The organism is Nonomuraea sp. NEAU-A123, from assembly GCF_018603905.1.
GTDB lineage: Bacteria > Actinomycetota > Actinomycetes > Streptosporangiales > Streptosporangiaceae > Nonomuraea.
The window spans coordinates 395,135-620,283 of record NZ_JAHFZZ010000002.1; the positions used below are offsets into that span (position 1 = coordinate 395,135).

Below are 225,149 nucleotides of genomic sequence, written 5' to 3' on the forward strand. Positions count from 1 at the left end.
CCGACGGCCCGGGCCGGCGTCTGGCCGGAGGGCTCGGCGGCCCGCCTGGCATCGGCACGCGCGGGAGGCGGGCCGTCCCCCGCCTCCGAGGCGTCGGCGTGCATGGGTGACGGGCCGTCTCCTGCCTCCCAGGCGTCGGCGTTCCTTGCCTTCGAGGTGTCGGCGTGCGTGGGTAGCGGGCCGTCCCCTGTCTCCGACGAGGCGGCGGGGTCCCCGGTGTGTACGGACGGCGGGCCGTTCTCCCTCGGGCGGGTGCCGGGGTGCGGTACGGCGCCCGCGTCGGCCGCCCCGTACCAGCCGGCCATCAGGCGTGAGACGGCGGTGCTGGTGGCGCGGGCGATGTCGGCCGGGCCGCCGGCGCGTTCGCGGATGAGGGCGACGCGGTGCGCCGGTTCGGTGACGATGCGAACCTGGGGGGCGGGCAGGCCGTCGGCCATGACGCGTTCCAGGGACGCCAGGGTGCGCCGCCGCCGGGCCAGTTCGGCCTCCAGCGAGTCGCGTACGGACTCCAGGGCGCCTTCGCTTCCGGCGAGGACCTGGCCCACGACGGGCAGCGGCACGTCGAGTGAGCGCAGCAGCCCGATCGACAGCGCCGTGCGGGCCTGCGCGGCGCGGTAGTAGCGGTAGCCGGTGGCGGCGTCCACCCAGGCGGGCCGCAGCAGCCCGATCTCGTCGTAGTGCCGCAACTGCTTCACGCTCAACCGGGCAAGCTGGGCGAACTGCCCGATCGGCAGGAGATCCTCGTCCACGTCCCCCAGCATGGGCCCTCCCACCGTGGGAGAGTCCAGCCAGGGGTTGCGCCTGACGTAACGTGAGGGTTCATGGTGAGGTCATGAGTTTGTCCGTGGGGCAGGTGTCGCGGCTGGCCGGCGTCACCGTGCGCACGCTGCATCACTACGACGAGGTCGGCCTGCTGTGCCCGGGTGAGCGGACCGCGGCCGGCTACCGCCGCTACACCGAGGCGGATCTGATCAGGCTGCAGCAGGTGCTGCTGTACCGGGAGCTGGGCTTCGCGCTGGAGGAGATCGCCGTCATCCTGGACGAGCCGCGCGCCGACGAGCTGACGCACCTGCGCCGCCAGCACGAGCTGCTGGTCCGCAAGTCCGAGCGGCTGAGCGAGGTGATCGCCGCGGTGGAACGGGCGATGGAGGCGCGCACGATGAGCGTCACGCTCACCCCGGCCGAACGCCTGGAGGTGTTCGGCGGCTTCCGGCCGGAGGATCACGAGGCGGAGGTGGAGCGGCGCTGGGGCGGCGGCGAGCAGTACGAGCAGAGCCGCCGCCGGGTCGCCGCCTACACCAAGGCCGACTGGCTGCAGCTCAAGGCCGAGGCGGCGGCCGTGCTGGGAGATCTGGTGGCGGTGTTCGAGGCGGGGCTGCCGCCGGACGGGCAGGCGGCGATGGAGGTGGCCGAGCGTCATCGCGGTCACATCAGCCGGTGGTTCTACACCTGCACGTATGAGATCCATCGGGGGCTGGGCGAGTTGTATGTGATGGATCCGCGGTTCACGGCCTATTTCGACGGCCAGGTGCCGGGCCTGGCCGCCTACTTCCGCCTCGCCATCACCGCCAACGCCCGCCGCTGAACCACCGTTTCCGCCTGCTTCTGCCCGTCTCCGCCTCGCCGACGCTCGCCACTGAAGCGTCCGCTTGCGTGCGGGCCGTTGCGTGCGGGCTTGTGTCCCGCTGCCCTGTGACGGTTTTTCTCTTTTTTTACGGCACGCATGGGTCACCCGCCACCCGCCACACGTGGCTGGGGGCCTCCAGGAAAACGGCCTCTGACCCCGCACGTGGCCGGCCGCCGTTACGTTAGCGTCCTTGCTCCCCGGCCCGGGGAAACGGCGTCAGAGCGACTATGACCTCGGCGGCCCGTTCCAGGGCGCCAGGTGGCCGGTCAGCCCGAGGTCATCCTAGGACGCCCCTTGCGGCGGATCTTGATGTCGCGCATGTCCGTCACCGCGACGCGCAGCAGACGATACGGATGCCCGTGCGCCTCCAGGGCCGCCATCGCCGACCTGGTGGCCTCGTTCTCGCCGTCGTCGGGGCCCGCGGGGACCTGGCAGCGGAAGGTGAACGCCGACACGCTCTGGTCGTGGGTGAACGTCCCGGCCTCGGTGAAGGCGGTGTCTCCCGCCGCCCGTACGGCATCCCGGGCGGCGTCGTCCAGGGCGTCGAACGTGCCCAAGATCATCACTCTGAACAAGGTCAGTCCTTTCGAACGGCATAGGTGAGAAGGCGTTCTCCGAGCAGGTCCTCGAAGACGTCCAGGAGTTCCAGCACGGCCGAGGCGATGTCGTCGGCGCTCTGACCCGCCGCGGTGCGCTTGCCGATCTCGGCGTACACCAGCGAGTGGAAGCCGCCGAGGTGCCAGGCCACCATGCGGGGCAGCGGGTCGCCGGGCGCGGCGCCGGTCTCCTCGGCCAGGACGGCGGCCAGTTCGTCGGTCATCTGCCGGCCGAGGTCGCCCAGGCGGGCGGTGAGGGTGGGGGCGGCGCGCATCATCTCGAAGACGCGGCCGAATCCCTCGGTCAGGCCCATCTTGCGGTCGCGCCGCCGTACCTCCGCACGCAGGTGGTCGAGCACCGCCGGCACGGCGGCCTGCCCGGCCCGGCGCCGGCGCACGATGTCGGCCAGGCGCTGGGGTGAGGCCTCCTCGGGCGGCAGGACGAGGTCCTCCTTGGTCTGGAAGTAGTTGTAGATGGTGTTGACCGACACCTCGGCCGCCGCGGCGACTTCGGCGATCGTGACGTGCTCGAAGCCGCGCTCCACGAACAGGGCGGTGGCCACGTCGCGGATGCGGCGGCGCGTCTGCTGCTTCTTGCGTTCCCGCAACCCCTCGGTCATGCGGAAAAGCTTAACTCAACCCCAAACTTTAAGTCCATGGCAATTTTGGCGTGGAGTGCAGTTACGGTGTCAGGGGATGAGGAGGTAGAAGCGCCAGAATCCGAAGTCCTCGATCGGCAGGACTTCGACGTCGGCGAACCCTGCCTCGCGCGCATACCGGCGCAGCGTCTCAGGCCGCATCACCGTTCCCGTGGCGGCCGAGGGCGGGTCGCTCATCCCGTCCGGCAGGCAGATCAGCAGGCTGAAGCCGTACATCAGCCGCTCCACCTCATCGGCGGGCCCGGCGAAGCGGTCGCCCACGGCCTCGTCCATCACGACCACCGCCCCACCGGGCACGACCGCTCGCCGCGCCGCCGCCAGCGTCTGCACCGGTCGCGGCATGTCGTGCACGCACTCGAAGGCGAACACGGCCTCGTAGCGATCCTCCCCGAGCAGGGCGGCATCCCCCTGGCGGAAGGTGAGGCGGGGCCCGGCGCCGGCGGCGTTGCCCGCGGCCAGCTCGATGGACGGGCCGTCGATGTCGACGCCCACCACCGTGGCCTCGGGGTAGGTCCTGGCCAGCGCGATCGTCGACCACCCGGCGCCGCAGCCGATGTCGGCGATGCGGGCTCCGGGACGGCGCAGAACCGCGTCCAGGCCGGGCACGCCCGCGAGGGCGGCTGGCAGCGCGTGCTCGAACCAGGGCCGGTTCATGTCCGCCTGGGACTCTCGCATGTCCGTCCCGAAGCTCGCCCAGCCGACCCCGCCGCCACGCCGGTAGGCCTCCAGGAGGGCGGGCATCTGCACGGCGGCACCGGTCAGCATCCGCGCCAGCGGCGCCAGGTAGGCCAGGCTGGACTCGTCGGTCAGCACCTGCGCCGCGCCGTCGGGGAGCGCGAAGCGCCCGTCGGCGGTGACCTCCAGGATGTCGTAGGCGGCCTGCTGTTCGAGCCATTCCCTGACGTATCGTTCGTGGCCGCCCGCGCGGGCGGCCAGTTCGCCGGGGTCGGCCGGACCGTGCTCGGCCAGCGCGCGATACCAGCCCAGCCGGTCGCCGATGTGCACCGACAGGACCTCTATGGTGCCGAGCGCCGCGTGGAACAGGCGGTCGGCGAACTCGTCGGTTTTGGTGGTCATGATGGTCTGTGCTTTCCGGTTGTAGGTGCCCGCTACCCGAGAGAGGGTGGGAAACACCAGCGGCCGAAAAACGTCAGGCGCCCAGGCCGAGCGCCGCCGCCGTCACCGCCCGGGCCCGGCCCGGCTCCAGCAGCAGATCCACCGAGTCCGACAGCTGATCCACACACCCCACCACCGGCAACCCCTTGATCACCGGATCCGACACCGACCCCAGCAGCGCCTGCGCGAACCGATCACCCCCGATCACCCGGAACGGCCGATCATGGAAGCCGCGCACCCGCTCATCCAGCGGCTCGGCCAGCGCCACCCGGTTCTGCAACGCCGCCAGCCGCCCGTAGGCCGCCGCCAGCCCCTCCTCCCGCTCCCGCCACGACCGGGCGGCCACCGCCAGCCCCAGCGACTCCCCCAGCTCCGTCGAACCGGGCATCCGCGCCAGAGCGCTGCCCAGCCACTTGGCATACGGCGGGTAGCGGCGGCGCAGCAGCAACGCCAGCCGCATCACCTCCCGGCTCAGCCGTGCCCCCACGACGGCCGAGCCGAGCTCATCGCCCACCTCTCCCGAGCGGCCGGGAAACGGCTCCTCCTGCGCGATACGCCGCCACTGACACGCCAGCACATAACGCCACACATCCCCCGGATACCAGCGCAGCGCCGCCCGAGCCGCCTCCAGCCCACCCAGCCCGTCATGGAAGACCTCCCCGAGCGTCACCTCCGCCAGGCTCTGCCACGGCACCGACAGCCAATCCAGCAGCGACACCCCCCGCCGCGGATCGAACCCCAGCCGCTCCACCAGCCACGCCTCCAGATCGGCCACCACCACGCCCGGCCGCAGCGCGCCGTGATAGTCGAACACCGTCGCCAGCCCCCGAAAGCGCTCCGGAAGCCCGGCCAGCACCCGCGCCTCCACCTCCGCCACCGCCCCCGGCTCCACGAACACCAGCACCCGCGGACCCCAGTCATGATCAGCCGAGCGGCCGGTGTCGAACGCCAGCACCTCCGACCCCGGCCCGATCAACGCGGCACTATGCGGCACCCGCGCCACCAGCGGCGCCACCACCTCGGCATAAAAGGCTCGGGACAACTCAATACCAGGCACAAAATCGGACATCACACCGTCAACTCTGCCTGACCACCTGGCGAACCTCATCCGATTTTCCAGCCACCCCCCAAGCCGGCCTAGGGATAGCCCTGAGACCACCACCGATGCGCGCCCCAACCGGCCCCCGCTTACGTGGAAACGTCACAACCACCCCCGGCAAAAGGGTTGCGCCATGGCATATCGCTGCACCTTCGTCCCGCCCCACGTCCTCGACCACATCGCCAAAGTCCAGGCACAACAGAGCGCCGAACCCGCATCGGCCCAGCGCTCAGCAGTCGTCTCCGCCCAGTTCCGCCGCGGACGGCGCAGCCCCGACGCCCTGCCCCTGGGCCAAGACCAGCGCCTGACCGCCGAACCCGAAATCGTCCCGCCCGGACTCACCATCCCCAAACCCGGCACCGCCGGCCGCCTCGTCTACGACGACCTCAACCAGTGGACCTTCGACGTCACCTTCATCCGCGGCGAAGGAGACCCCTCCGTCGCCGCCCAGAACGCCAACGACGCCTACGACTACCTCGGCATCGTCCGCGCCTACTACAAGGACAGGCTCGGCCGCGAATCCATCGACAACGCCGGACTCAACCTCGTCGCCAACGTCAACTTCGGCGTCGGCTTCGACAACGCCTTCTGGGACGACGCCGGCCTGCGCATGGTGTTCGGCAACGGCAGCGGCCTGGTCTTCAAGGACCTGACCGCCAGCATCGACGTGTGCGCCCACGAACTCACCCACGGCGTCACCCAGTTCAGCGCCAACCTCAACTACACCAACGACCAGAGCGGCGCCCTCAACGAATCCTTCAGCGACATGCTCGGCACCGCCATCGACGCCTACGCCAACAACCACGACGCCCACAGCCACAACTGGCTCATCGGCGACGAGATCATGGCCGACGACCTCTACGGCGAAGCGCTGCGCAACATGGCCGAACCCGGCACCGCCTTCGACAACCCCCTCATGGGCCGCGACCCGCAACCCCGCGACATGTCCGGCTACTTCGAACCCGCCGACCCCCACATCATGTCCGGCATCACCAACCGCTGGTTCTACCTCATCAGCCAGGACCTCGGCCTCGACGCCGCCACCCTGATCATGTACCAGACCCTGCAGAACCTGTGGCCCAACGCCAAGTTCGCCGACGCCGCCACCGTCGCCGTCGCCCAGGCCCGCATCCTGGCCCGCAACAACCTCGTCCCCCGCCAGTCCCCCCAAACCGTCCGCGGCGCCGCCCGGCAGCAGGGATTCTGGTAGCCACGTGAGGCTCTCCGCATGGGCCTGAAGGCGCGGCATCGCGCGAGGGTTCCGCGACGATGCCCGCCACAGACCCGTGCGGAGTCTCCCCGCGTACCGTGACAGGTGAACGATTCCGCCGGAAGGGACGCCCATGCGCGTGACGCTCGAAACCAGCGGCGGCTTCACCGGCCTGCGCCGCCACGCCACCCTCGACACCGACCTGAACGACGACCTGCAGAGCCTGCTCGCCGGCCTCAGCGCCGCCGAACCCGCCGGCGCCCCCGCCGCCTCGGCTCAGCCCCGCTACCGGCTCACCGTCCACCACCCCACCGGCGACCAGATCACCGAACTCACCGAGTCCGAAGTGCCCGCCGCCCTGCGCCCCCTGCTCACCGAGCTACTGCGGCGCGCCACCCCCTGACCCCGCCACCATCACAAGATCGAGCCCGGCCGATACGCCGCCGCCTCCGGATAGGCCGCCACGACCTCGCCCACCGCCTGCGACACCGCCTCCACCTGGTCGGCCGCCGCCCCGGTGAACGACACCCGATCGCCCAGCAGCGCCTCCAGGCCCGCCCGATCCACCGGGAATCGCTCATCGGCCGCCAGCCGCTCCAGCAGTTCGTTGGCCGCGCCCCGCGAACGCATCGCCAGCGCCGCCGCCACCGCGTGCTCCTTGATCAGCTCGTGCGCCTGCTCACGGCCCACCCCCGCGCGTACCGCCGCCATCAGCATCTTCGTCGTCGCCAGGAACGGCAGATACCGATCCAGCTCCGCCGAGATCACCGCCGGGAACGCCCCGAACTCATCCAGGACCGTCAACATCGTCTCCACCAGCCCGTCGAAGGCGAAGAACGCATCCGGCAGCGCCACCCGGCGCACCACCGAACACGACACATCACCCTCGTTCCACTGATCGCCCGCCAGCTCGCCCACCATCGAGGCGTAACCCCGCAACACCACCGTCAGACCGTTCACCCGCTCACACGAGCGGGTGTTCATCTTGTGCGGCATCGCCGACGAACCGACCTGCCCCTCCTTGAACCCCTCGGTCACCAGCTCATGCCCGGCCATCAACCGGATCGTCTTGGCCAGCGACGACGGCGCGGCCGCCAACTGCACCAAAGCCGTCACCACCTCGAAATCCAGCGACCGCGGATAGACCTGCCCCACACTGGTGAACCGCCGCTCGAACCCCAGATGCGCGGCCACCCGCCCCTCCAGCTCCGCCAGCTTGCCGCGGTCACCGTCCAGCAGGTCCAGCATGTCCTGAGCCGTGCCCACCGGCCCCTTGATACCGCGCAGCGGATAACGGGCGATCAGCTCCTCCAGACGGCGGAAGGCCACCAGCAGCTCATCGGCCGCCGACGCGAACCGCTTACCCAGCGTCGTGGCCTGCGCCGCGACATTGTGCGAACGGCCCGCCATCACCGTCGCCTCATGCTCCTCGGCCAGACTCGCCAGCCGGGCCAGCAACGCCACCACCCGATCGCGCACCAGCAGCAGGCTGTCACGCACCTGCAACTGCTCGACGTTCTCCGTCAGATCGCGCGAGGTCATGCCCTTGTGCACCTGCTCGTGCCCGGCCAGCGCGTTGAACTCCTCGATGCGCGCCTTCACATCGTGACGCGTCACCCGCTCGCGCGCCGCGATCGACGCCAGATCGACCTGCTCGACCACCTTGTCGTAGTCGGCCAGCGCATCCTCGGGAACCGCGACCCCCAGCTCCGCCTGCGCCCGCAACACCGCCAGCCACAGCCGCCGCTCGGCGACCACCTTGTACTCGGGAGACCACAACCGGGCCAGCTCCGCAGAGGCATAACGGGCGGCCAGGACGTCAGGGATACGCGGCTTGGAAGTCACGTCGCACAAGTCTATTCACACAGCTCCGCCCGCACGGCACCAGGCCGCACGGGCGGAGCAACCCCCCTGACCCTACGAGGTCGGGGCCAGCACCTTCGGCTCCGGCTTCGGCTCGGCCGGCTTGCGGCGCAGCCGCTCCTTCGTCCGCTCCACCACGGTGTAGAGCGTCGGCACCAGAACCAGCGTCAGCAGCGTCGAGGTCACCAGACCACCGATGACCACGATCGCCAGCGGCTGGGAGATGAACCCGCCCGACCCCGTCACACCCAGCGCCATCGGCGTCAGCGCGCAGATCGTGGCCACCGCGGTCATCAGGATCGGCCGCAACCTGCGCCGGCCACCCTCGATCACCGCCTCCACGATCCCCATCCCCTGAGCGCGATACTGGTTGATCAGGTCGATCAGCACGATCGCGTTCGTCACCACGATCCCGATCAGCATCAGCATGCCGATCAGCGCCGGCACGCCCATCGCCGTGTCCGTCGCCACCAGCAACCCCACCGCGCCCGTCGCCGCGAACGGAATCGACACCAGCAAGATCAGCGGCTGCACGAAACTCCGGAACGTCGCCACCATGATCATGAACACGATCGCGATCGCCGCCAGCATCGCCATCCCCAGATCCGCGAACGCCTCCTGCTGATCCGCCGACGCGCCACCGATCTCATACGAGGCACCCGCCGACAGCGTCACCCCGTCCAGCTTCGTCGTCAGCGCCTGCGTCACACTGCCCAGATCCGAGCCCGTCGCCTTTGCCGACACCGTCGCCGAACGCTCACCGTCGATCCGCGTCACCTGCGTCGGCCCGGCCACCCGCTCCACATCGGCCACCGACGACAGCTTCACCAGACCCGAAGCCGTCACCAGCTTCAGACCCTCGATCGCCTTGACGTCCTCGGGCACATCACCCACACGCAGCACCAGATCACTGGCCCGCCCATCGAGCGTGACCTGACCCAGCGGCGCGCCGCGGAAGGCCTGCGCCACCGACTGACCGATCTGCGCCTCCGACAACCCCTTGGCGGCCGCCTTCTCCTTGTCCACCCGCACCTCGACGCGCGGCGCGCTGGCCTCCAGGTTCGAGGCCACATCGCGCAGCCCCGGCACCTGGCCCATCGCCGTCTTGACCGCGTCCGCCGCCGTGCGCAGCGTCTCGGCGTCGGCCGCCTGCACGACCACGTCGATGGAGTCGGAGGAGAACCCGCCGCCGCCGGAACCGCCGACCGTCACCTCGCCGATCCCCGACACACCGGCCAGCTTGTCGCGCAGCGCCTGCTCCACCACCGGCGTCTCGACGCCGTCCTTCAACGTCAGCGAGTACGACGCCCGATCCGCGCCACCGCCCGCGCCACCGCGCATCGCGTTGCCGCCACCCACGTTCACCTGGTACGTCTCCACGCCGTCCAGGCCGGCCAGGACGTCCTCCACCTTCTTGGCCGCCGCGTCCGTCGTGGCCAGGTCGGTGCCCACCGGCATCTTCTGCGACACCGAGATGGTGTTCTGGCCAGAGGAGTCCAGGAAGTTCGTCTGCAACTGGCCCGCCAGCCCCAGCGTGCCGACGAACACCGCCAGCCCGATCAGCACCGTCACCAGCTTGAAGCGCGTCGCGAACCGCAACACCGGCAGATAGGCGCGCTGCAACGGGCTGCGCAGCTCCTTGGCCTCGGCCTCCTCGCGCTGGGCCCGCGCCTGCTCCGGCGTCAGCGCCGGCGCCTTCAAGAACCAGTACGCCAGCACCGGCACCACCGTCAGCGACACCACCAGCGAGGCCAGCAACGCCACCGCCACCGTGACCGCGAACGGGCCGAACAGCTCACCCACCATGCCGCCGACCACCGCGATCGGCGCGAACACCGCCACCGTCGTCAGCGTCGAGGCCGTCACCGCGCCCGACACCTCGCGAACCCCCGACAAGATCGCCGTCAGCTTCGCCTCGCCGTAGCCGAGATGGCGTTTGATGTTCTCCAGCACCACGATCGAGTCGTCCACCACCCGGCCGACCGCGATCGTCAGCGCGCCGAGCGTCAGCATGTTCAGCGAATAGTCGCCCGCCCACAACGCGATCAGCGCGATGACCACCGACAGCGGGATCGACACCGCCGTCACCAGCGTGGAGCGCACCGACAGCAGGAACACCAAGATGACCAGCACCGCGAACACCAGGCCCAGCAGGCCCTCGGTGGTCAGGTTCTCGATCGACTCCTGCACGTAGGGGGCCTGGTCGAAGACCACCTCGACGGCCGTCTCCGAAGAGTCGCCCAGCGCCCTGCCCAGCTCGGGCAGCTTCTCGCGGATCGCGTTCGAGATCGACACCGCGTTGCCGTCGGGCGACATCGTCACCGACACGCCCAGGCTGGTCCTGCCGTCGGTACGGGTGATCGTCGTCGGATCGGCCAGGCCGCGGGTGATCTCCGCGACGTCACCCAGTTTGACCGGCTTGAGCGCCTTCGGCTTCACGAGCGTGGCCGGCTGCGCCGGGCCGCCCTGCGGCTGTCCGCCCGGACGCCCCTGCTGGGGCTGCGCCTGCGGCTGGGCCGCAGCGGCCTGCGGCTGGGCCGGGGTCAGGTACAGGTCCTTCAGCTTGTCGATCGAATCGACCCGCTCGCCCACCTGGACCGTCAGCGACGAGGAGCCGGAGTTGAGGGTGCCCGCCGGGATCGGCGTCCCGTTGGCCTTCAGCACCTCGGGGATCTGCGCCGCCGACACGCCCGCCAGCGCCATCTTCTTCAGGTCCGGCTTGATCGTGACGACCTCGTCACGCGTGCCCGTGACCGTCGCCTCCCGCACGCCCTCCACGGCCTGCAGCTCCGGCACCATGATGCGGCGCAGCTTGTCGGCCATCGCCCGCTCGTCGCCGCCGTCGCCCACGGCCAGCACCAGCACCGGGATGTCGTCGGTGTTACCCGCGATCACCTGCGGCTCCACACCGGACGGCAACTGCGGCTGCACCCGGCTGACCGCCTGCTGCATCTTGTTGATCGACGCCTCGATGTCGGTGCCGAACGCGAAGGCCACCTGGACCTGCGTCATTCCCTCCTTCGACGTCGAGGTCATCTGCTCCATGCCGGGAATGCCCTGGAAAGAGTCCTCCAGCGGCTTGGTCACCTGGTCTTCCACGATCTCCGGCGAAGCACCGGGATACGACGCGATGACGAACGCGCCCGGGAACGACAGTGACGGCAACAACTGCTGCTTGAGCTGCGGAATCGTGAACGCGCCGAACGCGCTGAGCACGAGCGCCAGCAAGATCACTAAACTGCGGTTGGCAAGACTCAACCGGGCGAACGCGGTCATGGAGGTCCCTTCAGAGTTCGCTCCAGACTAACACTTCGCCTTTTACGAATATTTAGCCTGCCTTGGCGTTCCTGATAACATTCTCAGGAAGCGAGAGGTGAGTGTGGACGACGAACGCGAAGACCTGATCCGCCGGATCACCGAAACCCAGCGCGACCTCGGGCGGACCTTCGCCCAGACCCCATCGCCCTTATTCACCTCCAACCTCACCATGCGCCAACTCAAAGTCGTCATGGTGCTGTCCCTCAACGGCTCCACCTCCGGCCAGGAGCTCGCCCAGAGCCTCGGCGTCGGGCTCGGCACCGTGACCGGCATCGTCGACCGGCTGGTCGGCCATGGCCTGGTGAGCCGGCGCGAAGACCCGCACGACCGCCGCGTCCGCCGCGTCGAGCTGACGGAGGCGGGCACCAAGCTCATGGCCGAGATCAACGACGCCGGCCTGGACCACTACCGCGCCATCATGCGCCACCTCGACACCGAGACTCTGCACGCCCTGCTGCGGGTGACCACGCGCATCCGCGAAGTCGCCGACCAGCTCTACCCATGACCACCCGCCTGCGACTGCCTGATAGATGAGGATTTATTCGATTGTATGTTTGGGTTTTTGACCCGTCCAGGCGCCTTTACAAAGTAGATTTCTTGGCGAGCCGGGACAGGACCTCCGGCAGGCCGTTCTCGTGGGTGACCGTCAAGCGGCGGGTCGCCCTGGTCACGGCCACGTACAGGTCCTGGCCGCCCATCGGGGACTGGGTCAGGATGGCCTCCGGGTCCACCACGATGACGGCGTCGAACTCCAGCCCCTTGCACTGGGTCACCGTCAGGACCACCACCGGGGCTTCCAGATCGTCGTGGCCGGGGAACAACGCCGCTATCTCCGCGTGGCGGGCATCCGGGATCAGCAGGGCCAGGCGGCCCTCGCCGATCTCCCGCAGCTCCTCGGCCACCAGGGCGGGCAGGCCGCTGATGCCCGTACGGACCGCGCGGGGCTCGGCCTCCCCGTCCCTGACCGACTCCGGCAGGCTCTGGGACGGGTCCACCGCCCGCAGGACGTCGCCCGCCACCCGCATGATCTCCGCCGGGGTCCGGTAGTTGACCAGCAGCCGCTCTTCGCGCCAGCGGCCCCGCAGGTAGGGATCGAGGACCTCGCCCCAGGAACGCGCGCCGGCCGCCGAACCCGTCTGGGCGATGTCGCCCACCACCGTCAGCGAGCGGGCCGGCACCCTGCGCATGACCGTCCGCCACGCCATCGCCGACAACTCCTGGGCCTCGTCCACGATCACATGGCCGTAGGCCCACTGGCGGTCGGCCGCGGCCCGCTCTGCGGTGCTCAGCTCGGCACCGGCATCAGCATGACGGTCGGCCAGCACGTCAGCCCGGTCGAAGATGCCCTCCTCCAGCAGGCCCGTCGTCTCCAGGACCTCCTGGGCGTAACGCTCCTGCTCCTCCCATTCGCTCTCGGCCTCCCGGGAGGCCGATCGGCTCGCCGAATCGTCCTCACCCAGGAGTTCGGCCGCCTCATCCAGCAGCGGTACGTCGCCGACCGTCCACGGCGAACCCTCCGGCCGCACCAGCGCCTGCCAGTCCAGGCCCGGAGGCGCCACCTGCCACAACGTCTCCGGCGAAGCCAGCAACTCGCCGACCAAGCGCTGCGGCGTCAGCTCCGGCCACAACTCCTCCACCGCCTGCCGTACCGGATCCTCCGACCACAGCCGCGCCGAGGCCAGCGCGAGGTCGACCTCGTCCAGATCGCGCTCCAGCTCGAGCGGCTCGGCCAGCTCCGGATCCTCGAACTCCATCTCCGCCAGCTTCAACGCCTCCTCCACCGCCCGCGCCTCGGCCAGCGCCAGCTCCTTCAGCAACTCCGTGACGAACAGCTTGCGCGCCATGTTGTGCGGCAGCCGCACCGCACGCGCCCGCTCCCGCAGCGCCGCGCACACCGCGCGCGGCACCCGCAGCAGCCGGCCGTCCAGCCACACCTCCAGATCGCCCGCGGGCAGCCGCTGCCGCTCGCGCACCGCCGCCGCCACCACCTCGGCCATCCTCAGGTCGCCCTTGACCACCGCCGCCTGCGGCCCGTCGGCCGCCACCGCCCGCACGCCGGGGAACAACTCCCCCACCGTCGACATCACCACCTGCGTCTCGCCCAGTGCCGGCAACACCTGGCCGATGTAGCGCAGGAACATCGGATTGGGCCCCACCACCAGCACACCCCGCCGCTCCAGGGTGGCGCGGTGGGTGTAGAGGAGGTAGGCGGCGCGGTGCAGTGCCGCGACCGTCTTGCCGGTGCCGGGGCCGCCCTGCACCACCAGCGCCCCCTGCAGCGCGGCGCGGATCACCCGGTCCTGCTCGGTCTGGATGGTGGCCACCACGTCGCCCATCCGGCCCGTACGCCCCCGGCGCAGCGCCGCCAGCAGCGCCGCCTCACCGACCAGCGTGCGCCGATCGCCCTCGCTCATCCGCTCCAGATCGAACACCTCGTCATCCAGGCCCACCACCAGGCGGTCCTTGGTGTGCAGGTGCCGGCGGCGCAGCAGGCCGCCGGGATCGCTGGCCGTGGCCACGTAGAACGGGCGGGCCGCCGGAGCGCGCCAGTCGATCAGGACCGACTCGTGATCGTCATCACGCAGCCCGATCCGGCCGATGTAGGTGCGTCGGCCGCCGGCTTCGTCGATGCGGCCGAAGCACAGCCCGCGCTCGACCCCGTCCAGCTGCGTCAGCCGCCGCGCCTGCTCCGAGGCCCGCACCTCACGCTCGACCATGGCCTGGCGGGTGCCCAGCGCACCGCCCCGGCCGTACACCTCACGCAGCACCTCCCGCGCCCGCTCACGCGCCGCGTCGAGTCTGCCGTAGAGCATGGATACAGTCCCCTGCTCCGTGTCAAGGGCTTCCGCAAGAGCATCTTGACGATTAGCCATTCCCTGGTATACTCCTAACGGGAGGCGTGTACATACCTCTTGGTTTGAGTGCCAAGTAAGCGAGAATAGCGCTCTTTCCGCCGTCCCCGCAAGCGCCTACGCGCGACCAACTGCTGAGGGTTTTCTGGAGAATTCCCGGACGTAGACGCGAAAAGTCTCAACCATCGTTCAACGGCAGGACGACCTGCCGCAGGGTGGCGAGCGCGTCGGCGAGCAGGGGGTTGCCGTTGGCTTCCCGGTGCAGCGCGACAACCGTACGGTGCGCTGCCGGCAGCCTCACAGGTGTGGCGACGACGCGGTCGTCGGGCACGTGACCCAGGGCGGGAACGACCGCCACCCCCAGCCTGGCGGCCACCAGATGCCGCACCACGTCGTAGTTGTTGCTGCGGAAGGTGACCACGGGCACGAATCCGGCCGCCGCGCAGAGCCGGGCCAGCGACAGGGCGCCTCCGGTCCCCTCGCGGCTGGTGATCCAGCGCTCCCCCGCCAATTCGGACAGCTCCGCGCCCGGGCCATGGTCTCGAGGACGCAGCAGCAGCAGATCCTCACGCAGCAGATGGTGGGCGGCCAGCCCGTCGGGCCACGACTGCGGAGTGAGCCCGTACTCGTAGACCAGCGCCAGATCCAGCGCCCCGTCGATCACCCGGGGGATCAGCTCCTCGGGCTCGCCCTCCTCCAGAAGGATCTCCGCCCGGGGGTATCGGCGGGTGAACGCCGACAAGGTCGGCGGCACCAGCCGCACGCTGGCCGTGGGGAAGCTGCCCAGCCGCAGCCGGCCGGTGGTGCCGGTGGCCAGTTCGCGCACCTCGTAGCCGAAGTCCTCCAACGTGGCCAGCACCCGCTGGCTCAGCTCCACCAGGCGATGGGCCGCGGCGGTGGCGCGCACGCCGCGCGCCTCGCGCTCGAACAGCACCAGCCCGGTGTCCTTCTCCAGCGCCGCGATCTGCTGGGAGACGGCCGAAGCCGTGTAGCCGAGCTCACGTGCCGCGAGCGCGAACGATCCAGTCCGGCACACCTCTCGCAAGGTGACCAGAAGCAGGGGCTTGACCATGCCGACTCCCAGCCGCCGGTGGAGCACCATAAGCAGTGCTTGGGCTTTGGCCGGAAATCTATCGGTCTCCTGGGGCTTGGATTCACCCGGGATCGCCTCCATCGTGGACAAAGCCATCCGGACCTGGAGGAGATAACGCATGGTCATGGTCTCTCAAGGGCGGCTGCGCGCCTCGTTCGCGCGGCGTCTGTCGGAGATGTACGGGCAGGAGGTGCCCGCCTACCGGACGCTGGTGGAGGTCTCCCGGGAGGTCAACGACAGCGTGCTCCAGCGGGCGGGAGCCGGCGCCGAGCGGCTCGGTTCCATCGACCGCGTCAGCGCCGAACGGCACGGCGCCATCCGGGTCGGCACCCCGGCCGAGCTTCAGCAGGTCGCCCGGATCTTCGGGGCGCTGGGCATGCGCCCGGTCGGGTTCTACGACCTGCGTGAGGCCGCCTCCAGCGCCGTGCCCGTGGTCTCGACGGCCTTTCGTCCCGTCGCGGACGACGAGCTGGCCCGCAACCCCTTCCGCGTCTTCACCTCGATGCTCACCCCGGCCGATCCCCGCTTCTTCGACCCGGACCTGCGCCAACGGCTGGAGAGGTTCCTGGCCGCGCGGCAACTGTTCCCGCCCGAGCTGCTGGAGCTGGCCGATCGGGCCGAACGGGAGCGCGAACTGCCGCAGGAGCAGGCCGGACGCTTCCTCGCCCTGGCCGTCGACGCGTTCGCGCTGGCCGAGGAGCCGATCGACAGGGCCTGGTACGAGACCCTGGAACGGGTCTCGGCGGTCGCCGCCGACATCGGCGGCGTGACCAGCACCCACATCAACCACCTGACGCCGCGCGTGCTCGACATCGACGAGCTGTACCGGCGAATGACCGAGCGCGGCATCACCATGATCGACACGATCCAGGGGCCGCCGCGCTGGTCCGGGCCGGACGTCCTGCTGCGCCAGACCTCCTTCCGTGCCCTGGCCGAGCCGCGCGCCTTGCGCCAGCCCGACGGCGCCATCACCACGGGATCGCTGCGGGTGCGCTTCGGCGAGGTGGAGGCGCGCGGGATCGCGCTCACCCGCGCCGGCCGGGAACGCTACGACGACCTGCAGGCACGCGCCGACGCCGAACCGGCCGAGCACCACGGCACAGACCACGAGCCGGTCCGCGGCGCGGACGGCGCCAATAGCCGTGCCCGGGCCATCCGGTCGATCTGGGAGCGGGAGTTCCCCGCGACCGAACGGGATCTGGCGCTCGGCCGTCTGGGATTCTTCACCTATCAGCCGGTGCCGGACCGCGTCCGTGACGGGCGACCCCCCGCCACCGGCCTGGCCGACCTGCTCGACCGCGGCTGGGTACGCGCCGAGCCCATCGTGTACGAGGACTTCCTGCCCCGCTCGGCGGCCGGGATCTTCCAGTCCAACCTCAGCGGGCAGGGCGTCAAGAACGACAGCCACACCGCCGCCGGCTACGACGCCGACTGGCTGTCCGGCGCCATCGGACGTGAGGTGCTGGACCCGTTCGCCCTGTACGAGACCCAGCAGCAGCAGTCCCTGCAAGGCGCCGCCCACGCGCTCGGCCTGCCCGAGATCACCTGAAATCCCAGACGGAGAACCTTCATGATCCTTCCCACCACCGAAGCCCTGCGGCGACGCGCGCTCGACATCCTGACCCGCCTGGAGGTCACCCTCGAGCCGGGCGACGACCTGCACGCCCGTACGCCGATCACCGGCGAGCACCTGTTCGGCCTCAAGGCCGCGACCCCCGCCGAGGCCGACGAGGCGATCGGGGCGGCGCACGAGGCGTTCCTGTCGTGGCGCACCGTGCCCGCCCCCCGCCGCGGCGAAGTGGTCCGCAGACTCGGGGAGCTCCTGCGCGAGCACAAGAACGACCTGGCCGACCTGGTCACCATCGAAGCGGGCAAGATCCGCTCGGAGGCGCTCGGCGAGGTCCAGGAGATGATCGACATCTGCGAGTTCGCGGTCGGCCTGTCGCGCCAGCTCTACGGGCGCACCATCGCCTCCGAACGGCCGGGCCACCGCCTGTCGGAGACCTGGCACCCGCTGGGCGTGGTCGGCGTGATCTCCGCGTTCAACTTCCCGGCGGCCGTGTGGGCGTGGAACACCGCCGTGGCCCTGGTCTGCGGCGACACCGTGGTCTGGAAGCCGTCCGAGCTGACCCCCCTGACCTCGCTGGCCTGCGACCGGCTGCTGGCCACGGCGAGCGGGCAGAGCGGCGCTCCCCGCGACGTGCACCGGCTGCTGCTCGGCGAGCGCGCCATCGGGGAGCGGCTGGCCGACGACCGGCGGGTGGCGCTGGTCAGCGCCACCGGTTCGGTCCGCATGGGGCGCGAGGTCGGGCCGCGGGTCGCGGCCCGCTTCGGCCGTTCGCTGCTGGAGCTGGGCGGTAACAACGCGGCCGTGGTCACCGCCTCGGCCGACCTCGACCTGGCCGCGCCCGCCATCGTGTTCGCCGCGGCCGGGACCGCCGGGCAGCGCTGCACCACCCTGCGCCGGCTCATCGCGCACACCGACATCGCCGACACGCTGATCGACCGGCTCACCACCGCCTACGGCAAGCTGCCCATCGGCGACCCGTTCGACGACTCCACGCTGGTCGGGCCGCTCATCTCCGTTCAGGCACACGAGGCGATGCGTCAGGCGCTGAGCGTCGCGCGGTCCGAGGGCGGCAAGGTCCTGGCCGGCGGCGGGCGGCGGCTCGCCGAGGCGGCCCCCGCCGCCTGTTACGCCGAGCCGGCGATCGTCCGGATCGACGGGCAGAGCGGCATCGTCCGGCAGGAGACCTTCGCGCCGATCCTGTACGTGCAGACCTACCGGACGCTGGAGGAGGCCATCGCCCTGAACAACGACGTCCCCCAGGGATTGTCCTCCGCCATCTTCACCCGGGACCTGCGCGAGGCCGAGCGTTTCCAGGCCGCCGACGGCTCCGACTGCGGCATCGTCAACGTCAACATCGGCACCTCCGGCGCGGAGATCGGCGGCGCCTTCGGCGGCGAGAAGGAGACCGGCGGCGGGCGCGAGTCCGGCTCGGACTCCTGGCGCGCCTACATGCGGCGCACGACCAGCACCGTCAACTACTCCGACCGGCTGACCCTCGCCCAGAACGTGAGCTTCCTGTGACGCCCGCGCCACCGGGCTCACGGCGGCCCGCCGGATTGCCTATTTGACCAAACGATCGATAGACTAATGCGCATGGTGGAGCTTGCGGCAGGATCGGATCGTCGTGTGCGTACCGTGCTCGGCGATGTCGAACCCGCGGCACTCGGCCACACACAACCGCACGAACACGTCCTGTGCGATATGTCGGCGATCATCCAGCCCTGGGGTCTGCAGCCGGTGGCCGGTGACGACAGCGCGCCACGGGGACCGGTCGGCCGGGAGCTGCCCGCGTCCGTACGCGCCCGCGTCGCCGAGCCCGTACGCCTGGACACCTACGACTGGATCCGGCGCACGGTCGTGAACCTCGACAACCTGCGGCTGCTGTCGGAGCAGGACGCGGCCGAGGAGCTGGCCCTCTACCGCGCGGCCGGGGGCGGTGCCGTGGTGGACTCCACGCCGGTGGGGCTGGGCCGTGACCCGCTCGGGCTGGCGCGTGTCTCGCGCGTCAGCGGGGTGCACATTGTGATGGGCAGCGGCTACTACTGCCGCGACTACCATCCGGCCGGGCTGGCCGAAGCGTCCGTGGAGGCCATCAGCGCGGAGATCGTCGCCGACGTACGCGACGGCGTGGGCGACACCGGCGTCCGCGCCGGGCTCATCGGCGAGATCGGCCTGAGCTGGCCGGTGCACCCCACCGAGGAGAAGGTGCTGCGCGCCGCCTGCCGCGCGCAGGTCTCCACCGGGGCGCCGCTGCAGATCCATCCCGGCCGCCACCGCGAGGCGCCGCTGCGGGCCATGCGCACGATCCTCGACGCCGGCGGCGACCCGGCCCGCGTGATCATGTCCCACCTCGACCGTACGCTGTGGACGGCCGACGACCTGCTGGAGCTCGCGGGCACGGGCTGCTACCTGGAGCTCGACCTGTTCGGCCAGGAGTCCAGCTACTACGCCTTCAACCCCGACGCGCGCCGCCCCAACGACCGTACCCGCGTCGAATGGCTCCAGCGGGTGATCGAGGCCGGCTACGGCGAGCGCCTGCTGATAGCGCAGGACATCTGCCAGAAGGTCTACCTGCGCCGCTACGGCGGCCCCGGATACAGCCACATCCTCGACAGCGCCATCCCCCTGATGCGCCGCATGGGGATGAGCCAGACCGAGATCATCACGGTGACGGTCACCAACCCCGCGACCGTCCTGGCTATGGGATAGTCGGCGCCATGGCCACCACCAACCAGACGGGCGGCAGCCGGCACACCAAGGGCGGCCGGATGAAGGCGACGTCCTCGCGGCGAGCGCAGTCGGCCCGCACGGAGCTGCGACTGCTGCGCACCGCCTGCTGGCTGTTCTCCGAGCGAGGGTTCCACGGCACCGGCATCCGGGACATCTCCGAGGCCGCGGGGGTCGCCGTCTCGGCGATGTACTACTACGCCTCCTCCAAGGACGAGTTGCTGGAGGCGGTCACCCGCCGCGTCATGGAGGTGCTGGCGGCCAGCAGCGAGGAGACGGTCCGCGACATCGACGACCCCGCCGAACGGCTGGCCGCGCTCATCGCCGTGCACGCCGCCTTCCACGCGCGCAACCCGCGCGCCGCCAAGGTCGCCGACCACGAGTTCCAGGCACTGACCGGGCAGGCCCGGCGCGACATCCTGCGGCTGCGCGACGCCTACGAGAAGGTGTGGGCGGACACGCTGGAGGCCGGAGTGCGGGCCGGTGTCTTCACCGATCGCGGCAACGTCGCGCGGCTGGCCCTGTTGCAGATGGCGACCGGGATCGCGCACTGGTACCACCCCAACGGCGAGCTGGACATCGCGCGGCTGTGCGAGCGGTTCGCCGACATGGGGCTCGCGCTGATGGGCGCCAGCCGGGACGGGCGGCCGCTTCAGGTGGGCGACCTGCGCATCCCCGACTCCGAGCTGCTGCTCCAGCGGGTCGAGCTGTCGATCGAGCCACGCCGCAAGCCGACCGGAGTGTGACCTGCCAGTGGGCCGGGGGCGGTCTTGACATCACCTCAAATTTGAGCGATCGTTCGACAACATAACGGGCCTTGAGGGGAGACCGGCGTGAGGCGTACGGGCCATGATGACGAGCGGCGGGCCGCGTCGGCGGACGAGCTGGAGCATGCGGCCACGCTCGCGCGGGACCTGTTCGGCCTGGCGGGCCGGCTGGAGCCGCTGCCGGGGGAGAAGGACCGCAACTTCCGGCTGAGCACGGCGGGCGGCGACCGTTACGTCCTCAAGCTCCACGCGCCGGGCACCGACCCCGCCGAGCTCGACCTGCAGGACGCCGTGCTGCTGCACCTGGCCGGCTCGCCCTCACCACGCGAGTGGGTCGGAGGCGGCGACCGGCCCTCGGCTCCGCGTGTGGTGCCGGCCCTGGACGGACGCCGGTCCGCCGCCGCCGCGTGGGTCGACGGCCCGCGCACGGCCAGGGTGCTCACCTGGATGGACGGCCGCCCCTGGGCGGAGGTCGAGCCGACGGCGCGGCGCCTGCGCGGGCTGGGCCGTCACGTGGCGGCCGTGGACCACGCGCTGCGCGACTTCACCCACCCCGCGATGCGGCGCGAACTCGTGTGGAACCTGACCGGCGCCCCCGCGGTCGCGGACCTCGCGCCGCTGCTCGACGGCGAGCTCCGGCCGCTGGTGACCGAGGTCTTCGACCGCTACCGCGACCAGGTCGCCCCACGCGTCGCGGCGCTGCCCCACCAGGTGATCCACAACGACGCCAACGAGCTCAACATCCTGGTGGACGACGGCGGCGAGGTGGCCGCTCTGATCGACTTCGGCGACGTGGCGTGGAACCCGCGCGTCTGCGGGCTGGCGGTGGCCGGGGCGTACGCGATGCAGGGGCACGCCGATCCGCTGCGGGCGGTGCTGCCCCTGGTGAGCGGGTACGACGAGGTGTCGCCGCTGCGACCGGCCGAGCTCGAGGTCCTGTACGACCTCATGCGTACCCGGCTGGCGATGAGCGTGTGCCTGTCGGCCTACCAGCACGCGAACGACCCCGCCAACGACTACTTGCTGGCCAGCCGGCGGGGTGTGACGCAGGTGCTGCGGCGGCTGGCCGGGACGAGCCCGGACCTCGCTCACTTCCGGCTGCGCGACGCGGTCGGCTTCACGCCCAACCCACTGACCCGGGCCGTACGCCAGCACTTCGAGTCCGGCGCGGCCCATCCCGTGCCCCTGCTTTCCGGCGCGGCCCATCCCGCGCCTCTACTGTCCGGCGCGGCCCAGCCGACGCCTCTACTGGACGCCCCGCCGGCCCGCTACGGCGAGGAGAGCGCGCCGCGACCCGGACGGCGGCCGGAGATCCACCTGGGGTGCGACCTGGCCGCCCGCGAGGGCGTCACCGTGCGGTGCCCTCTCCCGTCGGTCGTGCACACCGTGAAGACCCACCCGTCCGGCTCCGTCGTGCTGGAGCACCGCACCGACGACGGCGTACCGTTCTGGACCCTCTACCGGCACCTGGACCCGGAATCGATCACCCACCTCACCCCGGGCGGCGAGCTGGCACCCGGCGAACCGCTGGGGACGGCCGGAGCCACGGACCCGCCGCGCCTGCAGTTGCTGACCCACCTACTCGGCATGGGAACCGACATCCCGGACACCGCGCCCGCCGACGAGGCGGACCTGTGGAGGGGCATCAGCACCGACCCCGGCCTGATCCACGGGCAAGGGGGCGCGGCGCGACCACCTCGGGAGGCAAGCGGTATCGCCGCGCGCCGGCGGACGAATCTCAGCCGGGCGATGAGCCTGTCCTATCGTGAGCCGCTGCACCTCGTCCGGGGTGAGGGCGCCTACCTGTTCGACGCCGCCGGCCGTCCGTGGCTGGACCTGGTGAACAACGTCTGCCATGTGGGCCACTGCCACCCGCGGGTGGTGGCCGCGGGGCATCGGCAGGCGGCCCGGCTCAACACCAACACCCGGTATCTGCACGATTCCGTCGTGGAGTACGCCCGCCGCCTGGTCGAGCTGCTGCCGGACCCGTTGCGGGTCTGCTTCTTCGTCAACTCCGGCTCCGAGGCCAACGACCTCGCGCTGAGGCTGGCGGCGGCTCATACGGGCGCCGCGGACGTGCTGGTCCTCGACCATGCCTACCACGGCCATCTGTCCTCGCAGATCGCCTTGAGCCCGTACAAGTTCAACCGGCGCGGCGGGCGCGGCCGGCCGGACACCACCCATGTCTGCGAACTGCCCGACCCCTACCGTGGCCGGCTGCGGGCGGGCCGGGACCACGATCTGGGCCGGCGCTACGCCGGCTCGGTCGCCGACCGGCTGGCCGAACTCGCGCCGACCGGGCGGCGGCCCGCCGCGTTCTTCGCCGAGTCGCTGCAGAGCTGCGGCGGTCAGATCGTCTACCCCGACGGCTATCTGCGCGAGGCGTTCGAGCACGTACGGCGGGCGGGCGGGGTGTGCGTGGCCGACGAGGTGCAGGTGGGGCTGGGGCGGGTGGGGCGGAGCTTTTGGGGGTTCGAGCCGCAGGGGGTCGTGCCCGACATCCTCACGCTGGGCAAGCCGCTGGGCAACGGGCATCCGCTGGCCGCCGTGGTGACCACGCCGGAGATCGCGCGGTCGTTCGAGACGGGGATGGAGTACTTCAACACCTTCGGCGGCAACCCGGTCTCGGCCGAGATCGGGCTGGCCGTGCTCGACGTCGTACGCGATGAGGGTCTGCAGGCCCACGCGCGCCGGCGCGGCGAGCAACTCCTGGACGGGCTGCGCCGGCTGCGGAGCCGCCATCGGCTGATCGGAGACGTCCGGGGCGAGGGGCTCTTCCTCGGTGTGGAGCTGAGCCTGGAGGGGCGGCGGCCGGCCACCGCGCAGGCGGGCGCGGTCAAGGAGGCGGTGAAGGCGCGCGGGGTGCTGCTGTCGACGGACGGGCCGGATGACAACGTTCTCAAGATCAAGCCTCCCCTGGTGGTGACCGAAGCGGACTGCGAGCTGTTCCTCGATGTCCTCGGCGATGCGCTGGGCGAGGTCGAGGCCTCCCTCACTTCTTGACGTAGCCGTTTATTTGAGCGATCGTTCGACTGCTTAGGAGAGACGATGACCGATACCAGCAGCCTCCCGGAGCCGGTCGGCACCGGGCCGGAGGGGTGGCCGAGCGCCACCGAACTGGCCGAGCGGATCGCCTCCGGCGCGGTCGGCGCGCGCGAGGTCCTGGAAGGCTACCTGGCGCGCATCGACGCGCTCGATCCCGCGCTGAACGCGTTCTGCCACGTCGACCATGACCAGGCCCGCCAGGCGGCCGACGCGGCCGACGCGCGGGTGGCGGCGGGCGGGCCGCTGCCGCCGTTCCTGGGCGTGCCTATCGCGATCAAGGATCTGCACCCGGTCCGCGGCCGGCCGCTGTGCAGCGCCTCCAACGCCGTCGAGCACCGCGTGATGGACGCCGACGCGCCGGCGGTCAAGGCGTTGCGGGAGGCGGGTTTCGTGTTCGTGGGCGCGACGACGTCGCCGGAGTTCGGCACCGTGTCGGTCACCGAGTCGCTGCGCCACGGCGTCACCCGCAGCCCCTGGGACCTGAACCGCAGCCCGGGCGGTTCCAGCGGCGGCGCCGCCGCGGCCGTGGCGGCCGGTCTGCTGCCCGTCGCGCACGGATCCGACGGGGCGGGCTCCATCCGCGAGCCCGCCAGCTTCTGCGGGCTGGTCGGGTTGAAGCCGAGCCGCGGGCGCGTCCCGTCCGACGCGCACTACATGGAGGGCTTCGCGACCGAGGGCGTGCTCACCCGTACCGTGCTGGACACCGCGGCGATCCTGGACGTCTTCGCGGCGGCCCCGCAGTCCACCTGGTACAGCGCTCCCCCGGCCGACGAGCCGTACCGGTGGCAGGCCGGGCGTGATCCGCGGCGGCTGCGCGTCGGGCTCAACCTGCAGCCCGCCTTCCCCGCCGAGGTGCACCCCGCGGCCGTCGCCCTGGCCCGCCGGGCCGCCGACCTGCTCGCCGACCTCGGGCACGAGGTGGTCGAGCAGTCGATTCCGGGGCTCGACCCCGACTGGTTCCAGCCCCGTTTCGAGATCCTGTACGCCACCGGTTCGGCCGACTGCGCGATCGTGGACGAGTCGGCGGCCGAGCCGCTCAACCGGACCCTTCGCCGGGCCGCCCGCCAGACCGACTCGCTGACGTACGTGCGGACCATGCTGGAACTGCAGTGGCGCTCGGCCGAGATGTACCGGGCGTGGGAGGCCGTCGACGTGCTGCTCACCCCGACCAACCCGGTCCTGGCCCCGAGTGAGGGGGCGCTGTGGCAGGGGCAGGACGCCGACCCGTGGCTGCCGCTGCGGCGCGCGGAGGAGACCGCCTCGCTCACCGCCCTGGCGAACATGCTGGGCCTGCCCGCGATCTCCATCCCGCTCGTGGAGCAGCACGGCGGCCTGCCGCTCGGCGTCCAGCTCATCGGCGGCAGGTGGCGCGACGGCACGGTCCTGGCCCTGGCCGGCCAGCTCGAACGAGCCCACCCGTGGCGTCACCGCAGACCCAGCCTGCCTGCGACCATCGAATCCTCCGGGAGGAACACTTCATGGATCTGACCGCCCCGCTCTCCTCGACGATCATCGACTTCCGCGTACGGGTGCCCAGCGCCGCACGCCCCCCGCTCGCGGCCGGCGGCGACGTCTACACCCAGTACGAAGCGGTCCTCGACATCGGCGACGGCTGGCACAAGGGCATGGGCGAGTTGCTGGCCGAGATGGACGAGGCCGGGGTCGGGCACGCCGTGCTGCACGCGGAGTACGAGCACGGCGACTACGCCGACGCGCTGAATGAGGAGGTGGCCGAGCAGGTGCGGCTGCGGCCCGACCGGTTCTCCGGCTTCGGGACGGTCACGCTGGAGCCCCTGTCGATCATGCGCGCCGTACGCCAGGTCGAGCGGGTGGCCGCGCTGGGGCTGGCGGGGATCAACGTGCAGCCGTCGTTCTTCGGCCACGCGATCGACGACCGGCCGCTGTACCCGGTGTACGCCAAGGCCACCGAGCTGGGGCTGGCGATCGGCATCCACACGGGCGTCAACTACTCGCGCCGGCACCCGATCGAGTCCGAACGGCCCGTCCGCCTGGACCAGGTCGCCTGCGACTTCCCCGAGGCGACGCTCATCGCCTGCCATGGCGCCTGGCCGTGGGTGCCGGAGATCGTGGCCGTGGCGCGGCGCCACCCCAATGTGCTCATCGACTTCGGCGGCCTGGCCCCCAAGTATCTCGGTGTGCCGGGATCGGGCTGGGAGATGATGCTGCGCTTCATGGACCGGGTCCTGCGCGGGCAGGTGCTGTTCGCCACGGACTGGCCCGTCTTCCCGCACCTGCGGGCTCTGGAGGAGTGGCATGGCCTCGGTCTGCGGGCCGAGACGCTGGACGCGCTGCTGCACGACAACGCCGGACGGCTGCTGGCGGCCCGCCAGGAGGCGGTGCCGGTATGACCGTTCCGCGATTGGCCCGCATCACCGACTACGTCGGTCATTGGGCCACCCACCGCCCGGCGCGCGAGGCGCTGGTCGGCGAGCAGGGCCGCTGGACGTACCAGCGGCTGCGTGCGGACGTCGACCGCTGCGCGGCCGCGCTGCTGGCCGCCGGCGTGCGGCACGGCGACCGGGTGGCGCTGCTCGGCCATCCGCAGCCGGAATGCTTCGTGGTCTTCCTGGCGGCGGCGAGCATCGGCGCCGTCTGGGTGGGCCTGAACCCCAAGTACACGATCGCCGAGCTGTCCCACGTGGTCGCCGACAGCGAGCCGACCCTGCTGTTCGGCATGCTCGACGCCGAGAACGCCACGCTGAGCGCGCTGCGGTCGCTGGGGTCGGTGCGCGTGGTGACCCGTGACCGTGCGGTGGACGGGCTGTCGCTCTCCTATGAGGAGTTCCTCGACACCGGCGCGGACGTGCCCGGTGACCTGCTGGCCGGCGCCCGCGAGCAGGTCCGGCCACTGGACGCGGCGGCGATGATCTACACCTCCGGCAGCACCGGCCGGCCCAAGGGCGCGCTCGTCCCGCACTGGGGGCTGGCCCACTGCGGCGCGGTGCAGGCGGGACGCTGGTACGGCGAGGCGCCCCGCAAGCTGTGCGACCTGCCGCTCAACCACATCGGCGGGCTCGGCGACATCAGCACCTCGATCCTCACCGCCGGCGGCACGGTCGTGTACATGCGGCGCTTCGACCCCGCAGGCGCGCTGCGCATGGTCGAGCGCGAACGCCTGACGCACCTGTACTGCATTCCGACGCAGTTGCTGGCCATGGTGACAACGGCGGAGTGGTCCCAGTGCGACCTCGGCTCGCTGGAGTACATCCTGTGGGGCGGGGCCGCCGCGCCGCAGAGCCTGCTGCAGACGCTGGCCACGACGGGCGCGCGGCTGGCCACCAGCTACAGCCTCACCGAGTCGACCGGTTCGGTCACCTACACCGACCCGGGCGACCCGCTGGAGGTGCTGGCCTGGAGCGTGGGCCGGGTGGATCCGCACTACGAGGTCACGCTGCGCCGCCCCGACGGCGCCGCGTCCGGCGCCGGCGAGCTGCTCGTGCGGGGCGACTTCATCACCCGGGGCTACTGGCGGGCGCCGGAGGCCACCCGGGCGGCGATCGACGGCGACGGCTGGCTTCACACCGGCGACCTGGCGGTGGAGGAGGCGGGCGGCCACCTCCGCCTCGTCGGCCGTCTCAAGGAGATGTTCAAGTCGGGCGGCTACAACGTCTACCCCCGCGAGCTCGAAGCCGCGATCGAGGAGCATCCGGCCGTCGCGCTGGCCGCCGTGGTCGGCGTGCCCGATGAGCGCTGGGGCGAGGTCGGGCACGCCTTCGTCGTGCCGAGCGCGCCGGTCACGGCGGGTGAGCTGCGCGAGTACGCCCGCGCGCGGCTGGCCAACTACAAGGTGCCGAAGGTGTTCCGGCTGGCGGCGGAGCTGCCGAAGCTGCCCATCGGCAAGATCGACAAAGTGGAGCTGCGCCGCCGCGCCATGACGCTGGGAGATGGACATGATGGAGATCGGTAATGTCATCGACGGCGAGTCCGCCGATCCGCTCGACGGCGAGTGGGCGCCCGTGCTCGACCCGGCGACCGGCGAGACGATCGCGCGCGCCCCGCGCTCGGGGCCCGCGGACGTCGACCGGGCGGTGGCCGCGGCCGAGGCGGCCTTCCCCGGCTGGGCCGCCACGACCCCGGGCGAACGCGCGCTCGCGCTGCTCAAGCTGGCCGACGCGATCGAGGAGCACGGAGCCGAACTGGCCGAACTGGAGTCGGCCAACGCCGGAAAGCCCCTGCATGTGGTCAAGCGCGATGAGATCGGCACGATGGCCGACAACCTGCGCTTCTTCGCCGGCGCCGCCCGCTGCCTGGAGGGCAAGGCGGCCGGCGAGTACGTGGCCGGCTACACCTCGATGCTGCGCCGCGAGCCCGTGGGCGTGGTCGGCCAGATCACGCCGTGGAACTACCCGTTGATGATGGCGGTGTGGAAGATCGGCCCCGCGCTGGCCGCGGGCTGCACGAGCGTGCTCAAGCCCGCGCCCACCACACCGGTGACGACGGTCAGGCTCGCCGAGCTGGCCGCCGGCATCTTCCCGCCCGGCGTGCTCAACGTCGTCGTCGGCGGCGACGAGCCGGGCGCGGCGCTGGTCGAGCATCCCGGCGTCGAGCTCGTCTCGCTCACCGGGTCCGTCGAGACCGGCCGGTGGGTGGCCGAGCACGCGGCCCGCACGCTCAAGCGCACCCATCTGGAGCTCGGCGGCAAGGCTCCGGTCGTGGTGTTCGACGACGCCGACCTGGAGGCGGCGCTGGAGATCATCTCCGGCGCCGGCTTCTACAACGCGGGGCAGGACTGCACGGCGGCCACCCGGGTGCTGGCCGCGCCCCGTCTGTACGACGACCTCGTCGCCGGCCTGGCCGCCAAGGCCAAAGAGCTGGTGATGGGCGACATGAGCGCGCCGGACACGACGCTCGGCCCGCTCAACAGCCTGCGCCAGCGCGAGCGGGTGGCGGGCTTCCTGGAGCGCCGGCCCGGCCACGCGCAGGTCGTCACCGGGGGCCGGGCCGCCGACCGGCCGGGCTTCTTCTTCGAGCCGACGGTCGTCGCCGGGCTGCGGCAGGACGACGAGCTGATCCAGCGGGAGATCTTCGGCCCGGTCATCACCGTCCAGCGCTTCGGCGACGAGGAGGAGGCCATCAGGCTGGCCAACGGCACGCCGTACGGTCTGGCCGCCTCGGTCTGGACGCGTGACATCGGGCGGGCCCTGCGCATGTCCAAGGCGCTGCGCTTCGGCTGCGTCTGGATCAACGACCACGTCCCGCTCGCCTCGGAGATGCCGCACGGCGGCTACAAGCAGTCGGGCCACGGCAAGGACCTGTCGGCGTACGCGCTTGAGGACTACACGCACGTCAAACACGTGATGGCCAGCCTGCGCTGAACGCCGGCCGCTCGAGCTCGGGAGTGCCGCCCCACATCCACTTAATCTATCGATCGTTCGAAATGGTGATTGCCCATGATGCGATGGAAGGCCGCGGGACGCGTCCTGCTGGTGATGGCCCTGCTGGCCACGGGCTGCGGCAGCGGCGCGCCGCCGGGGAAGGCCGCGTCCCCTGACGGCGGGACGCCGAAACGCGGCGGGAGCCTGACGATCCTGCGCGCCTCCGACATCGACGGCTGGGATCCCGACAAGGCCATCCAGCTCGCCACGTTCCAGACCCTGCCGCAGGTGATGGAGGGCCTGGTGCGCTACGCGCCCGACGGCACCTCGATCGAACCCGGCCTGGCGCAGAGCTGGAAGCTCGACGCCAAGGCCAAGACCATCACCTTCACGCTGCGTTCCGGGCTGACCTTCAGCGACGGCCGGCCCCTGACCTCGCAGGACGCCGCCTTCTCCGTCGAGCTCTGGCGCAAGGGGCTGTCCCTCGGCACGCTGTACGCGGCCATCACCGGCACCGCCACACCCGACCCGCGGACCCTGGTCATCAAAATGAGCAAGGCGAGCACGTTCACACTCACCTGGCTCAGCAACGGCTCCTCGGTCATCGTGCCGAAAGACTTCGGCGGGATGAGCCGCAAGGACTTCTTCACCAAGCCGATCGGCGCCGGCCCCTTCGTCGTGGCCTCCTACCGGCCGGGCCAGCAGCTCGTCCTGGAACGCAACCCGCGCTACCACGACCCCGCGCGCCCCTACCTGAACCGCCTCACCTACGACGTCGTCGCCGACCCCAACCAGCAGCTGCTGCGCTACCAGAGCCGCCAGGCCGACGCCATCGAGGCGGTGCCGCTCGACCTGGCCGCCCAGATCCCGCGCGGCGAGCAGGTGATCGTCCACCCGTCGGCGACGATCCACGGCATCTTCGTCAACGCCGCCCGGCAACCGGGCAACGACCTGCACTTCCGGCGCGCGGTCAGCCTGGCGATCGACCGCGCCCGCTACATCCAGGCGGTGTTCGGCGGTCTGGCCGCACCGGCCACGGGCGGGCTGCCGCCGCGGGTCCAGGGCTCGGTCGGGTGCGGGTGCGTGTACGAGACCGGCGTGGAGAAGGCCAAGCAGGAGCTGGCCCAGTCCTCCTACCGGCCGGGGACGAAGGTGGAGCTGGTGGTGGACGCCACGACGCCCTTCTCCACCCGCGCGGGCGAGACCGCCGCGGCGCTGCTGCGGGCCGCCGGCATCGAGGTCGACCTGCAGAAGCTGGAGGTGCAGGTACTCGTCGACCGGCAGGCGAAGGGCGCCTACGACCTGTCGCTGGGCGAGGTCGGCAGCGTCTCACCGACCGTCGGCGACATCTTCGGCCTCATCGTGGCCACCGGCGGGCTGTACTCCGGCCTGCCGATGAAGACCATCTCCGACGCCTTCACCCGGCTGGAGATCGCCCGGACCGACCAGGAACGGGCCGAGGCGGTACGCGTGGCCGAGACCTGGATCCACGACAACCTGCCCTACATCCCGACCGCCTTCCCCGACCGCCTCTTCGCCGTCTCCCCCAAGGTGAAGGGCCTCAAGGTGACCCCCTTCCTGTCCTATCCGGCCGACCTGCTCTGGGCGGCGTGAGCATGCCCGCCGCACGGTTGCGCTTCGTGGCGGGCAGGCTGGTCCAGGTGCTGCCGGTGCTGGTCGCGCTGCTGCTCATCGTCGTCCTGCTCCAGCAGCTCATGCCCGGCGACCCCGCACGGGTGATCGCCGGACCGCGGGCGAGCGCGGAACAGGTGACGCAGGTCCGCCACGATCTCGGGCTCGACCAGTCGATCCTCGCGCAGTTCTGGAAATACGTGGTGAACCTGTCCGGCGGCGACCTGGGCCGGTCGAACCGTACCGGGATCCCCATCGCCACCATCGTGGGCGAGCGCGCCGCCGTGACGGTGTGGCTGCTGTTCGGCGGCCTCATCGTCAGCACGCTGCTGGCGGTGCCCGCCGCGCTGGTGATGGCGCTGCGCCCGCGCTCGCCGGCGGCCCGCGTGTGCGCGCGTTCGCTCACGGTCATCCTCAACTGCCCGCCCTTCTGGGTCGGCCTGATGCTGGCCTCGGTACTGGCGCTGCGGACGGGCTGGCTGCCTGTGGGCGGCTTCGGCGAGAACACCGGCGACCGGCTCCGCTCGATGGTCCTGCCCTCGCTGACGATCGGCCTGGCGGCGATGCCGCTGCTGGCCCGCAGCGGCGCCGCGAGCCTGCGCCAGGTGCTGGCCGCCGACCACGTGACCACCGCCCGATCGCTGGGCCTGTCCGGATGGCCGCTGGTCCGGCGCCACCTGCTGCGCAACGCGCTGCCGCCGGCCGTCACCCTGCTGGCCGTCCAGGCCGCCGCGCTGCTGTTCGGCGCGGTCATCGTGGAGCAGACGTTCGGCCTGCCGGGGCTGGGGGCCGAGATGGTCAACGCGGCGAGCCAGCGCGACTTCCCGGTGGTCCAGGCTCTCACGCTGATCTTCGGAGCGGCCATCATCGGGATCAACCTGCTCGCCGACCTGGCGGTCGCCCTCCTGGATCCGAGGACGACATGGCGATGATTACTCCCGCGGCGGTGTCCGCCGTGACACCGCGTGCGTCCGGCTGGACTCGTTCGGCGGCCGCCGGGCTGCTGGCGCTGGCGATCCTGGCCGCCGTCCTCGCGCCGCTGCTGGCTCCGGCCGACCCGGCCCTGCTGACGCTCGACCAGCTCCAGCCGCCCAGCGCCGCCCACCTGCTCGGCACGGACGCGCTCGGCCGGGACGTGCTGTCCCGGCTGCTGTTCGCGCTCCGTACCGACCTGCTGCTGATGGTGTTCGCCGCGGGGCTGCCGATGCTGGCCGGCACGCTGATCGGCGCGGTGGCCGGCTACCGCGGCGGCGTCCTGGACGCCGCGCTGCGCTGGGTGGCCGACATCTTCCAGGCGCTGCCCGTGTACGTGCTGCTGATCGCCTTCGTGTTCGTGCTGGGTCCGGGCACCGCGTCGCTGCTCGTCGCGTTCAGCGTGCTGGGCTGGGTCGTGTACGCGCGGCTCATCCGCACCGAGGTGCGCCGGGTGCGCGAACGCGACTACGTCTCGGCCAGCTACCTGCTCGGCCTCTCCCACACCGCGGTGCTGTTTCGGCACGTGCTGCCGAACGCGCTGCGCCAGTCGCTGGTCTACCTGGCCACCGACATGGGGATGGCGCTGCAGGGCATCGCGGTCCTGTCGTTCTTCGGGCTCGGCGTCAAGGCGGGCACGCCCGAGCTCGGCGCGATGGTGTCGGAGGCTCAGCTGTTCCTGCGCAGCCACTGGTGGCTGGCGGCGTTCCCGGGCCTGACGATCGTGATCCTCGGATCGAGCATCGCCGCCCTCGGCGACCGGCTCGGCGACCGCCTCGGCGGTCGGCCCGTCGGTCGGCTTAGTGGTCGGCTTGGTGGTCGGCTCGGCGGTCGAGGGGAGGCGCGAGGATGAGCGCGCACCCGCTGCTCGAAGTGGACGGACTGCGTGTCGCCGTCCGGCGGGACGGCACGGCGCTGACCGTGCTCGACGGCGTCTCCTTCGCGGTCGGCGCCGGGCAGTGCCTCGGCATCGTCGGCGAGTCGGGGTGCGGCAAGTCGCTCACCCTGCGCGCCGCGATGGGACTGCTGCCGCCGGGCATCGAGCGCACCGGCGGCGAGATCCGCCTGAGCCCGCGGGCAGGAGCCGCACCCTGCGCCGTCCCTCCCGGCCAGGCGGCCGGGCGCGGGCTGGCGATGGTCTTCCAGGACTCGCACGCCTCCCTCGACCCCACGGCCCGCGTCGGAGCCTTCATCGCCGACATCGTCCGCCGCCGCACCGCCACCTCACGGGCCGCCGCCCGGCGACGGGCCGTGGAGCTGCTGGCCTCGGTCGGCGTCCCCGACCCCGCCCTGCGCTTCGGCTCCTACCCGCACGAACTCAGCGGCGGCATGCGCCAGCGCGTCGCCATCGCCCTGGCACTGGCCACCGATCCACGGGTACTGCTGTGCGACGAGCCGACCACGGCGCTGGACGTGACGCTGCAGGCGGAGATCCTGCGGCTGCTGGACGCCGCCCGCGCCGACCGGGGACTCGGCATGGTCTTCGTCAGCCACGACATCGCGGTGATCCGCCAGATCGCCGACGTGGTCGCCGTCATGTACGCCGGCCAGATCATCGAGATGGGACCCGCGCCGGACGTCCTGGACCGGCCCCGGCACCCCTACACCCGAGCCCTCATCGACGCCGTCCCCACGCTCGACGGGCCCATCGGCCGCTTCCGCCCGATCGCGGGCTCCCCGCCCGCCCCGGCCGACTACACCCCCGCCTGCCGCTTCATGACGCGCTGCGCCCACCACGTCGCGGCCTGCTCGGGCCCCGTCCCCGGTGTCGACGGGCTCGACAGCAGGCACCGCTCGTCCTGCGTGAACACCTTGGAGGCCAGATGAGCGAGCTGGTACGGGTGGAAGGACTCGTCGTGGACTTCCCCGTACGGGCCGGACTGCTGCGGCAGCGGCGCGTCCGCGCGGTCGACGCGATCGACCTGCGACTGGGGCGGGGCGAGATCCGGGGCCTGGTCGGCGAGAGCGGCTGCGGCAAGTCCACCCTCGCGCGCGCGATCGTCGGCCTGGCACCCCCGTCCGCCGGACGCGTGCTGCTCGACGGCGTGCCCGTACCCGCGCGGCGCCCGCCGGGCATGCGCCGCCGGATACAGATGATCTACCAGGACCCGGGCTCCTCGCTCGACCCGCGCCGCACGGTGTCGCAGACGCTCGCGGAGCCGCTGCGCCGGCATCGCACCGTCCCCGCCGAGCGGATCGGGCACCGGACGCGGGAGCTACTGGAGATGGTCGGCCTGGGCGAACGGCAGGCGCACGCCCTCCCACGCGAACTCTCCGGCGGCCAGCGCCAGCGCGTCGCGATCGCCCGCGCCCTGGCCGTCGAACCGGAGGTGCTGGTCGCCGACGAGGCCGTGGCCGCGCTCGACGCCTCGGTGGCCGGCGCCGTGCTCAACCTGCTGAGCGACCTGCGCGAGCGGCTCGGGCTGACGGTGCTGTTCATCTCGCACGACCTGGCGACCGTACGGGGGCTGTGTGATCGCATCGCCGTCATGTATCTGGGGACCATCGTGGAGGAGGGGCCCGTCGCGGAGGTCTTCGCGCGGCCGGGGCATCCGTACACCCGTGTACTGCTCGACGCGGTCCCCTCCCGCGATCGGCGGCGCTCCGGCGCCATGGCGCGGGGCCTCGAGGGCGAACCCCCGAGCCCCCTGCGGGTCCCGCCCGGCTGCCGCTTCCACCCGCGCTGCCCCCAGGCGGCCGAGCGCTGCGGCGAGTCGGACCCACCTGAGGACCGGCGGGACGGGCAACGGGTATGGTGCCACTTCTCGTGGCGCGATGGACAGCCTTACGAGCTCTGAACGGCTCCGCATGGCGCGGCGGTCAACGTCACGGCCCCCGCTCGGGTCCGTAATGTCACGGTCTGTGCTTCGGCCGGCCGGCGGCTTGTCGACGAGTCCTCGAGCATGGGCGTTCAGAACGCCCTCGCGCTGTCGGGGCACCCGAGCATCAGAGCCGACGCGCCACCAGGTCATGGCACGCCTGGGACACCGCTGACGCCCGAGACCAGGCCGGTTCGGCATGCTCGCCACCTCGTGAAGCCGCCACGATCTGGGATCACGTAGCCGGCGCAGGCGATCACGGATGTATGCCGGCGCCGTCGAGCAGGGTACCGGCTGTCGCGACGGCGAGGCCGTCGAGCCCCTGCGCCTGCACGACCGCCCACGCGCTGGACCCGTCGAACACGACGGTCAACTGCCGTGCCAGCAAGGCGGGGTCCTCGGCGCCGCCGCGCTCGGCCTCCTGCTGGAAGAACGCGGTCATCGCGTCCTTGCTGCGGCGGGCGACCAGGCTCGCCGGGTGCTCGGGCGACTTGACCTCCACCGCCGTCGCCACGAACGGGCAACCCCGGAAGTCCGGTGCCGCCGCCGACTCCTCCAGGCGCTCGAACACGTGCAGGATCCGCGCCCGCGGCGACCGTTCGTCGTCGGCGGAGCACTGCAGGAAAACCTGATAGTAGGCCAGGGCGCTGCGTTCGAGGCTCGCCGCCATCACCTCGTCCTTGCTGTCGAACAGCTGGTACATCGAGCGCTTGGACACCCCAGCCGTGCGGCACAACGCCTCCACGCCCACGCCCACGCCCTCCCGATAGAACAGCTCCGCCGCGGCGTCGAGCAGACGATCGCGCGTCGAGGCGGGAGCGGCCGGCTTCGTCGTCGGTGTCGGCGTCGGATTCGTCATGGGCCAAGGCTACGCCCCCGTTTGCATTCTGGAAACCGATCGGTTTACGGTGGGCGGGTGGAAACCGATCGGTTTCCAAGAGAGGAAAATGACTCATGACCAGCATCAAAGGCTCTGTGGCCATCGTCACCGGCGGCAGCCGCGGCATCGGCAAGGCACTCGTGGAGGCCCTCTACCAGCGCGGCGCCGCGAAGGTCTACGCCACAGCCCGCGACCCCCGGACGGTCACCCACCCGGACGCGATCCCGCTGGCCCTGGAGGTCACCGACCCCGGCTCCGTGGCGGCGGCCGCCGACCAGGCTCCGGACGCGACCATCCTGATCAACAACGCCGGAGTCCTGTTGAACGCGTCATTCCTCGACTCCTCCATCGACGACGTCCGCCGCGAGTTCGAGGTCAACTTCTACGGGCCGCTGCTCACCACCCGCGCCTTCGTCCCGCTCCTCGAACGCAACGGCGGCGGTCACATCCTCAACATCCATTCGGTGCTCTCCTGGTTCACGGCTCCCGGCGTCGAGGCCTACAGCGCGTCCAAGTCCGCGTTGTGGTCGCAGACCAACGCGCTGCGCCTGGCGCTGCGGCCGCGTGGTATCAACCTCACCGGGCTGCACGTCGGCTACGTCGACACCGACATGGCCTCCGGCGTCGACGCGGCCAAGACCTCCCCGCACAGCGTCGCGGAGCAGGCCTTGGACGGCATCGAGTCCGACGCCCCCGAAGTCCTCGCCGACGACCTGTCACGCCAGGTCAAGGCCGGTCTTTCCGCCGACCTCACCGCTCTGTACCCCCAGCTCACCGCCCCGAGGTAGCCGACGGGGACCGCGCCGCGCACTGGTGACGAGACGCCACCTGGCTCCGTCGCCATCTCGGCGCCTGACAGATCCCGCCCAAGTGATGCGGCGATCGCTACGCGATTGACCGCATCACCGCACCGGCTACTTCAGATCATCGACTCGGTCGAGCCGGCTATTACAGAGGGTCATTTTGCGGCTGATCGCACGGACCCGAGTGGAGGGCCTTACGAGCTTTGAACGACCCGCCGGTCCCAGGAAGGGCCGTAGTGCCGCTCCATGTTGTCCCGCATGAACCGGACCACCTCGGCCGGGGCCTTGGCCACCGAACCCGCGTCGTGCGGAGGCTGGGGGTCGTACTCGATCCCCAACTGCACGGCCTGGGCATAGGCCGGGCCTTCCAGCCGGTCGCAGAGCAGCAGTGCCATGTCGATGCCGGAGGACACGCCCGCGGCCGTCATGATCTTCCCATCTTCCACGACGCGTCTGGACACCGGTTCGGCGCCGAAGCAGCGCAGACTGTCCAGCTCGTACCAGTGCGAGGTGGCCTGACGGCCCCGGAGCAGGCCCGCGGCCCCGAGCAGCAGCGATCCGGTGCACACCGACGTCGTCCACGTGCTCGTGTCGTGCACCCGGCGCAGCCAGGCCAGAACCGTCTCGTCGGCCAGCAGGCCCTGGGTGGTGCTGCCACCGGCGACCACCACGATGTCCGGCCGCTCCATGCTCTCCAGCGGCTCGGCCACCAGCCCGAAACCCGGCTGATCGGCGGCGCACATCCCGGGCGTCGCCGAGACGAAGCACACCCGCGGATCGGGCAGGCGCCTCAGCACCTCGAACGGCCCGGTGGCGTCCAGGGAGGTGAAACCTTCGTAGATGAGGATGGCGACGTCCACGTTCTTGCCTGCTCTCGTCAGGTGCGGCCCGATTGATTTTATCGACCGATCGATTAAACTTGCTCCATGGTAAGCGTTGGAAACGACTTAGACCAGCGCGTTCGCGCGGACATCGCCGTTCTCGGCGGCGGCACCGCCGGGGCGGTCGTCGCCGGGCGCCTGATCGAGACCACCTCCCTGTCCGTGGTGGTCGTGGAGGCCGGACCGGACTACGGGCCGTTCGCCGCCGGGCGCTGGCCCCGCGAACTGCTCGACAGCTCCACGCTGCCGGAGACCCACGACTGGGGATACCGGGGCCCCGGCGCCCTCCCCGAACGCGACCTGCCGCTCGATCGCGCCCGCGTCATCGGCGGCTGCTCATCCCACAACGGCTGCTCCCAGACCGTCGGCCACGCCGCCGACTACCGGTCATGGGGGCTGTCCTGGACCGACGCGTCGATCTCCGAGCTGATGAGGCAGGGCGCGGCCAGGCTCCGCGTCCGCCAGGACTTTGACGACGAGCTCACCCCGTTCCAGGCCGCGGCGATGGAAGCCATGATCCTGTCCGGTGTGCCGCGCACGGATGACCTGGACGACCTGTTCGGAGGCGCCGGCTGCGGCCCGTCGCCGGTCAACAACCCTGACGGCGTCCGCTGGAACAGCGCGTTCGCCTACCTGGACCCGGTTCGGGGCTACCTCGGCCGGGGGCACGGTGCCCTGGATCCTGCACAGGGCTCCTTGGGCCCGAAGCACGGCGCCCTGGGCTCGGGACGCGACTCCTTGGGCCTGGAGCGGGGCTCCTTGGGCCTGGAGCGCGGCGTCCTGGACTCGGGGCGCGGCGACGCGCGGCTTCGCGTGATTGACCACGCGCTGGTCGAGCGCCTCGAACTGCACGGCTCGGTGATCCGCCGCGCGCACGTGCGGCGCGGGCGGGAGCGGCTCACCGTGGAGGCCGACCGCTTCGTCCTGTGCGGCGGCGCGTACGGCAGCCCCGAAGTCCTGCTGCGCAGCGGCATCGGACCGGCCGGCGAGCTGGCCGCCCTCGGCGTGGAACCCCTCCTCGACCTACCCGGCGTCGGCCGCAATCTGCACGACCACCCCACCCTGGAGCTGCGGTACGCCGCGAGCGACGAGCTGGTGCGACGACTCTCCGACCACGAGCGCGAGCGAGCGGCGGTCCCGGACGAGCAGGTGATCGGCAAGGCATTGTCCCCCGGCGGCCGGGCACCGTACGACCTGCATCTCCTTCCGTGGACCGGCAGAGAATCCGGAGGCTGGACCTGCGTGTTGCCCGCTGCCTGCCTCACACCACGATCCCGGGGCGCCCTGCGGCTGACATCTCCCGACCCCGGAGCCAGACCGATCGTCGACCACGCCTACCTGACCGACCCCGAAGGGAGTGATCTGGCGGTGTTGCGGTACGGCATCGACCTGTGCCGGCGCATGGCCGCCTCACCGGCGCTGGCCCCGCTCCTGGGGCGCCCCCTCGACGAGTTCACCGCAGCATTCATCGCGGACCGGCGAGACGAATCCACCGCGACCCCACAAGACGGATTCAGCGCGGCCCCGCGCGAAGGGCTCACCGCGGCCCCGCGAGCGGGCGAGGCCGCGATGCGCGCCGCCGCCGCCCACTACTGGCACCCCGTCGGCACGTGCGCGATCGGCACGGACCCGGACGCGGGAGCCGTCGTCGACACCTCCGGGCGGCTGTACGGCACCGACAACCTCTGGGTCATCGACGCCTCGATCATCCCGGTGATCCCCCGGGCCACAACGAACCTTCCCGTCGTCGCTCTCGCCGAGCACCTTGTACGCGCACTGATCTGACGGCATCGGCATCTCCGTTCAGCCGAACGTGGCCACGTACGCCTACGTGACTTTGTCGACGGGGATTGGCTCCACCTGACAGTCGGCGAGTTTCGGTACCACGCGTCTACCGTGAGTCGCCCACAGGCGAAGCCGGAGGACGAACAACCTTCACCCCGGCGTATGCATCAGCCGCGAAACTCCCTTCATCCCGGAAAGCCCTTTGAGCGCGGCGGTGATCGAAGTGAGGTTGGACGGGTCGGCCAGTACGAGGCGGAAGCTCCCACCGGTGAACGACGCGATGGTCCTCACGCTCAAGGTTCGTGGTCCGATCCCGGCCCTGGCAGGCCCCGGGTCATTCCGAGGAGCACAGAGACTGACCTGCGCGTGGGCCTTGCCGATCCAGAAGTCCGTTCTCCACGCATAGACCGAGCCGACCCCGGGCAGTTTCGCCAGCCTGTCGGCCTGCTTGGCGTTCACGACCTCGACCTTGGCATCGAAGTATTCGGGCATGTCGCTTTTGCGGGAGGCTGCGGCCTTGGCCCGCAGCATCGCCGACCGATCCCCATCCACCACGACGCGGGCATTGGCTCCGTCGATGAGCAGCAAAAGTTGGCGCGCCGGACGCGAAGCCTTCGCCTGGCGCGCTAGCGAACCCAGCCGGTGTAGCGCCGGCCCCCCTTCGGATCCTCGCGCCACCCTGAACGGCCGCCCGCACCCTCTGGCTGGAGCGCGGCGGAGACGGCCCGGACGAGCCAGGCGTTGACGGAGAGCCCTTCGCGGCTGGCCGCCTCCTCGATACGCGGCTTGAGCTGCTCGGGGACACGCAGCGAGATCCGCGACGTGCCACCCTCCTCACCGTCCTGCGGCACCGCCGTCGAAACCGAGGGCGTCCCCGAGGCCCCCGGAGCCCCGCGTCCCGCTGGACTTCCCGAGCCGGGTGAGGCACCCGAACCCGACCACCGCCGGCCGGCCGCCCCACCCGGCAGCGCGTCAAAACCGCCCTCGCTCTCGTCATCCAGCGAGCGGTCCGTGGGCGGCGGTGTCACGACGAAGGAGGGGTCGCGTCCGCGCAGCCGCACATCGACCGATCCCGGTGCGAGCTCACGGGTAATCTCGTCAGCGGCGGCGGACAACGCCTCCAGCAGGACGAGCCGCGTGGCCGACTCCAGCGGCGAGGTGAGGCGCTCGGCGAGCGCGCGCGCATCGTCGCCGCCCGCTTCGGCGGCGACCGCGAGTTCGCGGCGCAGATTGTCGACGTACGGCGCGAGATCCATGACATCACTATGGCGCCATAATGGCGTCAGTGCAAGCTCGAAGCGCTGCTCACCTTTGACGCCACCCCGCTGCCCAGCAGGCGATAGCACTCGCCTCCGCCACAGAGGCGCCCGCTACGAATCCCACCCGCACGGGCCATCAGCATGCCCTTAACCGGCACAGAGATACCTTACCCAGATGGAAACCGTCACGCTGGACCGCCTGGACCGCTGCCTGGTACACGCGCTCCAGATCGACGGCCGAGCGCCCTTCAGCAAGATCGGCGACGTGCTCGGCGTCTCCGAGAACACGATCGCCCGCCGCTACCGGCGGCTGCGTTCGGCCGGGATACTCCGCGTCGTCGGCGTGGTCGACGGGTTCCGGCTCGACTACGTATCGTGGGCGATCCGCCTGCGCTGCACCCCGGACGCCGGAAGCGCGGTCGCCGCCGCCCTGGCCCGCCGTAACGACACCGCCTGGGTGAGCCTGCTCTCCGGCGGCACCGAGATCGCCTGCGGCACCCTGGCCCGGACACCCGCCGAACGCGACGTGCTCCTCCTGGAGAAACTCCCCCGCAGCCGACAGGTGGTGGGCGTCACCGCGCACCGCATGCTGCACAGGTTCGCCGGCGGGCCGGCGGGCTGGGCGGGCCTGCGGGCACTGTCGGCCGAGCAGGCAGCCGCACTCCAGCCTCCACCCCCCGCCGACCCGGTCGTCCTCGACGAAACCATCCAGCTCGACGCAGCGGACCACGCGCTACTGGAGAGCCTGTCGAAGGACGGGCGCACCCCCCACACCGACCTGGCCGTGATCACCGGCTGGTCGGAGTCGACCGTACGGCGGCGCATGGCGCACCTGCGGCAGGCCGGGATCCTCTACTTCGACGTCGACATCCCACCCGAACCCCTCGGCTTCCACGCCGAGGCCTGGCTGTGGATGTCCGTGAAGCCCGCCAAGCTCGCCGCCGTGGGCGAGGCTCTGGCCCGGCACCCGGAGGTCACTGTGGCCGCCGCCACGACGGGTCCCGCCAACCTCTTCGCCGGCGTCACCTGCCGGGATTCCCACGATCTGTACCGGTACCTGACCGAGCGCATCGGATCGCTGAAGGCCGTACGGCACGTCGAGACGGCACCCCTGATCCGGACCGTCAAGCGAGCCGGCGCCATCCTGCCCACGTGACGTAAGGCGCCGACCGCCTTGACGTGCCACGCCCAGAGCCGCCCATCGGATTCCGTCTCCACCACCGCCCCTCGTGCCGGAAATCGCCGCATCGCCGCGCCTGGCTCGCCTTCACCCACGTCAAGCGCCGACAGTTGCCGACGACCAGAAGGGATCCACCACCATGCATGTGATCGTCATCGGCGCCGGTCTCGGCGGCCTGTGCCTGGCCCAGCGGCTGCGCCAGGACGGCATCAGCGTCTCCGTACACGAGCAGGACCCGACACCCGTCTTCCGTGACCAGGGCTACCGTCTCCATATCAACGCCGACGGCCGTCGCGCCCTCGAACACGCCCTTCCACCACGGCTGTGGCGGCTGTTCCTGGCCACCGCCGGGACACCCGGCCCCCGCTCGGTCTTCCTCGACGAGCAACTCGTCCCGCGATGGACGGCCGAAGCGGAGCCCGGACCCGCACCCCTGGCGGTCGACCGGCTGACGCTACGCCAGATCCTGCTGTCCGGGCTGGACGACATCGTCACCTTCGGCAAGACATGCACCGGCTTCGAAACCACCCCCACCGACGCCGTCGCCACCACGAACAGCCGCATCACCGCCCACTTCGCCGACGGCAGCACCGTGACCGGCGACGTGCTCGTGGCCGCCGACGGCGTGAACTCCGTCATCCGCCGTCAGCTCCTCCCCCACGCCCGTGTCGTCGACACCGGCCTGCGCCAGCTCTACGGCAAGATCCCGCTGAACGACCAGACCCGGGAGCTGTTCAGCGACGACATGTTCAACGTCTTCACCGCGATCGTCGGCCCCCGCAACGCATTCATCGGGGTGGCACCGGTGGAGTTCCCAGAGCCGATACACCAGGCCGTCCTCCGGCACGCCCCCGCCGTCCGGCTCCGCGCCGTTCAGGACTACATGACCTGCAGCTTCGGCATCCGCGGTGAGCACCTCCCCCGCACCGACGACGAACTCCACCGCATGACCGGCGCCGAACTCCGCGCGATGGTGCTGGACCTGATCGACAGCTGGCATCCCCGCGTCCGGCGCATCGTGCAGGAATGGGATCCGGCCAGCATCTTCCCCGCCGTACTGCGTACCAGCGTCCCCATCGAGGCATGGCCCACCACCGCCGTCACCCTGCTGGGTGACGCCATCCACGCGATGAGCCCGGCGGGCGGGGTAGGCGCCAACACCGCGCTGCGGGACGCGGCCACGCTGGCGGACGCCCTGAACAAGGCGGCACACGGACGCCCGCTCGTGACGGCGCTGCGCGACTACGAGACGGCCACGATCGACTACGGGTTCGCCGCGGTACGTGCCTCCGCCGACAACGGCCACCGCTTCCTCGGCCAGAACCCGCTCCCCACGGCATGAACCCGGGACCCGTCACACCACCACCCATGGTCAGCCTCGTGGCCGCGAGCATGGCGATGGCCGGCGCCCGTTCGGCCTGATTGCTGGGCCTAAGACCGGCCGCCGCAAACTGGGCACGACTTACTAACATTGCCAGTCATGGAGTTGACGGAGCGATTCACGTGGCGTGGAAGGCAGATTGCCTGGGGACGCGCGGGGGCGGGGCCGGCCGTGGTGTTCTGTCATGGCACGCCGTTCTCGTCGGTGTTGTGGCAGCCGTTCGCGGAGGCCTTGAGCAGCGACTTCACCGTCTACCTGTGGGACATGCCCGGATATGGCCGTTCCTCCAAGCAGGCCGAGCATCCCGTGGATTTCGGCGCGCAGGCCGACGCGTTCGCGGCGCTGCTCACGCACTGGGGGTTGGACCGGCCACACGTGATCGCCCACGACTTCGGCGGTGCCGTATCCCTGCGCACGCACCTGACCCTGGGCGTCGATTACGCCTCGCTCATGCTCGTCGACGTGGTGGCCATCCCGCCCAGCGGCTCGCCCTTCTTCACGTTCGTGCAAGACCATCCTGACGTCCTGGCACAGCTACCGGCCTACATCCACACCGCCATCGTGCGTGCCTACATTCAGGGCGCGAGCCACCGCGGCCTACGCGACGACGATCTCGACGCCCTCGTGCATCCGTGGACGGGGGAGGAAGGCCAGCCCGCCTTCTACCGGCAGATCGCCCACTACGACGAGCGCTTCCTCGAAGAGAACGAAGAACAATTGGGCCGCGTCAGCATCCCGGTAAGGATCCTGTGGGGCTCCCACGACACGTGGATCCCCACCGATACCGCCCGACGCCTGCAGAGCCTGATCCCCGCCGCCGAACTCTCGCTGATCGACGCCGCCGGTCACCTGGTCCACCACGACGCGCCCGTCCCGCTCATGAACGAAATCCGCACCTGGCTCACCACCGGCTGAGGCACCGCATGCGATCGCCGCACGCTCGCGCAAGATTGACCCATGGACATCGACCGCGCCCGCACCGCCTTCGCCGCCGCTTATCGGGAGTTCACGGCGGCGGTGAGCGGGATCGACCTGCTCCAGCCCACCAGGTGCGCCGGATGGGCCGCCGTCGACCTGCTCTTCCACGTGCTCTGCGACGCCCAGCGCGCACTCGTCACCCTCGCCACCCCCGCGGACGGGCCGCCCGACGTCGACTACGTGACCTACTGGGCCCCTTTCAAGCCGGGCGTGGACGGTGCGGACGGCCACGCCTGGTGGGTGCGTAGATCCGCGTCCGCCTTCACGCGGCCTTCCGGCGTCGTGCGGGTCTGGCAGGACACCGCCCCCGCGGCGGTGCGGGCGGCGCTGGCCGCCGACCCCGCCGGGTTCGTCGCGACTCAAGGCCATGTGCTCGCCGTCCCCGACTTCCTGGCCACCCTGGCCACCGAGGCCGCCATCCACCACCTCGACCTCCAGGCGGATCACCCGCCCGCGCCGGAGGCGCTGGAACTCGCGGGCGAGACGCTCGACGGCCTGCTCGGTACGGCCCGGCCGTCCCAGCTGGATCTGCCCACCTACGTCCTGACGGCTACGGGACGGCTGTCCTCAGACGACGAGAGGTTCCCGCTGCTGGGTTAGCCCTCGACGACCTGGAAGGAGTCAGCCGGCCTGCCGTTACGACCAAGCCCCGCCGCGAACGGCCTCACCCGGGATGCTAATTTGACGGTTCGTGTCTGACTACCTGCGCGAGTTGTTCTCCCTGGACGGCCGGCGAGCCCTGGTGACAGGCGGAAGTTCCGGCATCGGTTACGCCATGGCCGAAGCGATCGGCCGGGCCGGCGCCGAGGTCGTGATCGTGGCTCGCCGGGAGGCCGAGCTCGACAAGGCCGTACACCAGTTGGGTCAGCACGGCGTGACGGCCTCCCGCATCAGCGCCGACCTCGGTGACCGCGCCGCGGTCGAACGGGTCTGCGCCGGCGCCGGCCGGATCGACATCCTGGTCAACGACGCCGCCAACAACATCCGCAAGCCCATGGGCGAGCTCACCGACGACGACTACGAGCAGACCATCGCCGTCAACCTGACCGCCCCCTACCTGTTCGGCCAGCACTTCGGCCCGCGCATGGCCGAACGGGGCTGGGGACGGATCATCAACGTGGGCTCCCAGCAGACCGTCAGCGCCTTCGGCAACAGCGGGGTGTACGGCGCGGCCAAGGCAGGCATCGCCGGACTCACCCGATCGCAGGCCGAAGCCTGGTCACGCCAGGGCGTGTGCGTCAACACGATCATCCCCGGCTTCGTGCTGACACCGCTGACCGAGCCGGCCCAGGCCATCCCCGGCCGGGTCGAGGCGCTCGCCGCCCGTCACATGGTCGGCCGTAACGGCGTGCCGGACGATTTCGCCGGTGCCGCGGTGTTTCTGGCCGGTGCCGCCTCCGCGTTTGTCACCGGACAGATGCTGTTCGTCGATGGTGGCTTTTTCGTGCACTGACCCGGCCGAGCGCCTTTACTTTGTAGATTACTTACCACGAATGTGGACGCTGAACAGGGCCCCCACCGCGCCGTGGAAGCCCTGTCCGACGCTCGACTGATCAGTCGCAGTGTTCGAAGCCGCTGTCGTAGGTGGAGGAGCCTGCCTTACCGCCCCACTTCACACACTTGTCCGCCGCCGAGGCCCGCACCGGCCCCGCGTAGTAGGAGAAGTTGCCCGTATCGGTGATCCTGCTGCTTCCCTGCACTTCCAGGTAGGCGGTCGTCGCCGTGGCGGTGCCCAGGGAGGTGCTCTTCAGCGTGGTGACGCAGTTGTAGCCGGTGGAGCTGTTGTAGAGCAGGTAGACCTTGCCCGAGGTGCCGAGGGCCACCGAGTCGATCACGCTGTAGCCGTCGCCGCAGACTTCCTGCGGGGTGTACGGGTTGGTGGTGTTACCGCAGTTCTTGGAGGTCAGCGTCTGGATGGGGTAGCCGTAGGTCGTACCGTTGAAGACGGCCTTCTGGATGTTGGACGGATAGTCGCTGCCGAGCCGTACCTCGTAGTGGAGGTGGGGTGAGATGGCGTTGCCGGGTTTGCTGGTGTTGCCGACGGTGCCGATCTTCTGTCCCTGGGCGACGGTCTGGCCCTCGCTGACCGAGCGGACGTTCAGGTGCGCGTAGTAGGTCGCCCAGCCGCCACCGTGGTCGATCTTGACGAGGTTGCCGTAGCCGTTGGTGGAGCCCTGGTGGGCGGAGATGACCACCGTGCCCGCCGCGGCGGCCACCACGGGGTCGCCGAGGTCGGCGTCGGCCGTGCTGCCCCTGTTGAAGTCGATCTCCCACGACACGTGGGCGCTGCTCGCGCTGGAGTTGCCGGTCCAGCTCTGTCCGCAGGGGAAGGGCAGTTGGAAGTTGGTGGCCGTGACGCTCACGTCCGCCGTCACCTGGTTGGGCGGGTCGCCGCCCTCGTCGCCTGGGTCGGCGGCGGCGACGCTCAAGAACAGGGCTAAACCGGCGATCGCGATTGCTCCGATTTTCACAGGGACCCCTTCTGCACCGAATGTGTCTTGTTAGGGCCCAGAGTGGGAATGATCCATACAAAAAACATACAGAAGGCTGCCATGGTGTCCTTCCAGGTGTTCGGCTCGCTGGAGGCGCGGGCCGGAGGGCGGCCACTGCGCATCTCCGGCAGGAAGCCGCGCATGCTGCTGGCCACGCTGCTTCTCGACGCCAACCACCTCGTCAGCGCGGACCTGCTGGCCGAAGTGCTGTGGGAACGCCCGCCCCGCTCGGCGCAGGCGAACCTGCGCACCTACGCCAGTTCCCTGCGCTCCTCTCTCGGCGCGCGCATCCGCGCCGAGGGCGCCGGCTACCTGATCGAGGTCGCCCCACAGGACCTCGATCTGCTGCGGTTCGAGGGTCTGGTGGCTCGCCGCGACCCCGACGCGCTGGCCGCCGCGCTCGCGCTGTGGCGCGGCGCGCCGCTGTCCGACCTGCCGGAGCACCCGCTGTGGACGCGCAGGCTCGTCCTCCTTCACGAGGTACGGCTGGCCGCCGCCCGCGAGCTGATCGCCGCCCGCCTCGAACAGGGAGAGTACGGCGAGGCGGTCGCCCTGCTGCGCCCCCTGTGCGCGGAACATCCCTTCCGCGAGGACCTGTGGGGGCAGCTCATGCTCGCCCTGCACTGGAGCGGCCGGCAGGCGGAGGCGCTGGCCTGCTACACCACGATCAGGCGGCAACTGATCACCGAACTGGGCGTGGAGCCGGGAGCGGGACTACGCGAGGCGCAGGCCAGGGTGCTGGACGGCGGCCCGCCGCCCGTCGTGGTCGCGGGCACGGTCCGGGTGACCGAGGCGGTCGCGCCCGTCCCCAAACAGCTCCCCCCTGACGTGCCCGACTTCGTGGGCCGCGTCAACGAGTCGGTGGCGCTTACGGGCCCATTCTCCCTCGCGGTGATCTCGGGTCCGCCAGGGTCGGGCAAGAGCGCGCTGGCCGTCCACAACGCCTACGCCCTCGCCGACAGGTGCCCCGCGGGACAGCTGTTCCTCAGCCTGGCCGCCAACGACCCCGCCGACCTGCTCGCCCAGGCGCTCAGGGCGATGGGCGCGACCTCGATCCCCTCCTCCCCCGCCGAACGCTCGGCTTTGTACCGCTCGATCCTGGCCGACCGCCCGATGCTCGTGGTGCTCGACGACGCCATGGACGCCTCGCAGGTACGGCCCCTGCTGCCGGGCCGCGGGCCGTCGGTGATCGTGACCAGCAGGACGAAGCTCACCTCGCTGCCCGGCGCGCTCCAGATCCAGCTGAAGCCACTGTCGAGGTACGAGGCCGAGGACCTGCTGCGCGGGATCATCGGCGAGGCGAGGACGGCACGGGAGCCGGAGGCGGCCGCGGCGATCGTGCGGGCGTGCGGGTTCGTGCCGCTGGCCGTACGGATCGCCGGGGCCCGGCTGGCGGCGCGGCCCGGCTGGCCGCTCGCGGTGTTCCAGAGCCGGCTCATGGACGAGTCCCGCAGGATCGGCGAGCTGCGCATCGGCGACCTCGACGTGCGTACGGGACTCGACCACAGCTACCGGGGCCTGCCGGGCGAGGCCGCCCGGGCCCTGCACACCCTCGGCAGGCTGAGCGGCGCGCCGATGCCCGGCTGGGTGGTCGACGCCGTGCTCGACCGGCATCGCGCGGACGACGTCACCGACGCCCTGCTGGAGGCCGACCTGTTACGGCTGGTCGGCACCGACCGGCTCGGCCAGCCGCGCTACCAGCTGCCCGACCTGGTCCGCTGTCACGCGCTCGAACAGGATCCCGATCCCGCCGCGCTCGCCAGGGTGGTCGCCGGATGGACCGCGACCACCGAGCTGGCCACCGCCAAGCTGCCCACCACGGTGTTCACCCTCAGCTCGGCCGCCGCGGAACGCTGGTTGCTGCCGCGCGGCACCCTCGACCGGCTCACCGCCGATCCGGTGGCCTGGTTCGAGGTCGAACACGGGGCGCTGGAGGACGCCGTGAGCCTGGCCGCGTCGGCCGGCATGGCGGAGCAGGCGTGGGGATTGGCCGCCGCGATGGTCCCCTACCTCGATCTTCGCTGCCATCTCGACACCTGGCAGCGCACCCACCGCACCGCGCTGGCGGCCGCCAGGGTCGCGGGGGACACCTACGGCGAGGCCGCCATGCTCCGCGGCCTCGCGCAGGTCTGCCTCTACCAGGACCGCTATGCCGAGTCGGAGGAGATGTTCGTCCGCGCCCGCAGGGCCTTCCGCGAGTTCGGCGACACCAGGGCGGAGGCCACCTCCGTCTGCGGGCTCGGCGCCGTCGCGCAGTTCCGCGGCCGGCACCCCGTCGCGCTGTCCCATTTCCGGCAGGCCCTGGCGATGTTCGGCTCGATGGGCGATCTCAGCGGCGAGGCGTTCACCCGGCAGGCCATCGGCAGGGTCTGGCTGAAGTCCGGCGACCCCGTCCAGGCGGCGCGCTGGCTGGGGCAGGCGCTGCGCCTGGCCCAGGAGCTCGGCGACGTCCACCGCGAGGGCTGCGTGTCCATCCAGCTCGGTGGCCACCACGTCGAGCGCGCGCTGGAGATCTTCGAAAGCCTCGGCGACCCGCACTGCGGCGCCTACGCGCTGCAGCGGCTGGCGGGGCTCCAGGCCGCGCGCGGCGATCTCGTCCCCGCCTCCACGGGTCTCGAACGTTCGCTGGCGGTCTTCAAACAGCTCGGCGACCGCAGCGGGCAGGCGTCTTCGGCCGAACTCCTCGGCGAGTTGTACCGCTCGGCGGGCAGGGCCGAGCTGGCCCGCGACTACCTGAGCGAGGCCGTGGCGCTCAGGGGTTCCCTCGCCGCGGAAGCCGTCTGACCCCCTCCTCTCCTGGTCGGTCAGAGGCCGTCGACGGCGATGACGGCTTCGGCGAAGGCCTGCGGCGCTTCCTGCGGCACGTTGTGCCCGATTCCGCGCAGAGTCCGATGCGCGTACTCGCCGGAGAACTTGCCGCGATACGCCGCGCCATCCCCAGCGGGCGTGAAGGGGTCCGACTCACCGTCGAGGGTGATCGTGGGCACGGCGATGACGGGGCCTTCGGCAAGTCGCTTTTCGAGCCGGTCGTATCTCGGGTCGCCCTTGGCCAGACTCAGCCGCCAGCGGTAATTACCGATCACGATGCTGACGTAGTCCGGATTTTCGAAGGCCGCCGCGGTGCGATCGAAGGTGGCATCATCGAAATCCCACGTCGGGGAGTTGAACTTCCAGACGAGCTTCGCCAAATCGTGCCGGTTCTCCTCAAGGCCGAGCCGGCCCCGCTCCGTGGCGAAGTAATACTGATACCACCAGGCCCACTCGGCCTTCGGCGGCAGCGGGCGTCTGTTGTTCTCCCGGTTGGTGATCAGATAGCCGGTCACGGAGACCAGGGCCTTGCAGCGCTCCGGCCAGAGCGCTGCGATGATGTCCGCCGTCCGCGATCCCCAGTCGAAACCGGCGAGGATCACCTTCTCGATCTTGAGGGCGTCCAGCAGAGCGATGACATCGAGCGCGATCACCGACTGCTGGGCATTTCTGAACGTCTTGCTCGACAGAAAACGCGTGGTGCCATGGCCGCGCAGATACGGGACGATCACCCGGTAGCCCTTCGCCGCCAGCAAAGGCGCGACGTCGACATAGCTGTGAATGTCATAGGGCCAGCCGTGCAGAAGAACGACCGCGGGACCATCGGCGGGACCGGCTTCGGCGTAGCCCACATTCAGGACGCCGGCGTTGATCTGCTTGAGCGGACCGAAGGACGCGTTCTTCATCGCCACCGAGGAGAGACTGACCCAGTTTCCGAGCAAGGCCGCGGCCGCAATTTTGCCGAATGCTCGTCTGTTAATCATCTGAGCCCTTCCTAGGGGCGCGCCCTGCCGCGGGCAGCTCGTAAAGCGCCTCGGTCGTCAGAGGCCGCAACCCCGCCGAGACACCGGCGCCATGTCGCGTCAAGAGAGCTGGACCGGCGCCTGCCGAGTTCTCAGCGTACGCCTGCTACCAGGGACGATGCCATGACCGGCCAGGTGGTGGCGACCCCGGGGAACCTCGCGCCGGGCCGGCCTACTTCTTGCGGAACTTCTCGAGCATGAAGTCCAGGCGCGCGGCGATCGTGTCCCCCTCATGGTGATGAATGAGATGTACGGGCGGAACGGGGGGTGGCGTCCTGGATCACTCCCGGTCCAGCTCATGCGAGAGCTGCTCCAGCTCCGCTCCCCCCGCCATCAGCCCGGTCAGTTCCTCCCGGGTGATGTCCCCCTTGCCGTACTCGCCCAGGCTCGTCCCCCGGTTGAGCAGCAGGAACCGATCCCCCACCGGATAAGCGTGGTGTGGATTGTGCGTGATGAACACCACGCCGAGCCCCCGGTCGCGGGCCCTGGCGATGTAGCGCAGGACGACGCCCGCCTGCTTGACGCCCAGCGCCGAGGTGGGCTCGTCGAGGATGAGCACCCGGGCGCCGAAGTGGACGGCCCTGGCGATCGCCACCGACTGCCGCTCGCCGCCGGACAGCGTGCCGACGGGCTGGTCGACGTCGCGGATGTCGATGCCCATGGCCTGGAGTTCCTCGCGGGCCACCCGGCGGGCGGTGGCCACGTCGAAGGCCAGGCCCTTGCGGGGTTCGGAGCCGAGGAAGAAGTTTCGCCACACCGACATCAGGGGGATCATCGCCAGGTCCTGGTAGACGGTGGCGATGCCGCGATCCAACGCCTCTCTGGGGCTGCCGAAGCGCACCTCGGAGCCGTCGACGAGGAACGACCCGGTGTCGTGCTGGTGCACCCCGGCGAGGATCTTGATGAGCGTCGACTTGCCGGCGCCGTTGTCGCCCAGGACGCAGGTGACCTTGCCCGCCTCGACGCTCATCGACACCTCGCGCAGCGCCAGTACCGAGCCGAAGGACTTACCGATGTCGCGCGTCTGGATGATCAATGCTTCACCTCCTCGGCGTACCGCCGGACCAGGCGGTTGGCCAGGGTGGCCAGCAGGAGCATCGCGCCGAGGAAGAACTTGAACCAGTCGGCGTCCCAGCCCAGGAAGACGATGCCCTTGTCGGCCATGCCGAAGATCACCGCGCCGATGGCGGCGCCGATCGCCGAGCCGTACCCGCCCGTGAGCAGGCAGCCGCCGATCACGGCGGCGATGATGTAGATGAACTCCTGCCCGATGCCGATGTTGGCCTGCACGGAGGTGTACCGCAGGGCCAGGATCGAGCCGACCAGCCAGGCCGCGACCGCGGTCGTCATGAACAGCGCGATCTTGGTACGGGCGGCGGGCACGCCGACCGCGCGGGCCGCCTGCTCGTTGCCACCGACCGCGAAGATCCAGTTACCCGCCCTGGAACGCATGAGCACCCAGGTCGCCGCGGCGGTGACGAACACCCACCACAGGATCGCCACGCGGAAGGAGGTGCCGCCGATCTCGATGGTGCCCGCGAAGATCGTCCGGGCGGTCTCGTAGCCCGCGGCCCTGCGCAGGCCGCTGACCTGCACGGTGCCGGTCAGCGCCTTGGTGACGCCCAGGTTGATGCCCTGCAGCATGAGGAACGTGCCGAGCGTCACGATGAAGCTGGGCAGCCGGGTCCTGGTGACGATCAGCCCGTTGGCGAGTCCGATGAGCAGTGCGACGACCAGCCCGGCGAGCATGGCCGTCCACACGTCGAAGCCGTAGCGGGTGGCGAGCGTGACCAGGATGAGCCCGGTCGTGCCGGTCAGCACGCCGGCCGACAGGTCGAACTCGCCGCCGATCATCAGCAGCGCGATCGCGACGGCCATGATGCCGAGTGTCGCGGCCGGGTCGAGCCAGTTCGCGATGCCGGCGGGTGAGCGGAACACCGGTGACTGGGCGGCGAAGAACACGAACACCGCGATCAGGCCGACGACCGCGCCCAGTTCCGGACGGATCAGCAGCCGGCGTGCCAGGCCGACCTTGCTGATCCGTTCGTCGGAGGAGACGGTGGGGGCGACGGTCATCGGGTGCCGGCTTCTGCCAGCTTCGCCACCTGCTCGGCGTTGTCCTTGGTCACGAAGCCGGGGCCGGTGTTGACCGGCAGGCCGCCGCCGACGGTGTTGAGGTTGTTCTTGTACAGGTAGAGGAAGACGATCGGCAGGTAGCCTTGAAGGTACTGCTGCTGGTCCACCGCGAACAGGATGTCCCCGTCCTTGATCGCGCTCACCACGTCGCCCGACAGATCGAACGTGCCCAGTTTGGTCTGCGTCCCGGCGTCCTTGATGGCGTCGCGGGCGGCGACGGCGACCGCCGGGTTGAGCGTGAGCACGCCGTTGAGCTGCTTGTCGGACTGGAGCTTGGCGGTGACCTTGGAGGTCACGTCCGCCAGGTTGCTCACGTCGACCTGCAGCCGCTCGACCGTGCCGCCGAGTGTGGCCTCGGCGCCCTTGCACCGCTGGTCGAGGCCGACATTGCCGGCCTCGTGGATGACGCACAGCAGCTTGGTGACCCCGGCGGCCTTGAGTTGCTCGCCCGCGCCGCGCCCGGCCACCTCCTCGGACTGACCGACATGGGTGATGGCGCCGAACGCCTTGGAGGAGTCGCTGCCGGAGTTGATCGTCACAACGGGGATCTTGGCGGCGACGGCCTTGCCGATGGACTCCTTGAGCGCGTCGGGGTTGGCCATGGACACCACGAGGCCGTCGACCTTCTCCGACACCGCCTGGTCGATGAGCTGCGACTGCTTGGCCGGGTCGCCGTCGCCCTGGTAGGTGACCTTCGCGGCGTACTGCTTGCCGGCGGCCTCGGCGCCGTTCTTGACCACGTCCCAGAAGGAGTCTCCGGGTCCGGCGTGGGTGATGACGGCGAAGGTGCCGCCGCCGGCCGCGGCGGGCGCGGATCCGGCGGGAGGGGCACTGCTCTGCGCGCCGGGTTGCTGCGCCGAGGAGCAGCCGCTCAACGTCAGAGCGCCCAGCAACGCCACCACGATCGGGATTCGTCTCATCCGACACCTCCAAGACCAACGGGCTCGCCCTGGTTGTATCCCAATGTCATCTCTTTGTATAGACATGCTGACTAATGGGCTGATCATCTTTTCGCCGTGATGTCAGGACGTAAGATCGGCGCACACGCGCCCACACAGATTAGTAGAACGGAATTATCCGTTCCCGTATGCTGGGCGCATGACCTCTGTACCGATGAGCGGCCGCAAGGCACAGGCCGCCCGCAACGACGAGTTGATCCTCCAGGCGGCACGGGCGGTGTTCACCGCCGATCCCGGTGCCCCGATAGCCTCCGTGGCCGAGCGGGCCGGCGTCGGGATCAGCGCCCTCTACCGGCGTTATCCCAGCAAGGAGGCCCTGCTGCAGAAGCTCTGCTTCGACGGGCTGACGTTGTACATCGCCGCCGCGGAGAAGGCGATGGCCGACCAGGGCGACCCCTGGGAGGCCTTCGCCACCTACATGCGGGAGATCGTCGACGCCGACACCCACTCTCTCACGATCGCGCTGGCCGGGACGTTCCAGCCGACGGAGGAGCTCTATCAGGCCGCCACGCGGGCCAGTGACCTGGCGATCCAGGTGCACGGCAAGGCGTCCGGGGCGGGGGTGCTCCGGCAGGACATCACGGTGTCGGACGTGGCGTTGCTGTTCGAGCAGCTCGCCTCGGTCAAGCTGGGTGACCACGGGCGCACCGACCAGCTCCGGCACCGCTACCTGGCGCTGGTGCTCGACTCGCTGCGGCTGCCGCCGGACAAGCGGCCCCTGCCCGGCCCGCCGCCGGAGGACGCCGAGCTGCGGGCCCGCTGGGCGCCCGGCTCGGCCTAGTCCTCCCCCGCCTTCCAGTGGAACAGGTACGACATCACGAAGCCGAGCAGCCCGGTGACCCCGGCCGCCACGGTCATCGCCATCCCGAGGCTCGACACGGCGCCGGAGACCAGCCCCGGGTCACCGGCGACCAGGCCGGCGGCCTGGGCCAGCACCACCGCGATGCCGAGGGCCAGGAACACGACCAGCCCGATCTTGAAAAGGGTCATCGTCGCGCGCTTGAGGGTGTCCACTGCGAGGTTCCTTTCGATCAGATCGGCAGCACGCCGGTCGCCACCAGCACGCCGAGGGCCAGGATGGGGACGACGAACCAGATGATGAGCCGGCCGAAGATCCTGGCCGGGTCGATGCCGGCGATGCCGCTGGCGATGTAGATCGGGGCCGCGCCGGGGGGCGAGGCGCCCTCGGTGGAGGCGAAGATCATGATGGCGGTGGCCGCGGCGGCCGGCGCGACGCCGGCCGCCGTCAGCGCGCTGAAGGCCACGCCGCCGACGGCGGCGATCGTCGCGGTCCCGGTCAGCGGCGCCGCGATGATCACGATCAGCAGCCCGACCAGCGTGGCGATGACGACCGCCGGCGCGTCCAGCTCTTTCATGATGGCGGTGAGCTGGTCGACCAGGCCGAGCTCGCCCAGGCTGGCCGCGGCCGCGAAGGCGAAGAACAGCGTCGCGCCGATCACCACGTAGCGCGGGGCCATGTCGCCGAGCAGCTCACTCCAGGCGCGCCCGGTGCGCGGCAGCCGCTTCCAGGCGACGGCCAGCGTGGCCAGGACGGTCAGCACGGGGATCCAGACGACGATGCTGATGTCGTCCGCGGCCTCGCCGACCCGCGACTCCATCCATTTGACGCCGAAGTCGAGCGTCAGCACGACCGGCACGGCGATGCCCGCGTACACCAGCAACGACGCCCACCCGGCGCGCAGGGCGGCCCGCAGCGGGATCAGGTCGGCGGCGTCGGTGGCCTCGATGCGGTGGCGCCGCACCCAGACGAACACGACGATGAAGCGGTAGAGCACGGTCCACAGCCCGCCGACGAACGCGGGCACGAAGAGCTGGTCGGCCGTCAGGACGGGCGCCACGGCGGCCGAGCCGAGCAGCAGGAACATCGACGAGCTCGGCGGGATCGAGATGCCCAGCCCGGCGTTGCCCGCCACCAGCGCGGCGCCCAGGTCGGGCCGCCAGTTGGATCTGGTCATCCACGGGATCGTCACCGAGCCCACCGAGGCGGCGATGCCGGACCCGGAGCCGGCGGGCCCGCCGAGCAGCGCCGCGGCCGAGGTGGAGACGTATCCGGCGCCGCCGCGCAGCCGCCCGAAGATCGAGTTGAGCACCGTCACCTGCTCCTGGATCAACCCCAGCTTCGTCAGCAGGTAGCCCATGAACACGAAGGCCAGGGCGGCGAACACGACCTCCTCGGCCAGGGCGTCGGAGATGCCCGCCCAGGCCAGGCCGAAGAATCCGGTGCCGCCGAACAGGCACACCCCGAGGAACCCGATGAGCATCGCCTCACCGATGTTGCGTTTCAGCACGCCGTTCCAGACGACGATGATGGCGATGTAGGCGAGGAGTGCCCAGATGGCGCTTCCCATGGCGAAATTGCCTCCGATGGGGGGGTAGTTCAGGAAAAAATGAGAGAAGTGCGAGGTCAGTCCTCGGGCGCGAGGCGCTCGGCGAGGGCGAGCGTACGGCGGGCCCGGGCGACGATCGGCGCGTCGACGAAGCGTCCGTCGGGCAGCGCGACCGCACCTGTCCCGGCCCGTTCGGCCTCCTCGGCGGCCTGGACGATCTCGGTGGCTCGCTCCGTCTCCTCCCGCGTGGGGCTGAACGCCCGTCTGATCACCGGGATCTGGCGCGGATGGATGGCGGTCCTGCCGAACAGGCCGAGCGCGCGGCCGGCCCGGCAGGAGGCCGCCAGGCCCGCCTCGTCCTGGACATCGGGGTAGACCGACATCGGCACCGGCGGCAGGCCCGCGGCCGCGGCGGCCAGGACCACCTGGAGCCGCAGGTGGTTCATGGCCGTCTCGTCGGTGATCGACAGCTCGGCGGCCAGGTCCTGCTCGCCGAGCGCGACGCCCGCCACGCCCGGATGGGCGGCGATGGTGTGGGCGGCGATGATCCCGGCCGCCGACTCCAGCAGCGCGTACGCCTTGACGGACAGCCCGTCCAGGACCCGGGTCGACTCGACCTTGGGCAGCCGGACCGCGTCGAGCCCCGGCAGGCCGCCCAGCGCGTCGAGGTCGTCCCGGCCGCGCCCGCTCGCCAGGTCGTTGATCCGGACGTGCACCGCGGCGGATCCGGTACGGCGCGCCAGGTAGGCGGCGGCGTTGGCCCTGGCCTCGTCCTTGCGGGCGGGCACGACGGCGTCCTCCAGGTCGATGATGACCACGTCGGCCCCGGAGGCGGCGGCCTTGTCGAAGCGCTCGGGCCGGTCGCCGGGGACGTACAGCCAGGTGACGGGGACGCTCATGCGATCACCCCGTCCTCGCGCAGCCGGGCGATCTCCTCGGGGCCGTAGGCGAGCTCGCCGAGCACCTGGTCGGTGTCGCGGCCGAGGCGGCGGCCCGGCCAGGCGACCGCGCCGGGCGTATCGGACAGGCGGAACAGCACGTTCTGCATGGTGACCGCGCCCAGGTCCTCGTCCGGCACCTCGATGAAGGTGTCCAGGGCCGCGTACTGCGGGTCCTTGGCGATGTCGGAGACGTCGTAGATGGGGGCGATCGCCGCCTGGACCTCCTCGAAGCGGGCGATGACTTCTTCGGCGTCGCGTTCGGCGATCCAGGAGGCGACGGCCTCGTCGAGCTCGTCGACGTGCTGGACCCGGCCGTGGCCGCTGGCGAACCAGGGCTGCTCGACCAGGTCGGGCCGGCCGACCAGGGTGACCACGCGCTCGGCGATGGGCTGGGCGCTGGTGGAGATGGCCAGCCAGCGGCCGTCGCGGGTGCGGTAGGTGTTGCGCGGCGCGTTGCTGCTGGAGCGGTTGCCGGTGCGCTGGGGCACGACGCCGAGCGCCTTGAACGCGCTCATCTGCGGCCCGAGCAGGCCCAGGATCGGCTCGATGATGGCCATGTCGATGACCTGGCCGCGCCCGCTCTGCTCGCGGGCGCGCAGGGCGACCATGACGGCGTAGGACATGGCCAGCCCGGCGATGCCGTCGGCCAGGGCGAGCGGCGGCAGCGTGGGCGGGCCGTCCGGCTGGCCGGTCATGGCCGCGAATCCGCTCATCGCCTCGGCCAGCGTGCCGAAGCCGGGCTGCTTGGCCATCGGGCCGAACTGCCCGAAGCCGGTCATCCGCGCCACGATCAGGCGCGGGTTGATGTCCATGAGGTCGCCAGGGGCCAGGCCCCAGCGTTCCAGGGTGCCGGGGCGGAAGTTCTCGACCAGGACATCGGAGCGCTCGACCAGGCGGCGCAGGATCTCCTGCCCTTCGGCGCGCGACAGGTCGACGGCGGCGGCGCGCTTGTTGCGCGACAGCGTCTTCCACCACAGGCCCACCCCGTCGACCGAGGCGCCGTGCCCGCGTGAGGGGTCACCGCGGCGGGGATGCTCGATCTTGATCACGTCGGCGCCGAAGTCACCGAGCATCATCGCGGCGGATGGCCCGGCGAACAACGTCGCGGCGTCGATGACCCGCAGGTCGGCGAGGGGAGACATAAACATGTAACTTATAAGAAATATCTCATAGGTCAACCGTCGTCTTAGATTGCGGGACACTGAGGGACATGCCGACCAGCGAGCCGCGGCCGCCCATGAGCAAAGCCGAATACGTCTACAGCGTGCTGCTCGACGAGATCCGCACGGCCAGGATCCCCGGCGGCACCGCCCTGCGCGCCGGGGCGGTGGCCCGCAGGCTGGGCGTATCGGTCACACCGGTCCGCGAGGCGCTACGCAGGCTGGAGAAGGACCGGCTGATCAGCTACGAGGCCCATCACGGCGCGACCGTGGTCGACCTGGGCGACGACGCGCTGGAGGAGTACTACGGCCTGCGCGCCGTCGTCGAGGGCCTGGGCGCCCGCCTGGCCGCCTCCAGGATCACCACCGCCGACCTGACCGGGCTGCGCGAGCTGCACACCTCGATGCTCCGCGACGCCGAGGAGGGCAGAAGCGACCGGCTGGGCGAGCAGAGCAGGCTCTTCCACCTGCGCATCGCCGACATCGGCGGCCCGGCCTTCCTCGGCCAGCACGCCAGGGCGGTGCGCGACAGCCTCCCCGTGCCCGCCGAGGCGTCGCTGTGGCTCGACGCCGAGCAGGTCAGGATGCAGCTCGACGCGCACGAGGGCATCCTGACCGCGCTCGACGGCGCCGACGGCGTCGCGGCCGAGCGCATCATGATCGAGCATGTCCGCCAGGCCGGCGACTATCGCAAGGGGCACTGACGAACGTGCGGCTCACCTGATCCTGGCCACGCCCCCCAGCCAGCCCGTACGCGGTGGAGCGATCTCGACCTCGGTGCCGTCGGGACGCCACTGCGGCACCCAGACCAGCCCGGGATCCAGCAGTTCGAGGCCGTCGAACAGGGCCAGCGCCTGCTCACGGGTACGCAGGTGCATGACCAGGCCGAGCTCGCGATGGCTGACCGCCACCGCCCGGCGTACCGCGTCGTCGTAGCCGTCGAGGCTGATCACGGTCAGCCACAGGTGACTGCCGGGGACCATGACCTTGAGCAGCCTGGCGAGCTGGGCGGTGTCGCCGGCCGGGATTTCGTGCATGGACAGCACGCCCACCACCACCGGCCGCTCCCAGTCCACGAACGTCCGCACCACCGGATCGTCGAGCAGGTCGGCCGGACGCGACAGATCGCAGCCGACGATCCTGACCCGGTCGGTGCCGCGGCCCGTGATCGCCTCGGCGTGCGCCAGCATGTACGGATCGCGCTCGGCGTAGACCACCCGGGCCGTCGGGTAGATCGCGTGGATGGCCTCATGGGCGTGGCCCTGGCCGGGCAGCCCGGTGCCGACCAGCACGTACTGCTCGGCGCCCGCCCTGGCCAGGTGGCGGACCACCCGGCCCACGTGCTGGTGGTGGGCGACGAGCGCGTTGCCCGCGTCCTCGCTGATCCGCCGCGCCGCGCGCAGCGCCGCACGGTCGGCGGCGAAGTTCTGCTTGCCGCCCTGGGCGGCGTCGTACATCCGGGCTGTGCTGACAGCCGTCAAGGACGTGACCGGGCTGTCACCGTGGGTCTCCACGTCGCCTCCGTCGAGAGTGACTTGTCCCCCTTGAGGGGACTCATCCTCTCAGCCGGCGAGCGTCCTGCGGACCGTGTCGAGCACGTCGAAGGTGTCGTCCACGCGGAAGGCCGACAGCGACAGCCGGGCGAACGCCTGCTGGTAGTCCTCCGCCTGCCGCCGGTCCTCGACGAGAACCGGCCCGTGCAGCAGATGCAGCACCAGCATGTCGGGCCTGTCCCGCTCGGGGAAGCGCAGCAGGGTGAACGGCGCGCCGTGGTAGAGGTAGCCGGTGTCGGCGCTGGGCCGGGCGATCTGCATGGCGATGTTGGGCCGCTTGGCGGCCGAGACCAGCGCGTCCAGTTGCTCCAGCCGGTCGCCGGACCGGGTCAGCGGCGGGTCGAGGAGCGCCCTGCGGTCGAGCACCGCCCACAGGTGCGGGCCGCCGGGCCGCTCGAGCAGCTCCTGCCGGCGCCTGATGAGGTCGGCGCCGCCGTTGACCTGCCCAGGAGTGGCGCCGGGGTGGTGGGCGGCGCGGATCGCGGCCTCGGTGTAGGCGCGGGTCTGCAGCAGCGCCGGGACGTACTGCGGGCCGTAGGTGTAGATGACCTGCGCCTGGTCCTCCAGCGCGAGGAAGCCGGTCAGCCACAGCGGCACCTGCGGCGCGTCGAACCAGCCGGGCGCGCGCTCGCCGCGCAGCAGCGACAGCAGCGGCCGCTCGTGCGCCTGCTCGCCGTAGCGGGCCAGCAGGAGGCGCACGGTCGACTCGCGCGGCGCGACGAGACCGTGTTCAATGCGGTAGATCGTGGAGGTGTTCAGCCCGGCCGCGTCGGCGGCGGCCTTCATCGACAGCCCGCGCGCCCCGCGCAGGCAGCGCAGCCGCTCGGCCACGAGCCTCATATGCATACGGCGAGCCGTCCGCACGGCTGGCGAAAAGTTTCACCTCTGCCTGGGCTGTTGCAAGTCACCGACGGCTGATGCACGATAGCCACCCTAGGCGATCTCTCCTGAATGCGTACGCCGATCCGGAAGGGTCTGGACACCGTGGCCGACACGTGGACGTTGCACCCCGACTACCGGACGCCTCCGGTCCCCACGGGTGGCCGCCTCACTCCCGGCCCCTGGCGCCACCCCGATGGCGGGCAGGTCATGAACGGCACCTACGAGCGGCTGCGGCCCGGCCGCCAGGTGGAGGTCGTGGCGATCTGGTACGGCTACGCGCTGACCCGCTGGCAGGGCCCGAGCATGCCGCGCTTCAGCAGCCCGCTGGTGTCGGCCTGGAACCCCGTCCTGGCCCAAGGGCTGCGGGCCGACCCCGAGACGCCGGCCCCCTACCTCGACGACTTGTGGTGCGACCGGTGGATCGCCGGGGCCCTGCTGTACGGCCGCAAACCGTACGGGGCGTTCACGCTCCCGGCCGGGGAGGCGCTGCGCTGGTTCGGCAAGAGCGGCGGCACCGGGCTGGTCTACCGGGCCGAGACGCTCGCCTCCCGGGATCGGGCCGGCCTGATCCGCGTCGTGGCGGGGACGGTGGAGACGTACGCGCACCTGTTCGACGTGGACGCGCTGATCGCCGACTACCGCAACGCGCTGCCGGCCGAGCTGGCCGAGCCGCAGGTGGAGGCGCTGAGCGCGCACCGCTCGGGCTCCCCCGCCTTACGGTATGTCCTGAACGAGGACGCCGAGGCGTCGTTCAGGCGGGCGCCGCTGTCGGTACGCGGCCTGACACTCGGCTACCCGCCCCGCGAGACCGCGGCCCGCATCCTGGCCGAGGCGGCGAGCGAGTGAGCGATCAGGGAGCCACTTCGGCGAGGACGGAGCCGCGCAGGTCGAAGCCGCCGACGCAGGCCAGATAGTCACCCTTCTCCAGCGGGTCGCCGATGTAGACGCCGCCCGCCTGGCGCACCAGCAAAGCGCCTGCCGCCACGTCCCAAGGGCTGGAGTGTGTGCCGTACGCGGCGTCGGCCCACCCGGCGGCGACGTGCGCGAGCTTGAGCGCGGCGCTGCCCGGCCGGCGCACCGCGGCGAACGACTCCACGAAGCGGCCGTAGCGGCGCAGCGCCTGCTCGCCGTCGGCCGCCAGGTCCAGCGGCGTGGGGTAGCTGGACAGCAGCATCGCCTCCCGGTCGGTCGCCGCCCCCTTGCTGCGGATCGGGGTGCCGTTGCACCAGGCGCCCTCGGTGGAGGCGGTGAACTCGTCCTCGCGCACCGGGTCGTAGACGACGCCCGCCACCAGCTCGCCGTCCACCGCGGCGGCGATGGAGACGCAGAAGAACGGCAGGCCGGCGGCGAAGTTGGCGGTGCCGTCGATCGGGTCGACATACCAGCGCAGCTCGCCGGAGCCGGTGACGCCGCCCTCCTCGCCCACGATCGCGCTGCCGGGCCAACGGGCGGTGATGACGGCGCGGATCGTCTCCTCCGCGGCCCGATCATGCTCGGTGACCGGATCGTGGAAGTCGCGCTTGGTGGCGACCGGGGGCCGCGACCTGAACGCCTCGCGCAGCCTCGGTCCGACCGCCCTGGCCGCCTTCGAGGCGGTGTCGAGCAACCGTGTCACGTCCATGTCTCCTCCAATAGCCTGTCCATCAGGGCGAAGGCGTCGTCCACGACGGCCGTTGGGCGCTGTCGTACCCGGTACGGGATGCGGGCGGTGCTCTTCGAGGTCATCAGCACGGTCATGCCCACTCCCGCGCGCCGGCCGCAGACGACGTCCCTGTCGAGGTTGTCGCCGACGTACCAGACGTCGGCCGGATCGACGCCGAGGGCGCGGGTGGCGATCCAGATCATCTCCGGGTTCGGTTTCCTGACGCCGGCCTCGTCGCTGTAGATCTGCTGCGCCACCTCGACGCCCTGGGCGGCCAGGAAGTCGCGGTGCACCGCCCCGCACCGGGCGTTGCTCACCACCGCCACCGGCACCCGCCTGGCCCGGCAGGCGGCCAGCAACTCGGGGATGCCGGGGCGCAGCGCGCACTGCTGACGCAGCTCGCCCATCCGCTTGCACAGGGCGGTGGCTTCGGCCGCCACCACGGCACAGGCGGCCTCGGGCCAGTCGGCGGCGACGAAGTCGGTCCAGAATTCTCGGTGCGTCAGCTCCCTGGGCTCTCGCGGCCTGGACATGGCGTCCTTCCAGCACGTGTCGGCCGCCGCGCCCGCCCTGATGTCGATCTCCACGTCGGCCGCGCCCAGCTCGGTGCATCCGGCGCCGATCAACCTCCGGTGCACCTCCTCGGCCAGCTCAGCGGCCCACGACGGGCGCTTGACGCCCTCGACGAGCACACCGCCGAAGTCCAGCAGCAGGGCCCTCATCGGCTGCTCACCCCTCCCCTGAGGACGCGACCCACCCCTCCGGACGAGGGAGCGCAGGCGGTTATGTCAAGACATGATGTCATATTCCTTCGCGATGATAATTGTCAGGACATTCTGACCTCGGTTAATCTGATCAGCATGACCGCGAACCTGGCGATCGACCTGGACCGCTCCAGCCCCGTGCCGCTCTACTTCCAGGTGGCTGAGCAGATCGCCGAGGCGATCCGGCGAGGCGACCTGGCGCCCGGCTCCCGGTTGGACAACGAGATCCTGCTCGCCGACAAACTGGGCCTGTCGAGGCCCACCATCCGCCAGGCCATCCAGTATCTGGTGGACAAGGGCCTGCTGGTCCGCAAGCGCGGCGTCGGCACCCAGGTGGTGCACGGCCAGGTCAAGCGCTCGGTCGAGCTCACCAGCCTCTACGACGACCTGCGCCGCGCGGGCCAGGAACCGGCGACCCAGGTCCTGGCCCTGGAGCCCCGGCCGGTGCCCGAGGAGATCGCCGCCGTCCTCGGCGTCGAACCCGGCACCGAGGTGCTCTACCTCGAACGGCTCCGCTTCGCCGCCGGTGAGCCGCTGGCCTTGCTCCACAACTGGCTGCCACTGGGCCTGGCCCAGCTCACGGCGGCCGGCCTGGAGGGGCGCGGCCTGTACGAGCTGCTGCGCGGCGCGGGCGTGCGGATGCGGGTCGCCAACCAGCGCATCGGCGCCCGCGCGGCCACCCAGGCCGAGGCCAAGCTGCTGGACGAACGGCGCGGCGCCCCGCTCCTCACCATGCTCCGCACCACCTACGACGACCAGGGCAGAGCCGTCGAGCACGGCTCACACGTCTATCGGGCCACGCTCTACTCCCTCGAGGTCACCCTCATCGAGCGCTGAGGCGGCCCGCCGCTTGACGAACCAGGTGGTGGCGATGCCGCACAGCACCGCCGCCACCAGCCCCACCCACGAGAACCCCTTCAGCCACTTCTCGGCGACCACACCGAGATAGAAGATCACCGCGGTGGTGCCGCCCGCCCAGACGATCCCGCCGAGCACGTTCGCGACCAGGAACCTCCAGTACGGCATGCGCAACGCCCCCGCCAGCGGACCGGCCAGAATGCGCAGCAACGCGATGAACCGCCCGACGAACACGGCCCACACCCCGAACCGGTCGAAGTAGTGCTCGGCCTTGCTGATGTGGCGGGGCCCGAAGTGCTTGGGGAATCGGCGCCCGAGCCGCTCGAACAGCGGCCTGCCGCCCTTGCGCCCGATGGCGTACCCGATGGAGTCGCCGACGATCGCCCCCGCGCTCGCGCAGACGCCCACCCACACCGGGCTGACAACCCCCTTGGCAGCCAGGAGCGCCGCACTGACCAGCACGATCTCGCCCGGCAGCGGGATGCCGAGACTCTCGATCCCGATCACCAGTCCGACCAGGGCGCAGAGCCACCCGGGCGGAATGGCCTGCAGCAGTTCGTCGATGTGCACTTGGCAACCCTAGCTCGGCGCGCGACCCGGCGAACGTCATCGGCGAACCGCGGCGACTCCATCACGGAGAGTATCCATATCGTGCCAGTATGAAGGCGCCCACGCCCCTTAGGCCGGAAGGACGGAAGATGAGGAGAAAGTCGGCACCTACCGTGGCGGCCCTCGTGACCGGCGCCACGCTCGCGCTCTCGACCGGCACGGCTCTGGAGGGAGCGGCCCACGCCGTCGCACGCAAGTGCGTGCCGTCCGACTACTACACCAGCGACAACGTCGCCTACTACCACCACTGCGGTCACCGCAGGGGCCTGGTGATGGTCGAGAGAGTGGACAACACGCACGAGTGGACGTACTGCTCGCGCCCCTGGGAGGACAGGCCGCTCGGCCCGGCCGACGAGATCTTGTGGGCTCACGTGATCGGCAGGTGTTAGCGGTCGACGCTCGGATCACCGGCACGCCAGGACTACAGATGACAGATATTGAAATCTGTCATCTGTAATGCCATAGTGGTCGGCATGAGAACTCTGGGAAGCAACGGACCGCAGGTGTCCGATCTCGGCCTTGGCTGCATGGGCATGTCCGACCTCTACGGCCCGGCCGACGAGACCGAGTCCATCGCCACCGTCCATGCCGCCCTTGACGCCGGCATCACCCTCCTCGACACCGGCGACTTCTACGGCATGGGCCACAACGAGCTGCTCATCCGGCGGGCGCTGAAAGACCGCGACCGCGACTCCGTACAGATCAGCGTCAAGTTCGGCGCCCAGCGCGACTACGACGGCAACTGGCTCGGCTACGACGCCCGCCCGGCCGCCGTCAAGACCGCGCTCGCCTACACCCTGCGCCGCCTCGGCACCGACCACATCGATGTGTACCGCCCCGCCAGAGTCGACCCGGGCGTCCCCATCGAGGAGACCGTCGGCGCCATCGCCGAGGAGGTCGCCAAGGGCCACGTCCGCCACATCGGCCTGTCGGAGGTGGGCGCCGAGACGATCAGGCGCGCGCACGCCGTCCACCCCATCAGCGACCTGCAGATCGAGTACTCCCTGCTGTCCAGGGGCATCGAGGCCGAGATCCTGCCCACCTGCCGCGAGCTGGGCATCGGCATCACCGCGTACGGCGTGCTGTCACGCGGGCTGCTGAGTGGCCACTGGTCGAAGGACCGCGCGCTGGCCGGCAACGACTTTCGCGCCGTCAGCCCCCGCTTCTCCGGCGACAACCTGGCGCACAACCTCACGCTCGTCGAAGCCCTCCGCGACCTGGCCGAGGCCAAGGGCGCGACGGTCGCGCAACTGGCCATCGCCTGGGTCTACGCCCAGGGCACCGACATCGTGCCGCTCGTCGGAGCCCGCCGCCACGACCGCCTCACCGAAGCCCTGGGCACCCTCGACGTGACCCTCACGACCGAGGACCTGACCCGCATCGAGGCCGCCATCCCCGCCGACGCCGCCGCCGGCGAACGCTACGCGGCTCCGCAGATGGCCCACCTGGACAGCGAGCACTGACAGAATTGGATATATGACAGATGGCATCCTGACGCCCGACCAGATCCTCACCGCGGCTCAGGACGTCCTACGCCGGTACGGCCCCGCCAAGGCCACGGTCGTCGACGTCGCCAGGGCACTCGGGGTCAGTCACGGCAGCGTGTACCGGCACTTCCCCAGCAAGGCCGCACTGCGGGAGGCAGTCACGCAGCGATGGCTGGACGAGTCGCACACGCTGCTCACCGCCGTCATGGCCGCGGACGGTCCAGCCGATGTACGGCTGCGCGCGTGGCTGTCGGCGCTGTTCGCCGCCAAGCGCAAGAAGGCGCTCGACGACCCGGAGCTGTTCGCGACGTACACGGTGCTGGTGGGCGAGGCGAGCCAGGTGATCGAACGACACGTCGCGGACCTCGTGGGCCAGCTTCAGCAGATCATCACCACCGGCCTGGCCAAGGGCGAACTCGTCACCTCGGACCCGGCCGCGACGGCAAGAGCGGTGTTCGACGCCACGATCCGCTTCCACGACCCCGTACACGCGGCCGACTGGGACCAGCCGGGCATCGAGGACGCCTTCGACACGCTGTGCACCCTCATCTGGCTGGGCCTCAGCCCACGCTGACCCCACCCCACACCGACCGCAACAGCCGGACCTCTCGAACCCAGCCCGACCACCACACAGGACCGAACCCTGGCCGGGCCCCTCGAATTGAGCTCGGCCACCACACAGAGCCGAACCTTTGTCGGGCCCCTCGAATTGAGCTCGGCCATCACACAGGGCCGGACCTTAGCCCTCTGCATCCAGCAGCCGGACCGACCACCCAGGTGTGCCCAAACGGAGCGCTGCCCAGGAAACCTGTCCCCCAGGGGGCAAATGGGTGGATTGCGAAGGTTGCCCGCCGAACCAACGACGCAGGTCAGCGTGGTTACGGAAATGCGGTCATCATTTCTGGCCGTTATCACGGCTCTTGCCTTGCGAGCAGCTACGGACTTGTACACTTCGTTCTGGAAGCACACAGTTACACAAAGTAATAATCTACACATCTGGTACAAATCGCATTTGCGATTCCTCGTGACGTCCGGACCCCGCGCCACGTCAGGTGTCGAATTTGGCGGCCGGGTATGTCCCCGGACTCGCGAGGGTCCTCATGGGGAGACGGCTCCCACAGTCGGCAGATGTTCCAGTGTGGGAACACAACAGGGGAGCCGAGCCCATGGAGCCACTGCACCTGACGACAAGCCGTCAGGGGGCGACAGTTATCGTGCACGTCTCCGGGGAGCTAGACATCGCCACCACCTCGGTACTACGTGACCACCTGCTCGACATCCTGCGGGAGACGTACCACGGGCACCGGAAGATCGACGAGGTCGTCATGGAGCTGAGCGGGCTGTCGTTCATCGACGCGGCCGGTTTGGGCGCCCTGGTGAGCATCAACGATCACGCACGGCGCAATGCGACACCGTTCCTCCTGTCCGGGATCTCGCCGCAGGTCAAGCGACTGCTCCTGATCACCGGACTCGCCAGGCACTTCCCCATACGCCCCCAACCCCCCGGAACCTACAACACCGTTTAGGGACCGAACGTAGGGCGGGCCGAGGAACATCTTCATCCGCTATGCATCGCGCCCATGCCGTTGGGGTCGTAGATGCCGGTGAGGAGCTCGAGCTGGATGCCGCCGGCCTGGAGCTCGGCGGACAGCGTCATCAGCTCGGCGGCGTTGCGCGCGAGGCGCTTGAGCTCGTGGACGCTGAAAGTAACGGGCGTCTCGGGCGCGGCCTCCTTGAACTGGTGGGCCAGCGCGAGAGCCTTCTCCAACTCGGGACACACCTTGAACCGGGTGCTGATCTGCTCCTGAAAGACCTTGTGGCACTCCGCCCGGCAGCGTGCTTAGAGCCGACTCGCCGGCTCCTGCCGTGCTGTCGATGTTCTTGCCGGCCCGATACAGCCAGCCGCGCGCTGAGCGGGTATGGGGGGCGCTGCCGGCCTGTGCGGGTCGGCAGCGTGTACGGCGGCATTCCTCGGGCGGGCCGGCGGGCTCGTCGCGTCATGGCCCGGTCCAGGTCTGCTTTCGCGTCGGCTGGGTCGCCAAGATGGTGAAGGCCCTCTCCCAGGCGCCTGCTCGGGCAACGATGACCTGCCCCTCGCCCACCCATGGGCAGACAATCCGCAGGATGCGACCTGACTCCCCTCCGGCAGCGCGACGGAGAACTCACGGGGTGTGGGTGGAGAGCGTCTTCATGGTGACGTAGCTGCTCACCGTGGCGACGCCGGGAAGGTCGGCCAGCCGGTTGGCGTGGAAGTCCTCATAGGCGGGCAGGTCAGCGACCTCGACCTGAAGCAGGTAGTCGTAGTTGCCGGTGACGTGATGGGTGTGAACCACCTCGGGCAGTTGGATGACCGCGCGTTCGAACGCGGCCACGTCGCCGCGGTTATGCCTCATGAGCCGGACACCGGCGAACACCCGGAGGCTGCGGCCGAGGGCCGCGGGGTCGATCTCCGCCCGGTAGCCGCGGATCACTCCGGCTTCCTCAAGCCGGTGCACGCGCCGCAGGCAAGGTGACGGCGACAGGCCGACCCGGGCGGCAAGCTCGGCATTGCTGATCCGCCCGCGCTTTTCAAGCACGGCGAGGATAGACCGATCTACATCATCCATGAGGGCAGATTATTGCTCAATCTCTTGATGTACCACAATCTTGTGCCCCGTTCCGGCGCAATTTCCTGCCAAAGTTGCCGAGATCTGCTCACATCGACGTGCTGATCAGCAAAACTTGTCCGAGTCATCAAATCGGACAAACAACCCCTTTTCGTGGAGGAGCTTCAGATGAGGATCCTGCTTACCGGCGGCACCGTGGTCAGCATGGACCCGGCTGTCGGCGATCTCGAACGCGGTGACGTGCTGATCGAGGACGGCGTGATCGCCGAGGTGGCCGCGGCGATCGAGGCTCCGGACGCCGAGGTGATCGACGCGACCGACCGGATCGTCATGCCCGGCTTCGTCGACACCCACCGGCACACCTGGCAGACCGCGTTCCGCGGTATCGGCGCGGACTGGACGTTCCCCGAGTGGGCGGTGGCGATGCACCGGACGCTGAAGCCCCACTACCGGCCCGAGGACGTCTACCTGGGCACCCTGATCGGCCGGCTGGAGGCTCTGCACTCCGGGGTGACCACGATGCTGGACTGGTTCCACTGCGCACAGGGCCCCGAGCACGCGGATGCCGGCGTCGCGGCGCTGCGGGACGCGCCCGGGCGGTCGGTCTTCTGCCACGGCGCGGGGTGGGGCACCACCGGCCCGGTCGACGCCGAGATCCGCCGCGTCCGGTCCGCCCTTCCCGGGGACGGCCTGGTCACCATGGCGTTCGGGCTGCGCGGTGCGGAGGACACCTCCATGGACACCGTCGCCGAGGAGCTGAAGCTGGCGGCCGAGCTCGGCCTGCGGACCAGCCTGCACGTCGAGACCGAAGGGGTCCGGCGCCCGGTCGCCGACCTGCACGAGCACGGCCTGCTGCGGGACACCACGACGTTCGTGCACGTCAACGGGATCGGCGACGACGAGCTGAGGATGCTCGCGGACGCCGGCGCCTCGGTGTCCATCAGCCCAGACGTCGAGCTGAAGATGGGGTTCGGCTGGCCGATGACCGGCCGGATGCTGGCCGCCGGCCTGCGCCCGACGCTGTCCATCGACGACGTCCCGTCGGTCGGCGGCGACATGTTCTCCACCATGCGCACCACCTACGTGGTGCAGCGCGGCCTGGACGGCGGCCTGAACTCCCGGGACCTGCTGGAGTTCGCCACCGTCGACGGCGCCCACGCGCTGGGGCTCGCCGCCCGGACGGGCAGCCTCACCCCCGGCAAGGACGCCGACGTGATCCTGCTGCGCACCGACGACCTGACCGTCTTCCCGGTCACCGATCCCGCCGGCACCATCGTCGCCGCCGGCCACCCCGGCCTCGTCGACACGGTCCTCGTCGCCGGCCGCGTGGTCAAGCGCGACGGCGTGCTGGTGGACACGGACCTGCGGGCGCTCAGGACCCGCCTGGTGGAGTCGCGCGACCGGGTCGCGGCGGCCGCCGGTGTCCCGCTCGACGGCACCTGGCGTCCGCGGCCGAAGACGGCGTAGCCATACGGCTGTCGCCGGCCTGCATCGACGCCAGTGAGGCGGCAATCGCCGCGGCCCGGCAGGGCACCATCCCTCAGCCGGTGGACGTCAAGGCGGCGGCGTCTGCCCTTCGAGGTCGGCGGCACTGCCGATCAAGAGGGACCGGGGTGCTCGCACGGCCACGGCTGGGCGGCGGCTAGCGGCGCGGACGCGAGTCGGAGCGCCCCAAAGTCGGGTCGTCGAGGTCGGTTCCGTACGAGACGACCTCCTGGGCCACCTCCGCCAGCCGCCGGTTGTGGTTGCGGGCGTAGCCGCGCAGCCGCGTGAACGCCTCGTCCATCGCCCAGCCGTGCCGCTCGGCCAGCACCCCTTTGGCCTGCTCGATGACGATGCGGCTGCTGAGCGCGGTCTGCAGTTGCCCGGTGAGCAACTGCCCGCCGCGTACGGCCCGATCGTGCAGCAGTCCGATGGTGGCCATGTCCGCCAGCGCCTGTCCCAGCGCGAGGGTCTCGGCGGGCAGGTCGCCCGGGCTTTTGCGGAACAGGTCGAGGGCGCCGATCACCTCGTCGCGCAGTCGCAGGGGCAGCGCGCTCACCGCGCCGAAGCCGCGGCCGCGGGCCTGCTGGGCGAAGCGCGGCCAGCTCCGCCGTGCCGTGGCGCCGTACACGTCGGAGCAGTGCACGACCTCGCCGGTGCCGAAGCAGTCAAGGCAGGGTCCTCGCGCGTACCGAAGCTGGAACAGCTCCAATAATCGGGCCTGCTCGCTGGAGGCGGCCACCAGCCGCAGCTCGCCCCGCTGGTCGGTCACCAGCAGCCCGGCGGCATCGACACCCAGGAGTTCCACGCAGCGTTCGGCGAGCAGGTGCATGAAGTCGACGACGTCGAACCCGGTGACCAGCGTGTCGGCCAGGGCGACGAACGCCTTCGCGGCCCCCTTCGGCGGCACCGTTCCCGTGGCCGAGGGACGTGTCTGAGCGGGCTCCGTTTCCGCCACCGCGGAACGCGGCTGCGCCGGCTCGGTTGCCACAGCCGCAGGATACGCCAAGCCCGGCGAAATCGGCGGAATCACCTGCCGGACGGATCGGGGCTGAAGCGCAGCCGCCGCTGTACCACCCGCCGCGCCACCCGGGTCAGGGGCTCGTCGTGGGTGAAGGCGTACGCGCGCAGCCGCAGCAGCGCCTCCTCCACCGTGGTGTCCAGCTGCACCGACACCATCCCGGCGGCCTGGTAGATCTCCACCCCGAGCGCCAGCGACGCGGCCGGCAGGACCCCGTGGCCGCTCATCGAGCCGCGGCCGTCGAGCAGCAGCGTCAGGGCGGCGCCGGCGAGGATCAACGCGTCCGCCTGTTCGCGGGCGGCCAGCTCGCCGGGCCGGTCCCGGCACAGCACCAGCACCCCCACCTTGACCACCCCCATCACCAGCGGGAACGCGAACACCGCCCCCACCCGGGCGACCTCACTGAACGCCGGCCAGCGCCCCTCGCAGGCCGCCATGTCGGGGACCAGCACCGGCCCGCTCCCCCACACGGCCTCGACACAGGGCCCGTCGCCGGTGGTCAGCTCGGCCTCCAGCAGCTCGCGACCCAGCCTGCCCGCCAGATGGGTCGGCTCCAGCCGCTCGTGCGAGACCAGCGACACCCCGGCCCCGCTGACCGCGACCGCCTCGACGCTGGCGGCGCAGACGTCCTGGACGGACATCGGCGAACCACGCCGCCTGGCGCTGCCCGCGATCAGCGCCCAGATCCGGGCCTCATCGTCGCCGGCCACCCCGAACCCGCCTCGAGTCGATCAGCATCATCCCCACCATTATCCGCGGCTCGGGTCGGGGTTGGCGGGCTGAGGTCCGCGAGCAAGGGGTCCACAGGCTGGAGAGTCCACACGAACAAGGGGTCCCCGGCCCGAGGGTCTCACCGCCCGGGGTCCCCGGCCCGAGGGTCTCACCGTCCGGGGGGTTTGCGGCCCGGGGGGTTTGCGGCCCGGGGTGCGCGGGCTGGGGTCGGCTGGGGTCCGCGGATCAGGTCAGGTCATGCAGTCCCGGATCGCGGCCTGGGCGGCCTCGCGGAGCCGGGCGTGCACCACGGCGTTCGCCTCCCGGTCCGTACGCACCTCCACCAGGCGCGGCCCCTCGCCGCGCAGTGCCTTGGGCAGGTCGGACAGGTCCTCCACCAGCTGGTACGGCGTGCCCGTCGAAGCCGCCACATAGCCGAGATCAACGCCGTGCGGCGTACCGAAGACCCGCTCGAACGGATCCCTGACCGCGGCCTGCGGCAACAGGGAGAAGATGCCGCCCCCGTCGTTGTTCACCACCACGAGGCACAGGTCCGGCCGCGGCTCCCGGGGGCCCAGGACGAGCCCGTTCTGGTCGTGCAGGAACGACAGGTCGCCTATGAGCGCGTACGACGGCCCGTTGTGCGCCAGCGCCGCCCCCATGGCCGACGACACCAGCCCGTCGATGCCCGAGGCGCCCCGGTTGGCCAGCAGCCGGAGCCCCCGCCGGGGCCGCATCGCCTGGTCCAGGTCGCGGATCGGCATCGACGAGCCGCAGAACAGCAGCGCTCCGTTGGGCATCGCGTCCACCAGGTCGCGGGCCAGCCGGGGCTCGCTGGTGCCCGAGGCGTCGAGCACCTCGTCGATGGCCGTCCTGGCCGCCTGGTCGGCCTGCCGCCAGGCGTGCAGCCACGTGTCGTCACCCGAGGCGACGGGGATCTCCACCGCCTGGGCGACCTGCGTGGCCGACCGGGTCGGATCGGGCCAGCGGTCGAGGTCGGTGGCCACCACGATGTGCTCTTCGGCCCGCCCGAGCCACGACAGCAGCGGCCGCGACAGTCCGGGCCGGCCGAGCGTGACCACCACGTCGGGCCGGTGGGCGTCGGCGAACTCGGGTGTGCCGAGCAGGTAGTGGTAGGTGGACACGGCATGGTCGCCGTAGCGCCCGCCGCCGTTCGGCTCCGACACCACCGGCCAGCCGGCCATGCCGGCCGCGGCGACGTAGCGGCGCACGTTCGCGGCGCCGTCGCCGACCACGAGCACGCCGCGCCTGGTCGGCGGGATGTGCAGGGCGATGGGCGGCGGCGCGACCCGGGCGCGCACCCAGGGGCCGTTGGCGTCGCCGTCGAGCGACTCGCACCAGGAGGTGTCGCCGTCGGGGATCAGCGGCTCCCTGAACGCCAGGTTCAGGTGCACCGGCCCCGGCGTGGCGGGCCCGGACGCGCGCTGGTAGGCCCGGCAGGCCAGCGACCGCCAGTAGGCCACCTGCCCTGGCCGGTCCTCGGGCACCCCGACTTCGGCGAACCAGCGCACCGCCGAGCCGTACAGCTTGATCTGGTCGATCGTCTGGTTGGCGCCGGTGCCGCGCAGCTCGGGCGGGCGGTCGGCGGTGAGCACGAGCAGCGGGACGCCCGACTCGCTCGCCTCGATGACGGCCGGGTGGAAGTTGGCGGTGGCCGTGCCGGAGGAGCAGATCAGCGCGACCGGCCGCTCGGCCCGCTTGGCCAGCCCGAGCGCTAGGTAGGAGGCCGAGCGCTCGTCGATGCGCACGTGCAGCCGCACCCGCGACTCGGCGTGCAGCGCCAGGGCCAGGGGGGCCGAGCGCGAGCCGGGCGCGACCACGACGTCGGTGAGGCCGCAGCGCACCAGCTCGTCGACCAGGACCGTGGCCAGCGCGGTAGCGGGGTTCACAGTGACGCCTCCTGCATCCGGCGAAGCCACGAGGGGGATTCAATCTCAAATGCCGACAAAAGCGCAAAATTCACTGCAGGGCGTCGTACGGCCAGCCGCCCGTCCACGGGCACCAGCGAATCGTCCACCACGTCACCCGTCAGCAGCGGCATCGTGCCCAGCCCGCACGCGTACGGCAGCTCCGGCAGCGCGGCGGCCAGCGCGAGTCCCGCCGCCAGCCCCACCGAGGTCTCCACGGCGCTCGACACCACCGCGGGCAGCCCGCACGCCTCCACCACCCGCAACGCGTTGCGCACCCCGCCGAGCGGCTGCGCCTTCACCACCGCGATGTCGGCCGCCTCCGCGGCCTTGACCCGCAGCGGGTCCTCGGCGCGGCGGATCGACTCGTCGGCCGCGATCGGCACGTCGACGGCCCGCCGCACCGCCGCCAGCTCGTCGAGCGTGGCGCAGGGCTGCTCGGCGTACTCCAGGTCGAAGCGGTCGAGCTCTTTGAGATGGCGTACGGCCTCGCCGACGTCCCAGGCGCCGTTGGCGTCGACGCGCAGCCTGCCCGCCGGGCCGAGCGCGTCACGCACCGCCTCCACCCTGGCCAGGTCCTCGGCGAACGTCTGGCCCCGCTCGGCCACCTTGACCTTCGCCGTGGCGCAGCCCGACCCGCGTACCAGCTCGAAGGCCCGCTCGGCGGGCACGGCGGGCACGGTCGCGTTGACGGGCACGCTGTCGCGCACCGGCTCCGGCCAGCCCTCGAAGGCGGCCTCGCGGGCGCACGCCAGCCAGCGGGCGCACTCGCGCGGACCGTACTCGGGAAACGGCGAGAACTCACCCCAACCGGCCGGACCGTGCAGCAGGACCCCTTCTCTGACGGTCTGCCCCCGGAAACGAGTGCGCATCGCCACCCGGAAAACGACGGGAGCCCGGAAAAGCACGGGAGAACGCGTCACGACCCTCCCTGCACCGCTATCCGACCTGTCGCCATTAACCTTACGAGCATGTTGAGGAACCCGTCGCATCCGGACCGGCCGTTGCACGCCGTGGTAGGGGCTCCTGGGCCCGAGCTGTTCGCAGCGGTTCGTCAGGCTCTGTCCGGCGACGGCCCGGCGATCCTCCCGCTCCCCGCCGCAGGCCCCGCCGGAAGCGCCGCCGACGCGCTCCGGCCGACCCACGTCAACGGGGTACGGCAGGCCGGCGGCGAGGGCGTGCCGGAGGACGTGGCGGTGGTGATCGCCACCAGCGGCAGCACCGGAGCGCCCAAGGGCGTCATGCTGTCGGCCACCGCGTTGCGCACCTCGGCGACCTCCTCGCTGCGGCGCCTGGGGGCGGTCAAGGGCGAGCGCTGGCTGTGCTGCCTGCCGCCGTCCCACGTGTCGGGCCTCCAGGTGCTGGTCCGCGCCCTGCTCTGCGAGAGCGAGCCGATCATCCACCCGCACTTCGACGCCCAAGAGGTGCTCGCCTCGGGCGCCGAACACGTGTCACTGGTGCCGACCCAGCTCCACCGGCTGGTCGAGCTGGACGCCGATCTGTCGGTGTTCCGCACCATCCTGCTCGGCGGCGCCGCCCCGCGGGCCGGCCTGGTCGCCGAGGCGCGGGCGCTCGGCGCTCGGGTGGTCACGACGTACGGGATGAGCGAGACGAGCGGCGGCTGCGTGTACGACAGCCGGCCCCTTTACAATGTAGATCTCAAAATCGGCGACGACGGGCGCATCCGCGTCGCCGGCCCGGTGCTGTTCTCCGGCTACCGCTTCGGCGAGCCCGCCCCCTTCGACGGCGACTGGTACGTCACCTCCGACCTGGGCGAGCTGACCGGAGGCCGGCTGCGCGTGCTGGGCCGGGCCGACGACGTCATCAACACCGGCGGCGAGAAGGTGGTGGCCGCCTCGGTGGCCGAAGTGCTCGGCGGCCATCCCGAGGTGGCCGACGTGGCCGTGATCGGCCGGCCGGACCCCGAATGGGGAGAGATCGTCGTCGCCGTCGTGGTGCCCGCCGACCCCGCGGGCCCGCTCACACTCGACCAGCTCCGCGCCTACGCCACCGACCGGCTCCCCGCCTACGCCGCGCCGCGCGAGCTGCGACTGATGTCCCGGTTGCCACTGCTACCGAATGGTAAAACCGATCTCGTAAGCCTTAGGACAGGAACCTGATGAGTTGCGGGTGCGTCTTATGGATGAGAAGGAGGGAGCCTTCATGGACCAGACCCGCAAGATGTGGGCATCCGCGGCGGTTGTCGGCGTGATCCTCGTCGGCGGAGCCTCAGTCGCGGCGGCCGCCTCGGCGGGCAGGCTCGAGAGGGTCGGTAAGGAGACCAGAGCGGTGGTGGAAGAGGAGCCGTTCAGCCGGCCGTCGTCGTCCACCCAGAACTCGGCCGATGAGATACCGGCCGACCGCATCGCCGGGCTGACCGCCGCGCCCGAGCCGAGCGATGGCACCGTGGTGTCCAAGGAGCTCAACCCGGACCCGGAGAAGGTCATCGAGTATTGGACGGACAAGCGCATGGAAGACGCCCAACCCATGCCCATGCCCGAGGTGACGCTCACCACCGGAGAGTGACCTCCTCCACGCCTGGGGTGGGTCGCCTTTAGGGTGGTCCGCCCCTTTTTTTGTCCCTCCGGGAACAAATGGCGCTCAACGGCGTTATTGATACTGGTGCGCCGAGCGGCCGCAGCCGCCCCACCACAACCTTCGACTGATCGATTCGACTCCGTATGGAGGAGGTGTCCTCATGCCCCGAACCGCCGTGGCGACCCCGCCCACGACCCTCGACCAGCTGCTTGACCGAGGGCGAGCTCAGGGTCACCTTTCTCTGGCGGAGCTGCGTGACGCGTTCGCCGAGGCCGGCATCAGCCCCTCGAGCGGCCGTTCGATATTGCGCGAGCTCACTGAGGCGGGTGTCAGCCTCGCCGCCGAGGATGAGCCGTCCCTCAGCAAGACGGCCGCGCGCAAGCCGGCCCGCAAGACCACGACCAAGCGGGCGAAGTCTACCGTCTCCAAGGCCGCGGATCCAAAGAAGGACTCCGCCGAGCAGGATGAGGACGCTCCCGAGGACCTCCTCCTGAGCCCGGACGCCCTGGCCCCCGACGCCGTGAGCCCGGCCGCCGCAGGCGCGGACGACGCCGACCTGGACGCCGAGACGATCGACCTTGACGACAACCAGTCGGTCATGGGCGACTCGGTGCACACCTACCTCAAGTCGATCGGCCGCCGCACGCTGCTCACCGCGGCGCAGGAGGTCGAGCTGGCCAGGCGGATCGAGGCCGGCCTGTACGCCGAGTACAAGATGGAGACCGCGCCCAGCCTGACCGCCGCCGCCCGCAGCGACCTCGAACTGGTCATCGAGGACGGCAAGGCGGCCAAGGACCACATGCTGGAGGCCAACCTCCGGCTGGTCGTCTCGGTCGCCAAGAAGTACACCGACCGCGGCATGTCCCTGCTCGACGTGGTCCAGGAGGGCAACCTGGGCCTGATCAGGGCCGTGGAGAAGTTCGACTACACCAAGGGCTTCAAGTTCTCCACGTACGCCATGTGGTGGATCAGGCAGGCCATCCAGCGCGGCTTCGCCGACTCGGCCCGTACGATCCGCCTGCCCGTACACGTCCTGGAGATGCTCTCGAAGCTGTCGCGCATCGAGCGCGACATGCACCAGCGGCTGGGCCGCGAGCCCACCCCCGAGGAGCTGGGGATCGAGCTCGACAAGACGCCCGACCAGATCGAGGAACTGCTGCGCACCAGCCGCCAGCCCATCTCGCTGAACGCGACGATCGGCGAGGACGGCGAGACCACGATCGGCGACCTCATCGAGGACGTCGACTCCCCCGAGGCGTCGGAGATCGTCGACCGCCAACTGCTGGGCGACCAGCTACGCGGCGTGCTCGGCAACCTCTCGCCGCGCGAGGCGAAGATCATGGCACTGCGCTTCGGCCTGGTGGACGGCAAGCCGCACACGCTCGACGAGATCGGCAAGCACCTGGGCCTGACCCGGGAGCGCATCCGGCAACTCGAGAAGGAATCGCTTTCGAAGCTGCGCCACCCGAGCAACACCCGCCCGTTGCTCGACTGGGCCAGCTGATCCGCGACGAAGCCCCGGCACTTCACGTGCCGGGGCTTTGTCATAGCTCCCGCTGAAGCCGCTGAAGGGTCAGCGGGAGGCGGGCACCGCGCGCGGCACGCGCGGGATGCCCCACAGCCGGTTGTCCTCGCGCAGTGTGCGCAGCCGGTCGACCTCGGCGGTCCACATGGCCCCATCGGGCGTCGCCTTGGCCTTGCGGCGGGCGATGCGGTCGTCATAGGCCTTGACCCCGAACGTGGCCCGCTGCCCGCTCTCGGCCGCCCGCAGCGCCTCGCTGAGCGCCTTGTCGAACGCCTGCCCGGCGGCGAGCAACTCGATCTCGTCCGCGACGGCGGCCCGCAGATCGCGCAGCAGCTGCTCGCTCTGCCGAGCCTTGTCGAGCAACTCGGGGAAGCTCTTGGAGATCTCCAGGTCCGCGTGGTAGCGGACCTCGGCCTCGCGGCTCACCCGCGGCCGGAAAAACGCCATCGACTCTGCCCCTCATCCCAATCGGCTCGTACAGGCGACCAGGGTACGCCCGTCCGCGACACGCTCCATAATCGGACCCGCGCGGCGCCCTTTACATAGTAAGATGATCTCCATGCCCGCTAAGAGACCGCCCGTTCCGCTCTCCCGCGAGCGCATCATCGACGCCGCCCTCCACATCGCCGACTCCCAGGGGCTGCGGCGCCTGACGATGCGCCGGCTCGGCGACGCCCTGCAGGTGGAGGCGATGGCCATCTACCACCATCTGCCCCGGGGCAAGGAGGCGCTGATGGACGCGCTGGCCGAGCACGTCACCGCCGTCCACGTCGAGCAGGGCCCCACCTGGCAGGACACCGCCAGGGCGTGGTGCCGGGCCGGTCGTGAGCTGCTGCGCGAGCACCCCGGCGTCCTGGCGCTCGCGCTGACCAAACCGCCCAAGGGCGGCACGGCGCTGGCCATCAGGGAGCAGACCGAGCAACTCGCCGACGCGGGCCTGGACGGCGCGCCGGACGCGGTGCGGGCGCTGCGGGCCTTCGTGTTCGGCAGCGTCGCGGTCGAGGTCCAGCAGTCAGGCTGGGCCGACCCCGAGGTCGACGAGTGGACCAGGCGCGACGAGCGCGCCGACGTCGACTTCGAGCGCGGCCTCGACGCCTTGCTGCGAGGCTTGCAAAGCTAGTGGGCGTGTCGAGCTTGGACCGTTATCCTGTATAAGGCACGCTGTGTCGAAGGTCACACTTTCGCATCCTCCTGTAACAGTCCTAACGGACTATGTCCGAACGTGTGACATACGCCGCACACTTGAAAGAAAGACAGCACCCACACAGTTCCCGCCCCTACCTGTCCGCGGGAGCCATTCACGAGATATCGGAGGCACGCCGATGTGCCCGCACGACCCGGCCTGTCCGGCAGCCGAGGCGCCCGACCGCGAGGCCGCACGTACCCTCGCCTGCCACCCCGAGCAGGGGTGGAGCCTTCTCTGCAACGGCGTCGTCCTCTTCGAGGACACCGGGGAGCTCCTGCCTGGCGGCACCGCCATCGCTCCGCACCGCCCGGACCCGCTCGTCGGCGCCGCCTGAGCGACCCGCTCGCGCGCAGCGCCCCTTGAGGCGCGACCCACTCGCGGGGGCCCCCTGAGCCGCGCCGCTCACACGTAGCCGGCGATCCACTCGGCGACCACCTCGCCCACCCGGGCGGGGTCCTTTTTCAGATCGTGCCCCTCGCCCGGCAGCACCACGAGGCGGGCCGCGTCGACGGCGTCGGGCACGCCGAACGGATCCCGGTCCCCGTTGACCACCAGCACGTCCACGCCCGCCTCGCGCAACTCGCCGGCCCTGGACTTCTCGGGCCTGCCCGGCGGATGCAGCGGGAACGCCAGCGCCACCGCCGCGACCGCGCCGACCGCCTTGGCCGTACGGCAGGCCACCCTGGCCCCGTTGCTCCGGCCGCCCTGCACCAGCGGCAGCCCCGGCCACCGCGTCCGCAGCTCGCCCAGCACGGCCTCCCACGCCTCGTCCTGGCGTGCGGCGGAGCCCGGCGCGCGCGCCCCCGCGAGCCGGAACGGCTGCGTCACTCTGGCCACCACGGCCCCCACGCCCAAGGCCGCGTCGCGCACCGCCAGCAGATCGGGCGCGTCCACTCCCCCGGCTGACCCATGGGTCAGCACCAGCAGCAGCCGGGGCCGCTCCACCTCGTCGAACTCGACCAGCGCCGGACCGCGCGGCGTCATGAACCGCATGTCAGAACCGTACCTGGGGATGAGTTCGCCATAGCTCTCAGGGCTGATGACGGCGTGCCGTGTACCCGCGATGATGGCCTCATGCCAGAGATGCGCCCCATCCGCGAGGACCTGCAGGCGACGCTGGACGCCCGCCGCGACCTCGGCCCCGAATACGAAGCCGCCCTGGTCGAGTCGTTCGTGGAGCGGCTCGACGCCACGATCGCGGCGCGGGTGCGCGCCGAGCTCCACGCCCACGGCGCCGGCTCGGGCAGGTCCAAGAACCCTGGGGCGGCGATGATCCCGATCGCGCTGGGGTCGATGGGCATCGGCATCCCGCTGACGGCCATCGCGGTGCATGAGGGCGGCGGGCTGGGCCTGGCGATCGCCTGGTTCGCCATCGTCCTGATCAACGTCGCCGCGGCCGCCGCCATCATGCGCCGCGGCTGACCACCGCGCCTGCGCCGCGCGGTCCCGGACCGCGGCCGTCTCGGGGAAGCGCGACCGCGCTTTCGCCGCCGGTAGGGGTCGCGGTCGCAACGCAGCCGCCGGTCAGGCGTCGCGGTCGTAACGCAGCCGCACCTCTGCCGCCAGCGTCTCGTCCGCGTGCTCCAGCCCGTACGTCCAGACGCGGTCCGCGTCGTCGGCGCGGCCACGCAGCGGCAGGGTCCTGGCCAGCAGCTCGATGGCCAGGCCGCTCGTCGGCGCGTCACCACCGTCCTCCACCGCCCCCGCGAACTCCGCGCAGGCGAGCTCCAGGTGCGCTATGCCGAGCTGCACCCGCAGCCGGGCCACCTCGTCATCGGGGGCCACCTCGAGGGCCTCCAGCAGCACCTCAGCCGCCTCCCCCGGCTCCCCGCGCTCCAGCAGCAGGTCGGCCAGCTGCTGCGCGGCGTGCGCGGCCACCTCCGCCTCGGCGACGGCCAGGGCGGCCCGCAGCTCGTCCTCCGCCTCGTCGTAGTCGCCCGCCTCCACGGCCAGCCGGGCCAGGGCGAGACGCGCCAGCGGGACGTAGGCGGCCGTGCCGACGCCCAGGACGGCCTGCCACGCTCCCCTGGCCTGCTCGGCCCTGCCTTCCCGCTCGAAGCCCTGCGCGAGGTGACAGGCCGCCTGCGCGGCGAACTCCGGATGCCCGGTGGCCAGCGCGACCCTGGCGGCCGCCCGGGCCGCCTCGTGGTCGCCCCGCTCGTCGAGCACCACGGCCAGGCCCACGGCGGCCTGCGCCCTGTCGGGCCCGTCGGGGTCGGCGACCAGCTCGGTGAGTATGGCCACCGCGCCGTCGAGGTCACCGTCCTCGGCCAGGCGGCGGGCGGTGTCGAGAGGCGGGACCTGCAGCTCTGAGAACGTCAAGAGAGCTCCTTAGGCGACGGTCGGACCGAGCCTAACGACTTCCGGTGATCATGTCTTCTCAGCGGCCACGTTGGGTGGGGGACAAGGGATGAAAACTCCGGACACCGACGAACAAGCGTGGCCCTCTCCACCGAGCGCAGCGGTGGAGAGGGCCACGGTCACATCCGGTCAGTCCTCGTACGCCTCCAGCGGCGGGCACGAGCAGACCAGGTTGCGGTCACCGTAGGCCTGGTCGATGCGCCGCACCGGCACCCAGTACTTGCCCTCGCGCAGCGACGGCAGGGGGTAGGCCGCCTCGGTGCGGCTGTAGGGGTGGGTCCACTCGTCGGCCGCGACGGCCTCGGCGGTGTGGGGGGCGTTGCGCAGCGGGTTGTCGGCGCGGTCGTAGTCGCCCGACGCGACCCGCGCGATCTCGCCCCTGATGGCGACCATCGCGTCCACGAACCGGTCGAGCTCGGCCAGATCCTCGCTCTCGGTCGGCTCGATCATCAGCGTGCCGGCGACCGGGAACGACATGGTCGGCGCGTGGAAGCCGTAGTCGATGAGCCGCTTGGCCACGTCGTCGACCGTGACGCCGGTCTCCTTGGTGATCTGCCGCAGGTCGACGATGCACTCGTGGGCCACCAGCCCGCCGCGCCCGGTGTAGAGCACCGGGTAGTGCGGGGCCAGCCGCCGCGCCAGGTAGTTGGCCGACAGGATCGCCTGCTCGGTGGCCGCGGCCAGGCCGTCGCCGCCCATCATCCTGACGTACGCCCAGGAGATCGGCAGGATGCCCGCCGAGCCGTAGGGGGCCGCGGAGACCGCGCCGACGGGCGAGCCGGTGCGCAGCGGGTGGCCGGGCAGGTAGGCGGCCAGGTGGCCGCGGACCGCGACCGGGCCGACGCCGGGGCCGCCGCCGCCGTGCGGGATGCAGAACGTCTTGTGCAGGTTGAGGTGGGAGACGTCGGCGCCGAACTCACCCGGCTTGGCCAGCCCGACCAGCGCGTTGAGGTTGGCCCCGTCGACGTACACCTGGCCGCCCGCGTCGTGCACCTTGGCGCAGACCTCGGTGATCGTCTCCTCGAAGACGCCGTGCGTCGACGGGTAGGTGAGCATGATCGCGGCCAGTCCGTCACGGTGCTTGTCGATCTTGGCGTCGAGGTCGGCCAGATCCACGTTGCCCTCGGAGTCGCAGGCCACGACCACGACGCGCATGCCGGCCATGACGGCGCTGGCCGCGTTCGTGCCGTGGGCGGAGGACGGGATGAGGCAGATGTCGCGGTGGTCGTCGCCGTGGTCGCGGTGGTAGGCCCGGATCGCGAGCAGCCCGGCGAACTCGCCCTGGGAGCCGGCGTTCGGCTGGATGGAGACCGCGTCGTAGCCGGTCACCTCGGCCAGCCACTCCTCCAGGGTCTCGATGAGGTGGCGGTAGCCCTCGGACTGCGCGATGGGCGCGTAGGGGTGGATCCCGGCGAACTCCGGCCAGGTGATCGGCTCCATCTCGGTGGTCGCGTTCAGCTTCATCGTGCAGGAGCCGAGCGGGATCATGGAGCGGTCGAGCGCGATGTCCTTGTCCTGGAGCCTGCGCAGGTAGCGCAGCATCGCGGTCTCGGAGTGGTGGCTGTGGAAGACCGGGTGGGTGAGGTAGCCGGACTCGCGCGTCAGCGCGCCGGGCAGCGTGTCCAGCCCCTCGTCGGCCACGAGGTCGGCCACCGGTCCGCTGACGCCGAAGGCGGCGGCGACCAGTTCGAGGTCGGCCGCCGTGGTCTTCTCGTCGCAGGCGACGGAGACGTGGTCGGCGTCGGCCTGCCACACGTTGACGCCGCGTTCGGCGGCCTGCCGGACGACCTCGGCGGCCCGGCCGGGCACCCTGGCCAGCACGGTGTCGAAGAACTCACGGTGTACGACCTCGACGCCGCCCCGGCGCAGGCACTCGGCCAGCGCGGCGGCGTGCCGGTGGACGCGGGCGGCGATGCGGCGCAGCCCGTCGGGCCCGTGGTAGACGGCGTACATGCCGGCGATGACGGCGAGCAGGACCTGCGCGGTGCAGATGTTGCTGGTGGCCTTCTCGCGCCTGATGTGCTGCTCGCGGGTCTGCAGGGCCAGCCGGTAGGCGGGCGCGCCGTCGGCGTCGACGGAGACGCCCACGAGGCGGCCGGGCATCTGCCGCTGCAGTCCTTCGCGTACGGACATGTAGGCGGCGTGCGGCCCGCCGAAGCCGAACGGCACGCCGAAGCGCTGCGAGGAGCCGATCGCGATGTCGGCGCCGAGCTCGCCGGGCGCGGTGACCAGGGTGAGCGCGAGCAGGTCGGCGGCGGCCACGACGAGCGCGCCGGCCGCGTGCGCCCGCTCGGCCACGGCGCGGAAGTCGCGCAGCCGGCCGGAGGCGCCCGGGTATTGGACGAGCACGCCGAAGCACTCGGGCAGTTCGCCGTCGAGCGGGTCCTCGACGAGCGTGATGCCCAGCGGCTCGGCGCGGGTGGCCAGCACCGCCTTGGTCTGGGGCAGCGCGTCGGCGTCGACGACGAACACGTGGCTCTTGGACTTGCCCGCGCGCCGGGCCAGCGTCATCGCCTCGGCGGCGGCCGTGCTCTCGTCGAGCAGCGAGGCGCCCGCGACGGCGAGCCCGGTCAGGTCGGAGACGACGGTCTGGAAGTTGAGCAGCGCCTCCAGGCGGCCCTGCGAGATCTCCGGCTGGTAGGGGGTGTAGGCGGTGTACCAGCCCGGGTTCTCCAGCAGGTTGCGGCGGATCACCGCCGGGGTGATCGTGTCGTGGTAGCCCAGGCCGATCATCGAGGTGAGCACCCGGTTGCGATCCGCGATGGCCCGCAGCTCGGCGATGGCCTCGGTCTCACTGGCCGCGGCGGGCAGGCTGAGCCGGTCCTTGATCCTGATGGACTCCGGGACGGCCACCGCCACCAGGTCGGCCACGGACTCGAAACCCACGGCCTCGAGCATGCGTTGCTGCTCGGGTTCGGACGGGCCGATGTGCCGGGTCGAGAACGGCGGAGCTGACAGATCGGTCATGGAGGTGCCTCCCGAGGGCTTTGGAGACCGGCGCCAGGGCGCGGGCGAGTGCCGGATCTCCCCCTCTGTCATGGCGACCTGAGAGCTTCACCCCATGTGGGCTTGCACCGTCGGTGAGGTGCGCCTGGCGGGCGCACCTGCTTTCCAGAGTTGCCTACCCCGAGCGGTACAGGTGCCTGAGAGATTCCGGGGAGGGTTGCTCCTTCGGCGCCCCGGGAGCCAGCCCGGGGACTCTCCCGCATGGGGTCGTCAGCCTTGCGCTCTCCAGGTTACTACCCAATTGCTACCCTATGCGGCGCGCGCGCCGCCGCTGGGCCAGCTCGTCAGCGGGGTGGTCGGCCGGGACGCTGTCCTCGACCGCCGCCCTTTCCCCCGGCAGCTCCGCGAGGGAGCCCTCGACCTCTCGCCAGACCCGGCCGAGCGCGATGCCGAACACGCCCTGGCCGCCTTGGAGCAGATCGATCACCTCGTCGGCCGAGGTGCACTCATAGACGCTGACGCCGTCACTCATGAGCGTGATCTGCGCGAGGTCGCCCACCCCGCGATCACGCAAGTGTTGTACGGCTGTACGGATCTGCTGGAGGGAGACTCCGGTGTCGAGGAGCCGCTTGACGACCTTGAGCACCAGGATGTCGCGGAAGCTGTAGAGCCGCTGCGAGCCCGAGCCGTGTGCGGCTCTTATCGTCGGCTGAACCAGCTCCGTGCGCGCCCAGTAATCGAGCTGCCGGTAGGTGATGCCGGCCGCCGCGCACGCCGTCGGGCCACGGTATCCGATGTCTGCCGGCAGCGACGAGGGCTGCTCGTCGAAGAGCAGCCCCTGCTCTCCGGCACGCTGCCGCGCACTCTCACGCCGCACCGGATCTTCCTGGCCGGTCGTCTTTCCCTCGCCGCTGCTGACCGCCACGCGGACCTCCGGCTTTCTCTCATCCCGTGGCCTGATCTGGGGGTTCGTAAAAGCGCGACCACGGGTTTCACTTGCACCGTAGGACCGTGACCATGCGCAGTCAACGATCCGGCTCGGCGCGTCGTGAAGCGTAAATGCACTGAAATACCTACCCCGCCCGGCCAAAGTCTTCGGGGGTGATCGTGTCAAGGAACTCCCTGAACTTCTCCACCTCGTCCTCCTGGTCGTCCGGGATGATCACCCCGGCCTCCTGGACGACTTCTTCGCTGGCGAAGATACGCGCTCCGGTGCGGAGCGCGAGCGCGATCGAGTCGGACGGGCGCGCGCTCACCTCTACGCCGTTGGAGAACACCAGGTCGGCGAAGAAGATCCCGTCACGCAGGGCAACGATGTTGACCGCGCGCAGGCCCACGCCAAGAGCGCTCAGCACGTCCCTGAACAGGTCGTGCGTGAGCGGACGGGCTGGAGGCTCCTCCGCTTGGGCCAGCGCGATGGCCGTGGCTTCGGTCATCCCAATCCAAATCGGCAGGAACCTCTCCCCGTGTGCCTCCTTGAGCAAGACGATCGGCTGATTTGTGGGCATCTCTACGCGAACACCCACGACCTCCATCTGCAACACGGGCTGCTCCATATTCGACTGGTCGGCGAGGCCGGCACAGCTATTTGGCCGGTCCGCTTCTGCATTTCAACGTAACACCCGAGGGGCCTTGTATGTCCCGCTGGTCCGGTCATCGGCCTAGAACGGTCCGCACGCCCGTACGTACGAGGGAGGCATGCAGGTCGAGCAGCAACGCCGACAGCTCCCTGGCGGCCTCGTCGGCCTCTCCGATGGCCCCTGGGGCGCGTCGTTTGAGTATGGGCGCGATCGTCTGCTCCACCAGCCCGCACTCGCGCTCGGCCGCGGCCTTGACCGCGCGTAGATGCCGGGCGCGCAGGCCGAACCGGGCCAGGGCGCCGACGCTGCGCGCCACGTTGAGCGCCTCCTCGTCGTAGCGCCTGGCCGTCGCCGCGAGCAGCCCGTAGTCCTCGAGCTCGGCGAGTGTCTCCTCATCGAGCCCGGCCGCCTCCAGCAGCTCGGCCCGGCTCAGCCGTACTTCCTGCCGGTCCGGCCGATCGGTCAAGGCCCGCGGACGGCCGAAGTGCTCGGCCATCTTGTCCTTGATCACCCGCAGCGGCAGGTAGTGGTCGCGCTGCTCGGTGAGGATGTAGCGGAGCTGCTCGACGTGCAGGTGAGTGAACTTGCGGTAACCCGATGGGCTGCGCTCCGGCTCGATGAGCCCCTCGCCCTCCAAGAACCGGATCTTGGAGATCGTCACATCGGGGAACTCGCCCTGGAGCATGGCGAGCACCTCCCCGATGCTCATGTGCGAGCGTGCCGCCTGCGCGCTCATGCGGCTCCCTCCGCGGGCCGCGTGAACGCGCAGGAAGCCATGTTCATCGGTCGCTCGCTGCGCTCGACTGCTCCCATCCGTCGCTCGCTGCGCTCGCTCATGCGCCGGCGGCGGTCCGCATCAGGAAGACGAGGCGGAACTTGCCGATCTGCACCTCGTCACCGGAATGCAGCGGCACCTCCTCGATGCGTTCCCTGTTGACGTAGGTGCCGTTGAGGCTGCCCACGTCGCGCACGGAGAACTGGCCGCCGCGCAGGCGGTAGAACTCCACGTGCCGCCGGGAGACCGTGATGTCGTCGAGGAAGATGTCGCTTTCGGGATGTCGGCCCGTGGTGGTGAGCTCCTTGTCGAGCCGGAAGCGGCTTCCTTGGTTGGGCCCCCTGGTCACCGTGAGCAACGCCGTGCCAGGCGGCAGCTGCTCCACCAGCGCGCGCTCGGCGAGGAGCATGTCACCGGTCTCAGCCTCGTACGCCTCGATTCCCGCGACGGAGATCGTCGACGTGGTGTCCCCGGCGACCTCCTGTCTGGTCAGCGGCGACCCACAACGGGAACAGAAACGGGCATCCTCGGGGTTGGCGTGCCCGCACTGCGTGCAGTAGACGCTCGGCATCGATCGGCTCGGCCTCCTACCGCGAAGACGCGGCAACGGGGATCTGGACGCGCCTCGCTTCGCTCTTCAAGTTTGCGAATGCCGCAACTTACGCTGATCAGCGGCAAAGGTCAAGGCGAGGCGCTGGACGACGGGTTCGGACGGTGACAAAGTTACCGCCGCCCGAGCCTCAAGGTCCATGCCGCCGCGCGTTTCAACATTACGATCTTGTACGTTCCACCGCCACCTATCCACCAGAGTTACCCTATGTGACGGTGTGGGGCGAATTTCGGATCACGAGGAGGCCTCCTCGACCAGATGGGCCCAGCGCTCCAGGAGGGACTGGGCGGTGTCCACGTCGGCGGCCTCGGCCCACAGATCGGTGACCGGCTCGGTGGCGGCGGGCAGGATCAGCACCCAGCTCCCGTCGTCGGAGGCCACCCGCACTCCGTCGGTGGTGTCGACGCGGTAGCCGTTCGGCTCGGCCTCGGCGGCTTCGATGACCGAGCGCATCACGGCGCCCTTGGCCGCCCACGGGGTCGGCACCGTGCGCTTGAGGAGTTTGGCCTCGGGGATCCGCGCGTCGATCTGACTGAGCGAGAGCCGGGTGCGGGCGACCAGGCCGAGCAGCCGCATGAACGCCGCCACCCCGTCGATCGCCGGGCCGAACTCGGGCACCACGAAACCGCCCCGCCCGTCTCCCGCGAAGATCATGTCGTCGTCCACCGCGGCCGAGGTGAGGGCGTCGACCGCCGTGGAGGTCCACCGCACCTGCACACCGTGGAAGCGGCAGACCTGCTCGGCGACCCTGGTGGTGGTCACGGGCAGCGCCACCCGGCCGGCCCGGCGCTCGGCGGCGATCAGGTCGAGCACGACGAGCAGGGCGCGTTCCTCGCCGATGAGCTGGCCCATCTCGTCCACCAGCGCGATGCGCTCGCCGACGGGGTCGAAGCGCACCCCGAAGGCCGCCCTGGAGGAGCTCACGAGCTCCGAGAGGCGCTGGAGGTCCCGGCGGCGCTCGGCGAGCGTCTCCGTGGGCGAGATGTCGTCCAGGCGGGCGTTCACGGTGAGCACCTCGACGCCGACCCGGCCGAGCAGCGTGGGCAGCACCAGCGAGGAGGTCCCTCCGGCGCAGTCGACGACGACCTTCATGTCCCTGATGCCGGTCATGTCCACGCAGCGCAGCAGCTCGTACGCGTAGTCCTCGACCGCCCTGGCGGGGAAGCGGAGCTCGGCGATCTCGCCCGGGAAGGCGCGCCGGAACTCCTGGCGCGAGAAGACCCGCTCCAGCTTGCGCTGGGCGGCCGGGGGCAGGTCGGCGCCGCGGTCGTCCATGATGACGATGTCGATGCTCTGCGGGTCGCCCGCGGTGGTGCGCAGCGCGATGCCGCCCGCGGCCGACTCCCTGGCCGTGTGGAAGCGGGTCACGGGCAGCGGCGCGGCCTCCAGGTCGAGGACGTTGATGGCGCTGGCGTTGAGCGCGCCGATCACGGCCCGCTTCAGCGCCCTGGCGGCCAGCGAGGAGTCGCGCGAGGTGACGACGTGCTCGCCCTTCTTCAGGGTGGTGGCGTACGCGCTGGCCAGCCGTACGCACAGCTCGGGGGTGATCTCCACGTTGACCAGGCCGCTGACGCCGCGGGGGCCGAACAGGCTGCGCTGGCCGCGGGACTCCCAGATGACGCTGGTGTTGACGACGGCGCCGGCCTCGATGGTCTTGAACGGGTAGACCTTGACGCCGCTGGAGACGTACGCCTCGGGTTCGATGACGCACTCGTCGCCGATGACGGCGTTCTCCTCGATGCGGGCCCCGGCCATCACGTCGGTGCTCTTGCCGATCACGCAGCCGCGCAGGTGGGCGCCCGGGCCCAGGTAGACGTTGTCGTGGACGACGGCCCGGTGCAGGAAGGCGCCTTCGCGGACGACCGCGTTGTTGCCGAGCACGGTGTACTCGCGCAGCTCGGCGCCGCCCTCGACCTTGGCGTACTCGCCGACGAGCAGCGGGCCCTTGAGCACCGCGTCGGGGTCGACCGAGGCCGACTCGCACACCCGGACGCCCGGCGACACCTCGAAGCCGGCGATGTCCACGGCGACCCGGCCGGACAGGGCGTCGGCCTGGGCCTTGAGGTAGCTCTCGTGGGTGCCGACGTCCTCCCAGTAGCCCTCGGCGACATAGCCGTAGATGGGGGCGCCGCGCTCCAGCAGGCTGGGGAAGACGTCGGCCGACCAGTCAACGGGCTCTCCCGAGGCGACCGCGTCGAGCACCTCGGGTTCCATGACATAGATGCCGGTGTTGACGGTGTCGGAGAAGACCTGGCCCCAGGTGGGCTTCTCCAGGAAGCGCTGGACCCGATGCTCCTCGTCGGCGATCACGATGCCGAACTCGAGGGGGTTCGGCACCCGTTTGAGACCGATGGTCACAAGCGCCGATTTTTCACGATGAAAACGGACCATATCCGACAAATCGATATCGGTCAGGGCGTCGCCGGAGATCACCAGGAATCGGTCGTCGCGCAGGCGGGCCGCAGCGTTCTTCACGCTGCCCGCCGTACCGAGGGGAACGTCTTCCGTGGCGTATTGCAGGCTCATGCCGAGTTCGTCGCCGTCGCCGAAGTAGTTGCGCACGAGCGCGGCCAGGAACTGCAGGGTGACCACGGTCTCGGTGATGTTGTGCCGTTTGAGCAGGCGCAACACGTGCTCCATGATCGGGCGGTTGACCACGGGCAGCAGGGGTTTGGGCTGGTTGGCCGTCATCGGACGCAGCCGAGTGCCCTCTCCACCCGCCATGACGACCGCCTTCACCCGATCACTCCTCCTTGGCCGCGGTTACGAGCTGGCGTACCTGCACCGCATAGAGCACCCCCGACCACCAGTACAGGCCCGTTCCCCAGAGCGCAAATGCCCATCCGACAATTCGTGCTATATCGGCATACCATCCAGTGTGGGATGCGAGGAAGAGCAGAGGGAAGGCGTACATGAGGTTGAACATGGCGGCTTTGCCCAAGAAATGCACCTGAAGTGCCTTGTAACCGCTCTTCCGGAGTACGGGAATGAAACACGCGACGAACAGTTCGCGCCCGAGGATGATCACCACCAGCCACCACGGAATGACGTCGCGCAGCAGCAGCGCCAGGATCGTGGCGAAGACATAGAGCTTGTCGGCCGCCGGGTCGATGATCCGGCCGAGCCTGCTGATCTGGTTGAAGGCTCGAGCGATCTTGCCGTCCAGCCAGTCGGTGAATCCGGCGACCGCGAGGACGACGATCGCCCAGGCGTCCGCCTTGGGCCCCAATACCAACCAAAGGAAGACAGGCACGCCGAGGAGGCGCAAGAAGCTCAGCAGGTTCGGAACCGTCCAGATCCGATCCTCGGCGGAAGTTTCGCTCACGTTGCCGACCCTACTGCCTCGCCTTTCCCGGCAGCGGCGTAGACATCCGCTCGTAGACATCCGCTCATCGCGAGAGGTTAGGGCCATCCGCCACTGCGCAGGGGAACAGGATGAAGAGGAACGTCCTGATCGTGATGTGCGCGGGCCTGTTCGTCGTCCTGCTGGACGTGACCATCGTGAACGTGGCGCTGCCGTCCATCGCGGCCGACCGGCACGCCGGGCTCGCCGACCTGCAATGGGTGGTCGACGGCTACCAGATCGCGCTCGCCGGGCTGCTGCTGACGGGCGGCACGCTGGGCGACCGCTTCGGACACCGGCGGGTGGTGCTGGCGGGGTTCGCGCTGTTCGGCGTGGCCTCGGCGGGCTGCGCGCTCGCGCCCGGCATCGGCGCCCTGGTGGCGGCGCGGGCCGCGCAGGGCGTGGGCGCCGCGCTCCTGCTACCGGGCACACTGGCGGTTGGCGCTGCTGGCCGCATTCGTGGTGATCGAGAACCGGCGGGAGTCGCCGATGCTGCCGCTGGGACTGCTGCGCCGCCCCTCGATCGCGGTCGGCACGATCGGCTCGGCGATCATGAACTTCGGGATCAACGGCATGATGCTGCTGATCACCCTTTACCTCCAGGGCGTACTGCGGCTGTCCCCGATGACGGCGGGCGCGGCCCTGCTGCCGCTGTTCGTGCCGCTGGCGTCGCTCTCCGCGCCGTTCGGCCGCCTCACCGGCCGCTACGGCCCGCGCCCCGTCATGGTCGCCGGGCTCGTCACGCTGGCGGTGGGTATGGGGCTGCTGCTGCCGGTACGGGCGGCTTCGCCGTACCTGGTACTGCTGCCTGCGCTGACCGTCATCGGGCTCGGCGCGGCGCTGCTGACGCCCAGCGTGGTTGCCCTGGCCATGAGCGACCTGCCGCCCGGCCGGGAGGGGCTGGTGAGCGCGATCAACAACACCGCGCGACAGGCGGGCGGCGCGATCGGCGTCGCGGCCTTCGGCGCGCTGGCGGGCACTCCGGGCGGCCCACGCTTCATCGGCGGGCTACATGGGGCGGCGGCGCTGGCCGGGGCGACCTACCTCGGAGCAACCGCTCTCACCCTGACCCTAGGCCTCACCACCCGCCCCCACCGCAAGACCCTGGTCTGACCACCCGCAGGAGCTCACACCAGACCACCTGATGGCGCACCAGTCCAGGGCCTTGGGCCGCGCCGGACCACCCGAGACCGCGCCGCCAGAGACCACACCGGACCATCCGATAGCGCACCAGACCAGGGTTTTGGGGTGCACCGGACTGCCTGAGACCGCGCCGGGTCGTCTGGGGCGCGCCGGACCACCCGGGACCGCGCCACTCGACTCCGGGACACAATCCGTGCCGCGTAGGACCGCCCAGAGCCCTGCCAACCCACCGGGACCGCCAGACCACCCGGGATCGCGGCGTCCGACCGCCGGACAGCCGGGCGCCGGACAGCCGGGCGCCGGACAGCGACACGAGCCGAGGCTTCGAGGCCGGGCTACAGGGCGTCGGGCCCCAGCTAACGCTGCGCCGAACCATCCAGAGCCGTGCCAGACCACCGGGCGTCGCGCCGCGCGCCTCCCGCGCCAGGCTCATACACGGGCCACGACCGCGCCGACTGGCCCCAGGACGTCCCCGACTACCCACGCAGGGCAGCAGGACTGCGCCCGCTGGCTGAGGAGGACGGATGGGCGCGTGGCTGGGCGGGTGGCCAACGGCTGAGGCTGGTGGACGCCGGAGGGCCAAGGCCAACGGCTGAGGCTGGTGGCACGGCGGACCGCTGAGGCCGATGGCTGGTCAGGTGCGGAGGAAGCTGTGGATGTGGCCTGCTGCCTGGAAGCCGAGCCGTTCGTAGAAGTTCTTGGGCCAGTCGCCGGCGTCGGCCACCAGGAACACCAGGTCGCTGCCCGCCGCCTCGGCGAGGAGCGCCCTCATCAGGGTGCGGGCGTGACCGCGGCCCCGGTGGCGGTCTCCGGTGTAGAGGTCCTCGATCTGTGTGACGCCGCCGTGTGTGTAGATGTCGGCCTTGGCGGCGAGCTCGCCGTCCTCGGTTCGTACGCCGCGGAAGCCCACCGTGTCGGCGCCGCGCAGCCGTTCCTCGACGCGTCTGGCGAGCTGGTCGATCACGGCGTCGGCGGCCTCGGGCAGCGTCTCGCGCCAGCCGTCCCGGAGGGTGGGCAGCAGCGCGGGCAGGTCGAGATGCTCAACGGGCGCCGCGTCGTGCGGGAACTCGCCGCGGAACACCATGACCAGGTTGGTCTCGTGCGTGTAGCCCGCGGCCTCGAAGGCGGGCGCGTACGCCTGGCCCAGGCGGTCGTGGTCGACGTTGACGAGCCGGTGCGCGTGCCCGGCGAGCACCTGGTCGGCTGCCTTCAGCACTGCGCCTGGGTCGGTGTCGGACCAGACGATGAGCTTGTTGTCGTCGTACGAGCCGGGGTAACGCTCGTTGAGCACGGCGAACCCGCCGGGCACTTCAACCGTCCGCCCCGCTTTGCGGCGGGCGAAGTCGTGCATGAACGCGACGGTACGGGCGAAGTCCTGGAGAGGACCGGCGCCATCAGTCACGGCGCCATCAGTCACGGGGCCGGAGGTGTCAACGAGGTCGGTCATGGGCGGGCCGCCGTGATGAAGTGGCGGATGAGGTTGGAGTCCTTTACGCCGGGTGCCAGCTCGACGCCGCTGGACACGTCCACGCCCCACGGCTCGGCGGCGGCGACTGCGTCGGCGACGTTGGAGGGGTTGAGGCCGCCCGCCAGCAGCCAGTGTCCTGAGGGGTGGCCGCGCACTGCCGACCAGTCCCATGACTCGCCGGAGCCGGGGCGGGGGGCGTCGACGATGAGCAGGTCCTCGTCGTAGGCGCCGCAGCGTAGGTCGGCTTTGGCGTCGACGGCTCTGATCAGGGTGTGGCCTAGGTCCTTCAGTGCGGTGAAGTCTCCGTGCGGGTGCTTGCCGTGCAGTTGGATGCCGCGCATGCCGGAGGCGAGGGTGGCGGCGCGGACGGTCACGGGGGGCTCGCCGTGGAACACGCCGACGGTGAGAATGTGGGCGGGCACCGCTGCGGCCAGCTCGGCGGCTCGCTCGGGGGTCACCTGGCGGGGGCTCCGGGTCATCACGAACCCGATGGCGTCGGCGCCCGCCTCGACGGCGGCCGCCACGTGCTCGGGCTCGCTCAACCCGCAGATCTTCACGTACACACCGACGACCCTAGCGGCGCCGAGCGGCCCGCGGCGACCGTGACCCAAGCCGGACTTCAGACGGAGCAAAGCCGGAGCCCTAAGCCGGAATCCAGGCCTGGCCAGGCCGCAGCCCAGGCCGGGGTCCAGGCCGGAGTCCAGGCCGGGGTCCAGGGCGGGTTAGGCCGGAGCCCAGGCCAGAGACCCAAGCTGGGACCGGGGCAGAGGCCAAGCCGGGACCGGGCCAGACACCCAAGCCGGGACCGGGCCGGGGCCAGGAGGCGTCGTGGTGGTGAGTTCGAGCGGTGGGGTCCTCTAAAGCGCCCCGCGGCGGGGGTCCTGCATCCAGGTGGTCCTTCCGAAGGAACGAGGGAGGCGATGAGGACCACATGGTCGCAGGTCAGGGTCCGTACGGGCGTCAGCCCGTGGGATTATCCGAGGGGTCCGCCGCGGGGATGACGTACCGGCCGGAACGCCGCGTCCACCAAGCCGCTGCGATAGGCGACGACCGCGGCCTGGATCCGGTTGCGCAGCCCCAGCTTGTCCATGGCGGCGGCTACGTGGGACTTGACCGTGGTGATGCCCACGTGCAGTTCCTCGGCGATCTCCGCGTTGGACAGCCCGGTGCCGACCAGCGCGAGCACCTCCAGCTCGCGGTCGGTGAGGACGGCGGGGACCGGTATGGTCGCCTCCTCCTCCGCGGCCAGGAAGCGGGCGACGACCCGGCGCAGCACCGACGGGCCCAGGAGCTGCTCGCCGGTCACGGCCCGGCGTACGGCGTCGACCATGCGTTCGGGCTCGTCGTCCTTGACCAGGAAGCCGACAGCGCCCGCGCGCAGGGCGGCGTACACGTCGGAGTCCTCGGCGAACGTGGTGAGCACGACGATCCTGGTGGCCGGCCGCGCCGCGAGGACCCGTCTGGTGGCCTCCAGCCCGTCGACCCTGGGCATGCGCAGGTCCATCAGGATCACGTCGGGCAGGTGCTGTTCGGCCAGGCGTACGGCCTCGGCGCCGTCCTGGGCCTCGGCCACGACCTCCATGTCGCCCGCGACCTGCAGCAGCATGCGTACGCCCGCGCGGACCAGCGCCTGGTCGTCGGCGACCAGGACGCGGATCACGTGGCGCCCCCGGTGAGGCCCCCGGTGATGAGGTCGGTGATGCACCCCGTGGGGCGCTCAGCGGGCGTGGAGGCGGGCGAGGAAGTGGGCGGGGAGGCGGGCGAGGCGATGGGCATGTCGGCCGTGAGCAGCCAGCCGCCGTCCTGGTCGAGGCCCGCGGTGAGCGTGCCGCCGAGTGCGCGGACGCGCTCGCGCATGCCGGCCAGGCCGCGTCCGGATGAGGGCAGGCGTCCGGACGAGGGCAGGCGTTCGATGATGGTGGGCGGGGGGCCGTTGCGTACGCGTACGGTCAGCGCCTGGCCGGTGGTGGTGACGGCGACGCTCACCTGGGTGCCGGGACCGGCGTGCTTGAGCACGTTCGTGAGACCTTCCTGGACGATGCGGGCGGCGGAGGCACGGGCCACGAGGGGGGCGTGCGCGGTGGCGGGGTCGAGTTCGAGCTCGACCTGGAGGCCGGCGGCGGTCATCCGCTCGGCGGACTCACAGATGACCTCGGCGGGGTCGGCGGGCATGTCGGGCCGGCGGCCGGGGTCGCGCAGCACGTCGAGCAGCCCGCGCAGGTCTTCGAGCGCCTGGTGGCCGGTCTCGCGGATGTCGGCCAGCGCGTCGGCGACCGGTCCCTCGGGGGCGGCGTAGCGGGCGGCGCCGGCGCGCAGGACCATCGCGCCGACGTGGTGGGCCACGATGTCGTGCACCTCGCGGGCGATGTTCTCCCGCTCGAGGAGCTGGTCGGCGCGGACCTGGGCGACCGCCAGCCGCGCCGACTCGCGTACCCGCAACCGCTCGGCCTCGGCGGCCGCCTGCCTGACACCCAGGTAGCGGCCGATCGCGACGGGGGTGGTCACCAGGGCCATCAGGATGGCGACGCGAAACGCGGTGACCTCGGTCGAGTCCTCGACGATCGCGAGCGAGGCGAGCATGGTGCAGATCACGTACGTGACCGTGATCCAGGCCCAGGAGGCGATCCGCATCGCGAACACGCAGAGCGCGATCAGCATCAGGATCAGGCAGGTGTTGACCGCGTCGTGGAGGTACTGGTCGGCGGCGATCAGCAGCACGCTCTGGAAGATGAACACCAGCCCGGGAAAGCGCCGCGCGACGCCGAGCGACAGCCCGCCGAACACCGCGAACAGCCCCACGACCCAGACCGGCTGGGTGCCGCTGTGCCAGTCGGTCCAGGTGCTCAGCACGGTGAAGGCCACCCCGCCGCCGGCCAGCAGCACGTCCGGCGAGATGTCGCCGTCCTTCAGCCGCCCGGCGGGCCCGCGCAGGTAGGTGCCGATGAGGACGGGGAGGGTGGGGACGAGGATCGAGTACATCCACGAGTTCGTGGTGAGGGCGATGCCCGGGTCGGCCAGGTTGATCGCGGTCGCGGCGATGGCCGCGCCCAGCGCCGTGCAGGTCGGCCGCCAGCCCGAGTGGTAGGCGACCAGGCCGATGGAGACGCAGAGCAGCATCTGGGCGGTGTTGGAGGTGAACGACTCCACCTGGTCGGTGAAGACGAGGAACGCGGCGAGGTAGAGGCTCACGGCCAGCGGCGCGCGCCTGACCAGGCCCATGGGCGCGCCCACGCCCACGGCCATCGGGATCACCTCGTTGCCCGGCAGCAGCGCGGAGCCACCGCCTTTGGCCGAAAGCATCAGGTCGAGTGCGGTTCCCGCGGCCGCGAGCAGGAGGTCGAGCGGCACACCACGCCATCGCATTCGCCCACGGTATCCGGGCGGGGCGGGCGTTCCGGTCCTCCTGACGGAGGAGCCGGTCTCCTCCTAGTGGCCGCATCACCGCCCCGTCGGCGGATGAGACAACCGGGAGACTTCCCTTACCGTTTGGGGTATGCCTAATGACACCGCGTTGTTGCTCGGCCAGTTCCTGCGCGCTCCGGCCAAGATCGGCGCGTTCGCGCCCAGCTCGCGACGGCTCGCGGCGGCCGTGTGCGCGCCTTTGCCGGAACGCGGCGAGCCTACCGTGGTCGAGCTCGGCCCCGGCACGGGGCCCTTCACCGCGGAGATCCAGCGCCGGCTGACCGGGCGCGGCCACCACCTGGCCGTGGAGGTCAACCAGCAGTTGGCGACGCTGCTGGCCCAGCGCTTCCCCATCGTGGACGTCGTGCATGATGACGCGACCGAGCTCAGCCGCCTGCTCGGCGAGCGCGGCCTGCGGCAGGCCGACGTGGTGATCAGCGGGCTGCCCTGGGCGGCGTTCCCCGAGGACCTGCAGCGGGGGCTGCTCGGCGCGGTGTCCTCGGCGATGAGCCCGTCCGGCGCGTTCACCACGTTCTCCTACATCCACGCCATCCCGATGAGCTCGGCGCGCCGCTTTCGCGCGCTGCTGGCCGAGCGGTTCGAGGAGGTCGTGCCGGGCCGTACGGTGTGGCGCAACGCGCCTCCGGCGTTCGTGTTCCACGCCCGCAGACCTCGACCCTGAACAGAATTTACTTCTACGATGGGGTGATGGATTTCACCCTTCCCGACAGCGCCTTGGCCGTTCAACGCGGCATCGGCGACATCTGCTCGCGCTACGACCTGGACTACTGGCAGCGGTGTGAGGCGGACAAGCGCTGGCCGGAGGAGGTCTGGGCGGAGCTGGCCAAGGGCGGCTGGCTGGGTCTGGCCGTGCCCGAGGAGTTCGGCGGCGGCGGGCAGGGGCTGCTGGAGCTGGCGGTGGCGACGGAGACGCTGGCCGCCTCGGGCGCGGCGGGCGGCTCGGCGTTCACGTACGTGCTGACGCCGGGGTTCGGCGCGCTCACCCTGGCCAGGCACGGCACGGCCGAGCAGCGGGCGGAGCTGCTGCCCCGGCTGGCCACGGGTGAGCTGGAGACGTGCTTCGCGCTGACCGAGCCGGACGCGGGCTCGAACGCGCTGGCCATCACGACGGCGGCCCGGCGCGACGGCGACGAGTACGTGATCAAGGGGCAGAAGATCTGGATCACCGGCGTCCAGCGGGCCACCTGGATGCTGCTGGTCACCAGGACCGTCCCGGCCGCCGAGGCCAGGCCGCGTACGCACGGGCTGACGGTCTTCCTGGTGAACGTGCCGGAGGCGGTGGCGGCCGGGCGGCTGTCCTACCAGCCGATCCCGAAGCTGGGGGCCAACACGACGCCGTCGAACATGGTGTTCATCGACGACCTCCGGGTGCCCGCCTCCAGTGTGGTGGGGCAGATCGACCAGGGCGCGGCCGTGCTGTGGGACATCCTCAACCCCGAGCGGATCCTGCTCGCCGCCTCCGCGCTCGGCGGGGCCGAGGTGGCGTTGCGGGTCGCCGTGCAGTACGCGAAGGAACGCGAGGTGTTCGGCCGGCCGATCGGCGCCAACCAGGCCATCGCGTTCCCGCTGGCGCAGGTCAAGGCCAAGATCGAGCTGGCCCGCCTGATGCTCTACAAGGCCGCGTGGTCCTTCGACCGGCACCTGCCGTGCGGCACCGAGGCCAACATCGCCAAGCTCACCGCGTCGCAGGCGGCGTGGGAGGCGGCCGACGCCGCGTTCCAGACGCACGGCGGGATGGCGTACTCACTCGAATACCCGGTGGCCAGGCTGCTCACGGACGCCCGCATCGGGAAGGTGGCACCGGTGACGGAGGAGCTGCTGCTCAACTACCTCGCGACACAGGTGCTGGGGCTGCCGCGCAGCTTCTGATCGACGGTGTGGCCGGCCTGCCACGCGCACCAGCGGCCGGAGGGCCACGGCTTCGTCTCCCGGGGCGTCGGTCTCGGCCTCGGCGGACAGGCCCGCTCCGACGTTGGTGCGGCAGCAGGCCGTCCACACCGTCCAAGAAGCACGCCTACCCTGGGCGGGCAGGTGAAACCGCAGGTCAGCCGAACTCCGGTGGCCGCTTCTCGCGCACCGCCCGCACACCCTCCACCACGTCGGGGCCGCTGAAGCCGAGGAACTCCATGGCCAGCGAGGCGTCGAAGGTGGGTCCCGCCATGCGCAGCCAGTTGTTCAGTGAGTATTTGGTGAGGCGGATGGCCTCCTGGGAGCCGGCGGCGAGGCGTACGGCGATCTCCATCGCCTTGTCGTGGACCTGGTCGTCGTCGACGCACAGGCTCACCAGGCCCATCCGCTCGGCCTCGGCGCCGGTGACGGGCTCGCAGAGCAGCAGGTGGTATTTGGCCTTGGCCAGCCCGCACAGCAGCGGCCAGATGATCGCGGCGTGGTCGCCCGCCGCGACGCCGAGCCGGGTGTGGCCGTCAATGATGCGGGCGGTGCGCCCGGCCACGGAGATGTCGGCCAGCAGGGCGACGGCCAGCCCGGCGCCCACCGCGGGCCCCTGCACGGCCGAGACGATCGGCTTGGCGCAGTTGAGCACGTTGTAGACGATGTCGCGGGCCTCGCCGAACACGCGCAGCCTGGTGGCGTGGTCGCGGGTCATCTCCTCGATCATCGACAGGTCGCCGCCCGCGGAGAACGCCTCGCCCTCTCCCCTGACGATCACCGCCCTGACGGAGTCGTCGCGGTCGACGTCTCGCCAGATCTCGGCCAGCTCGCGGTGGCCGGTCATGTCGACGGCGTTGCGCCTGCGCGGCTCGCTGATCGTGATCCGCAGCACGCCGTCCGCGGGCGTGTCGATCTTGAGCTTCTCGTACGCGCTCCGGTACGTCACCATGCCTCCCGCAGCCGGGCGGCCACGTAGTCGCGGGCCTCGACGGCCTGGTCGAACAGGCCGGGCAGGCCGAAGAAGCCGTGGATCGCCCCGTCGAACCGGCGCGTCTCGACGGGCACCCCGGCCTCGGCCAGCCGCGCGCCGTAGCGCTCGCCGTCGTCGCGGAGCACGTCGCACTCGGCGGTCACCACGGTCGCGGGCGCCAGCCCCGCGACGGACGGCAGCCGCAGCGGGGACAGCCGCGGATCCTCCGGGTCGGCCGCGCCGGCGTACTGCCTGAGAAGCCAGGCGACGTCCTCGGTGTCGAGGCCGAAGCCCTTGGCGAACTCGGCGTGGCTGGGGGTGTCCAGGGCCGCGTCGAGCGCCGGGTAGACGAGCACCTGGTGGGCCAGGCGCAGCCCGGCGTCGCGGGCCTGCCAGGCGGCCACGGCGGCGAGGTTGCCGCCCGAGCTCTCGCCCATCACGGCGACGCCGCCGTCGCACTGGTAGAAGGCGGGGCGGGCGAAGATGTCGCGTACCACGGTCCAGGCGTCGTCGGCCGCAGCCGGGAACGGGTGCTCGGGGGCCAGCCGGTAGCCGACGGAGACGACCACCGCGCCGGTGCGCAGCGCCAGGTCGCGGCCGAGCGCGTCGCCGCGCTTGATGCCGCCGGTCATCCAGCCGCCGCCGTGGAAGTAGACCACCACGGGCAGCGCGCCGTCGCCCCGGTCGGCGCGGTAGACGCGGATCGGCACGCCCTCGGCGCTCTCGTCGCGGACGAAGGCGAGCTGGGTGAGCGGGCCGCGGTGTCGCGCGAGGTCGTCCCGGGCCCGGGCCTCCTGGATCCCGGCCAGGTCCAGCCCGGCCAGGCCGGGGCCGGGGTCGGACAGGTAGCGCTCGATGTACTCCTGCGCCTGGGGGTGCAGTGGCATGATCGAAGCCTAGCGGGCCGCCTCCACGAGCGCATCGAAGATCCGCTCGTCCTCGCTCCGCTCGGGGTGCCACTGCACGCCGACCCCGAACCGGTGGCCCTGCAGCTCGATGCCCTCGACGATCTGGTCCTCGGCCCAGGCCACCGCCAGCAGCCCGGTGCCCAGCCTGCGTACCGACTGGGTGTGCGGCGCGACCACCTCGACCTTGTCGCCCACCGCCTTGCCGAGCTTGCTCGACACGCTCACCTGGATGACGTGCGGCACGCCCGGCTCGGCGTGGCGCTCGTTGTCGAGCACCTCGGGCAGCCACGGGATCAGCGTGCCGCCCTGGGCGACGTTCAGCACGTGCATGCCGCGGGCGATGGCCAGGATCGGCACGTCGGCCTGTACGGCGGCGCGGGCCAGGGCCAGCTCGAACCTGTCGCGGTGCCCCTGCGCCTCGGGCACCCGCTCGTCCTGCTCCTCGCCGTAGGCGCCGCCGCCCACTTCGATCCCGCCGGCCAGCACCACGCCCTGCAGCCCGCGTACGTAGGCGTCGATCGCGTGCAGGTTCAGCGGCGGCAGCACCACGGGGGCGCCCCCGGCGCGCTCGACGGCCTTGGCGTAGGACGGAGGCGACAGCACCGCCTCCCGCACCCAGTCGCCCCAGCGGGCGGCTTCGAAGTAGGCGGTGATGCCGATCAGCGGTCGGGACATGCGATCTCCAGAGTGCCTGGTGGAGTCCGTGCCGCCGCCGGTCGTGACGACGGCCGCACGCCCATCATGGCGCACACCATTTCGGTTATGTCACCTCTCCGGAAGATCCTGTGCCGTATCGCACGAAGTCAAGGCACGGTCAGGATGACCGGCAGCTCCGCCGCGGAGTTGGAGAACAGGGACGGCACGGGGACGAGCGCCCCGGGCGGGACGGCGAGCGACAGGCCGGGGTAGCGGCGGAAGAGGGCGGGCAGCGCCTCGGTGGCCTCCAGGCGGGCCAGCGGGGCGCCCAGGCACAGGTGGGGGCCGCCGCCGAAGGCCAGGTGCCGGCGCTGCTCGCGGGTGATGTCGAACCGGGCGGCGTCGGAGCCGTGCTGCGCCTCGTCGCGTCCCACCGCGCTGTACGGGGCCAGGATGGCGTCTCCGGCGGGAATGGTGACGCCGGCGATCTCGATGTCCTCCAGCGGGTAGCGGGCCAGGAAGTTGCCGATGGGCGCGTCCCAGCGCAGCGTCTCCTCCACGACGGCCGACCAGGTGTCCTCGCCGCCGGCCACCGCCAGCGCGCGCTGGTCCGGGTGGGTGAGCAGCGCGCGGGCGCCGTTGACGATCAGGCTGAGCGTGGTCTCGTGCCCGGCGGCGAGCATCAGCCAGAGGGTGCCGACCAGCTCCTCGTCGGTGAGCCGCTCCGGGTCGTCGCGCTGGGCGGCGATCAGCGCGCTGATCAGGTCGTCGCCGGGCTCGGCGTGGCGCGCGGCGACGAGCCGGTCCAGCAGCAGGTAGATGTCGCGCTGGGTCTTGAGCACCTCCTCCGGGGCGGTGGTGGAGCGGAAGATGCTGTCCACCAGCTCCCGCAGCTCGGGGCGGTCCTCCTCCGGCACTCCGACGAGCTCGCAGATCACCTGCATGGGCACCGGGTAGGCGAAGTGTTCGCGCAGGTCGACGGTCCCGTCGGGCCGCACGTGCGACGGGAGGTCGTCCAGCAGCATGCCGACGATCCCGGCGATGCGCGGCCGCAGGCTCTGGACGTGGCGCGGCGTGAGCGTCCGGGTGACGAACTTACGCAGCCGATGATGCTCGGGCCCGTCGGCGGTGACCATGTTGGTGACCTTGACCATGCCGATCAGCGGCCAGTCGTCGGTGATGTCGCCGTCACGGACGGCCGTCCAGTTGTGCCAGTCCTTGCTGACCCTGCGGTCGGTCAGCAGGTCGGCCAGCAGCGCGTGATGGGTGACCGACCACGCCTCGACGCCGCCCGGCAGGACGACGCGGACGACGGGACCCAGTTCCCGCAGCCGGGCGGCCTCGCCGTGGTGGTCGGTCCCGGCGGGGTCGAGGGTGACTACAGGGATCATGAACGGTCTCCAAGCGCGCTGAAGTGGACGGGCAGCGAGGCGGGGCAGCGGGTCCACGGTGACGGGTGCGGAGTCAGGTCCGCGGCGTCCACCGAGAGGCGTACGTCGGGCAGCAGGTGCAGGGCCGTCTCGACCGCGGTGCGGGTGATGAGCCGGGCGGGGACGGGGGCCGGGCAGACGTGCGGGCCCGCGCTCCAGGCCAGGTGGGCGCGGTTGCCGAGCTCGATCTCCGTCGCGCCGCCGTGGACGCGCGGGTCGTCGTTGGCCGCCGACAGGCCCAGGACGAGCGCGTCGCCGCGGGCGATGCGCCGGCCGCCGAGCTCGGTGTCGCGCAGGGCGTACCGGGCGGGCATGTTCGTCATGGGCGGGTCGCGCCAGAGAACCTCGTCCAGCGCGTCGTCGACGCCCAGGCGCCCCCCGCGCACCCGGCCCGCGAAACGGGGGTCGGTCAGCATGAGCCGGAACGTCTGCGCGATCCACGTGGTCGTCGTCTCCTGCGCGGCGGAGATCATCACCACCATCGACTGCAGCACCTCGGCCTCGTCGCGCAGGTCGGCGTGGGCCAGGAAATGGCTGGTCAGGTCGTCGGCCGGGGCCTCCTTCCTGGCCCGCATGAGGCCGCCGAGCATCTCCTCGAACCTCCTGTTGCCCGCCTGGGAGTCCCCGGCGCTGCCGAACAGGGCGCGCAGCGCGGCCAGCAGCTCGTGGCCCTGGCCGGTGTCGAGGCCGAACAGCTCGGCGATGGCCAGCATCGGGACGACGGCCGCGTACTCGCCGACCAGGTCGGCGCTGCCGCGTTCGGCGAAGTCCTCGATGAGCTGCCGGCACATGGCCTCGACGGAGCGGCGCATGCGGCGCTGGTCGATCGCGGCGACCCCGTCGTCGATCGGGCGGCGCAGGCGGCGGTGCTCAGCCCCGTCGGCGCCGACCACGTTGGGCCGCCAGAACATCATCGGCCCCAGCCCCGAGTCGGGCGGCACGACGCCTTCCTGGAACAGCCGCCAGTTGCGGGCGTCGCGCGAGTACAGCTTCTCCTGCCGGGTGATGGTCAGCAGCTCCTGGTAGCCCATGACGAGCCAGGCGCCGACGCCCGGTTCGAGCTCCACCCAGGCGACGTCGCCCCATTCGCGGCGCAGCCTGCGGAAGACGCCGTGCGGGTCGGGGCAGGTCGTGGTGGCGGACAGGGGGATCATGAGGGGCCCTTCTGCGTGGCCAGCGCGTGCTTGACGAGGGCGATCAGAGCGTCCACCGACGAGGACCGGCTCCTGGCGTCGCAGTTCACGATGGGGGTGCCGGGCTCCAGGTCCAGCGCCTCGCGCAGCGCCTGCGGGCTGTGGCGCGTGGAGTCGGGGAAGTGGTTGACGGCGACGGCGAAGGGCAGGTCGCCGCGGAGTTCGAGCTGGTCGAGCACCTCGAAGCTACCCTCGATGCGGCGGGTGTCGACCAGGACGAGCGCGCCGACGGCGCCCTCGCCGAGCCCGGCCCACAGGTCCCAGAAACGCCGCTGGCCGGGCGTGCCGAACAGGTAGAGCGCCGTGTACGGGCTGAGCGTGATACGGCCGAAGTCCATGGCCACCGTGGTCGTGGTCTTGCCGTCCAGCCCGGCCAGGTCGTCCACGCCGACGCTGGCCTGTGTCATGGTCTCCTCGGTGCGCAGGGGCTCGATCTCGCTGACCGCGCCGATCATCGTGGTCTTGCCGACGCCGAAGTCGCCGACCACGAGGATCTTGACCGCCTGCTGCACGGTGTCGGGGAGGTAGCGGTCAGCTGAGCCTGCGGAGCCCATTGAGCACCTCCTGGAGGGTTGTCAGATCTGGGCGCCCGGCCTCCGGGATGCGGGAGCGGGCTATCAGGTGGCCGGAGTCGACGAGGTCGGAGGCCAGGATCCCGGCCACGCTCAGCGGCAGCCGCAGGTGCGCGGCCGCCTCCGCCAGCGAGAGGAGCCGCCCGAACATGCGCAGCAGGTCGCGCGCCTGGCGGGTGGCCGAGGGCGGCAGCGGCTTGCCGGCGTCGGCCACGACGAGGAGCGTGTCGAGGCCGACGGTGTTGCGGGTGGGGCGGGCCCGGCCCTGGGTGAGCACGTAGGGCCGCACCGCGCTGTCGTGGTACTCGCCGCTCATCTGCGCGTGGCCCCGCGTGCGGGGGTGCTGAAGTTCCTCTCGCCGATCTTGATGACCTGAGCCTGCATCTGCTGCGCGATGAGCCGCGGGTCGACCACCGGATCGGTGATGACCACCAGGTGGGAGCCGGACCCGGCGGCGCGGGCGAACAGGAAGCCGCCCTCGAAGCCCACCATCAGCTCCCTGACGGCCCGGTTGCCGCCGCCGAACTCGCGCCCGACGCTCTGGGCCAGCGACTGCAGTCCCGAGCAGGCGGCCGACAGCCGGTCGGCGACGTCTCTGTCCGTACCTGCCGAGCGGGCCTTCAGCAGGCCGTCGGAACTGAGGACGACGACATGGCGGACCCCTGGGACCCAGACGACCTCGGCGATCATCCAGTCCTGGTCTTGGTGCATCGGTACCCCGTTCGTCATCGGTCGTCGTGGTCCCCGGTGTCGGGGTCGTGGTCGAAGAAGGCGGCCATCCACTCGCCCGCCTGCTCTGGAGTCGCGGGCCGCTCCGCGGCGGCGGAGCGCGCACCGCCCGGTTCCGTCGTGTCGGAGCTGGCCTCACCGCGGCGTGAGCGTCTGCGCGGCAGCGCGCCGCCCGCCATTCCTTCCGTCGTATCGCCCGTCCCGGGGGCGTGCTCGCCGGAGGTGTCCGGCGCGGGATCGTCCAGCGTGGGGTGTTCCTGAACGAGGTGATCCTGGGCCGGGTCGATCGGCTGGGCCTCGTGGCGCGGGGGGCGGGCTCGCGGCGGCGCTACCGCCGGCTCCAGCGTCTCCACGATCGAGCTGGTCACCAGGACGACCGCGCGCACCCCTCCGTACGGCGAGGGCATCAGATCGGCCAGGAACCCGTGGCGGCGCACGTAGTGCCCGATGACCGCGAGGCCGGTCTGCGGGATCTCCCCCACTTCGCCCACGTCGACGGGCCTGCGCCCGGAGACGATCTCGCGTGCCTGCTCCAGGTGGTGGTCGTCCATGCCGACGCCGCCGTCGTCGATCTCGATGACGGCGCCACGCTGCACGTTGCGTACCGCCACGAGCACCGCGGTCGCCGGCGGCGAGGACTGGGTGGCGTTGGCGAGCAGCTCGGCCACCAGGTGGATGAGCGGCTCGACCACGTGGGCGGCGACGGCGGTGTCCGGGTCGCCCGAGACCTCCACCCGCTTGTAGGCGACGATCCTGGAGGCGGCGGCCCGGACCACGTCGACCAGCGCGAGCGGATTGGGCCACTGCTGGCCCGGCCATTCGCCGCACAGCACGGCCAGGCTCTGCGCGTGGCGCCCTTGCTGGGCAGCGGCGTGGTCGACCTGCATGCTGGTCTCGAGCACGTCCGGGTTGCCGGGGTGGCGTTCGGCCATCACGGACACGTTCTCCTGGATGCGGTGCGCGGAGGTCTGTACGCGCCGGGCCAGCGCCAGCAGGGCCAGCCGCAGCGACTCCTGCCGCTCGCGGTCCTCCTTGGCGGCGCCGCCGACCGCGTCGAGCACGTCTTCCAGCAGCTCGGCCGCGTCCTCGTCGAGCCCGGGGCTCTGGTACGGCGCGGGCACCGCGTCCTGGGCGATCACGGCCGGGATCCGCGCCTCCACCAGGTGCTTGATCGCCTCCTGCAGCGCCTTGGAGCGGGCCGCGACGTGCTTGCTCCACTGGGTGTTGCGCTGCTGGAGGTGGCGCTGGAACTCCGCCTCGCGCTGCTGCATGACGCCCTCGCGCCGGCTCATCGCGCGCACGGCCTCCTGGTGGCTCTGGCGCAGCGCCGCCACGGCGGCCACGGTGGCGAGCGCGAGCGTCGCGGCGGCCACGCACGCCCAGACGACGCCGGACCGGCTGTCGAGGAGCAGGGCGGCGAAGGCGCAGCAGGCGGCGACCACGGGCAGGGCCAGCGCCGCCGGCCATAGCCACGCGGCCTGAGGCGCCGGTGCCGGCGCCGGGGTCGCCGGCGTCTGAGGTGACCGTGCCGGACGGGCCGGGGCCTGAGGCGGTGGGGGTTGGGAACGAGCCATGGTCACCTTCGCGAACGGGCTGGAGAATGCGCTGGTCTCAGGCGGGAGGCGGCGATGGAGACCCCCTCTGCCGAAGCAAGCGGCACCTCCCCTTCCAGTCCGTTGCCTCTGCGTCACTCCCAGTGGTGACACATCCGCCAAGATCCGATTATTCCGACTCTACTGAATCAGTCAATCCATTCCCCGCCGCGTGTCAGATATATCACAAAGGTGCCATTTATCCCTATTTGTCCTGACATGTCCCCTTTGCGGACGGCGGCGCGCCTGACACATTCCCGGCCCACCTTGTCAATGAATCGCGTCTTCCCATCCAGCCAGGAATAGCCCGATAAGGACCACCCGAAAACGTTTCCCGATGACACCTGGACCCCTATGCCCCTTGTAGCGACAAATCCCGTCGCCCACAATCCATGGGAAAGCGCGGAGCCACAGGAAGGGAACTCATTGTGCGGACGAACAATGCCTTATTCGCATCCGGCCGGTCGCGAACGAGGTGCTGACGATGGCAGGCTTACGCCCCCCTCTCCCCGACGCCACGAGCGACGGCTTCCTCGCGGAGGCGCTGGCCGAGGCCAATGCCCATCGTGCCAAGCATCACGCCCCACCGCTGGTCCTGGACCCGGAGCTCGTCGAGTACGCCAGGTCCCGCGCGGCGTCGCGATCGGAATATCCGGACACGCAGGCCGGGCACGACGGACTACGAGAAGGCACCGGGGAGAACCTTTTCTGGGGCGCCGGTTCGAAAAAGCGGCCGCTCGCCGCCGGGAAAGCGGTTGCTGAATGGTACGACGAAATCAAAGGCTACGACTTCGGCAACCCGGAGAACGTCGCCGACTGCGGTCACTTCACCCAACTGGTGTGGAAGGGCAGCCGGAGGATGGGCGCCGGACGGGTGGCCGGACAGGGACCGGTTTTCTTCGAGACGTACATCATCTTCGTTTTCGAGGAGCCCGGCAATAAGCTCGGCCGCTTCGCGGAGAACGTACGGCCCGCCTGACTTCCGGTCCGGGAGCCGTGCCAGCCGGCGGCTCCCCTACGGCCCGATCGCCTCCGCCATACTATGCGAATACGACACATTTTCACTTTTGATGACCGAATCCACCTCAAATGAATGCGGAAAATCACGTTACCGTCACGGAAAGTTCTGGTCAGCACTGTATCGGGGCGAAACGGTTGTGACGCCCAGGAGGTGGTGTAAGACTCGAATTCGAGCGAGCGGTCGAGCCGGGGCCCGCCGAGCGCTCATCACCCGGAGCCGTCAGGGAGGTGTAACGACACGGCCGGAATGATATTCCGGTCAAAGGGTGGGGTTAATTTCATGTCGTTGAATCCACGCCTGGTAAAAGAGAGTTTCGCCGTCGTGGAGCCGGTGGCCGACAAGGCCACCGCCTACTTCTACGGCCGGCTGTTCGCCGAGAGTCCGCACCTGCGGGGCATGTTCCCCCCGGCCATGGACATGCAGCGCGACCGGCTCTTCAGCGCTCTGACTCGCATCGTGTGGAGTCTGGACAGCCCGGACAGCCTGGCGTCCTTCCTCCGCCAGCTCGGGCGGGACCACCGCAAGTACGGCGTGATCGCGGAGCACTACACCGCGGTCGGCAACGCCCTACTGGCGACCATCAAGCGGTTCGCCGCCGACATCTGGGACGAGGAGATCGAAGCGGCCTGGGTGGCCGCGTACACGGTCGCGGCCAATCTCATGATCGAGTCGGCCGAGTCCGACTCCGGGGTCTCGCCCGCGTGGTGGCTGGCCGAGGTCGTCGACCACGAGCTGCGTACGGCGGACATCGCCGTCCTGACGTTGCGGCCGACGCAGCGCCTGCCGTACACGCCGGGCCAGTACGTCAACGTGCAGGTCGCGCGGTGGCCGCGCGTCTGGCGCACGTTCTCCATCGCCAACGCGCCGCGCGTGGACAACACGATCACGCTGCACGTGCGCTCGGTCCCCTGCGGCTGGGTGTCCACCACCCTGACCAGGGAGACCCGCATCGGCGACACGGTCATGCTGGGGCCGCCGATGGGCACGATGACGCTGTGCGACCGCAGCTCCCGCGACGTGCTGTGCGTGGCGGGCGGCACCGGGCTGGCGCCGATCAAGGCGATCATCGAGCACATCATCGCCTCGGGCCGCCGTCCCAACATCCACCTGCTGTTCGGCGCGCGGACGGCGGCGGAGCTGTACGACCTGCCCGACCTCATCCGCATGGAGGCGTCCTTCCCCTGGCTGCGGGTGCTGCCGGTGGTGTCCGGCCAGCCCTCCTACGACGGGATGCGCGGCCGGCTGCCGGAGGTCACGCAGCGCTTCCACTCGTGGGCCGATCACGAGGTGTACGTGTGCGGGCCACCCGGGATGGTCAACGAGACGGTCCGGCGGATGCAGATCGACGGCGTACCCCTGTCACGCATCCACCGCGACATCGTGCAGGGAGAACGCTAGGAACCGGAGAGTTGCTGGAAGGCGGCGGCGGTCTCGTCGTCGTTGGGCCAGAACGTCTCGATGGCGAGCTCGGCGACCGTGACGTCCAGCGGTGTGCCGAACGTGGCGATCGTGGTGAACATCGACAGGATCCGTGTCCCGTGCCTGATCCGCAGCGGCACCAGGATGTCGGCCGGTCCCGGCACGTGCGCCACGTTCAGGTCCACGCCGGGGTAGGTGTAGGCGGCCAGCTCGTCGTGCAGCTCGGCCAGCTGCCCGGAGCCCGAGGCCTCCGCCTGCCGGCGCAACTGGTGCAGCAGGTGGGCGCGGACCTCCGCGAGGTTGACCAGCCGGCCGCCCATCGCCTCGGGGTGCAGCGACAGCCGCATCACGTTGACCGGCTCCTTGAGCAGCTCCTCGGGCACCCCGTCCATGAACATGGCCGCCGCCGAGTTGGCCGCCACCAGGTTCCAGGCGGCGTCCACGACGAGCGCGGGGTACGGCTCGTGCCCGGCGAGGATCTTGTCGAGCGCCTGCCGGACGATGGGGGCGCGCGCCTCGCGTTCGGGGAAGAGCGGCGCGAAGCCCGCCGCCACCAGCAGCCGGTTGCGGTGGCGCAGCGGCACCTCCAGCTCCTCCGACAGCTTCATCACCATCTCGCGGCTCGGCCGGGCGCGCCCGGTCTCGAGGAAACTGAGGTGGCGAGCCGACACCTCGGCCTCGATCGCCAGATCGAGCTGGCTCACGCGCCGCCGCTGCCGCCAGGACCGCAGCAGATCCCCAAAAGACTCATCTTCGATAGCAAGCGCTCCCATGCCCGCAAACCTATCGATAGGAGGGAAGCGGGGCGATTACCTCCCACGTAAGAGGGCACGGCAGCCCCTCGGCAGCGCCGGTGGCCTGCGCGGCTCTCCTACCGCTTGCGTAATCGCGCAGCAAATCGCCCAGTCCTCGGCGCTCCTGGTCAGGGCGTGGCACGATGGCCAGAAGCGAACACGGGAGCGATGGGAGCTTGACATGAGCGACGCAGTGCTCGCGATCGGCACCCGCAAGGGCCTGTTCCTCGCCCGCTCGTCCGACGGCGGCCCGTTCGAGGTCGCACCGATCCAGTTCTCCACCGTCGGGGTGACCTCGGTGGCCATCGACACGCGCGGCACCGCGCCCCGGATCCTCGCGGGCATCGAGTACGGCCACTTCGGCCCTTCGGTGATGTACTCCGACGACCTCGGCGAGACCTGGCAGGAGGCGGAGCGTCCCCCCATCGCGTTCCCCGAGAAGACCGGCGCCACGCTGACCCGGGTGTGGCAGCTCGCTCCGTCGCCCTGCGAGCCCGAAGTGGTCTGGGCCGGGGTGGAGCCGGGCGCGCTGTTCCGCTCGGAAGACCGCGGCGTCACCTACGAGCTGGTCGCGGGCCTGTGGGAGCACCCCCACCGGCAGCACTGGCAGCCGGGCGGCGGCGGGCTGTGCCTGCACACGATCATCAGCCATCCGGCCGACCCGGAGATCATGGGCATCGCGGTGTCGACGGGCGGCTTCTACCGCACCACCGACGGCGGCAGCTCGTGGGAGGCCGCCAACCAGGGCATCCGCGCGCCGTTCATGCCGGAGGGGCAGCAATATCCCGAATACGGGCAGTGCGTGCACCGGGTCGGCATGCACCCGGCCCGGCCCGAGCGGCTCTTCCTGCAACACCACTTCGGCGTCTACCGCAGCGACGACTTCGGCGGCTCCTGGCACGACATCGGCTCGTCGCTGCCGTCCGACTTCGGCTTCCCGATCGCGGTCCATCCCGCCAGGCCCGACACGGTCTACGTGCTGCCGCTGAACGCCGACATCGACCGCACCCCGGTCGATCACCGCTACCGGGTCTTCCGCAGCGACGACGCGGGCGAGACCTGGCAGCCGCTGGAGCGCGGGCTGCCCGAGGGGCCGGTGCACGCGAGCGTGCTGCGTGACGCGATGACCGCCGGCGAGGCGGGGCTGTTCTTCGGCACCCGCGACGGCGAGGTCCACTGGTCGCGAGACGACGGCGACACCTGGTCGGCGGTCGCCCGGCACCTGCCCGACGTGCTCAGCGTGCGCGCGGCGGTGCTGTAGCCCATGGCGAAGAACGTGATGATGGTGGTCTTCGTCCTGCCCAACTCGCTGCGCCGCTGGGTGAGCGGCGACAGCGAGGTGAAGGTCTTCGCCGTCGCCGCCGACCACGACGCACCGCCGACCCTCGGCTCCGCGCTCGACACGCTGCGCCGTACGCATCCGCTGCTGGAGGAGCGGCTGCGGGACGACTGCGGCCGCATCCGCCGGCACATCCACATGATCGTGTGCGGCGAGAACGCCCGCGGCCTCGGCGGCCTCGACTGCGCGCTGCCGCCGGGCGCCGAGGTCTACGTCATGCCCGCGCTCGCCTGATCACACGGGCTGATCACACCTGCTGACCAAACCCCTGATCACACCTGCTGATTAGACCTTGCGCCAGCCCGGGACCCAGGCCCCGTCCTGGATGACGTAGTCGCCGAACAGGGCGGGCGCCTCCTTGACCATGAGCTCGCCGATGTGCTGGAACAGCAGCCGGATCTCCTCCTCGGCCCCCGCCGCCGTGCGCGCCTCGATCGTGTGCCGCAGCGTGCGTACGTTGGCCGTCCAGACCAGGCCGGTGGCCAGCCCCTCCGGGGCGAAGCGGCGCATGAACGAGGTGCGGTGCTTCTTCTCCGAGAACGGCACGCCCTCCTCGTCGAGCCCGAAGTGACCGGCCATCCAGACCTGGAACTGCTCCATCTGCTCCAGTAGGGCCGTGGCCCGCTTCATCAGCTCGGGGTCGGACTGGGCCCACTCGGGGAACCAGAACGGCAGCTCGTCGAGGCGGACGAAGCGCAGCGACTCCTGCGAGATGGCCACCCCGGGCCGGTGCCGGACGAGCTCGTGGGTGAGCACGCGGCTGACGTTGTGCAGCACGAAACTGAAGTTGAGGTGCTCCAGCACCGAGCCGTGGGCGCTGGCCAGGATGTTGCGCAGGTAGTCGCCCTGGTCCTCGCGGATGCGTACGACGTTGGGGTTGAGTCCGGGCTCGAAGGAGCGGTAGCAGAGGCGCCCGGCGAACTCCGCCAGGTTCTGTGCGTCGAGGTCGCCCCGGTCGAGCCGCTCCAGCCAGCTCTCCCCGCCGACCTCGCCCAGGTAGCGGGCGAGCTCGTCGTAGTCGAGATCAGGACGGGCGACGAGGAACACCTCGGGTTCGACGGTGCGCATGGAAGAGCCCCCGCTCGGGTTAGGCGATGTGATGGCCCCAGCAAACCAGGTCGCGGACCTGCGCGCGACTCGGCACGGGGGTCCGGCTGAACACTTGTCGCTTCAACTTTTTGGGCCTACAGTCGGAGCCCTCGAATAACTTGAAGGGACAACTTATGAATGTCGTCCTCTGGATCCTCCAGGCCTTGCTCGCCGTCCTCTTCCTCGCCGTGGGCTTCCTGAAGCTCACCCAACCCAAGGACAAGTTCAAGGCTCGCATGCCGTACGTGGAGGAGTTCAGCCAGCCGCAGATGAGGGCCATCGGCGCGGTGGAGATGCTCGGCGCGCTCGGTCTGGTGCTGCCCTGGGCCACCGGCATCGCCCCGATCCTCACGCCTCTGGCGGCGGTCGGCCTCGGCATCACCATGATCGTCGCCGCTCAGGTGCACCGGAGGCGCAAGGAGAGCTTCGCGGCTAACCTGGTGCTGCTGGCGATGGCAGTCATCGTCGCGATCGGCCGATTCTGACGCTGGGGGTCCGGTGGTGGTCGAGGGGCTCGACCATGACGAGCAGCGGGCCTGGCAGGGCCTGCTCGCGGTGATGCTCGTCGGCATTCCGCAGGTGGAGCGTACGTTCCGCACGTACGGCCTGGTCCACATCGAGTACGGCCTGCTCAACACGCTGGCCACGGGGCCGTTGCGGCTCAGCGATCTGGCCACCCTGGGCAACGTCTCGATCAGCCGGCTCAGTCACCGGGTCAGCAAGCTCGTCGAGCGCGGCTACGTACGGCTGCGGCCCGACGAGAACGACGGCCGGGCCAGTGTCGCCGAGATCACCGACGAGGGGCGGGCGGTCGTCGCCGCGATCGCCCCGGACCACGCGCGGGCCCTGCGTGAGGTGCTGTTCGACCACCTCACGCCCGAGCAGGTCGCCGCGCTGGCCGACGCCATGCAGAGCGTCGGGGCCAAGCTCGGCGCCTGCATGGAGGACGGACGCCCGAGAGAGCAGGCCGGGCCGGAGCGGCCCGGCCGCACAGCTTGCGGTTAGGTGATGTCCCGCCGGATCGTCGTGGCCGAGGCGACGGCCGAGAAGAGCACCGCGTAGCCGAGCAGCACCACGGCGCCGGCCCAGGCCGGCAGCAGATAGTCGGTGCCGAGCCCGAGATCGACGCCGCTGTTGGTCACCGCGCTGCCCGCGCCGGCCGGCGTCCACTTGCCGACGGGGCGCAACGCGGGGATCGCGTTGACCAGCGCCTCGATGATGAACACCCACACCACCGCGGCGACGATCGCGCCGAGCTGGTTCTTGATCAGCGCGCCGAGCCCGACACCGAACAGCGTGTAGAGCACCAGCACGGCCAGCACGCCCGCGGCGATGCGCAGGATCTTCGCGGACAAGACCAGCTCACCGTGGGACAGCGGGACGGACACGGCCACCGCGACGGCGGTCAGCGCCAGCACGACCAGCCCGAAGGCCAACCCGACGACCACCCCCGCACCGAGCTTGGCCACGACCACGCGCTCGCGCCTCGGCGTGGTGAGGAACGTGGTGGTGATGGTCTGATAACGGTATTCGGCGGTCATCATGACGACCCCGAGGATCATCGGGAACAGCGCGCCACTCGCCCCGAGCCCCCACATCAGCTCCTGGAAGGGCACGGTGTCCCTGCCGGGGAAGATGGGCTGGCCGTTCGGCCCGCCGCCCTGGCCCGCGAACCCGATCGTGAGACCGAGCTGCAGGAGCACGTAGGCGATCGTGACGGCCAGCATCACCCACCAGAGCCTGGTGGTGCGGAGCTTGAGCAGCTCGGCCTTGATCAGCGCCATCAGCCCTGCCCCTCCCCCGTCAGCTCCAGGAAGACCTGCTGCAGGTCGGAGCGCTCCTGGGCGACCTCGCTCAGCACGACCTTCGCGTCGAGCGCGATCTGGCCGATGCTCTCGGCCTCGAGGCCGCTCACGCGCAGGAACCCGTCATGCCGCTCGACCGTGGCTCCGGCGCGTTCGAGGGCCGGGACGAGCTCGTCGGCGCGTGTGGTGCGCACCCTGACGGCCGCGTCGCCGTTGGAGACGAGCTCGGCCAGGCTGCCCTGCCGGACCAGCCGGCCCTTGGCGATGATCACCACGTTGTCGACGATCTGCTCGACCTCGGCCAGCACGTGGCTGGAGACCAGGACGGCGGCGCCCTGCTCATGGGACAGATAACGCAGGAAGCCGCGTAACCATTGGATACCCGCCGGGTCGAGCCCGTTGGCGGGCTCGTCGAGGATGAGCACCTTGGGATGGCCGATCAGCGCGGTGGCCAGCGCCAGCCGCTGCCGCATGCCGAGCGAGAAGGCCAGCACCCGCTTGTCGGCCACGTCGGCGAGGCCGACCTGTTCCAGCGCCTCCGCGGCGCGCTCACGGGGCAGCTGGGCCGCCGTGCAGAGCACCCGGAGATGGTTGAGGGCCGTACGGCCCGGATGGAAGTTGGTGGCTTCGAGCACCGCGCCCACCTCGCTGAGGGGATGCGGCAGCTCGACGTAGCGCTGGCCGTTGACCAGCGCCGTGCCGGAATCGGCGGTGCACAGCCCGAGCAGGCTGCGCAGGGTGGTGGTCTTGCCCGCCCCGTTCGGGCCGAGGTAGCCGGTGATCGTCGCCGGCTCCACTGTGAACGACACCCCGTCGACCGCGCGTACCGGTCCGAACGCCTTGCACAGGTTTCGAATCTCGATCGCACTCATCGTGCGGCAATTATCATGACTTCTGGATGAATCGCACCTCCTCCCCAAGGAGGAATTCAGAGCCGATAGACCCGGCGGGCGTTGCCGGAGCCGATCATGTGGGCCACCCGGGCGGCGTCGGCGGCGCTCCACTCCCCCGCGTCGAGCCGCGACTTGAGCGTGGCGGCCAGGGCCCGGCGGAAGTAGAGGGCGCCCAGGTGACCGGTCTCGGCCACGCCGTGGCAGTCGGAGCCGAAGAGCTGCTTGTGGAACGGCACCAGCTCCAGCAGCTCGTCCATGATCCGCGCGGACCCGGCGGCGCTGTGCGTCAGCGCGAGGCCGACGTCGACGTAGACGTGCGGGAAGACGCTGGCCAGGTAGGCGGCCTGGCGGTGGAACGGGTAGCAGTGCAGCAGCACCACCGGCACGCCGATCGGCTGCAGCGCCTTGACGAACGTGGTCATCCGGGCCGGATCGGTGCGATGCAGGCCGGGGTGGAACCCATGGTCGGGGTCGCCGAAGCCGGCGTGGAACTGCACCGGCAGGCCGCGCTCCCTGGCCACGTCGACGGCGGTCCACAGCAGGTAGCGCAGCAGGATCGGGTCGGTCAGCGGCTCCTTGGGGTCGGACAGGCGGCGGTTGGCCGCCGCGATGACCGCGCCCCTGCTGGGCCTGGACGGGTCGAAGTCGAGGCCGCACCGGTAGCCGATGACCGTCGCCATCCCCACGGCTCTGGCGGCCCAGGCGCTGAGCTCCTCGGCCAGGCTGTCCATGTAGTCGAGGGCGAGCTGGGCCATCTCCGCCACGTCGTGCTCGATCTGCTCGATGCTGACGACCTCGTTCGCGGCCGCGTCGCCGTGGCGGGCCAGCTCGGCGGCCGTCAGCAGTTCGGCGCCCTCCATGCCGGTGTCGACCAGGAACGCCCCCACCCCGGCGGCCCGCAGCAGCCGCCGGTTGACCTCCTCCGCGCCGAGCTCGGCCCGGCGGGCCAGGTAGAGGGCGGCGGCGGTGTGCGGCTCCAGGCCGAGCACGGGCGCGCACCAGCGGCGGATGGCCGCGCCGATCGGCGCGTCGAAGTGGGTGGTGCCGGGCGGCGCCGGGCAGCCGCCCTCGTTGATCAGCAGCTCGAACTGGGCTCTGGACAGGTCGTCGCGGCGCACCCCGTGGCAGTGGTGGTCGATGAGGGGGGCGAGGAGGGCGTCACGCACCGTATCGGGTAGATCTACGGGGAGCATGCGGAGACTCTAAGTGGTCTCCGCACGCCCCTGTTGCCGTTTTACCTACCGGAAAGACGCGCTAGATCCTCACCTTTGGGCAGGCGGCCTCACCGGCGGGCCAGACGGAGGACGTTGGCGATGACCTTGGCGCCCGCGCCGCCCTCGGCGGTGAGGATCGACTCCGGGTGGAACTGCACGGCGAAGCGGCGCCGCTCGGTGTCCTCGATCGCCATGACGTTGCCGTCGGGCGTGACCGCGGTCGGGGTGAAGCCGACCACGCCCGCCCGCTTGGCGTGCAGGGAGTGGTAGCGGGCCGCGACGAACTCCTCGGGCAGCCCGTCGAGCAGTGCGTCGCCGCCACCCAGCCGGGTGACCTGGCCGCGCTTGCCGTGCTCGGGGTAGTCGAGCAGCTCCAGCGAGCCGCCCGCGTGCTCGACCATCGCCTGCAGGCCGAGGCAGACGCCGAAGACCGGCAGGTCGCGGGCGTAGATCTGGTCGATGAGCGCCGACATGCCGAAGTCGGACGGCCAGCCGGGCCCCGGCGACAGGACGACGAGGTCGGGCGCCAGGTCGTCGAGCATGGCCGCCGGGAAGCCGTGGCGCAGCGTGACCACGTCGGCGCCCTCCTGGCGGAAGTAGTCGGCGAGGGTGTTGACGAAGGAGTCCTCGTGGTCGACGAGCAGCACCTTCATGCCCTGGCCCGGCTGCTCGCGGGTGTGCGTGACCGGCTGGGCGTGCGGCTCGTTGACCGCGGCCAGGGCGCCGAGCAGGGCGCTGGCCTTCAGCTCGGTCTCGCGCTCCTCGGCTTCGGGGTCGGAGTCGAACAGCAGGGTGGCGCCGGCCCTGACGGTCGCCAGGCCGTTCTTGATCTGGGCGGTGCGCAGGGTCAGGCCGGTGTTCATGGAGCCGTCGAAGCCGATGAAGCCGATGGCGCCGCCGTACCACCTGCGGGTGGTGGCCTCGTGGTCCTCGATGAACTGCATGGCCCAGGTCTTGGGCGCGCCGGTGACCGTGACGGCCCACATGTGGGTGAGGAAGGCGTCGAGGGCGTCGAACTCGGGGCGCAACCGGCCCTCGATGTGGTCGACGGTGTGGATCAGGCGGGAGTAGAGCTCGATCTGGCGGCGGCCGATGACCCGGACGGAGCCGGGCACGCAGATGCGCGACTTGTCGTTGCGGTCGACGTCGGTGCACATGGTCAGCTCCGACTCCTCCTTGACGCTCGTCAGGAGGGTGCGGATGGCCTCGGCGTCCTCGATCGGGTTGCTGCCGCGGGCGATCGTGCCGGAGATGGGGCAGGTCTCAACGCGGTCGCCGCTCACCCGGACGTACATCTCGGGCGAGGCGCCGACGAGGTGCTCGCCCTCGCCGAGGCTGATGATGAACTCGTACGGGGCCGGGTTGCTGTGGCGCAGGCCGCGGAAGAACGCCGACGGGTCGGTGCAGGTGGCGTGGAAGACCTGGCCGGGCACGACCTCGAACAGGTCGCCGCGCTTGAACTTCTCCTTGGCGGCCGCCACGACCTTGGCGTAGTCGCCCCTCTTGGGGTCGGCGGGCACCTCGGCGGGCTCGGTGATGGGCACGGACGCGCCGGTGCGCTCCAGGCCGCGGGTGGTGGCCCCGTCGACGGTGAACTCGTAGCGGTATTCGACGCTGGTCTCGCGCTGGCGGTCGATCACCACCAGCCTGTCGGGCAGGTGCAGCACCAGGTCGCGCTGGTCGTCGGGGCGGACGAGCTCCTGCCGGATCGGCTCGAACTGGAAGGCCAGGTCGTAGCCGAAGGAGCCGTAGAGGCCCAGGTGCGGGTCGTCGCCCCGGAAGGCGGCGATGACCTCGCGGATCGCGGTGAACACCGTGGGCCGGCGGCTGCGCATCTCCTCCGTGAGCAGGTCGGCCGACTCGGGCACGTACACCTCGACGAAGTCGGCGGTCGGCTCCTCGACGGGCTTGCCCGCGGCCAGCAGGCAGGAGACCACGGCGGGCAGCACGACCCTGCCGCGCGCGTTGAGCGCCCTGGCGGAGATCCGGCGGCCCTTGGCGACCAGCTCCAGGCAGGGGTCGACGTAGCCGAAGGCCCATCGGCTGTAGCGACCTGGGTAGTCCATCCCGGAGGAGAAGGCGCCACCGCGCCTCTCGCCGAGTGCCGTCACGATCTCTTCGAGCGCTTCCTCCGGCACCTGGCGTACCTCACGCTCGACGCCGATGCCCCCGGCGGTGGTATATCCGCTCGTCTCCACTGCTGCCCCTTGTCGAAAACCGATGGTTCAAACACTGATGCCCCGGGGGCGGACACGAGAAAGGCCGCCTTCCGGGGCGGCCGTCCGTTGAGGAATGCGAATCACGCGCCGCCTAGGAGCGGCGCCACCACTGAAGCTGCAACGAGATTCGCATGTGGCAAGGGTAACCGGCACGCGATGATCACGCAACGCGCCCGCGCCGGGCGGGCCCCATCTGAGGGAAATGCCCGGCAAATAGGGGTGCGCTACTCCTGACGGGAGTCCTGACGAGCGGCTAACTTAAGCAATCATGGAACGCCCCCCGTTACTAGCGTGGCGCTCGGTCACGCTGATCTCGATCTTGCTGTTCGCGGTTCTGCTGCTCCTCAGCGGCCGTTATGGATATCACCGCGATGAGCTGTACTTCCGCGTGCTGGCCGAGCATCCGGCCTGGGGTTATGTGGACCAGCCCGCGCTGGCGCCGATGGCGGCCAAGCTGTCGATCGCCGTGTTCGGCGACACGCTCTTCGGGATCAGAGTGCTGCCCGCGCTGGCCGCGGCGATTCTCGTCGTGCTGGCCGCGCTGATCACGCGCGAGCTGGGTGGCCGGGGGGTCGCGCAGATCCTGGCCGCCCTCGGCGCGGCGACCGGCGCCTACACCCTCATCGCCGGGCACACGCTGCTGACGCTCAGCTTCGACCTGCCGTTCTGGGCGGCGGCCATCCTGTTCATGACCAAGGCGCTGATGCGCGAGCAGCCACGGTGGTGGCCGGCCGTCGGCGTGATCGTCGGGCTGGCGACCTACAACAAGCACCTGATCGCCATGCTGGTGCTGGGGCTGGCGGTCGGGCTGGTGACCGTGGGGCCGCGCCGGGTGCTGGCCAGCCCATGGCTGTGGGGTGGCGCGCTGATCGCGGTGGCACTGGCCGTACCGAACCTGCTCTATCAGGCCACGCACGACTGGCCGCAGCTCAAGATGGCGGCGGCGCTGAGCGGCGATCGGGGCGGCGAGCTGCGGGTGCTGTTCGTGCCCATGCAGCTCACGCTGTTCGGGCCGGTCGTGACCGTCATCGGCGCGTTCGGCTGGCTGCGTCTGTGGCGCGACCGGCGGGTGCGGGCGCTGGCCGTCGCCTATCCCGCCGCGGCGGCGGCGACGCTGATCAGCGGTGGGCGCTTCGACTACACCGCGGGCCTGATCCTGCTGCTGTTCACGGCGGGCTGTGTGAGCGTGGAGGCGGCGGGGCTGGGCAAGGTCCGGCTGGCCCGCGGGTTCCTCGTGCTGAACGGCCTGGTGTCGGCCGTGATCGCGCTGCCGCTGATCCCGGTCGACAAGGTGGGCGCCACGCCGGTGCCGGCGATCGACGAGGTGGTGCGCGAGTCCATCGGCTGGCCGGAGTTCGCGGCCAAGGTCAAGAACGTGCTGGGGTCGTTGCCGCCGGCGGACCAGGCGCGGGCCATCGTCATGACCGGCAGCTACGGCGAGCACGGCGCGCTCGTGCGCGCCGGGATCCCACGCGTCTACAGCGGCCATAACCAGCTCCACGAGTACGGCCCGCCGCCCGAGAGCGCCACCGTGGCGGTGATGGTGAACATCGGCCCCCGCGGCAGGGACTTCCAGTACAAGAACTGCGAGCAGAAGGACCGCGTCGACAACGGCGTCGGCGTCGACAACGAGCTGCAGGGCATGGGCATCTTCCTGTGCCGGGACCTCAAGCAGCCGTGGAGCGTCGCCTGGCCGTCCTATCAGCACTTCGACTGACCCCTGGGGTGCCCCCGGGGTACCGCGTCCCGGGGGCATCTGTTACTGGTAGGTAATGCGACGAGTGCGGGTCCGGCGTGACCTTCCCGTTCCGATGCCCGACGGAGTGACCCTGCTGGCCGACCACTACGCGCCGATCAGGTCGGACCGGGCGCCGGTGATCCTGATCCGCTCGCCGTACGGCAGGCGCGGCGTGTTCGGCTGGGTGTACGGCCGGGGCTTCGCCAGGCGTGGCTTCCAGGTGGTGATCCAGAGCTGCCGGGGCGGTTTCGGCTCGGGCGGGACGCTCGACCCCCTCGGCGACGAGCACGACGACGGCCTGGCCACCGTCGCCTGGATGCGCGAGCAGCCCTGGTACGGCGGATCGTTCGCGATGTTCGGCCCCTCCTATCTCGGCTACACCCAGTGGGCCATCGCGGCCGACGCCGGTCCGGAGCTGAAGGCCATGGCCACGCAGATCACCGCCTCGCAGTTCAGGGACGCCGCCTACGTGGGCGGGGCGTTCGCGCTGGAGTCGGCGCTGAGCTGGACCACGCTGACCGACGCCATGTCGCGCCGGTTCGGTGGTACGGCGATGCTGACGGCGCCCCGGCTCACCCGCAGGGCCGTCTTGTCCGGGCGGCCGGTGGCCGAGCTGGATCTGGTGACCGCGGGCCGGCCGCTGCCGTTCTTCCAGGACCTCCTGGCGCATCACGCCGACCCGGCGGTGCCGTACTGGGACAAGCGTGACTTCTCCCCGAAGGTCGGCGAGGTGGCGGCGGCCGTCACCATGCTGGGCGGCTGGTACGACGTGTTCCTGCCGTGGCAGCTCAAGGACTATCAGGCGATGCGGGCGGCGGGGCACCGGCCGTACCTGACGATCGGGCCCTGGTACCACGTGGACGCCCGGCACGGGCGGCCCTCCATGGCCGACGCGCTGGCCTGGTTCCGGGCGCACCTGCTGGGCGACCGGTCCGGGCTGCGGGCCGAGCCGGTGCGGTTGTACGTGACGGGGGCCGAGGAGTGGCGCGACTACCCCGACTGGCCGGTGCCCGGGATGCGGCAGGAGCGGTGGCACCTGCGGCACGGCTTCGGGCTCGGGACCGAACCGCCGCAGGAAGATGAGCCCGACCGGTTCCGCTACCACCCCGACCATCCGACGCCGGTGATCGGCGGGCCGGTGCTGCTGGCCGACTCCAGGCCGCGGGACCAGCGGCGGTTAGAGGCGCGGCGCGACGTGCTGGTCTACAGCTCTCCCGCGCTGGAGTCGGACGTGGAGCTGATCGGGCCGGTCGGCGCCGAGCTGTTCGTCAGGTCGAGCACGCCGTACGTGGACGTGGTCGTGCGCGTCTGCGACGTGCATCCGGACGGCCGCTCGCTCAACGTGTGCGAGGGGGTGCGGCGGCTGGGTCCCGACCTGGCGGGGGACATACGGCGGGTGCTGGTGGACCTGTGGCCGGTCGGGCACCGGTTCGCGCGCGACCACCGGATCCGGGTGCAGGTGGCCGCTGGGGCGTACCCGACGATCGCCCGTAATCCGGGCACCGGCCGACCGCTCGGGCTCGGCGGGGAGATGGTGCCCGCCGACGTCGAGGTGTTCCACTCCCCCGAGCACCCCTCGGCCGTGCTGCTGCCCGTCCTGCCATGCGCGCCGCGCGATTGATGTCGCTGCTCCTGCTGTTGCAGGGGCGCGGCGGGATGACGGCCGCGGAGCTGGCCAAGGAGCTGGAGGTCTCGGAGCGGACCATCCACCGCGACGTGCTCGCGCTGTCGGAGTCGGGGGTGCCGGTCTACGCCGACCGGGGGCGCGGCGGCGGCTACCGGCTGCTGGACGGCTACCGTACCCGGCTGACCGGGCTCGACCGGGCCGAGGCGGAGGCGTTGTTCCTGTCGGGGGTGCCGGCGGCGCTGCGGGAGATGGGGCTGGAGGAGGTGGCCGCGACGGCCCGGCTGAAGGCCGCCGCGGCGCTGTCCCCCGGCGTGCGCGACGCGCCCTCGACGGCCGCGCAGCGCTTCCACCTGGACGCGCCCGGCTGGTTCGCCGGCGACTCCCCGCCGCCGGCCGCGCTCGCCCCGCTGGCCAGGGCCGTCTGGCGGGACCTCATGGTGACGGCCGTCTACAAGGACGCGGAGCGGACGCTGGAGCCGTACGGGCTCGTGCTGAAGGCGGGCGCCTGGTATCTGGCGGCGAGGAGCGGCGAGCGATTCCTGATCTTCCGGGTGGACCGGTTCGGGGGGATCGGCGTGCTCGCCCGGGTCTTCGAGCGTGACCCGGGCTTCGACCTGGCGGCCTTCTGGGCTGGGCAGTCCGCGGCGTTCAGCCGGTCGCTGCTGCGTGAGACGGTCACGCTGCGGCTGAGCGAGGCGGGGGTGCGCATGCTGCGCCACATCGCCGACCCGGCCGCCCTGTCCGACGCGCTGGCCTCGCTCCAGCCCGACGGCACGATCCGGCTGGGGGTGGAGTCGGTGAAGGTGGCCTACGGGCAGGTGCTGCGGTTCGGGCCGGAGGCGGAGGTGCTCGGGCCACCGGAGCTGCGCGCCCTGGTGGCCGAAGCGGCGGCCCGGCTGGCGGCACTTTACCGGTAGTCCTCCGGATCGTTATCGGTAGTCCTCCGGGTCGGCCTCCTTTCCGGCCTCTCGCACCTCCGTGATGAACCGCCACACGTCCGGCCTGCTGCCGTCCACGTCCGTGAATCCGTACACCTGGGCCAGTTCGCCGCTGGAGACCGACTTGCCCGACCAGCGCCGCTTGTCCGGGTCGGTGGCCAGGGCGGCGACCGCGCGACCGGCGTAGGCCGGTGTCTCCGACACCGCCCAGGCGGGGTCGGGCTTGGCCTCACGCCAGGTCTCCTCGGTGACGCCGAACAGCTCCAGCATGGCCTCCGAGCGCAGGAACCCCGGCGTGAGCGCCACCGCCGTGCCGCCGTGCGGCTCCAGGTCGTGCGCCTGGCTGAAGGCGAGCCGGTTCACCGACACCTTGGCCAGGTCGTAGTACGGCGAGACCCGGTAGTGGGTGTCGTTGTAGTCGGTGGTGCCGTCGGTCACCTCGACCACCAGGCCGCCCGGGTTGCGGATCAGCAGCGGCAGCAGGTGGTGGCTGGTGATGAGGTGGGTGTCGATCGCCAGCCTGAGCAGGCGCAGCCCGTTGTCCAGGTCGTGCTTCCACACCGGCGTGTCCCACTCGTACAGCGGCTCGCCGCCCCACACGTCGTTGACCAGCACGTCCAGCCGCCCCTGCTCGCGGTCGATCCGCTCTGCCAGCGCCTTGACCTGGGCCGGATCCAGGTGGTCCACCCGCACCGCGATGCCGGTGCCGCCGGCCCGCGTGACCAGCTCGGCCGTCTCCTCGATCGTCTCGGACCGGTTCAGCTCCGAGCGGCCCTCACGCGTCGATCTGCCGGTGCAGTACACGGTCGCGCCGACCGCGCCCAGCTCGACCGCTATTCCTCGTCCCGTTCCGCGGGTCGCGCCCGCCACCAGAGCAATCATGGGGCCATGCTCGCCCGGAAAGAGGACATCTCATGTCATGTTTTTCGCCGGAGCCCTGTGATAAGTAGGTAGTTACTATGAACAGCGAATTCGAGTTGCGCGGGGTCAATCACATCGCGCTGGTCTGCTCGGACATGAAGCAGACCGTCGACTTCTACTCCGGCGTGCTCGGCATGCCGCTGATCAAGACGATCGAGCTGCCGATGGGCTGGGGGCAGCACTTCTTCTTCGACTGCGGCGGCGGCAACGCGCTGGCCTTCTTCTGGTTCCCCGACGCGCCCGAGGGCGTGCCCGGTGTGTCGGCGCCGCGCAACCTGCCCGACAGGGGCGAGCTGCTGTCGGCCGTCGGGTCGATGAACCACATCGCCTTCGACGTGCCGCCCGAGCGGATCGAGGAGTACCGCGAACGGCTGGTCGCCAAGGGCATCGACGTCGGCGTGCTGCTCAACCACGACGACAGCGAGTTCGGCGTGGCGCCCGAGATGCACGACGGCGTGTTCGTCCGGTCGATCTACTTCAAGGACCCCGACGGGGTGCTGGTGGAGTTCGCCGCCTGGACCCGGCCGGTCGGGCAGCCCGGCGACGTACGGCACGAGCCGCGGACCGCCGCCGAGCGGACCGTCTGATGCCGCGGCTGCGGCAGGTGCCCCGCGAGGAGATGACCGACCCGCTGGTGGGGTTCTTCTACGACCAGCTGTTCTCGCCGGAGCGGGCGGGCACGGCGACGGGCTCGCCCGGCGACTGGTGGACGGTGTTCGCGCTCGACCCGAAGATCTTCCGGCACTGCGTCAAGGGCTTCCAGCTCTACCGGGACTCCTCGCTGGACCCGGTGCTGCGTGAGCTCGGCCAGACCAGGGCCGGGTGGGCGCGGCAGAGCCAGTTCGTCTTCTCCCAGCACTGCAAGCAGTTGCGGGCGCTCGGCGTACCCGAGGAGAAGGTGCGGGCGGTCGCCCACTGGCAGGTCAGCGACGTGTTCGGCGAGCTGGAGCGGGCCGTGCTCGCCTACACCGACGGGCTCGTGCTCGACGGCGGGCGGGTGCACGACGAGGTGTTCGCGGTGCTCCGCGCGCACCTGCCCGACGAGCAGATCCTGGAGCTCACCTACGTGACCTGCCTGTACGAGATGCACGCCACGATGGCCAGGGCGCTGCGGCTGGAGTTCGACGACCGGCCCGACCCGATCGTCGAGGTCCCCGCGCCCGAGGGCTACGGCAGCCGTGATATCGCCGACGAACTGACCGTTCGTCGCGAGGAGCCGACCACTCGTCGATCGGTGACCTGACCGAAATATTTGCGTCACTAGTCTGCGAGGGCAAGAGCCGCATCTCCCTAGGAGACCGCCTTGCCCGATGACAAGAGTGACCGCAGCCCCTGGAACTGGCTGCTGCTCGTGCCCATCGCCATCCCCCTGATGCCGTTCCTGTTCAACTCCGACGAGCCCCGGCTGCTGGGCTTCCCGCTGTTCTACTGGCTGCAGATCGCCTTCATCGCTCTCGGCGTGGCCACCACCACCCTGGTGTACCAGATGACCAAGCGCCGGAGGCAGCGGTGAGCGAGCACCTGACCGAGATCATCGTCTTCGCCGCGCTGTTCCTGGTGGTCAGCGGCATGGGCTTCGTCGCCGCCCGGTGGCGCCGGCCCGCCGACCTGGCCAGCCTCAACGAATGGGGGCTGGGCGGCCGCAGCTTCGGGCCGTGGATCACCTGGTTCCTCATCGGCGGCGATCTCTACACCGCCTACACGTTCGTGGCCGTGCCCGCGCTGCTGTTCGGCGCGGGTGCCGCCGGGTTCTTCGCGGTGCCGTACACGGTGATCACGTATCCGATCGTGTTCCTCATCATGATCCGGTTGTGGTCAGTGTCGCACGTGCACAGCCTGGTCACGCCGGCCGACTTCGTGCGGGTGCGGTTCGGCTCGCCGACCCTGGCGCTGCTGGTGGCCATCACCGGCATCGTGGCGACCATGCCGTACATCGCGCTGCAGCTCATCGGCATCGAGGCCGTGCTGAAGACGATGGGCGTGGCCGGCAGCGGGTTCCTCAGCGACCTGCCGCTGATCATCGCGTTCGTGATCCTGGCCGCCTACACCTACCAGTCGGGGCTGCGGGCGCCCGCGCTCATCGCGTTCGTCAAGGACGTCCTCATCTATCTGGTCATCCTCGTCGCGATCATCTACATCCCGGCCAGGCTGGGCGGCTGGAGCCAGATCTTCGGCGACGCCGCGGCCAAGTTCCAGGCCACCCCGGCGCCCAACGACGGGATCCTGCTCAACTCCAACAACCAGCTCCAGTACGTCACGCTGGCGCTGGGCTCGGCGCTGGCGCTGTTCCTCTACCCGCACAGCGTCACCGGCGTGCTCGCCTCGCGCAACCGCGACGTGATCAAGCGGAACATGTCCGCGCTGCCCGCCTACAGCCTGCTGCTGGCGCTCATCGCGCTGCTCGGTTACATGGCCATCTCGGCGGGCATCAAGCCGATCGGCACCGACGTCAACACCGTCGTGCCGCAGCTGTTCGACAAGCTGTTCCCCGACTGGTTCGCGGGCATCGCGTTCGCGGCCGTCGGCATCGGCGCGCTCGTCCCGGCGGCCATCATGTCGATCGCGGCGGCGAACCTGTTCACCCGCAACATCTACCGCGAGTACATCAACCGGAACCCGACCGACGCCCAGGAGGCCGGGGTCAGCAAGGTCACCTCGCTGGTGGTGAAGATCGGCGCGGTGCTGTTCATCCTGCTCATCGACCCGCAGTTCTCCATCGACCTGCAGCTCATCGGCGGCGTGATCATCCTGCAGACGCTGCCGTCGGTCGCCATCGGCCTGTTCACCCGCTGGTTCCACAAGAGCGGGCTGATCGCGGGCTGGGTCGCCGGGATGGGCGCCGGCATCCTCATGCTCTACAACGTCGCCAACCCGGCCACCAAACACGAGCACTTCGGCGGGTCGGCGTTCCCGCTGGCCAAGCTGGGCCTCGACACCAAGATGACGATCTACGCGGGCTTCCTGGCCCTGGCCGTCAACCTGATCGTGGCGGTGCTCGGCACGCTGCTGTTCCGCGCGCTCAAGGTGGCCGACGGCCCTGACGGCACCGCGCCCGAGCACTACACGGCCGACGAGGGCGACCCGCGCATCAAGGACCTCAAACTATCCGGTTCGACGTGACTCTCCGCATTTAGGCCAAACCGTAACACCGCCGACATTGGGTTTAATACCCCGGAAAAGCTAATCTCCCTTCATTGACGTTAAGTCAGGGGCCGGTTCAGACCGTGGGCCGGCTCCTGACTCATGTTTCGGAGGGGTCGATGACAACCCGGGAACCCGGGCAGGCACGCAGTGACCGCAGCCCGTGGAACTGGCTGCTGGTCCTGCCCATCGCGCTGCCGCTGATGACCTTCCTGTTCAACGCCGACGAGCCCCGGCTGTTCGGCTTCCCGCTGTTCTACTGGCTGCAGATCGCCTTCATCCTCGTCGGCGTCGGCTGCACCACGATCGTCTACAGGATGACCAAGTGAACGCCAACGTGACCGAGCTGGTCGTCTTCGCGCTGCTGTTCCTCACGGTGAGCGTCATGGGGTTCGTGGCGGCCAAATGGCGGCGGCCGGAGAACATCGAGAGCCTGCACGAGTGGGGACTGGGCGGCCGGAACTTCGGCTCCTGGATCACCTGGTTCCTGGTGGGCGGCGACCTCTACACGGCCTACACGTTCGTGGCCGTGCCCGCGCTGGTGTTCGGGGCCGGGGCGCTGGGCTTCTACGCGCTGCCGTACACGGTGGTGGTCTACCCGCTGGTCTTCCTGGTGCTGGCCCGGATGTGGTCGGTGTCGCACGTGCACGGGTTCGTCACTCCGGCCGACTTCGTCCGGGCCCGGTTCGGGTCGCCGACGCTGGCGCTGATCATCGCGATCACCGGTCTGGTGGCGACCATGCCGTACATCGCGCTGCAGCTCGTCGGCATCGAGGCGGTGCTGAAGACGATGGGCGTCACCGGGCACCTGCCGATCATCATCGCCTTCGCCATCCTGGCGGCGTACACCTACCAGTCGGGGCTGCGGGCGCCGGCGCTGATCGCGTTCGTCAAGGACACGCTGATCTACATCGTCATCCTGGCGGCGGTCATCTACATCCCGGCCAAGCTGGGCGGCTGGGGGTCGATCTTCGACGCGGCCAAGGCCAAGTTCGACGCGACCCCGGCGCCCGGCGACGGCATCACGCTCAACGCCAACAACCAGCTCCAGTACGTCACGCTGGCGTTCGGCTCGGCGCTCGCGCTGTTCCTCTACCCGCACAGCCTCACCGGCGTGCTGGCCTCGAAGAACCGCGGCGTCATCAAGCGGAACATGGCGGCACTGCCCGCCTACAGCTTCCTGCTCGGCCTGATCGCGCTGCTCGGCTTCATGGCGATCGCGGCGGGCACCAAGGGGGTCGTGGGCGCCAACGGCAAGGTGGACAACAACACGATCATCCCGGCGCTGTTCGACCAGATGTTCCCCGACTGGTTCGCGGGCGTCGCCTACGCGGCCATCGGCATCGGCGCGCTCGTCCCCGCGGCCATCATGTCGATCGCCGCGGCGAACCTGTTCACCCGCAACATCTACCGCGAATACCTGCGCAAGGACGCCACGGACGCGCAGGAGGCCAAGGTCTCCAAGCTGGTGTCCCTGGTGGTCAAGGTGGGGGCGGTGCTCTGCATCCTGCTGCTCGACCCGCAGTTCTCCATCGACCTGCAGCTCATCGGCGGCGTGATCATCCTGCAGACGCTGCCGTCCGTGGGGCTGGGCCTCTACACGCGCTGGTTCCACAAGGGCGGCCTGATCGCGGGCTGGGTCGCCGGAATGAGCGCGGGCGTCTGGATGCTGTACATGGTCCCGAACCCGGCGACCGGCAAGGCCCACTTCGGCGGGTCGGCGTTCGGGCTGTCGAACCTCGGGCTCGACACCAAGATGACGATCTACGCGGGCTTCCTGGCGCTGGCCGTGAACCTGATCGTGGCGGTGCTCGGCACGCTGCTGTTCCGGGCGCTGAAGGTGGCCGACGGAGAGGACGCGACGTCGCGGGGGGACTACTTCGCGGACGAGGGCGACCCCACGGTCAAGGACCTGGACCTGGCTGCATCGCACTGACCGCCTTCCTGACCGGTCGACGGCCGGTTCCCCACCGGAAACCGGCCTGGGCCGGTCAGGCGCCTACGTGGTGCTGGGATCTGGGTGAGCCGTCCTGGGTTCCCGGCGCGGCCGGGCCGGGTCGGCTGCGGTCACGGCCGTCTTCCCGTCCAGCTCCCAACCCTTCCCGTACGCCGCGGCGAAGGCTTCCTCGCCCAGCGCGGCCCGCCCTCGGCGGGTGAGCTCGCGAACCTGCTGATCGGTGCGGTCGTGAGTGCCGCGCAGCCGGGAGGCGGCGCCGAGCAGGACGGCCGACTCGTGATGCCGCCCGCGCGCCTGGGCGAGCGCGGCCGCGTTCACCGCCCCCAGCGACAGGATCGGCAGGTCCCGGGCATCCAGCGCCGCCGCGTACGCCTTGGCCAGCATCTTCTCCGCGCCGGCCAGGTCGCCCAGCTCCAGGCAGAGCGCGGCCCGTACGCTGCCGGCCAGCGCCCGCGCGTGGTGACCGGGGAACGTGGTGTCGCCGTGCAGAGCTCGTTCGGTGTCGTCGAGCAGGTCCCGCGCCCGGTCCAGGTCGCCGAGCCGCACCCGGAAGGCGGCCTCCCACGCGTCGACCAGGGCCGTCAGCTCCGGCGAGTTCGCGCGCAGCGCCCGCTCCCGGGCCGAGCCGATCATCGCGATCGTCGAGTCGGTGTCGCCGCGCCGCAGGTGCAGATCGATCCAGCGCAGGTGGAGAAACACCTCGTCGCTGAGGCTGAGCGAGCCGAACTCACCGGCCAGCGACTGCGCCTCGCGCAGGTCGGCCAGCGCGCCGTCGAGGTCGTCGTCGTACTGCCGCTGCTGGGCGCGCATCGGCAGCACGGTGGCCTGGCCCCAGCGGTCGCCGGCCTGCCGGAAGCAGGCCAGGGCCGCCGCCACGTCGGCGCGCACGTTGTCGAACTCGCCCGCGTTCTCGGCGAACTGGGCGCGGAACATGCGGGCCAGCCCGGACAGCCACACGTCGTCGCCGTCGGCCAGGCGCGCGAGCTTCGCGAACGCGGTCTCCTCTTGCAGGAACGCGAGTGTGAGCGCGGTGAGCGCGCCGCACGGGCCCGGCAGCTCGGGGTAGGCGAGCAACCGGTCGGCCAGCTCGCGTATCCGCGCCTGGTCGTCCGCGGCCTCCTCGGCGGTCAGCCCCGGCCGGGTGCCGGCCCGGCCGGTCAGGTAGATCGCGTGAGCGCAGTCGCGGCCGGGCGTCGGCTCGTCGCCGCCGGGCACCGCCAGCGCCTCTCCCAGCCAGTAGGCCGCCTCGGAGTGCCGGTCGAACATGTGCCAGTACCAGGTCAGATTCAGGGCGAGAGCGACCGCGCCGGGGGCGTCGCCGGTGTCGCACCGCCGGCGCAGGGCGGCCAGCGCGTTGTCGTACTCGGCGCTGATGCCCCGTAGGGCCGCCAGTTGGCCGGGGCCGCGCAGCCGCGGGTCGTAGCGGGCCATCAGCTCGGCGAAGTGGCCGGCGGCCAGGTCGCGGACGGTGCCGAGGTCGCCCGTGTCGGCCAGGCGGTCGGCGCCGTACTCGCGCAGCGTCTCCAGCATGCGGTAGCGGCCCGGGTCGGGCGCGAGCTGCAGCAGCGACCGGTCGACCAGGCCCGCGAGCAGGTCGGGGATCTCGGCGGCCGGCACCGCGGTGCCGGCGCAGACCGCGGTGGCCGAGGCCAGCGTGACGCCGCCGGGCAGGATCGAGACGCGTTCGGCGACCGTACGCTCGTGCTCGCCGAGCAGGTCCCAGCTCCAGGCGATGACCGCGCGCAGCGTGCGATGCCGGGGCAGCGCGGTACGGCTGCCGGTGGTGAGCAGCCGGAACCGGTCGGACAGCCCGTCGGCCAGCTCGGGCAGCGACAGCGTCCGCAGCCGGGCCGCGGCCAGCTCCAGCGCCAGCGGCATCCCGTCCAGGCCGCGGACCACCCGCCGGACCTCGGGCAGCGTCGTCTCGTCCACGTCGAAGCCCGGGCGCACGGCCGCGGCCCGCTCGGTGAACAGGCGTACCGACGCCGCCCGCCGCGCCTGCTCGACGCCGTCGCCCGGACCGGGCAGCGCGAGCGGGCCGAGCGGCACCAGCGCCTCGCCGTCGACCGCGAGAGGTTCGCGGCTGGTGGCGAGCACGCGCAGCTCCGGGCAGCGGGACAGCAGCGCCGCGACCAGGTGGGCCACGGCGTCGATCAGGTGCTCGCAGTTGTCGACCAGCAGCAGGCTCTCCCGGCCGCCGAGCCGGCCGGCGAGCACGTCCAGCTCGTCGCCCTCGACCCGCGTCCGGGCCTCGAACATCGCGCCGCCGCGCAGCCCGATCCCGGCGAGCACGGCCGCGCCGACCTTGGCCGGCTCGGTGACCGAGGCGAGGTCGATCATCCAGGCGCCGTCACGGTAGTCGTGACGGAGGCGGCGGGCGGCCTCAACGGCGAGGCGCGTCTTGCCGGCGCCGCCGGGACCGAGCACGGTGACCAGGCGCCCGGCGGCGAGCAGCGTGCCGATCCGGGCGAGGTCTCCGTCGCGCCCGATGAAGCTGGTCAGCGGCGCGGGCAGGTTACTCGGCCTGGCCTGCGCAGTGGCGGCCGCAGCGGTGGCGGAGGTAGCGGCGTCGGCAGCAGCGGGGGCGGTGAGGATGTTGGCAGCGGCGGCGGCGGGGGTGTCGGCAGCGGCGGCGGTGGCGGAGGTAGCGGCGTCGGCAGCAGCGGGGGCGGTGAGGGTGTTGGCAGCGGTGGCGGCGGGCCGCGCGGCGCGTAGCAGGCGCAGGTGGCGCTCGTGCAGGGCGGTGCCCGGGTCGGTGCCGAGGGCGTCGGCGAGGGTTTCGCGGACCCGCTCGTACAGGGCCAGGGCCTCGGCCTGGCGACCCTGGGCAGCGAGCGCGTCCATGAGCAGCGCGGCCGCCCGCTCGTGGACGGGCTGCTCGGCGAGCAGGGCGGTCAGGCGGTCGGCGGCCGTGTCGGCACGGCCCAGGGACAGCTCGGCGGCGGCGAGGTCGGCGACGGCCTCGACCGAGGCGTGGGCCAGCCGGGTCGCGACGGCGGGCGCCACCGCGGCGACGACTGTGGGTTCGGCGCCGGGACGGTCGCCCCACAGTGCCACGGCCTCGCCGAGCACGGCCGCCGCGGCATCCGGGTCGCCGGCGCGCAGGCGGCCACGGCCGGCGGCGGCGAGCTGCTCGAACCGCAGCGCGTCCACGTCGGCCGCGTCCACCTCCAGCCGGTATCCGCCCGCGACCTGCGCGACGTCGCCGGCCGAGCCGAGAGTCCGGCGCAGCCGCGAGACGAGGGCCTGCAGGGCGTGGGCGGGGCCGGCCGGCGGGTCCTCGGCCCAGATCGCGTCAACCAGGACGCTCTGCTCGACCACGCGCCCGCCGGCGAGCGCCAAGCGTACGACCAGACCCTGCGACCGCGCCCCCGGAACGGGCAGGGCGGCGTCACCACGAGATACCTGAAAGGCGCCGAGCAGCGTGACGCGAAGCCGCGCATCCCCGTCCATCTCCCGATCCTCGCGCACGCACCCTCGAGTCCCCAAATCACGGCGGGCGCCACCACCCCTCCCTGCCACCCCTCCCTGCCACGCCACCATGAGACGCCTGCCGGATGCTCGAATGCAGCACTGACGCGCCGCAGACGGTCGTGTCAGCGCCATGTGCGCCCCCGTCAGCGCCGCGTGTGCCCCGTGTGAGCGGCCCGCTCCAGTCTTTGCATGTCTGTTGAGAAGCAGGACGACGAGCTTCGGAAGGGGAGTTCTCGTGCATGACGTAGTGATCGTGGGTGCCGGCCCGGTTGGTCTGTTCCTTGCCTGTGAGCTTGGCCTCGCGGGCTGCTCTGTTCTGGTGCTTGAGCGGGAGCCGGACCCCCGCTCCCCGTGGAAGGCGGACCCGCTCGGGATGCGGGGCCTGTCCGCCGCGTCGGTCGAGGCGTTCTACCGCCGCGGGATGCTGCACCCGCTGTTGAAGGCGTCGGGCGTCGACGACTATCCCGGCGCGGACGAGCCGGCACCCCCTCGTGGCGCGGGCCACTTCGCCGGCATGATGCTCGATCCGGCCAAGGTCGACGTCGCCGCCCTGCCGTTCCGGCTGCCCAGCCCGGCGCTGGAGGGGGTGATGACCAACCTCGAAGCGGTCGAGGCGGTGCTGTCCGAGCGGGCATTCACGCTCGGTGTGGAGGTCAGGCGCGGTGTCACGGTCTCCGCCATCGCGCAGGACGATGAGATCGTGGTCGCGCGAGCCGGCGAGCACGAGTACGCGGCGCGCTGGCTCGTCGGCTGCGACGGCGGGCGCAGCGCGGTGCGCGGGCTCGCGGGCTTCGACTTCGTCGGCACCGAGCCGCAGCTCACCGGCTACCTCGTGCTCGCCACCATCGCCGATCCCGAGAAGCTGCGCCCTGGGTTCAATCTGACGCCGACAGGCATGTACCTCCGGACGCCCGCGGAGGGGTACATCGGCATGCTGGACTTCGACGGCGGCGCGTTCGATCGCTCACAGCGGCCGACGCGCGAACATCTCCAGGCGGTTCTGCGCCATATATCCGGCACCGACGTGACGCTGAGCGACGTCCATCTCGCCTCAAGCTTCACCGATCGGGCGATGCAGCCGACGACCTACCGGCAGGGGCGCGTTCTGCTCGCGGGCGACGCCGCTCACATCCACTCTCCCCTGGGGGCGCAGGGACTCAACCTCGGCCTTGGGGACGCCATGAACCTGGGATGGAAGCTCGCGGCGACCGTGCATGGGTACGCGCCGGACGGGCTTCTGGACACCTACACCCGCGAGCGCCACCCGATCGGCGCCTGGGTGCTCGACTGGACGCGCGCCCAAGCGGCGGCCATGAAGCCGGATCCGCATGCCCAGGCGATCCAAGGAGTGGTCCGCGACCTGATCGGCACCCGTGACGGGACGACCTACGTGTTCGAGAAGGTATCGGGATCATCGATCCGCTACGACCTCGGCAGCGAGCAGCCGCTGGTCGGCCGCAACGCCCCGGACCTTCGTCTTGCGGACGGCACTCGCCTCGGCGACCTGATGCGGGACGGACGAGGCGTCGCGCTCGATTTCAGCACCGACCGACGCCTCCACGGTCCGGCGATGGGCTGGGAGAGCCGGATGCAGTATGCAGCCGGGCCGGCCAGAAACGACCTCGGGCTGGGTGCCGCGCTGGTCCGGCCTGACGGCGTGGTCGCCTGGGCAGGTGATCGCGACCCTGATCGTGAATCGTTCGAGCGGGCTGCCGGCCAGTGGTTCGGCAGCCCGGAAATCTCCGCAACCGAGTTCTAGGAGCGCACATGACCATCACCCTCCGACCGGGAAGCACCGTGATGTTCACCGGCGATTCGATCACCGACTGCCAACGGCTTGAGAGCGAAGACCGCCTCGGGTTCGGCTACCCGCTGCGCGTCGCGGGAGAATGGGGGCTCCGGCACCCGGACAGGCCCGTGACCTGGCTCAACACCGCCATCGCCGGCGACAAGGTGATGGACCTCGAAGCCCGATGGCAGGCGGACGTGCTCGACGCGCGCCCGGACGTGGTGTCGATCCTCGTCGGCGGCAACGACGTGGCCTGGCACACGTACGACCCGGACGGCTACGTGATCACCGCGGAGGAGTACGCGGCGGGTTACGACCGCCTGCTCGCGCCCCTCGCCGAGGCCGGCGCCGACCTGATCCTCATCGAGACGTTCCTCCTGCCGATCAGCGGCAGTGTCGAGGTCGGCGACGTGTTCGTCGGCGAGAAGGAGCGGAAGGAGTGGCGCGCCGACCTGGACCCGAAGATCCAGGTCGTCCGCGAGCTCGCCCGCAAGTACGGCGCGCACCTGCTCGCCGCCGACGGCATGTTCGCCGAGCTCGCCGCGACGAGCGGGCCGGAGTACTGGGCCGCGGACGGCGCGCACCCGACGCCAGCCGGTCACGCCGCACTCGCGGCGGCCTGGCTGCGCCTGGTCGCGTGAGCGTGCCTCGCGAGCGGGCGGCCCCGGCGGGGTTCTTCACCCAGCGACCACTCGTCTAGCCGTCGGCGAGGTATCCGGGGTTGGCCACCTCCAGCTTGGCCCGTACGGCATCCCTGAGCGCCTCGACGAGAGCCGAATCGTCGAGGCGCTCCTCACGCACCGCCGCCGCCAGTTCCGCGTCGTCGGCCACCCCCAGCCCGGCCAGCCGCCGCTCGTGCTCCTCCGCCTGGGCCGGGCCCAGCTCGATCTCCCGCTCGACCATGCCGAGCACGTTGATCGCCACGCGGGTGTGGAACCGCACCTGGCCCTCGACCGCCGGCAGCACGTCGTCGGCCAGGAAGTCGCGGACGGCCGCCACCAACCGGGCCGCCGAGGGAACGTCGTGCGGGGCTGCCATAAGGAACTCCTTCATCTTTTGGTCGCTCATTGTCCTCACCGACGCGGATTTTCAGGATCCGACGTGCACGTAAGAGGCCCAGAAGATCGGAAACCCCGGGCGACGGCTGCGCAGTGAGCGCACGGCGAGGTGCAGGGCGGTGGCCGCCGCGTCGGGGTGCGGCTCGCGGGTGCCGCCCGCGGTCAGCACTGTGTACACCTCCTCCGCGACGGCCGGAGCGTGGAGATCGCTGATCGGCCACAGCGAGCCGATCACGTGCGGGAACCCGGCGAGCTGGACCGACGCGGCGATGCTGACCGCCTCGTCGGTCAGCACGTCGCCGCCGCGCGAGGTCTCGCAGCCGCTGAGGAAGGCCAGCTCGGCCCGGTCGAGGCGGCGGGCCGCCAGGTCCCTGACGGTCAGCGGCGGGCCGTGCAACAGCAGCCGGCCGCTGGAGGGATCGGTGGGATCCTGCACGGCGTGGCAGGCGAAGTGGACCCAGGCGCTCTCGTCCAGCGCGGTGAGCACCCGGTCGCGGGTGGCGTCCGCGCCGGTCAGCTCCAGCCGTTGCGGCAGGTGCCGGCGTACGGCCGCCAGCTCCTGTTCCACGCCTCTCAGCACGGCCGTCCCGTCGGCGGCGGGGACGCCGACAAGCAGCACCTGCCTGCCGGCGGCCGGTCCGGACTGTTCGCGGGCGTGCAGGAGGGCTCGCAGGGTGGGGGTGTAGCTGGAGATGACCAGGTCGAGGGCCCAGCCGGCGGCGTGCAGCGGCAGCAGGGTGAGCGGGCCGGTGGGGCACCACCACATCCTGGACGGCAGTTCGCCCAGCGCGTCCAGCACCGGACCGGTGACGTGCTCCCAGAGCCACTCAAGGCAGGTCACGACCGCTTCGTTGGCCATGGTCTCCATCGCCTCCGCGAACTCCGCGGACCGTTCCTCGATTTGTGCGGCGGTGACATCCAGGGGGACGACGCGGATGCCTTCGGTGGTGACGATCAGCGCGTCGCAGCCGTAGCGGCTCACGTTCACCACCGCGACGGGCCCGGCGTCGGCGGCCCGCAGCAGGCTCTCGTGGCGCGGCGGCCGCAGGAAGCCGGTGAAGTCCGGCAGCGCCCTGATCTCGGCGAGGATCTCCTGGCGGCGCCGGCGCAGCGTGTGACGCTGGTCGAGGCGGCGTTCACGGTCGAAGGCGGGAGCGTCGGGCGTGGCCGCCGGTGCGTCGGCCAGGTCCATGCGTTCGGCGGCGTCGATGGCGTCCTGCACCTCGCCGAGCCGGTCGGCCAGGTCGGGCGCGGCGGCGTACAGGACGTCGCGGGAGGTGCGGTTGTCGATGACCTGGGTGAGCATGACGCCTCTGCCCTGCTCCAGCAGCTCCAGCGCGGTGCCCGGGTCGCCCGCCCGGATCGCGGCCGCCGCCGCGTCGCGGGCCAGCCCCTCGTAGTCCCGCAGCACGCGCTCCTGATCGTCGCGGCCGAGCCCGCGCCAGGCCGCCTCGTCCAGCGCGGCCACCGCCGTGCCGAACCCCCTGACCGCCTCCTCGACCAGGCCCGCCTCCATGGCGAACTCGCCCCATCGCTGCCCGACGGTGGCCCGCCAGTCCGCCGACGCCGTCTCGACCTGGGCGGCGTCGCGGTAGCGGGCGAGCGCCTCGTCGCGCGGCACCGGCGCGCCCGTCATCTCCCACTGGTCGGTGAGCGCTCCGGCCAGGTGGAACAGCGCGATCGAGGCGGCCGGGTCGTCGGGCGCGCAGGTCGCCACAGCGGTCCGCATCGTCCGCAGCGCCCGCCTGAGGTCCCCGCCCCGGCCGGTCATCGCGTACCGCTTGCGCAGCGCACCCCCGAGCTGGCTGTACGCGGCCGGCCCGCCCGGCGGCTTGGCCCGGACGGCCTCGGTGAGCAGCTCAATGGCCTCGTCGAGGTCAGGGATCTCCTCGACGGCGCCCCTGGGTGCCGGCTCCCCCAGCGCCTGCGCGATCATCGCGGCCAGCGTCGCCCGGGTGATCCGTGGTGACAGAGCCCTGATCAGCAGGGCGCCGCCCAGGTTGACGGTCGCGCGGGTGTGCAGCGCGGTCCCGGGCGCGGAGGCGGCCTTGGCGGCGCGGAACACGTCGATCGACTCGTCGAGGCCGTCGTCCGTCAGCAGGAGCACCATGCCGAAGGTGTTGAGGATGCCCGGCCGCTGGATGTTGCCGGGCTGCACGGTGCGGGCGGCTTCGCGCATCCGTTCCACGGCCTCCCGCAATGCGGGCGTCTGGCCGGTGTACTGGTAACGCTCCGCCAGCACGACGGCCAGATTGCCGAGATAGCTGGGACGGTAAGGGCTGGTCGGCGGCGTGGCGGCCAAGGCGTCACGCAGGACGGAGGCGGCCTCCTCCGTGTCCTCGCCCCGGCGGGTCCGCTCGTAGCGCTGCTGCAACGCGCCGCCCAGGTTGGCGCGGTACAGGGCATAGTTGGGGTGGTCGGGGCCGGTCATGGAGGTGGCCGCGCGGTGACTGTTCACCGATTCGTCCAGCTCCGCCAGGTTGCCGGTGAGCTCGTACCTGAAGAAGAGCGCGGATCCCAGTCCGGTCAGCGCCATGGCGCGCTCCGGGTGCCGCGGTGCGTCCTTGAGCGCCTGCCGGTAACAGTCGATGGCGTCGTCGAGCACCTTCGAACGGCCGCCGAACCGGAACCTCAGCATCAGCGCGTTGCCAAGATCCGAGCGGTACATTCCGGCATGCGGGTCGGTGGGGCGGACGAGCGCCGCCCCTCGGCTCAGGACGTCGATCATCTCGTCGAGGTCGTCGACGGTACCGCTGAACTCCATGCGCAGGCCCAGCACCGCGCCCAGCGACATCAGCAACTGCGGCAGCTCGGGGTGGTCCGGCGGCGCCTGGGCCACGGCCTGACGGAGCATCTCGACCGCCTGGTCGGCCCGGTCGAGCCGGCCGGAGGTGCGGACGTCCTCGATGAGCATGCCGCCCATGCCCGCGAGGTAGCGCGACCGGCCGTCCGAGCCGAGGAACGACTCGCCGACGGCTGAGCTCCGCAACTGCTCCATCACCTCGGGGGTGATGACCGGGATCTCGTCCGCCGTCATGATCGCGCCCAGCAGGACCGTGATCTCCTGCTTGACCGGCTCGGAAGCCTCAGCGTAGCGGGCCCGCACCTCATCGATCGCCGCCTTCAGCTCCTCGGCTCTGGCCGGGTCCTCGTGGGCGACCAGCACCAGGGCGTTGGCGAGCTTGGCCAGCCGCCACAGGTACCTGTCGCCCGACCTGTCGGTGGCGTGCACCGACTGGCGCAGCAGGTCGATCCCGCGCAGCAGGTGGTCGCGGTCGCCGGTCCTCATGTGGCTGAGCATGCAGGCCATGCCGTAGTTGGCCAGCACCAGCGGCCGGTCCTGGAGCCGGCCGCCGAGCGCCGCCTCGTACAGCTCCAGGGCTTCCCCGAAGTGCTCTGCGCCGGTCTTGACGTGGCCGCCGAGCACGCCCGCCAGCGACGCCTGGGCCTCGGCCAGTTCGGGCCGGCCGGCCAGGGCCGTCACGGCGCGGCGGTGCAGGTCGATGGCCTGGAGGAGGTCCTGTTCGTTCCGGAGCCGGTCGTAGCGCATGCTCATGGCGTTGCCGTACTCGGTGAGCAGCAGCGGGTCAGGGTCGCGCGCCACCAGCTTGCGGTATCCGGCTATCCCGTCCTCCAGAGCCTTGGTGTCGCCGGTCAGGAGGTATCGGTTGATGTGCTCGGCTGGGTTCATCGGCTCCTCCGCCATCTGACGACGCCGAACGCGGTCACCCCGAAGGCCGTCAGGGCCAGGGCGGCCACGATGAAGGGCTTCACGGGATCGGGGATGGGGACGCGGTAGTTCAGTGACTGCACCGCTGTCAGCATCATGATCAGGCTGCCGATGACGGCGGCGCTCAGGACGCCGAAGCGTTCCCAGCGGCGCTCGGTCTGCTCCGCTCGTAGCTGTAACCGCTCGGCGAGCACGATGTCGGCGATCGCGGCGATCTCGCGGGCCCGCTCCCGGGTCGCCTCGGCGTAGGCGAGGTCGTCGTCGAGGCGCCGCAGGAACCAGTCGGCCAGCGCCAGGTCGTCGTCGAGCGCCTGGGCGCGCATATTGTGCAGCGCGATCTCCACGCTCCGCCGCATCTCGCGTAACCGGGTCGCGGCCCAGATCAGCCCCGCCGCCGCCGTCTGCCGCTCGGTCAGCTCGCGCCGGGCCGATGTCAGCCCGGCGTCCCCGAGCAGCGCCATCGTCGCGTCGACCTGCTCGTCGACCCGGCGGCGCGCCGCCCGCACGCTCGCCCCGTCCGCGTAGACTCGCAGGTGGTAACGGACCTTGGCGGCGTGCATCAGGTAACGGGCGAACGGCGCCATCCGGTCGTCGCCCGCCGTCCACGCCCACGCGTCCATGCGGGTCTCCAGCCTGCGCGGCGCGATCATCGCGAACACGCGCCGGCTCCGCGTGTCCTGCTCGTAGCCGACCTCCCACAGCGTCATGCCGTCCCTGGTGGTCATCCGGCCCATCGTGTACGGCTGCGGCAAGGCGGCCAGGATCCGATCCGCCCGCCGCGTACGGCCGTAGGCGACGAACAGCCGGCACTCGCCGAGCGCCCAATCGCCGATGTCCGCACCGGCGCAGCCGGTCCAGAGCGCGTCGAGCTCCGCCCACGAACCGCCCGTCAACGCCACGCTCAGGCAGTGCGTGTCGTGTTCCAGCCGCAGCACCGCCTGACGCAGCGGCTCGCCACGCGCCGTGCGCACCTCGGCCTTGCCCACGGTCTCGGCGGGCATGCGCAACCGGTCACCGAGGGCGTCCCACACGTGGCGCAGCCGCCGCTCGCCCTCGGCCGCCTCCGGTCCGGTCGCGGACACGAACACGTGGACGATCAGCCCTGGGGCGGCAGGCTCACCCGGCCTCATCGGCCCGGTCCGCGACGGGGGCCGACAGGCTGTGGATCAGCTCGTTGACGCGCTCGCGAGTCTGCTCGGGCATCGGGGTCACCGGTTCGGCGGGGTATGGGGTGACGATGCGCATGGGCCCGGCCAGCTCCAGGTGGCCGATCTCCGCGTCCGGGTCGGCCGACGCCGCCAGCCCGCGTACGGCCGCGTCCACGGCCGCCCACCTCGCCTCGGGCAACTCCCACCCGAGAGCCTCGCGCAGCAGCTCCGTCGCCTCATCGTGCACGCCGGTCCTCCCCTTCGGGCGATCCCGACTCAAGTGTGCCTGCCGCCGGCGATCACGACCAGCGAGCACACCGACACGATGCGATAACGAGGGGGCGGTCGCGGCGCGCCCCGGTCCGGATGAGACCGGGGCGGCTTCGCGGGTGGGCTTTGGTGCCTCAGGGCCCCCGACTAAGGCATGTCGAGATTATTCCTTTAAGTCCGTTTTGTATAGCTTTCGCGGGTCCGCTTCTCGGCGCAGCATCCGTTGACCGGGCAACGATTATCGGCTGAGATCCTTTTATGAGCTTCGCCGTCCCTGACAGCGTTCGTCCCATTCGCGATGCCGTACACGCCTTCATGACCGAGCGGGTCGAGCCCGCCGAGAACGTGCTCCACCAGGGCGGGCCCGCTGCCGGGGCGGCGCTCGACGAACTGCGCGCCGAAGCCAAGAAGGAGGGCCTGTGGGCGCTCGGCCATCCGCGCGAGCTGGGCGGGGGCGGGCTGCCCTTCCTCGACTACGTGTACGTCAACGAGGTGCAGGGGCGGAGCGAGTTCGGGCAGATCGCGCTGGGCACGTACACGCTGCAGGACTCGCTCATGCTGTACGAGCACGCCTCCGCCGAGCAGCGGGAACGCTACCTGGATCCGCTGGTGCGGGGCGACATCTCGCCGAGCTTCGCGATGACCGAGCCCTCCGTGTCGAGCAGCGACCCGACGCAGCTCAGGACGGCCGCCGTTCTCGACGGGGACGAATGGGTGATCAACGGGCACAAGTGGTTCACGACCGGCGCGTCCCGGGCCGCGTACACCACCGTGATGTGCCGGACAGAGGACGGAGCGGCGCCGCACCTGGCCTTCTCCATGATCCTGGTGCCGACCGACACGCCGGGCTACGACATCATCCGTGAGACGCCGGTGCTGGGCCTGGACGGCGCGCACTGCGAGGTCCGCTACGACAACGTCCGGGTGCCCGCCTCGAACCTCCTGGGGCAGCGCGGCCACGGATTCGTCATCGCGCAGAAGCGCCTGGGGCCCGGGCGGATCTTCCACTGCATGCGCTGGCTCGGCCAGGCGCAGCGGGCCTTCGACCTGATGTGCCGCCGGATGCACGAACGGACCGCGTTCGGTGAGCCGCTGGCGGCCAAACAGCTCATGCGGCAGCACGTGTTCGACTCCTACGCGGAGATCCAGGCCGCGCGGCTGCTCACGCTCGACGCCGCGCGGGCCATCGACTCCGGCTCCGACGCCAGGGTCGAGATCGGCGCGATCAAGGTGGTGGGCTCGCGCATGCTGCACAACGTGATCGACCGGGCCATTCAGGTGTACGGCGCGGCGGGGCTGACGTCGGACACCCCGCTGGACCGGATGTACCGGCACGCCAGGGCCGGGCGGATCTACGACGGGCCGGACGAGGTGCACATCGACTCCGTGGGGCGGCGGATACTCGGCGCCTACGCGGCGGGCGGGAACTGGGAGTTCGGGCTGCGATGACGCAAGCGGTCCGCTCGATCGTCGGTGAGGTCTTCGGGCCCGGCGCGTCGGTGCCCTTCAGCGCGCGGCTCCCCGGCGGGGCCTCGCGCGAGACGTGGGCGCTCGACGTGCTCGACGGGGACGAACGGCACGAGCTGATCCTGCGCCTCGACTCCCCCGGCGCGGCCCTGGAGGCCGGTGGCAGCCTGGCGAGCGAGGCCACGCTGATGCGGGCCGCCGCCGGGGCCGGGGTGCCCGTGCCGCGGATCGTGGCGGCCGCTCGGTCGTACATCCTCATGACCCGGGTGGCGGGCGAGACGATCCCGCGCAGGATCCTGCGCGACGAGGCGTACGCGGAGGCCCGGCCGCGGCTGGCCGCCCAGTGCGGCGAGGCGCTCGCGGCGATCCACCGGATGCCGCTGTCCGCGCTGCCACCCGCCGCGTCCGCGGCCGATGTGCCCACTCCCGCGCCGGCCGATGCGCCCGCCACCTCAGGCGGTCCGCCCCCCGCCTCGGGCGGTCCGCTCGCGTCTGTCGCGGACGATCCGCTGCGGCAGTGGCGGGAGGTGCTCGATCAGGCCGGGGAGCCGCATCCGGTGTTCGAGCTGGCGTTCCGGCGGCTGGCGGCGACCCGGCCGCCGGGGTCGCGGCGGACCGTGGTGCACGGCGACTTCCGCAACGGCAACCTGATCGTCGGTCCCGAGGGCATCCGGGCGGTGCTCGACTGGGAGCTGGCCCACGCGGGCGATCCGGTCGAGGACCTCGGCTGGCTGTGCGTGAAGGCGTGGCGGTTCGGCTCGCTCTGCCGGTCGGCGGGTTCGGCGACTACGACGATCTGGTCACCGCGTACGAGAAGGCCGGCGGGCAGCCCGTCGACCGTGACGCGCTGCGCTGGTGGGAGACGTTCGGCGTGCTCAAGTGGGGCGTCATCTGCGTCATGCAGACGATGCGCCACCTGCGCGGCGGCGCGCGCTCCGTCGAGCTGGCCGCGATCGGGCGCCGGGTGTGCGAGAACGAGTGGGACCTGCTGCGGCTGCTCGGCTGAAAACCCGTTGCGAACGCCCGTGTACGGAACACACTCTGATCGGGTGACCATCCTGGAGGCGACTCATCTGGTCAAGCGGTTCGGGCCCGTGACGGCGGTCCGTGACCTGAGCCTCACCGTCGGCGAAGGAGAGGTGACGGGGCTGCTCGGGCTCAACGGCGCGGGCAAATCGACGACACTCCACATGCTGCTCGGCCTGATCACGCCCGATTCGGGGAGCGTCCGCCTGTTCGGCCAGGACCTGGCGCGGCACCGGATCGAGGTGCTGAGCCGGGTCAACTTCGCCGCCAGCTACGTGGACCTGCCCGGGCCGCTGCTGGTGCAGGAGGTGCTCGACGCGTTCGCCCGCCTCTACGCGCTGCGGCGGCCGGCGGCGCGGGTCGATGAGATGGTCGAGCTGTTCGAGCTGGGGCCGCTGCGCCGGCGTCGGATGATGGTTCTGTCCTCCGGGCAGCGCACCCGGGTGCAACTGGCCAAGGCCCTGCTCAACGCGCCCCGGCTGCTGGTGCTCGACGAGCCCACGGCCAACCTCGACCCCGACGTCGGCGACCGGATCCGCGGCCTGCTGTCGCGCGTGGCCGAGGAGACCGGCAGCGCCATGCTGATCACCTCGCACAACATGCGCGAGGTCGAGCGGATGTGCGACCGAATCCACTTCATGGCCGACGGCCGGATCGTGGCCACCGGCACCGCCGGTGAGCTGGCCAGCCACTACGGGGTCGACGACCTGGAAGAGGTGTTCCTGAAGGTGGCTCGCGGATGACGACTCTCACCTTGCCCCCGCTCAGCCTCGCCGCCCGGCGCAGCCGGATCTCCGGCGTGATCCGGCGTGACTTCGCCGCGCTGCGGCGCAGCCCGATCAGGATGTTCGAGATCCTGTTCTGGCCGACCATCGAGCTGCTGCTGTGGGGGTTCGTCACGCTGTACCTCAGGACGCAGCAGGTGCCTTTCGTGGTGGCGTTCCTGATCGGCGCGGTGCTGCTCTGGCAGGTGCTGCAGAAGGCGAGCAACGAGATCTCGCTGGCCTTCCTGGAGGACATCTGGGCGCGCAACCTGCTCAACGTGCAGGTCAGCCCGCTGTCCAGCGTCGAATACCTGATCGGGCTCATGCTGTTCTCGCTGGGCAAGGTGGTGTTCGCGGTCGCCGTGATGGCGGGCCTCGCGCTGGTACTCTACGGGTTCGGGGTGACGAGCCTGGGCGTGGGGCTGGTGCCGTTCATGGGCATCCTGCTCCTGCTCGGCTGGTCACTCGGGCTGGTCGGCATCGCGGCGGTGCTCCGCTTCGGGGAGAACGCGCAGGTCATCGCCTGGTCGTTGGTCTTCTTCGTCCAGCCGCTGGCCGGGATCTTCTACCCGCTGTCGGTGCTGCCCGAGCCGGTGCGGGCCGTAGCGTGGTTCCTGCCCGCCTCGCATGTCTTCGAGGGGATGCGGACGGTCATGTCGGGCGGTGCGCTGCCGTGGGACCGGATGGTGTGGGCGATCGGGCTCAACGTCGTCTATCTGGCCGGCGCGCTGGGGGTGTTCGGGTGGGCGCTCAACTACGCCCGGCGGCATGGGAGGCTCTCCCGCTTCGGTGACTGACCGCCGCGACGATCACGTCCACCAGGCCCTCGACGACCTCCGCCCGATCCACCTCCGGATGCTCCAGCCACCAGTCACCCGTGGTCTGCACCATGCCGACGAAGGCGTGCCCGAGCACCTGGGCGCGTACCGGCTCCGGCACCACCCGCTCGGCGGCCAGCACCCCGCCCAGCTCCTCGCCGAGACTGCGCACGAGCGCGGTCATGTGGGAGCGCATCCGGGTGTCCTCGGCGCTGGCCCGGTGGAACAGGAACCGGTAGAGGTTGAGGTTGGCCGAGATCAGGTCCAGGTAGACGGTGATCGTCGTCCTGGCCCGGCCGCGCAGGTCGGTCGCGACCTCGGCGAAGGCCGGGCGCAACTGGGCGATGACCGTGCGCACGTGGCGGTCGGCCAACGCTTCGTAGAGGCCGCTCTTGTCGCCGAAGTGACGGTAGAGGATCGGCTTGGTGATGCCGGCCTCGGCGGCGATCGCGGCCATGGACGCCTCGGGGCCCTCGCGCAGGATGACCCGGTCCGCCGCGTCCAGCAGCGCCCTGCGCCGATCCGGGTCCCGTCCGCTCATCCGCCCAGGATAGATCGCCGGCTACGGGGCAGCAGCGCCGACAGCACCAGCAGGACGCCGATGACGGCGTACAGGCCGGTCACACCGGCCAGGGTGCCCGGCGGCTCACCGGCGGGCACCGCGAAGCTCGGCAGCCTGCCCGCCAGGTCCAGCGCCACGTCGAGGTCGAACGCGAACAGCGCGGCGACGGCGGTGAGCGGCAGCCCGCAGGCCAGCGCGGCCAGCGGCGACAGCCACGACCAGGCGGCCAGCAGCACCACGATGGCCGCCACCGCCGTCAGGTAGCCGAGGCCGACCGGCGCGGGCCGGAACGCGGCGTAGGCCGCCCGCAGGGCCCTGGCACCCGCCTCGGTCAGGTAGTACACGAGGGGAAGCGCGGCCAGGCCCGCCACGACACCGATCAGATGACGCACCTCACGGGACACAGCAGCATCGTCCCCCGGCCGCCCGCCTCCCATGTCGGCCCGCACCGACTATTCCGCTGGAACGGCCGCGCGGCCTCTCCGGGAGTTAGGTTCGAAATCATGACGATCTACCCCCATTCCGGCACCGGACCCGGCTCGATCACCCCCGACGGCTCCCCCGTCGAGTTCTACATGCTGTTAAGGCCCCGAGGGGAGGCGGAGATCGTCGGACAGGTGACACCGTCCGGCGGGTCCGTCCTGGAGCTGGGGTCGGGCGTCGGCCGGGTCACGCACGCGCTGCTGGAGCACGGCTTCGAGGTGGTGGCCGTGGACGAGTCGGCGGAGATGCTGGCCCGCATCAAGGGCGCGGAGACCGTGCTGTCCCGGATCCAGGACCTGCGGCTCCACCGGCGCTTCGACGCGGTCATGCTGGCGTCGTTCCTGGTGCACACCTCCGACGAGGACGGCAGGCGGGCGCTGCTGTCCGCCTGCGCGCGGCACGTGGCACCCGGTGGGGCGGTGCTGATCGAGTGGACACCGCCCGAGACGCACGACGCTCAGCAGGTCGGCAGGGGCAGGACCGACGGCGACATCACCATCACGCTGGCGGCGCGGGAGGAGGTCGGGCCGGAGCTGTTCAGCGCGACCATGCGGTATGCGCACGGGGATCGGGTGTGGACACAGTCGTTCACCTCCCGGCGGCTCAGCGACGACGACCTCCGCGCCGCCCTCACCGAGGCCGGCCTCCATCTGGACCGCTTCCTCACCGACGACCGCAGGTGGGTGCTGGCCGTGCCCACCACATAGCCGGGCCGGGCCAAACGTCCGGCAAATTCTCGCAGGCGTTCCGGCAATTATCCGCGGCACCACGTTAAAGGTCTGACCACGTTTATCGCCTCCGCGAGCACCATCCTGCTATTCTTCCTCCCTTTTCCGCTCAGAGCCGGTTTTCCGATGAAATTGCAACGGTATTCGATGACCTTGACATGGGGTGGAGGCGGAGGTTGTCTGAAGTGTGCCTAGATTGCCGCAGGCCGGCACATTCTAGGACGCCAAAGGCCGGAGAAGATCGAGGGAGATCTCTGCGGAGGGGACGCCTATGGCAACGTACGAGTATCGCTGCCCCGATTGCGGACGATTCGACGTGCACCTACCGATCGGAACCGCCACGGCGGTCGGCGAATGCCCCGCGTGTCACCGCCCATCCCCTCGAGTCTTCTCCTCGCCGTACCTCAGCCGGGTGCCCTCGGTGGTCGCTGCCGCGCTCACCCGCGAGGAGCGGAGCCGGGAAGTACCCGAGGTTGTCACGAGCACGCCTCCCAAGCGGCGCGCACAGCCGCCGCACCCGGCGCTGCCCCGCCTGCCTCGGTCTTGACCAACAGAATCAACGCGGCCACGTGCGTGTGAACCGATCACACACGCGGCTCCGCCGATCCGGACGCGGCGACCGTCACACGGGCCGTCCGGCGTGAATGATGCCGCCGCACCACAACACCAGGAGGTGCGTCGCTCATGGGAGCCGTCGGACTTCTCTACGTGGGCGCAGTGCTCTTCATCAACGGGATGATGCTGCTGAAGAAGATCGATCCACGCGCGGCAGGCATCTTCAACCTCTTCGTCGGGAGCATGCAGGTGATCACGCCCACTGTGCTGATCATCACCAACCCCGGGAACGCGGCCCAGATCCTCGGCGCGTCCGGGATCTATCTGTTCGGTTTCACCTACCTGTACGTCGGGATCAACCTGCTGGGCGGTTTCGACTCCACGGGAGTCGGCTACTTCTCCCTGTTCGTGGCCATCATGGCCATCGGGTACGCGTACGCGAACTTCCAGCTCTTGGGCGATCCGGCGTTCGGGGTCATCTGGCTCTACTGGGGGTTCCTGTGGTTCCTCTTCTTTGTGCTGCTGGGTCTGAAACACGAGCAGATCACCAGGTACACGGGCTGGGTCACGGCGATCCAGGGATGGGTCACGGCGGCGATCCCCGCCTTCATGATCCTGACGGGGTACTGGCGGAACACGAACCTCATCGCCTTCATCCTCGCCGTGTTCGGCGTGGTGGTCTTCATCGGGCTGTGGCCGCTGACACGAGGGCGTGAACCCGCCGCCGCGGCCCCGAGCGATGAGACGGTGGGCGCCCGCGACCGGAGACATCGCCCTCGCTGGACCTGACGAGAAGGCCCGCGACACCTGGAAGGAGGTGATCGATGCGCGCATCCCTTACGGCACCCGTATCCAAAGAAAGGCATTCATCATGCCGAACGTCGTATTCAGCATCGATCAATCGATGTCCATGCGCGACCAGAAAATCCCGGGACACAATCGATGGCACCCAGATATTCCGGTGGCCGACATGGTCCGCCCCGGAGATGAGTTCCGAGTCGAATGCCGGGAATGGACCGACGCCCAGATAGGCAACAACGATTCCGCGAACGACGTACGGGACGTCGACCTGAGCGTCGCGCACGTGCTGAGCGGACCCATCGGGGTGGACGGGGCCGAGCCGGGCGATCTCCTGATCGTCGACATCCTCGACCTCGGCGCGGTTCCGCAGCAGATGGGGGAGGCACCAGGACAGGGCTGGGGGTACACCGGCGTGTTCGCCAAGGCGAACGGCGGCGGATTCCTGACCGACTACTTCCCCGACGCGTACAAGGCGATCTGGGACTTCCACGGCCAGGTGGCCACATCCCGTCACCTGCCAGGTGTCCGGTTCACCGGCATCACCCACCCCGGGCTGTTCGGCACCGCGCCGTCGGCCGAGCTGCTCGCCTCCTGGAACCGCAGGGAGCAGGCGCTCATCGACACCGATCCGCAACGGGTCCCGCCGCTCGGCCTGCCACCGCTGGCCGACAACGCCATCGCCGGTACGGCAAGCGGCGAGGTGGCGCGGCGGGTCGCCGGCGAGGGCGCACGTACCGTACCGGCGCGGGAGAACGGCGGCAACCACGACATCAAGAACTTCACCCGCGGCGCCCGGGTCTTCTACCCGGTCCTCGTGAAGGACGCGAAGCTTTCCGGAGGTGACCTGCACTTCAGTCAGGGCGACGGCGAGATTACCTTCTGCGGCGCGATCGAGATGGGCGGCTACATCGACTTCCACGTCGACCTCATCAAAGGCGGCATGGAGAAGTACGGTGTCACCACCAATCCGGTCTTCCTGCCCGGAAACGTCGAGCCACGCTACTCCGAGTTTCTCTCGTTCATCGGGATCTCGGTCGACCACGACACCGACACCAACTACTACCTCGACGCGACGGTGGCCTACCGCAGGGCATGCCTCAACGCCGTCGAGTATCTCAAGAAGTGGGGCTACACCGGCGAACAGGCCTACCTGATCCTCGGCTCGGCCCCGATCGAAGGGCGAGTCAGCGGAATCGTCGACATTCCCAACGCCTGCTGCTCGCTCTACCTGCCCACCGCGATCTTCGACTTCGACATACGTCCGAACGCCGAAGGACCAGTCAGGAAACAGCGCGGGCAGTGCGCCGTGACGAGCTGACCGCCACCGCGAGCGGCGCCTGAAAACGAGAACGGCCACCGCGCACGCGGTGGCCGCGATCCACGGCGCAAACCCCTGCGGCGATTAATATCTTGCCCTCTTTATCGCCAAGAGTCGTTTACTACGACAGAGGGCGATCCGGTCGACCAGCGCGCCTTCCACGCCGGGCTGAAGGCCGTTTCGACACGCCTCCCCCGGGCCGGTCAATCGCCGCCATCACTCTGCCAAGAGTCAACCCAGGGTGCCCAGCCCGAAAAATACGCAAACAACTGGCTATCATCACGTGTATTGGCAAACCCCGACGTGTCCACCGAAATGAATCAGGTGCGCGCGCCTGCCGCTTCGAAGGATTGATCAATGAACAACGACGCCGTGTGGGTCCGAAGCGTGACCGGCATCCAATTGCACCACACCACCGACCTCCAGGACGCCAGCCGATTCCTGGGCAATGCGGTGATGGCGCTGCGGGCCGCGCACGTACGAACCGGCGACGACAGGTACGTCGACCTCGCCGCCCAGCTCAAGACCATGGTGGCGGAGACGCGAACCCTGGAGACCCAGGCCCGGGACCGCATGCACGGGCTGCATTCGGCAGACCCTGAGCAGTTCGTCCGCTGCCGCGAAGGCGAAGAGCCGTGGCCCGACGAGATCCAGGCAGGATTCGTGCCGCGCCACACCTGCAATGATCGGTGCCTGTATCACGACCACGACGTTCTCAACGCCATCATGCAGTGCATCTGCGGGCGCCCCCCGTGCCGGGCATGCGCCATCGCCGGCATGCCGTAAGGCGAATCGCCGTCATTTTGCCTGCCCCATAAGCGGCGGTGATTGAGCGCGCGTACGGCGGCGCCTAGATTCCCAATGCTCTTTAGGAATCTCCTCTGGCGGTCCACCGTGAAACACAACCGTTCCAGTCTGGCCTACCAAGCCCGTTACGCGCTCACGCACCCGCACCGGGTCCTGCCGCATCTGCGCCGGCTGACCCGCGACACCTGGCTGCGGTTGCGCAACCCCGACCACGTCTCCTACTACCGAGCGGTCATGAAGTCCGACACCGCCTGCAGCCCCGAAGGTGCGGTCGGCTCGCACACGCACCGGCGCTGGCTGGCGCTCGGGCGCATGCAGTTCGACTATTTGAAGAAGCACGGCCTCAAGCCCGACTTCACGATGCTGGAGATCGGCTGCGGCAATCTGCGGGCCGGCCGCCTGTTCATCGACTACCTGGACACGGGCAACTACTACGGCATCGACATCTCGCCCGACATCCTCTTCGCCGCGCAGGAGACGGTCGTCGCGAACGGCCTGCGCGAGAAGCTGCCGCGCCTGACCCCGGTCCGTGATCTGCGCTTCGCGTTCCTGCCCAACGGCCACTTCGACGTGGTGCACGCCCACAGCGTCTTCTCGCACTCGCCGCTGAACGTCATCGAGGAGTGCTTCGCCCACGTCAGCCGCATCATGAAGCCGGACGGGTGGTTCGACTTCACCTTCGACCGCGCCGAGGGCAAGGAGCACCACGTGCTGCGCGAGGACTTCTACTACCGCACCGAGACCCTCGTAGCCCTGGCGGACCGGTACAGCCTGGACGCGACCTTCATGGACGACTGGGAACAGCTCCGGCACAAGCAGTCGAAGATCCGCATCACCAGGAGGTCGTAGGCGGCATCGCTCAGGCCCGCGCCCTTTACAATGTAGATTACGTAGTACGTTATCCCGAAATTACTGGGAAATACTGGAACTCTTGCTACGCTCGCGCCATGAGTGACCGGCTGGACGATCTCGAGAAGCGGATCGACGACCTCCGAGCCGGTGTGCGCAAAGCCATGCGGGTCAAGGACACGGCCACGGCCAGGACCCTGCGCGCCGAGCTCCGCGGCGTGGAGCGTACGTGGGACGCCCTGGTGAGCGCGGGCCCGGCCAGTGACCCGGACCCCGAACCCGTGGCGCCGCGGCTGGTGACCGTGCGCCAGCAGGTGCATCAGGGCCTCACCCTGCTGGGCGCCTGCGCGCAGCCGAGGCTGATCGTCGCCGTGGGCATCGCGTTCTGCGGCGGCACGCTGCGCAGCAACCAGCTCACCAGCCTGCGCCGCGACGAGGAACGCTCGTTCAAAGCCTCCCCGTACGGCAGGCCCTACTACTTATGCGCGGCGCTGACGGACCGCCTCTCCCCCGCCCGGGGCCTGCTGGCGGTCAGCACGTGGCCGCGGGCACAACGGATGGTGGGCCCGCTCAGCCCCCGCGTCGACTTCCTGACCTGCGCCATCGCGGTGGCCGGGCAGCTCGATCCCGATCACGCGGAGCTCGGGGATCTCCAGCCGGGGGCGGCGCGGCTGCTGTCCAGGATGGCGCGCAACATCCCCGGCGCCGCCGACGGCGATCTGGGGCCGCCCGACCCCGGCCGGGTGATCGAGGCGGCGCGGGCGGAGCTCGCGGTGCACGCCGAGCGCGACACGCACGACCGCGCTGAGCTGGCCGAACGCGCGGCATCACAGCTGGGTGACGCCGCTGGGCTGTTCGGCGCCGCTACGCTGAGCACTGTCGCGAGGAAAAGGATCACCGGGTGAGAGCGATGGAGCAGCGGGCCGGCACCGGCCGCTCACGCGCAACAGCGAGCGCGACGGCAAGCACGACGGCAAGCGCGACAGCGCGCACATCAAGTGAGCGCACCAGCGATACGAGAGGCGGCCGATGAACCGGCTTGACGCGCTGCGAGGCACGACGCCACCGAAGCCGCACGACGCCCGCGCCATCGCCGCGCTCGCGGCGAACCCCGGCTGCTCGCGCAGAGCGCTCATGGACGGCGCCGGGATCGACAAGGACGCCGCGGCCCGGCATCTGGGCTTCCCCGCGCCGTTCGGCCAGTCGCCGTTCGCGATCACCCGCGGGAACATGTTCGAGGCGCTGGTGAAGGCCGACGGATGCGCCGAGCTGCTGCGCATGCTGCGGGAGCAGCTCGGGCTGCCGATCGCCGAGGTGGCCTACCACGACGTGGAGAACGTGGGCGCGCACCTGCGCCACGCCCACACCAGGGCGCTGTTCGACCGGGCGGTGACCGAGGGGCACGACGCGGGGACGGTCTACGACCATCCGCTGCTCAGCCTGGAGATCGCCGGGCACGCCGCCTACCTGGAGCCGGACGTGGTGGCCTTCCAGCTCGGCGGGCGCTTCCACATCGTGGAGATCAAGTCGTTCGCGGTGATCGACGGGCAGGCCGACCCGGCCGCGGTGGCCGCGGCGGCCCGGCAGGCGGCGGTGTACGTGCTGGCGCTGCGCCGGCTGCTCGGCGAGCTGGGCCACGACCCGCTGCGGGTCTCGCACGAGGTGGTGCTGGTCTGCCCGGAGAACTTCGCCAACCGGCCGGTCGCCACGCTGGTGGACGTACGCCCGCAGCTCGCCGTGCTGGAACGCCAGCTCGACCGGATGACGGGCCTCGACCGGCTGCTCGACGTGCTGCCCGAGGACCTCACGTTCGACCTGCTGCCGGACGAGGACGGGCTGCCGACCCGGTCGGCCGCCGAGCTGGCCGACGCGCTGCGCGGGGCCGACGCCCGGTACGCGCCCGACTGCCTGTCGACCTGCGACCTGTGCTTCTTCTGCCGCGACGAGGCCCGGCAGGAGGGCGCCTCCGACCTGCTGGGCCGCCACGTACGCGACGAGCTGGGCGGCGTCGCCTCCGTCGGCGAGGCGCTCGGGCTGGCCGACGGCTCCCGCGACCCGGCGCCGGGCCAGGAGGAGATCGCCCGGCTCCTGCGCAACGCCGAACGCCTGCGCAGAGAGTGCCTGACGTGAGCCTGCTCACCTCGCTCGCCCGGCTGCGGGCCCTCGACGAGGGCATCGCGCAGCCCATCGCGACCGTCCGGCACTGTCATCTGTCGGCGCGGCCGATGGTGTTCATCCCGCTCAAGCTCTCCGGCGAGGCGGCCGCGCCGCTGGCCGCCATGCTCGGCACCGACCGCGCCGAGCCCCGGCTGCTGGTGGTGACCCAGCCGCGCAACCGCGATCTGCGCTTCGCCTGGACCGCGGAGCTGGCCGGGCTGCTGGTGCCCTACGTCCAGAGTTTCCTGGGCGAGACGGAGACGGTGGAGCGGAAGAACGCCGATCCGTACGAGCGGGCGCTCGACGCGCCGCAGCTGATCATGCCGAACCAGGCGGGCGTGGCGTTCACCCGGCTGCTCGGCAGGTCCACGCGCTTCCGCCGGGCCGACGGGCCCTATCCGGTGCCCACAGGGGTGCCGCTGCTCGGCCGGTGGCTGACCTGGTTCGCCGAGCGTGCCGGATATCCGGGGTCGTCGCTGACGATCGCCGCCACCGAGGAGCTGGGCAGGCACTGGGCGAGCGGGCAGAGCGGCCTCGAGGACGCGAACCTGGCCGCGCTGCTCGGCTGGATCACCGACGGGCCGAGTGACGACGCCGAGGACCCGCTGATCTGGCCGCCCGCCGGACCTGTCACCGACCCGGGGTTCGACGCCGAGGTGCTGGCGCCGGCGATCGAGAAGGGCTCCGCCGAACGCGTCACCGAGGCCCTGCGCACCCAGCTCGAACCCACCTGGCGGCTCATGTGGCAGGCGATCGACCTGCTCAGCGGCCTGCCCGAGGGGGCCAGCGTGGCGCAGCGGTGGGAGCAGGACCGCGCCTCGTTCAGCGGCCTGGCCGCGCAGATCGAGGATGGCGCGCCGCCGCAGGCCAGGCATGACGGCGCGATCGCCGCCGCCGCGCGGCTGGCGCGCATGGAGCGCGCCCAGGCCTCCTACGAGGTGCAGCGCGCCTACGACGACCCGCTGGTCATGGCCGAATACCGGCTGACCGGCGAGGCGTTCGCGGGCGAGGTCGTGGAGACCGAGCCGGAGAACTTCGAGGGCGAGGGCCGCTCGCGCAAGCTGCGCCCGCTCGTGGTGCTCAAGACCGACGATCCCGTACGCCTGCCGCCCGGCGCCGCACTCGGCACCCCGCAGCGGCGCGGCCAGGGCGCCCAGCTCGTGTCGGCGAGCGACGGCCTGGTCACCCTGAAGATCACCAGGGGCATGGGCCGCGGCAAGACGCCCACTCCCGGCGCGGTGCCCGAGGTGGGCGAGCGGGTCTGCTACACCTCGCTCACCGACGACTTCCAGGGCGCGCCGAGCCTGCCCGAGGCGGAGTCGACGCCGTGGACGCACGGCGGCCCGCCGCAGGAGTACCGCCCCACCGACGAGGACGCCCGGGAGGAATGGTCGTGACCGCGGACGAGGCCAGTCCGGAGCAGGTCATCAGGAACGTGCTCGCCGACCTGCCGAGGCACCGCGGCGTGGTGGTCGACTCGCCGCCGGGGGCGGGCAAGTCCACGCTCGTGGTCCGGGCCGCCGCGCACCTGGCCGAGACCGGCGAGCCGCTGATGATCGTCGCCCAGACCAACGAGCAGGTCGACGACCTGGTGGCGCGGATCTCGGACCGGCATCCGCACCTGACGGTCGGGCGGCTGTCGGCGAGCGGGTACGTGCCGCCGCTGCGCCTGCTGGAGCTGCCCGGCGTCAGTGTCGGCACGAGGATCCAGGATCTCGGCGACCCCGACATCATGATCGCCACGTCGGACAAGTGGGCGTGGATCTCCGGCCGTACGTGGCCGTGGGCGATCGTGGACGAGGCGTACCAGATGCGCTCGGACAAGCTGCTGCGCATCGCCGGGCTGTTCGAGCGGGCGCTGTTCGTGGGCGACCCCGGCCAGCTCGACCCGTTCTCGATCGTGGACGGCGACCGCTGGTCCGGCCTGTCGTGGGACCCGCTGCAGAGCGCGGTCTCGGTGCTGCTGCGGCACAATCCCGACCTGCCGGTGCACCGGCTGCCGGTGTCGTGGCGGCTGCCCGCCTCGGCCGCGCCGGTGGTGTCGCGGGCGTTCTACCCCTTCACCGGGTTCCGGTCGGGCACCGGGGCCGGCGAGCGGCGGCTGGAGCTGACCACCGGCGGCATGGGCACCGTGCACGACCGGGCGCTGGAGGAGGCGGCCCGCTCCGGCTGGGCGCTGCTGGAGCTGCCCAACCGCCACACGGTGCGCACCGACGGCGAGGCCGTGCAGGCGGTGGCGCTGCTGGCCGAGCGGCTGCTGCAGCGCGGCGCGGTGGCGGGCTCGGAGCAGGGCGAGCGGCCGGTGACCGCCGACCGGATCGCGGTCGGCGCGGCGCATCGCGACCAGGTGGCGGCGATCCGGAATGCCGGACTGCCGCCGGACATCACCGTCGACACCGCCAACCGGCTGCAGGGCCGCGAGTACGACGTGACGATCGTGCTGCACCCGCTGTCGGGCCGCCGGGACGCCACCGCGTTCCACCTGGAGTCGGGGCGGCTGTGTGTGCTGGCCTCGCGGCACCGGCACGCGTGCGTGGTGGTGGCCAGGGCGGGCATCGCCGAGCTGCTCGACGCCCATCCGTCGGCGGAGCCGGTACGGCTGGGGGTGCCGGTGAAGTTCCCCGACGGCTGGGAGGCCAACCAGTCGGTCCTGGAGCACCTGGCCCGCCACCGGGTGTAGCGACGACCACGAAGTGAGGCATGTGTGACATCCGTCTACGTTCTCAACGGCCCGAACCTCAACCTGCTCGGCACCCGCAAGCCGGAGGTGTACAGCACCACGACGCTGGCCGACGTCGAGGAGATGTGCCGCGAGGAGGCCGCCGGGCTCGGCCTCGACCTGCGGTTCCGGCAGTCGAACCACGAGGGGCAGCTGATCGACTGGATCCACGAGGCCGGGGCCGAGGTCAAGGCCGGGCGGTGCGTCGGCGCGGTGTTCAATCCCGGCGCCTACACGCACACCTCCGTCGCCCTGCACGACGCCATCGAGGGCGTGGAGCTGCCGGTGATCGAGCTGCACATCTCCAACGTGCACGCGCGCGAGCCGTTCCGGCACCACTCCTACATCTCGCCGGTCGCGCGGAGCATCGTGGTCGGGTTCGGTGTGTACGGCTACGTGCTGGCCCTGCGCGGCCTGCACCACACGGCCACCCAGAAGTGATCAGCGACAGAAGGGCGTCATGCCCATCGCCGACTTGACGCCGCCGGTCAGGTGACCTAGGAAGCGCTGGTCGCCGATCCACGCCTGCACCTCGTGGCCGAACGTGGTGACCCACGACCGCCCGCCGTCGTAGTACTGGGCACCAGGAGGCACAATCGGCTTCGGCGCCGTCGCCGAGATCACCGGCACCTCGGCGGCCCTGCGGATCGATCCCCAGGTCCGGCGCATCTACCTCGGCCTGTGAGCGCTGCCTCGGCCTGTGGGTGCTACTCGGCGATCACGGCGCCCCGGCCGGTCAGGGCCGTGAGCACCACGTGGCCGACCGCGCCGGCGGCCACGCCCAGCTCGGCCATCGTCTCGGCGGGCGAGGCCAGGTAGTCGAGGCCGTCGATCTTGGCGGCGCGGGCGCGGCTGATGCCGGTGTCGACGACGACGGTGTACCGGTCGGAGACGGCCAGCCAGGTGTAGTAGGCCGTCGGGTGCGGCTCGCCCGCCCGCCCGTCGTGGCCGTGGAAGTGCTCGCCACGCAGGGCGTCGCGTCGCGCGTACTGGATGGCGTAAACACGGAACTCACCGCCCACGGACACACCCGCGCCACCACTCACGCCCTGCCCGCCACTCACGCCCTGTCCCCCGCTCACGCCCTGCTCGCCGCCCACGCCGTGCCCGCCGCTCATACCTGTCCGTCCGTCCCGCCGCGCTCGCCCTGCTCGCCCTTCACGCCGTCGCCGTCTGCGCGGGGGTGGTGGACTTGGCGCCGAGTTGGTCGGTGGGGATCCGGTACGTCTCCCGCGCCGTGGCCACCGCGGCCACATTGATCAGGCACACCACCGCGGTGAGCACCGACACACCCAGCCAGCTACCTCGGCCCGTGCCGGCCACCGCCGTGGCGACCGTGGGCGCGAACCCGGCGATGGCGAAGCCGATCTGCGTGCCGATCGCCATCCCGGACAGCCGCACCCGGGTGCTGAACATCTCCCCGTAGAACGATGGCCAGACCCCGCTGGTCGCGCTGTGCACGGCACCGAACATCAGGATCCCCACCACGAAGATCAACGGATACCCACCGGCCGAGATCGCCCAGAGATAGACGAAGATCAGCACCGCGCACCCCAGCGAGCCGCCGATGAACACCGGCTTGCGCCCCACCCGGTCCGACAGCGCCCCCCACAGCGGGATCGTGATCACCGCCGCGACATTGGCCAGCACGCCGACCCACAGCATCGGCGCCCGCTCCAGCCCCACCGTGTTGACCGCGTACGACAGCGCGTGCACGGTGAAGATCGTGCTCACCGACGCGATGACCGCGGCCACGATCACCCGCAGCACGTCCGCCCCGTGCTCACGGAACAGCACGGCCAGCGGCATCTTGGCGACGCCGTTCGCGGCGACCTCCCGCTCGAAGGCGGGCGTCTCCTCCAGCGTGCGCCGGATCACGAACCCCACCGCCGCCACCACGATGCTCAGCCAGAACGGCACCCGCCAGCCCCAGCTCAGCAGCTGGTCCTCGGGCAGCGCGGCGATCGGCAGGAAGATCGCGGTCGCGATGATCTGCCCGGCCTGGGTGCCGTTGAGCGTGAAGCTGGTGTAGAAGGCGCGGCGTCCGGCCGGGGCGTGTTCGAGCGTCATGGAGTTGGCGCCCGCCTGCTCTCCCGACACCGAGAACCCCTGCATCAGGCGCAGCACCACCAGCAGCACCGGGGCCAGCACCCCGGCCTGGTCGTAGGTGGGCAGGCAGCCGACCAGGAACGTCGACAGTCCCATCAGCACCAGCGTGGAGACCAGCACCTTCTTGCGCCCGAACTTGTCCCCTATGTGGCCGAGCACGAACGCGCCGACGGGCCTGGCCAGATAGCCGACGCCGAACGTGGCCAGGGCCAGCAGCGTTCCGGTGCCCGGAGCGGACGTGGGAAAGAAGATCTTGCTGAAGACCAGGGCGGCGGCGGTGCCGTAGATGAAGAAGTCGTAGTACTCCAGCGCGCTGCCGATCCAGGCGGCGATCGCGGCCTTGCGCGGCTTGCCCTGGGGGGTGGGTGCGTCGGTCACGGGGGCTCCTCCCGGGTGAGAATTGTCCCGAAACTAACTCACTGGTTCGTACATTACAAGGGTGTGAACGGACCCTTTCCTGAGCGACCGAGATCAGGTGCGACCGTCCAGTCGCAGGTGAGCGGCGTCACGCGGGGCTCAGGCACCGCGCAGGTCAGCGGGTGAGCGACGTCATGCGGGAGCTCTGGCGCCAGGCAAGTTGGCGGGTGAGCGGCGTCATGCGGGGGCGCCGGCTCCGCGCAGGTAGGCGACGGCCAGCTCGCCGACCATCGTGCGCAGCCTGGCACGGTGCTCCGGCGCGGTCATGTCGCGGCCGAACAGCGCCCCGAACGTGTGCTGGTTGGCGACCCTGAAGAAGCAGAACGCGCTGATCATCATGTGCACGTCGATGGCGTCGGCCTCGGTGACGAAGTCGCCGGACTCCTGCCCCGCGTCAAGGATGCGGGAGATGAGGTCGAGGACGGGCGTGCCCAGGTTGGCCAGCACCTCGGACTTGCGGATGTGCTCGGCCTCGTGGATGTTCTCGATGCCGACCAGCTTGATGAAGTCGCGGTGCGCGTCGTGGTGGTCGAAGGTCAGCTCCGCCAGCGTACGGATGGCCTCCACCGGCGCCAGATGCGCCACGTCGACGGTCCGCTCGGCGGCCCGCACCTCGGTGTACGCCTTCTCCAGAACGGCGATGTAGAGCTGCTCCTTGCCGCCGAAATAGTAGTAGATCATGCGCTTGGTGGTGCGCGTCCGCTCGGCGATCTCGTCCACCCTGGCCCCGGCGTACCCGTGCCGCGCGAACTCCCGCTGCGCCACCTGGAGGATCTCCGCCTTGGTCCGGTCGGCGTCACGCTGACGTTCGCCGCCAGCGCGGGCGAGTGGCTGCGAGGTCATGGGGCTCCACGGTCAGGCCGACGGGGTCACGTTCATCGTAGATGACCGCTGTCCTCCCCAGGCGTGCTGTGCGGCCAGGCGGACGGGTGCGTTGGCAGCGCCGTAGCCCTGGTAGTCGCCGACGCGCTGGACGATCTCGAAGAACACCCGCCCGGCCGTGATCGTGTACAGGTGGAGGAACTCGCCGTGCTCGTCCCTGTCGTACAGCAGGCCGAGCTCCCTCAGCTCGGGTGGCGCGTCGTACCGGGCGGCCAGATCGTCGTAGTAGTTGGCGGGGACGGGGAGCAGCAGGCCGGGGTGCGCGGCGCGCAGCCGGTGGGCGGTGGCCACGATGTCGTCGCAGGCCAGGGCGATGTGCTGCCAGGGGATGTGCTGGGCGCCGACCTGGTTGATGTTGAGCACCATCCGCAGGGCGCCGTCCTCGCTGGACATCGCCTTGCTGCGGAGCAGGCCGTAGGGGTCGGGGACCTCCAGGCTCTCTTGGGGGCGCAGGCCGAGGACGCCTCGGTAGAACAGCGCGGCCTCGTCGAAGTGGTGCCTCGGCTGGGTGAGCGCCACGTGGTCGATGTGCGTGATGCCCTCGGCGGCCGGTGCGCGCGCGGTCCCCTCGGCGCGGGGCCTGAAGTCGTCGGTCCAGCTCGAGTGGCCGGGATGTTCGGTGCGGCAGAAGAAGAGCTCGGTCCCGTCCGGTGCGGCGATCGCGTCCAGCCTGGCCTCGCGCGGGGCCCGGTGGCGGGGCAGCACCGGTGACAGCAGCGACTCGGCGCGCTTCACGGAACCGGCCGGGTCGGGGCTCTCCAGGCCGATCGCGGCGAGCGCGGGTTCGTCGCCGGTGGCGTTGAGCAGGATCCGGGCCTCTCCCTGTTCCCACAGTTCGACCGGCTTTCCGGGATGCGTTCCGGTGCGTACGAACCCGAGGGCGGCCAGCAGCGCGCTCAGCTCGGGTGGGTGCCTGGGCAGTCCGGGCGGGTCAGGCGGTCCGGGCGGGTCACCGGCCGAGACGGCGGACGCGATGGCGGACGGAACGGCGGGCGGGACGGACAGCTCGGCGAACGCGAAGCCGGACGGGATGACCGGGGGCGGGATCGGCGGGGTCGTGCCGCGCCGCCGCGCGGCGGCCTCCTCCAGGGCGATGAGCGACCGCATGGCGTCCAGGGACGTACGGCCGGCGTCGGCCTGCCGGAAGCCGTCGTTGAACACCTCCAGCGACAGCGGCCCGGCGTACCCGGTCTCCAGCACGTGCGTCACCAGCCCCGCCAGGTCGAAGGTCCCCTGACCGGGAAAGCAGCGGTAGTGCCTGCTCCACTGCAGCACGTCCATCGCCAGCAGCGGCGCGTCGGCCAACTGGAGGAAGAACACCTTGTCGCCCGGGATCGCCTCGATGCCGATCGGGTCGGAGCCGCGCGACAGGATGTGGAAGCTGTCGAGGCAGGTGCCGAGGTTCGGGTGGTCGGCCATGCGCACGATCCGCCAGGCGTGCAGGTACTCGTTGACGTGCCGGCCCCAGGCCAGCGCCTCGTAGGCGATGCTGATGCCGTGCCCGGCCGCGCGTTCGGCGAGCAGGCGCAGCTGCTCGGCGGCCAGTTCGTCGTCGTCGATCGCGTCGGGCGAGACGCTGGAGCAGACCAGCAGCAGGGTGGCGCCGAGGCGTTCCATCACCTCGAACTTGCGCTCGGCCCGGCGCAGGTTGCCGGCCAGCACGTCGCCCGGCACCGCCTCGAAGTCGCGGAACGGCTGGTACAGGTCGATGCCGAGGCCGAGGTCACGGGCCCGCGCGCGTACCTCCTCCGGGCTCAGCGGGGAGACGAGGAGGTCGTTCTCGAAGATCTCCACGCCGTCGAAGCCCGCGGCGGAGATGGCGGTCAGCTTCTCCGCCAGCGTCCCGCTGACTGAGACGGTGGCGATGGACTTACGCATGTGCGGACCTCCCGGTCAGGCGTCGATCAGGTCGGTGAGGTGGGTGAGCATCCGTTCGGGGTCGGGCTCGCGGCCGGTGAACAGGCGGAAGGCATGCGCGGCCTGGAAGACCACCATGCCGCCGCCGTGCATGGTGCGGCAGCCGAGCGCCCCGGCCCGGCGCAGCAGTTCGGTCTCCAGGGGCCGGTAGACGATGTCGGCCACCCACAGCTCCGGGCGCAGCAGTTCCGCGGGGAGCGGCAGCCCGGGGTGCTGCGCCATCCCGGTGGGGGTCGCGTGCACCAGCCCGTCCGCCGTGGCGAGCAGCCCGCCCAGCTCGCTCTGGGCGGCGGCGCGGATCCGGTCCGGCCCGAACCGGCCGGCCAGGTCGGCGGCGAGCGAGGCCGCCCGGTCCTCGGCGGCGTCGACCAGCACGACCTGGTCGGCGCCGAGGGTCAGCAGGGCGTGCGCCACCGCGGCCCCCGCCCCGCCCGCGCCGAGCTGTACCACCTGCCGGGTGGGCGCGTCGGGCAGTCCCCGGGCGAACGACTCCGCGAACCCGGTCCAGTCGGTGTTGTGCCCCACGGCCCGCCGCCCCTCGAAGACGACGGTGTTGACCGCGCCGAGCATCGCCGCGTCCGGGGACAGCTCGTCCAGGAAGGGGATCACGGTCTGCTTGCACGGGTGGGTGATGTTGAGGCCGTCGAACCCGAGCCGCCGCGCCGTACGGACCAGCTCCCCCGCGGCGTCGGCGCCCAGCCCCAGCTCGCCGATGTCGAGCAGCCGGTAGACGTAGCGCACGCCGTGCGCGTCCGCCTCGCGCTCGTGCAGCGCGGGGCTGAACGACGGGCCGATCCCGGCGCCGATCAGGCCGATCAGATAGGAGCTCATCCGCTCTCACTCTCCTCCGGTGTCCCTCCAATGTACGAACTAGTACGTTCGTACGCTAGACCGTATGGAGTACCGCCCGTGAGAGCCGGGTTTCAGGAAACCCGGATCAGGCGGCGCCAGACGTCGATCACCAGGACCGGCCGCATGCCGGCCGACAGGTAGAGGTCGAGCGCGGGCGTGGTGTTGTTGGAGTCGACGTGCAGCAGAGTCCCCCGCCGCCCACGCGCCGCGTCGGCGGCGAAGGCGTGCCGGAGCAGGAAGCGCCCCAGCCCCTTGCCCCGATGCTCGGGCAGGACGGCCAGCGTGGCGACATAGCCGCAGTCCTCGTCCGGCACGAACTGGTTGTTGCCGACCACCAGCGCCGCCGGCCGCCCGTCGATCCTGGCCACCGTGAGCTGGCTCCAGTCGGTGACGCTCTGCGCCTGCCGGCGCTCGAGCCAGTGCTCGTAGTCGACCTTGACGAAGCCGAAGTGGTCGGCGAACGCCTCCTGCTGGACCTGGTACGCCTGCCTGCGGACGGCGTCCGTCTCCCCGCTGTGGAGGGTCAGCCCCGGAATCGGGGCCGGCGGCTCGACCGGGCCTTCGTGGTCGACGCGCATGCGGTGGAAGCTGGTGCCGGGCGCGAAGCCGTATGCCTTGGCGAGCGCCTGCCTGTCGGTGTCGGCCCGGTAGATGCCAATGTCGACCGTGGCGGCGTCGTGGCCTCGGGCCAGCGCCAGCTCCCCGGCGCGGTCTAGCACGAGGCGCCACAGCTCGTCCGCGAGCCCCTCGACGCCCGGACGCACTAGGATCTCTGTGTCGATCATGTCGCTGTCGCCCTTGGCGCACACCCAGGCCCAGCCGACGAGCGTGCCGCCGGCGTCGTGGACGAGCCAGCCGTCCGTGTCGGGGTCGAAGCCCGGCTCCGCCAGCTCGTCGGCGATGTCGTCGAGCGTCGCGTCGGGAACCCCGATGACGGCGAGGTCGCAGGCCGCGACGAGCTCGTGGATGGCGGGCGCGTCTTCGGCCCGTGGACGGCTGAACCTGAGGGCAGCGGACGGCTTCATGGCAGCGATTTTCCCGAATCCGGACGCCCCGCGCCTCCTATTTTCGGTGCGGTGGATAAGCTGAGGCGGTGCTCGACAAGACGCCGTTGCGCATCGACGTCGCCACACCGGACGCGACGACCATCCGGCTGGCCCTCAGCGGCGACCTCGATTTCGACACCGCCGCCGATCTGACGGGGCTGACGTTGGATGCCGGTTACCGCCGGCTCGACGTGGATCTGTCGGAGCTGGCCTTCATCGACTCCTCCGGCCTGGCCGCCCTCGTACGACTCCAGCGGCAGGTCGAGGGCGCCGACGCCGTGCTGCATGTGGTGGCGTTGACGCCCTATCTGCGCAACCTGATGCGGATGACCGGGCTCGACAAGCTGTTCAGCCTGCCGCCGGGCTGACCGCCTCCTCCTGCGTGGCCGCCCCGGCCGACGGGCCACCGCGCAGCGGGATCTCCTTGATGAAGACCGCCAGCCAGCAGGCCACGGCCATGCCGACGCCGCCGAGCATCGGGTAGATCTTGTACTTGCCCGCGGCGTCGAGGGCCCGGCCGACGAACAGCGAGACCACCATGGCCGGGCAGGACGACCATCACCTCACGTCGTCGTCCGACTGCCTCCGCCACCACGCACCCCTGGTGAGAGCTTGCTTACTTGCCGACCGGCAAGCTTAGAATAAGCTAGATACCCTTCTTGTCGGTCGTCAAGTCGAAATTGGTGCACATTGCGGGAAGACACCCGGAGCAGGATCCAGGAGATCGCGCTCAAGCTCTTCACCGAGCAGGGTTACGAGGCGACTTCGCTGCGAGAGATCGCGGAGGAGCTCGGCGTGACGAAGGCCGCGCTCTACTACCACTTCAAGACCAAGGAAGACATCGTCGCCAGCCTGGCCGACCTGCGCGTGGCCGACGTCGAGGAGCTCCTGACGTGGTTCAGGAGCCAGCCGAGGACGCCGGAGACGCGGCGGGAGCTCGTCCTGCGCTACGCCGCCAAGCTGACGAACCCCCGTTATCTGGAGGTCGCCCGCTTCATGGAGCGCAACCAGACGGCCATGCGTGACCATCCGAAGATCCACCGGATGCGCGAGGTGATGCTGGAGCTGACCGACGAGCTCAACGACCCCGGAGATCCGCTGGCCGTCCGCATCAGCCGCTCGATGGCGCTGTTCACGCTGCATGCCGGCAAGTGGATGTCGCAGGACAAGAAGCTGACCGACGAGGAGATCAACGAGGCCGCGCTCGAGGTCGCGCTCCGCCTGATGGAACCCTAGAGACGATTGGGGCGGGCCGGATCGGGCAGAAGGGATTGACGCGTCCAGACGGAGACGGAGGAGGTGCGGTGGAGGCCACGATAGCGCTCCGGCTGCCAAGGGATGCGGCGAGCGTCCCCCTTATCAGGCAGATGTTCGACGGCACACTCAGGTCACTGGGAGTGGAGCCGCAGATCCGCGATGACATCGAGCTCATGCTGACCGAGGCGTGCTCCAACGTCGTCAGACACGCGGGCCCGAGTGACGAGTACATGGTGAGCGCGGGGGTGTACGACAAGCTCTGCGTCATCCGAGTGATCGACATGGGCGGCGGATTCGACCCGCCCAACTTCAGCGAGGCGGCCCCCGGCGCCGAGTCCGGCCGGGGGATCCAGATCATGCGCGCGCTGGCCGACGACATCCGCTTCACCAACCGGCACGAGGACGGGTCGGTGGTGTGCCTGGAGAAGCGCCTGCGCTTCGCCCCGGGCGCGGCCGGCCCGCACTTCATGGCGAACTGAACTCCCTCGACCCCCCGGACGGGCGTACGTGCTCATGCTTCCCGTGAGAGCGCGCCCCGAGCCCGTCCGGAACCGGTCCTGCCTCGGACTGCCGGGCGGTCGATCCCGCCAGCAGCCCGAGCGTGATCAGGGCGACCACGGAGATGAGAAAAACGGCCACGAACGCCAGAATGATGACGATCGCCAGCGAAGCGATCGTGCTGAGCACTGCCAACATCCGCCGGAGATGCCCCGAGAACCGGATCTTATGCGCGAGAATCGGGTAGATCGCGGTTACCGCGGCGTCACATCCAGCCGTCCCGGCAGCATGTCGAGGCGGCGCAGGATGACGCCCTCGCGCAGCGCCCACGGGCAGACCTCCAGCCGATCGACCTCGAACAGGTCCATGGTCGCGTGGGCCACGATGGCCCCCGCGGCCAGCTGGAGGGCCCGCCCGTCGGACACGCCGGACAGCCCGGCCCGCTCGGCCGCGCTCATGGTGGTCAGCTTGACGGCCCAGTCGGCCATGTCCTGCCGCGACAGCGACCGGGAGACGTAGAGGCCGTCGTTGGTGGGCGCCGCCCCGGCGATCCTGGCCAGTTGCTTGAAGGTCTTGGAGGTGGCCACGGCCCGGTTGGGCTCGCCGTATCTGACGATGCCGCCGACCGTGCGGGCGATCTCGGCGCGTACGTGCCGGCGCAGGTTGCGGACCTCGTCGGCGGTCGGCGGGTCGGCGCCGAACCAGTCGCGGGTGAGCCGCCCCGCGCCGAGCGGCAGCGAGACGGCGACGTCGGGCTCCTCATCCACCCCGGCGGCGATCTCCAGCGAGCCGCCCCCGATGTCGAAGGCGAGCAGCCGCCCCGACGACCAGCCGAACCAGCGCCGCACGGCCAGGAACGTCAGCCTGGCCTCGTCGCTGCCGGACAGGACCTCGATGTGCACGCCGCAGCGGTCGTTGATCTGGTCGAGCACGTGCTCGCCGTTGGCGGCCTCGCGCACGGCCGAGGTGGCGAAGGCCAGGAAGTTCTCGACACCCTTGTCCTCGGCGATGCGCAGCGCCTCCTCCACGAACTCACCGAGCCGCTCGATGCCCTCCGCGGACAGCTCGTTGCGCTCGTCGAGGTGCTCGGTCAGCCGCAGCTCCTCCTTGTGCGAGTAGGCGGGGAGGGGCCGCGCGCCGCGGTGGGCATCGACGACGAGTAGATGGACGGTGTTCGAGCCGATGTCCAGCACGCCGAGTCGCATGGGGAAACGCTACCGGTCCACGGTCTGTACGGCGAAGCCGAGTCCGAAGTGGCCGAGCGGCGCGACGGCTCCACCCGCGGGGGCCATAGTCTGATCGCATGTCACGAACCCTGCGACTGTTGATCACCGGCGGCGGCACCGGTGGTCACACCTATCCGGCCCTGACGACCCTGTCGGCCGTCCAGCGACGTCAGGTGCCGCACGACGTGCTCTGGGTAGGCACCGCCAACGGCCTGGAAGCCAGGATCACCGTCGAGAACGGCATCCCGTTCAAGGCCATCACCACCGGCAAGCTGCGCCGCCGGCCCAATATCAGAGAGCTCGGCACCAACATCGCCGACGTGTTCCGCATCCCGGTGGGCGTGGTCCAGGCGATTGTGCACGCCGCCCGCTACCTGCCCGACGTGGTGCTGTCGACCGGGGGTTACGTGGCGGTGCCGATCGGGGTGGCGGCCAAGCTGATCCGCCGGCCGCTGGTCATGCACGAGCAGACCACGGTGGTGGGGCTGGCCAACCGGATCCTGGCCCGGCTGGCGACGCGGATCGCGCTCTCGCACGAGTCGTCCCTCGCCTACCTGCCGCCGTCGGCGCGCGCGAAGGCCGTGGTGACCGGCAACCCGATCCGGCCGGAGCTGCTGCAGGGCAACCGGGCCGCGGCCTACGACCTGTTCGGGCTGACGTTCGAGGTGCCGCTGATCTACGTGACGGGCGGCGCGACGGGCAGCAAGCAGATCAACACGCTGATCGCGGAGATCCTGCCGCGGCTGCTGCCGCACGCCCAGATCGTGCACCAGTGCGGGCCCGCCTGGATCGACCAGATGCGCGCCATCGAGCTGCCGCCGGACCTGGCCGAGCGCTACCACCCGGTGCCGTACGTGGGCTCGGAACTGCCCGACCTGTTCGCCGCGGCCGACGTGGTGATCTCGCGCAGCGGCGCGGGCACGGTGTCCGAGCTGACCGCGATCGGCAAGCCCTCGGTGCTCATCCCGCTGATCCCGACCGGCGGCGACGAGCAGCGCAAGAACGCGGGCTACCTGGCCTCCGCGGGCGGGGCCCGCGCGCTGCTGGAGCCGCACCCGACAGGTGACCAGCTCCTGGCCGAGCTGATGCCGCTGCTGGCCGACCCGGGTCTGCGCGCGACGATGGCCGAGGCGGCCCGCAAACTGGGCCGGGTCGACGCGGCCGACGCCCTGTGCGACGTGCTCCTGGAGGCCGCGAACCTCGAATAGCTCCGGCTCGGGGATCCGGCCTGACCGCCCGGGCTCAGGGCTCCAGGTAGCGGAACGCCTCGTGGGCGGAGCTCACGCTCCGCCGCAGCGCCCGCTCCAACTGGTCGGCGTCCTCCGCGAGCCGGGCGATCTCCGGTACGGCGAAGCCGTCGGCGCCCGCCTCGGAGACCAGTTCCTCATACTGGTGGAGCCGGCCCCGCAGCTCCTCGATCTGATGGTGGGCCCGGTAGGCGAGCTCGGCTTCGGCCACGTTGGCGGCGTAGCGTTCCAGCGCCTCCACCCGGGCCACCACGGCGTCCTCGCTGCTGTCGAGCGCCCGCGCGAGCGGCTCGGCCACGGCGGCGACCTCCGGCGTGATCCCCTCCGACATGGTCTCGCGGTGCTTGGTCCGCAGCGCCGACAGCTTGGCCAGCAGCCGGGCGATCTCCCACTCCTGCGCGGGCAGCATCACGGCGTTGCGCACGTCGTCCAGCAGCCCTTCGACGTTGACCGCCGAGTGCGTCACCGTGGCCACGGCCCGCCGGGCCCGGGCGAGCAGCCTGCGGGAGGACTCGTCGAGGTCGGCGGCGAGCACGTACCGGCCCTCGTACCAGCGCAGTTGCTCGTAGACCTCCCGGGCGACGGTCATCTCCTCGTCCTCGTCGAGGTCGCTGCGCACGAAGGCCACGAGCAGGATGGGAACGGCGATGAGGCCGAGCACCAGCAGGCCGCCCGCTCGGGGGCCGCCGGCCCCGACCAGCAACAGGGTCAGCGCGATCAGGGTGATCACCGTCAGGGCCACGCGCCCGGCCTTGCCGGCGGCCCTGGAAGGCCGGGGTTCGGGCACCCAGCCGCGGCGCATCCTGATCAGAAGATGCTCGCTCTCCTTGATCAGCTGGGCGTCATCCTCTGGGACACCTGGATCGACTACCACATCCGCCACAAAATCGGATTTTATGGGATGTCACCCATTCAAGTGGCGGAATGCCTCGTGTGCCGAGGTCACGCTGTCGCGCAGCGTCTCCTCCAACCGGTCGGCGTCCTCGGTCAGCCGGCCCAGCTCGGGCACCGCTGAGCGGTCGGCACCCGACTCGGCCAGCAGTTCCTCGTAGCGCGGCAGCTTGGCGCCGAACCGCTCGATCTGGTGCCGGGCCCGGAAGGCGCGCTCGGCCTCGGCCACGTGCCCGGCGTAACGTTCCAGCGCCTCGACGCGGGCGAGCACCGCCTGCTCGCTGCTCGCGAGCGCCTCCCCCAGCGGCTCGGCGACGGCGGCGACCTCGGGTGTGAGCCCCTCGGCGACGACCTCCTCGTGCTCGCTCCGCAGCGCCGACAGCTTGGCCAGCAGCCGGGCGATCTCCCACTCCTGCTCGGGCAGCATCACCGCGTTGCGCACGCCGTCCAGCAGGCCCTCGGCGTTGACGCGCGACTCCATGACCGCCTCGACCGCGGCGCGGGCGCGGGCCAGCAGCGCGCGGGCGCCCTCGTCGAGATCCTCGCGGAGCACGAACCGCCCCTCGTACAGGAGGGCGCTCTCGTAGACCTCCAGCTCCCGCGCGCGCCGCCGCGCGCTCTCCGTGTCGGTGCGCGGCCTGATCAGCACGCCGACCACGAGCAGCGCGGCCACGGTCATGACGATCACGAAGGAGGTGTACCGCTCCTCCAGGAAGAAGCCGAACCCGGCCACCGCCAGCAGCGCGGCCAGCCCGGTCGCCGCGCTCGCCACGATGCCGAGCATCGGGTCATACCGTCTCTTGCGGACCGGTGCCCACCCCGTCCGCATGGCCAGCAGCAGCTCGCGGTGGCCGCGCAGCAGCTCCGCGATCTCGTCTGGCACCGCCGGATCCACCATGACCGTCGGACAGGGCACGTAAGGGATCCTATGTGGCGCTCTGTCAGAGTGTCAGCCTTCCAGGTAGCGGAACGCCTCGTGCGCCGAGCTCACGCTCTTGCGCAGCAGCCGCTCCAGGGCGTCGGCGTCCTGGGCGAGCTTCTCGATCTCCGGTACGGCCAGCGCGTCGGCTCCCGACTCGGCCAGGAGCTCCTCGTAGCGCGGCAGCCGGGCCCGCAGCTCCTCGATCTGGCTGCGGGCGTGGTAGGCGCGCTCGGCCTCGGCGACGTGCCCGGCGTAACGTTCCAGAGCCTCGACCCGCGCGACGACCGCGGCCTCGCTGTTGGCCAGGGCGCGGTCCAGCGGCTCGACCACGGCCGCCACCTCCGGCGCGATGCCGCGGGACAGCAGCACCTTGTGCTCGCCGCGCAGGGCCGCGAGCTTGGCCAGCAGCCGGGCGATCTCCCACTCCTGCTCCGGCAGCATCACGGCGTTGCGCGCGTCGTCCAGCAGGCCCTCGGCGTTGACGTGGGAACGCAGCACGCTGCCGATCGCCCGCTGCGCCCTGGCCAGCACCAGTCTGGCCTCCGCGTCGAAGTCGTCGGCCAGCAGGTAGCGCCCGTCGTACCAGCGGGCCTGCTCGTAGACGCCACGCTCGTGCGGCCGGTCGTGCTGCGGCACCTCGTTGATGGAGGCGATCTTGACGAGCACGATGAAGACGAAGGAGCCCAGCAGCACGAACCCGATCGGCGCCGCGTGCGAGGCCAGCAGCAGGGACATCAGCGCGACGACCACGGGCGTGGCGGCCAGCAGCGCCATGCTCGACGGGCGCCGCCGCTCGGCCGGCGGCGCGGCGGGGGGCACCCATCCTGCTCTGATCCTGGACAGCAGCGGGGCGTTGGCACGCAGCATTCCGGCGACCTCCGGGGGTACTCCCGGATCGACGACCACACCCACGCTCTGTCCTGGCACCCTGGCGCCCCCAACGCTCGTGATGTCCGGATACTACGGAACATTTCCCGTGAGCGGCAGCCTCGCCGAGGACAGTCGGGGGAACCACCAGGTGCGCCCGCCGACCACCTCCATGATCGACAACACCCGGACAAGACGGACCAGTGTGGCGTCTACCAGCACCGCAGCGGCTGATCCGAGGCCCGCGATCCGCGGCGCTCGATCATGGAACGTGCCGAACGCGGCGAAGACGCATAACATGATCGTAACCGCGGCGGTAATAGCCTGAGCGCTCCCGGTCGGCTTCCGGGCGGCGTACGGCCAGCGCGGCGGCGACGCAGGCGACCGGGATGGCGGGCAGCACGTAGCGGTGGTCGAAGTCCAGTGCCGCCACCGGCGCGACGAGCAGGAACATCGCGAACGCCCACGGCAGCAGGGCCGGGCGGCGGCGGCCTATCGCCCCGGCCGTTCCCACCAGGAGGATCACGCCGAACAGCGTGCCGTGCAGGAACCACGGGTACGGGTAGGCGGCGAGGACGGACCCGAACGGCTCGACCGAGCTCATGCCGCGGATGGCCGGGTCGTACTCCTTGCGTACCTGGCCGATGAGGCCGTGCTCCTCCGGCAGCCGCCACGAGCCGTGCGGGAAGGTCGACATCGCGGTCACCCGCTTGGGGTGCTGCACCGGTTCCCAGGTGAAGGCCAGCGAGGTGTCCTCGACGATCTCGCGCAGGTAGTCGAGCGGCTGCGCGGCGATGGCCTTGACCGCGAACGACCGGGCCAGGTCGTTGTAGGCGAACCGGTCGCCGGGCAGCCGGTTGAGCGAGGCGCCGGCCGCCCAGACGTACTCGGAGGCGGCGTCGACGACGGTGCCGTTCGGGCAGAGCCTGGCCTCCGCCGCCGGCGGTCTGATGATCGAGCAGTCGGCGAAGGTCATCGTGCGGGCCCAGAGGGCGACGCCGTCGGAGCCGCTCAGCGCGAACCTGCCGTGATACTGGGCGTACCAGCCCGCGTAGGCGAGCAGCGGCAACGCCCCGGCGAGCACCAGGGCGGCGACGCGGCGCCACGGGGTGCGCCGCAGCAGCAGGTAGAGCGCGGCCAGCCCGAGCAGCGGCACCGCGGCCGTGCGGGTCAGTCCGGCCAGCGCGAGCAGCGCCCCGGCGAACGCGGCGGCCCGGAACGACACCTCGCGGCGCCACATCAGCACCGTGAGCGCGGCCATGACGAGGAAGATCACCTGCAGGTCCGAGAGCACCGCGTGCTCCAGCCGCAGGAACGCCGGATCGAACAGCACCGGCACCGCGGCCAGGGCGGCCCCCCAGCCGGGTAATGACCAGCGGCGCAGCAGCACGTAGATCAGTACGCCGACGCCCAGGCCCATCGCGTGCTGCACGCCGACGACCAGCTCGACGCTGTGGAAGGGGCGCAGCAGCCACAGGAACCACGAGTAGCCCGCCGGGTGGAAGGCCCCCTGCGGGCGCATGTGCACGGCAGTGTTCAGGTAGGTGAACGAGTCGTACCAGTAGACCTGCGCGGTGTCGTACCCGAGCATGACCAGCACGCGCAGCGCCGCGGCCAGCGCCAGGACGATCCCGAACAGGCGGTGATCCGCCCTCCCCAGGACGGGATCGGCCAGGCGGGGCCGCGTCGGCGCCACAAGAGCGGCAACCATGACATCTCTCCCCCGTGAAAGGCCGGGCGAGTCCCGGCCATAGGGAGGGCAGTCCACCGAGTCGGCGCTAACCTGAGCGTCACCAAAAGTGGTTATGTCCGCGTTATGCCGGCTGGAGCAGACTGTCGGAACTTTCGATCTTCACAGGGGGCGACATTGCGGGTGCTGGTCGCGGAGGACGAGCGCATGCTGGCCGACTCGATCGCCGAGGGGCTGCGGGGCGAGGCGCTGGCCGTCGATGTGGCCTACGACGGCGACGGGGCACTGGAGCGGCTGAGCGTGCACGACTACGACGTGCTGATCCTGGACCGGGACCTGCCGCTGCTGCACGGCGACGAGGTGTGCCGGGCGGTGGTCGAGCGGGGGTGGCCGGTCAGGGTCCTGATGCTGACCGCCGCCGGGGACGTGCGGTCGAGGGTGGCGGGGCTGTCGCTGGGGGCCGACGACTACCTGCCCAAGCCGTTCGCGTTCGAGGAGCTGGTGGCGCGGGTGCACGCCCTCGGCCGCCGGGCCAGGCGGGCCGACCCGCCGATGCTGGAACGCGCCGGGCTGCGGCTGGACTGGGCGCACCGGCAGGTGTTCCGGGAGGGCCGCTATGTGCCGCTGGCGCGCAAGGAGTTCGGGGTGCTGGCCGAGCTGCTGCGGGCGCAGGGCGCGGTGGTCTCGGCCGAGGAGCTGCTGGAGAAGGTGTGGGACGAGCACATCGACCCGTTCACGAACACGGTGCGGACCACGATGATGAAGCTGCGCAAGAAGCTCGGGGACCCGCAGGTCATCGAGACCGTGCCGGGATCGGGGTATCGCATCTCATGACGGTCCGTCTCCGTTTCGCCCTGGCCTGTGCCGGGGTGTTCTTCGTTCTCGGCGGCCTGCTGCTGACGGGCGTCTACTTCATCGTGCGGCAGAACCTCGAGTACCGCGCCGACCTCGTCACCCCTCCGAACATCAACGTGGACTTTCGGCGGTTCAGCAGGTACGACGACTACTACGAGGTCGCGCGCAGCCGGGTGCTCCAGGTCCGCACCGTCTACCAGCGCGACACCCTGTCCAGCGTGCGCACCATCGGCGCACTCGCGGTGCTGGGGGCCACCGCCGCCGCGTTCGCCCTGGGCTGGCGCGGGGCCGGGTGGGTGCTGCGCCCGGTCAAGTCGGTCACCGAGACCGCGCGCCGGGTCGCCCAGAGCCACGACCTGACCGACCGGATCGACTACGAGGGGCCGAGCGACGAGCTCAAGGAGCTGACCGGCATCTTCGACACCATGCTCGGCCGCCTCGCCCGCTCCTTCGACAGCCAGCGGCGCTTCGTCGCCAACGCCTCCCACGAGCTGCGCACCCCGCTGACCATCAACAGGACGCTGGTCGACGTGGCGGTGCGGCGGCCCGACGCGACCGACGACGTCAAGCGGCTCGGCGAGTCGCTGCTGCTGGTCAACGCCCGTAACGAGCGGCTCATCGACGGCCTGCTGGCGCTGGCCGAGGGCGAGCAGGCGGTGCTGGACCGGCGCCCGTTCGACCTGACGGACGTGGCCGAGCACGTACTGGACCAGGCGGCGGCGGAGGCGGCCGGGCGGGACGTGACGATCCACCGGCTGCTGGACTCCGCGCCGACGACCGGCGAGGCGGTGCTGGTGGAGCGGCTCGTCCAGAACCTGGTGGAGAACGCGATCAGGCACAACCAGCCCAAGGGCGAGGTGTGGGTGACCACCCGGCGGCGCGCCGAGCAGGTGGAGCTGGTCGTGGCCAACACGGGCCTGCACGTGCCGCCGTACGAGATCGAGACGATCTTCGAGCCGTTCCGGCGGCTGCACGGCGACCGGCTGCGCTCCGACCGGGGCAGCGGCCTCGGCCTGTCGATCGTGCGCGTCATCACCGAGGCCCACCGCGGCACGGTCGTCGCCCGGCCGCGTGACGAAGGCGGTCTGACGATCACGATCGAGCTGCCCGTGGACCGGTCGGCCGCTTAGGGCGTGCGCGCCTCGCGCATGACCGCCTCCGGGACGCCCGCCCGGAGGAGGATCTCCCAGCTGTCGGAGCGCTCGAAGAACATCGACTCCAGCAGCGGCCGCCACAGCGCGGGGTCGACGCCGTCCTCGGCCAGCCCGCCGAGTATCCCGGCCCGGTCCTGGAAGGGCATGGCCGGGCCCTCCAGGGTGAGGGCCCGCAGCACCAGGTCGAGCAGCCGCCGGCTCCTGAGCGTGTGGAAGGCGGTGACCGCGGCGATCGCGTCGGCGTAGAGCGCGACGCGCGCCTCGGCGCTCGACGGGCGGTTCATCAGCACCTCCTCGACCAGGCGGGTGCAGCTCACCACCTGCCCGGACGTCCGCTGCACGACGATCAGGCTCGGGTGCGCCTCGTCGTCGGCGTGCAGCGAGTCGGTCAGCAGGTCGGCGTCGACGTTGAGCAGGTAGGGCCGTTCCTCCAGGGCGTACGACCTGTAGCGGCCCAGCGTCCTGGTGCGCGCCACGGGCCCCATCCGGCCGAACCACCAGCCCGCCCCCTCGAACTCCCACGACTCGGCGCTCCCGCCGAGCCGGATGTCACGCTTGCCGCCGTCCACCACCCTGCGCGCGGGCAGGGCGCCGATGAGGCCGGTCCAGCCCTCCCCGCCGAGCTGGCTCTTCCACAGATGCGCGTACGAGCTCCACCGGGCGAAGTCCCCCGAGTCCTGGAGCAGCTCCGAGACGCTGACCGGTTTGTCCGACGCGGCCACCACCAGGAGGGTGAGGTTGGCCGAATAGGCGGCCAGGCGGCGCGGCACGGGATGCCGCACCGGGCGGAAGGCGAGGAAGGAGCGGCGCGGGCGCTCGTGGAGCGACTCGCGCAGCAGCGCGCTGAGCAGCGTCACGCTCCTGGCCCGGACCTCGGCCGGCAGCGCGCCCAGCAGTTCCATGGCGAACCCGACCGTCGGCCCCCGCTCGGCCAGGCAGGAGAACGACGTGACGGCGTGGAGCAGGTCGTCGTCGACCAGTTGGCCGGCCAGATCCTCGTCGCGGCCGTGCCGCCTGACCAGGTCGCGCAGGGCGTACACCGCCAGCCAGGCCACCAGGAACTCACCGAAGGTGGCGTGCAGGAACTCGTAGGCCCGCGTGTCACCCGCATCGTGGGCGTGCACGAAGAAGAAGCGCTCGGTCGCCCGCCGCGCCCAGCCGCCCTCGTTCTTCTGCTCGTCGCCCGGCGCCCCGCACAGGGCGGGCAGGTCCCGGTCGAGGGCGGCCTCCGAGACGACCGCCCGGCCACGCACGAACATCGACAGCGCCACGGCCCCGAGCCGCACCAGCTCCCGGTCCACCAGCCTGCGCCGGCGGGCGGCCGGCAGCGCCCGCGCCTCGGGGTTCTTGACGATCTCGCGGTCCGCGACGCCCCTGATCAGCGACTCGTAGAGCTGACCGCGGCCGAGAACCGCCTCGTCGCGCTGCAACGCGTTGTCGGCGGCGTCGTGGATGGCCAGCAGCAGCAGGAGCAGCGGCTGCCTGGCCAGCTCACCCTGGGCCAGCGCGACGTCGGCGGGCAGCGGCGTCCTGCCGCGCCTGGACAGGACGGGACGGTTGGTCTCCGCCCAGATCTCCAGCCACTGGCGGACCTGCTCCTTCTCGAACGGCTGGAGTTCGAGCGTGAGCACGCCCTGAGGGAACCTGACCCGGTCGGCCACGACGGTCCGGCTGGTCACGATCACCGCGACGGGCCGGCCGAGCCTGGACTGCTCGTCCTGGAACTCCTGGACCTGTTCCAGGTAGTCGTAGCGGTTGGTGTCGGCGGCCTGGAGCAGCTCGTCGAATCCGTCGAGCATGACGACGGGCAGCATCCCCTCCGCCGCCTCCACCAGCTCCTGATATCTCACCTTCTCTGGGAGTACGGGGGAAATGCCCTGCTCGATCTGCGAGATCACCGACGACTCGGCGGCGACGTCGCGCAGCTCCACCTTGATCGGCAGGAACTCCGAGGCGGCCAGCCGGGCCGCGAGCACCTCGGTCAGCTTGGTCTTCCCCGACCCCGGCTCGCCCAGCACGACCAGGGGCGCCTGGGTGGCGTGCGGCGAGGTGAGGTGCCCCACCAGGAACGCCTCCGCGTCGGTCAGTTCCAGCCGGCTCTTCCACCAGCTCTTCACGGCCGGCGCGGACTCGCCCGTCATCTCCGCGACCTTGCACCGGGGGCTGATGTACCCCTCGCCGAGCAGCGGCAGCGTGACGTCGTCCGGCGCCTTGCCGACGGCCATGAGCGACTGGTCGAGCGCGGCGGCGGCCAGCCTGACCAGGTGGATCATCGGCCGGTCGCCCACGCGGGGCGGCGCCAGCTCCGCCAGCAGCCGCGCCACGCGCGACAGTCCCGGGGCGAACGTCTGCGTCTCGGTGACCAGGCTCCACATGCGGAACTCGGGGCTGTCCAGGGTGAGCGAGCGGTAGTCCTCGTCGTAGATCCGCAGGGCGTGCGCCGACGGCCCCTCCACGAGCAGCACGGGGACGCGGAGGCGTTCGTCGGCCGAGAGCTCCTCCCACGCCGCCACCTCCCGCACATACACCGCCACGGCCTCCGACATCCGCCGGTAGTGGTGCTCGACCGCCTCGCGGGTCTCGGCGTAGGGGCGGTGCGGCTCCGGCCTGGGCAGCGGCTCGGTGAGTAAGGTCTCCACCAGTCCGGCGAACGCCGCCGCGCGGGTGCCGCCGGCCGCGCGGTCCCGATCGAGCCGGTCCAGCCCGAACGGCAGGCTGGCCCGGCCGAGCGCCTCGAAGTAGGCCGAGACGATCACCACGGCGTGGACGGCGGCCAGCCGCTGAGTGCGGGCGAACCGGCCGGCGCCGCTGCGCCATTCGGGCACGCGCCGCACCACGTCGTTGCCGTAGCGGACGGCGTCCTCCTGCAGATCGCGCAGGCCCAGCGCCAGGTCGGCGCCGCCGGCGAGCGCCCATCCGGTCAGGGCGGCCGTCGCGGCGAAGTCGACCACCTTGACGAGCCTGCTGTCCTTGCAGCCGAGGATCTTCAGAGCGTCGGCGTAGCTCAGGGTCTCCGTCATCACGGTCTCCGAAGAGCGTGGGAATTCCCATCATGTCGCGTTCCATCGCCCTCAGGGAGGGTTTAGCAGGATCGGACTCAGAGGGCGTCGGCGATCTCCGTCAGGGCCGCCGGGTCCTCGATCGTGGAAGGGGCGCGGTAGTCGCGTCCGGCCGCGATGTCCCGCATGGTGGCGCGCAGGATCTTGCCGGACCGGGTCTTGGGCAGGCGGGACACGACCACGGCGCGGCGGAAGGCGGCGACCGGGCCGATGCGGTCGCGGACCATGGCCGTCAGCTCACGCTCGACGTCGGCGGGGTGACGGTCGGCGCCCGCCTTGAGCACCACGAAGCCGACCGGGAGCTGCCCCTTCAGCTCGTCGTCGACGCCGATCACCGCGCACTCGGCCACGTCCGGGTGGGCCGCGATGACCTCCTCCATCGCACCCGTGGACAGCCGGTGGCCCGCGACGTTGATGACGTCGTCGATGCGCCCCATGACGAACAGGTAGCCGTCGCCGTCGAGGAAGCCGCCGTCGCCGGTCAGGTAGTGGCCGGGATAGCGGGACAGGTACGACTCGGTGAAGCGGGCGTCGTCGCGGTAGAGCGTCGGCAGCGCGCCGGGCGGCAGGGGCAGCCTGATCGCCACCGCGCCCTCCACTCCGGGCGGGCACTCCTCGCCCGCCGGGTCCAGCACGCGCACGTCCCAGCCGGGTACGGGCTTGGTCGGCGAGCCCGGCTTGATCGGCAGCGGCTCGATGCCGACGCAGTTGGCGGCGATCGGCCAGCCGGTCTCGGTCTGCCACCAGTGGTCGATGACCGGGATCCCGAGCAGCTCGGAGGCCCAGTGGTAGGTGTCGGGGTCGAGCCGCTCCCCGGCCATGAAGAGGTACCGCAGTCCCGACAAATCCCACTTTTGCGCGAAATTTCCGGATGGGTCGTCTTTTTTGATGGCTCGGAGCGCGGTCGGCGCGGTGAACAGCGTCCGTACCCCGTGCGTGGCCACCACCCGCCAGAACGCCCCCGGATCGGGCGTCCCGACCGGCTTCCCCTCGTACAGCACGGTCGTGCACCCGGCCAGCAGCGGCGCGTAGACGATGTAGGAGTGGCCGACCACCCACCCCACGTCGGAGGCCGCCCAGTAGACCTCGCCCGGCGCCGCGCCATAGACGTGGGACATGCTCCAGTGCAGCGCGACGGCATGCCCGCCGTTGTCCCGCACGACCCCCTTGGGCACGCCGGTGGTGCCGGAGGTGTAGAGGATGTAGAGCGGATCGGTGGCGGCCAAGCTCACGCACCCGGCCGGCGCCGCGTCGCGCACGGCCTCGGCCCAGTCCAGATCCCGCCCCTTGACGAGGCCGGCGGGCGACTCGGGCCGCTGAAGGATCACGCAGCGCGCCGGCCGATGCCCGGCCTGCTCGAGGGCGGCGTCGAGCAGCGGCTTGTACGGCACGATCCGGGTCGGCTCGATCCCGCAGGAGGCGGAGAGCACCACCTTGGGCTTGGCGTGATCGATCCGTACGGCTAGCTCATTGGCGGCGAACCCGCCGAACACCACGGAGTGCACGGCGCCGAGCCGGGCGCAGGCCAGCATCCCGATCACCGCCTCGGGCACCATGGGCAGGTAGATCACCACGGTGTCCCCGGCGACGACGCCGAGATCCCGCAGCATCCCGGCGGTCCGGGCCACGGAGTCGAGCAGCTCGGCGTAGCTGTAGCGCCGCACGACCCCGGTCACCGGGCTGTCGTAGATCAGGGCGGTCTGCTCACCCCGGCCGCCGGCCACGTGCCGATCGACGGCGTTGTGACAGGTGTTCAGTCGCCCGTCGACGAACCAGCGCCCGTCGTCGAACACGGTCGTGGGAATGACGTCCCAGTCGATCCCCTCAGCGGCCTCGCTCCAGAAGGCCTCGGGCTCGTCGAGGCTGCGCCGGTAAACCGTGTCGTAGGTCACCTCTCGATCAGATCAGCGCCCCACCCCCGATGGCAAGCACAAACGGAAGCCATGGCCAAGAAGACGCGCGTAACGGCGCCCGGCCCCGTGCGGGTTCAGCGGCCGTGTTCCTGGAGGCCGCCCGCCCCGTGCGGCGGGTGGCGGTGGGTGCGGCCGTGCCGTAACAGATCATCTGGTGGTAAAAGATCAGCCAACGTGCACCTGAGGCCGGCGGCCGGGCTCCGGCTCGGCCAGGCGCAGGACCTCCCGCGTGAGCGGCGGCACGTCTCCCCCGCCGAACAGCAGGTATCTCAGCAGCGCCCACACCGGATTGCCCTCCGCCCAGTGGAAGTACACGTGGGGACGGCGGCCGGTCGTGTCGCGGAGATACAGCAGGATCGCGGCGATCGTGTTGGCCACCGCCGCGCTCCGCACGGTCAGCACCCCGTACCCGTGACGCTCCTCGCCCCGGACGACCACCTCGGACTCGAACTCCGACGTGTCGCCGAGCGTGACCTCCAGGAACAGCATCGGCTCGTCGTCGGGCAGGTGGTGATATTGGCGCGTCTCGCGGTCCTTCTCGGCGTACTCGGCCTCGTCGCGCGCGTCGGGCTCGTTGGCGATGATGCGCAGGTCGCCCGGCGGCAGCCCGTCGATGAGCCGCTTGGCCTCCGCGTCGAGTGTCAGCCCCGTCACCCGCAGTTCGGTGGAGCGCGTGGCGCGGGAGATGATCGAGGTCACGATGATCGCGATGACGAAGAACACCGCGATCGACAGGCCGTCGGGGCGTTCGATCACGTTGGCGGCGAAGGTGTAGGCGAGGATGACCGAGATGAGGCCGAACGCCACCGCCGTGCCCCGCCGCCCGGCGCGCGCGACCGAGATGGTGACGGCGACCGCGGCCGACAGGATCAGCGCGAGCACGCCGGTGGCGTAGGCGCCGCCCTGCGACTCGACGTTCGCGCCGAACACGATGGTGATGACGAACGAGATCCCAGTGAACACCAGCACCAGCGGTCGTACGGCCCGCGCCCAGTCGGGTGCCATGCCGTAGCGGGGCAGGTAGCGCGGCACGATGTTGAGCAGGCCCGTCAGCGCCGACGCGCCGGCGAACCAGAGGATGGCGATGGTGCTGACGTCGTAGAGGGTGCCGAACCAGTCGCCCAGGTAGTGATGCGCCAGGTACGCCAGGGCGCGCCCGGCCGCCTGCCCGCCCTCCTCGAACTCCTTGTGCGGGATCAGCACCGCCGTCGCGAACCCGCTGAACACCAGGAACACGCTCATGATCAACGCGGCCGTGGTGAGCAGCCGCTTGGCGCCCTTGATGCGCTGTTCGAGCTCGCCCTCGATCTGCGGCATCACGGCGACGCCCGTCTCGAACCCGGACATGCCGAGCGCCAGCTTGGGCAGCGCGACGGCGGACAGCGCGATCATCGCGAGGGGGCTGGAGTGCCCGGCGGTGAGGGCGTCCTGCCAGTCGCCCACCAGCTCCGGGTGGGACATCACCTGGGCGACGGCGGTGCCGATGACGACCACGTTCAGGGCCAGATAGACGGCCACCAGCGCGATGGCCAGGCCGATGGCCTCGCTGAACCCGCGCAGGAAGATCGCGCCGAGCGCGGCGATGAGCAGCAGCGTGATGGGCACCTGCTGACCGGCGAGCGCGTCCGGGAAGAACGGGTTCTGCAGGATGTGGGCGGTCGCGTCGGAGGCCGACAGCGTGATCGTGAAGATGAACGCCGTCGCCACGAACCCGAGCAGCACCAGCACCAGCAGCTTGCCCCACCAGCTCGGCAGCAGCCGTTCGAGCATGGCGATGGAGCCCATGCCGTTGGGGCTCTCCTCCGCCACCCTGCGGTAGGTGGGCAGCGCGCCGAACAGCGTCAGCGCCACCAGCATGAGCGTGGCGATCGGCGACAGCGCGCCCGCCGCCAGCGCGGCGATGCCCGGCTGGTAGCCGAGGGTGGAGAAGTAGTCGACACCTGTGAGGCACATGACCTGCCACCAGGAGTGACGCTTGCCGGGATGTTCGTCGTGCATCCCGGACGTCGGCTGCAGCCCGTGTAGCAGCCAGCTCCGCATGGTCACCGGTCGGCCCCTTCTCTCCTGGTCGGATCCGGAGACCCTATCCATCGGAGCGGCTCTCGCGCATGCCGGGCCCTACCGGACCGGAAAATCATGGGACATTTCTTGATTCATCCCGGTACGGTGATTCACCAGGGTGGCTCTTTGGGTGTGCTTCCTTCTCATTCACTTAAAATGAACTCAGCGTGCCCGCTCTCCACCTCAAAGAGGTCGCGCGGTGTCGCCGCGCGACCTCTCATCAGTTCTGGGGGGTTGGCTTGATGAACGGTTCCGGCGAGATCCTGCTCCGCCGTACGCGGCTGGTCGCGCCCGCGCTGCTGGCCGCCGATCCGCGCACGCCCGAACCCGTCGGCAAGCTGCCCAAGCGCCTGACCATGAGGCGGGCCGACGTGCCGACCGGGGTGGCGGCGCTGGAGTTCGAGCTGCTGCAGCTCGGCTTCCTGGTGTCGGCGGACCTGTATCAGGCGCTGGCGGCGCTGTCCATGGAGGAGCTGGTGCGGGCCGGGCGGCGGCTGCTGCACTTCCTGCGGGCCGAGGTGGGCGCGGCCGTCACGCACGTACCCCTTTTCCGGGGGTTTCCGAACACCGTCCCCGCCGACACCCATGACTTCTACGTGCGGCGGGTGTTCTCCCTGCTGCTGCAGGAGCCGCACCGGCCGTGCGTCCTGTGCGGGAACGTCGGCACCGTCCACGCCGTGTCGCCGTGCGCGCACCTAGTGTGCCGTTCGTGCTGGGACGGGGCCGACTTCAGCGCCTGCCCCATCTGCCATCGCCGTATCGACCTGGACGACCCGTTCCTGCTCCCGTCGAAGGAGCAGGAGATCGTGGACCGCGACGCCGTCACGGCGACCGGTCTGCTGCGTCTCGCGGACGACCCGGCGGCGAGCTGCCGTGACCTGGCCGTGGACCTGATGAACCGCCGCACTCCCATGCCGCCGCACGACCGAGCCGACCTGGAGGCGCTGCTGGTGGGGTTCTGGCCGGCGGCGGGCGCGTGGGTGCCGGAGACCATCCCGGTCAAGGAGACGCGGGCCGTCGTGCTCGCCATCGCGCTCCGCCGAGGCGCCCCCGAGCTGCTGCGCAGCCATCTGGAGACGGCCACGGACGTGCTGCGCCTGCTGTACGTGCTGATGGACGCCGACCCGGGGCTGCGGATCCGCCCGCAGCGCCGGGTGTCGCTGCCACGTGCCGTCCGCCGGATCCTGCTGTCGTGCCTGGACGCCATGCCGTACGCGATCGAGGACCTGCTCCGGTACGGCGAGCAGTGGAAGCGCATGGCCGAGGTGCTGCACCCCCATGAGCACCACGCCCGCTACCCGAACGCCGCGCTGGCCTTCGCCGCGCTGCGCGGCACCCGGCTCGACCCGGAGACGGCGTTCGGCCGGACCCTGCTGGAGCTGGCCGCGCATCGGCCGGGGCTGCGGGTGCGTGACGGGCGGGTGCGGGCGACGTCGTTCGCCGGCCGCGTGGAGGCGGCCCTGACCGACGGTCGCCATGCCGACGCGGTCGACCTGCTGGCCCACCGGCCCGGCGAGCTGATGCGGCGGCTGTCGCACCTGCTCCGCCTCTCCCCGGACCTGCTGGAGACCATGATCCCCGCCGACCCGGACCCGCTGGAGACCCTGGTGCCCGGCGGTGCCCCGGTCGAGGCGGGTGGGTTGGCGCGGGTGGCGGCGCAGGTCGCGCCCGGTGTGCTCATCGCCACGCTCGGGCAACTGCGGACGCCGCCCGGCGGGCTGCGGCTGTTCCTGCCGCGCGGTGGCACGGCGCGCTTCCACACCCGGCCCGACGACCGGCCGCCCCTGCCGGACGAGGTCGTGCTGACCGCCGAGCGGACGCTGGCCGCCGAACTGCTGCGCCGCACCGGCGAGCTCCCCGCGCTGCGCCGGGTGCTGCTGGACGAGGGGCTGACCGACCTGATCGCGCCGACGTCCGAGCGGACGGCGGTCAAGGCGCTGGTACGGCTGCCGCGCGGCAGCACCCAGCCCATCCCCGGCGGCGCCCGGCTCCGGTTCTTCCTCCACTGGGCCCAGCCGAAGGGCACCCGGGTGGACCTCGACCTGTCCGTGGCGGTCTTCGACGAGCGCTGGGAGTTCGTCGGGCTGTGCGACTACACGCACCTGCGGCTGGGCAAGGCCGTCACGCACTCCGGCGACCTGACGTCGGCACCGGAGCCGCTGGGGGCCTCGGAGTTCATCGACGTGCACGTACGGGCGTTGCGCGGCCGCTACCTGGTGCCGGTCGTGTTCAGCTACAACGACGTGCCGTTCGAGGAGCTGGCACGCGGGTTCGCCGGGTTCATGGAGCAGCCGGAGGGGCTGTTCGACCCGCTGGCGGTGCGGCAGCGCTTCGATCTGACGGGGCAGGCCAAGATCCTGGTCCCGCTGGTGGCCGACCTGTGGACGCGGACGATGCGCTGGGCGGACTTCAACCTGTCGGCCGTCGGCTACGGGCACAGTGTGGACGGCAGCGCCGCCGAGCTGGGCCTGCTGGGCGCGGCGCTCGAGCAGGCGTTCACCCACCGGGTGACGCTGTGGGAGGTGGGCTGCTGGCACGCCGCCGCGCGAGCGGCCGAGGTGCTGGTGCGGCGCCACGACGGCTCGCTGGTCCGCTACGAGCGGCGCCCCGGCGAGGACACGGCCGCGTTCGCCGCCCGCCTGATCGCCCGCGCCGACGCCCCCGCGGTCGCGCAGCCCGCGTCGTTCGACGGGGTGGAGCTCGCCCTGCTCATCCACGGCGATGTGCCCCTGCCCAGCGGCTGCGCGACGTACGCGCTGCACCCGGACGGCCTCGGCGACGTGCGGCTGCTCGGGGCGGCCGACCTGCTGAGCGATCTGTCCCCCGATCCTGGGAAGGTGTCCGCGTGAGCGATGATCTGATCCTTTCTGTGGTGGTGGGGTCGCGGGCATACGGTCTGGACACCGGCGACTCCGACACCGACCGGCGCGGCGTGTTCGTGGCGCCGACGAAGGAGTTCTGGCGGCTGACCAAGCCGGTGACGCACCGCGACGGGCCGCTGCCGGAGCAGTTCTCGTGGGAGGTCGAGCGGTTCTGCGGCCTCGCCCTCGACGCGAACCCCACGGTGCTGGAGTGCCTGTGGTCTTCCCTCACGGAGGTGCTCACGCCGGAGGGCGAGCGGCTGCGCGACCTGCGCGGGGCGTTCCTGTCCCAGCGGGCGCACCAGACGTTCATCGGTTACGCCGACGCCCAGTTCCGCCGCCTCGACCCGGCCGCGCCGAAGTGGAAGCAGGCGATGCACATGATCAGGCTGCTGCTGAGCGGTCTGCATCTGGTACGCCACGGCGAGCCCCTGGTCCAGATGGGCGCCTACCGCGACCGGCTGCTGGCGATCAAGCGGGGCGAGGTGGCGTGGACGGAGGTGGCCGCCTGGCGGGCCGAGCTGACCACCGACCTGGCCGAGGCGCCAAGCGTCCTGCCGGAGGCGCCGGACCGGGAGTCCGTCGAGAAGTACCTCATGGCCGTACGGAGGGCCCACCTACAGTGAACCTGCCGACAGCGAACCTTCCTGCCTGGCTCCCGGAGATCCCCGGCGAGCAGCCGTACCCGCTGGTGTTCGCCACGGTGAGCGGCGCGCATCTCTACGGCTTCCCCTCGGCCGACTCGGACGTGGACCTGCGGGGCGTGCACGTGCTGCCGCTGCGTGAGGTCGTCGGCCTGCGCACGGGCCCGGCGACCCTCGACCGGACCTGGACGCGCGACCGCGTCGAGGTGGACCTGGTCACGCACGACCTGGCCAAGTTCTGCGGGCTGCTGCTGAACCGCAACGGCTACGTCCTGGAGCAGCTCCTCTCCCCCTTGGTCGTGTCCTCCTCCGCGCTGCACGAGGAGCTGACGGCGCTCGCGCCCGGCTGCCTGACGCGGCACCACGCCCATCACTATCTGGGGTTCGCGCGCACGCAGTGGCGGCTGTTCGAGAAGAACGGGGAGCTCAAGCCGCTGCTCTACACCTTCCGCGTCCTGGCCACCGGCATCCACCTGATGCGCACCGGGGAGCTGGACGCCGATCTGACGCACCTGTTCGGATACGTCCCGGCGTACGTGCCGGACCTGGTGGCCGCCAAGCGGGACGCCGAACACGGCCGCGCGCCCGCGATCACCGCGGCGGGCGACGACGTGGCCTCCCTGACCGCCACGCTGGAGGCGGCCAGGGACTCCTCACCGCTGCCGGAGGCCGCCACGGTCAGGAACGCCATGCACGACCTGGTGGTCCGGGCCCGCCTCGCCACCGTGTGAGCGGGATACCGAACCGGGTCAGGCGTTCGCGGGCGGCGCCGACAGGACGAGTCTGACGGCGAAGTTCCGGTAGCCGGCCCGCTCGAAGGCCCTGGCCATCGGGACGTTCACGGCGTCGGTGTCGGCGACGATCCGGTCGGCGCCGCGTTCGGCGTGCGTCCGGGTGATCTCGCCGAGCAGGTCGTCGGCGTAGCCGTGGCCGCGATGCTCGGGCACCACGCCGAGGTAGGCGACGACGGGCCCGCCGCCGTTGGCCGACGGCAGCGCCACGCCGGCGAGGTCGCCGTCCGGCGTGTACGCCAGGCGCCACCAGTCCCGGTCGCCGGGCATGCTCCGGTAGTCGGCTATGTCCTCGCGGGCCTGGGCCTCGGGGTCGGTCGTGGCCAGGGCCTGCTGGGTGTGGTGGTCGAGCGTGCCGACGGCCACGCGGCGGAACGCCTCGACGAACGCCTCGTCGTCGGCCTCCGCCCGGAACACCAGCCGGCCCGACGCCGCCGGCACCGGCGTGCCGCGGGTCCATTCGTACCGGAGCCGTTCGAGCTCGTCGGTCAGTCCGGCTCCCGCCCCGGCCTGCCACCGCCAGGCGATGGCGGCGGTGATGTCCGGGTCGTCCCGCCAGCCGTTCACCACGAACACGTGATAGGCGGGCGCGTCGCCGTACTTCTCGTGGGCGTGTCGCAGCAGGTCGGCGGCCAGTCCGACGCGGTCGGGCACCGACGGGTGGACCCAGAGGCAGTCGAGCGCGAGCGGGCGGTCGCCGTCGGGGAAGCCCCACCAGACGGCGCGGGCGAGGATCTGGCCGTCCTGTTCCGCGACCCAGATGCGGTCGTGGTGGTACTGGCCGTTCTTGAGGAAGGGGAGCAGCCGGTCGGGGTCGGCCCAGCTGATGGGCTCGTCGACGGCGCAGTCGAGCAGCAGGTCGAGGTCAGCCTCGACCGTGGAGCGGAAAAGCACGGTTCCTCCGAAGAGTTGAAGCGGACGCGTGGAGCGCCCGGAAAATACGGATCATCTCAACGCCTCCCTTCTTCCGGACTTTTCGCGGTGTGTGGGACTTTATCGCAAATGTGGTGCGAGTTCCGACAGGATAAGGACGTGGGCTCCAACGAAGAAGACACGCTTCCGCTCCAGCCTCCCATCCGGCTGCCGTCCGACGGCGAACTGGTGGCGGCCGTACGAGAGACTCCCCTGGCGACCGGCCTGCTGACCGGCGAAGCCACCGACCCGGCGTTCCCGCCGGATACGGTCGAGATCTTGCGTGACGGCTCCGACGACAAGGTGCTCCAGGTGTGGGCGGACGCCTGCCGCCGCACGCTGGGCACCGACGAGGCGCTGTTCATGGAGGTGGTACGCCTCTTCCTGGGCGGCGGCCCGCTGACCGACGAGGTGCCCGCCGTCCTGACGGACCTCGGCCTGATACGGCAGGCGCCACCGCACACCCTGACCCCGCTCGGCCTCTGGGCCGCCGGGCTGGTGATCGGCACGGCGACCGGCCAGGACATCCCGGTCATGGGCTCGCTGGCCGGCCGGGACGCCGGCGCGCTGCTGCACGGCCTGCGCTCCTACCCCGAGCCGGAACGCGACGAGGAGCTCGCCGGCTGGCTGACCAGCCGGGATCGGGACGAGGCGGCGGCCGAGATCGCGGCCGCGCTCGTCGAGGCGAGCCCGCTGAGCCGGGCGGTCGGCGTGGAACTGCTCGCCACGGGACTCGGCGACGAGGGCACGCGGGTGCTCGACGGGCTGCTCGGCGAGCCGAAGCTGGGCGCCGTCGTGGCCGCCCGGCTGGGCCGCGAGGAACGGCCCCCGACGCCCGAGGAGATCGCGTGGGCGTTCGTGGACATGGCCGCGGCGCTGCTGGAGTTCGGTGGGGAGACGGCCGAGGTCATCAAGTCGGTCTCCCAGGGCATGGAGAAGGACGAGCAGGCGAGCACGATCGCCCTGCTGGCCCTCGGCGACCATCCCTGGACGGAACGGGTGCTGCTGGTGTTCATCGATCACCATCCGGACGAGCGCGTGGTGGCGGCGGCCCGCAAGGCGCTGCGCCGGCACGGCCTGATGGACGCCCGCGGGTAGAGTCTTCGACGATGACGAATCACACGATCACCCCGCGGCTCGGCACGCTCGGCGCGTACTCCTGCGACTGCGACGCCGACCTGCCCGACCTCATGTCGGCCGAGCTGCACGCCTCCGAGACCAACCAGTGCACCGCCTGCCTCGGCTCGGCCGAGCAGCCGGTGCTGCCCGGACTGGCGCCCGGCATCCTGCCCGGCCTCTCGCCCGGCCTGATGCGCTCCTGCACGGCCTGCGTGGCCACGGGCCGCCGCAAGGAGCAGATCGTCTGGGAGCTGGCCCACGCCGAGGCCGAACAGGTGATCACCATGAGCCTGGTGCGGGGTGTGGTGGCGGAGTTCGCCGGTCCGTTCCACCTGTCGGAGGTCGCGGACACGGTCAGGTCGGGCCTCGGCCTCCCGCCCGGCCGGCTGCCGGTGGGGCCACGAGTCCGCGACCTGCTGCTGCGACTCCAGGCGGCGGGCGAGATCACCATGCTGTCGGCTCCGGACGAGCTGCTGGACGGCGCCGACGTGGTCCTCTACCGCGATCCCCAGTGGGCCCGCACCTCCAGCCTTTAGCCTTGGCCCGCGCCTTCGGCCTTGAGGGCGTCAAACGCGGCAGAGGATCTCGCCGTGCGTGATCGACAGCCAGCCGTCGTCCGCCGCGGCCCACGTCAGCCAGCCCTCGGAGATGCGCCGCAGATCGTCCTCCGTGGCGGCGCCCGTGGCGAGCGCCTGCTCGGCCATGGCTGACTGCCTGACCCGGTCGGCCCACATCCCGCCCCACCAGGCCCGGTCTTCCGGCGTGGCGAAGCACCAGGTGGACGAGGTGGCGGTGACGTCGTCGAAGCCCGCGGCCCTGGCCCACGACAGCAGGCGCCGCCCGGCGTCCGGCTCGCCCCCGTTGCTCCGCGCGACCCGCTGATACAGCGCCAGCCACTCGTCGAGCTCCGGCAGCAGCGGGTACCAGGCGAACGTGGCGTAGTCGCTGTCACGCGCCGCCACCAGTCCGCCCGGCTTGGTCACCCGCCGCATCTCACGCAGCGCCCGTACGGGGTCGCCGACGTGCTGGAGCACCTGGTGGGCGTGGACGACGCAGAACGTGGCGTCGGCATAGTCCAGCGCGTGCACGTCGGCGACGGCGAACTCCACGTTGCCCGCTGCTCCCACCCCGGCCCTGGTCAGCTCCAGCGCCTCCTCGGTCACCTCGGACGCCGTCACGTGCCTGACCCGGCCCGCCAGGTCGGCCGTGATGGTACCGGGCCCGGCGCCCACGTCCAGCAGCTTCATCTGCGGCTTGAGGTGGGGCAGCAGGTACGCGGCCGAGTTCTCGGCGGTGCGCCACCGGTGGGAGCGCAGTACGGACTCGTGATGGCCATGGGTGTAGACGGCGTCCATCGAAACTCCTTCGTCTCGCGTCAATGACACCGACATTAGCCTCAATCTCATCATGCAAGAAGATATGTCTCATTATATGGGCGCAATCTGGTACTGATCATGTCGTTGACGCTCGTAGACTTTGTCGCGACACATTGCGCATCCGGAGAGGGCACTGGTCGTGGGAGAGGTCCGGCCGATCGTTCAGGTGGGAGACCCGGTGCTGCACGCGCCCTGCGAGCCGGTCACCCGGTTCGACGGGGCACTGGCGGCGCTGGTGGACGACATGTTCGCGAGCATGTACGCGGCCGAGGGCGTGGGCCTGGCCGCCAACCAGATCGGCGTGCCGCTGCGGGTGTTCGTGTACGACTGCCCCGACGAGAACGGCGACCGGCACAAGGGCGTCGTGGTCAACCCGACGCTCGACCTGCCCGGACTCGGCGAACGGCACCTCGACGCGGGCGAGGAGGGCTGCCTGTCGGTCCTGGGCCAGTACGCCCCGCTCCCCCGCCCCGACCACGCCACCGTGCACGGCTTCGACGCCGAGGGCGCGCCGGTCACCGTCGAGGGCACCGGCATGCTGTCCCGCTGCCTCCAGCACGAGACGGACCACCTCGACGGCTACCTCTACATCGACCGTCTGCCGGCCAAGCGCCGCAAGCAGGTCCTGGCGGCGTACGAGCAGTCCCGCCCCGTGGGGCTGGGCTCGTCAACGGCCCACCAGACGCCGTAACGGCCCCCGCCACCCCGGTCCTGTCGGACCAGACTCCCAAGATTCTGGACACGTCACTCGAAGGATCTCGATAGGCAATGGCCGGCTGGCCAGAGTCGAGGTCATGACAGACATCTCCTTTCACACTCGGCGTGCTGCCGGCCTGACGAGAGCTACGTCAGAAGGCGTACCGCCCGCGTCGCCCATGAGACGACGACAATCTCCTCGTCGTGCCTGAACCTGCTCAAGTAGGAAGCACGACGCGCCCGGCTCCGGCCGCGCAGCCGCGGATCGCGCCATACGGTCCAGCGCGCAGCGAATCGCCGCGGAACATCACTCGGGCGCGCGCATCGATGACGCATAGGAGACAAGTGCTGTGACCGCTGTACGGTTCTCGGTGCTGGGCCCCTTACAGGTGGATCGCGACGGGACGACGATCTCCGTCCCGGGTGGCAAGATCCGGACTCTGCTCGCGACGCTCCTGCTCCGGCCCAACCAGATCGTCCCGCTCGACCTCCTCACCGAACGCCTGTGGGGCCACCGGCCGCCGAACCAGCCGCTCCGGGCCCTGCAGACCAACCTCGCGCGCCTGCGCCGGAGCCTGGACCTGGGCCCCTTGATCCTCACCGAGCCGGGCGGCTATGTCGCCCGGCTGCGGCCCGAGCAGCTCGATCTCCTCCAATTCCAGGAGCTGGTCTGGGCGGCCGACCAGGCTAAGGCGCCCACGCTGAAAGGCCGGCTCCTCCACGACGCCCTGCGGCTGTGGCGCGGCCCGGTGTGCGCCGACGTGGAATCCGAGACGCTCCACCGGATCGACGTCCCGCCCATCACCGAGCAACGCCTTCATGTCCTCGAACGCCGCATCGACATCGACGCCAAGCTGGGCAAGGCCGCCGAGCTGACCGTGGAACTGCGGGCCTTGACCGCCGAGCTGCGCCGGCTCCACCAGACCATGCTCACGGGCCGCTACCAGGGCGAAGAGCACCCCGGAGCCGGCCGGCGAGGCCGCGAAGAACCGGCCGGGGCCCGAGAGCCCCATCGAGAGCAGAGGAACCTGCCGGAGGACGCGCCCGCGTTCGGGGCGCTGCTGCGGGCATGGCGCAAGCGGGCATGGCTGACGCAGGAGCAACTGGCCGAACGTGCCGGCCTGAATGCCCGGACGGTACGCCGCTGGGAGAACGGCGCCACGCCACGCGACTCCTCCGTCCAGTTGCTGGCGGAGGCCCTGGAACTGGACGGCACGGAACAGGCCGTGCTGGCCCGGGCCGCCGACGCCCTCGCGGTGGAGACGGCGCGGGTCGTACCGGACACGGACCGGGAAAGCCCCGCGCCCCGCGGCAGTTGCCCGCCGACGTGCCCGTGTTCGTCGGGCGGGCGAGCGATCTGGCCGCTTTGGCCGCCGAGGCGGAGACGACCACGGTGGTGATCACCGCGATCGCCGGCTCCGGGTCGCCGACGGTCTGAGGCGGTGAGCGCGCGGACCCACTACCGTGGGGGCGTGATCACGGTGGAGGACGTGCGGCGGCTGGCGAGCACGCTCCCGCGTTCGTCGGAGCATCTCATCAGGGACCGCGTCAAGTTCCGCGTCGGCTCGATCGTCTACGTGGCCTTCTCGCATGACGAGACCCTCATGGGCTTCGGCTTCCCCAAGGAGGAGCGGGCCGCCCTGGTGGCGGCCGAGCCCGACAAGTTCCAACTGCCGCGCGAGTCCGACCTGCGGTTCAACTGGGTCGTGGCGCGGATGGCCGCCATCGACGCCGACGAGATGCGGGAGCTGGTCATCGAGGCGTGGCGGCTGGCGGTCCCGAAGAAGGTCTACGCCGCCTACATCAGCTCAGCCGGTCCACACCGAGTCCGCTGATCAGCAGGCGTTCCTTGCGGTTGCCGAGCAGGCGGGCCGTCCAGTCGACGAAGCCCCCGTCGCCCAGTTCCACGCCGTCCGCGTAGATCTTGAAGCACAGCCCCGAGTAGTAGCCGCGCCCGGACTCCCGTCCCGGGTCGTCCGTCGCGTCCAGCCCGGCCGACACGTGCGCGAAGCGGGGGTCGAGGACGGTGACGCGGACCTCCGGCTCGGCGATGCCGCAGGCCCGGACGGCGTCCGTCAGCAGGCGCAGGTGCTCGGCCAGGTGACGGCGTTCGAACGCCAGGTTGCCGGTGTCGCGGTCGGCCGACACCAGCGCGAACAGGCCGAAATGCGCGTACGCGCCCGCGCCCGCGAACTGCTGCGCCCGCACCACGCGCTGGAAGGCGGCCAGCCGGACCGGGCCGGGCGAGCCGCGCCGCCGGACGGCCGCCTCCAGGGCTAGGGCGTTCGTCGGGTCGGCCGCGACCTCGGTGTTCCTGATCGTGCTGATCACCTTGTTCTGGTCCACGGTGGCCGGCGCCGAGTGCGCGCCGAGCGGCGCGACGGGTGACAGCGTGACCAGCTCGAAGCCGGCCGGTACGACCGACAGCACCGCGTCCTCGGCCCGGCGCAGGCGCTCGAACGGCACCACGGACGGCCCCACGAACCGGTCACTGGTGTAGCGGCGGAGCACGTCGGCCGGCGCCAGAGCACGCGCCCTGACCCGCATGACCTCGAGCAGCAGCGTGGTGAGGTCGGCGCCGGAGAGCCGCTCGGCCAGCACGTCGAGGATCTCGGGACCGCCCGCCTGCCGCAGCACCCGCCGCAAAGCTGTTGATTCATCGCCCATCGGACAAGCATGATCGTGCTCATGGCCGAGCGCGACTGGAATACCTGGCACGACCACTACGACACGCCCGGCTCCTCTCTGGCCAGACGCCTGGCCGTGGTCCGCGAACACGTCCGGCTGGCGCTCGACGCGGGCGCCGAACGGGTGGTGAGCCTGTGCGCCGGGCAGGGCCGCGACCTGCTGCCCGTGCTGGCCGCCCACCCCCGCCGGGACCGCGTACGCGCCAGGCTGGTGGAGCTCGACGAGGACAACGCCCGGATCGCCGAGCGCGCCGCGCCCGGCGGCGTCGAGGTGGTGTGCGGCGACGCCGCGCTGACCGACGCCTACGTGGGCGCCGTACCCGCCGATCTGGTTCTCGCCTGCGGGATCTTCGGCAACGTCAGCGACGCCGACGTCCGGCGTACGGTCGCCACGCTGCCCCGGCTCTGCGCGCCCGGCGCGACCGTGATCTGGACCAGGGGCCGGCACGCGCCCGACCTGTTGCCGGCGATCTGCGACTGGTTCGAGGAGGACGGGTTCGAGCGGGTAAGCCTGGACAGCGACGGCCGCTACGGCGTCGGCGTGCACCGCTACGCCGGTCCGCCCAGGCCGCTGGAGCCGGGCGTGCGGATGTTCACCTTCCTTTAGGACACACTCTTGTAGAGGCCCTGGGTCAGCTGCGTGACGCGCTTGACGGAGGAGCTCCAGGTGCCGCCCGCGGGGTGGGCCGTGAGCACGGCCATGATGAACCGGTCGTCCTTGCCCAGCAGGCCCGTGGTGTGCAGCACGGGACGGCCGTAGTCGGGCACGCCGGACCCGGTGGCCCGCGACGCGACCCCGCTGATCGACAGGTCGGCCCCGGGCGCCCGCAGCGGGACCGGGTTCGCGGCGGCCCCGGTGCCGCACTTGGTGGGCGCGACGTCGCCGAACCCCGACCAGCCCTGCTTGACCGCCCACGGCTTGGGCACCGCGCGCGGGATGCCGAAGTACTGGTCGAATCCGTCGGTGCCGCACGGCGTGGAGTTGCGCAGGTGCCCCAGAATCGTGTCCCGCACCCGGGGCGCCGCCGTGTCGAGCAGGTAGCGGTACGTACGCACGATGTCGTACGCGCTCAGTGACGTGTAGCCCCAGAACCCGGGCATGGCCGCGGGCGGCGGCGCGGTGTCGGACAGCCCGAGCCGGCGCGCCATCCGCTCGACGATCGCGCCCTTGCCGTCACGGTTCCAGAACGTGGTGGCCGCGTGGTCGTCGCTGGAGCGCAGCATGACCTTGAGCAGCCGGGCGTCGTTCGCCGGGACGGTCTTGCGCTTCTCCAGGTAGTCGATGGCGATCAGGAGCTTGACGACCGAGGCCGAGCGGAACTTGCGATGCGCGTTGCGGGTGGCGACGAACTTCCCGGCCTTCCTGTCGTAGACCAGCCACGAGGCCGTGGTTCCGGCCGGCACGGCCGGCGGCTGGGCCGTACGGGGGCCGGACGACGCGGCGGAGGCCGAGGGCCCGGCGACGCATACGGCTGCGAGGGGGACGGCTGCCGCGATGGCGGCCCAGGGCTTGGTTCGCATCCGACATACCTACCAGAGTCTTGACCTTCCAACAGAATCGGGTATAAACACAGAGGAAACCACACTGAAACGGCGGTGAATCAACATCATGTACGCCGAGGAGCGGCAGCAGGAGATCCTTCGCAGGGCCCGGGCCGCGGGCCGTGTCGACGTGGTGTCGCTGGCCGGCGAGCTCGACGTGACCACCGAGACGATCCGCCGCGACCTGACCGTGCTGGAGCGGGCGGGCGTGCTGCGCCGGGTGCACGGCGGCGCGATTCCCGTGGAGCGGATGGGGTTCGAGCCCGCGCTCGCCACCCGCGACGAGGTGATGACCGCGGAGAAGGAGCGCATCGCCAAGGCCGCCCTGGCCGAGTTGCCGGAGGACGGCTCGGTCATTATCGACGCGGGCAGCACCACCGGCCGCCTGGTGCCGATCCTGCCCGCCGACCGGGAGCTCACGGTCGTGGTCAACTCGCCGCCGCTGGCGACCGTGCTGGCCACCCGCGCCAACCTGAGCGTCATCATGCTCGGCGGCCGGGTGCGCGGCCGGACGCTGGCCACCGTGGACGACTGGGCGCTGCGGCCACTGTCCCAGCTGCACGTGGACGTGGCCTTCATGGCGACGAACGGCTGCTCGGTCGCCAAGGGCCTGACCACGCCGGATCCGGCGGAGGCGGCGATCAAGCGGGCGATGGTGACGGCCGCGGAGCGTAGCGTGCTGCTGGCCGATCACACCAAGTTCACCAACACCTACCTCGCGAGCTTCGCCGAGCTGAACGAGATCGACGTGGTGATCACCGACACGGGCCTCGACCTCGCGCTGGCCGCCGAGCTGTCCGCCGCCGGTCCGGAGGTGGTCCGCGCATGATCCTCACGCTGACGCTCAACCCCAGCCTGGACCGCACGATCGGGATCGCCTCGCTCGACCGGGGCGCCGTCATCCGGGCCGCCGCCGCCCGTCTGGACCCCGGCGGCAAGGGCGTGAACGTCTCCCGCGCCCTGCTCGCCAACGCGGTGGCGTCGCGGGCCGTGGTGCCGTTCGGCGGTGACGAGGGCAGGCAGCTCGTCCGCCTGCTCGCCCTCGAAGGGCTCGACATGGTGACGGTCCCGGTGACCGGCACGACCCGCTCGAACGTCACCCTGGCCGAGCCCGACGGCACCATCACCAAGATCAACGAACCCGGTACCGCCCTGTCCCCCGGCGAGCTCGACACGATCGCCGACGCCGTGCTGGCCGCCGCGCACGAGGCCGACTGGGTGGTGGCCTCCGGCAGCCTGCCGCCGCAGGTGCCCGCCGACGTCTACGCCAGGCTCTGCCGCCGGTTCGCCGGGGCGGGCATCCACGTCGCCGTCGACACCAGCGGCCCGGCGCTCGCCAGCGCGCTCGCCGCCGGCCCCGCCCTCGTCAAGCCGAACCTGGACGAACTCGCCCACGCCACCGGCATGCCGATCCGCTGCGTCGGCGACGTGGTGGAGGCCGCCGGCAAGCTCCGGGCGGCGGGCGCGCGCACGGTGCTGGCCAGCCTCGGCGCCGACGGCGCGGTGCTCGTCCAGGACAACGGCATCTGGTACGGCCACGCCACGGTGACGGAGCCGCGCAGCTCGGTCGGAGCCGGGGACGCCATGCTGGCGGGCTTCCTCGCCGGTGGCGCGACCGGCGAGGAAGCGCTGGTCGAGGCGCTGGCCTGGGGCGCGGCGGCGGTCTGCCTGCCGGGCAGCCGGATGCCGGGCCCGGCCGACATCCGCCGCGACGGCGTCCGCACCGGCCCGCCCCTCCTGACCCGCCCCCTGGAAGCCCCCGCCGACCCCACCTGACTTCGACATACCGGCACCTGCTCATCCCCCCGAAGGAGCACGTCCAATGGCCGAAACCTACACACCGCCGGTCTACGGGACCGGCGTCAAGGCCACCATCCAGCGCATCGGCGGCCACCTGGCCGGCATGATCATGCCGAACATCGGCGCGTTCATCGCCTGGGGGCTGATCACCGCGCTGTTCATCCCCACCGGCTGGCTGCCGAACGCGACGCTGGCCGCGATGGTCGACCCGATCATCAAGATGCTGCTGCCTATCCTCATCGCCTACACCGGCGGCCGGATGGTCCATGGGCAACGCGGCGCGGTGGTGGGCGCGGTCGCGGCGATGGGGGTGATCGTGGGTTCGGACATCCCGATGTTCCTCGGCGCCATGATCATCGGCCCGCTCACCGCCCTGATCCTGAAATATGTGGACAAGTTCACGGAGGATCGGACCAAGTCCGGCTTCGAGATGCTCGTCGACAACTTCACCGCGGGCATCGTCGGCGCCGTCATGGCCATCGTGGGGATGTGGGTCATCGGCCCGGTCGTCCGCGTCGTGACCACGGCCGCGGGCAACGCGGTCGAGTGGCTCATCGTCAACAACCTGCTGCCCATCGCGTCGGTCCTGATCGAGCCGGCCAAGGTGCTGTTCCTGAACAACGCGGTCAACCACGGCGTGCTCGGGCCGCTCGGCGTCGCCGAGTCCGTCAAGCAGGGCAAGTCGATCCTGTTCATGCTGGAGTCGAACCCGGGCCCCGGGCTCGGCCTGCTCATCGCGTTCCTGCTGTTCGGCCCGCGCCCGCTGCGCCCGAGCACGCCCGCCGCGATGATCATCCACTTCTTCGGCGGGATCCACGAGATCTACTTCCCGTACGTCCTGATGAAGCCGCGTCTCATCCTCGGGGTCATCGCGGGCGGCGCGGCCGGCGTGTTCACCTTCATGATCACCGGTGCCGGACTGGTGGCGACGCCTTCGCCGGGCAGCATCTTCGCCTACATGGCGGTGACCCCGAAGGGCGGCTGGCTCGGCGTGATCGCCGGCATCGTCGTCGCCACGGCCGTGTCGTTCGCGGTCTCCTCGCTCCTGCTCGGCTTCGGCCGGGGCGAGAAGGAGGAACCACCGGAGGACACCCCGGAGGCCGCCGCCGAACCTCCGGCGGATCGCGTCGAGGAGACCGGCGAGAACGCGCGTGAGACCCAGGCCCAGCCCGTCGCCAAGGAGGCGTGAACCATGGCCAGCATCGACAGCAAGGACATTCACAAGATCATCGTGGCCTGCGACGCGGGCATGGGCAGCAGCGTCATGCTCGCCAGCCAGCTCCGCAAGCAGCTCAAGGGCACCGGCGTCACGGTGGAGCACACCCCGGTGAACGAGATCCCGGCCGACGCCGACGTGGTGGTCTGCCACTCCGGGCTGGCCGCCAGGGCCCGGGTCTCGGCGCCGGACAAGGTGCTGGTGCCGTTCCAGATCTTCCTCGGCGACCCGGCCGTGACGAAGCTGGTCGCCACCATCAAGAACGGTGGCACGGTCGATGCGTGACAACCTGCTCGATCCGCGTGCCGTCCTCCTGCACGAAAGCGCGGCCGACCGGGACGAGGCGATCAGGAGGTGCGGGCGCGCCCTGGTGGACGTGGGCGCGGTCGCCGAGCCGTACATCGACGCCATGCTCGAGCGCGAGCAGTCGATCTCCACCTACGTCGGCGAGGGCGTGGCCATCCCGCACGGCACCGCCGCGGCCAAGGAGGTCGTCCGGCACGACGCGATCTGCGTCGTGCGCTTCCCGGGCGGCGTCGACTGGGGCGGCGAGCCGGTCACCCTCTGCGTCGGCATCGCCGCGAAGGACGACGGGCACGTCCAGCTGCTGGCGGCGCTCGCCGACATCCTGCTCGACCCCGAACGCGCCAGAACACTCCGCGAGGCGACGGAGGTCGGCCAAGTGATGAAGGAGCTGACGTGAAAGTCGCCCGATTCCACGCCCCAGGGGACATCCGCGTGGAGGACGCGCCGGAGCCGGTCGCCGGTCCCGGCGAGCTGAAGATCCGGGTACGCAACTGCTCGACGTGCGGCACCGACGTGAAGATCTTCAAGCACGGCCACCACCACATCCGCCCGCCCCGGGTGATGGGCCACGAGATCGCCGGCGAGGTGGTCGGCACGGGCGAACGCGTACAGGTGATCGCGGCGATCCCGTGCGGCACCTGCGAGGAGTGCCGCCGTGGCCGCCGCACCGTCTGCCCGAACCAGGAGTCCATGGGTTACCACTACGACGGCGGTTTCGCCGAGTACATGGTGATCCCGGCGAAAGTGCGCGCCGTGGACGGCGTCAACGCCATCCCGCCCGGCGTCGGGTTCGCCGAGGCGTCGGTGGCCGAGCCGCTCGCCTGCGTACTGAACGGCCAGTCGCTGGCGCGGGTCGGCGCGGGCGACGACGTGGTCGTCATGGGCGCGGGCCCGATCGGCTGCCTGCACGTACGACTGGCCCGGGCACGCGGCGCCGCGCGGGTGTTCCTGGTCGACGTGAACGCCGAGCGCCTCGCGATGGCGGCGGATCTGGTACGCCCGGACGCGGTCGTCGACACCGACGCGGTGGACCAGGTGCTCAAGCTGACCGGTGGCCGCGGCGCCGACGTGGTGATCACAGCGGCGGCGTCCGGCGCGGCCCAGGAACAGGCCCTGCGGATGGCGGCCCGGCAGGCGAGGATCAGCTTCTTCGGCGGCCTGCCCAAGGACGCCCCGATCATCGCCCTGGACTCGAACCTGGTGCACTACCGCGAGCTGACCATCGTCGGCGCGAACGGCTCCAGCCCCGCGCACAACGCCGAGGCCCTCCGGCTGATCGCCGAAGGTCTGGTGCCGGTGGCGGACCTGATCACCCACCGGCTGCCGCTCTCCCAGGTGCTCGACGGGATCGACCTCGTCAGCCGGGGCGCGGCCATCAAGGTCACGATCGAGCCCTGAGGAGGGTTTGTGATGGCACAACGAACGGTGACGGTGGCATCGGCGAGCGGCCTGCACGCGCGGCCCGCGAAACTGTTCGTCCAGGAGGCGGTGCGGCTGGGGGTGCCGGTGCGGATCCGGGTGGGCGAGAAGTCGGTCCCCGCGAACAGCATGCTGGGCGTCCTGTCGCTCGGCGCCACCAAGGGCACCGAGGTCACGCTGGAGTCGGACGCGCCGGGCGCGGACGCGGCACTGGACGCGCTGGTGACCCTGCTCGCCCAGGACCTGGACGCGGAAGGGGCCCTCGATGGCTGACCCCGGCCAGCCGCCCGCCCCGCCCGCCCCGGGCCCGGCGGGCGCGGGCCCAGCAGGCGGCGGCCTGGCGGGCGGCCTACCGGGCAGTGGCCCAGCAGACGGTGGCCCAGCAGACAGTCGCCCAGCGGGCGATGGCCGGGCAGGCGGCGGCCTGGCCGGGCTGGGGGTCAGTCAGGGGCGGGCCGCGGGGCCGGTGGTGCGCATGGCGCCGCCGCCCGTACTGCCCGACCCCCGGCAGGTCGCCGACCTGGCCGCGGAGGCCGCGATGGTGGGGAAGGCGCTGGAGTCGGTCACCGCGGACCTGCGGCAACGCGCCACCGCCGCCGCGCGAGACACGAGCGGCGGCGACAACGCGGCCCCGGCGGGCGGTGGCGACGCGGCGGAGATCCTTGACGCGCTCGCCATGATCGCCGACGACCCGATGCTGCGCGAGGACGCCGAGGCCGCCGTCCGCGGCGGCCTGGACGCCCCCCACGCCCTCGACACCGCCTTCACCCATCACCGCGAGACACTGGCCGCACTGGGCGGCTACCTCGCGGAACGCGCCGCCGACCTGGACGATCTCAAACACCGCGCCATCGCCGCCTGCCTGGGCCTGCCGATGCCCGGCATCCCCGCCCCCGGCCACCCGTACGTCCTGGTGGCCGAGGACCTCTCCCCCGCCGACACCGCGGGCCTCGGCACGGACGTGGTGGCGCTGGTGACCGAGAAGGGCGGCCCGACCAGCCACACCGCGATCCTGGCCCGTGGCCGCGGCCTGCCCGCCGTGGTCGCCTGCGCGGGCATCACCGCCCTGGCCGACGGCACGGTCATCTCGGTCGACGGCAAGACGGGCCAGGTCGGCGTCGGCCTGACGGACGAGGCCGTGGCCGAGCTCCGCCGCAACGACCAGGAGGAGCGCGACCGCCTGGCGAAGAGCAGCGGCCCCGGCAGGACGGCCGACGGCCACCCGGTCAAGCTGCTGCTCAACATCGGCTCGGCCGCCGACCTCCGGCCGGGCGCGGAAGGGGTCGGGCTGTTCAGGACCGAGTTCCTGTTCCTGGACCGCAAGCAGGCCCCGTCGTTCGAGGAGCAGGTGGCCGCCTACGCCGAGGTGTTCGCGCGGGCCGAGCTGGTCGTGGTGCGCACGCTCGACGCGGGCACGGACAAGCCGCTGCCGTTCCTCGGCCTGCCCCTGGAGCCGAACCCCGCGCTCGGCATCCGGGGTCTGCGCGTGGACCGCGTGCTCCCGGACGTCCTGGACACGCAGTTGGACGCGATAGCGGAGGCGGCCCGCGCGACGGGCGCCGACGCGTGGGTGATGGCCCCGATGGTCACCACTCCGGCCGAGGCCGCCGGCTTCGCCCGGCGGGCCCGCGCCCGGGGCCTGACGCGGGTCGGCGCGATGGTCGAGGTGCCCGCCGCCGCCCTGCTGGCCGACCGGCTGCTGGAGGAGGTGGACTTCCTCAGCATCGGCACCAACGACCTCAGCCAGTACACCTTCGCGGCCGACCGTCAGCACCCCGGCCTGGCCGACCTCCTGGACCCGTGGCAACCCGCCCTGTTGAAGCTCATAGCCGCCTGCGCGGACGCGGGCCGCGCCGCAGGCAAGCCGGTCGGCGTCTGCGGCGAGGCCGCCGGTGACCCCCAGCTCGCTCCGGTGCTGGTGGGGCTGGGGGTGACGAGCCTGTCCATGGCGGCGGTGTGCGTGCCGTCCGTACGCGACGAGCTGTCCCAGCACACCCTGGAGGACTGCCGGAAGCTCGCCGCGCGGGCCCGGTGACGATCAGGGGCGCCGGCGGAGCTGCGCGTCGGACAGCTCCGGGGGTTGCCAGCCCTCGTCGCCGGGGTTGATGGTGACGCCCGGCGACACGATGGCGTCGATCCTGTCCAGCACGTCGTCGCTGAGCCGCACGTCGGTGGCGGTGAGCTGGCTCTCCAGGTGTTCCATCGTGCGCGGCCCGATGATGGCCGAGGTGACCGCCGGGTGCCTGATCGTGAACGCCAGGGACAGCTCGATCAGCGTGTGCCCGGCCTCCTCGGCCAGCACGGCGAGCTGTTCGACGGCGTCGAGCTTGCGCTGGTTGACCTCCAGCTTCATGTCCCAGCGGGCGGGCAGCAGGCTGGCCCTGCGGCTCTCGGGCAGCTCCTGGCCCTTGCGGTAGCGGCCGGTCAGCCAGCCGCCCGCCAGCGGGCTCCAGACGATGGCGCCCATGCCGTACTTCTGGACGGTCGGCAGCAGGTCGGCCTCGATGCCGCGGGCGAGCAGGGAGTACGGGGGCTGTTCGCAGACGAAGCGTTCGAGGTTGCGCCGCTCGGCCGCCCACTGGGCCTCGACCACGCGGTGCGCGGGGAAGGTGGAGCTGCCGATGTAGCGGACCTTGCCCTGCCGGACGAGGTCGGTGAGGGCGCCGAGCGTCTCCTCGATGTCGGTGGCGGGGTCGGGGCGGTGGATCTGGTAGAGATCGATCCAGTCGGTGCCGAGGCGGCGCAGGCTGTTATCGACGGCCTGGAAGATCCAGCGCCGCGAGTTGCCACGCTCGTTGGGGCCGTCTCCCATGACGCCATGGCACTTGGTGGCCAGGACGACGTCGTCACGCTTGCCCGACTTGGCGAGGGCCTGGCCGACGTACTCCTCCGACTGGCCCCGCGAGTAGACGTCGGCGGTGTCGATGAAGTTGATGCCCGAGTCGAGGGCGCGGTCGATGATGCGGGCCGATTCGTCGGCCGACTGCTCGCCGATCCCGCCGAACATCATCGCCCCGAGGCAAAGGGGGCTGACCTTGAGACCAGTACGTCCAAGTATGCGATATTCCGTCATTCCCTCACTCTTGCACGACGGCCTCGTCGATCGGCGTGTCACCGGAGACGAGTTCGAGCACCTGCCGGACCCGCGCGCCGGTGGCCAGCAGCGCCGCGATGACGGCCGCCACGTCGTCGCGCGGGACGGTGCCGCGAGGCACTGAGGGCGCCAGTCGTACCCGGCCCGTGCCGGGGTCGTCGGTCAGCCCGCCGGGGCGCAGGATCGTCCAGTCGAGGTCGCGGCGCCGCAGGTCGTTCTCCGCCTCGGTCTTGGCCTGGATGTAGGCCGCCCACGTCTCGTCGCCGCCCGGCCCGGGCGGCCGCCCCGCGCCCATCGAGGAGATCTGCACGAACCGCCGTACGCCCGCCCGCTCGGCCGCGTCGGCCAGCAGGACGGAGGCGCCCTTGTCGACGGTGTCCTTGCGGGCGACGCCGCTGCCCGGGCCCGCGCCCGCGGCGAACACGACGGCGTCGGCGCCTCCGAGCACCTCCGCCACCTCCTCGACCCCGGCCCGTTCCAGGTCACACAGCACGGCCGCGGCTCCGGTGGCCTCGACGTCGGACAGGTGCGCGGGGTTGCGCACCAGGCCCACCGACCCGGCTCCGAGCAGCCGTTCGAGCCGCAGCGCGATCTTCCCGTGGCCGCCCGCGATGATGACGTTCATGGCGGCCATGGTGTCATGGAGCCATGACGGAGTTCCCGCACGCACCCACACCGGCGTTTCTCTTCGACCTCGACGGCACCTTGATCGACAGCGTCTACCAGCATGTCATCGCCTGGCGGCAGGCGCTGTCCGGGCTGGGCATCGACCTGTCGGTGTGGCGCATCCACCGTCGCATCGGGATGAGCGGCGGGCTGTTCGTGAGCGCGCTGCTGCGTGAGACGGGGCTGAAGCTGACGACCGAGCAGATCGACGAGTTGCAGACGATCCACGGCGACGCCTACACCGAGCAGATCGACTCCGTCCGCCCGCTGCCGGGCGCCGCCGAGCTGCTGAGCGAGCTGTCCGCGCGGGGTGTGCCGTGGGCGATCGCGACCAGCGGTTACGCGCGTACGGCCCGGCCGGCGCTGGGCATGCTGGGCCTGCCGGAGGACACTCCGATGGTCACCCGCGACATGGTGCGCAGGGCCAAGCCGGACCCGGACCTGTTCCTAGCCGGTGCGGCGCTGCTGAACGTGGATGTGCGGCATGCGATGGTGGTAGGAGACAGTGTCTGGGACCTGCTCGCCGCCCGCCGCGCGGGCGCGCTCGGGATCGGGGTGCTGTCCGGCGGATACGGCCGGGAAGAGCTGGAGCGCGCGGGTGCCTTCCGCGTCTACTCCGACCCCGCCGACATGCTGCATCGGCTCGACGAGCTGGGCGTACGCCAAAGCGACTGAAAAAATCGGAATATCCAGCCGAACCTCTACCGCTGGATCATGCGTATCCCCCACAGAGGAGCTTCATATGGACTTGGCAGACATCGGTGTCACCGGCCTGGCGGTTATGGGCAGGAACCTGGCGAGGAACCTGGCGAGACACGGATACGCGGTGGCCGTGCACAATCGTTCGGCCGGCCGTACGCAGCAGCTCGTCAAGGAGTTCGGCGGGGAGGGCACGTTCGTACCGTCGGAGGAGCTGGCGGGCTTCGTGGCCTCGCTGAAGCGACCGCGACGGGCGATCATCATGGTGAAGGCGGGCGCGGGCACCGACGCGGTGATCGACCAGCTCGCCGAGCTCATGGAGCCGGGCGACATGATCGTCGACGGCGGTAACGCGCACTTCGCCGACACCCGGCGGCGCGAGGCGGCGTTGCGCGACAAGGGGATCCACTTCGTCGGCACCGGCATCTCCGGCGGCGAGGAGGGCGCGCTGAACGGCCCGAGCATCATGCCCGGCGGCTCCACGGAGTCGTGGGACGCGCTCGGCCCGATCCTGCAGGACATCTCGGCCAAGGTCGACGGCGTCCCGTGCGCGGTGCACGTGGGCCCCGACGGCGCCGGACATTTCGTCAAGATGGTGCACAACGGCATCGAATACTCGGACATGCAGCTCATCGCCGAGTCCTACGACCTGCTGCGCCAGGCGCTCGGCGCCACTCCGGCCGAGCTGGCGGAGGTGTTCCGCGAGTGGAACCAGGGCGAGCTGGAGTCCTACCTGATCGAGATCACCGCCGAGGTGCTCGACCAGGTGGATGTGGCCACCGGCAAGCCGTTCATCGACATCGTGGTCGACCAGGCCGAGCAGAAGGGCACCGGCCGCTGGACCGTGCAGAGCGCGCTCGACCTGGGCGTTCCGGTGACGGGCATCGCCGAGGCGGTGTTCGCCCGCGCGCTGTCGGGCCACCCGGAGCAGCGGGCCGCCGCCGCGTCGCTGGAGGGGCCGAAGCTGTCGGGCGTCGGCGGGCGCGAGCTGATCGAGGACGTACGGCAGGCGCTGTACGCCTCCAAGATCGTCGCCTACGCGCAGGGCTTCGACCAGATGGCCGCCGCGTCCAAGGAGTACGGCTGGGACCTGGAGCTGGGCGCCATGGCCACGATCTGGCGGGGCGGCTGCATCATCAGGGCCCGCTTCCTCGACCGGATCCGCGCCGCCTACGACGCCGACCCGGCGCTGCCGACGCTGCTGGCCGACCCGACGTTCGCCGCCGCGGTCAACGTGGCGCAGGAGTCGTGGCGGCGCGTGGTGACCACCGCGGTGCAGATCGGCGTGCCGACGCCGGGCTTCTCCTCGGCGCTGGCCTACTACGACGGGCTGCGCCGCGAGCGGCTGCCCGCCGCGCTGATCCAGGGGCTGCGCGACTTCTTCGGCGCGCACACCTACCAGCGGGTGGACCGGGACGGCGCCTACCACACCGACTGGTCCGGCGACCGCGCCGAGCGCCCCGCGTAGTTCCCGTCAGCGGCCGCGTTACAGCGGCCGCGTTTCAACGGCCGCGTCTCAGCGGCTGTGTCTCAGCGGCTGCGGAAGGTGGCCGGATTGGCCACGGCGGTCACGAGGCAGAAGCCGATCGGCCCGGTGGCGTCGTGCAGGGTGCATTGCCCTGTGGCGACGCCGCCGTCGCTGAGATGCCCGGTCGCCTCCACGCCGATCAGCTCCCCCTCGGGGACCCGGCCGAGCGTGAGCGTGTAGTCGGCGTTGATGAAGTGCAGGCCGCCGGTGTCGGCGTTGCTGAGCGGGCTGGCGAAATCAGCCGCGAGCGCCACCCTGGTGAACGGCGTGAGCGGCTCGTCGTCGACGAGCGGATGGGTCTCGCGCAGCCAGACCCGGTTGGGGCCCGGCTCGCTCCAGTCGGTCAGCCGCCACAGCTCGAACGGCGGCTTCCACTCCCCGCCCGTCACAGGCGGCTCCGATGGCGGCGGCTCGTCCCACGCGGGCGTGTCGTTCCGCTCGCCGTCCGGCTGCTCGCCCGTCCTGAGCAGTACGGCACTGGCCCGGCCGATCACGCCCTGGTCGGTGTGGATCGTCACGTCGGCCACCCGGATCCGGCGCCCGTCCCTGACCAGCGCCGTCTCGACGGTGACCGGGAGCAGCGGGCTGTTGCGGAACAGATCGACGGTGAGCCGGGCGAACCGCAGGTCCGGCTCACCGTGCTCCTGCTCGACGGCCATGGCCGCCAGGCCGCCGAGCAGGCGGCCGTGGAGCATGTCGGGCGACCAGGGGCCGCGGGCGTGCGGGGCGGGCACGAACTCGCCCCTTTTGCGGGTGAAGAACGCTGACGTCACAGAATGAGATTCTAGAGGGTGGTGAGGCGCCGCCCGAGCCTGCGCATCCGTTCCTTGAGCTCGACCGGCTCCAGCACCTCGAAGTCGAGGTCGAGGAAGGCCACGACCACGGCGATCAGATGCAGGTCGTCGCCGCGCAGGGTGAGCACGCAGGTGTCGTCGCCGACCGGCTCGACGACGCCCGACGACGTACGGCTCGCGACCTGGTCGGCCGGGGCGTGCAGCAGGACGCGGGCCTCGATCGGCCACATCTCGTGACCCAGCCGGCGCTCGACCCAGGCCGCGACATCGCCACCCGGCGGCTCGCGCGGCGTGCAGCGGGGACCGTTCGGCGTGCGCAGGCGCAGGCGATCGGCGCGGTAGATGCGCCAGTCCTGGCGGTCGACGTCCCAGCCGACCAGGTACCAGCGGCGTGACCAGTTGACCAGCGTGAGCGGCTCGGCCTCGCGCCGCGTGGTGGCGCCGTCGTGGCCGGTGTAGTCGAAGCGGAGCCGCTCGTGGTCGCGGCAGGCGGCGGTCACGGCGATCAGCACGTCGGAGGCGACGGTCGGGCCCTCGCGGGTGATCGGGACGGTGTGGGTCTGCAGCGCGTTGACCCGGTGGCGCAGCCTGGCGGGCAGCACCTGCTCCAGCTTGGCCAGCGCGCGCAGGGAGGTCTCCTCGATGCCCGTCACCGTGCCGCCCGCGGCCGTGCGCAGGCCCACCGCGACGGCCACCGCCTCGTCGTCGTCCAGCAGCAGCGGCGGCAGCTCGGCGCCCGCGCCCAGCCGGTAGCCGCCGGAGACGCCGGGCGTGGAGTGGACCGGGTAGCCGAGGCTGCGCAGCCGCTCGACGTCGCGGCGTACGGTCCTGGCCGCGACGCCGAGCCGTTCGGCCAGATCGGCGCTGGGCCAGTCGCGCCGCAACTGCAGCAGGGACAGCAGACGGAGCAGCCTGGCGGAGGTGTCCAACACTGGCGCCATTGTGGCCTAATCCTGGCCACAATGCTGCCTAGCTTGGGGGACATGCAGAAATTCGTCATCGATATCCCGCAGGCCGCGTTGGACGATCTGGCGGAGCGGCTGCGCCGTACGCGCTGGCCCGACGCTCTGGAGGGGGTCGGCTGGTCGTACGGGGTGCCGCCGGAAGCGGTCCGCGAGCTGGCCGACTACTGGCTGGACGGCTATTCCTGGCGCGAGCACGAGGCCAGGCTGAACGCCCTGCCGCAGTACACGACCGTGATCGACGGGCAACGCGTGCACTTCGCGCACATCCGCTCCCCGCGCGAGGACGCGCTGCCGCTGCTGCTGACGCACGGGTGGCCCAGCTCGTTCGCCGACTTCACCCGCGTCATCGAACCGCTCAGCCGCGACTTCCACCTGGTCATCCCGTCGATCCCCGGCTTCGCCTTCTCGGGGCCGACGACGGAGACCGGCTGGGGCGTGCGGCGGATCGCCGCCGCCTGGGCGGAGCTGATGAGCGGGCTCGGTTATCCGCGGTACGGCACGCAGGGCGGCGACTTCGGCTCGCTGATCTCCCCCGAGGTCGCCCGGCTCGACCCGGAGCACGTCGTCGGGGTGCATCTGAACGCGCTCACGACGTTCGCCAACGACGACATGGCCGGGCTGACCGAGGCCGAGGTGGAGCGGGCCAAGGGGGTGGAGCGCTGGCACCGCCACTACTCCGGGTACGCCATGATCCAGAGCACCCGCCCGCAGACCCTGGCCTACGGCCTGGCCGACTCGCCCACCGGCCAGCTCGCCTGGAACCTCGACGCGTACGCCTCCTGGGGCCAGGACGTCGGCGGCCTGTCGCGCGACGACATCCTGACCAACGTGACGATCTACTGGCTCACGGACACGGCGGGCTCCTCCGCCCGCCTCTATCGCGAGGGCGCCTCGGCCTGGGAGCAGCCCGCCGAACCGGGCAAGACGCCGACGGCCGTGGCGGTCTTCCCCGGTGACAGCACGGTGCGCCGCTACGCCGAGGTCGTGCACAACGTGGTGCGCTGGTCGGAGTTCTCCGCCGGCGGCCATTACGCCGCGCTTCAGGCGCCTATGCTGCTCGCGGCCGACGTCAGGGAGTTCTTCATGGGGCTGCCATGAGCTCGGCGACCCAGGATTCGATCAACGACGGCCCGGTGGCGTAAGCTCCCACGCGTGCGTGATTCAGCTGAGGACCCCCGGCCCGCCCGTGGCGCGGTGCGGGAGATCCACTCTCTCGACCGGGCCGCGACGCTGTCCTACTCCCCCGACCTCGACGGGCTGGCCGATCCCGGCGAGATCGTCTGGGCCTGGGTGCCGTACGAGGAGGACCCGGAGCGCGGCAAGGACCGGCCGCTGCTGATCGTGGGCCGCACCGGGCGCAGGCTGCTGGGCATGATGCTGTCCAGCCAGGGCGACGACGGCCCCGAGTGGCTGGAGATCGGCGTGTGGGGGCGCGACGGCAAGACGTCCTACCTGCGGCTGGACCGCGTCTTCGTCCTGGACGAGGACGACATCAGGCGCGAGGGAGCGGTGCTCGACGGCGCCCGCTTCGCCCGCGTGGCGAGCTACCTCATGAAGGCGCACGGCTGGGCCGCCGACGGCTGACCGACCGCCGCCCTGCGATCATGGGGACATGCGTGTTGCGGTGATCGGTAGCGGGATTGTCGGAGCGGCCGCGGCCTGGTGGCTGAGCGGGCGCGGGGTGTCCGTGACGGTGGTGGACGGGGCCTTCAGCGGGCGGGCGACGGAGGCGGGCGCGGGGATCGTGTGCCCGTGGGTGGATCATGCCGACGACGACGCCTGGTACCTGCTGGCGCGTGAGGGCGCTCGCCGCTATCCGGAGCTGGTGTCGGCGCTGGGCGAGGACATCGGGTACGCCCGGGTGGGGGCGCTGCTGGTGGCCCAGGACCCGGCCGAGCTGGAGCCGGTGCGCGCCCTCCTGCTGCGCCGCCGTCCGGAGGCACCGGAAATGGGCGACATCACGGACGTGGCGGCTCCATCGGCGCTGTTTCCGCCGCTCAGCCCGGATCTGAGCGCGATCCATGTGCCGGGGGCCGCTCGGGTGGACGGGCGGGCGGTACGTGACGCCCTCCTCCGCGCCGCCGTCCGCCGGGGCACCGAGCTCCGTACGGGGACCGCGACCCTCACCCCCGACGGCGCGGTGCGCCTCCACACCACCACCGACTCGCCCAGCTCGGAGCCGAGCACGGAGACGCTGGTCGGAGAGACGCCGATCAATGTGCTCAGGGCGCCGACTCGGGGAGACGGGGTGCCGGCCGAGGGGCTCAGAACTCTGGCTCAGGAGGACGGGGTGCCGGTGGAGGCCGATGCGGTGATCGTGGCCGCCGGGGCCTGGAGCGGGGAGGTGTGCCGGGCGCTGGGGGTGGAAATCCCGGTGTTCCCCAGGCGCGGGCAGATCGTGCATGCCGCCCTCGACGGCGTGGACACCGCCTCCTGGCCGATCGTGCTGCCCAGGAGCGGACCGTACCTGCTGGGGTTCCCCGGCTCGCGACTGGTGGTCGGCGCGACCAGGGAGGACGCCGGGTTCTCGCCATACGTCACCATCGGCGGGATCCACGAGGTGCTGGCGGCGGGCCTGCGGGTGGCGCCCGGACTGGACGGCGCGAGGGTGCTGGAGACGAGGGTGGGCCTGCGGCCGGTGCACGCGGCGGGCACGGCGCTCATCGAGCGGCTCACCGAGCGGGTGGTGGTGGCGACGGGCCTGGGCGCGTACGGCCTGACGGCGGGGCCGTTCACCGGCGAGATCGCCGCCGCGCTCGCGCTGGGCGAGACCCCGCCCATCGACATCCACCCGTACGCACGCACTCCCGCCTGAGCCCGCCCCAACACCACCCGGCCTGCGGCCGTACCCGAACGTAAGAGACGGCGCGGTCCCGCCGCCATGCCAGTTCTTCACGGCCGACGACTTCGCCCGCTACGCGATCGACTGCTTCGACGTCCTGCTGGCAGAGAGCGCGCGGCACCCGCGGATGATGTCGATCGGGCTGCACCCGCGCATCATCGGCAGACCGGCCCGGCTGGCCGGGCTGATCAGGGTGCTCGACCGGATCAGCGCGCGTGACGACATCTGGATCACGGGACGGGACGCCATCGCGGACTTCTGGCGCGGTCGCTTCCCCCTGCCGGCCTCTGACCGGACAACTCAACGATCACCTGGGCGAAGGCCACCAGAGTGGCCGGCTTACGATCCCCCCAGGGCGTCGACGGCCTGGGCGCGGGCCGCCGCCAACAGACCCGGTCTCGTCTCCGGCCGCCAGCCGCCGGCAGACCCGCTATCCGCTATCCGATGGCCGATGGCCGATGGCCGATGGCGAGTGAGCGCTCGGGCCGCCTAACTCAGGCCGCGGTCAGTGCCGACGCCGCGGAGCAGGGTGTCCACCAGGAGCGTCGCCAGGGTGTCGGCGTCGTCGCCCTGGCTCTGCGCGGCCTCGTGGATCAGCGCGTAGTAGACGCGCCTGGCCCATGCCGGATCCACGTCAGCCCGCAGCAGGCCGGTGGCCTGCGCCTTGCGGAACAGCCGGTCGCACTTCTCCTCGACCGCCGAGTGCACCTGGGCCACCGCGGGATCCGCCGACGTGCGGCTCATGGTGAACCCCCAGTCGATCTTCACCCGCAGCACGCTGGCCGTGACCTGGTAGAGCGCGACCAGCGGCGGCGTGGTCTCGGGGTTGGCGGAATCGACGGCCGCCGCGAACTGCCGGGCGGCCCACCCCTCCATCGCGCTGACCAGCGCATCGCGGGAGGCGAAACGCCGGTGCACGGTCGTGCGGGCGACCCCGGCCGCCTCGGCGATCTGCTCCATGCTGGCCGACGGATTCTTGCTGAGCACACGCTCGGCCGCCTCGAGGATCGTCCGCACGGTCCGTTCGGCATCCGAACGCAGTGCTCGTCCCTGCTGAATCGCTTCCACAGTGCGACCATACACTCCATAGTTGCATCATCGTTGTTGCAAGTGTTACGTTCTTGGCATCACCAACGACGCAACTGTAGAGGGGCACACCGCCATGGACATGAACCTCACCGGCAAGACCGCCGTCGTCACCGGCGCCAGCCGGGGCCTCGGTCTCGCCATCGTCGCCGCGCTGCGGGCGGAGGGGATGCGGGTCGTGGCCGGTTCGCGGACGATCTCGCCCGAGCTGAAGGAGACCGGCGCGACGGCGGTCGCCGTCGACCTGTCCGCCGCCGAAGGCCCGGCCGAGCTGATCGGCGCCGCCCTGGCCGAGTTGGGCGAGCTCGACCTGCTGGTCAACAACGTGGGCGGCGGCGACGGCGGCGAGGGACAGCTCGACGGGTTCCTGGGCTTCACCGACGAGCACTGGCACCAGACCCACGAGCTCAACTTCCTCAGCGCGGTCCGCGCCACCAGGGCCGCCCTGCCCAGCCTGCTGCGCCGGGGCGGATCCGTGGTCAACATCTCCTCCAACGGCGCCCGCATGCCGCACGCCGGTCCGATCACCTACACCACGGCCAAGGCCGCGCTGACCGCGTTCGGCAAGGCACTGGCCGAGGAGTTCGGGCCTCAGGGGGTGCGGGTCAACACCATCTCCCCCGGCCCGTCACTCACCTCGATGTGGGAGGACCCCAACGGCTACGGCGCGGCGCTCGCGGCCAAGATGGGCCTGGAGCACCACCAGCTCCTGGCGGGGCTGCCGTCGAGCATGGGGATGACGACGGGTAAGTTCGTCGCACCGGAAGAGATCGCCACCTTGGTGACGTATCTGGCCTCGCCGCATGCCTTGAGCGTCAACGGTGCCGACTACGTCATGGATGGCGGGGCGATCAAGACTGTCTGAATCTATCGCGATATATCGTCCAAATCGGGAACATCGGAGATATCGCGATCAGTTGAGGTGGGTGGACCGACTTTCAGGGGAGTGTGAACGATGGCGAGATTGCGGACGGCACGACGGATCCTCGTAGGCGGGGCGGCCTTGGCCGCGGCGGGCTGGGCCCTGCGCGACGTACCCGCCGAGCTGGGCGTGCGGCCTTTGACCTCGGGACCGGACCGGGTGGCCAGGATGCGGCGCTCGCCGCAGTTCAAGGACGGCACCTTCTACAACCCGATGCCGGAGTCCACCACCCTGATGACCACGCCGCCCGCGGGCCTGCTGCGCGAGCTGGCCAAGGACAGGGACCAGCGCAGACCGGGCGGCCCCATCCCGCTGCGCGTCCCGCCGACGGGTGACCCGTCGCCGACCGGCCTGAACGTGATCTGGTACGGCCACGCGTCCACGCTGGTCGAGATCGAGGGCCGCCGGGTGCTGTTCGACCCGGTGTGGAGCAGGCGGCCGTCGCCGTCGCAGCTCGTCGGGCCGAAGCGGCACCACCCGCTGCCCGTCCAGCTCAACGCGTTGCCGCCGATCGACGCCATCGCGATCTCGCACGACCACTACGACCACCTTGACATGGCGACCGTGCGCTCGCTCACCGCGACGCAGAAGGCGCCGTTCCTGGTGCCCCTGGGTATCGGCGCCCACCTGGAACGGTGGGGCGTGCCCGCCTACCGGATCATCGAGCTCGACTGGAACGAGGAGGCCGAGGTCGCCGGGCTGCGCTTCGTCGCGACGGCCGCTCGTCACTTCTCCGGCCGCATGTTCACCCGCAACGACACGCTGTGGGGCTCGTGGGTCGTGGCCGGGGCGCACAAGCGGGTCTTCTACGCGGGCGACTCCGGCTACTTCGAGGGCTATCAGGGCATCGGGTCGGCCCACGGCCCGTTCGACTTGACGCTGATGCCGATCGGCGCCTACAGCCCGGCCTGGCCCGACATCCACATGAACCCGGAAGAGGCGGTCAACGCCCACCTCGACCTGGGCGGCAGGCTGCTGCTGCCGGTGCACTGGGCGACCTTCACGCTCGCGCTGCACCCCTGGGCGGAGCCGGTGCAGCGGTTGTGGCGCGAGGCGAAGGCCCGCGACGTCAAGATCGTGGTGCCGCGTCCCGGCGAGGCCGTGGACACCGACGGCGCCCCGGCCGTCGACGGCTGGTGGGAGACCCTCGGCTGACCACCTTCGAACACACCCGGCGAGCCTGCTACACCGGGTACATCACACAGGCCATCGTCAACAACCTGGCGCCACTGCTGTTCATCGTCTTCCAGACGCGCTACCAGGTGCCGTACGAGATGCTGGGCCGCCTGGTCCTGCTCAACTTCGCCACCCAGCTCGTCACCGACCTTGTCGCGGTCAAGGTGGTGGACCGGACGGGCTACCGGGTGCCGCTGGTGCTGGCGCACGTGTTCAGCGTGGCCGGGCTGGTGCTGCTGGCGGTGGCCCCGTCGGCGCTGCCGTCCCCTTACTGGGGGCTGGCGGTGGCGGTCGTGGTCTACGGGATCGGCGGCGGACTGCTGGAGGTCCTGGTCAGCCCGGTGGTGGACGCCCTGCCCGCGCCGAAGGAGCACCGGGCCGCATCGATGAGCCTGCTGCACTCCTTCTACTGCTGGGGTCAGGTCGCCGTCGTGCTGGGCACGACGCTGATGCTGGCCTGGATCGGCGACTCGGCCTGGCAGGTGCTGCCGCTGCTGTGGGCCCTCGTACCGCTGGCGAACCTCGTGCTCTTCCTGCGGGTCCCGCTGCCCGCGACAGTGCCCGACGAGCACCGAACCGGGCTCGGGGCGCTACTGCGGACCCCGTCGTTCGCGGCGGCGCTGCTGCTGATGCTCTGCGCGGGGGCGGCCGAGCTGACCATGTCGCAGTGGTCCTCGCTCTTCGCCGAGCAGGGGTTGGGCTTGGCCAAGGTGTGGGGAGACCTCGCGGGGCCGTGCCTGTTCGCGGTGCTCATGGGGCTCGGCCGGATCGCCTACGGGCTCTGGGGCAGCCGGATCCCCCTGCTGCCCGCCGTGATCGCCTGCGGCGCGCTGGCGACCGCCTGCTACCTCGCCGCCGCCCTGGCCCGTGACCCGGTGCTCAGCCTGGTCGGGTGCGCGCTGTGCGGGCTGGCGGTCAGCCTGATGTGGCCGGGGACGTTCAGCCTGACGGCCGCCCGCTTCCCGTTGGGCGGGGCCGCGATGTTCGGGGTCCTGGCGATGTTCGGCGACGCGGGCGCGGCAGCGGGGCCGTGGCTGGCAGGCGCCGTCGCCGACGGAGACCTGCTCGACGACGGCTCTGGACTCCGCGCCGGCCTGCTGATCGGCACCGTCTTCCCGCTCGCGGTCGTCGTGGTGGGGATCACACAGTCGCTCCTGACCCGCCGCCATGCCACCGCCCCCGCCGAGAGCTGATCTCCGCAGCCGTACAGTCTTAACGTGAGCAACCTGGAACAGGACCCCCGCGAGATCCGCTGCGGTGCCGAGAGCGGCGACGGGACCGGTGGTGAGAGCGGTGAGACCGAGCTGCTTGCCGGGCGTGCGGTGCCGCTGGGTGGTCCGCGTGGCATGACGGTGAGCCGGACGCTGCCCAACGCGCATCGCCGCATGATCGGCGCGTGGTGCTTCGTGGACGCCTACGGCCCCGAGGTGGCGACGATGCGGGTGCCTCCGCACCCGCACACCGGCCTGCAGACCGTGAGCTGGCTGGTCGCGGGTGAGGTGCTGCACCGCGACAGTGTCGGCAGCCTCCAGGAGGTACGGCCCGGCCAGCTGAACCTGATGACCGCCGGGCGCGGCATCTCCCACTCTGAGGAGTCGCCCGAGACACTGCTGCACGGCGTGCAACTGTGGGTGGCGCTGCCGGGCGAGCACCGGCGGACCGGGCCCGGGTTCGAGCACCACGCGTCACTGCCCGTGCTGTCCGGCCCCGGCTTCGACGCCACGGTGATCATGGGGTCGCTCGGCGGCGTGACCTCGCCGGCGACCACCTACAGTCCCCTGGTGGGCGCCGAGGTGGCCGTCGAAGGGAGCGCCGAGGTGCCGCTCGACGCGGGATTCGAGCACGGTGTGCTGCTGCTCGCCGGGGAGGTCGAGCCGCTGGAGGCGGGACCGCTGCTCTACCTGCCGCCCGGCCGTACCCGGCTGCGGTTGAGCGGGCGCGGACGGGTGCTGCTGATCGGTGGCGAGCCGTTCGGCGAGGAGATCGTGATGTGGTGGAACTTCGTTGGTCGCGACCACGACGAGATCGTCGCGTTCCGCAAGGAGTGGATGGAGGGCAAGGAGTTCGGCGCCGTCGAAGGCTTCGACGGCGGCCCGCTCCCCGCGCCCGTCCTGCCGGGCACCCGGCTGCGGCCCAGGGGTCGCGTGCGTTAGTTCCGGTGCGTGAAGGTGTAGATCACGTCCATGTTCGAGCCGTTCGTCGGCATCTCGGCCAGCAGGCGCACCGCGGCGCCCGTGAAGTCGACCACCTGCACCTGCTGCTTCTCCGCGCTCGCGTCGGGCCTGACCCAGCAGACCAGGTGGCTGTCGTCGTACCAGGTGGCCAGGCCGGAGCAGGGTGATTCGAAGCGCTTCAGCTCGGCGCCGGTCTGGGTGTCGTAAACGCAGTTGTTGCCGCTGCCCAGGCCGGGGCAGTTGGTGACGAACTGCTTGCCCGACGGCGAGAACAACGAGTCGGCGATGCCCGGGCCCACGTTCGGGATGCGGCGCACCCGGAGTCCGTTCTCGTCGAAGAAACGCAGCGCCTGCTGCTTGGTGTCGTTCGACAGGGCGACCACGCCTGTGTCGGCGTGGTCGAAGCCGTAACGGATGCCGTGCAGCGAGCCCTCTCTGAGCGACGCGACCGTGGCCTGCCTGGTGGCGACGTTCACGATCGCGAACCCGGTCGACTGCCAGACGCCCTTCACCGGGTTGCCGACGTTGAACAGCAGACGGCCGCTGTCACGCGACCAGCCCTGTACGTACGCGCTGAGCGGCTGGCGCGAGGTCTTGATCGTGAACGCCTCACCCGTCACCTTGTCGGTGATCTTGACGCTGTCGTAGCCGCCGACGAAGTTCTTGCCACGCTGGGCCAGGTACCTGCCGTCGGGCGACAGCATGCTCTCCCACATATCCGGATATTTCGTGAACGATCCGGTCAGCGTGTCACGGGGGTAGTAGATCCAGTCCCGGGTCTTGGTGTCGCGCACCATGTAGGTGGTGAGCCGGACGGCGTCGCCCGGGTTCTCGTAGATGACCGCGTCGGTGCCGGGGAGCGTCGAGGTGACCAGGTTCGCGGTGGGAATGGCCAACGGAGCCGGAGACGTGCTCTTCGCGCTCGGGGAGGGAGTGGGGATCGACGGGCCGGGCAGATTGGTCAGCGCGACGGCCACCACGGCAATGGTCGCGACGATGGCCACGGCCGCGGCGATCGACGCCACCACGTAGCTCTTCTTACCGCCCGACCGGGACGGCGGCACCGACGAGCCGTACTGCGGGGACTGCCCCGGCGCGGTCGGAGAGACCCACTGCGGCTGCTGATGCGCTCCCGACTGTGGTTGCGCCCCTTGAAGTGGCGGCCCATACGGGTTCACCGCCTGCGACCCTTGCGCCTGCGGTCCCGACTGCGCATACGGACCCGCCACCTGCGGCTCCGACGACGGCTGCGCCCCTTGAGGTGACGGCCCGTACGGATGCACCGCATGCGGCCCTTGCGCCTGCGGTCCCGACTGCGCGTATGGCGGCGCTGCCTGTGCGGGTGGCGGTTGCTGGGGCGGTCCCGATTGTGCGTACGGAGGCTGCCCGTAGGAGGGCTGTGCGTATTGGGGCTGCGGGTACGGGAGCTGAGGCTGGAATCCCTGCTGGGGCGGGAATTGGGGGTGCGGCGGGAGTGGGGGTGGGGGCGAGAAGCCGCTGACCACCGCGGCTGCCTGCTCCAGTTCGGCGGGGTTCGACGTGGGGTGTTCCAGCAGCCGCATGATCACCTGTTCGGCGGTGGGCCGCCGGATGGGGTCCTTCGACAGGCACGCGGCCACGAGCTCGCGCAGCGGCCCGGTCAGCCGGGACAGATCGGGCTCGTCGTAGAGGACCTGGTTGACGATCACCGGCACCGACTCCGCCTCGAACGGCCCGGTTCCGGTGGCGGCGAACACCATCGTGCTCCCCCACGCGAACATGTCCGCAGCCGGCCCCACCCGCTGCCCCAGGACCTGCTCCGGCGCCATGAACGCGGGCGTCCCCACCGGCGTGGACGTGATCGTCGAAGTGGCGTCGAGCGCCTTCGCGATACCGAAGTCGATCACCCGCGGGCCCTCGCCGGCGAGCAGCACGTTGTTCGGGCTGAAGTCGCGGTGCACGATGCCCGCCTGGTGGATGGCCGCCAGCGCGGTGACGGTCCCGATGGCCAGCCGGTACAGGGAGGCGTCCGCCCGCGGCCCCTCCTCGGCCACCACCTGCTGAAGCGGCAGACCTTCGACGTACTCGCTGACGATGAACGGCCGCTCCTCGTGCACCCCGGTCGCCAGCACCTTCGCGGTACAGAACGGCGCCACCCGCTGCGCCACGGCCGCCTCCCGCGCGAACCGCTCGGCCGCGACCGCGTCGCCCGCCAGATGCGGGCGTAACCACTTGATGGCGGCCTGACCACCGTGCTCGTCGACGCCCAGGTACACGACGCCTTGTCCGCCTTCTCCCAGCCGTCCGCGGATCTCGTAACCTCCGAGACCGGCGGGATCTCCTGCTCTCAGCTCACTCATCGACGGCATGACCAAATTATGGACATGCTTCTTGCGAATGACTTAACTGCGCCCGTCGGTAAAATTACCCATTCGGACCTACAAACTCCTCAGTTTCCGCGCGTGAACGAAGCGGCGGAGGTCAGCGGGCCCGCTGCCTTGACGGTGTGCAGTACGGGGGCCGTTTCGAGTGCGTGAATGGCGTCGAGGCCGCCCAGTCGGTGGATGAGGTAATCGTGCAGGTCGGCGGGGCTGTGGCAGAGGGCGTTGGCCAGCAGATTGGTCCGACCGGTGGTGGCGGCCACCAGGGCGAGTTCGCGGTGACCGGCCAGGGTGGTCGCGACGCGGTCGAGGTGTCCTGGTTGGACGGTCATCCAGAGCAGGGCCTGGGTGGTGGCTCCGAGGAGGGCGGGCGCGATCTCGACGTCGAAGAAGATCGTGCCGTTGGCGCGGAGGTCGGCGAGACGGCGAGCCACCGTGGCTTGGGATACACCCGTGGCCGCGGCGAGGTCGGCGTGCGTGGCCCGGCCGTCTTGGCGCAGAGCGTCGATCAGGTCATGGTCGGCACGCGTCAGCGGCGGTCGGGGAGCCGACCTATTAGTGGTCGGTGGTTGAGGAGACGGCTCATCGGCCGCCGGTGGTCGGCTGGCCGGCGTGTCGGTCCCCGGTGGGCGGCCGGCCGGCGTGTCAGTGGCGCGGGGCGGTTCGAGCTGCTGTTGTTGCTGGTCGGTGAGGGCCTCGAGGTGTCCTCGCCACGCGGTCGGTCCGCCCAGGTAGGTGTGCAGCAGGCAGTGGGCGGAGACCGCGGTGATGCTGGCTCTGCGAGGGATGTCGTGCAGCAGCAGTGTGGGTACGGCCTGCGTGTCGCTTGACGCGTGAATGACGGCGAAGATCTCCGTACCCCCGGAAGCCAGTTTGACCCATGAGGTATCGGCTCGCCGAGCCAGCGACTGAGCGAGGTCCTGCACGGTGGATGGGGTGGCGGTGAGCCGGATCATCCACTGGGTCTGGCCGGCCCGGTCCGGATTGGGGAGCCCGACCACACGAAGGGCGGCCTCGGCGCGCAGTCGCCGATAGCGGCGGGCCACGGTCTGCGTCGAGGTACCGAGCACCTCGGCGATGCGGCCGAAGGGCGCTCGCCCGTCAATGTGCAGGGCGTGGATCAGCCCGCGGTCCACCTCGTCGAGCATGGGGATTTCCCTCATAAAACCAGCAGTGATGGAAGATACTCTCCAACATTACGTTCCAGATGGAACAACTGGCCCGGTCTCTCCAGTCTGGGATCCCCGCCGATCCGACGGCGTGGGTTCGCAGCACTGGAGAGGAATGTGCATGTCTGAACGTGTGGCGGTGGCCTACCGGTGGCGGTGGGTGGCGTTGGCAGCATTGCTGCTGGCCGAGGCGATGAATCTGCTGGACTCGACGATCGTGCAGGTCGCCACCCCGGCGATCCGTGCCGACTTGGGCGGGTCGGCGGCGGACATGCAGTGGTTCAGCACGGCGTACACCTTGCCGTTCGCCCTGCTGCTGATCACCGGCGGCCGGCTGGGCGACATCGCCGGTCGGCGGCGGGTCTTTCGGATCGGTGTCACCGGGTTCCTGAGCGCGTCGGTGGCCTGCGCCCTGGCGCCCTCGGTCGGGATGCTGATCGGCTTCCGCGTCGTGCAGGGCGCTGCGGCCGCGGCGGTCATTCCGCAGACCATCGGTCTGATCCGCGCCATGTTCAAGGGGAAGGAGATGTCCAAGGCCCTGGGCAGCATCGGCCCCGTCATGGGTTTGGCCGCTGTTTGCGGGCCTGTTCTCGGGGGCGTGCTGACTCACGCTGATCTGTTCGGCTCGTCATGGCGGGCGGCGTTCCTGGTCAATGTTCCGTTCTGTGTCGCTGTGCTGGCCGTCGCGCCGATCCTGGTCGAGGATCACGCGCCGGCGCGACCGAGCCTTGACCCCATCGGCACCGCGCTGGCGATGCTCGGCACCGCCCTGATCGTCTACCCGCTGATCGGGGCGGACACAGCGCACCTGTCGATGGGGGCTTGGGGCGCTATCGGCCTCGGGCTGGCCGTGGTCGCGGGTTTCGGCCTGCAGCAGCGGCGCAGTGCCGGGCTTGGCCGCAGCTCGCTGGTGGAGACCAGCCTGTTCGCACAGCGCGCTTTCCCGGCCGCGCTGGTGACGTCCACGCTGTTCTTCGCCGTGACGACCGGGCTGATGTTCGTCGTGGTCCTGCACCTGCAACTGGGATTGGGCACCGATGTACGCACCGCGGGACTGACCATGGTGCCTTGGTCGGTGTGCCTGGCGGTGTCTTCCTGGGTCGCGGGCGCGTACCTGGTTCCTCGCCATGGACGGCGGGTGATGTTCGTCGGACTGGCCACGCTGGCGCTCGGCGTGCTGGCCGCTATCGCCGCGTACCACGCGGCCGGCCCCACGGGCTATCCCACGCCGCTGCTCGGCGCCCTGGGAGTCGCGGGTCTCGGCGTCGGGATGTTCACCCCGTCGTTCTTCACCACCGCGCTGAAGCCGCTCAAGCCGCAGGAGGTCGGCTCAGCCGCCGGCCTGCTCAACGCCGTCCAGCAACTCGGCGCGACCCTCGGTGTCGCCGTCCTGGGTAGTGTCTACTTCGATGGCTCCCGATCGGGCTCGCCGGGTGGCGCGGTCCAAGTGACCTTCTGGGTCGCCGGTGGATTGCTCGCGGCGAGCTTCCTCTCCACGGTGCTCATGACACCGGTCAGCCCGCGGTTACAGGATCATCCCTCGGGGAGTAAAGAAGCTCTCCTCGACCTGGACTCATAACGGAGCGTGCTGGAATGATCACCGCTAGGATTCTCGCCATGACAACCCTCCAAGAGCTGGGCGTCCGGGTGGCGCGCCTTGAAGAGCGCGCGGACAACCAGCGAGAAGACATCACGGTCTTCGGCTCAGAGCTGTCGAAGATCATGGAGACTCAGCACAAGCACACGCTGAGGCTCGACCAAGTCGAGGTGAGACTCGACCGAGTGGACGCGAGACTCGACCAAGTCGACGCGAGACTCGACCGAGTAGAGGTGCGGCTCGACCGGGTAGAGGTGAAACTCGACGAGCACAGCAGGATCCTGGACACCCACACAGAGATTCTGGACACCCATACACAGATCCTGGACGGCCACACACAGACGCTCGACAAGCACACCCGGATGTTCGAGACGATGTTCGCCCACTTCGGCATCCCCCTCCCCGCCGAAGACCACCAGAACAACTAGCGGCCCCCACCGAACCTTGACCGGGCGACTGGTCTCGGGAGGTGAACCCGTCAGGCTGGGTCCAGAAAAAGGCACGGGGACCGTCTCTTGACGATCAGCCGGCGAGCGCGTGAGCACAGCCGCCTGATCCCCCAACGGTCCCCGCACAGTAGGGCAGCACCGGCGCGACGTACTCGCCGCTTCTCGCAAGACACCAGCGATCCGCCGCGCTGCCACCTGACCCCCAGGCACCTCTCCGGCGGTCGACTTGGCTGCGTGGAGCCCGGGGCTGGAGTGCCCCGGGCGACCCGATGCCTACTTGTCGGAGAGCAGCCGTCCGCGGAACTGCGGGTGGTCGGTCTCCCAGTAGCGCCAGCCTTCGATCCTCGACGGGATGCTCGCGATGCCGGTACCGACTCTGACCTCACTGCAGTTGTGGAGCCGTGCCCACTGTCCCCAGTGAACGCGGTAGCCGAAGACGCGGTACCACATGTTTCCGTACTTGCCGTCGCTGATCGTCCGCGTGTAGTCGTGGCCCGTGAAGATCATGTGCCTCTTCTCGAGGTGCGGAGTGACCTCCCTGGCCACCGCGCGGACGATTTCGTCGGTGGTGACCCTGGGGCCGACCGTGAGGTCGTCCTCCCTCCTGAGCTGGGTGGTCTTGGTCTTGTCGGCCTCCACGAACGCGAGCACCTCGAACTCGTGGTGGACCGAGACGGTCATCTCGCCGCCGGGACCGTCGGTGTAGCGGGTGCGCGGAATGAAGAAGTTGTGCGGCCTGAGGGAATGAACCCTGATGAAGGTTCCCGCCTCGCAGCCTCCCCCGTCTCCGACCAGGACCGGCTCGCGGAGTCTGTGGTCGAGGTGGTGGAAGCGGTCGTGCCTGGGGTCCGGCGTCGGACCATTCGCGAAGGCTGGGTTGGTCGTGGTGCCGGCAAGGGCCACGGACAGGGATCCTGCCACGGCCAGCGTCATCAGTCCTTTTGCCGAGCGCCGCCGCCGCGCCGGCCGGGTCGGTATGGCTGTGGCGTCGGTTTTGGGAGTGTGCGTGAACATAGAGGTACCGTTTCTTTTGGAGCGCGGCCAATGACCGCGGCTAACCCATTGGCCGGAAGACGGCCCATGCCTGCCCGCTGAGCGACCCAGCGTGACAGAAAAAATACTTACAGTCGCCACTGGGCTCCTCCCGCCGCCACGCCGAAAGGGATTTCCCCGGACAGGGAAAGCAAAGGTGAAAAAACATCAGTGAATGACTGACCCGGCCAGTTATCCCGCCGAACCACCAAACGCGACAGCCCCGGAAATCACCTCCCCAGGGGCCGCGCCGATGTGACAGCCGTTACGACAGTCGTTGCGCCTTGCTCAGCAGCCGCTGTGCCACCACCACCAGCGCCAGGAACGCCCCGCTGACCACCTGCTGGAAGGCCGACGTCAGGTTCCCCACCTGGTTGATCAGGCTTTGGATCACCCCCAGCAGCAGCACCCCCGCCACCGTCCCGGTGATCCCGCCCGCGCCGCCGGTCAGCAGGGTGCCGCCGATGACGACGGCGGCGATCGCGTCCAGTTCCAGCCCGATGCCCAGGATCGTGACCCCGGACGAGAGCCGGGCCGCGTTCAGCGCGCCCGCGAGGCCCGCCAGCAGGGCCGACATCACGTACACGGTCACCTTGGTGCGCGCCACGGGCACGCCCATGAGCGCCGCCGCCTGCTCGTTGCCGCCGATCGCGTAGACGTTCTGCCCGAAGCCGGTCCGCTGCAGCAGCACCATCGCGACCAGCGCCAGCGCCGCGGTGATGTACACGGGGTACGTCAGGCCGAGCAACTCCCCCTGCCCCAATGACGCAAAAGCAGGATTTTTCACCAAATAGGTGGTGGCACCCTCCTGAGAAATGGCGAGCATCAACCCCCGCACACCCAACAAACCCGCCAATGTCACGATAAAAGGAGCCATACCGGTGCGAGCTATGACGAGGCCCTGCAACAAGCCGACCACCCCGCACGCGCCCAACGGCAACGCCAGCGCCATGAGCAGGCCGTACTGGGACCCGTAGGCCGCCAGCACCCCGCCCAGCACGAACAGCGACCCCACTGACAGGTCGATCCCGCCGCTGATGATGACGAACGTCATCCCGATCGCGATGATCGCCAGGAACGACGACGAGACCACCACGCTGGCCGCGTTCCCCGCCGTGGCGAAGGAGTCGAAGGCCAGGCTGCCCACGATCACCAGCAGCGCCAGCACCATGAGCGCCCCGTGCTGCTGAAGCACCCGGCTCGCCTGCTCACGCCGTGAAGAGGCTACGGAGATCATCGGTTCGCACGCTCCCTGGTGGCGTAGACGGCGGCCAGGATGATGACCGCCTGGACCATCTGGGTCCACGACTGCGGCAGGTTGTGCTTGATCAGCGTCGCCGCGAGCAGTTGCATGAGCAGCGCGCCCATGACCGTGCTGAGCACCCTGATCCGCCCGCCGGTGAGCGGCGTGCCGCCGACCACGACGGCGGTGATCGCCGACAGCTCGATGAACAGGCCGAGCGACGTCGGGTCGCTGGCCTGCAGGCGGGCCGTCGCCAGCACCCCGGCCAGCGCCGCGAGCAGCCCGGAGATCACGTACACGATCAGTAGCACCCGTTTGACCGGCAGCCCGGACAGCTCGCTGGCCGAGCGGTTGCCGCCGATCGCGACGACCTGCCGCCCGAACGTCGTGCGCCGCACCACGAACAGCACGATCAGCGTCAGCGCCGCCGCGATCAGCACGATGACCGGGATCCCGGTCACCGAACTGCTGCCCAACGCGATCAGGTCCGGATTGCGGAACTCAACGAGCTGCGGCACCAGGACGTTCGCGATGCCGCGTACGCCGACGAGCAGCGCCAGTGTGGCCACGATCGGCTGGACGCCCACGTAGGCGACCAGGGCCCCGCCGGCCGCGCCGACGACCGCGCCGCCGATCACGGCGACGATCAGCGCGGGCAGCGCGCCGTACCCCAGGTAGAGGGCGACGAGCGCGGCGGCCAGCGCCATGACCGAGCCGACGGACAGGTCGATGCCCTGGGTGCCGATCACCAGCGCCATGCCGAGCGACACGATCACGATGGGCGTGACCTGGACGAACTGGGTGCGGAAGTTCGACGCGTCGAGGAAGTGCGGCGTGAACAGCACGTTGAACAGCAGCAGCGCCAGTACGGCCGCGTACACGCCGTAGTCCTGCACCCAGGCGAAGATCCGCGGCTTGAGGTCGGTCCGGAACGCCGGCTTCGAGGTGAGCTCAGTCATCGGACCGCTCCGCGATCGTCACCATGTCATCGGACTGCTCCGCGATCGTCGCCATGATCCTCTCCTCGGTCACCTGGTCACCGGTCAGCTCCCCGACGACCGCGCCCTCGCGCAGCACCAGGATGCGGTCGGCGCCCTCGACCAGCTCCTCCAGGTCGGAGGAGATCAGCAGCACGCCCAGCCCCTCGGCGGCCAGCTCGTCGATCAGCGCCTGCACCTCGGCCTTGGCGCCCACGTCGATGCCGCGGGTGGGCTCGTCGAGCAGCAGCACCTTGGGACGTACGGCCAGCCAGCGGGCCAGCAGCACCTTCTGCTGGTTGCCGCCGGACAGCTCCGACACGAGCTGGTTCGGCGAGGCCGCCTTGATGCGCAGCCGCCGCATGAAGATCTCGACCATCCGGTCGATCTTCGCGTCGGACACCACGCCCGCCCTGGCCAGGGAGGGCAGGGCGGCCAGGGCGATGTTCTCGCGGACGGACAGGGTCGGGACGATGCCCTCGGCCTTGCGGTCCTCGGGCAGCAGGCTGATGCCCGCCCTGATCGCCGCGGTGGTGGAGCCGCCGCGCAGCGGCAGCCCGGCCACGAGCACCTGCCCGCCGTCGAGGGGCATCGCCCCGACGATGGCCTTGGCGGTCTCGGTACGCCCCGCACCGAGCAGGCCGCCGAGACCCACGACCTCGCCGGGCCGTACGGACACGTCGATCCCGTCCAGGACGTGCCGCCGGGTGAGGCCGCGCGCCTCGACGGCCGGCGGCTGGCCGTCGGCGGCGCGGTGGCGATCGCGGGAGAACCTGGTCAGGCCGCCGGCTTTGACCTCGTTCAGGTCGCGGCCCAGCATGAGCGAGATGAGCTTGAGCCGGTCGAGCCCGGCGAGCGGCCCGGTGTGCGCGACGCGGCCGTCGCGGAGCACGGTCACCCGGTCGCACACCTGGTAGAGCTCGTCGAGCCGGTGGCTGACGTACATGACGGCGATGCCCTCGTCACGCAGCCGCCTGATCACCCCGAACAGCGTCTCGACCTCGCGCGGCTCCAGGGACGAGGTGGGCTCGTCCATGATGACCACGCGGGCGTCGACGGCCACGGCCCTGGCCAGGGCGACCATCTGCTGGGCGCCGATGCCGAGTGTCCGCAGCGGCCGCCTGACGTCGGTCTCGACGCCGTAGCCGGACAGGATCCGGGCGGCTTCGGCGTACATCCTCGTGGCGTCGATGACCCCGAAGCGGCCGCGTGGTTCGCGGCCGAGCAGCAGGTTGCGGGCGACGCTCATCATCGGGACGAGGTTGACCTCCTGGTAGATGGTGGAGATCCCGGCGCGCTGCGCGTCGAGCGGCGTGCCGAAGGCGGCGGGCGCGCCAAGGTGGCGCAACTCGCCGCCGTCGGGATGGTACACGCCGGTGAAGACCTTGATCAGCGTGGACTTGCCCGCGCCGTTCTCCCCCACGAGGGCGTGCACCTCGCCGGGGAGGAGGGCGAGATGCACACCGTCGAGAGCGAGTACGCCGGGGAAGCGCTTGCTGATCCCCTTCGCCTCGAGAACCGCTTCCAAATCAGTACGCCTCACCGAGGGAGTCCTTGGCGTTGGACGTGTCGTAGTCGCGGTCGGAGATGATCACCTTGTCGGGGATGGACTGGCCGTCGAGGAACTTCTGCGCGGTCTCGAAGGCGAGCGGCCCGAAGCGGGGGTTGGACTCGATGACCGAGTGCAACCAGCCGTCGGCGATGCCCTGGACGGCGCTACGGGTGCCGTCGACGGACACGATCTTGATGGTGCCCGCCTCCTTGCCCGCGCCCTTCAGTGCGGTGACCGCGCCGAGCGCCATCTCGTCGTTCTCCGCGTAGATGCCGTTGATGTCGGGGTTGGACTGGATGAGCTGCTCGGTGACCTGCTGGCCCTTCTCGCGGGCGAACTCGCCGGTCTGCTCGAAGGAGATCTGGATGCCCGGCGCCTTCTCCGTGATCCGCTCCTTGAAGCCGTTGGTCCGCTCGGTGGTGACGTTGTTGCCGGGCGCGCCGAGCAGGATGGCGACCTTGCCCTTGCCGGACAGGGCGTCGATCATCCGGTCGGCGGCCCGCTTGCCCTGCTCGTGGAAGTCGGAGCCGATGAACGTCAGGTAGTCGCTGCACGCCTTGGCGTTGATCTTCCTGTCGACCGTGATGATCGGCACCTTCTTGGCCGCGGCCTGCTGGAGCACCGGCTCCCAGCCGTCGGAGTTCAGCGGCGCGATGACCAGCAACTGCACGCCCTGGGCGATGAGCTGCTGCACGTCGGTGATCTGCTTGGAGAACTGCGACTGGGCGTTGGTGACCTTGAGGTTGGCGATGCCGAGCTTGGCCGCCTCGTCCTTGATCGACTTGGTCTCGGCGATGCGGAACGGGTTGGCCTCCTTCTCCGACTGGGAGAAGCCGACGGTGGCCGTCTTGAGGTCGAACTTCTTGCCGCCGAACTGGTCGAGCGTGCACGTCGGTCCCGCCGAGCCGCTGGGGCTCTGCACGACCTGCTGCCCGGCCGTGCTGGTGGCGGCGGGCGCGCTCTGCGGCTCCTCCGACTTGGCGCAGGCCGACGCGGTGAGGAGTACGGCCAGCGCCAGGCAGGCTGTCCGGAGATTCATGGGGGTTCCTTCCTATCAGGCGCAGGCCGGGGAGATCTGGTCGGTGAGCGCCTTGTTCGCGTCGTGAACCCGGGCCAGGTCGGGCTTGGTGATGGCCCTGTCATAGGTCATGAGGCCGTTGAGCTCGGTCTCGACGTCGGTGGTCTGGGTGTAGATCGCCGCGCTGAGCTGGTCGCAGGCGTGCAGCTTCTGCAATTCCTGGGCCATACCGACGTAGCGGGTGGTGAGGGCCTCGGCGTCGGGTTCGACCGCGTAGCCCCACCCGCCGCCCGACCAGGTGTGGCCGATGAGCGGGAGACCGAGGCCGCCGTACTCGCCGATCACGACCGCGCGGATGTCGGTGGGCTTGCCGGGCACGCCCGGACCGGGATAGATGTGGTAGTCCTTGACGTCGCCGTTGCCGCCGTCGCGGGCTCCGCAGCAGTTGATGCCGCTCATGTTGTTCACCAGGCGGGACGGGTCCCAGCTCTTGACCAGGTCGGCGATGCGGGCCTGGTCGTACTGGCCCCAGCCCTCGTTGAAGGGCACCCACATGATGATCGACGGGCTGCTGCGGTGCTGGTCCACCAGCTCGCGCAGTTCGGTCTCGAACTGCGGCTTGTCGCCGGTCTTGAACATGGCGGGCATGTCCTGCCAGACGAGCAGGCCGAGCTTGTCGGCGTGGTAGTACCAGCGGTCGGACTCGACCTTGGTGTGCTTGCGCACGGTGTTGAAGCCGAGCTTCTTGGTCTGGACGAGGTCGTACTTGAGCGCTTCGTCGGTGGGTGCGGTGTAGATGCCGTCCGGCCAGAAGCCCTGGTCGAGCGGGCCCATCTGGAAGACCGGCCGGCCGTTGAGGAGCATCCGGTTGTTCTCCAGCGAGATGGTGCGCATCCCGAAGTAGGACGTGATCTCGTCCTGCTTCACCCGGACCGTGAGGTCGTACAGGAAGGGCTTGTCCGGCGACCACAGCTTGGGGTTCGGCACCGGCAGCCGGAGCTCCGTGCCGACGGGGCCGGTGACCGTGCCCACGACCTTGTGGCCGTCCTTGGCCACGACCACGGCGGTGCCGGCCGAGCCCTGGACGGTGACGCGCAGCGCCTTGCCGGCGACGTCGGGCACGGTGTCGACGCGGTCGATGTGCTGCTGGGCGACGGGCTCCATCCAGACGGTCTGCCAGATGCCGGAGACGGCGGTGTACCAGATGCCGCTCGGGTCGAGCCGCTGCTTGCCGATGGGCTGCTGCCCGCTGTCGGTCGGG

213 protein-coding genes, 2 pseudogenes and 1 riboswitch (2 of these 216 running past the window's edge) are annotated in these 225,149 nt (G+C 71.0%); of the genes and pseudogenes, 110 read left to right on the plus strand and 105 right to left on the minus strand.

The genetic code is table 11. The features are described from left to right. A protein-coding gene (locus KLK06_RS59600) for a MerR family transcriptional regulator (RefSeq protein ID WP_250904940.1) crosses the window boundary here: on the minus strand, positions 1 to 761 show its 5' portion. It extends 364 nt beyond the left edge of the window; the window shows 761 of its 1,125 coding nt (coding positions 1-761); it begins with the start codon at positions 759 to 761; its stop codon lies beyond the left edge, outside the window. 71 nt (positions 762 to 832) lie between these two features. Between KLK06_RS59600 and KLK06_RS05985 the strand changes: the two genes are divergently transcribed. Beyond that, positions 833 to 1,585 carry a MerR family transcriptional regulator gene (locus tag KLK06_RS05985; protein WP_214634283.1) on the plus strand — a complete coding sequence of 251 codons (753 nt, stop codon included), beginning with the start codon at positions 833 to 835 and terminating at the stop codon, positions 1,583 to 1,585. 308 nt (positions 1,586 to 1,893) lie between these two features. On the opposite strand, the gene KLK06_RS05990 is transcribed toward KLK06_RS05985, so the two are convergent. The 4 genes from KLK06_RS05990 to KLK06_RS06005 form a co-directional block, all read right to left on the minus strand. After that, the gene (locus KLK06_RS05990; RefSeq protein ID WP_308168149.1) at positions 1,894 to 2,193 is read right to left on the minus strand and encodes a DUF6204 family protein; all 300 of its coding nucleotides are present in this window, start codon (positions 2,191 to 2,193) and stop codon (positions 1,894 to 1,896) included. A gap of 11 nt (positions 2,194 to 2,204) precedes the next feature. Next, a complete protein-coding gene (locus KLK06_RS05995; protein WP_214634285.1) occupies positions 2,205 to 2,843 on the minus strand; it encodes a TetR/AcrR family transcriptional regulator in 639 nt (212 codons plus the stop codon). Positions 2,844 to 2,912: 69 nt separating this feature from the next. Beyond that, positions 2,913 to 3,959, minus strand: a complete 1,047-nt coding sequence (locus KLK06_RS06000; RefSeq protein WP_214634286.1) for a class I SAM-dependent methyltransferase — start codon at positions 3,957 to 3,959, stop codon at positions 2,913 to 2,915. Positions 3,960 to 4,032: 73 nt separating this feature from the next. Then, the gene (locus tag KLK06_RS06005) at positions 4,033 to 5,040 is read right to left on the minus strand and encodes a DUF4037 domain-containing protein (protein ID WP_250904941.1); all 1,008 of its coding nucleotides are present in this window, start codon (positions 5,038 to 5,040) and stop codon (positions 4,033 to 4,035) included. Positions 5,041 to 5,230: 190 nt separating this feature from the next. Here KLK06_RS06005 and KLK06_RS06010 point away from each other — a divergent pair, with 190 nt between their 5' ends. Beyond that, positions 5,231 to 6,307 (plus strand): M4 family metallopeptidase, encoded by a 1,077-nt coding sequence (locus KLK06_RS06010; RefSeq protein ID WP_214634288.1) that lies wholly within the window; start codon positions 5,231 to 5,233, stop codon positions 6,305 to 6,307. Between the two features lie 133 nt (positions 6,308 to 6,440). Next, the gene (locus KLK06_RS06015; protein ID WP_214634289.1) at positions 6,441 to 6,710 is read left to right on the plus strand and encodes a protealysin inhibitor emfourin; all 270 of its coding nucleotides are present in this window, start codon (positions 6,441 to 6,443) and stop codon (positions 6,708 to 6,710) included. Between the two features lie 11 nt (positions 6,711 to 6,721). Here the strand turns inward: KLK06_RS06015 and purB are convergent, their stop codons facing one another. Together purB and KLK06_RS06025 are read right to left on the minus strand one after the other, a co-directional pair. Further along, on the minus strand, positions 6,722 to 8,152 hold the full coding sequence (purB, locus tag KLK06_RS06020) for an adenylosuccinate lyase (protein WP_214634290.1): 1,431 nt from the start codon (positions 8,150 to 8,152) through the stop codon (positions 6,722 to 6,724). Between the two features lie 72 nt (positions 8,153 to 8,224). After that, positions 8,225 to 11,446, minus strand: coding sequence for an efflux RND transporter permease subunit (locus KLK06_RS06025; protein ID WP_214634291.1), 3,222 nt, complete (start codon positions 11,444 to 11,446; stop codon positions 8,225 to 8,227). 97 nt (positions 11,447 to 11,543) lie between these two features. Between KLK06_RS06025 and KLK06_RS06030 the strand changes: the two genes are divergently transcribed. Beyond that, positions 11,544 to 11,993 carry a MarR family winged helix-turn-helix transcriptional regulator gene (locus KLK06_RS06030; protein WP_214634292.1) on the plus strand — a complete coding sequence of 150 codons (450 nt, stop codon included), beginning with the start codon at positions 11,544 to 11,546 and terminating at the stop codon, positions 11,991 to 11,993. Between the two features lie 76 nt (positions 11,994 to 12,069). Here KLK06_RS06030 and KLK06_RS06035 read toward each other — a convergent pair whose 3' ends face one another. Together KLK06_RS06035 and KLK06_RS06040 are read right to left on the minus strand one after the other, a co-directional pair. Continuing rightward, positions 12,070 to 14,301 (minus strand): ATP-binding domain-containing protein, encoded by a 2,232-nt coding sequence (locus KLK06_RS06035; RefSeq protein WP_250904942.1) that lies wholly within the window; start codon positions 14,299 to 14,301, stop codon positions 12,070 to 12,072. Between the two features lie 217 nt (positions 14,302 to 14,518). After that, on the minus strand, positions 14,519 to 15,412 hold the full coding sequence (locus KLK06_RS06040; protein ID WP_214634294.1) for a LysR family transcriptional regulator: 894 nt from the start codon (positions 15,410 to 15,412) through the stop codon (positions 14,519 to 14,521). 139 nt (positions 15,413 to 15,551) lie between these two features. Here KLK06_RS06040 and KLK06_RS06045 point away from each other — a divergent pair, with 139 nt between their 5' ends. The 14 genes from KLK06_RS06045 (at position 15,552) to KLK06_RS06110 (ending at position 34,280) form a co-directional block, all read left to right on the plus strand. After that, the gene (locus tag KLK06_RS06045) at positions 15,552 to 16,982 is read left to right on the plus strand and encodes a 2-oxoadipate dioxygenase/decarboxylase family protein (protein ID WP_250904943.1); all 1,431 of its coding nucleotides are present in this window, start codon (positions 15,552 to 15,554) and stop codon (positions 16,980 to 16,982) included. Positions 16,983 to 17,003: 21 nt separating this feature from the next. Continuing rightward, positions 17,004 to 18,524 carry an aldehyde dehydrogenase family protein gene (locus KLK06_RS06050; protein WP_214634295.1) on the plus strand — a complete coding sequence of 507 codons (1,521 nt, stop codon included), beginning with the start codon at positions 17,004 to 17,006 and terminating at the stop codon, positions 18,522 to 18,524. Positions 18,525 to 18,596: 72 nt separating this feature from the next. Next, a complete protein-coding gene (locus KLK06_RS06055; RefSeq protein ID WP_214634296.1) occupies positions 18,597 to 19,712 on the plus strand; it encodes a phosphotriesterase in 1,116 nt (371 codons plus the stop codon). An 8-nt stretch (positions 19,713 to 19,720) separates the two neighbouring features. Further along, entirely contained in the window at positions 19,721 to 20,476 is a 756-nt protein-coding gene (locus KLK06_RS06060) for a TetR/AcrR family transcriptional regulator (RefSeq protein WP_214634297.1), read from the plus strand. A gap of 87 nt (positions 20,477 to 20,563) precedes the next feature. Further along, entirely contained in the window at positions 20,564 to 23,500 is a 2,937-nt protein-coding gene (locus tag KLK06_RS06065) for an aminotransferase class III-fold pyridoxal phosphate-dependent enzyme (RefSeq protein ID WP_214634298.1), read from the plus strand. Between the two features lie 45 nt (positions 23,501 to 23,545). Further along, positions 23,546 to 25,030 (plus strand): amidase, encoded by a 1,485-nt coding sequence (locus KLK06_RS06070; RefSeq protein ID WP_214634299.1) that lies wholly within the window; start codon positions 23,546 to 23,548, stop codon positions 25,028 to 25,030. Further along, complete coding sequence (locus KLK06_RS06075; RefSeq protein ID WP_214634300.1) at positions 25,021 to 25,911, plus strand: amidohydrolase family protein; 891 nt, start codon at positions 25,021 to 25,023, stop codon at positions 25,909 to 25,911. Before KLK06_RS06070 ends, KLK06_RS06075 begins: the two co-directional genes overlap by 10 nt. Then, positions 25,908 to 27,470, plus strand: coding sequence for a class I adenylate-forming enzyme family protein (locus KLK06_RS06080; RefSeq protein ID WP_214634301.1), 1,563 nt, complete (start codon positions 25,908 to 25,910; stop codon positions 27,468 to 27,470). Before KLK06_RS06075 ends, KLK06_RS06080 begins: the two co-directional genes overlap by 4 nt. Continuing rightward, the gene (locus KLK06_RS06085) at positions 27,454 to 28,878 is read left to right on the plus strand and encodes a gamma-aminobutyraldehyde dehydrogenase (RefSeq protein WP_250904944.1); all 1,425 of its coding nucleotides are present in this window, start codon (positions 27,454 to 27,456) and stop codon (positions 28,876 to 28,878) included. The genes KLK06_RS06080 and KLK06_RS06085 overlap by 17 nt, the downstream gene beginning before the upstream one ends. 75 nt (positions 28,879 to 28,953) lie before the next feature. Beyond that, positions 28,954 to 30,492, plus strand: a complete 1,539-nt coding sequence (locus tag KLK06_RS06090) for an ABC transporter substrate-binding protein (protein ID WP_214634303.1) — start codon at positions 28,954 to 28,956, stop codon at positions 30,490 to 30,492. A 2-nt stretch (positions 30,493 to 30,494) separates the two neighbouring features. Continuing rightward, positions 30,495 to 31,442: an ABC transporter permease gene (locus KLK06_RS06095; RefSeq protein WP_250905065.1), complete on the plus strand. Its 948-nt coding sequence runs from the start codon at positions 30,495 to 30,497 to the stop codon at positions 31,440 to 31,442. Next, entirely contained in the window at positions 31,439 to 32,335 is an 897-nt protein-coding gene (locus KLK06_RS06100) for an ABC transporter permease (RefSeq protein ID WP_214634305.1), read from the plus strand. Before KLK06_RS06095 ends, KLK06_RS06100 begins: the two co-directional genes overlap by 4 nt. Continuing rightward, positions 32,332 to 33,309, plus strand: a complete 978-nt coding sequence (locus KLK06_RS06105; RefSeq protein ID WP_214634306.1) for an ABC transporter ATP-binding protein — start codon at positions 32,332 to 32,334, stop codon at positions 33,307 to 33,309. The genes KLK06_RS06100 and KLK06_RS06105 overlap by 4 nt, the downstream gene beginning before the upstream one ends. Then, entirely contained in the window at positions 33,306 to 34,280 is a 975-nt protein-coding gene (locus KLK06_RS06110; RefSeq protein WP_214634307.1) for an ABC transporter ATP-binding protein, read from the plus strand. Before KLK06_RS06105 ends, KLK06_RS06110 begins: the two co-directional genes overlap by 4 nt. A 277-nt stretch (positions 34,281 to 34,557) precedes the next feature. On the opposite strand, the gene KLK06_RS06115 is transcribed toward KLK06_RS06110, so the two are convergent. Next, positions 34,558 to 35,160, minus strand: coding sequence for a TetR/AcrR family transcriptional regulator (locus tag KLK06_RS06115; RefSeq protein WP_214634308.1), 603 nt, complete (start codon positions 35,158 to 35,160; stop codon positions 34,558 to 34,560). A 95-nt stretch (positions 35,161 to 35,255) separates the two neighbouring features. Here KLK06_RS06115 and KLK06_RS06120 point away from each other — a divergent pair, with 95 nt between their 5' ends. Next, positions 35,256 to 35,969, plus strand: a complete 714-nt coding sequence (locus KLK06_RS06120) for an SDR family oxidoreductase (protein WP_214634309.1) — start codon at positions 35,256 to 35,258, stop codon at positions 35,967 to 35,969. Between the two features lie 209 nt (positions 35,970 to 36,178). Here KLK06_RS06120 and KLK06_RS06125 read toward each other — a convergent pair whose 3' ends face one another. Beyond that, positions 36,179 to 36,844, minus strand: coding sequence for a DJ-1/PfpI family protein (locus KLK06_RS06125; RefSeq protein WP_214634310.1), 666 nt, complete (start codon positions 36,842 to 36,844; stop codon positions 36,179 to 36,181). 66 nt (positions 36,845 to 36,910) lie between these two features. On the opposite strand from KLK06_RS06125, the gene KLK06_RS06130 reads away from it, so the two are divergent. Beyond that, on the plus strand, positions 36,911 to 38,650 hold the full coding sequence (locus KLK06_RS06130; RefSeq protein WP_214634311.1) for a GMC family oxidoreductase: 1,740 nt from the start codon (positions 36,911 to 36,913) through the stop codon (positions 38,648 to 38,650). Between the two features lie 150 nt (positions 38,651 to 38,800). Here the strand turns inward: KLK06_RS06130 and KLK06_RS06135 are convergent, their stop codons facing one another. Together KLK06_RS06135 and KLK06_RS06140 are read right to left on the minus strand one after the other, a co-directional pair. After that, positions 38,801 to 39,238, minus strand: coding sequence for a hypothetical protein (locus KLK06_RS06135; RefSeq protein ID WP_214634312.1), 438 nt, complete (start codon positions 39,236 to 39,238; stop codon positions 38,801 to 38,803). Positions 39,239 to 39,276: 38 nt separating this feature from the next. Further along, entirely contained in the window at positions 39,277 to 39,906 is a 630-nt protein-coding gene (locus KLK06_RS06140) for a hypothetical protein (protein ID WP_214634313.1), read from the minus strand. A 178-nt stretch (positions 39,907 to 40,084) separates the two neighbouring features. On the opposite strand from KLK06_RS06140, the gene KLK06_RS06145 reads away from it, so the two are divergent. The 5 genes from KLK06_RS06145 to KLK06_RS06165 all read left to right on the plus strand — a co-directional run bounded on the left by KLK06_RS06145 (position 40,085) and on the right by KLK06_RS06165 (position 44,901). After that, a complete protein-coding gene (locus KLK06_RS06145; RefSeq protein WP_214634314.1) occupies positions 40,085 to 41,065 on the plus strand; it encodes an Lrp/AsnC family transcriptional regulator in 981 nt (326 codons plus the stop codon). Between the two features lie 163 nt (positions 41,066 to 41,228). Continuing rightward, on the plus strand, positions 41,229 to 42,431 hold the full coding sequence (locus KLK06_RS06150) for an NAD(P)/FAD-dependent oxidoreductase (protein WP_214634315.1): 1,203 nt from the start codon (positions 41,229 to 41,231) through the stop codon (positions 42,429 to 42,431). Positions 42,432 to 42,569: 138 nt separating this feature from the next. Then, positions 42,570 to 43,385 carry an alpha/beta fold hydrolase gene (locus KLK06_RS06155; protein WP_214634316.1) on the plus strand — a complete coding sequence of 272 codons (816 nt, stop codon included), beginning with the start codon at positions 42,570 to 42,572 and terminating at the stop codon, positions 43,383 to 43,385. 42 nt (positions 43,386 to 43,427) lie between these two features. Next, complete coding sequence (locus KLK06_RS06160) at positions 43,428 to 44,048, plus strand: maleylpyruvate isomerase N-terminal domain-containing protein (protein ID WP_214634317.1); 621 nt, start codon at positions 43,428 to 43,430, stop codon at positions 44,046 to 44,048. A 91-nt stretch (positions 44,049 to 44,139) separates the two neighbouring features. Further along, positions 44,140 to 44,901 (plus strand): SDR family NAD(P)-dependent oxidoreductase, encoded by a 762-nt coding sequence (locus KLK06_RS06165; RefSeq protein ID WP_214634318.1) that lies wholly within the window; start codon positions 44,140 to 44,142, stop codon positions 44,899 to 44,901. 100 nt (positions 44,902 to 45,001) lie between these two features. Here KLK06_RS06165 and KLK06_RS06170 read toward each other — a convergent pair whose 3' ends face one another. Next, complete coding sequence (locus KLK06_RS06170) at positions 45,002 to 45,919, minus strand: M23 family metallopeptidase (RefSeq protein ID WP_214634319.1); 918 nt, start codon at positions 45,917 to 45,919, stop codon at positions 45,002 to 45,004. Positions 45,920 to 46,000: 81 nt separating this feature from the next. Between KLK06_RS06170 and KLK06_RS06175 the strand changes: the two genes are divergently transcribed. Continuing rightward, positions 46,001 to 48,724, plus strand: coding sequence for a BTAD domain-containing putative transcriptional regulator (locus KLK06_RS06175; RefSeq protein WP_214634320.1), 2,724 nt, complete (start codon positions 46,001 to 46,003; stop codon positions 48,722 to 48,724). A 20-nt stretch (positions 48,725 to 48,744) separates the two neighbouring features. Here KLK06_RS06175 and KLK06_RS06180 read toward each other — a convergent pair whose 3' ends face one another. The 4 genes from KLK06_RS06180 to KLK06_RS06195 form a co-directional block, all read right to left on the minus strand. After that, positions 48,745 to 49,731: an alpha/beta fold hydrolase gene (locus KLK06_RS06180; protein WP_214634321.1), complete on the minus strand. Its 987-nt coding sequence runs from the start codon at positions 49,729 to 49,731 to the stop codon at positions 48,745 to 48,747. 319 nt (positions 49,732 to 50,050) lie between these two features. Further along, positions 50,051 to 50,806 carry an ATP-binding cassette domain-containing protein gene (locus KLK06_RS06185; protein WP_214634322.1) on the minus strand — a complete coding sequence of 252 codons (756 nt, stop codon included), beginning with the start codon at positions 50,804 to 50,806 and terminating at the stop codon, positions 50,051 to 50,053. Continuing rightward, a complete protein-coding gene (locus tag KLK06_RS06190) occupies positions 50,803 to 51,846 on the minus strand; it encodes an ABC transporter permease (protein WP_214634323.1) in 1,044 nt (347 codons plus the stop codon). The genes KLK06_RS06185 and KLK06_RS06190 overlap by 4 nt, the downstream gene beginning before the upstream one ends. Next, a complete protein-coding gene (locus KLK06_RS06195) occupies positions 51,843 to 52,826 on the minus strand; it encodes a sugar ABC transporter substrate-binding protein (protein WP_214634324.1) in 984 nt (327 codons plus the stop codon). Before KLK06_RS06195 ends, KLK06_RS06190 begins: the two co-directional genes overlap by 4 nt. Before the next feature lie 178 nt (positions 52,827 to 53,004). Here KLK06_RS06195 and KLK06_RS06200 point away from each other — a divergent pair, with 178 nt between their 5' ends. Beyond that, entirely contained in the window at positions 53,005 to 53,646 is a 642-nt protein-coding gene (locus KLK06_RS06200; protein ID WP_250904945.1) for a TetR/AcrR family transcriptional regulator, read from the plus strand. Here KLK06_RS06200 and KLK06_RS06205 read toward each other — a convergent pair. The 4 genes from KLK06_RS06205 to KLK06_RS06220 are packed head-to-tail and all read right to left on the minus strand — an operon-like array spanning position 53,643 to position 57,296. After that, positions 53,643 to 53,879 carry a hypothetical protein gene (locus KLK06_RS06205; RefSeq protein WP_214634325.1) on the minus strand — a complete coding sequence of 79 codons (237 nt, stop codon included), beginning with the start codon at positions 53,877 to 53,879 and terminating at the stop codon, positions 53,643 to 53,645. The two genes, KLK06_RS06200 and KLK06_RS06205, sit on opposite strands and share 4 nt — an antisense overlap. 17 nt (positions 53,880 to 53,896) lie before the next feature. After that, positions 53,897 to 55,234, minus strand: coding sequence for a TRAP transporter large permease subunit (locus KLK06_RS06210; RefSeq protein ID WP_214634326.1), 1,338 nt, complete (start codon positions 55,232 to 55,234; stop codon positions 53,897 to 53,899). Positions 55,235 to 55,290: 56 nt separating this feature from the next. Then, on the minus strand, positions 55,291 to 56,112 hold the full coding sequence (locus tag KLK06_RS06215) for a CoA ester lyase (protein WP_214634327.1): 822 nt from the start codon (positions 56,110 to 56,112) through the stop codon (positions 55,291 to 55,293). Continuing rightward, complete coding sequence (locus KLK06_RS06220; protein ID WP_214634716.1) at positions 56,109 to 57,296, minus strand: CaiB/BaiF CoA-transferase family protein; 1,188 nt, start codon at positions 57,294 to 57,296, stop codon at positions 56,109 to 56,111. Before KLK06_RS06220 ends, KLK06_RS06215 begins: the two co-directional genes overlap by 4 nt. 68 nt (positions 57,297 to 57,364) lie before the next feature. Here KLK06_RS06220 and KLK06_RS06225 point away from each other — a divergent pair, with 68 nt between their 5' ends. Then, complete coding sequence (locus tag KLK06_RS06225) at positions 57,365 to 58,018, plus strand: GntR family transcriptional regulator (protein WP_250904947.1); 654 nt, start codon at positions 57,365 to 57,367, stop codon at positions 58,016 to 58,018. A gap of 12 nt (positions 58,019 to 58,030) precedes the next feature. Here the strand turns inward: KLK06_RS06225 and KLK06_RS06230 are convergent, their stop codons facing one another. Further along, positions 58,031 to 58,828, minus strand: a complete 798-nt coding sequence (locus tag KLK06_RS06230) for an SAM-dependent methyltransferase (RefSeq protein WP_214634328.1) — start codon at positions 58,826 to 58,828, stop codon at positions 58,031 to 58,033. Between the two features lie 48 nt (positions 58,829 to 58,876). Continuing rightward, positions 58,877 to 59,707, minus strand: a complete 831-nt coding sequence (locus KLK06_RS06235; RefSeq protein ID WP_214634329.1) for a helix-turn-helix transcriptional regulator — start codon at positions 59,705 to 59,707, stop codon at positions 58,877 to 58,879. A gap of 111 nt (positions 59,708 to 59,818) precedes the next feature. Here KLK06_RS06235 and KLK06_RS06240 point away from each other — a divergent pair, with 111 nt between their 5' ends. Continuing rightward, on the plus strand, positions 59,819 to 60,595 hold the full coding sequence (locus KLK06_RS06240; RefSeq protein WP_214634330.1) for a hypothetical protein: 777 nt from the start codon (positions 59,819 to 59,821) through the stop codon (positions 60,593 to 60,595). 4 nt (positions 60,596 to 60,599) lie between these two features. Here the strand turns inward: KLK06_RS06240 and KLK06_RS06245 are convergent, their stop codons facing one another. Further along, positions 60,600 to 61,370: an inositol monophosphatase family protein gene (locus tag KLK06_RS06245; RefSeq protein WP_214634331.1), complete on the minus strand. Its 771-nt coding sequence runs from the start codon at positions 61,368 to 61,370 to the stop codon at positions 60,600 to 60,602. Continuing rightward, positions 61,361 to 62,113 carry an HAD family hydrolase gene (locus KLK06_RS06250; RefSeq protein WP_214634332.1) on the minus strand — a complete coding sequence of 251 codons (753 nt, stop codon included), beginning with the start codon at positions 62,111 to 62,113 and terminating at the stop codon, positions 61,361 to 61,363. The genes KLK06_RS06245 and KLK06_RS06250 overlap by 10 nt, the downstream gene beginning before the upstream one ends. A 138-nt stretch (positions 62,114 to 62,251) precedes the next feature. Here KLK06_RS06250 and KLK06_RS06255 point away from each other — a divergent pair, with 138 nt between their 5' ends. Then, positions 62,252 to 62,992: a GntR family transcriptional regulator gene (locus KLK06_RS06255; RefSeq protein WP_214634333.1), complete on the plus strand. Its 741-nt coding sequence runs from the start codon at positions 62,252 to 62,254 to the stop codon at positions 62,990 to 62,992. Here KLK06_RS06255 and KLK06_RS06260 read toward each other — a convergent pair. Beyond that, positions 62,936 to 63,583, minus strand: coding sequence for a DedA family protein (locus KLK06_RS06260; RefSeq protein ID WP_214634334.1), 648 nt, complete (start codon positions 63,581 to 63,583; stop codon positions 62,936 to 62,938). The genes KLK06_RS06255 and KLK06_RS06260 overlap by 57 nt on opposite strands. Before the next feature lie 128 nt (positions 63,584 to 63,711). Here KLK06_RS06260 and KLK06_RS06265 point away from each other — a divergent pair, with 128 nt between their 5' ends. From KLK06_RS06265 to KLK06_RS06280, 4 genes are all read left to right on the plus strand, one after another. Next, positions 63,712 to 64,011, plus strand: a complete 300-nt coding sequence (locus KLK06_RS06265; RefSeq protein ID WP_214634335.1) for a DUF6355 family natural product biosynthesis protein — start codon at positions 63,712 to 63,714, stop codon at positions 64,009 to 64,011. A gap of 84 nt (positions 64,012 to 64,095) precedes the next feature. Then, a complete protein-coding gene (locus KLK06_RS06270) occupies positions 64,096 to 65,085 on the plus strand; it encodes an aldo/keto reductase (protein WP_214634336.1) in 990 nt (329 codons plus the stop codon). 13 nt (positions 65,086 to 65,098) lie between these two features. After that, complete coding sequence (locus KLK06_RS06275; protein WP_214634337.1) at positions 65,099 to 65,683, plus strand: TetR family transcriptional regulator; 585 nt, start codon at positions 65,099 to 65,101, stop codon at positions 65,681 to 65,683. Between the two features lie 592 nt (positions 65,684 to 66,275). Continuing rightward, positions 66,276 to 66,635, plus strand: coding sequence for an STAS domain-containing protein (locus KLK06_RS06280; RefSeq protein ID WP_214634338.1), 360 nt, complete (start codon positions 66,276 to 66,278; stop codon positions 66,633 to 66,635). A 32-nt stretch (positions 66,636 to 66,667) separates the two neighbouring features. On the opposite strand, the pseudogene KLK06_RS06285 reads toward KLK06_RS06280, so the two are convergent. Further along, a pseudogene (locus KLK06_RS06285) lies at positions 66,668 to 66,928 on the minus strand (recombinase family protein); the annotation flags it as partial. Positions 66,929 to 67,271: 343 nt separating this feature from the next. Next, entirely contained in the window at positions 67,272 to 67,715 is a 444-nt protein-coding gene (locus tag KLK06_RS06290) for an Lrp/AsnC family transcriptional regulator (protein ID WP_214634339.1), read from the minus strand. A gap of 168 nt (positions 67,716 to 67,883) precedes the next feature. Here KLK06_RS06290 and KLK06_RS06295 point away from each other — a divergent pair, with 168 nt between their 5' ends. Next, on the plus strand, positions 67,884 to 69,182 hold the full coding sequence (locus KLK06_RS06295) for an amidohydrolase family protein (protein WP_214634340.1): 1,299 nt from the start codon (positions 67,884 to 67,886) through the stop codon (positions 69,180 to 69,182). Between the two features lie 175 nt (positions 69,183 to 69,357). Here the strand turns inward: KLK06_RS06295 and KLK06_RS06300 are convergent, their stop codons facing one another. The 4 genes from KLK06_RS06300 to KLK06_RS06315 form a co-directional block, all read right to left on the minus strand. Then, positions 69,358 to 70,188, minus strand: coding sequence for a GAF and ANTAR domain-containing protein (locus KLK06_RS06300; RefSeq protein ID WP_308168119.1), 831 nt, complete (start codon positions 70,186 to 70,188; stop codon positions 69,358 to 69,360). A gap of 38 nt (positions 70,189 to 70,226) precedes the next feature. Next, the gene (locus KLK06_RS06305; protein WP_214634341.1) at positions 70,227 to 70,928 is read right to left on the minus strand and encodes a hypothetical protein; all 702 of its coding nucleotides are present in this window, start codon (positions 70,926 to 70,928) and stop codon (positions 70,227 to 70,229) included. A gap of 252 nt (positions 70,929 to 71,180) precedes the next feature. Further along, complete coding sequence (gene menD, locus KLK06_RS06310; RefSeq protein ID WP_214634342.1) at positions 71,181 to 72,839, minus strand: 2-succinyl-5-enolpyruvyl-6-hydroxy-3-cyclohexene-1-carboxylic-acid synthase; 1,659 nt, start codon at positions 72,837 to 72,839, stop codon at positions 71,181 to 71,183. After that, a complete protein-coding gene (locus tag KLK06_RS06315; RefSeq protein WP_250905073.1) occupies positions 72,836 to 73,729 on the minus strand; it encodes an o-succinylbenzoate synthase in 894 nt (297 codons plus the stop codon). Before KLK06_RS06315 ends, menD begins: the two co-directional genes overlap by 4 nt. A 99-nt stretch (positions 73,730 to 73,828) precedes the next feature. Between KLK06_RS06315 and KLK06_RS06320 the strand changes: the two genes are divergently transcribed. From KLK06_RS06320 to KLK06_RS06330, 3 genes are all read left to right on the plus strand, one after another. Beyond that, complete coding sequence (locus tag KLK06_RS06320; protein WP_214634344.1) at positions 73,829 to 74,977, plus strand: AMP-binding protein; 1,149 nt, start codon at positions 73,829 to 73,831, stop codon at positions 74,975 to 74,977. 43 nt (positions 74,978 to 75,020) lie between these two features. Next, the gene (locus tag KLK06_RS06325; RefSeq protein WP_214634345.1) at positions 75,021 to 75,383 is read left to right on the plus strand and encodes a hypothetical protein; all 363 of its coding nucleotides are present in this window, start codon (positions 75,021 to 75,023) and stop codon (positions 75,381 to 75,383) included. Positions 75,384 to 75,555: 172 nt separating this feature from the next. Next, positions 75,556 to 76,899: an RNA polymerase sigma factor gene (locus KLK06_RS06330; RefSeq protein ID WP_214634346.1), complete on the plus strand. Its 1,344-nt coding sequence runs from the start codon at positions 75,556 to 75,558 to the stop codon at positions 76,897 to 76,899. Between the two features lie 69 nt (positions 76,900 to 76,968). Here KLK06_RS06330 and KLK06_RS06335 read toward each other — a convergent pair whose 3' ends face one another. Beyond that, positions 76,969 to 77,367 carry a hypothetical protein gene (locus tag KLK06_RS06335; protein ID WP_214634347.1) on the minus strand — a complete coding sequence of 133 codons (399 nt, stop codon included), beginning with the start codon at positions 77,365 to 77,367 and terminating at the stop codon, positions 76,969 to 76,971. 112 nt (positions 77,368 to 77,479) lie between these two features. On the opposite strand from KLK06_RS06335, the gene KLK06_RS06340 reads away from it, so the two are divergent. Both KLK06_RS06340 and KLK06_RS06345 read left to right on the plus strand, forming a co-directional pair. Next, positions 77,480 to 78,040: a TetR family transcriptional regulator gene (locus KLK06_RS06340; RefSeq protein ID WP_214634348.1), complete on the plus strand. Its 561-nt coding sequence runs from the start codon at positions 77,480 to 77,482 to the stop codon at positions 78,038 to 78,040. A 202-nt stretch (positions 78,041 to 78,242) separates the two neighbouring features. Beyond that, a complete protein-coding gene (locus KLK06_RS06345) occupies positions 78,243 to 78,440 on the plus strand; it encodes a DUF5999 family protein (protein ID WP_214634349.1) in 198 nt (65 codons plus the stop codon). 68 nt (positions 78,441 to 78,508) lie between these two features. Here the strand turns inward: KLK06_RS06345 and KLK06_RS06350 are convergent, their stop codons facing one another. Next, the gene (locus KLK06_RS06350; RefSeq protein ID WP_214634350.1) at positions 78,509 to 79,099 is read right to left on the minus strand and encodes an alpha/beta family hydrolase; all 591 of its coding nucleotides are present in this window, start codon (positions 79,097 to 79,099) and stop codon (positions 78,509 to 78,511) included. A gap of 81 nt (positions 79,100 to 79,180) precedes the next feature. Between KLK06_RS06350 and KLK06_RS06355 the strand changes: the two genes are divergently transcribed. Continuing rightward, positions 79,181 to 79,528, plus strand: coding sequence for a hypothetical protein (locus KLK06_RS06355; protein ID WP_214634351.1), 348 nt, complete (start codon positions 79,181 to 79,183; stop codon positions 79,526 to 79,528). A 102-nt stretch (positions 79,529 to 79,630) separates the two neighbouring features. Here the strand turns inward: KLK06_RS06355 and KLK06_RS06360 are convergent, their stop codons facing one another. The 8 genes from KLK06_RS06360 to KLK06_RS06395 form a co-directional block, all read right to left on the minus strand. Next, positions 79,631 to 80,428: a tetratricopeptide repeat protein gene (locus KLK06_RS06360; protein ID WP_214634352.1), complete on the minus strand. Its 798-nt coding sequence runs from the start codon at positions 80,426 to 80,428 to the stop codon at positions 79,631 to 79,633. Between the two features lie 168 nt (positions 80,429 to 80,596). Further along, positions 80,597 to 83,434 (minus strand): aminomethyl-transferring glycine dehydrogenase, encoded by a 2,838-nt coding sequence (gene gcvP, locus KLK06_RS06365; protein WP_214634353.1) that lies wholly within the window; start codon positions 83,432 to 83,434, stop codon positions 80,597 to 80,599. A gap of 154 nt (positions 83,435 to 83,588) precedes the next feature. Next, positions 83,589 to 83,683: riboswitch (glycine riboswitch) on the minus strand. 34 nt (positions 83,684 to 83,717) lie between these two features. Then, positions 83,718 to 84,338 (minus strand): MerR family transcriptional regulator, encoded by a 621-nt coding sequence (locus KLK06_RS06370; RefSeq protein ID WP_214634354.1) that lies wholly within the window; start codon positions 84,336 to 84,338, stop codon positions 83,718 to 83,720. 148 nt (positions 84,339 to 84,486) lie between these two features. After that, positions 84,487 to 84,957 (minus strand): bifunctional nuclease family protein, encoded by a 471-nt coding sequence (locus tag KLK06_RS06375; RefSeq protein ID WP_214634355.1) that lies wholly within the window; start codon positions 84,955 to 84,957, stop codon positions 84,487 to 84,489. A gap of 109 nt (positions 84,958 to 85,066) precedes the next feature. After that, on the minus strand, positions 85,067 to 85,729 hold the full coding sequence (locus KLK06_RS06380; protein ID WP_214634356.1) for a MerR family transcriptional regulator: 663 nt from the start codon (positions 85,727 to 85,729) through the stop codon (positions 85,067 to 85,069). Between the two features lie 97 nt (positions 85,730 to 85,826). Next, complete coding sequence (locus KLK06_RS06385; protein WP_214634357.1) at positions 85,827 to 86,339, minus strand: FHA domain-containing protein; 513 nt, start codon at positions 86,337 to 86,339, stop codon at positions 85,827 to 85,829. 273 nt (positions 86,340 to 86,612) lie between these two features. Next, positions 86,613 to 89,117, minus strand: coding sequence for a mannose-1-phosphate guanyltransferase (locus KLK06_RS06390; protein ID WP_214634358.1), 2,505 nt, complete (start codon positions 89,115 to 89,117; stop codon positions 86,613 to 86,615). Positions 89,118 to 89,121: 4 nt separating this feature from the next. After that, positions 89,122 to 89,703 (minus strand): CDP-alcohol phosphatidyltransferase family protein, encoded by a 582-nt coding sequence (locus KLK06_RS06395; protein WP_308168121.1) that lies wholly within the window; start codon positions 89,701 to 89,703, stop codon positions 89,122 to 89,124. A 134-nt stretch (positions 89,704 to 89,837) separates the two neighbouring features. Between KLK06_RS06395 and KLK06_RS62970 the strand changes: the two are divergent. Together KLK06_RS62970 and KLK06_RS06405 are read left to right on the plus strand one after the other, a co-directional pair. Then, positions 89,838 to 90,101, plus strand: a pseudogene (locus tag KLK06_RS62970) (MFS transporter); the annotation flags it as partial. Between the two features lie 58 nt (positions 90,102 to 90,159). Continuing rightward, positions 90,160 to 90,834: an MFS transporter gene (locus tag KLK06_RS06405; RefSeq protein WP_214634360.1), complete on the plus strand. Its 675-nt coding sequence runs from the start codon at positions 90,160 to 90,162 to the stop codon at positions 90,832 to 90,834. Between the two features lie 664 nt (positions 90,835 to 91,498). On the opposite strand, the gene KLK06_RS06410 is transcribed toward KLK06_RS06405, so the two are convergent. From KLK06_RS06410 to KLK06_RS06425, 4 genes are all read right to left on the minus strand, one after another. Then, entirely contained in the window at positions 91,499 to 92,311 is an 813-nt protein-coding gene (locus tag KLK06_RS06410) for a GNAT family N-acetyltransferase (protein ID WP_214634361.1), read from the minus strand. Further along, positions 92,308 to 92,895 (minus strand): phosphoribosylanthranilate isomerase, encoded by a 588-nt coding sequence (locus tag KLK06_RS06415; RefSeq protein WP_214634362.1) that lies wholly within the window; start codon positions 92,893 to 92,895, stop codon positions 92,308 to 92,310. Before KLK06_RS06415 ends, KLK06_RS06410 begins: the two co-directional genes overlap by 4 nt. 410 nt (positions 92,896 to 93,305) lie before the next feature. Further along, positions 93,306 to 93,992, minus strand: a complete 687-nt coding sequence (locus tag KLK06_RS06420) for a response regulator transcription factor (protein WP_214634363.1) — start codon at positions 93,990 to 93,992, stop codon at positions 93,306 to 93,308. After that, positions 93,989 to 95,695, minus strand: coding sequence for a sensor histidine kinase (locus KLK06_RS06425; RefSeq protein ID WP_250904951.1), 1,707 nt, complete (start codon positions 95,693 to 95,695; stop codon positions 93,989 to 93,991). The genes KLK06_RS06420 and KLK06_RS06425 overlap by 4 nt, the downstream gene beginning before the upstream one ends. Positions 95,696 to 95,825: 130 nt before the next feature. Here KLK06_RS06425 and KLK06_RS06430 point away from each other — a divergent pair, with 130 nt between their 5' ends. Next, the gene (locus KLK06_RS06430; RefSeq protein ID WP_214634364.1) at positions 95,826 to 96,416 is read left to right on the plus strand and encodes a class I SAM-dependent methyltransferase; all 591 of its coding nucleotides are present in this window, start codon (positions 95,826 to 95,828) and stop codon (positions 96,414 to 96,416) included. Positions 96,417 to 96,442: 26 nt separating this feature from the next. Then, entirely contained in the window at positions 96,443 to 97,624 is a 1,182-nt protein-coding gene (locus KLK06_RS06435) for an acyl-CoA dehydrogenase family protein (protein ID WP_214634365.1), read from the plus strand. Between the two features lie 175 nt (positions 97,625 to 97,799). Here KLK06_RS06435 and KLK06_RS06440 read toward each other — a convergent pair whose 3' ends face one another. The 9 genes from KLK06_RS06440 to KLK06_RS06480 form a co-directional block, all read right to left on the minus strand. Continuing rightward, positions 97,800 to 98,594 carry an enoyl-CoA hydratase/isomerase family protein gene (locus KLK06_RS06440; RefSeq protein ID WP_214634366.1) on the minus strand — a complete coding sequence of 265 codons (795 nt, stop codon included), beginning with the start codon at positions 98,592 to 98,594 and terminating at the stop codon, positions 97,800 to 97,802. Further along, positions 98,588 to 99,502, minus strand: coding sequence for an alpha/beta hydrolase (locus KLK06_RS06445; protein ID WP_214634367.1), 915 nt, complete (start codon positions 99,500 to 99,502; stop codon positions 98,588 to 98,590). Before KLK06_RS06445 ends, KLK06_RS06440 begins: the two co-directional genes overlap by 7 nt. Before the next feature lie 9 nt (positions 99,503 to 99,511). After that, positions 99,512 to 100,198 carry a gamma-glutamyl-gamma-aminobutyrate hydrolase family protein gene (locus KLK06_RS06450; RefSeq protein WP_214634368.1) on the minus strand — a complete coding sequence of 229 codons (687 nt, stop codon included), beginning with the start codon at positions 100,196 to 100,198 and terminating at the stop codon, positions 99,512 to 99,514. 128 nt (positions 100,199 to 100,326) lie between these two features. Then, positions 100,327 to 101,550: a cytochrome P450 gene (locus KLK06_RS06455; RefSeq protein WP_214634369.1), complete on the minus strand. Its 1,224-nt coding sequence runs from the start codon at positions 101,548 to 101,550 to the stop codon at positions 100,327 to 100,329. After that, a complete protein-coding gene (locus tag KLK06_RS06460; RefSeq protein WP_214634370.1) occupies positions 101,547 to 102,743 on the minus strand; it encodes a cytochrome P450 in 1,197 nt (398 codons plus the stop codon). Before KLK06_RS06460 ends, KLK06_RS06455 begins: the two co-directional genes overlap by 4 nt. Beyond that, on the minus strand, positions 102,740 to 103,336 hold the full coding sequence (locus KLK06_RS06465) for an ATP/GTP-binding protein (protein WP_214634371.1): 597 nt from the start codon (positions 103,334 to 103,336) through the stop codon (positions 102,740 to 102,742). The genes KLK06_RS06460 and KLK06_RS06465 overlap by 4 nt, the downstream gene beginning before the upstream one ends. Next, complete coding sequence (locus tag KLK06_RS06470; RefSeq protein WP_214634372.1) at positions 103,314 to 103,670, minus strand: DUF742 domain-containing protein; 357 nt, start codon at positions 103,668 to 103,670, stop codon at positions 103,314 to 103,316. The genes KLK06_RS06465 and KLK06_RS06470 overlap by 23 nt, the downstream gene beginning before the upstream one ends. Then, complete coding sequence (locus KLK06_RS06475) at positions 103,667 to 104,065, minus strand: roadblock/LC7 domain-containing protein (RefSeq protein WP_214634373.1); 399 nt, start codon at positions 104,063 to 104,065, stop codon at positions 103,667 to 103,669. Before KLK06_RS06475 ends, KLK06_RS06470 begins: the two co-directional genes overlap by 4 nt. 14 nt (positions 104,066 to 104,079) lie before the next feature. Next, positions 104,080 to 105,657 (minus strand): ATP-binding protein, encoded by a 1,578-nt coding sequence (locus tag KLK06_RS06480; protein ID WP_214634374.1) that lies wholly within the window; start codon positions 105,655 to 105,657, stop codon positions 104,080 to 104,082. 502 nt (positions 105,658 to 106,159) lie between these two features. On the opposite strand from KLK06_RS06480, the gene KLK06_RS06485 reads away from it, so the two are divergent. Together KLK06_RS06485 and KLK06_RS06490 are read left to right on the plus strand one after the other, a co-directional pair. Further along, the gene (locus tag KLK06_RS06485; protein WP_250905078.1) at positions 106,160 to 106,654 is read left to right on the plus strand and encodes a CAP domain-containing protein; all 495 of its coding nucleotides are present in this window, start codon (positions 106,160 to 106,162) and stop codon (positions 106,652 to 106,654) included. A 321-nt stretch (positions 106,655 to 106,975) separates the two neighbouring features. Next, positions 106,976 to 108,094 (plus strand): globin domain-containing protein, encoded by a 1,119-nt coding sequence (locus tag KLK06_RS06490; protein WP_214634376.1) that lies wholly within the window; start codon positions 106,976 to 106,978, stop codon positions 108,092 to 108,094. Here KLK06_RS06490 and KLK06_RS06495 read toward each other — a convergent pair. Continuing rightward, positions 108,091 to 108,888: a helix-turn-helix domain-containing protein gene (locus KLK06_RS06495; RefSeq protein WP_214634377.1), complete on the minus strand. Its 798-nt coding sequence runs from the start codon at positions 108,886 to 108,888 to the stop codon at positions 108,091 to 108,093. The two genes, KLK06_RS06490 and KLK06_RS06495, sit on opposite strands and share 4 nt — an antisense overlap. 202 nt (positions 108,889 to 109,090) lie before the next feature. On the opposite strand from KLK06_RS06495, the gene KLK06_RS06500 reads away from it, so the two are divergent. Next, a complete protein-coding gene (locus KLK06_RS06500) occupies positions 109,091 to 110,170 on the plus strand; it encodes an exo-alpha-sialidase (RefSeq protein ID WP_214634378.1) in 1,080 nt (359 codons plus the stop codon). Positions 110,171 to 110,173: 3 nt separating this feature from the next. Beyond that, a complete protein-coding gene (locus tag KLK06_RS06505; RefSeq protein WP_214634379.1) occupies positions 110,174 to 110,482 on the plus strand; it encodes a hypothetical protein in 309 nt (102 codons plus the stop codon). 51 nt (positions 110,483 to 110,533) lie between these two features. On the opposite strand, the gene thyX is transcribed toward KLK06_RS06505, so the two are convergent. Further along, the gene (gene thyX, locus KLK06_RS06510; RefSeq protein ID WP_214634380.1) at positions 110,534 to 111,316 is read right to left on the minus strand and encodes an FAD-dependent thymidylate synthase; all 783 of its coding nucleotides are present in this window, start codon (positions 111,314 to 111,316) and stop codon (positions 110,534 to 110,536) included. Positions 111,317 to 111,471: 155 nt separating this feature from the next. On the opposite strand from thyX, the gene KLK06_RS06515 reads away from it, so the two are divergent. Together KLK06_RS06515 and KLK06_RS06520 are read left to right on the plus strand one after the other, a co-directional pair. Further along, positions 111,472 to 111,822, plus strand: a complete 351-nt coding sequence (locus KLK06_RS06515) for a DoxX family protein (protein WP_214634381.1) — start codon at positions 111,472 to 111,474, stop codon at positions 111,820 to 111,822. 13 nt (positions 111,823 to 111,835) lie between these two features. Beyond that, on the plus strand, positions 111,836 to 112,342 hold the full coding sequence (locus KLK06_RS06520; protein ID WP_214634382.1) for a MarR family winged helix-turn-helix transcriptional regulator: 507 nt from the start codon (positions 111,836 to 111,838) through the stop codon (positions 112,340 to 112,342). Here the strand turns inward: KLK06_RS06520 and KLK06_RS06525 are convergent. The 4 genes from KLK06_RS06525 to KLK06_RS06540 all read right to left on the minus strand — a co-directional run bounded on the left by KLK06_RS06525 (position 112,339) and on the right by KLK06_RS06540 (position 117,447). Beyond that, on the minus strand, positions 112,339 to 113,121 hold the full coding sequence (locus KLK06_RS06525; protein ID WP_214634383.1) for an ABC transporter permease: 783 nt from the start codon (positions 113,119 to 113,121) through the stop codon (positions 112,339 to 112,341). The genes KLK06_RS06520 and KLK06_RS06525 overlap by 4 nt on opposite strands. Continuing rightward, a complete protein-coding gene (locus KLK06_RS06530; protein WP_214634384.1) occupies positions 113,121 to 114,014 on the minus strand; it encodes an ABC transporter ATP-binding protein in 894 nt (297 codons plus the stop codon). Before KLK06_RS06530 ends, KLK06_RS06525 begins: the two co-directional genes overlap by 1 nt. Before the next feature lie 56 nt (positions 114,015 to 114,070). Then, positions 114,071 to 115,228: an amidohydrolase family protein gene (locus tag KLK06_RS06535; RefSeq protein WP_214634385.1), complete on the minus strand. Its 1,158-nt coding sequence runs from the start codon at positions 115,226 to 115,228 to the stop codon at positions 114,071 to 114,073. Between the two features lie 89 nt (positions 115,229 to 115,317). Beyond that, a complete protein-coding gene (locus KLK06_RS06540) occupies positions 115,318 to 117,447 on the minus strand; it encodes an anthranilate synthase component I (RefSeq protein ID WP_214634386.1) in 2,130 nt (709 codons plus the stop codon). A 289-nt stretch (positions 117,448 to 117,736) separates the two neighbouring features. On the opposite strand from KLK06_RS06540, the gene KLK06_RS06545 reads away from it, so the two are divergent. The 3 genes from KLK06_RS06545 to KLK06_RS06555 all read left to right on the plus strand — a co-directional run bounded on the left by KLK06_RS06545 (position 117,737) and on the right by KLK06_RS06555 (position 121,750). Beyond that, positions 117,737 to 119,185 (plus strand): glycosyltransferase family 39 protein, encoded by a 1,449-nt coding sequence (locus tag KLK06_RS06545; protein ID WP_214634387.1) that lies wholly within the window; start codon positions 117,737 to 117,739, stop codon positions 119,183 to 119,185. A gap of 94 nt (positions 119,186 to 119,279) precedes the next feature. Further along, positions 119,280 to 120,827, plus strand: a complete 1,548-nt coding sequence (locus tag KLK06_RS06550) for a CocE/NonD family hydrolase (RefSeq protein WP_250904952.1) — start codon at positions 119,280 to 119,282, stop codon at positions 120,825 to 120,827. After that, positions 120,809 to 121,750 carry a YafY family protein gene (locus tag KLK06_RS06555; RefSeq protein ID WP_214634389.1) on the plus strand — a complete coding sequence of 314 codons (942 nt, stop codon included), beginning with the start codon at positions 120,809 to 120,811 and terminating at the stop codon, positions 121,748 to 121,750. The genes KLK06_RS06550 and KLK06_RS06555 overlap by 19 nt, the downstream gene beginning before the upstream one ends. 12 nt (positions 121,751 to 121,762) lie before the next feature. On the opposite strand, the gene KLK06_RS06560 is transcribed toward KLK06_RS06555, so the two are convergent. Next, positions 121,763 to 122,653, minus strand: a complete 891-nt coding sequence (locus KLK06_RS06560; protein ID WP_214634390.1) for an SDR family oxidoreductase — start codon at positions 122,651 to 122,653, stop codon at positions 121,763 to 121,765. Positions 122,654 to 122,730: 77 nt separating this feature from the next. Here KLK06_RS06560 and KLK06_RS06565 point away from each other — a divergent pair, with 77 nt between their 5' ends. From KLK06_RS06565 to mctP (KLK06_RS06590), 6 genes are all read left to right on the plus strand, one after another. Next, positions 122,731 to 123,279 carry a VOC family protein gene (locus tag KLK06_RS06565; RefSeq protein WP_214634391.1) on the plus strand — a complete coding sequence of 183 codons (549 nt, stop codon included), beginning with the start codon at positions 122,731 to 122,733 and terminating at the stop codon, positions 123,277 to 123,279. Then, entirely contained in the window at positions 123,279 to 123,935 is a 657-nt protein-coding gene (locus tag KLK06_RS06570; RefSeq protein WP_214634392.1) for a carboxymuconolactone decarboxylase family protein, read from the plus strand. Before KLK06_RS06565 ends, KLK06_RS06570 begins: the two co-directional genes overlap by 1 nt. A 60-nt stretch (positions 123,936 to 123,995) precedes the next feature. After that, positions 123,996 to 124,205: a DUF3311 domain-containing protein gene (locus KLK06_RS06575; protein ID WP_214634393.1), complete on the plus strand. Its 210-nt coding sequence runs from the start codon at positions 123,996 to 123,998 to the stop codon at positions 124,203 to 124,205. Continuing rightward, positions 124,202 to 125,812, plus strand: a complete 1,611-nt coding sequence (gene mctP / locus KLK06_RS06580; protein WP_308168122.1) for a monocarboxylate uptake permease MctP — start codon at positions 124,202 to 124,204, stop codon at positions 125,810 to 125,812. The genes KLK06_RS06575 and mctP (KLK06_RS06580) overlap by 4 nt, the downstream gene beginning before the upstream one ends. 140 nt (positions 125,813 to 125,952) lie before the next feature. After that, the gene (locus KLK06_RS06585) at positions 125,953 to 126,162 is read left to right on the plus strand and encodes a DUF3311 domain-containing protein (RefSeq protein WP_214634394.1); all 210 of its coding nucleotides are present in this window, start codon (positions 125,953 to 125,955) and stop codon (positions 126,160 to 126,162) included. Beyond that, positions 126,159 to 127,769 (plus strand): monocarboxylate uptake permease MctP, encoded by a 1,611-nt coding sequence (gene mctP / locus KLK06_RS06590; protein ID WP_308168123.1) that lies wholly within the window; start codon positions 126,159 to 126,161, stop codon positions 127,767 to 127,769. Before KLK06_RS06585 ends, mctP (KLK06_RS06590) begins: the two co-directional genes overlap by 4 nt. Before the next feature lie 63 nt (positions 127,770 to 127,832). Here the strand turns inward: mctP (KLK06_RS06590) and KLK06_RS61325 are convergent, their stop codons facing one another. Beyond that, on the minus strand, positions 127,833 to 131,243 hold the full coding sequence (locus tag KLK06_RS61325) for a BTAD domain-containing putative transcriptional regulator (protein ID WP_214634395.1): 3,411 nt from the start codon (positions 131,241 to 131,243) through the stop codon (positions 127,833 to 127,835). A gap of 268 nt (positions 131,244 to 131,511) precedes the next feature. Between KLK06_RS61325 and KLK06_RS06600 the strand changes: the two genes are divergently transcribed. Continuing rightward, positions 131,512 to 133,023 carry an FAD-dependent monooxygenase gene (locus KLK06_RS06600; RefSeq protein ID WP_308168124.1) on the plus strand — a complete coding sequence of 504 codons (1,512 nt, stop codon included), beginning with the start codon at positions 131,512 to 131,514 and terminating at the stop codon, positions 133,021 to 133,023. A gap of 8 nt (positions 133,024 to 133,031) precedes the next feature. Continuing rightward, a complete protein-coding gene (locus KLK06_RS06605; protein WP_214634396.1) occupies positions 133,032 to 133,694 on the plus strand; it encodes a GDSL-type esterase/lipase family protein in 663 nt (220 codons plus the stop codon). 55 nt (positions 133,695 to 133,749) lie between these two features. Here the strand turns inward: KLK06_RS06605 and KLK06_RS06610 are convergent, their stop codons facing one another. From KLK06_RS06610 to KLK06_RS06625, 4 genes are read right to left on the minus strand one after another with little or no spacing between them, the layout of a single operon-like run. Continuing rightward, on the minus strand, positions 133,750 to 134,091 hold the full coding sequence (locus KLK06_RS06610) for a DUF6285 domain-containing protein (protein ID WP_214634397.1): 342 nt from the start codon (positions 134,089 to 134,091) through the stop codon (positions 133,750 to 133,752). A gap of 51 nt (positions 134,092 to 134,142) precedes the next feature. After that, positions 134,143 to 137,802, minus strand: coding sequence for a CHAT domain-containing protein (locus KLK06_RS06615; RefSeq protein ID WP_214634398.1), 3,660 nt, complete (start codon positions 137,800 to 137,802; stop codon positions 134,143 to 134,145). Further along, positions 137,799 to 138,971, minus strand: coding sequence for a CATRA conflict system CASPASE/TPR repeat-associated protein (locus KLK06_RS06620; protein ID WP_214634399.1), 1,173 nt, complete (start codon positions 138,969 to 138,971; stop codon positions 137,799 to 137,801). Before KLK06_RS06620 ends, KLK06_RS06615 begins: the two co-directional genes overlap by 4 nt. Then, complete coding sequence (locus tag KLK06_RS06625; protein WP_214634400.1) at positions 138,958 to 139,236, minus strand: CATRA system-associated protein; 279 nt, start codon at positions 139,234 to 139,236, stop codon at positions 138,958 to 138,960. The genes KLK06_RS06620 and KLK06_RS06625 overlap by 14 nt, the downstream gene beginning before the upstream one ends. A gap of 281 nt (positions 139,237 to 139,517) precedes the next feature. On the opposite strand from KLK06_RS06625, the gene KLK06_RS06630 reads away from it, so the two are divergent. The 3 genes from KLK06_RS06630 to KLK06_RS06645 are packed head-to-tail and all read left to right on the plus strand — an operon-like array spanning position 139,518 to position 143,313. Then, positions 139,518 to 140,708 (plus strand): acyl-CoA dehydrogenase family protein, encoded by a 1,191-nt coding sequence (locus tag KLK06_RS06630; protein WP_214634401.1) that lies wholly within the window; start codon positions 139,518 to 139,520, stop codon positions 140,706 to 140,708. Next, positions 140,705 to 142,495 carry a phosphotransferase gene (locus KLK06_RS59615; protein ID WP_250904954.1) on the plus strand — a complete coding sequence of 597 codons (1,791 nt, stop codon included), beginning with the start codon at positions 140,705 to 140,707 and terminating at the stop codon, positions 142,493 to 142,495. The genes KLK06_RS06630 and KLK06_RS59615 overlap by 4 nt, the downstream gene beginning before the upstream one ends. Then, positions 142,492 to 143,313, plus strand: coding sequence for an ABC transporter permease (locus KLK06_RS06645; protein WP_214634403.1), 822 nt, complete (start codon positions 142,492 to 142,494; stop codon positions 143,311 to 143,313). Before KLK06_RS59615 ends, KLK06_RS06645 begins: the two co-directional genes overlap by 4 nt. On the opposite strand, the gene KLK06_RS06650 is transcribed toward KLK06_RS06645, so the two are convergent. After that, positions 143,267 to 143,875, minus strand: coding sequence for a TetR family transcriptional regulator (locus KLK06_RS06650; protein WP_214634404.1), 609 nt, complete (start codon positions 143,873 to 143,875; stop codon positions 143,267 to 143,269). The genes KLK06_RS06645 and KLK06_RS06650 overlap by 47 nt on opposite strands. After that, positions 143,872 to 144,300 (minus strand): hypothetical protein, encoded by a 429-nt coding sequence (locus KLK06_RS06655; RefSeq protein WP_214634405.1) that lies wholly within the window; start codon positions 144,298 to 144,300, stop codon positions 143,872 to 143,874. Before KLK06_RS06655 ends, KLK06_RS06650 begins: the two co-directional genes overlap by 4 nt. 99 nt (positions 144,301 to 144,399) lie before the next feature. Here KLK06_RS06655 and KLK06_RS06660 point away from each other — a divergent pair, with 99 nt between their 5' ends. From KLK06_RS06660 to aroQ, 11 genes are all read left to right on the plus strand, one after another. Then, entirely contained in the window at positions 144,400 to 145,086 is a 687-nt protein-coding gene (locus KLK06_RS06660) for a bifunctional 2-polyprenyl-6-hydroxyphenol methylase/3-demethylubiquinol 3-O-methyltransferase UbiG (protein WP_214634406.1), read from the plus strand. 292 nt (positions 145,087 to 145,378) lie between these two features. Beyond that, the gene (locus KLK06_RS62975; protein ID WP_214634407.1) at positions 145,379 to 145,654 is read left to right on the plus strand and encodes a zinc ribbon domain-containing protein; all 276 of its coding nucleotides are present in this window, start codon (positions 145,379 to 145,381) and stop codon (positions 145,652 to 145,654) included. A 137-nt stretch (positions 145,655 to 145,791) separates the two neighbouring features. Further along, complete coding sequence (locus tag KLK06_RS06670) at positions 145,792 to 146,451, plus strand: AmiS/UreI family transporter (RefSeq protein ID WP_214634408.1); 660 nt, start codon at positions 145,792 to 145,794, stop codon at positions 146,449 to 146,451. Between the two features lie 82 nt (positions 146,452 to 146,533). Beyond that, positions 146,534 to 147,781, plus strand: coding sequence for a formamidase (fmdA, locus tag KLK06_RS06675; RefSeq protein ID WP_214634409.1), 1,248 nt, complete (start codon positions 146,534 to 146,536; stop codon positions 147,779 to 147,781). Between the two features lie 357 nt (positions 147,782 to 148,138). Further along, the gene (locus KLK06_RS06680; RefSeq protein WP_214634410.1) at positions 148,139 to 148,567 is read left to right on the plus strand and encodes a hypothetical protein; all 429 of its coding nucleotides are present in this window, start codon (positions 148,139 to 148,141) and stop codon (positions 148,565 to 148,567) included. A 75-nt stretch (positions 148,568 to 148,642) separates the two neighbouring features. Beyond that, positions 148,643 to 149,437 carry a class I SAM-dependent methyltransferase gene (locus KLK06_RS06685; RefSeq protein WP_214634411.1) on the plus strand — a complete coding sequence of 265 codons (795 nt, stop codon included), beginning with the start codon at positions 148,643 to 148,645 and terminating at the stop codon, positions 149,435 to 149,437. A 98-nt stretch (positions 149,438 to 149,535) separates the two neighbouring features. Then, positions 149,536 to 150,342 (plus strand): hypothetical protein, encoded by an 807-nt coding sequence (locus tag KLK06_RS06690; protein WP_214634412.1) that lies wholly within the window; start codon positions 149,536 to 149,538, stop codon positions 150,340 to 150,342. Between the two features lie 124 nt (positions 150,343 to 150,466). Beyond that, positions 150,467 to 151,567, plus strand: a complete 1,101-nt coding sequence (locus KLK06_RS06695) for a hypothetical protein (RefSeq protein ID WP_214634413.1) — start codon at positions 150,467 to 150,469, stop codon at positions 151,565 to 151,567. Next, positions 151,564 to 152,991, plus strand: a complete 1,428-nt coding sequence (locus KLK06_RS06700) for a hypothetical protein (protein WP_214634414.1) — start codon at positions 151,564 to 151,566, stop codon at positions 152,989 to 152,991. Before KLK06_RS06695 ends, KLK06_RS06700 begins: the two co-directional genes overlap by 4 nt. Continuing rightward, a complete protein-coding gene (locus KLK06_RS06705) occupies positions 152,982 to 154,274 on the plus strand; it encodes an AAA family ATPase (protein ID WP_214634415.1) in 1,293 nt (430 codons plus the stop codon). Before KLK06_RS06700 ends, KLK06_RS06705 begins: the two co-directional genes overlap by 10 nt. 24 nt (positions 154,275 to 154,298) lie before the next feature. Continuing rightward, positions 154,299 to 154,754, plus strand: coding sequence for a type II 3-dehydroquinate dehydratase (aroQ, locus tag KLK06_RS06710; RefSeq protein WP_214634416.1), 456 nt, complete (start codon positions 154,299 to 154,301; stop codon positions 154,752 to 154,754). On the opposite strand, the gene KLK06_RS06715 is transcribed toward aroQ, so the two are convergent. From KLK06_RS06715 to KLK06_RS06745, 7 genes are all read right to left on the minus strand, one after another. After that, positions 154,755 to 154,982: a ThuA domain-containing protein gene (locus tag KLK06_RS06715; RefSeq protein WP_214634417.1), complete on the minus strand. Its 228-nt coding sequence runs from the start codon at positions 154,980 to 154,982 to the stop codon at positions 154,755 to 154,757. Positions 154,983 to 155,020: 38 nt separating this feature from the next. Next, positions 155,021 to 155,431: a hypothetical protein gene (locus KLK06_RS06720; RefSeq protein ID WP_214634418.1), complete on the minus strand. Its 411-nt coding sequence runs from the start codon at positions 155,429 to 155,431 to the stop codon at positions 155,021 to 155,023. A 40-nt stretch (positions 155,432 to 155,471) separates the two neighbouring features. After that, on the minus strand, positions 155,472 to 156,800 hold the full coding sequence (locus tag KLK06_RS06725) for an MFS transporter (protein ID WP_214634419.1): 1,329 nt from the start codon (positions 156,798 to 156,800) through the stop codon (positions 155,472 to 155,474). A gap of 216 nt (positions 156,801 to 157,016) precedes the next feature. Then, on the minus strand, positions 157,017 to 157,682 hold the full coding sequence (locus KLK06_RS06730; RefSeq protein WP_214634420.1) for a TetR/AcrR family transcriptional regulator: 666 nt from the start codon (positions 157,680 to 157,682) through the stop codon (positions 157,017 to 157,019). A gap of 12 nt (positions 157,683 to 157,694) precedes the next feature. Beyond that, positions 157,695 to 159,599: a bifunctional sugar phosphate isomerase/epimerase/4-hydroxyphenylpyruvate dioxygenase family protein gene (locus KLK06_RS06735; RefSeq protein ID WP_214634421.1), complete on the minus strand. Its 1,905-nt coding sequence runs from the start codon at positions 159,597 to 159,599 to the stop codon at positions 157,695 to 157,697. Positions 159,600 to 159,614: 15 nt separating this feature from the next. Further along, positions 159,615 to 160,469 carry a shikimate dehydrogenase gene (locus tag KLK06_RS06740; protein WP_214634422.1) on the minus strand — a complete coding sequence of 285 codons (855 nt, stop codon included), beginning with the start codon at positions 160,467 to 160,469 and terminating at the stop codon, positions 159,615 to 159,617. Between the two features lie 92 nt (positions 160,470 to 160,561). Beyond that, positions 160,562 to 161,515 (minus strand): GNAT family N-acetyltransferase, encoded by a 954-nt coding sequence (locus KLK06_RS06745; RefSeq protein ID WP_214634423.1) that lies wholly within the window; start codon positions 161,513 to 161,515, stop codon positions 160,562 to 160,564. Between the two features lie 68 nt (positions 161,516 to 161,583). On the opposite strand from KLK06_RS06745, the gene KLK06_RS59620 reads away from it, so the two are divergent. Then, on the plus strand, positions 161,584 to 161,904 hold the full coding sequence (locus tag KLK06_RS59620; protein WP_214634424.1) for an STAS domain-containing protein: 321 nt from the start codon (positions 161,584 to 161,586) through the stop codon (positions 161,902 to 161,904). Here KLK06_RS59620 and KLK06_RS06755 read toward each other — a convergent pair. Continuing rightward, the gene (locus KLK06_RS06755) at positions 161,885 to 162,076 is read right to left on the minus strand and encodes a hypothetical protein (protein ID WP_214634425.1); all 192 of its coding nucleotides are present in this window, start codon (positions 162,074 to 162,076) and stop codon (positions 161,885 to 161,887) included. The two genes, KLK06_RS59620 and KLK06_RS06755, sit on opposite strands and share 20 nt — an antisense overlap. A gap of 150 nt (positions 162,077 to 162,226) precedes the next feature. On the opposite strand from KLK06_RS06755, the gene KLK06_RS06760 reads away from it, so the two are divergent. Together KLK06_RS06760 and KLK06_RS06765 are read left to right on the plus strand one after the other, a co-directional pair. Next, positions 162,227 to 162,772, plus strand: a complete 546-nt coding sequence (locus KLK06_RS06760; protein ID WP_214634426.1) for a TetR/AcrR family transcriptional regulator — start codon at positions 162,227 to 162,229, stop codon at positions 162,770 to 162,772. Between the two features lie 68 nt (positions 162,773 to 162,840). Next, on the plus strand, positions 162,841 to 163,272 hold the full coding sequence (locus KLK06_RS06765; protein WP_214634427.1) for an ATP-binding protein: 432 nt from the start codon (positions 162,841 to 162,843) through the stop codon (positions 163,270 to 163,272). On the opposite strand, the gene KLK06_RS06770 is transcribed toward KLK06_RS06765, so the two are convergent. Beyond that, on the minus strand, positions 163,259 to 163,489 hold the full coding sequence (locus tag KLK06_RS06770; RefSeq protein WP_214634428.1) for a hypothetical protein: 231 nt from the start codon (positions 163,487 to 163,489) through the stop codon (positions 163,259 to 163,261). The two genes, KLK06_RS06765 and KLK06_RS06770, sit on opposite strands and share 14 nt — an antisense overlap. A gap of 56 nt (positions 163,490 to 163,545) precedes the next feature. Further along, positions 163,546 to 164,496, minus strand: coding sequence for a Ppx/GppA phosphatase family protein (locus tag KLK06_RS06775; protein WP_214634429.1), 951 nt, complete (start codon positions 164,494 to 164,496; stop codon positions 163,546 to 163,548). A gap of 98 nt (positions 164,497 to 164,594) precedes the next feature. Here KLK06_RS06775 and KLK06_RS06780 point away from each other — a divergent pair, with 98 nt between their 5' ends. Beyond that, positions 164,595 to 165,725 carry a glycosyltransferase gene (locus tag KLK06_RS06780; RefSeq protein WP_214634430.1) on the plus strand — a complete coding sequence of 377 codons (1,131 nt, stop codon included), beginning with the start codon at positions 164,595 to 164,597 and terminating at the stop codon, positions 165,723 to 165,725. A gap of 34 nt (positions 165,726 to 165,759) precedes the next feature. Here the strand turns inward: KLK06_RS06780 and KLK06_RS06785 are convergent, their stop codons facing one another. From KLK06_RS06785 to KLK06_RS06800, 4 genes are all read right to left on the minus strand, one after another. Next, positions 165,760 to 166,647, minus strand: a complete 888-nt coding sequence (locus KLK06_RS06785) for a hypothetical protein (RefSeq protein WP_308168125.1) — start codon at positions 166,645 to 166,647, stop codon at positions 165,760 to 165,762. A 21-nt stretch (positions 166,648 to 166,668) separates the two neighbouring features. Beyond that, on the minus strand, positions 166,669 to 167,571 hold the full coding sequence (locus tag KLK06_RS06790) for a hypothetical protein (RefSeq protein WP_308168126.1): 903 nt from the start codon (positions 167,569 to 167,571) through the stop codon (positions 166,669 to 166,671). Between the two features lie 33 nt (positions 167,572 to 167,604). Next, positions 167,605 to 168,489, minus strand: coding sequence for a hypothetical protein (locus KLK06_RS06795; RefSeq protein WP_308168127.1), 885 nt, complete (start codon positions 168,487 to 168,489; stop codon positions 167,605 to 167,607). Positions 168,490 to 168,706: 217 nt separating this feature from the next. Continuing rightward, on the minus strand, positions 168,707 to 170,155 hold the full coding sequence (locus KLK06_RS06800; protein ID WP_250904955.1) for a hypothetical protein: 1,449 nt from the start codon (positions 170,153 to 170,155) through the stop codon (positions 168,707 to 168,709). 156 nt (positions 170,156 to 170,311) lie between these two features. Here KLK06_RS06800 and KLK06_RS06805 point away from each other — a divergent pair, with 156 nt between their 5' ends. After that, positions 170,312 to 170,968, plus strand: coding sequence for a response regulator transcription factor (locus tag KLK06_RS06805; protein WP_214634431.1), 657 nt, complete (start codon positions 170,312 to 170,314; stop codon positions 170,966 to 170,968). After that, the gene (locus KLK06_RS06810; protein WP_214634432.1) at positions 170,965 to 172,119 is read left to right on the plus strand and encodes a cell wall metabolism sensor histidine kinase WalK; all 1,155 of its coding nucleotides are present in this window, start codon (positions 170,965 to 170,967) and stop codon (positions 172,117 to 172,119) included. The genes KLK06_RS06805 and KLK06_RS06810 overlap by 4 nt, the downstream gene beginning before the upstream one ends. Here the strand turns inward: KLK06_RS06810 and KLK06_RS06815 are convergent. The 3 genes from KLK06_RS06815 to KLK06_RS06825 form a co-directional block, all read right to left on the minus strand. Further along, positions 172,116 to 175,163, minus strand: coding sequence for an NACHT domain-containing NTPase (locus KLK06_RS06815; RefSeq protein WP_214634433.1), 3,048 nt, complete (start codon positions 175,161 to 175,163; stop codon positions 172,116 to 172,118). The two genes, KLK06_RS06810 and KLK06_RS06815, sit on opposite strands and share 4 nt — an antisense overlap. Positions 175,164 to 175,240: 77 nt before the next feature. Then, entirely contained in the window at positions 175,241 to 177,094 is a 1,854-nt protein-coding gene (locus tag KLK06_RS06820) for a propionyl-CoA synthetase (RefSeq protein WP_214634434.1), read from the minus strand. A 186-nt stretch (positions 177,095 to 177,280) separates the two neighbouring features. Continuing rightward, the gene (locus KLK06_RS06825; protein ID WP_250905087.1) at positions 177,281 to 179,155 is read right to left on the minus strand and encodes an amino acid transporter; all 1,875 of its coding nucleotides are present in this window, start codon (positions 179,153 to 179,155) and stop codon (positions 177,281 to 177,283) included. A gap of 263 nt (positions 179,156 to 179,418) precedes the next feature. Here KLK06_RS06825 and KLK06_RS06830 point away from each other — a divergent pair, with 263 nt between their 5' ends. From KLK06_RS06830 to KLK06_RS06840, 3 genes are read left to right on the plus strand one after another with little or no spacing between them, the layout of a single operon-like run. Beyond that, positions 179,419 to 182,025, plus strand: coding sequence for an MXAN_6230/SCO0854 family RING domain-containing protein (locus KLK06_RS06830; protein ID WP_214634435.1), 2,607 nt, complete (start codon positions 179,419 to 179,421; stop codon positions 182,023 to 182,025). Then, positions 182,022 to 182,663, plus strand: coding sequence for a DNA polymerase beta superfamily protein (locus KLK06_RS06835; protein ID WP_214634436.1), 642 nt, complete (start codon positions 182,022 to 182,024; stop codon positions 182,661 to 182,663). Before KLK06_RS06830 ends, KLK06_RS06835 begins: the two co-directional genes overlap by 4 nt. Continuing rightward, positions 182,660 to 183,412: a DNA polymerase beta superfamily protein gene (locus KLK06_RS06840; protein WP_308168128.1), complete on the plus strand. Its 753-nt coding sequence runs from the start codon at positions 182,660 to 182,662 to the stop codon at positions 183,410 to 183,412. Before KLK06_RS06835 ends, KLK06_RS06840 begins: the two co-directional genes overlap by 4 nt. An 18-nt stretch (positions 183,413 to 183,430) precedes the next feature. Here the strand turns inward: KLK06_RS06840 and KLK06_RS62230 are convergent, their stop codons facing one another. Continuing rightward, entirely contained in the window at positions 183,431 to 184,366 is a 936-nt protein-coding gene (locus tag KLK06_RS62230; protein ID WP_214634437.1) for a GNAT family N-acetyltransferase, read from the minus strand. A 138-nt stretch (positions 184,367 to 184,504) separates the two neighbouring features. Between KLK06_RS62230 and KLK06_RS06850 the strand changes: the two genes are divergently transcribed. Beyond that, complete coding sequence (locus tag KLK06_RS06850) at positions 184,505 to 185,482, plus strand: hypothetical protein (RefSeq protein ID WP_214634438.1); 978 nt, start codon at positions 184,505 to 184,507, stop codon at positions 185,480 to 185,482. A gap of 11 nt (positions 185,483 to 185,493) precedes the next feature. Next, a complete protein-coding gene (locus KLK06_RS06855) occupies positions 185,494 to 186,039 on the plus strand; it encodes a hypothetical protein (RefSeq protein ID WP_214634439.1) in 546 nt (181 codons plus the stop codon). Positions 186,040 to 186,069: 30 nt separating this feature from the next. Here KLK06_RS06855 and KLK06_RS06860 read toward each other — a convergent pair whose 3' ends face one another. Beyond that, entirely contained in the window at positions 186,070 to 186,858 is a 789-nt protein-coding gene (locus tag KLK06_RS06860) for a class I SAM-dependent methyltransferase (RefSeq protein ID WP_214634440.1), read from the minus strand. A 121-nt stretch (positions 186,859 to 186,979) separates the two neighbouring features. Between KLK06_RS06860 and def the strand changes: the two genes are divergently transcribed. The 3 genes from def (at position 186,980) to KLK06_RS06875 (ending at position 189,410) form a co-directional block, all read left to right on the plus strand. After that, positions 186,980 to 187,570, plus strand: coding sequence for a peptide deformylase (gene def / locus KLK06_RS06865; RefSeq protein WP_250904956.1), 591 nt, complete (start codon positions 186,980 to 186,982; stop codon positions 187,568 to 187,570). Between the two features lie 355 nt (positions 187,571 to 187,925). Then, positions 187,926 to 188,975: a BTAD domain-containing putative transcriptional regulator gene (locus KLK06_RS06870; RefSeq protein WP_214634441.1), complete on the plus strand. Its 1,050-nt coding sequence runs from the start codon at positions 187,926 to 187,928 to the stop codon at positions 188,973 to 188,975. A 72-nt stretch (positions 188,976 to 189,047) separates the two neighbouring features. Beyond that, the gene (locus KLK06_RS06875) at positions 189,048 to 189,410 is read left to right on the plus strand and encodes an MmcQ/YjbR family DNA-binding protein (protein ID WP_214634442.1); all 363 of its coding nucleotides are present in this window, start codon (positions 189,048 to 189,050) and stop codon (positions 189,408 to 189,410) included. Here the strand turns inward: KLK06_RS06875 and KLK06_RS06880 are convergent. Beyond that, entirely contained in the window at positions 189,379 to 190,242 is an 864-nt protein-coding gene (locus KLK06_RS06880) for a hypothetical protein (RefSeq protein WP_214634443.1), read from the minus strand. The two genes, KLK06_RS06875 and KLK06_RS06880, sit on opposite strands and share 32 nt — an antisense overlap. A 9-nt stretch (positions 190,243 to 190,251) precedes the next feature. Here KLK06_RS06880 and KLK06_RS06885 point away from each other — a divergent pair, with 9 nt between their 5' ends. Further along, the gene (locus KLK06_RS06885) at positions 190,252 to 190,869 is read left to right on the plus strand and encodes a class I SAM-dependent methyltransferase (protein ID WP_250904957.1); all 618 of its coding nucleotides are present in this window, start codon (positions 190,252 to 190,254) and stop codon (positions 190,867 to 190,869) included. On the opposite strand, the gene KLK06_RS06890 is transcribed toward KLK06_RS06885, so the two are convergent. After that, complete coding sequence (locus KLK06_RS06890) at positions 190,866 to 191,783, minus strand: hypothetical protein (protein ID WP_214634444.1); 918 nt, start codon at positions 191,781 to 191,783, stop codon at positions 190,866 to 190,868. The genes KLK06_RS06885 and KLK06_RS06890 overlap by 4 nt on opposite strands. A gap of 88 nt (positions 191,784 to 191,871) precedes the next feature. Here KLK06_RS06890 and KLK06_RS06895 point away from each other — a divergent pair, with 88 nt between their 5' ends. Genes KLK06_RS06895 through ptsP form a run of 8 tightly spaced genes read left to right on the plus strand, consistent with a single transcriptional unit; the run spans position 191,872 to position 198,580 of the window. Next, positions 191,872 to 192,633, plus strand: a complete 762-nt coding sequence (locus KLK06_RS06895) for a DeoR/GlpR family DNA-binding transcription regulator (RefSeq protein ID WP_214634445.1) — start codon at positions 191,872 to 191,874, stop codon at positions 192,631 to 192,633. Beyond that, entirely contained in the window at positions 192,630 to 193,580 is a 951-nt protein-coding gene (pfkB, locus tag KLK06_RS06900; protein WP_214634446.1) for a 1-phosphofructokinase, read from the plus strand. Before KLK06_RS06895 ends, pfkB begins: the two co-directional genes overlap by 4 nt. A gap of 46 nt (positions 193,581 to 193,626) precedes the next feature. After that, on the plus strand, positions 193,627 to 194,793 hold the full coding sequence (mtlA, locus tag KLK06_RS06905) for a PTS mannitol transporter subunit IICB (protein ID WP_214634447.1): 1,167 nt from the start codon (positions 193,627 to 193,629) through the stop codon (positions 194,791 to 194,793). 3 nt (positions 194,794 to 194,796) lie between these two features. Continuing rightward, on the plus strand, positions 194,797 to 195,105 hold the full coding sequence (locus tag KLK06_RS06910) for a PTS lactose transporter subunit IIB (RefSeq protein WP_214634448.1): 309 nt from the start codon (positions 194,797 to 194,799) through the stop codon (positions 195,103 to 195,105). Next, positions 195,098 to 195,523, plus strand: coding sequence for a PTS sugar transporter subunit IIA (locus KLK06_RS06915; RefSeq protein ID WP_214634449.1), 426 nt, complete (start codon positions 195,098 to 195,100; stop codon positions 195,521 to 195,523). The genes KLK06_RS06910 and KLK06_RS06915 overlap by 8 nt, the downstream gene beginning before the upstream one ends. Beyond that, on the plus strand, positions 195,520 to 196,524 hold the full coding sequence (locus KLK06_RS06920) for a zinc-dependent dehydrogenase (protein WP_214634450.1): 1,005 nt from the start codon (positions 195,520 to 195,522) through the stop codon (positions 196,522 to 196,524). Before KLK06_RS06915 ends, KLK06_RS06920 begins: the two co-directional genes overlap by 4 nt. A 12-nt stretch (positions 196,525 to 196,536) precedes the next feature. Continuing rightward, positions 196,537 to 196,818, plus strand: coding sequence for an HPr family phosphocarrier protein (locus KLK06_RS06925; protein ID WP_214634451.1), 282 nt, complete (start codon positions 196,537 to 196,539; stop codon positions 196,816 to 196,818). Continuing rightward, positions 196,811 to 198,580, plus strand: a complete 1,770-nt coding sequence (gene ptsP, locus KLK06_RS06930; protein ID WP_214634452.1) for a phosphoenolpyruvate--protein phosphotransferase — start codon at positions 196,811 to 196,813, stop codon at positions 198,578 to 198,580. Before KLK06_RS06925 ends, ptsP begins: the two co-directional genes overlap by 8 nt. Positions 198,581 to 198,583: 3 nt before the next feature. Here ptsP and KLK06_RS06935 read toward each other — a convergent pair whose 3' ends face one another. Further along, positions 198,584 to 199,618, minus strand: a complete 1,035-nt coding sequence (locus KLK06_RS06935) for an aldo/keto reductase (protein ID WP_214634453.1) — start codon at positions 199,616 to 199,618, stop codon at positions 198,584 to 198,586. A 4-nt stretch (positions 199,619 to 199,622) separates the two neighbouring features. Beyond that, a complete protein-coding gene (locus KLK06_RS06940) occupies positions 199,623 to 200,264 on the minus strand; it encodes an NAD(P)H-binding protein (protein WP_214634454.1) in 642 nt (213 codons plus the stop codon). A gap of 23 nt (positions 200,265 to 200,287) precedes the next feature. On the opposite strand from KLK06_RS06940, the gene KLK06_RS06945 reads away from it, so the two are divergent. Both KLK06_RS06945 and gndA read left to right on the plus strand, forming a co-directional pair. Beyond that, positions 200,288 to 200,980, plus strand: coding sequence for an HAD family phosphatase (locus KLK06_RS06945; protein ID WP_214634455.1), 693 nt, complete (start codon positions 200,288 to 200,290; stop codon positions 200,978 to 200,980). Between the two features lie 67 nt (positions 200,981 to 201,047). Next, positions 201,048 to 202,472 (plus strand): NADP-dependent phosphogluconate dehydrogenase, encoded by a 1,425-nt coding sequence (gndA, locus tag KLK06_RS06950; RefSeq protein WP_214634456.1) that lies wholly within the window; start codon positions 201,048 to 201,050, stop codon positions 202,470 to 202,472. Positions 202,473 to 202,534: 62 nt separating this feature from the next. On the opposite strand, the gene KLK06_RS06955 is transcribed toward gndA, so the two are convergent. Both KLK06_RS06955 and KLK06_RS06960 read right to left on the minus strand, forming a co-directional pair. Next, a complete protein-coding gene (locus KLK06_RS06955) occupies positions 202,535 to 203,305 on the minus strand; it encodes an acyl-CoA thioesterase domain-containing protein (protein WP_308168129.1) in 771 nt (256 codons plus the stop codon). An 11-nt stretch (positions 203,306 to 203,316) separates the two neighbouring features. Then, positions 203,317 to 204,258 (minus strand): YafY family protein, encoded by a 942-nt coding sequence (locus KLK06_RS06960; protein WP_214634457.1) that lies wholly within the window; start codon positions 204,256 to 204,258, stop codon positions 203,317 to 203,319. Positions 204,259 to 204,309: 51 nt separating this feature from the next. On the opposite strand from KLK06_RS06960, the gene KLK06_RS06965 reads away from it, so the two are divergent. The 3 genes from KLK06_RS06965 to KLK06_RS06975 are packed head-to-tail and all read left to right on the plus strand — an operon-like array spanning position 204,310 to position 207,106. Beyond that, positions 204,310 to 205,389, plus strand: a complete 1,080-nt coding sequence (locus KLK06_RS06965; RefSeq protein WP_250904959.1) for an epoxide hydrolase family protein — start codon at positions 204,310 to 204,312, stop codon at positions 205,387 to 205,389. A 54-nt stretch (positions 205,390 to 205,443) separates the two neighbouring features. Continuing rightward, entirely contained in the window at positions 205,444 to 205,875 is a 432-nt protein-coding gene (locus KLK06_RS06970; protein ID WP_214634459.1) for a type II toxin-antitoxin system PemK/MazF family toxin, read from the plus strand. A 28-nt stretch (positions 205,876 to 205,903) separates the two neighbouring features. Beyond that, complete coding sequence (locus KLK06_RS06975; protein WP_214634460.1) at positions 205,904 to 207,106, plus strand: FAD-binding oxidoreductase; 1,203 nt, start codon at positions 205,904 to 205,906, stop codon at positions 207,104 to 207,106. Between the two features lie 99 nt (positions 207,107 to 207,205). On the opposite strand, the gene KLK06_RS06980 is transcribed toward KLK06_RS06975, so the two are convergent. After that, the gene (locus tag KLK06_RS06980; protein ID WP_214634461.1) at positions 207,206 to 207,382 is read right to left on the minus strand and encodes a hypothetical protein; all 177 of its coding nucleotides are present in this window, start codon (positions 207,380 to 207,382) and stop codon (positions 207,206 to 207,208) included. 240 nt (positions 207,383 to 207,622) lie between these two features. Then, a complete protein-coding gene (locus KLK06_RS06985; RefSeq protein WP_214634462.1) occupies positions 207,623 to 208,201 on the minus strand; it encodes a TetR/AcrR family transcriptional regulator in 579 nt (192 codons plus the stop codon). Between the two features lie 94 nt (positions 208,202 to 208,295). On the opposite strand from KLK06_RS06985, the gene KLK06_RS06990 reads away from it, so the two are divergent. The 4 genes from KLK06_RS06990 to KLK06_RS07005 all read left to right on the plus strand — a co-directional run bounded on the left by KLK06_RS06990 (position 208,296) and on the right by KLK06_RS07005 (position 212,470). After that, positions 208,296 to 209,084, plus strand: a complete 789-nt coding sequence (locus KLK06_RS06990) for an SDR family oxidoreductase (protein ID WP_214634463.1) — start codon at positions 208,296 to 208,298, stop codon at positions 209,082 to 209,084. Between the two features lie 90 nt (positions 209,085 to 209,174). Then, positions 209,175 to 210,296 carry an MBL fold metallo-hydrolase gene (locus tag KLK06_RS06995; protein ID WP_214634464.1) on the plus strand — a complete coding sequence of 374 codons (1,122 nt, stop codon included), beginning with the start codon at positions 209,175 to 209,177 and terminating at the stop codon, positions 210,294 to 210,296. Further along, positions 210,278 to 211,510 (plus strand): sugar MFS transporter, encoded by a 1,233-nt coding sequence (locus KLK06_RS07000; protein WP_214634465.1) that lies wholly within the window; start codon positions 210,278 to 210,280, stop codon positions 211,508 to 211,510. The genes KLK06_RS06995 and KLK06_RS07000 overlap by 19 nt, the downstream gene beginning before the upstream one ends. Positions 211,511 to 211,534: 24 nt before the next feature. Next, positions 211,535 to 212,470: a pirin family protein gene (locus KLK06_RS07005; protein WP_214634466.1), complete on the plus strand. Its 936-nt coding sequence runs from the start codon at positions 211,535 to 211,537 to the stop codon at positions 212,468 to 212,470. On the opposite strand, the gene KLK06_RS07010 is transcribed toward KLK06_RS07005, so the two are convergent. Beyond that, positions 212,467 to 214,839, minus strand: coding sequence for a serine/threonine-protein kinase (locus KLK06_RS07010; protein ID WP_214634467.1), 2,373 nt, complete (start codon positions 214,837 to 214,839; stop codon positions 212,467 to 212,469). The two genes, KLK06_RS07005 and KLK06_RS07010, sit on opposite strands and share 4 nt — an antisense overlap. An 80-nt stretch (positions 214,840 to 214,919) precedes the next feature. Continuing rightward, complete coding sequence (locus KLK06_RS07015) at positions 214,920 to 215,999, minus strand: Lrp/AsnC family transcriptional regulator (RefSeq protein ID WP_250904960.1); 1,080 nt, start codon at positions 215,997 to 215,999, stop codon at positions 214,920 to 214,922. 142 nt (positions 216,000 to 216,141) lie between these two features. Between KLK06_RS07015 and KLK06_RS07020 the strand changes: the two genes are divergently transcribed. Beyond that, positions 216,142 to 217,599, plus strand: a complete 1,458-nt coding sequence (locus KLK06_RS07020) for an MFS transporter (RefSeq protein ID WP_250904961.1) — start codon at positions 216,142 to 216,144, stop codon at positions 217,597 to 217,599. A 14-nt stretch (positions 217,600 to 217,613) separates the two neighbouring features. Next, entirely contained in the window at positions 217,614 to 218,045 is a 432-nt protein-coding gene (locus KLK06_RS07025; protein ID WP_214634470.1) for a hypothetical protein, read from the plus strand. A gap of 294 nt (positions 218,046 to 218,339) precedes the next feature. Here the strand turns inward: KLK06_RS07025 and KLK06_RS07030 are convergent, their stop codons facing one another. The 6 genes from KLK06_RS07030 to KLK06_RS07055 all read right to left on the minus strand — a co-directional run. Beyond that, positions 218,340 to 218,999 carry a hypothetical protein gene (locus tag KLK06_RS07030; protein ID WP_214634471.1) on the minus strand — a complete coding sequence of 220 codons (660 nt, stop codon included), beginning with the start codon at positions 218,997 to 218,999 and terminating at the stop codon, positions 218,340 to 218,342. 364 nt (positions 219,000 to 219,363) lie between these two features. Beyond that, complete coding sequence (locus KLK06_RS07035) at positions 219,364 to 220,335, minus strand: ABC transporter permease (RefSeq protein ID WP_214634472.1); 972 nt, start codon at positions 220,333 to 220,335, stop codon at positions 219,364 to 219,366. Next, positions 220,332 to 221,300, minus strand: coding sequence for an ABC transporter permease (locus KLK06_RS07040; protein WP_214634473.1), 969 nt, complete (start codon positions 221,298 to 221,300; stop codon positions 220,332 to 220,334). Before KLK06_RS07040 ends, KLK06_RS07035 begins: the two co-directional genes overlap by 4 nt. Next, on the minus strand, positions 221,293 to 222,861 hold the full coding sequence (locus KLK06_RS07045) for a sugar ABC transporter ATP-binding protein (RefSeq protein WP_214634474.1): 1,569 nt from the start codon (positions 222,859 to 222,861) through the stop codon (positions 221,293 to 221,295). The genes KLK06_RS07040 and KLK06_RS07045 overlap by 8 nt, the downstream gene beginning before the upstream one ends. Then, the gene (locus tag KLK06_RS07050; RefSeq protein ID WP_214634475.1) at positions 222,848 to 223,909 is read right to left on the minus strand and encodes an ABC transporter substrate-binding protein; all 1,062 of its coding nucleotides are present in this window, start codon (positions 223,907 to 223,909) and stop codon (positions 222,848 to 222,850) included. The genes KLK06_RS07045 and KLK06_RS07050 overlap by 14 nt, the downstream gene beginning before the upstream one ends. 15 nt (positions 223,910 to 223,924) lie before the next feature. Beyond that, positions 223,925 to 225,149 carry the end of a PA14 domain-containing protein gene (locus tag KLK06_RS07055; protein WP_214634476.1) on the minus strand. Its footprint extends 1,286 nt past the window's final position, so the window shows 1,225 of its 2,511 coding nt (coding positions 1,287-2,511); the start codon falls outside the window, past its right edge — the gene reads right to left on this strand; its stop codon occupies positions 223,925 to 223,927.

Bases quoted from the DNA above. Each gene is read 5' to 3' on its own strand.
- KLK06_RS05985 (WP_214634283.1), top strand. From the start codon at position 833: ATGAGTTTGTCCGTGGGGCAGGTGTCGCGGCTGGCCGGCGTCACCGTG.
- KLK06_RS05995 (WP_214634285.1), bottom strand. From the start codon at position 2,843: ATGACCGAGGGGTTGCGGGAACGCAAGAAGCAGCAGACGCGCCGCCGC.
- KLK06_RS06000 (WP_214634286.1), bottom strand. From the start codon at position 3,959: ATGACCACCAAAACCGACGAGTTCGCCGACCGCCTGTTCCACGCGGCG.
- KLK06_RS06010 (WP_214634288.1), top strand. From the start codon at position 5,231: ATGGCATATCGCTGCACCTTCGTCCCGCCCCACGTCCTCGACCACATC.
- KLK06_RS06015 (WP_214634289.1), top strand. From the start codon at position 6,441: ATGCGCGTGACGCTCGAAACCAGCGGCGGCTTCACCGGCCTGCGCCGC.
- KLK06_RS06025 (WP_214634291.1), bottom strand. From the start codon at position 11,446: ATGACCGCGTTCGCCCGGTTGAGTCTTGCCAACCGCAGTTTAGTGATC.
- KLK06_RS06035 (WP_250904942.1), bottom strand. From the start codon at position 14,301: ATGCTCTACGGCAGACTCGACGCGGCGCGTGAGCGGGCGCGGGAGGTG.
- KLK06_RS06040 (WP_214634294.1), bottom strand. From the start codon at position 15,412: ATGGTCAAGCCCCTGCTTCTGGTCACCTTGCGAGAGGTGTGCCGGACT.
- KLK06_RS06045 (WP_250904943.1), top strand. From the start codon at position 15,552: ATGGTCATGGTCTCTCAAGGGCGGCTGCGCGCCTCGTTCGCGCGGCGT.
- KLK06_RS06050 (WP_214634295.1), top strand. From the start codon at position 17,004: ATGATCCTTCCCACCACCGAAGCCCTGCGGCGACGCGCGCTCGACATC.
- KLK06_RS06055 (WP_214634296.1), top strand. From the start codon at position 18,597: ATGGTGGAGCTTGCGGCAGGATCGGATCGTCGTGTGCGTACCGTGCTC.
- KLK06_RS06060 (WP_214634297.1), top strand. From the start codon at position 19,721: ATGGCCACCACCAACCAGACGGGCGGCAGCCGGCACACCAAGGGCGGC.
- KLK06_RS06070 (WP_214634299.1), top strand. From the start codon at position 23,546: ATGACCGATACCAGCAGCCTCCCGGAGCCGGTCGGCACCGGGCCGGAG.
- KLK06_RS06075 (WP_214634300.1), top strand. From the start codon at position 25,021: ATGGATCTGACCGCCCCGCTCTCCTCGACGATCATCGACTTCCGCGTA.
- KLK06_RS06080 (WP_214634301.1), top strand. From the start codon at position 25,908: ATGACCGTTCCGCGATTGGCCCGCATCACCGACTACGTCGGTCATTGG.
- KLK06_RS06085 (WP_250904944.1), top strand. From the start codon at position 27,454: ATGATGGAGATCGGTAATGTCATCGACGGCGAGTCCGCCGATCCGCTC.
- KLK06_RS06090 (WP_214634303.1), top strand. From the start codon at position 28,954: ATGATGCGATGGAAGGCCGCGGGACGCGTCCTGCTGGTGATGGCCCTG.
- KLK06_RS06095 (WP_250905065.1), top strand. From the start codon at position 30,495: ATGCCCGCCGCACGGTTGCGCTTCGTGGCGGGCAGGCTGGTCCAGGTG.
- KLK06_RS06100 (WP_214634305.1), top strand. From the start codon at position 31,439: ATGATTACTCCCGCGGCGGTGTCCGCCGTGACACCGCGTGCGTCCGGC.
- KLK06_RS06105 (WP_214634306.1), top strand. From the start codon at position 32,332: ATGAGCGCGCACCCGCTGCTCGAAGTGGACGGACTGCGTGTCGCCGTC.
- KLK06_RS06110 (WP_214634307.1), top strand. From the start codon at position 33,306: ATGAGCGAGCTGGTACGGGTGGAAGGACTCGTCGTGGACTTCCCCGTA.
- KLK06_RS06115 (WP_214634308.1), bottom strand. From the start codon at position 35,160: ATGACGAATCCGACGCCGACACCGACGACGAAGCCGGCCGCTCCCGCC.
- KLK06_RS06120 (WP_214634309.1), top strand. From the start codon at position 35,256: ATGACCAGCATCAAAGGCTCTGTGGCCATCGTCACCGGCGGCAGCCGC.
- KLK06_RS06130 (WP_214634311.1), top strand. From the start codon at position 36,911: ATGGTAAGCGTTGGAAACGACTTAGACCAGCGCGTTCGCGCGGACATC.
- KLK06_RS06140 (WP_214634313.1), bottom strand. From the start codon at position 39,906: ATGGATCTCGCGCCGTACGTCGACAATCTGCGCCGCGAACTCGCGGTC.
- KLK06_RS06145 (WP_214634314.1), top strand. From the start codon at position 40,085: ATGGAAACCGTCACGCTGGACCGCCTGGACCGCTGCCTGGTACACGCG.
- KLK06_RS06150 (WP_214634315.1), top strand. From the start codon at position 41,229: ATGCATGTGATCGTCATCGGCGCCGGTCTCGGCGGCCTGTGCCTGGCC.
- KLK06_RS06155 (WP_214634316.1), top strand. From the start codon at position 42,570: ATGGAGTTGACGGAGCGATTCACGTGGCGTGGAAGGCAGATTGCCTGG.
- KLK06_RS06160 (WP_214634317.1), top strand. From the start codon at position 43,428: ATGGACATCGACCGCGCCCGCACCGCCTTCGCCGCCGCTTATCGGGAG.
- KLK06_RS06175 (WP_214634320.1), top strand. From the start codon at position 46,001: ATGGTGTCCTTCCAGGTGTTCGGCTCGCTGGAGGCGCGGGCCGGAGGG.
- KLK06_RS06180 (WP_214634321.1), bottom strand. From the start codon at position 49,731: ATGATTAACAGACGAGCATTCGGCAAAATTGCGGCCGCGGCCTTGCTC.
- KLK06_RS06190 (WP_214634323.1), bottom strand. From the start codon at position 51,846: ATGACCGTCGCCCCCACCGTCTCCTCCGACGAACGGATCAGCAAGGTC.
- KLK06_RS06195 (WP_214634324.1), bottom strand. From the start codon at position 52,826: ATGAGACGAATCCCGATCGTGGTGGCGTTGCTGGGCGCTCTGACGTTG.
- KLK06_RS06200 (WP_250904945.1), top strand. From the start codon at position 53,005: ATGACCTCTGTACCGATGAGCGGCCGCAAGGCACAGGCCGCCCGCAAC.
- KLK06_RS06210 (WP_214634326.1), bottom strand. From the start codon at position 55,234: ATGGGAAGCGCCATCTGGGCACTCCTCGCCTACATCGCCATCATCGTC.
- KLK06_RS06215 (WP_214634327.1), bottom strand. From the start codon at position 56,112: ATGAGCGTCCCCGTCACCTGGCTGTACGTCCCCGGCGACCGGCCCGAG.
- KLK06_RS06220 (WP_214634716.1), bottom strand. From the start codon at position 57,296: ATGTCTCCCCTCGCCGACCTGCGGGTCATCGACGCCGCGACGTTGTTC.
- KLK06_RS06225 (WP_250904947.1), top strand. From the start codon at position 57,365: ATGCCGACCAGCGAGCCGCGGCCGCCCATGAGCAAAGCCGAATACGTC.
- KLK06_RS06235 (WP_214634329.1), bottom strand. From the start codon at position 59,707: ATGAGGCTCGTGGCCGAGCGGCTGCGCTGCCTGCGCGGGGCGCGCGGG.
- KLK06_RS06240 (WP_214634330.1), top strand. From the start codon at position 59,819: ATGCGTACGCCGATCCGGAAGGGTCTGGACACCGTGGCCGACACGTGG.
- KLK06_RS06245 (WP_214634331.1), bottom strand. From the start codon at position 61,370: ATGGACGTGACACGGTTGCTCGACACCGCCTCGAAGGCGGCCAGGGCG.
- KLK06_RS06250 (WP_214634332.1), bottom strand. From the start codon at position 62,113: ATGAGGGCCCTGCTGCTGGACTTCGGCGGTGTGCTCGTCGAGGGCGTC.
- KLK06_RS06255 (WP_214634333.1), top strand. From the start codon at position 62,252: ATGACCGCGAACCTGGCGATCGACCTGGACCGCTCCAGCCCCGTGCCG.
- KLK06_RS06265 (WP_214634335.1), top strand. From the start codon at position 63,712: ATGAGGAGAAAGTCGGCACCTACCGTGGCGGCCCTCGTGACCGGCGCC.
- KLK06_RS06270 (WP_214634336.1), top strand. From the start codon at position 64,096: ATGAGAACTCTGGGAAGCAACGGACCGCAGGTGTCCGATCTCGGCCTT.
- KLK06_RS06275 (WP_214634337.1), top strand. From the start codon at position 65,099: ATGACAGATGGCATCCTGACGCCCGACCAGATCCTCACCGCGGCTCAG.
- KLK06_RS06280 (WP_214634338.1), top strand. From the start codon at position 66,276: ATGGAGCCACTGCACCTGACGACAAGCCGTCAGGGGGCGACAGTTATC.
- KLK06_RS06290 (WP_214634339.1), bottom strand. From the start codon at position 67,715: ATGGATGATGTAGATCGGTCTATCCTCGCCGTGCTTGAAAAGCGCGGG.
- KLK06_RS06295 (WP_214634340.1), top strand. From the start codon at position 67,884: ATGAGGATCCTGCTTACCGGCGGCACCGTGGTCAGCATGGACCCGGCT.
- KLK06_RS06315 (WP_250905073.1), bottom strand. From the start codon at position 73,729: ATGCGCACTCGTTTCCGGGGGCAGACCGTCAGAGAAGGGGTCCTGCTG.
- KLK06_RS06320 (WP_214634344.1), top strand. From the start codon at position 73,829: ATGTTGAGGAACCCGTCGCATCCGGACCGGCCGTTGCACGCCGTGGTA.
- KLK06_RS06325 (WP_214634345.1), top strand. From the start codon at position 75,021: ATGGACCAGACCCGCAAGATGTGGGCATCCGCGGCGGTTGTCGGCGTG.
- KLK06_RS06330 (WP_214634346.1), top strand. From the start codon at position 75,556: ATGCCCCGAACCGCCGTGGCGACCCCGCCCACGACCCTCGACCAGCTG.
- KLK06_RS06335 (WP_214634347.1), bottom strand. From the start codon at position 77,367: ATGGCGTTTTTCCGGCCGCGGGTGAGCCGCGAGGCCGAGGTCCGCTAC.
- KLK06_RS06340 (WP_214634348.1), top strand. From the start codon at position 77,480: ATGCCCGCTAAGAGACCGCCCGTTCCGCTCTCCCGCGAGCGCATCATC.
- KLK06_RS06345 (WP_214634349.1), top strand. From the start codon at position 78,243: ATGTGCCCGCACGACCCGGCCTGTCCGGCAGCCGAGGCGCCCGACCGC.
- KLK06_RS06350 (WP_214634350.1), bottom strand. From the start codon at position 79,099: ATGCGGTTCATGACGCCGCGCGGTCCGGCGCTGGTCGAGTTCGACGAG.
- KLK06_RS06355 (WP_214634351.1), top strand. From the start codon at position 79,181: ATGCCAGAGATGCGCCCCATCCGCGAGGACCTGCAGGCGACGCTGGAC.
- gcvP (WP_214634353.1), bottom strand. From the start codon at position 83,434: ATGACCGATCTGTCAGCTCCGCCGTTCTCGACCCGGCACATCGGCCCG.
- KLK06_RS06380 (WP_214634356.1), bottom strand. From the start codon at position 85,729: ATGAGCGCGCAGGCGGCACGCTCGCACATGAGCATCGGGGAGGTGCTC.
- KLK06_RS06385 (WP_214634357.1), bottom strand. From the start codon at position 86,339: ATGCCGAGCGTCTACTGCACGCAGTGCGGGCACGCCAACCCCGAGGAT.
- KLK06_RS06410 (WP_214634361.1), bottom strand. From the start codon at position 92,311: ATGACCGACCTCGTTGACACCTCCGGCCCCGTGACTGATGGCGCCGTG.
- KLK06_RS06425 (WP_250904951.1), bottom strand. From the start codon at position 95,695: ATGCGATGGCGTGGTGTGCCGCTCGACCTCCTGCTCGCGGCCGCGGGA.
- KLK06_RS06430 (WP_214634364.1), top strand. From the start codon at position 95,826: ATGCCTAATGACACCGCGTTGTTGCTCGGCCAGTTCCTGCGCGCTCCG.
- KLK06_RS06435 (WP_214634365.1), top strand. From the start codon at position 96,443: ATGGATTTCACCCTTCCCGACAGCGCCTTGGCCGTTCAACGCGGCATC.
- KLK06_RS06440 (WP_214634366.1), bottom strand. From the start codon at position 98,594: ATGGTGACGTACCGGAGCGCGTACGAGAAGCTCAAGATCGACACGCCC.
- KLK06_RS06445 (WP_214634367.1), bottom strand. From the start codon at position 99,502: ATGCCACTGCACCCCCAGGCGCAGGAGTACATCGAGCGCTACCTGTCC.
- KLK06_RS06450 (WP_214634368.1), bottom strand. From the start codon at position 100,198: ATGTCCCGACCGCTGATCGGCATCACCGCCTACTTCGAAGCCGCCCGC.
- KLK06_RS06455 (WP_214634369.1), bottom strand. From the start codon at position 101,550: ATGATCCCTGTAGTCACCCTCGACCCCGCCGGGACCGACCACCACGGC.
- KLK06_RS06460 (WP_214634370.1), bottom strand. From the start codon at position 102,743: ATGATCCCCCTGTCCGCCACCACGACCTGCCCCGACCCGCACGGCGTC.
- KLK06_RS06465 (WP_214634371.1), bottom strand. From the start codon at position 103,336: ATGGGCTCCGCAGGCTCAGCTGACCGCTACCTCCCCGACACCGTGCAG.
- KLK06_RS06470 (WP_214634372.1), bottom strand. From the start codon at position 103,670: ATGAGCGGCGAGTACCACGACAGCGCGGTGCGGCCCTACGTGCTCACC.
- KLK06_RS06475 (WP_214634373.1), bottom strand. From the start codon at position 104,065: ATGCACCAAGACCAGGACTGGATGATCGCCGAGGTCGTCTGGGTCCCA.
- KLK06_RS06480 (WP_214634374.1), bottom strand. From the start codon at position 105,657: ATGGCTCGTTCCCAACCCCCACCGCCTCAGGCCCCGGCCCGTCCGGCA.
- KLK06_RS06485 (WP_250905078.1), top strand. From the start codon at position 106,160: ATGGCAGGCTTACGCCCCCCTCTCCCCGACGCCACGAGCGACGGCTTC.
- KLK06_RS06490 (WP_214634376.1), top strand. From the start codon at position 106,976: ATGTCGTTGAATCCACGCCTGGTAAAAGAGAGTTTCGCCGTCGTGGAG.
- KLK06_RS06495 (WP_214634377.1), bottom strand. From the start codon at position 108,888: ATGGGAGCGCTTGCTATCGAAGATGAGTCTTTTGGGGATCTGCTGCGG.
- KLK06_RS06500 (WP_214634378.1), top strand. From the start codon at position 109,091: ATGAGCGACGCAGTGCTCGCGATCGGCACCCGCAAGGGCCTGTTCCTC.
- KLK06_RS06505 (WP_214634379.1), top strand. From the start codon at position 110,174: ATGGCGAAGAACGTGATGATGGTGGTCTTCGTCCTGCCCAACTCGCTG.
- thyX (WP_214634380.1), bottom strand. From the start codon at position 111,316: ATGCGCACCGTCGAACCCGAGGTGTTCCTCGTCGCCCGTCCTGATCTC.
- KLK06_RS06515 (WP_214634381.1), top strand. From the start codon at position 111,472: ATGAATGTCGTCCTCTGGATCCTCCAGGCCTTGCTCGCCGTCCTCTTC.
- KLK06_RS06525 (WP_214634383.1), bottom strand. From the start codon at position 113,121: ATGGCGCTGATCAAGGCCGAGCTGCTCAAGCTCCGCACCACCAGGCTC.
- KLK06_RS06530 (WP_214634384.1), bottom strand. From the start codon at position 114,014: ATGAGTGCGATCGAGATTCGAAACCTGTGCAAGGCGTTCGGACCGGTA.
- KLK06_RS06535 (WP_214634385.1), bottom strand. From the start codon at position 115,228: ATGCTCCCCGTAGATCTACCCGATACGGTGCGTGACGCCCTCCTCGCC.
- KLK06_RS06545 (WP_214634387.1), top strand. From the start codon at position 117,737: ATGGAACGCCCCCCGTTACTAGCGTGGCGCTCGGTCACGCTGATCTCG.
- KLK06_RS06550 (WP_250904952.1), top strand. From the start codon at position 119,280: ATGCCCGACGGAGTGACCCTGCTGGCCGACCACTACGCGCCGATCAGG.
- KLK06_RS06555 (WP_214634389.1), top strand. From the start codon at position 120,809: ATGCGCGCCGCGCGATTGATGTCGCTGCTCCTGCTGTTGCAGGGGCGC.
- KLK06_RS06560 (WP_214634390.1), bottom strand. From the start codon at position 122,653: ATGATTGCTCTGGTGGCGGGCGCGACCCGCGGAACGGGACGAGGAATA.
- KLK06_RS06565 (WP_214634391.1), top strand. From the start codon at position 122,731: ATGAACAGCGAATTCGAGTTGCGCGGGGTCAATCACATCGCGCTGGTC.
- KLK06_RS06570 (WP_214634392.1), top strand. From the start codon at position 123,279: ATGCCGCGGCTGCGGCAGGTGCCCCGCGAGGAGATGACCGACCCGCTG.
- KLK06_RS06585 (WP_214634394.1), top strand. From the start codon at position 125,953: ATGACAACCCGGGAACCCGGGCAGGCACGCAGTGACCGCAGCCCGTGG.
- KLK06_RS61325 (WP_214634395.1), bottom strand. From the start codon at position 131,243: ATGGACGGGGATGCGCGGCTTCGCGTCACGCTGCTCGGCGCCTTTCAG.
- KLK06_RS06605 (WP_214634396.1), top strand. From the start codon at position 133,032: ATGACCATCACCCTCCGACCGGGAAGCACCGTGATGTTCACCGGCGAT.
- KLK06_RS06610 (WP_214634397.1), bottom strand. From the start codon at position 134,091: ATGGCAGCCCCGCACGACGTTCCCTCGGCGGCCCGGTTGGTGGCGGCC.
- KLK06_RS06615 (WP_214634398.1), bottom strand. From the start codon at position 137,802: ATGAACCCAGCCGAGCACATCAACCGATACCTCCTGACCGGCGACACC.
- KLK06_RS06620 (WP_214634399.1), bottom strand. From the start codon at position 138,971: ATGAGGCCGGGTGAGCCTGCCGCCCCAGGGCTGATCGTCCACGTGTTC.
- KLK06_RS06630 (WP_214634401.1), top strand. From the start codon at position 139,518: ATGAGCTTCGCCGTCCCTGACAGCGTTCGTCCCATTCGCGATGCCGTA.
- KLK06_RS59615 (WP_250904954.1), top strand. From the start codon at position 140,705: ATGACGCAAGCGGTCCGCTCGATCGTCGGTGAGGTCTTCGGGCCCGGC.
- KLK06_RS06645 (WP_214634403.1), top strand. From the start codon at position 142,492: ATGACGACTCTCACCTTGCCCCCGCTCAGCCTCGCCGCCCGGCGCAGC.
- KLK06_RS06650 (WP_214634404.1), bottom strand. From the start codon at position 143,875: ATGAGCGGACGGGACCCGGATCGGCGCAGGGCGCTGCTGGACGCGGCG.
- KLK06_RS06660 (WP_214634406.1), top strand. From the start codon at position 144,400: ATGACGATCTACCCCCATTCCGGCACCGGACCCGGCTCGATCACCCCC.
- KLK06_RS62975 (WP_214634407.1), top strand. From the start codon at position 145,379: ATGGCAACGTACGAGTATCGCTGCCCCGATTGCGGACGATTCGACGTG.
- KLK06_RS06670 (WP_214634408.1), top strand. From the start codon at position 145,792: ATGGGAGCCGTCGGACTTCTCTACGTGGGCGCAGTGCTCTTCATCAAC.
- fmdA (WP_214634409.1), top strand. From the start codon at position 146,534: ATGCCGAACGTCGTATTCAGCATCGATCAATCGATGTCCATGCGCGAC.
- KLK06_RS06680 (WP_214634410.1), top strand. From the start codon at position 148,139: ATGAACAACGACGCCGTGTGGGTCCGAAGCGTGACCGGCATCCAATTG.
- KLK06_RS06685 (WP_214634411.1), top strand. From the start codon at position 148,643: ATGCTCTTTAGGAATCTCCTCTGGCGGTCCACCGTGAAACACAACCGT.
- KLK06_RS06690 (WP_214634412.1), top strand. From the start codon at position 149,536: ATGAGTGACCGGCTGGACGATCTCGAGAAGCGGATCGACGACCTCCGA.
- KLK06_RS06695 (WP_214634413.1), top strand. From the start codon at position 150,467: ATGAACCGGCTTGACGCGCTGCGAGGCACGACGCCACCGAAGCCGCAC.
- KLK06_RS06705 (WP_214634415.1), top strand. From the start codon at position 152,982: ATGGTCGTGACCGCGGACGAGGCCAGTCCGGAGCAGGTCATCAGGAAC.
- KLK06_RS06715 (WP_214634417.1), bottom strand. From the start codon at position 154,982: ATGCGCCGGACCTGGGGATCGATCCGCAGGGCCGCCGAGGTGCCGGTG.
- KLK06_RS06720 (WP_214634418.1), bottom strand. From the start codon at position 155,431: ATGAGCGGCGGGCACGGCGTGGGCGGCGAGCAGGGCGTGAGCGGGGGA.
- KLK06_RS06730 (WP_214634420.1), bottom strand. From the start codon at position 157,682: ATGACCTCGCAGCCACTCGCCCGCGCTGGCGGCGAACGTCAGCGTGAC.
- KLK06_RS06735 (WP_214634421.1), bottom strand. From the start codon at position 159,599: ATGCGTAAGTCCATCGCCACCGTCTCAGTCAGCGGGACGCTGGCGGAG.
- KLK06_RS06740 (WP_214634422.1), bottom strand. From the start codon at position 160,469: ATGAGCTCCTATCTGATCGGCCTGATCGGCGCCGGGATCGGCCCGTCG.
- KLK06_RS06745 (WP_214634423.1), bottom strand. From the start codon at position 161,515: ATGAAGCCGTCCGCTGCCCTCAGGTTCAGCCGTCCACGGGCCGAAGAC.
- KLK06_RS06755 (WP_214634425.1), bottom strand. From the start codon at position 162,076: ATGGTGGTCTCGCTGTTCGTCGGCCGGGCCCTCGACGCCGCGGGCAAG.
- KLK06_RS06770 (WP_214634428.1), bottom strand. From the start codon at position 163,489: ATGTTGGCAGTGCTCAGCACGATCGCTTCGCTGGCGATCGTCATCATT.
- KLK06_RS06775 (WP_214634429.1), bottom strand. From the start codon at position 164,496: ATGCGACTCGGCGTGCTGGACATCGGCTCGAACACCGTCCATCTACTC.
- KLK06_RS06780 (WP_214634430.1), top strand. From the start codon at position 164,595: ATGTCACGAACCCTGCGACTGTTGATCACCGGCGGCGGCACCGGTGGT.
- KLK06_RS06800 (WP_250904955.1), bottom strand. From the start codon at position 170,155: ATGGTTGCCGCTCTTGTGGCGCCGACGCGGCCCCGCCTGGCCGATCCC.
- KLK06_RS06810 (WP_214634432.1), top strand. From the start codon at position 170,965: ATGACGGTCCGTCTCCGTTTCGCCCTGGCCTGTGCCGGGGTGTTCTTC.
- KLK06_RS06815 (WP_214634433.1), bottom strand. From the start codon at position 175,163: ATGACGGAGACCCTGAGCTACGCCGACGCTCTGAAGATCCTCGGCTGC.
- KLK06_RS06825 (WP_250905087.1), bottom strand. From the start codon at position 179,155: ATGCGGAGCTGGCTGCTACACGGGCTGCAGCCGACGTCCGGGATGCAC.
- KLK06_RS06830 (WP_214634435.1), top strand. From the start codon at position 179,419: ATGAACGGTTCCGGCGAGATCCTGCTCCGCCGTACGCGGCTGGTCGCG.
- KLK06_RS06855 (WP_214634439.1), top strand. From the start codon at position 185,494: ATGACGAATCACACGATCACCCCGCGGCTCGGCACGCTCGGCGCGTAC.
- KLK06_RS06860 (WP_214634440.1), bottom strand. From the start codon at position 186,858: ATGGACGCCGTCTACACCCATGGCCATCACGAGTCCGTACTGCGCTCC.
- KLK06_RS06880 (WP_214634443.1), bottom strand. From the start codon at position 190,242: ATGGGCGATGAATCAACAGCTTTGCGGCGGGTGCTGCGGCAGGCGGGC.
- KLK06_RS06885 (WP_250904957.1), top strand. From the start codon at position 190,252: ATGATCGTGCTCATGGCCGAGCGCGACTGGAATACCTGGCACGACCAC.
- KLK06_RS06890 (WP_214634444.1), bottom strand. From the start codon at position 191,783: ATGCGAACCAAGCCCTGGGCCGCCATCGCGGCAGCCGTCCCCCTCGCA.
- KLK06_RS06895 (WP_214634445.1), top strand. From the start codon at position 191,872: ATGTACGCCGAGGAGCGGCAGCAGGAGATCCTTCGCAGGGCCCGGGCC.
- pfkB (WP_214634446.1), top strand. From the start codon at position 192,630: ATGATCCTCACGCTGACGCTCAACCCCAGCCTGGACCGCACGATCGGG.
- mtlA (WP_214634447.1), top strand. From the start codon at position 193,627: ATGGCCGAAACCTACACACCGCCGGTCTACGGGACCGGCGTCAAGGCC.
- KLK06_RS06910 (WP_214634448.1), top strand. From the start codon at position 194,797: ATGGCCAGCATCGACAGCAAGGACATTCACAAGATCATCGTGGCCTGC.
- KLK06_RS06915 (WP_214634449.1), top strand. From the start codon at position 195,098: ATGCGTGACAACCTGCTCGATCCGCGTGCCGTCCTCCTGCACGAAAGC.
- KLK06_RS06925 (WP_214634451.1), top strand. From the start codon at position 196,537: ATGGCACAACGAACGGTGACGGTGGCATCGGCGAGCGGCCTGCACGCG.
- ptsP (WP_214634452.1), top strand. From the start codon at position 196,811: ATGGCTGACCCCGGCCAGCCGCCCGCCCCGCCCGCCCCGGGCCCGGCG.
- KLK06_RS06935 (WP_214634453.1), bottom strand. From the start codon at position 199,618: ATGACGGAATATCGCATACTTGGACGTACTGGTCTCAAGGTCAGCCCC.
- KLK06_RS06940 (WP_214634454.1), bottom strand. From the start codon at position 200,264: ATGAACGTCATCATCGCGGGCGGCCACGGGAAGATCGCGCTGCGGCTC.
- KLK06_RS06945 (WP_214634455.1), top strand. From the start codon at position 200,288: ATGACGGAGTTCCCGCACGCACCCACACCGGCGTTTCTCTTCGACCTC.
- gndA (WP_214634456.1), top strand. From the start codon at position 201,048: ATGGACTTGGCAGACATCGGTGTCACCGGCCTGGCGGTTATGGGCAGG.
- KLK06_RS06965 (WP_250904959.1), top strand. From the start codon at position 204,310: ATGCAGAAATTCGTCATCGATATCCCGCAGGCCGCGTTGGACGATCTG.
- KLK06_RS06975 (WP_214634460.1), top strand. From the start codon at position 205,904: ATGCGTGTTGCGGTGATCGGTAGCGGGATTGTCGGAGCGGCCGCGGCC.
- KLK06_RS06980 (WP_214634461.1), bottom strand. From the start codon at position 207,382: ATGGCGTCCCGTCCCGTGATCCAGATGTCGTCACGCGCGCTGATCCGG.
- KLK06_RS06990 (WP_214634463.1), top strand. From the start codon at position 208,296: ATGGACATGAACCTCACCGGCAAGACCGCCGTCGTCACCGGCGCCAGC.
- KLK06_RS06995 (WP_214634464.1), top strand. From the start codon at position 209,175: ATGGCGAGATTGCGGACGGCACGACGGATCCTCGTAGGCGGGGCGGCC.
- KLK06_RS07010 (WP_214634467.1), bottom strand. From the start codon at position 214,839: ATGCCGTCGATGAGTGAGCTGAGAGCAGGAGATCCCGCCGGTCTCGGA.
- KLK06_RS07015 (WP_250904960.1), bottom strand. From the start codon at position 215,999: ATGCTCGACGAGGTGGACCGCGGGCTGATCCACGCCCTGCACATTGAC.
- KLK06_RS07020 (WP_250904961.1), top strand. From the start codon at position 216,142: ATGTCTGAACGTGTGGCGGTGGCCTACCGGTGGCGGTGGGTGGCGTTG.
- KLK06_RS07025 (WP_214634470.1), top strand. From the start codon at position 217,614: ATGATCACCGCTAGGATTCTCGCCATGACAACCCTCCAAGAGCTGGGC.
- KLK06_RS07030 (WP_214634471.1), bottom strand. From the start codon at position 218,999: ATGACGCTGGCCGTGGCAGGATCCCTGTCCGTGGCCCTTGCCGGCACC.
- KLK06_RS07035 (WP_214634472.1), bottom strand. From the start codon at position 220,335: ATGATCTCCGTAGCCTCTTCACGGCGTGAGCAGGCGAGCCGGGTGCTT.
- KLK06_RS07040 (WP_214634473.1), bottom strand. From the start codon at position 221,300: ATGACTGAGCTCACCTCGAAGCCGGCGTTCCGGACCGACCTCAAGCCG.
- KLK06_RS07050 (WP_214634475.1), bottom strand. From the start codon at position 223,909: ATGAATCTCCGGACAGCCTGCCTGGCGCTGGCCGTACTCCTCACCGCG.